Origin of the sequence: Streptomyces sp. NPDC001714 (assembly GCF_042892755.1) — a bacterium.
Lineage (GTDB): Bacteria > Actinomycetota > Actinomycetes > Streptomycetales > Streptomycetaceae > Streptomyces.
The window spans coordinates 452506-626347 of record NZ_JBIAUL010000001.1; the positions used below are offsets into that span (position 1 = coordinate 452506).

Here is a 173842-nt window from a genome sequence, read left to right on the forward strand (position 1 = left end):
GCACCCCGCCCTGCTGCCCAGTTTCCCCGGGGCCCACGGCGTACGGGACGCGCTCGCGTACGGCGCCAGGGTCACCGGCTGCACCGTCCACTTCGTCGACGACGGCGTCGACACCGGGCCGATCATCGCTCAGGGCGTGGTGGAGGTCCGGGACGAGGACGACGAGAGCGCTCTGCACGAGCGCATCAAGGACGTCGAGCGAAGGCTGCTCGTCGAGGTCGTGGGGCGGATCGCCCGCAACGGCTATCGCATTGAGGGACGAAAGGTAGTTATCCAGTGACCGCCGAGAGCACTGTCACGGCCGAGAGCGGCAAGCGGGCCATCCGTCGCGCGCTCGTCAGCGTCTACGACAAGACCGGGCTCGAAGAGCTCGCCCGCGGCCTGCACGAGGCCGGTGTCGCACTCGTCTCCACCGGCTCGACCGCCGCCCGTATCGCCGCCGCCGGCGTCCCCGTCACCAAGGTCGAGGAGCTCACCGGCTTCCCGGAGTGCCTGGACGGCCGGGTCAAGACCCTGCACCCCAGGGTGCACGCCGGCATCCTCGCCGACCTGCGCCTCGAGGACCACCGGCGCCAGCTCGAAGAGCTCGGCATCGAGCCGTTCGACCTCGTGGTGAGCAACCTCTATCCGTTCCGCGAGACCGTCGCCTCCGGCGCCACCCCCGACGAGTGCGTCGAGCAGATCGACATCGGCGGTCCGTCGATGGTCCGCGCGGCCGCCAAGAACCACCCCTCGGTCGCGATCGTCACCAGCCCCGCCCGCTACGCCGACGTCCTCAAGGCCGTCGCCGAGGGCGGCTTCGACCTCGCCACCCGCAAGCGGCTCGCCGCCGAGGCCTTCCAGCACACGGCCGCGTACGACGTGGCGGTGGCCTCCTGGTTCGCCTCGGAGTACGCCCCGGTCGACGACTCGCAGTTCCCCGACTTCCTCGGCGCCACCTGGGAGCGCGAGAACACCCTGCGCTACGGCGAGAACCCGCACCAGCCCGCCGCCCTCTACGTCGACGCCGCCGGCGGCGGTCTCGCCGAGGCCGAGCAGCTGCACGGCAAGGAGATGTCGTACAACAACTACACGGACACGGACGCCGCCCGCCGTGCCGCGTACGACCACGACGAGCCGTGCGTCGCGATCATCAAGCACGCCAACCCCTGTGGCATCGCCGTCGGTTCGGACGTCGCCGAGGCGCACCGCAAGGCGCACGCCTGCGACCCGCTGTCCGCGTTCGGCGGGGTCATCGCCGTCAACCGGCCGGTCAGCAAGGAGATGGCCGAGCAGGTCGCCGAGATCTTCACCGAGGTCATCGTCGCGCCGGACTACGAGGAGGGGGCCCTGGAAGCCCTCGCCAGGAAGAAGAACATCCGGGTGCTGAAGGCGCCGGGTGCCCCCGCCAACCCCGTCGAGGTCAAGGCGATCGACGGCGGTGTCCTCCTCCAGGTCACCGACCGCCTCCAGGCCGACGGCGACGACCCGGCCAACTGGACCCTCGCGACCGGCGAGGCGCTCGGCCCGGAGGAGCTGGCGGAGCTCGCGTTCGCCTGGAAGGCCTGCCGGGCCGTGAAGTCCAACGCCATCCTGCTCGCCAAGGACGGCGCCTCGGTCGGCGTCGGCATGGGGCAGGTCAACCGCGTCGACTCCGCGAAGCTCGCCGTCGAGCGGGCCGGCGAGGAGCGGGCGCGCGGCTCCTACGCCGCCTCCGACGCGTTCTTCCCGTTCCCGGACGGCCTGGAGATCCTGACCGCGGCCGGCGTCAAGGCCGTGGCGCAGCCGGGCGGTTCGGTCCGTGACGAACTCGTCGTGGAGGCCGCGAAGAAGGCGGGCGTGACGATGTACTTCACCGGGACGCGGCACTTCTTCCACTGAGCCGCCGCAGCAGAAGCGCAAACACCAGGGCCGTGTCCCCCTGCGCGGGGACACGGCCCTTGGGGTACCGGTGGACGCTCAGTTGCTGCGGATCACGATCGTGCCGCAGACCTTGTCGGCGAAGGTCTGGCGCTTGGCGTCCCACGCCGGCCACAGCCAGCCCAGGTAGCAGGCGAGGCTGTCCAGGAAGTGCGCGATACGGCGCACGAAGGCCATGCCGACGCCGATCGGCTGACCGGTGGCCTCCTTGACCAGGCGGATGCCCAGCGCCTTCTTGCCGATGGTCTGGCCGGTGCGGCCCTCCATGATCAGCTGCCAGATCGCGAGGCCGAGGAGCGCGAGGCCGCCGATGATCCCCAGCACCGCGGCCTTGCTGCTGAAGAGCACCAGGATGTACGGCACCAGGAAGACCAGGCCGTCGACGATCGTGCCGCCGAAGCGCTGGCCCCAGTTCGCGTACGGCGGCGTCGCGCCGTATCCCTGCTGCGGGTAGCCGTAGCCGCCCTGCTGCGGGTAACCGGGCTGCTGGGGGTAGCCGTAGCCCTGCTGCGGCGGCACGCCCTGCGGGGCCTGCTGGTAGCCGGGCTGCTGCGGGTAGCCGTAGCCGGGCTGACCCTGCTGCGGGTCCTGCGGCTGACCGTAGGGGTTGTTGGGCGCGCCGAAACTCATGACCGGTTTCCTCCGTATGACCTGCGGGGACGACGCGGACAAGGACGGAGGTACGTCATGAACTGAGCGGTTTTGCCCCCCACCGGACCGCGATACTGCGCCGCTCATCGTTTAGTACGGGCGTGTTGTTGTCCACCCCGATTCGCGATGTGTTGTGCAAGTGCAACATCATTGATCATGACCGCACACCCGACTGGAACCGGGAGACCGGCATCCGCGAGGATGGAGCCATGACCGCCCAGATTCTCGATGGCAAGGCCACCGCAGCCGCGATCAAGTCCGATCTGACCGCCCGCGTGGCGGTGCTGAAGGAGAAGGGCGTCACGCCCGGCCTCGGCACGATCCTGGTCGGGGACGACCCCGGCAGCCAGAAGTACGTCGCCGGCAAGCACCGCGACTGCGCGCAGGTCGGCATCGCCTCCATCCAGCGTGAACTCCCGGCCACCGCGACCCAGGAGGAGATCGAGGCGGTCGTCCGCGAGCTCAACGACGACCCCGCCTGCACCGGCTACATCGTCCAGCTGCCGCTCCCCAAGGGCATCGACGAGAACCGCATCCTGGAACTGATGGACCCGCACAAGGACGCGGACGGCCTGCACCCGACGAACCTCGGCCGGCTGGTGCTCGGCGAGCCCGCGCCGCTGCCCTGCACCCCCAACGGCGTGCTCACCCTGCTGCGCCGGTACGGCGTCGAGATCAAGGGCGCCGAGGTCGTGGTCGTCGGCCGCGGGGTGACCATCGGCCGCCCGATGCCGCTGCTGCTCACCCGGCGCAGCGAGAACGCCACGGTGACCCAGTGCCACACCGGCACCCGGGACCTCGCGTCGCACCTGAAGCGCGCCGACATCATCATCGCCGCCGCCGGTTCCCCGCACCTGATCCGCCCCGAGGACGTCAAGCCGGGCGCCGCCGTCCTCGACGTCGGCGTCTCCCGCAACGCCGACGGCAAGATCGTCGGGGATGTGCACCCCGGGGTCGCCGAGGTCGCCGGGTGGCTCTCGCCCAACCCCGGCGGTGTCGGGCCGATGACCAGGGCGCAGCTGCTCGTCAACGTGGTCGAGGCGGCGGAGCGCAGTGTCGGCTGACCGCGGTCACGAGCAGGGTGCGCGCCGGGCGACCCGGCGCTTCCCGCTGTTCACCCGGGACACGGCGCGCCCCGAAGGGGGCGGCAGGGCCGCATCGGGGGATCTGCCGGCCCCGGCCCGGCAGTGGCCGCTGCTGGTGGTGCTGGCGACCGTCGCGGTGGGGCTGCTGCTGACCTCGCTGGACCAGTTCCGGGTCGGCGCGCTGCTGATCGGGGCGGCGCTGCTGGCCGGGGCGGTGATGCGGTGGATACTGCCGAGCGTGGGGATGCTGGCGGTTCGGTCGCGGTTCACGGACATCGCCACGTACGGGGTGCTGGGGCTGGCGATCGTGCTGCTGGCGTTGATGGCGCAGCCGAAGCCGTGGCTGGTGATCCCTTATCTGAAGGACACGCTGCACTTCACGATGAAGAGCTAGGGGGTTCGGTTTCGGGTGGGTGGGGGCTGGTCGCGCCCACGCGGCGGTAGCCGCACATCAGATACAGCCCTGGGCCCCCTTGCGGCGCGTTCGGCCGAAGGGCGGCCCGTCCCCTCCCCCGAGCAGGACGGACCGCCGTCGGGAATCAGCCTTCCCACCGCGCGGCGGCTGTTCAACGGCTGTCCGACGGCTGTGGCAGAGAGGTGACAGTTCCGCTACGGGCCGCCCGCACTGCCACTGCCTGCGGGAACCGGTGGACCGCCCACCGTCGTCACCCGCTCTGAACTGGCAACGAACTGGCAACGAGGCAGGCCGTGGAGGTGCGTGATGGGCGGCTGGCAGCCGCTGCCGGAGGGGCTCCCGCCGGAGGTACGGCACTTCGTGGAGCAACTGCGGCTCCTCAAGGACGACACCGGCCTCAGCCTCGTCGCGCTGGGCGCCCGCACCGCGTACAGCAAGTCCTCCTGGCAGCGCTATCTCAACGCCGTCCAGCCGCCGCCCCGCCAGGCCGTCGTCGCGCTGTGCCGGGTCGCGGGCCTGGCAGACTCGGACGCCGAACGGCACGCCGTGCGCTGGGAGCTGGCCGTCGAGGCCTGGCCGCGCCCGGCGACCGCGCCGGACCCGGACCGTCCGCCGGGCGCGGGGGACGCGGAGGGGTACGAGGACGATCCGACCCTCCCGTGGTGGGACCGGCCGGAGCAGGACCCGGCACCCCGCCCGCACGGCCGTCTGCTGCTGTACGCGGTCCTGCTGCTGCTCGCCCTGCTCCTGGTGGCGGTCGTCGGTGCCGTGGCTCTCGGGTGAGGTGTGCGCCCTGGGTCCTGCGAGGTCACAGCCGGATGACCGGTGTGCCGATGTATTGACAAGTTCGCGGATATATCACGGAGTCGACCCACAACCGGGCTAACGTGTCCAATCGGGACGAGCTGAAGGCCCGTTGGACCGTACGGCGGTGGGCGTGCAACGGTGCATGCCGGACGGGTCAGTGCTCCTGTGCGCCCCCTGCCCGGGGACTGTCCTCCGGGGCCGCCGCATCCCGCTGGGTAGCCAGAACGGGGACCGGCGCGGGGGCACCGCGCGAGGGGAAACGCGAGGGAAGACACGGCACCGAACCGGGGGAAGAGGACCGGGGGAAGAGGGGGGAAGCAATGCCTCGTTGGAAAGCCCTGCCGGACGAACTCGATCCGCAGGTCAAGGAGTTCGCGACCCAGCTGCGGCGGCTCGTGGACCGCAGCGGACTGAGCGTCGCGGCACTGTCCGACCGCACCGGCTACGCCAGGACGTCCTGGGAGCGCTATCTCAACGGCCGCCTGCTGGCACCGAAGGGCGCGGTCGTCGCGCTCGCCGAGGTCACCGACACCGATCCCGTCCACCTCACGACCATGTGGGAGCTGGCCGAACGGGCCTGGAGCCGTTCGGAGATGCGCCACGACATGACCATGGAGGCGATCCGGATCTCCCAGGCGCGGGCCGCGCTGGGGGAGTTCGGGGCGCCGCCGGCCACGTCCTCGACCGCCGCCGGCGGCGGCAAGACGCCGCGCCGGGCGGGCAGCGCGGTGGCGATGCCGGGGATCGCCGGGCCGGCGGGTGTCTCGCCCACCATCCCGCCCCAGCCGACGGCACCCGACGCGAACCGCCGGGAGGGCGCGGGCTCCCGCGGCCCGGCCGGGTCCCCGCCGCCGGCCCCGCCGGGCGGCGGCCGGCGGCGGCTGACGATGTTCCTCGCCGGGGTCGTCGGGGTGGCCGTGGTCATCGCCGCGGTCCTCCTCCTCACCGGAGGCGACGGCGGCGGCAGGAAGAACCAGGGCAACGGCGCCTCGGCGACCCCGTCCACCGCCACCAGCAGCGACCTCCCGGCCGGGGTGAAGTGCGCGGGCGCCGGCTGCACCGGCAAGGACGCGGAGGCCATGGGATGCAGCGGCGACCTCGTGACCACCGCGAAGACGGTCACGGTCGGCACGACCACCCTGGAGGTCCGCTACAGCAGGACCTGCGGCGCCGCGTGGGGCCGGATCACGGGTGCCGCCCGGGGCGACTCGGTCCGGATCACGGCCGGTACCACCACGGAACGCGGCGACATCACGGCCGCCGGTGACACCATCGCGTACACGCCGATGGTGGCGGTGCGGGACGCGGCGGCGGCGAAGGCCTGCGCCACGCTGGCGTCGGGTCAGACAGGCTGCACGACGTAGGAAACGTCCGAATGCCGGCCCGTCGTCCTGCGGCCGGCGAAGAAAACGGCGGTGCCCAGGAATGCCCGGCTCCTTCCTGGGCACGCGACACGTATCCCCCCACGGGAGTCCGGAAACCGGTACCCCCGAGTGGCGGCCGTCCTGTCACACCTCTCCCGGACAGGCGGCCGCCTCTTTTGTGGGGTGAGCCACACCGACCCCTCGCCCTCCGGCATCCTTGATGCGCGATAGCCTGACCGGTGGATCTCTTGATACCAAGAGATCGATCATTTGTACGTCCGCACCCCAGGGCACCCAGGGCAAGGACGCCCACCGCCAGCTGTCATACGGAGAACGCCATGACCCGCACTCCCGTGAACGTCACCGTCACCGGCGCGGCCGGCCAGATCGGTTACGCCCTGCTCTTCCGCATCGCCTCCGGCCAGCTGCTCGGCGCGGACGTGCCGGTCCGGCTCCGCCTCCTGGAGATCACCCCCGCGCTCAAGGCCGCCGAGGGCACCGCCATGGAGCTCGACGACTGCGCCTTCCCCCTCCTTCAGGGCATCGACATCTCCGACGACCCGAACGTCGCCTTCGACGGTGCCAACGTCGCCCTCCTGGTCGGCGCCCGCCCCCGCACCAAGGGCATGGAGCGCGGTGACCTCCTCGAGGCCAACGGCGGCATCTTCAAGCCGCAGGGCAAGGCCATCAACGACCACGCCGCGGACGACATCAAGGTCCTGGTCGTCGGCAACCCGGCCAACACCAACGCCCTGATCGCCCAGGCCGCCGCCCCGGACGTACCGGCCGAGCGCTTCACCGCGATGACCCGCCTCGACCACAACCGCGCGCTGACCCAGCTCGCGAAGAAGACGGGCTCGACGGTCGCCGACATCAAGCGCCTGACCATCTGGGGCAACCACTCCGCCACCCAGTACCCCGACATCTTCCACGCCACGGTCGCCGGCAAGAACGCCGCCGAGGTCGTGAACGACGAGAAGTGGCTGGCCGAGGAGTTCATCCCGACCGTCGCCAAGCGCGGCGCGGCCATCATCGAGGCCCGCGGCGCCTCCTCCGCGGCCTCCGCCGCCAACGCCGCGATCGACCACGTCCACACCTGGGTCAACGGCACCGCCGACGGCGACTGGACCTCCATGGGCATCCCGTCGGACGGCTCCTACGGCGTGCCGGAGGGCCTGATCTCCTCCTTCCCGGTCACCACCAAGGACGGCAAGTACGAGATCGTCCAGGGCCTGGAGATCAGCGACTTCTCCCGCGCCCGCATCGACGCGTCGGTCCAGGAGCTGGCGGAGGAGCGCGAGGCGGTCCGCGCGCTCGGCCTCATCTGAGCCTCCCCGCCCCGGCACCCCACGGGCCCCGCTCCGGTCTCCTCCGGAACGGGGCCCGTTGCCGTCTCCGCATCAGGGGGCGGTGCGCCCGGGCGTCACTCCATCCCCCGCTTCCCCGGCGTCCAGAACGGCTTGGTGAGTACCGCGCGCCGGTCCCACCCCGCCTCCTGGACCAGCACCTTCCGCACCGCCTGCACGGCCCGCGCCTCCCCGGCGACGTACGCCACCCCGCCGGGCGGGGGAGCGAGCCGCCGTACCGCCTCCGGCAGTGAGGTCTCGGTCCGCAGCACCCAGTCGAGGCGCTCCGCGTGGGTGAGGGGCAGGCGGTCGGCGGCCGTCTCCGTCTCGACGCAGCCGGAGATCCGGGCCCCCTCGGGCAGGGCCGCGAGCATCGCACCGAAGGCGACCGCGGCCGTCTCGTCGCCGACGAAGACGTGGTGGGCGGCGTCGGGGCGCAGCGTGAAGGTGCCCTCCGGCCTGCGCAGCCGTACCTGCTCGCCCTTCCCGACGGTCCGGCCCCACTGGGCGCCCGGTCCGCCCTCGGCATGGTCGAGGACGCACAACTCGACGACGCCGGACGGGTCGTAGCGCCAGACCGAGTACGTCCGCAGGGTCAGGCCGGTGACCAGGACCCGGACCTGCTGGCCGGGGCTGACGTCGAGGCCGGCGAGCTGGTCGCCGTCGATGCGCAGGCGGCGCATGCGGGCGGTGATCTGTTCGGCCTCGGTGACGGTGCCGCGCAGGGTCAGCAGGTCGAGGACGGGGTTCAGGAGGGCGGGCATCGGGCTCCTCAACGGGCCGGGGTGTGCGGGGAGTTGCTCAGGCACCGGTAGAACGCGATAGTACGCGTTCCGGGCCGGACGCGATAGTGCGTGTCGGGGTGCGGCGGCCGTAACCGGCCACCACGAGCGCCGTCGCGGCGAGGACCAGCAGGGCGACGGTACGCAGGGCCGGGCCCATCCCGGAGGCGAGGTCGCCGTGGGCGGACAGGATCGTGCCGGTGACCGCGACCCCGAGGGCGGCGCCGGTCTCGCGGGCCGTGGTGCCGAGGCCGGAGCCGAGCCCCGCCTGGTGCGGCGGGAGCGAACTGACGCCCGAGCGGTACGCGACCGCGGGCGGTCACCTGAACGTCTCGCGGCGCGGCAAGCTGCACGGCCCGGTCGACGTCGCGCTGGCCGAACTCGGCCTGGAGCGGCAGGTGGTGGGTACCGTCGGCACCTTCACGGCCTCCCTCTTCGTGCTGCGCGACTCCGACCTGATCGGCCTGATCGGCTCCCCGGGAGTCCCGTTGGCCACCACCCTGGGCCTCGCCGCCTTCGAGGTCCCGCTCCCGCTGCCGCCGATCCCCCTCGGCCTGGCCTGGCATCCACGCCACGACGCCGACCCGGCGCACGCCTGGCTGCGGGGCCGCGTACGGGAGCTGCTGGCCGGCGGCGGGAGCTGACGGTGGACCGACGCGACCGCCGGGGCACCGGCCCCGCACCGGTCACATCGTCGTTCATTCGAATTCGGCATTCACGGAGTGTAATCGCGCGCATATTCACAATTTCTTCAATTGTGAGCCGGTAGGCATTCTATAGCTTCTCTTCCGGGTGACTGAATTCCCCCGAACGCTCCAAATCCCGCCCCGTGTGACGGTCGTTAGGTGACCGTGACGCGATTGGACTGGTGCGCAGCCGAAGATCATCCGACAACCGTGCTCCGCTGGCCCGGTGGTATGGATATCACCTCATGCTCGGACCTGCTCGATGATTTCCTGAAGAGAATCAACACGATGGAAAATGAATATCGGCGGACCATGGCAGATCTGTACGGGGCCTTCTGAGGCAGGGGGCGGAGGTAATCGATGGACGGGATTCAGCACGACTCGGGGCCGGGTCTCTACGACCACACCGGCTTCTACGACCATCCCGGTCTCTACGACCACGCCTGGGGTGCCCCGGAGCCGGACGTCGCGCCGAGCGACTGGGACCCGGTCGAGGAGCTGGCGCAGATACTGTCCGCACCGACCGGTGTGACCACGGCCCCCACCCTGCTGGACGTGCCGGCCCAGCGCCGGGGCAGTCGCCGGCGGGTCCGCCATCGGGTCCGCCACGACTCCCACCTGCTCGACGGCGGCCGGAGCGTCACGCACATCACGCTCCTGATCGCGACGGTCTCGCTGTGTGCGGTGTCCATGCTGGCCTGGTCCCTCTGCTACTCCTACGCGCAGCTGCGCGGCATCGCCTCGTCGGTGCTCCCCGGGGGACTGGCGCAGTACTGGCCGCTGACGGTCTACGGCCCGTGGTTCGTGGCTGCGCTGTCCGTCCTGCGGGCCACCGCCCAGCGCCGGAGCGCGCGGCGGTCCTGGTGCGTCGTGCTGGCCGCCTCCGTCGTGGCCGTGGCCCTGTGTGTCAGCCACTCCTCCCATGCGCTGTTGTCCTTAGTCATCTTCGGGATCCCGCCCGTCACCGCCCTGGTCTGTTTCTGGGAGCTCGTCGGCCAGATCTCGACCAAGAGCAAGCCCCGGCATGCCACGCCCGCCGCATCGGCGAGCATCACGCCCTGAACCGAACATGAGGGTCGTCGCCCCCTTGGGGTGTTTGTGCCGTTCTGTCCGACTGTTCAGTGACGCCGCACACTTTCGACCGACGATTGCGCATGCAATCCGAGGCCGAGGGCAGGTGCTGGCGGTCCCCGAGTGTGACCCGGAGGTCACACAGGGGCACCGAACAGGAACGGAAGGCAATACCGATCATGGCGGACAGCACGGCACGAGCGACCATCCATGCCGGAGGCGACTGGCTGGCAGCCGTCTCCGGCGCGACACGCGAGATCATCGACCCCGCGGACGGCCTGCCCTTCACCGTGGTCGCCGAGGGCGACGAGAAGGACGCGGAGGCGGCGGTGGCCGCCGCCCGCCGTGCCTTCGACACCGGCGACTGGCCCCGGACCCCCGTCGCCGAGCGCGCCGCCCTGCTCCGCCGGGTCGCCGACCTCCTCGTGCGCGACCGCGAACGGCTCGGCCTCCTGGAGAGCCGGGACGCGGGCAAGACCGTGGCGGAGGGCCGCGTCGACATCGACTGCGTCGCCGACGCCTTCCGCTACTTCGCCGACCTGGTCGCCGCGGAGGGCGGGGGCCGGGTGGTGGACGCGGGCTCGGCCGACGTCCACAGCGTCGTCGTATCCGAACCGGTCGGCGTGTGCGCGTTGATCACTCCCTGGAACTACCCGCTCCTCCAGGCGAGTTGGAAGATCGCCCCGGCGCTCGCGGCCGGCGACACGTTCGTGGTCAAGCCGAGCGAGCTCACCCCGCTGACGACGATCGCGCTGATGGAACTGCTCGCGGAGGCCGGGCTGCCCGCGGGGGTCGCCAACCTCGTCACCGGCCCCGGCCACACCGTCGGCGCCCGCCTCGCCGAACACCCCGACGTCGACCTCGTCTCCTTCACCGGCGGCCTGGTCAGCGGCACCAAGGTCGCCCAGGCCGCCGCGCCCACCGTCAAGAAGGTCGCCCTCGAACTGGGCGGCAAGAACCCCAACGTCGTCTTCGCCGACGCCTGCGCCACGCAGGAAGGTTTCGACACCGCCGTCGACCAGGCCCTCAACGCCGCGTTCATCCACAGTGGCCAGGTCTGCTCGGCCGGCGCCCGGCTGATCGTCGAGGAGCCGGTCCGGGAGCGGTTCGTCGCCGAACTCGCCCGCCGGGCCGCCCGGATCCGGCTCGGCCGGGGCACCGCGGACGGCGTCGAGTGCGGCCCGCTCGTCTCCGAGCAGCAGCGTGCCAAGGTCGAGGCGTACGTGGCGTCGGCGCTCGCCGAGGGCGCGGTGCTGCGCGCGGGCGGCAAGCGCCCCGAACCGTCCGCCGACCGCCCGGCCACCGGCTACTTCTACGAGCCGACCGTCCTCGACCAGTGCCACCGCGAGATGCGGGTCGTACGCGAGGAGGTCTTCGGGCCGGTCCTCACCGTCGAGACCTTCCGCACCGAGGACGAGGCGGTCGCCCTCGCCAACGACACCGAGTACGGCCTGGCGGGCGCCGTCTGGAGCGCGGACGCCGGCCGGGCCCGCCGGATCGCCGGCCGACTGCGGCACGGCACGGTGTGGATCAACGACTACCACCCCTACCTCCCGCAGGCGGAGTGGGGCGGCTTCGGAAGGAGCGGCACCGGCCGCGAGCTGGGACCCGCCGGGCTCGCCGAGTACCGCGAGACCAAGCACGTCTACCAGAACCTCGCGCCGAGGCCGGTGCGCTGGTTCGCCGGCTGAGCCCCCGTCCGGCCGCCGTACGCCAGCAGCCCTCGCAGCGAGTCAGTGAGCCAGTAAGCCCTTTGGAGCACCCCCCATGTCCCACCACACCTACGACTATGTCGTCATCGGCGGCGGAACCGCCGGTTCCGTCATAGCCTCCCGCCTCACCGAGAACCCCGACGTCACCGTCGCCGTCATCGAGGGCGGCCCCAGCGACGTCGGCCGCGACGACGTCCTCACCCTGCGCCGCTGGATGGGCCTGCTCGGCGGCGAGCTGGACTACGACTACCCGACCACCGAGCAGCCGCGCGGCAACTCCCACATCCGGCACAGCCGCGCCCGGGTGCTGGGCGGCTGTTCCAGCCACAACACCCTCATCGCCTTCAAGCCGCTCCCGTCCGACTGGGACGAGTGGGAGGAGGCGGGAGCCAAGGGCTGGGGCGCGGTCCCCATGGAGGCCTACTACGCACGCCTCCTCAACAACATCGTCCCGGTCGACGAGAAGGACCGGAACGCCATCGCCCGCGACTTCGTCGAAGCGGCGCGGGAGGCGCTGGGCGTCCCGGGCGTGGAGGGCTTCAACCGCAGGCCGTTCACCGAGGGCGCCGGCTTCTTCGACCTCGCGTACCACCCCGAGAACAACAAGCGCTCCAGCGCGTCCGTGGCCTACCTCCACCCGGTGATGGACGAACGGCCCAACCTGACGATCCTGCTGGAGACCTGGGCGTACCGGCTGGAGCTGAACGGCACCCACGCCGAGGGCGTGCACGTGCGCACCAAGGACGGCGAGGAACTCCTCGTACGGGCCCGCAACGAGGTCGTCCTGTGCGCGGGCGCCGTGGACTCCCCGCGCCTGCTCCTGCACTCGGGCATCGGCCCGGCCGCCGACCTCGAAGCGCTCGGCATCCCGGTCGCCCACGACCTCCCGGGCGTCGGCGAGAACCTCCTCGACCACCCCGAGTCGGTCATCGTCTGGGAGACGAACGGCCCGATCCCGGAGAACTCCGCGATGGACTCCGACGCGGGCCTGTTCGTCCGCCGCGACCCCGAACACGCGGGCCCGGACCTGATGTTCCACTTCTACCAGGTGCCGTTCACGGACAACCCGGAGCGACTGGGTTACCGGCGGCCGGAGTCCGGCGTCTCGATGACCCCGAACATCCCCAAGCCGCGCAGCCGCGGCCGCCTCTACCTGACCAGCTCCGACCCGTCCGTGAAGCCCGCGCTGGACTTCCGCTACTTCACCGACGAGGACGACTACGACGGCCGCACCCTCGTCGACGGCATCCGCATCGCCCGCGAGGTCGCGCGGACCGAGCCGCTGGCGGGCTGGCTGAAGCGCGAGGTGTGCCCAGGCCCGGAGGTCCAGGGCGACGCCGAGTTGAGCGAGTACGCCCGCAAGGTCGCGCACACGGTCTACCACCCGGCGGGCACCTGCCGGATGGGCGCGGTCGATGACCGACAGGCCGTCGTCGACCCCGAGTTGCGCATCCGCGGACTCGACGGCATCCGTATCGCCGACGCGTCCGTCTTCCCCACCATGCCGGCCGTGAACCCGATGATCGGAGTGCTGATGGTCGGCGAGAGGGCCGTGGACCTGCTGAAGGGCGGTGCGTGATGACCAGTACGACCCCTGTGTTCTCCGTCGACGGTCTGTGGAAGGTCTTCGGCCCGAAGGCCGAACGGGTCCCCGCGGATTCCGGGCTGGCCGGGCTGTCGCCCGCCGATCTCCGCGCCCGCACCGGCTGTACGGCCGCGGTCCGCGACGTCTCCTTCGACGTGCGCAAGGGCGAGGTCTTCGTGGTGATGGGCCTGTCCGGCTCCGGGAAGTCGACCCTGGTCCGCTGCCTGACCCGGCTCATCGAGCCGACGGCCGGCCGGATCGCCATCGACGGCGAGGACGTCCGCGCGATGGACAAGGGCCGGCTGCGGGAACTGCGCCGGCACCGCGCCGCGATGGTCTTCCAGCACTTCGGGCTCCTCCCGCACCGGTCCGTCCTCGACAACGTGGCGTACGGCCTGGAGATCCAGGGCGTCGGCAGGTCCGAGCGGCGCAGGCGGGCCGCCGAGGTCGTCGCCAAGGTCGGCCTCGACGGCATGGAGCAGCGCCGTCCCGGCCAGTTGTCCGGCGGCCAGCGCCAACGCGTCGGCCTCGCACGGGCGTTGGCCGTCGACCCCGAGGTCCTCCTCTTCGACGAGCCGTTCAGCGCGCTCGACCCGCTGATCCGGCGGGACATGCAGGAGGAGGTGGTCCGCCTGCACCGCGAGGAGGGCCGCACGATGGTCTTCATCACCCATGACCTGGCGGAGGCGCTCAAACTCGGCGACCGTATCGCCCTGATGCGGGACGGCAGGGTGGTCCAGCTGGGCACCCCGGAGGAGATCGTCGGCTCCCCGGCCGACGACTACGTCCGGGAGTTCGTGCGGGACGTGCCGCGCGAGCAGGTGATGACGGTCCGCACGGCGATGCGGGAGCCGGGGGAGACCGGGGAGGCCGACGGGCCCGCGGTCAGCCCGGAGGCGACGGTCGCCGAGGCGATCGACGTGGTCGCGGGGACCGGTGTCCCGGCGCGGGTCGTGGAGGACGGCCGGTGTGTCGGCGTGGTCGACGCCGACACGCTGCTCGGCGTCGTGGCCAAGACCGATGCGGGCAGCACGTCGGCCGCGGCCGGTCGTGGGCCGGTCGCGCAGTTCCCCGCGCCCCTGGGTGGGGATGCGCGGCCTTCGTCGGAGGGCACCCCAGCGGCGGGTTCGGATGCGGGCAGTGCGTTGGCCGCGGGTGGTCGTGGGCCGGTCGCGCAGTTCCCCGCGCCCCTGGGTGAGGATGCGCGGCCCTCGTCGGAGGGCACCCCAGCGGCGGGTGTCGCTGACACTGACTCAGCCGCGGGCAGTCGTGCCGCTGGGGTGGCACGGGTGGGCGCGGCGGTACCCCGTGAGCGCGGGGGAGTGAAACCCCCCGCCCCGCGCACCAGTCCGGAGGACGTCTGATGGCAACGATCACTGTGCCGAGCCCTCGTCGAGTGGCGCTTCCGACCAGCCGAGCCGCCCGCAAGCTTCTCGCCCTCGCCGTAGCCGCCGCCGTCCTCGCACCCCTCGCCCACTCCCACTGGGCGTCCGCCGCCTGGCCGCACGATCTCACCATCGGCCTCTCCGCACCCCTCACCTCCGCCAGCAACTGGGTCATCGACAACCGCGACACCCACCCCCTCTTCCTCTACTTCTTCGGCTACATCAGCAACGCCGTCGTCCTCACCGTCCGCGCCGTCTACCTCACCCTCCTCGCCGCGGGCTGGCCCGGCGTCACCGTGCTCGCCGCCGTCGTCGCCCACCGCGTCGCGGGGGTCAGGCTCGCCGCCGGTGCCGCCGCCGCGTTCCTCGCCTGTGGCGCCCTCGGCATGTGGGTGCCGACGATGCAGACCCTCGCGTTGATGGTCGTCGCCGTCCTCGCGTCCGTGGCCGTGGGTCTCGTGCTCGGGCTCGGTGCCGGGCTGTCCGACCGGCTGCACCGCGCCCTGCGCCCGGTCCTGGACACCATGCAGGTGCTGCCCGCCTTCGCCTACCTCCTCCCCGTCGTCCTGGTCTTCGGCATCGGCGTCCCCGCGGCCGTCCTCGCCACCGTCGTCTACGCCGCCCCGCCCATGGCCCGGCTCACCGCCCTCGGCCTGCGCGGCGCCGACCCCGAAGTCCTGGAGGCCGTGGAGTCGTTGGGGGCCACCCATCGGCAGCGGCTGCTGACCGCGCGGATCCCGCTGGCCCGCAAGGACCTGCTGCTGGGCCTCAACCAGACGATCATGATGGCGCTGTCGATGGCGGTCATCGCCTCCGTCATCGGCGCCGGCGGCCTCGGCGACCGCGTCTACCAGGCGCTCGCCTCGGTCGACGTCGGCGCGGCCCTCGCCGCCGGCATACCCATCGTGCTCCTCGCGGTCGTCCTGGACCGCGTCACCGCGGCGGCGGGCGACCGCGGCGACACCCGGAAGGCCCCCGCCGGCCTCCTGTACGCACTCGGCGCCACCGTCGCCGTCGCGCTCGCCGCCCGGCTCCTCGGCCGCCTCGACTGGCCCACCGCCTGGACCCTGAACTTCGCCGAACCGGTCAACCGCGCCGTCGACTGGATGACCGCACACCTGTACTCGGGCGTGCCGGTCGTCGGCGGTACGGCGGACTGGGCGGGGCACTTCACCACCTGGGTCCTGGACCCCGTCCGCTCCGGGCTGCAGTGGCTGCCCTGGTGGGCGGTGCTGTTCGTGGTCGCCGCCCTGGCCTGGCTGATCGGCACCTGGCGCACCGCGCTCACCGCCGTCCTCGCGATGGCCGCGATCGGCGTGCTGGGGGTGTGGGAGCCGTCGCTGGACACGCTGTCCCAGGTGCTCGCGGCCGTCGCCGTGACGCTCGTCCTCGGCTTCGTGACCGGTGTCGCCGCCGCCCGCAGCGACCGGGTGGAGCGCGCCCTGCGTCCGGTCCTGGACGTGTTCCAGACCATGCCGCAGTTCGTGTACCTGATCCCGGTCGTCGCGTTGTTCGGTGTCGGCCGCGCGCCCGCCGTCGCCGCCGCCGTCGTCTACGCGCTGCCGGCCGTCGTACGGATCACCGCGCAGGGGCTGCGCCAGGTGGACCCGGCCGCCCTGGAGTCCGCGCGGTCGCTCGGCGCGACCGGCCGCCAGCAGCTGTTGCAGGTCCAACTCCCCCTTGCCCGGCCTGCGTTGCTGCTCGCTGTCAACCAGGGCGTGGTGCTCGTCCTCGCCGTCGTCATCATCGGCGGGCTGGTGGGCGGCGGCGCCCTCGGCTACGACGTCGCCTTCGGTCTCGCCCAGGGCGACCTGGCCACCGGGCTGGTCGCCGGCGCCGCCATCGTCTGCCTGGGGCTGATGCTCGACCGGGTCACCCAGCCCACGGAACGCCGTACGCGGGAGGGAGCGTGACCATGCGCCGTACGACACTCATCGCCGCCGCCTCCGTCCTCGTGCTCGCCACCGGGTGCGGTGCCGCCGACATGACCAGGCAGGCCTCGCCGTTCGCGGGCGCGCAGGGCTCGAAGACCGTGACCCTGTCCGTGCAGTCCTGGGTCGGCGCGCAGTCGAATGTGGCTGTCGCCCAGTACCTCCTTGAGCACAAGCTCGGCTACCGCGTCGACACCGTGCAGGTCGACGAGGTCCCGGCCTGGGACGCACTCAGCCAGGGCCGCGTCGACGCGATCCTGGAGGACTGGGGGCACCCGGACCAGGAGAAGCGGTACGTCGACGACAAGAAGACCATCAGCCGGGGAGGGGGCCTCGGGGTCACCGGGCACATCGGGTGGTTCGTGCCGACCTATCTCGTCAAGCAGCACCCGGACATCACGAACTGGAAGAACCTGAACAAGTACGCCTCCCTCTTCCGTACCGCGGAGAGCGGCGGCAAGGGGCAGCTGCTGGACGGATCGCCGTCGTACGTCACCAACGACAAGGCGCTGGTGAGCAATCTGAAGCTGGACTACCAGGTCGTCTTCGCCGGGTCCGAGGCCGCCCAGATCACCCAGATCAAGCAGTTCGCCAAGGAGAAGAAGCCCTTCCTCACGTACTGGTACGCACCGCAGTGGCTGTTCAAGAAGGTGCCGATGACCGAGGTGCGGCTGCCCGCGTACCGGGAGGGCTGCGACGCCGACGCGGCCAAGGTCGCCTGCGCCTATCCGCACACCCCGCTGCAGAAGTACCTCAACACGGACTTCGCGCACGGCGGCGGCAGGGCGGCCGCCTTCCTGAGGAAGTTCGAGTGGACGACCGAAGACCAGGACCAGGTCTCCCTGATGATCGCCGACCAGAAGCTGAGCCCCGAGGAGGCCGCGAAGAAGTGGGTGGACGGCCACCCCGAGGTGTGGAAACGGTGGCTCTCCTGAGCCGGCCGCCGGGCGTGGCGCCGCGTCACCGGTCCGGCCGTAGGGCGGTGACCCGAAGGTGTGTCCGGCGGTTACCCCTGTGGCCGATGCCCGAGGGAGGCGCACGTGGTCTACACGCGCAGGAACGTCAACACGTTGACCCGAGCCGAACGGCGCCGGTTCGTGGACGCTCTGCTGGAGGTCAAACGCCGCGGTGAGTACGACGAGTTCGTACGGATCCACATCGCGCACAACTCGGCCGACCGGCAACACCGGTTGCGCACCGCCCACATGGCGCCCTCGTTCCTGCCCTGGCACCGCCGGCTGCTGCTCGAACTGGAGCGGGCGCTGCGCAGGGTGGACGGGTCGGTGACGGTGCCGTACTGGGACTGGACCCGTGACCGTGCGCCGAACTCCCTGCCGTGGACCGACGATCTGCTCGGCGGCAACGGACGCGGCCCGGACCGGCAGGTGATGACGGGCCCGTTCGCCTACCGGGCGGGCCACTGGAAGATCACCGAGAACGTGACCGACGTGCACTACCTCACCCGCGATCTCGGCCGGGCCCGCGCCCCGATCCAGCTGCCGACCGCGCGTGACGTCGAGTTCGCGCTGGCCGACCCCGTCTACGACAGCTGGCCCTGGAACTCGGCGGTCGCCCACGGCTACCGCAACAAGCTGGAGGGCTGGGGGAGCGGCCGCGGCAGCGTCTCCTGGCGCAACCACAACCGGGTCCACCACTGGGTCGGCGGGGTGATGCTCAGCGCCGCCTCCGTCAACGACCCGGTCTTCTGGCTGCATCACTCCTTCGTCGACCTGCTGTGGACCCGCTGGCAGCGACGGCACCCCGGCCACACGTACCTTCCCGCCGAGCCACCCGGCGCGGGCGACCCCCAGCACGGCCGGGTCGTGGCCCGGTACGAGCAACTGCCGCCGTGGGACGTCACTCCGGCCGAACTGGAGGACGTGAGCGGGATCTACAGATACGGGTGAGGTGGGGCGTTTCTCCGTTCGAGACGTCACACATCCCGCTGAAATCGCGGCGACACAGCGATCATCGCGCGCGTACGCCTTCCCGTTGATGACGAAGCTGGTGTCTTCTGCGTAAGGAGAGCCACCGTGCGAATTTCTGACATCCAGCGCTGTGAGATCCGGCCCGGACGGCTCGTCGAGTGGAGATTCAGCCCGGTGACCATCGCGGCCGCGGCAGCGCTGCCGCCGGATCCGCGGCCGCCGGCGTACATCCAGGAGTCGCACATCAGAACAGCCCGGTCGGTGCGGGAGGACGGACTGTTCGTGCCGACCTGGCTCGGCGCGGCGTTCGACCTGCCGGGCCAGGTCGATCTCGACGCGCTGGAAAGGGCGTTGCGCGGCTGGACGCTGCGGCACGAGACGCTGCGCAGCGGCTTCCGGTGGGCCGGCGACGACATGCAGCGGTTCACCCTCGCCGAGAACGACGTGTCGCTGCACCGCGAGGTGGTCGGCGAGTTCACCGACGCGGGGGCGCTGACCCGGTACCTGCAGGATCGGTTCGACGCGGCGGCGGACGCGCTCGGCTGGCCGAACCTCATCTACACGGCGGTCGTACGCGAGGACTCCACCAGCGTGTACATGGCCTTCGACCACACCAATGTCGACGCCTATTCGATCCACCGGCTCCCGGAGGAGATCAACGGACTGTACGCGGCGGCCGTCACGGGAAGTCCCGTCACCGGTCCGTCCGTGGGGAGTTACGTCGACTTCTGCGAGCAGGAGCGGGCGAACGCGGACGGCATCGACGACACCCACGCGATCGTCACGCGCTGGCGGGAGTTCATCGCCCGGTGCGGCGACCGGCTCCCGGAGTTCCCCGTCGACCTCGGGCTGGAGCCCGGCGGGGTGCTGCCCACCCAGAAGCTGGTGTGCGAGCCGCTCGTCGACGCGGCGGCCGCCGCCGCGTTCGAGGCGTACTGCCGCCCCTACGGCGGCAGTCTGGTGGGCATCCTGGCCGCGACCAGTCTGATCGTCCACGAACTCGGCGGGCAGCCGGTCTACCGCACCGTCGTCCCGTTCCACACCCGGCTGAAGTCCGCGTGGTCGGAGTCGGTGGGCTGGTACGTCGGCGGCGCACCCATCGAGGTGCCCGCGGCAGGGGACCTGGAGAGCGCGCTCGACACGGTCCGTGCCGAACTGCGGGCCAACCGGTCGCTGGCCCGCATCCCGCTCGCCCGCGTACTGCGCCTGCTCGGCACGGACTTCCGGCCGACCTCGCCCGACATGTACTCGATCATCTCGTACGTGGACGCCCGTCTCATCCCCGGCGCGGACGACTGGGCCGAGCAGAAGGCGTACGGGCTGCTCCGGGTGTCGTACGGCGACCAGGTGTGCGCCTGGGTCAACCGGCTGCACGAAGGACTGTGGTTCGCCTGCCGGTACCCGGACACCGACATCGCCTACAAGAACGTGCGGCGGTATGTCGAGAGACTGCGGGACGTGATCCTCTCGGTGCCCGCACCCGATCGCGGGCGGCCCGCGCAGCTCGCGCTCTCCTGACCCAACTCCCCCCGACCATAAGGTGATTATGTGCTGCTATGTCACCCTCGGGGTGGATGTCCGTTGTGGAACCTCTCGTCCCGCTACTGCTAGTGTTCATGCATTCACGCTAGGCAACCAATTCGCCGTATGAGCAAAGGACCGAGGGTTCCATGCGCAAGCTTCAGCAGGTCGTGATCGCAGCAGTGGCGGCCGCCGGCGGCCTGTCCGCCGTCGGCGCCTCCCCCGCCGTGGCCGACGCCTACGACAGTGGGCCGCAGGTGTCCAACCAGTACCGCCCCTACCAGGAGTGCAGCCCGCAGACGGTGTCCGAGAACGACGTCCCGATCGGCGTGCTCGGCCTCGCCGACACCCTCGACACCGGCTGTGGCCAGTACAACCAGGCTTTCAGCGGCTGAGTTCGGCGGGTGTCCTCACAACGGAAAGCGCATCGCATGTTCAGCAGGAAGAAGATCGCGACTGTCTCGGGGCTGGTCGGCGGCATCGCCGTGGCCTGCGTCGGCCTCGCTCCCGCGTACGCCGCGGCGGGCCCGGGAAAGTGCACCAGCGATCTCTTGGGCAACCTCACCTGTACCCAGCGGATCAAGGGCGTGGTTCCTGAAGGCGGTTCCCTCCCGCATCGGGAGACCTGCGGTTATGTGGAGCCCCCGACGGTGCTCACCCTCCTGGGGGTCAAGTCGGACCAGGCGCGGCCCGAGGGTGTCTGTTCCCGCACGGCGGATGGGGTTGCGCCCGTGGAGGCCGGTGACGAGCAGGGGTCGCCCGGCCGCTCGTTCGGTGCCATGGGCCGGACGCTCCCGGTCGGCCTCCGGTAGAGCCGCCGGTACGGCAGACGGGGGCGACGCGCCACATGCCGGGCGTAGATCCTCGGCTAACTACGGAGTGTGTGTATAAGCTCACCGTACGTAATCAAGCCGGGCGTCCCGCCTGGACAAGAAAGGGTCAACCATGCGTAAGTTTCAGCGCGTCGCACTCGTAGCGGCAGCGGTTGCCGGGCTCTCCTTCCTCGGTGCCGGGGTCAGCTCCGCCGCTGGCGGCGAGGACGCGCCCCCGCAGATCACCGCCGTGGCCAACTCGACTGCCAACGCCCTGGCCGTCGGGGGCGGTTACTACGCCGGCCCGGAGCAGGGTCCGGAGCAGGGGCAGCCTGAGGACCAGGGGAACCCCGGTCCCGAGCAGGGCGGTTACGACCAGGGCCAGGGTGGCGAGTAAAGACGCACCTCGCACGAACTCGGCATCCGGGACCGGCATCGCTTCGGTCCGCTCACCGGTGTGCTGAGTGACAACCATGGCGAAGGCAGCCCGGACGCACCCCGACTCCGTCGAGGTACGCGTCCGGGCTGCGGCACTTCTTCGACCTTCTCGGGCCCGGGCGCGCGCCGGTCAACGGCGCGCGTGCACGGGCCCCCGTCGTAAAGGAAGACAACTCATGTTCACTTCACGGAAGATGGCCACCGTCTCGGGGCTCGTCGGAAGTCTCGCCGCGCTCTGCGTCGGCGCCGGACACGCGTACGCGGACCAGCCCCCGGACGGCTGCAGGAGCACCGAGCACGGCGCCGTCTGCGTTCACAAGAACGAGACCCGCACCGACAAGGACGGGGTACACGTTCTCAAGCAGGCGCTTGACTGCTCGACGTCCGACCGCCCGCGCACGGTGTTTCCGGGTGACCAGGTGCTGGACGGCGGATCCTCCAGCGTCGGGGACGCCGTGCACTGCTCCAACACGGAAAAGCTGCCCAAGGACTTCAAGAAGCCGCACCTCGAGTTCTGAGCGTCCGGCGCATGCCGGACCGGAGAAACGGCAATCCCCGGTACCCGACCACTGGTCGGGTACCGGGGATTGCCGTTGTGCGTTACTTGCCGACCTCGTTGCTGCAGCTCAGCTTCGAGCCGGTGTTGTTGTTCTGGGCGCCCGGGTTGCCCTCGTCGTTGAGGCCCAGCAGGCCGTTGAGGAGTCCGAGGTTGCCGAGGACGTTGAGGTTCAGGTCGTGCGTCCTGCAGTGGTTGCTCTGCTGGACGTTGAACCAGTCACCGTCCTTCTTGCCCCCGCCCTGGTCGGCGTGGGCGGTGCCGGCACCCAGGAGGCCGAGGCTCCCGAATGCGGCGAGAACAGCGGCAGCCGTGCGGAGCTTGTGCATGTGATCTCCGTTGGAATGAGATGGAGGCGATGTGCGAGAAATCGCCGTCTGTGTCGATGAATGCTGATGCGAAATGCCCGAATGAATTGGGCGACGCGCCGAACTCGATTGCCTTTTCGCTACCTTGGAGCTCTGTCGGAGCACACAAATGGTCCCGACACCCGGCCTGGGGCCCGGTGCCGGGACCATTTCACCGCCCGGCGCCAGGCGCCGGACACAACTCAGAAGGCGCTGTTGCTGCAGCTCAGCGTCGAGCCGGTGTTGTTGTTCTGGGCGCCCGGGTTGCCCTCGGGGTTGAGGTCCAGCACGCCGTTGAGGAGTCCGACGTTGCCGAGGACGTCGACGTTCAGGTCGTGCGACTTGCAGTGGTTGCTCTGCGTGATGTCGAACTTGTCGCCGCCGTGGCCGCCGCCGCCGGCGTAGGCCGTGCCACTCAGGCCGATGCTGCTGAGCGCGGCGACCAGGACGGCAACGTTGCGAAGCTTGCGCATGTCATCTCCGTGGAGTGTGGGGTGCGATCTGTGGCAGATCGACTTTTTACAGTTACGGGAGATTAGTACGAAATACGCCAGAAATTGCGGCGACGCGCTGCTCTCTTGATCGCGCGGCAGAAACACCCAAAAGTCGTAACGCGGCGCGCGGGCCCATTGGCCGCGATCCTCCAAGGGCCCGCGTCGGGCGGTGAATTGCGGCCGTCAGCCCTGCCGCTGCGCGCTGGCGAGGGCGTTCGACTGGCTGTTGGCCTGGGTGCAGTCGACGCCCCGGGTCTGGGAGGCGGCGAGCAGGGCGACCGGGACATTCGCGTCGAGCAGGCTCTGCGGGCTGCACTCCTGGTACGGACGGAACAAGTTGTTCTGCCCCACCGGGCCACCCTGCGCCGTCTGCGGGGCCTGCGCGGCCTGCGGCGAGATCTGGGGGCTGATCTGCGGGTTCAGCTGAGGGTTGAGCTGCGGGGCGACATCGGTGCCCCGCTGCGGGTACGCCTGCTGCGGGGCCGGCGTGCCGTACGTCTGCGCGGTCGCCTGCGCGGAGGTGGCCGCTGCGGCCTCGGTGTCCGGCTGTGAAACGGGCGTCGGCATGGGCCCGTTGTAGGCGGCGGGGGCAGCGGAGCTGGGGCCGGCACCGACGGCGGTCAGGCCGCCGGCTGCTGCGACGATGAGCGCGACTTGCCGAAACTTGCGCATGGAATCCTCGGCTCTTCATTTGATCTGTGCACGGAACCTGATGAAATGACTGATGAGGCAGCGCAGTTGTCGCTGTTATTGCTGCCCTGGGCGGCTTGGACGGACCTTCGCCCTCACTCCGTGGGGAACGAAAGGCGCGCGGACTCGGATACGGGAGCGGTGCCGTGGTCACCCGTCTGCCGCAAGGCCATATGAACGGAAAATCCGTCCCGATGGCGGCAAAAGAGTGACGTGCCTTTGGGTGCCCGTGACCACAGCCAGGAAATCCTCGTTCCAGCGGGGAGAGGGCGGCGGCCGTGGACCCGAGGAGTACGAGGCGAATCGCTGCCGACTCCGATGCGAAGTCCGCGTGCTGCTCAGGAGTACCGCTGCTGAAAGCCGGTGAAATTACCGCACCGACTGCACGCGCGACCGCACTGATCGCAATGGACTTCCCAATTCAGGTATCGAAGGGCCGAGGGTTTCATGCGCAAGCTTCACAAGGCCGCGCTCGTTCTGGCGGCGGCCGGTGGTCTGTCCGCCATCGGCGCCGGCGTCAGCTATGCCGACACTCCCGTCGGATACGGCGGTCCAGTACCGGCGCCGGCTCCGGACCAGCCGGTTTCCCAAGCCCCGCCCCAGGCCCCCGCGCCGCAGCAGGGCCCTTACGCCTCCGGCTCGACGCAGGGATCGGCCCAGGCCACGGTCCCCGCGTACCCGCAGCAGCAGGCCGCGCCGCAGCCTCAGTACCAGCCGCAGGCCGCGCCGCAGCCTCAGTACCAGCCGCAGGCCGCGCCCCCGCCCCAGTACCCCCAGCAGCAGACCGGTTACGCCTCCGCCTCGGCCTCGTCGCAGGGATCGGCTCAGGCCACCGCCGCACCCTCGTACCCGCAGCAGCAGGCCGCGCCGCAGCCCCAGTACCAGCCGCAGGCTGCCCCGCAGCCTCAGTACCAGCCGCAGGCCGCGCCGCAACCTCAGTACCAGCCGCAGGCCGCCCCGCAGCCCCAGTACCAGCAGCAGGCCGCGCCGCAGCCCCAGTACCAGCCGCAGGCGGCCCCGCCGCAGGTCGTGCCGCAGGTCATGCCCCAGGTCATGCCGCAGGTCGCTCCGCAGCTGGCCGTGCCCCCCGGCTACGCCCCGGACGGCCCGACGCATGTCACCCCGCAGGTGAACCCCCAGGTGAACCCGCAGGTGAACCCGCTCGTCAACCCGATCCTCGGGGCGCCGAGCGTGCCCGGCCTTGTCCCGGTCGGCCTCGGACAGGTCGCGGCGCCTCCCGTCGGCCAGCTGGGGCTTCCCCGACTCGGCTGACGGCCTCCCCGTAATCGTCCGCAACCCCACTCGATCTGCAGCGGATCCCCATCCGCTCGACCAACGGAGAACCAATGCGCACGTTCCAGAAGGCAGTCCTCGCGGGCGCCGCCGTCCTCGGGAGCGTCTGCTCCGTCGGCTGCAACACCGCCTTCGCCCACAGCGAGCCGGGCCACGACATCGACGTCACACAGGGCAACGAGTGCCGCTCGCACGACATGAACATCGACGTGCTCGGCAACATCGGCGCCCTCACCGGCCTGGCCGGCAACCTGAACGGCGAAGGCAACCCGGGCGCGCAGCAAAACCACCTGGGCTCGGACGTGAGCTGCAGCAACCAGGCATTCTGACCTGATCGGTCGAAACGCGTCGCGGGCCCCGGGAGCATCTGCCGTGACTTCCTGGGCCCGGACCGCGCATCAGCGCACAACTCGGCCTGCCCGTACGGGGCAAATGGCTGATAAACCGTCACTTCTTTCGTTTAGTTTGCGTTTCCCGGGCGCGGGTGAGTGCCCGCAACGCGTCTGGAAGGGCAGGGATCCATGAAACGGGCTACCCGAAACAGTGTGATCGCCATCGCCGTCGCCTCTGGCGCGATGGCAGTCGCGGGGACGGCTCACGCCGACTCCGCCGCGGACGGCACCGCGAGCGGTTCGCCCGGGCTGGCGTCCGGCAACGCCATCCAGTTGCCGGTGGACGTCCCGGTGAACGTCTGCGGGAACACCGTGGACGTGGTCGGGCTGCTCAATCCCGCGATGGGCAACAAGTGCTCCAACGAGGGGCACAAGGCTTCGGGGACGGCGGGCTCCACGACGTCGGGCCGGGCCACGACCGAGGGAACCGCCCATGACTCGCCGGGAATTCTCTCCGGCGACCTCGTCCAGGTCCCCGTCCACGTGCCCGTGAACATCAGCGGCAACAGCGCGAACCTGGTGGGTGCCCTCAACCCGGTCTTCGGCAACGAGTCGAGCAACGGTTCGGACGACCACCCCGACGCGCCGGACGCGTCCACACCGGACACGCCGCGGGTTCACCACGAGCCGCAGCACCCGGCCAAGGCGCAGCCGAGGCGGACCACCGTCGTGCGGCAGCGGACGACCGACACGCTCGCCCACACCGGCGCGACGAGCCCCTGGGCGCCGGCCGCCGTGAGCCTCGCCTCGCTGGCGGCCGGAGCGGTGCTGTACCGGCGCTTCCGCCCCGGGACGAGCAGCGCGCCGTACGCCTAGTGCGGGATCGCGTGCAGTGACCGCAGGGCCAGCCGCAGCAGGCCCGGTCCGAACGTGACGCGGGTGGCCCCGAGTTCGCCGAGTCCGGCGGGCGAGGGGCCCTCGCCGTCCACGCGGGCGTACATGTTCAGCGGGCCCTCGATGCCGGCGCGCAGGAGGGGGAGTACGGCGGCCGGGGCGTCGATCGGGTACACGCAGTCCGCACCCGCCGCCACGTACAGCGCGGCCCGCTCGATGGTCCGGTCGGGGTCGGTGACCCCGCGCGCGAAGGTGTCGACGCGGGCGTTGACGAACAGCCGGTCACCGGCGGACCGGCGGACCTCGGCCAGCCACTCGGCGTGCTCGTGCGGGTCCTTGAGGACGCCCTCGCCGGAGTCCTCGAGGTTGCAGCCGACCACGCCCGCCTCGAGCAGGCGCTCGACCAGCTCCTTCGGCGCCAGCCCGTAGCCGTCCTCCACGTCCGCAGACACCGGCACGTCCACGGCCCGCGCGATCCGCGCGACCGCCGCGAACATCTCCGCAGCCGGGGTCTCGCCGTCCGCGTACCCCAGACTCGCCGCGACCCCGGCACTGGGCGTCGCCAGCGCCGGGAACCCGGCCGCCTCCAGGGCCCGGGCGCTGGCCGCGTCCCAGGGACCGGGCAGGACCAGAGGGTCACCGGGCAGGCGCCCGTGGTGCAGCGCCCGGAAGACGCCGGCCTTGCTCACCCGTGCTGTCCCGGCGTGTAGTGCCCGGGGACCATACGGGTCGTCACGGCGAACCGGTTCCAGGAGTTGATCACGATGATCGAGGCGATCAGCTGCGTCAGCTGCACCTCGTCGAAGTGCTTCGCGGCCCGCTCGTAGACCTCGTCCGGCACGGAGCCTCCCCCAGACTTCGTCCGCGAGGTGCCCCCAGTCAGCACCGTGACCGCCTCGGTCAGCTCGATCGCGGCGAGCTCCTGCTCGGTGTAGAAGTGCTTCGACTCCTCCCACGCGCTGAGCTGGACGATGCGCGCGATGCTCTCGCCCGCCGCGAGCGCGTCCTTGGTGTGCATGTCGAGGCAGTACGCACAGTGGTTGAGCTGCGAGGCGCGGATCTTCACCAGCTCGAACAGCTTGGCATCCAGGCCCTTACGGGCGGCGCCGTCCAGGCGGACCATCGCCTTGTAGACCTCGGGCGCGTGCTGGGCCCAGGCCAGGCGGGGGGTGTGCTCGGGGACGTACTCGGCGTTTTCCTGATTGCTCATGATGCCGACACTAGGTGCCAGGCAGCCCAGGCGTATGGTCCATTTCCATGCAGAAAGCATGGGCCATTCAGCCCACCCGGCCCACGCAGCCCGCTCGGGCCGCTCTGGGCGTCGACCTCCACCTGGAACCGGCGGCCGGTCCGGGCCTGCGCCGGGGTCTGACCGACGCCCTGCGCGAGGCCGTGCGCAGCGGCCGGCTGCTCCCCGGCACCCGGCTGCCCTCCTCCCGTTCCCTCGCCGTCGACCTGGCCATCGCCCGCAACACCGTCGCCGACGCCTACGCCGACCTGGTCGCCGAGGGCTGGCTCACCGCCCGGCAGGGCTCCGGCACCCGGGTCGCGACGGGCGTGGCGCCGGTGCGGCAGGCGGAGACCCCCGCGGACACGGCCGCCCACCGGCCCGCCTACGACCTGCGCGCCGGCTTCCCCGACGTCTCCGCCTTCCCGCGCGCCGAGTGGCTCAAGGCCGCCCGCCGCGCCCTCACCGCCGCACCCAACGAGGCCTTCGGCTACGGCGATCCACGCGGCCGCGCCGAACTGCGCACCGCGCTCGCCGCCTACCTCGCCCGTGCCCGGGGCGTACGCGCCGACCCCGAACGGATCGTGATCTGCGCGGGGTTCAGCCACGGCCTCAGCCTGTTCGGCCGGCTGCTGCGGGCCCGCGGGGCGGACACGGTCGCCGTGGAGTCGTACGGCCTCGACGAGCACTGGCAGTTGCTGACGGCGGCCGGTCTCCGCCAGGTCCCGCTGCCCTTCGACGAACTCGGCACGGACACCGGGGAGTTGGCCCAGGGGGCGGCCGCCGTACTGCTCACCCCCTCGCACCAGTTCCCGATGGGCGTGGCGCTGCACCACGACCGGCGGGCGGCCGTCGTGGACTGGGCGCGGCGCACCGGTGGCCTGGTCCTGGAGGACGACTACGACGGCGAGTTCCGCTACGACCGGCGGCCCGTAGGCGCCCTCCAGGGCCTCGCCCCCGACGAGGTGGTCTACCTGGGCACCGCCAGCAAGTCCCTGGCGCCGGGCCTGCGGCTGGCCTGGATGGTGCTGCCGCCGGCCGTGGTCCGGGAGGTGACGGCGGTCAAGGGCGGCGTGGACACCTGCGGGGCGCCGGACCAGCTGACGCTGGCCGAGTTCCTCACCTCCGGCGCCTACGACCGCCATGTCCGGGCGGCCCGCTCCCGCTACCGGCGGCGCCGGGACGCCCTGGTCAGGGCCCTCGCCGAGCGCGCCCCTGCGATCCGGGTCACCGGCATCGCGGCGGGTCTGCACGTCGTGCTGCGGCTGCCGCCCGGCACCCAGCAGCGGGTGATCCGGGCCGCCGCGGACCGCGGCCTCGCCGTCGAGGGCCTCACCCCGCGCCACCGCCACCCCGGCGCGGCCACCGCACCCCCGGACGCCCTCGTCCTCGGCTACGGCACCCCGCCCGACCACGCCTGGTCGGGCGCGCTGGAGATCCTGTGCGCGGTGCTGTCCGACCCGGCTGTGACCGGCGGCGCCCGAATTCCACGGCAACCGCCCCCGTAATTCAATTCCGGAGGCTAGAGTCGCCCTCATGAGCAATGGCGATCAGATTTCTCGCGTGGCCCTCAAGAAAATCACCCCGGACGTCTCGTCGGCGATGGGTTCCCTGCATGCCGCCGCCGTCACCGCGGCCCAGGACGCCAAGGTCGAGTCGGAAATCCTCGAACTGGTCAGAATTCGCGCCTCCCAGTTGAACGGCTGCGCGTTCTGCCTCGACATGCACACCAAGGACGCTCGCGCGCAGGGCGAGACCGAGCAGCGGATCTACGCGCTGAACGCGTGGCGTGAGACGCCCTTCTTCACCGAACGGGAGCGGGCCGCACTGGCGTTGACCGAGGCCGTGACGTTCGTCGCCGACGGCCACGTCCCGGACGCGGTGTACGCCGAGGCCGCCGGGGTCTTCGACGAGGCGCAGGTGGCGGCCCTCGTCTGGGCGGCCACCGTCATCAACGCGTACAACCGGATCGCCATTGCGACGCGGATGGTGCCGGGGGGTTATCAGTCCAAGCGAGCCGAATGAAAAACAGCCTGATATCCGGCCCGGTGAATTATTGCCGGGCCGCTTTCTTTGTGTTTTTCGGCTGCGGGAGCGTGGGGGCTTGTCGCGCAGTTCCTCTTTCAGTCTTCGGCTGGGGGTACCCCCAGCGCCCCTTACGGGGCGCTATTCAGCCGCTCATCTCTAGCGGCTCAGGTACCTCCTCGTCGAGCCACTTCCGCCACTCCGGTGCCCGTGCCGCCGCGCCGGCGCTCGCCGGGCCGCCCACCCAGCGCGTCACCGGTCTGATCCCGTGCAGGGCGTTCACCAGCCACACCTCGCGGTCCGCCAGGTCGGAGAGGGTCCGTTCGCGGTGGGCCACGCGGATGCCGAGCCGTTCCGCGTGCTCCTGGATCAGGGCGAGGGTCACCCCGGGGAGCACCGGCAGGCGGGGCGGTGGCAGGCAGAGGGTGTCGTCCTCCCACCAGAGGACGCTGGTGGTGGCCGCCTCCAGGACCACCCCGGACGGGTCCACCAGCACCGCCTCCTGGGCTCCCGCCTCGGCCGCCCGGGCGCGGAGTTCGGCCAGGGTGTCCAGGTCGGGTCCCTTGCGGCGGGGCACGGTGCGGGGGTCCGGCCGGCCGATCGCCCAGACCTCGACCGTGGAGCCGAGCGGCGGGGCGTGCCGTAGCCGGAGTCGTACGTGGTGGGGCGTGAGTTCGACGCGGGGGAACCACGCGCCGGTGCGGGGCAGCGCGGCCGTCATGTCCCGCCAGAACTCCAGCAGCCGGTAGGCCGGCGGTCCGTCGCACTCGCCGCAGGACCGCACGAAGCGCTCCCGGTGCCGGGCGAGGCCGCGCACCCTGCCGTCCAGGACCAGCCAGGAGTCCGCGACCAGCAGCGGTTCGTCCGCGTCCGCGACGGGCCGCAGGCCGGCGCGCGGCGACCACGCCAGCACGCCTTCCGTCACGACCGGTTGCGTCATGGCTCCTCCTCTCGTCGCCGGGCTCAGTATTTCCGGCCCGCCAGTGCCGCTGCCCCGCCCCGCGGCCCGTACGGCGCGTGCTCCAGCCAGGAGCCGCAGGACGGCAGGACCGGCGCCAGCGCGGCCGCCGCGCGCTGCCGCAGCCGGACGCTCCGGCGCCGGGGCCGCAGGTGCTCCAGGGCGGCCCCGGCCGCCTCGCTGTTGAAGAGCGCGGCCGCCCGCCGTACCGCCGCGAAGTCCGCCACCGTGCCGTTCGCGATCGCCTCCGCCGCGGCCGCCGCGTCCGCGATCCCGCTGTTCATGCCCCGCGCCCCGAACGGCGGGAAGAGATGCGCGGCCTCCCCGGCGAGCAGCACCCGCCGGTGCGGGTCGGTGAAGGAGGCCGCGACCTTGCGCAGGAAGCGGTACGTCGACACCCACAGGATCCGGTCCGCGCAGTCTTCGTGTCCCTCGCCCACCACCCCGGGCAGCCAGCGGCGGACGGCCTCCTCGGTGCCGTACTCCTCCGCCGGGTCGTGGGCGTGGCACTGGAGGTCCACCTGGAAGCCGCCGGTGAACGGCACCCGCATCACACTGCGGCCGCCGACGCCGGGGTGCTCGTAGTGGAAGACCCGTTCCAGGGGCAGTTCGGCGCCCGGCCGGTCCGCCACGTCGACGACCACGTGGAAGCCCTCGCCGTGCGTGCCCTCCATGGGGATGCCGAGCCCGGCCCGGACGGCGGACCGCGCGCCGTCCGCCGCGATCACGTACCCGCACGTCAGCTCCCTGCCGTCCGCACAGCTCAGCGACACGTCCGAGGCGGTGGTGCGGACGCCGATCACGCGTGCGTTCCACACGGACTCCACGCCCGCCTCCGCGCACGCCTCCCGCAGGAACCGTTCGGTGTCGACCTGGCGCAGGCTGGTGAAGGGCGGCCGGCCGGGCGGGGGCGGGAAGGTGCGGGAGTACACCTCCCGCCCCCGGTACAGGGTGCGTCTGGTGTGCCAGGTCCGGCCGTACGAGGCGATCTCCTCGGCCAGCCCCGGCCGCATCCCGTCGAGCAGCGCGAGGGTCTCACGGTGCACGAACAGGGCGCGGCTGCCCGGACGTTCGCGGTCCTCGGGGCCGGCTTCGAGGAGAAGCACCGGCAGTCCGTGCGCGCGCAGCGCCAGAGCGGCCGACAGGCCCACCGGTCCGGCGCCGACCACGACCACGGGGGTCACGCGCGGACACCCGCCGCCAGCATCCGGGTGATCTCCACCCGCTTCACCTTCCAGGTCGCCGTCATCGGCAGCTCCTCGAACCGCCACTGCCGGGGCTCCGCCATCGCCGGCAGGTCGGCGGTCGCCGCCCGCCAGCGCTCGGGGTCCAGCGGCCGTTCGCCGCGGACGCACACCACCGGGACCGGCTCCCGGTCCGCGCCCGGCACGATGACCACCTCACGCAGTTCCTCCAGCCGGTCCATGAGGGTGTCCTCGACCTCCAGGTTGCTGCGCACCGAGTCGATCCGGTCGATCTCCCGGTCGATCAGGTACAGCGCGCCCAGCCGGCTCCGGTAGCCCATGTCGCCCATCTGCCACCACTCGCCGTCCAGTTGGCGCTCGTACTGCTCGCGGGCGCCGAGGTAGGTGAGGATCCGGCCGCGGGTGCGGGCCTCGATCCGGCCGGGGGTGCCGGGCGCGGCGGGCTGCCCGTCGGGGCCGGTGACGCGGACGCTGGTGAAGCCCGGGATCCCGATCCCGACCCGCCGACCGTCCGCGCGGGCCACGCTCCGGCGCGTGAACCACTGGAAGGCCACCGGACCGGTCTCGCTCTGCCCGTACAGCTGGAGCAGCCACGGGCTGCGCCGCTTCGAGGCGCCGAGCAGCCGTCGTACCGTGCGCGGGTGGATGGCGTCGAACGTCGAGCCGTACGCCTTCACGCGCGACAGCGGGGCGCCGGGCGCGTCGGCCAGCTCCTCCCACAGCACGAAGGTGTTGGGGTGGGTCTCGACGATGCCGGGGCGGTGCCGGGCCAGCATCGGGCCGACCTTCGCCGGGTCCGGGTCGGTGATCAGCAGCAGCGGGCTGCCGTAGTGCAGCAGGACGCCGAGCAGGTGGTAGAAGCGGGAGTGCACGAAGGACATGTGCAGGGCCGCGACCTCGCCGCGGGTGGGCCAGCCCATCGCCTGCTGCGGGACCAGCCGGTTCCACATGGTCTGCGGGCAGTGCACGGCGAGTTTGGGGACGCCGGTGGTGCCGGAGCTGTGGGTGATCAGGGCGGGTTCGCGCGGGTGCAGCCGGATCGCCGGCGGGACCTTGGCGCCGGTGTGCTCGGCCAGGGACACCACGCCGGGCACGCTGTCGACGGTGAGTGTCTGCCGGACCAGCCCCTTGACGTCCAGGCCGGCCAGTTTCGCCCCGTCCGTGACCAGCCACGGCTGCTGCAGTCCGGCGAGCAGCTTGCCCACCACCTCGCCGGCCAGCGCCGGGGAGAGCAGTGCGGGCACCGCGCCGATCCGGGAGACCGCGCAGGTCAGCAGCACGATGTCGACGTTGTCGGTCTTGTGCACGACGACCTGCTCGGCCGGTCGCACCCCGGCCGCCCACAGGCGCGCCGACAACTCCTCGACCGCGTCGGCCAGTTCCGGGTAGCTCAGGCGGACCCCGAGGTCCGGGTGGGTGTCCAGGGGCCGGTCCAGGGTGACGAACACCCCGCCGTGCCGGTCGGCCGCCCGCCGGAACAGCGGGCCGAGGTAGAATCCGCGGTCGCCGATCAGGGACACCTGCGGCTCCTGCATGGGGACGTTCCTTTCAGTCGGGTCGGTCACGGCCGGGGTCACCACGCGCCCCGGCGCACCAGATGGCGGCGGAGCTTCCCGGTCGGGGTGCGGGGCAGGGAGGGCAGGAGGCTGACGCTGCGCGGGACCTTGAAGGCCGCGAGCCGCTCCCGGGCCAGCCGCAGCAGCTCCTCCTGGAGCCCCTGCGGCGCCGGGGTGACGGCGGGGACGACGAAGGCGCGCAGCCGTCCGGCGCCCGTCCCGTCCGGCACCGCCGCCACCGCGACCTCCCGCACCGCGGGATGGTTGCGCAGGACGGCCTCCACCTCCAGCGGGGAGACGGTGATCCCGCCGACCATCTCCATGTCGTCGGTGCGGCCCAGATGCCGGTAGGCGCCGTCGGGTTCGCGGACCGCCCGGTCGTGGGTGGCCAGCCAGCCGTCGACCAGGGTGCGCGCGGTCTCCTCGGGCCGGTTGAGATAGCCGGGCGTCACCGTGGGCCCGCGCACCCACAGCTCGCCCTCGTGGCCGTCCGGCACCGGCCGCCCGTCATGGTCGCGCAACTCCACCTCGAAGCCGGGGACGGGACGGCCGAGGGTGCCGGGGTGGTTGTGGCCGAGACTGTTGGCGCAGAAGGCGTGCCCGGCCTCGGTGGAGCCGATCTGCTCCAGGACCGGGGCGCCCAGCAGCTCCGTGACCCGGTCGCCCAGCCCGTCCGGCAGCCCCTCGCCGGCCGACACGGCGGCCCGTACGGAGGCGAAGCACGTCCGGTGCTGCCCGGTGCCGCGGTCGGCGACCAGCGCCGCGTACGCGGACGGCACCGAGTACAGCAGGGTCACCCGGTGCCGGGCGACCAGCTCGTCCACGGCGGCCGGGGTCGGGCGCCGGTCCACCAGGACCGCGCTCGACCCCGAGAAGAGCGGGAAGACGAAGGCGTTCCCGAAGCCGTAGGCGAAGTACAGCTTGGAGACGGACAGGGTGACGTCGTCCGGGGTGATGCCGAGCAGCCGCCGCCCGATGAGGTCGTGGTAGGCGGCCGGGTGGGCGTGGGTGTGGACGACCCCCTTGGGCCTGCCCGTCGTCCCGGACGTGTACTGCACGTACAGCGGGCTGTCCGTGTCGACCGGGTGGGCCGCGGCGGGTTCGGCGGCGGGGGCGAGGGCGAGGAGCTGGTCGGCGCCGAGGCGGGCCCGGCCGGCGAAGCGGTCCTCCAGGCCCGGTCCCGTCAGGCAGAGCACCGCCTCCGTGTCGTCGGCCATGAACGCGTGGTCGGCGGCGGGCAGTTCGGGGTTGACCAGGACGGCCACGGCACCGAGCCGGGCGAGGGCGAGGAAGGCCACCACCCACGCGATCCCGTCCGGCAGCGCGAGCACCACCCGGTCGCCGGGGGCCACACCCTGGGCGGCGAGCACGGTCGCGGCCCGCGCCCCGAGGTCGTGCACCTCGCCGTGGGTCCAGGCGCGATGGCCCTGGTGGAAGGCGGGACGGTCGCGCCGGTCGTGCCGTTCGGCGAGTTCGGCGAGACGGGCGGCGAGGTTGGCGGTGGCGGTGAGGTTGGCGGTGGCGGCGAGGTCGGCCGTGGCGGTGAGGGCGGGGGCCTGGGTCATCGGGCGGCCTCCTCGACGGCGTCCGCCGCGGCCGACACCGTGTGGTCCCGCAGCGCCCGCATCTGCGCGGCCGTCTTCAGCAGCATCTCGTCGTACTCGGCGGCCGGGTCCGAGTCCAGGACGATCGCCCCGCCCGCGCCCAGCCGCATCCGGCCGCCCGCCATCACGGCCGTACGGATGACGATGTTCAGGTCCGCGCCGCCGCTGCACCCGAGGTAGCCGAGCGCCCCCGAGTACACGCCCCGGGCCTCGGTCTCCAGGCCGTCGATGATCTCCATCGTGCGCAGCTTCGGGGCGCCGGTCATCGACCCGCCCGGGAAGCAGGCGCGCACGCAGTCCACGGCGTCCGTCCCGGCCCTCAGCCGTCCGGTCACCGTCGACACCAGCTGGTGCACGGTCGCGTACGTCTCGGTGGCCATGAGGCGGGGGACCCGCACGGTTCCGGTACGGCAGACCCGGCCCAGGTCGTTGCGGAGCAGGTCGACGACCATCAGGTTCTCGGCGCGGTTCTTGTCGTCCGCCGCCAGCGTGTCCCGCAGCCGGGCGTCCTCGAACGGGGTCGCCCCGCGCGGCGCCGTCCCCTTGATGGGCTTCGCCTCGGCCACCCCGTCCCGGGTGATCCGCAGGAACCGCTCCGGCGAGGAACCCGCCACGTCCAGGTCGCCGAAGCGAAGGAAGGCCGCGTACGGCGCCGGGTTGACGCGGCGCAGCTCCCGGTAGAAGGCGTACGGGTCGGGCGGGGCGGGCAGCCGGGCCGCGTCGGTCAGGCAGACCTCGTAGCTGGTGCCGGCCCGCAACTCCCGCTGACAGGCCTCGATGTCGGCGAGGTAGGCGGCCCGGTCGCGCACCAGCCAGGGCTCGGCGGCCGCCAGGTCCGGCTCCGCGGCGGCGGGCGGGGCCGGCCGGGGTGCGGCCGGGGCCAGGAAGCTGAGCTGGGCCAGGGTGTCCGTCAGCCACTCCTCGGCGGCCCGCGCGGCCTGCGGGGTGTCCTCCGCCAGGCAGACCGCGTAGGTCACGTCCTCCTCGTGGTCCACGGCGATCAGCCGGTCCGCGAACAGCCAGCAGGCGTCAGGGGTGTCGGCCCGGTGCCGGTTCGCGGAGCCGCAGTCGGCCTTGGTCTCGTAGCCGAAGTAGCCGACGTAGCCGCCGGTGAAGTCGAAGGGGAGCCCGTCGGCGTCCACCCGGCGGCTGCTCAACTGCCGCTTCAGGTAGTCGAAGACGCTCGCGGACACCTTGCGCGGCGGCCGTCCGGCCCGCTCGACCGTACACCGGCTGGCCGTGACGTCGTACCGCACGAACTCGGCGAGCGGGCCGCTGTCGTCGCCCAGGAAGGAGAAGCGCGAGCGGCTCTCCTCGACGAGCGAGCTGTCCAGCCAGAACGACCGGGGCGAGGCGGCGAAGAGGCGGGTGAAGGCGGCCTCCGTGTCGACGGCGCCGGCGATCTGCCGGGTGTGCAGGCGGTGGGCGGGCGGGGTGCGGTCCGCCTGCCGGGGGCGCGGGATGGTGGCGGTGGCGCCGGGGACGGCCGCCGCGGTCCGGGAGGCGGTGGCCGCGGGCCGGGGGACGGTCGCCGTGGTCGGGGGGACCGCGGTGTTCTTGGTACGCGCTCTGCGGGCCCGGCGGGCGGTGAGGTTGCGGAAGTTCACCAGCATGCGGTGGCCGTACTCGGTGAGCACCGACTCGGGGTGGAACTGCACGCCCCACAGCGGCCGTTCGCGGTGGCGCAGCCCCATCAGGACGCCGTCCTCGGCCCAGGCGGTGGCCTCCAGCGTGGCGGGCAGCGGCTCGTGCACCGCGAGGGAGTGGTAGCGGACGGCGGTGAAGCCCTGGGGCAGACCCTCGAAGAGGTCCCGCCCGTCGTGCCGCACCCGGGTCAGGTGGCCGTGCCGCGGCTGCGGAGCGGGCGCCACCCGGGCCCGCTCCCCGAGCGCGATGCCCTGGTGGCCCAGGCAGACCCCGAGCACGGGGACCGCGGCCCCGGCGATCACCCGGGCGCTGATGCCGAAGTCACGGCCGTCGCCCGGATGCCCGGGGCCCGGAGACACCACCACGTTGTCGAACTCCGCGAGAGCGGGCGGTGCCGGCTCGTCATTGCGGATCACCACCGGTTCCTCGCCGTTGACCTCGGCGATCAACTGGAACAGGTTGTAGGTGTACGAGTCGTAATTGTCGATGAGCAGGGTCTTCACCCGCCCACCTCCCTCGGGTCGTTCCCGGGCCTACGCGGCCCGTCGTTTGTGCCGCCCACGCAGCGCCTGGAGCGGGGGATACAGCCATTTCTTGAAGAAACGCTGAAGTCGCGGCATGAGAATCCACGTGACAAGCGCTGTCACGCAGAGGCAGAGCACCAGAGTGCGAATGAGTGGATTGAGGCCGCCGAGATGGGGGATCACGATGATGTTGAAGAGCAGGACCGGCGGAAACACCGCGCTCATGTTGATGAACCACAGTTTCCATTTCGCCGGAGGGGTGGGCGGGGGTGGCACGGGCGACGGCCCGGCCAGCGAGTCGAACCACTCCTTCGACCCCTGTACGCTACGGCGCCCGGTGGGCCGGGCTATGCCGTCCGCGCGGATCTCCCACTCACCGCGATCCGGGGAGTTCTCCCAGGCCAGCGCCGAATCCTCGGTGGCGAAGCGATACACGACATGCCATTCCGTCTCCTGGTCGACTAGGACACCGCCGCCGAGGAACCCCGGCCGGCGGGCGCTCGCGCCCAGCATGGCCCACCCCCAGGAGTGGAAGTCGGCCTCGCGACCCGGCATCACGTGATAGGCCACGGTGACGGTGACGGGATTACTGGTCACGGTGTCCTTTACGGAAAGGACACAAGTCGCGTTCAAATTTTCAACGAGTTTTTTGTGTCCGGATAGTGACTCTTTATAGCGCTTTCTATGCGCTTGCCGTGTTCTGCCGCCCGCTACTTCTGGTAACTCACTCGTAATTCCGGAAAGTGCTTGCCGGGTCGGCCGCCGAAGTTGCACGATCGCCGTCCCAGAACCAAGGAGGCCGCCATGTCGAGGTACGTCTGGAATTTGACCGAAGAGGGTCGACAGGCAATCGATCAGGCGCGTTCCGTGATCGAACCGGCGCGAAAAGAAGTGACCGCGCACCCGCTTTACCAGCGAATATCCGACCGGGAACACCTGGCCACGTTCATGGCCCACCACGTGTTCGCCGTCTGGGATTTCATGTCCCTGCTCAAGTCGCTCCAGCGGGAGCTGACCTGCGTCGACGTCCCCTGGGTGCCCCACGGCTCCGCCGTCGCCCGCCGGCTGATCAACGACATCACGCTGGTCGAGGAGAGTGACGCCCTGAACGACGGCTTCACCAGCCACTTCGAGCTGTACCGCGCCGCGATGGCCGAGGCGGGTGCCGACACCGCCCCCGTCGACACCTTCGTCGCGCTCCTGGCCGAGGGCCACGACGTCCCGGCGGCCCTGCGCGTGGCCCAGGTCCCCGCTCCGGCCGCCGAGTTCGTGCGCACCACCTTCGGCATCATCGCCGACCGCCCGCTGCACTGCCGGGCCGCCGCCTTCGCCTTCTCCCGCGAGGACCTGATCCCGGACATGTTCGACCAGGTCATCAGGGAGGAGGCCACCGACCGCTTCCCGCTCTTCCGGGACTACCTCGCCCGCCACATCGAGGTCGACGGCGAGGAGCACACCCCCATGGCCCTCCAGATGGTCGCCGACCTGTGCGGCACCGACGACGCAAGCTGGCGCGAGGCCACCGAGACCGTACTCGTCGCTCTGGAGGCCAGGTCCCGGCTGTGGGACGGCATCACGGCCGCGATGGGGTGAGCGCGGCCGCGGCGGGGTGTGCCCCACGGCTCGTCTCTCTCGTGGGCGCCCCGTGCCCGCGCCCGGTGGATCAGCCGAAGGTGCGGCCGAGGAAGGTGCGGATGCGCTCGGTGATGACGCCGAGGTGGCTCTCCAGGGCGAAGTGGCCGGTGTCGAGGAGATGGATCTCGGCGTCGGGCAGGTCCTGGCGGAACGCCTCCGCGCCCGCGGGGCCGAAGATCTCGTCGCCCGCGCCCCAGACCGCCAGCAGCGGGACCTGCGAGTCGCGGAAGTACTGGTGGACCTTCGGGTAGAGGTCCACGTTGGTGGGGTAGTCGCGGAAGAGCCTGAGCTGGATCTCGTCGTTGCCGGGGCGGTCCAGCAGCGCCTGGTCGTGGACCCAGTTGTCGGGGCTGACCAGGGTCGGGTCGGCGACCCCGTTGACGTACTGCCAGCGGGTGCTCTCGACGGTCAGCGCGCCCCGCATCGGGGCCTCGGTGTCCGGCCCCGGGTTGGTGGCGTAGGCGAAGACGCCGTCCCAGAACGGCTTGACGAAGCCCTCTTCGTAGGCGTTGCCGTTCTGGGTGATGATCGCGCCGACCCGGTCCGGCGCCCGGAGGGCGAGCCGCCAGCCGATGGGGGCGCCGTAGTCCTGGACGTACATCGCGAAGCGGGCGACACCCAGGTGCCGGAGCAGGCCGGAGGTGACGTCGGTGAGGGCGTCGAAGGTGTAGGGGAAGTCCCCCAGGGTGGGCATCGCGGACTGGCCGAACCCGATGTGGTCGGGGGCGATCACGTGATAGCGGTCGGCGAGCGCCGGGACGAGGTTGCGGAACATGTGCGAGCTGGTCGGGAAGCCGTGCAGGAGGACGACCGTGGGTGCCTCCGGGTCGCCGGCCTCCCGGTAGAAGACCTCGAGGCCGTCGACGGTGGCGGTGCGGTGGTGGACTGCGGGTGCCATCTCCCTAACCCTTCTGCCGAGTTTCACTGGTTACACACCTCAGTCGAGCATGGGGCGTCTAACCTGTCAAGGCAGGTTATGGCGGTTAGGTGTACGGGCTGCTCGTGCTAACCTGTCTGATGCATCGATACGGTTAGGAGGGGTGGCGGTGGCCGACCCGGAACAGCAGGAGGCGCTGCTGCTGGAGCTCCTCAACAGCACGCCGGTGGTCAACGGGGTCGCCCAGGACCTGCTGGCGGACCCGGAGGCGGCGCGGTCCTGGCAGCGGGCGCACGGCGGCAGCGGAACCGTGGCCGAACTCCGCGGCCTCGTGGCGGCTCGCGACGCCCTCCAGGAGGTGGTGCGCGGCAGCCTGCCCGCCACCTCGCTGGCCCCGCTCCTGGAAGACGTCACCTCCCGCCCGCGCCTCTCGGCCGACGGGGTGGAGTGGCAGCTGGACGCCCCCGCGGAACGCCGGATGGCGGCGGAGGCGGTCATGGCGTGGAGCGCGGTGCAGCAGACGCTGCCCGGCCGGCTGCGGCCGTGCGCCAACCCGGAGTGCCGGCTGTTCCTCATCGACCGCAGCAGGACCAACAAGGCCCGCTGGTGCTCGATGGCCGTGTGCGGCAACCGGATGAAGGCGCGACGCCACTACCAGCGCACCCGCGACGCCGAGACCGACTGACGGCAGGCGCCTGCGAGCGGGAGGCTCACCCCTCCTCGGCGGTGGCCGGCGCCTCCCCGAACCGGCCCAGGGCCAGCGTCCCCGCCACGGCCACCGCGAAGCCGAGCACCGCGAGCCAGGTCAGCCCTTCCCGGGTGCGGTCCCCGAGCCATACGACCCCCACCGCCGCCGGGCCGATCGTCTCCCCGATGACCATGCCGGCCGTCGCCGTGGTCACCGAGCCGCGTTGCAGGGCCGAGGTCAGCAGCATGAAGGCGCCGCCGCCCCCGATCAGCAGCGCATAGGTCGCGGGGTCGGTGAACAACCCGGCCGGCCGCAGGGTGTCGATCAGCCGCACCGACACCTCCACCACCCCGAACCCGAACCCCGCCCCGAGGCCGAGGACCAGCGCCCGCCCACGCCCGGTCAGCCGCCCGCCGGCCAGGCCGAGCAGCAGCACCCCCACCGCCGTGCCGAGCATCACCCACTTCAGCGTCGTGGACCCGGCCCGGTCCCCCTCCGGTCCCGACGCCAGCCCCAGCATCGCCAGCCCCGCGCACACCACCCCCACCGCGGCCCACTCCACCCCGCTCAACCGCACCCGCAGCAGCCGCGCCGCGACCACCGCGGTCACCGCGAGCGACGACGCCAGAGCCGCGCTCACCGCGTAGATGGGGAGCGACCGCAGCGCCAGGATCTGGAACACGAACCCGAGCCCGTCAAGACCCAGCCCGACGACGTACCGCCACTGCCGCACCGCGCGCAGCAGCAGTGCCGCCTCCCCGCCTGCACCGTCACCGGCCGACCGCGCGGCCATCGCCTGCAGGACCGTCGCCGTACCGAAGCAGATCGCGGCCGCGAGGGCGCACACCATTCCGAAGAGCACAGAGGGACTGTAGGGGAGGGGAGCGTGCGGTGATCGGGAGGAGGGAAAGAAGGAGCGGGCCCGGGGCGGTCCCGGATCCGCTCCTCGGGCTTCGCGGGCGTCAGCTGGCGCCGGCCAGCCAGGCGGTGGCGTTCAGGGCGAGGGCCGCGTTGGTGGCGCCGCTGTCGTTCCAGCCGTCGTACAGCGTGTTGCCGGACTGGCCGGTGCCGTCGTCGATCGGGGAGCTGTCGCCCCAGAAGGCGACCCGGCCGCTGCCGAAGGTGCTGGTGGCGAAGAAGGCGCCGGTGTTGCCGGAGTAACCGCTGCGGTACACCAGGCCCTTGACGGCGGAGTTGTCCGACGGCTTGAGCGTCGCGGTGGTGCCGTCGGCGATCAGGCTCTTGGTCACCGTGCCGAAGGAGCCGTGCAGCACCGCGTTGGAGCTGTCGCTGATGGCCTTCGGGTAGCCGGAACCGATGTCCAGCGAGTCGATCGAGAACCCGAACGGGTCGGTCTAGTCCACGCTGTTGTTCGTCATCAGGTCGTCGAGGATCTCGACCGCGTCGTAGCCGTCGCTGTTGCGGTCGGCCCCGGTGTGGTCGGAGATCATGAACAGCCCGCCGCCGGCCTTCACGAAGTTCATGATCGCCGTCTTCTCGGCGGTGGTGAACTTGGTGTTGGGCTCGGGCAGCACCAGCGCGTCGAACTTCGACAGGTCGGTCGTCGACGAACCCCCGTACGTCAGGGCACTGGTCGCGGTCTTGAGGCTGTAGTCGCCGGTCTTCTGCAGGGCGATGCCCCACGACGACAGCGCGCCGGTCCAGTCCTTGTCGGAGGACGGGGAGGAGTCCTGGGCGAGCGGGTCGGGCTTGCTGGTGGAGATGATCCAGTCCGCGTTGCCGGCCTCCTCGGCGTGGCCGTCGTCGAACAGGACCTTGTAGGTGGCGGCCGCGTGGGCGGGGGTCGCGGCGCTGGTGGCCTGGACGGCGGCACCGGCGGCGAGCAGGCCGAGCACGGCCAGGGCCGTGGTGAGTTTGCGGCGCGGGGCGGCGAAGCCGGGCATCTGTCATTCCTCCATCGGTGGGGGGGTGCGAGAGGGATGGCGGTGCGGGTGGTGCGGCACGAGTCGTTCTGCGCGCGTAGAGAGAAAGGCGGTTCTGTGGGGCGGAACATGTTCTGCGCGCGTAGAGTCCGAAGTTGATCGTTCACGTACGGACAGCTGGACGGTACCGGCGGGGCGAGGTGCGCCGACAGGGGACCGGCGACTTCACATGAATTTCTTACCCGTACATGACAACCCGCTGCCTGCCGGTGGTGGCGTCGGTGGCTCGAAATCGCTCGTCTAGGCTGTCGCCGGACATCGCATCGCACGGGGGAGCACGAACATGGCAGACGCGCGCCGGCAACTGCGCTCGGGCACGGTCGTCCTCGGCGGCATGGGCCTGCTGGCCGCCGCCCTGACCGCCTGCTCCTCCGACCCCGACAAGCGCTGCGTCGACCGCGACAGCTACACCGCGGCCAAGGGCTACCAGGTCGTCTCCGACAAGAACTGCACCACCACCAAGTCCGCCGTCGACGCGGGCTACTACTACGGCGGCAAGAAGAAGGGCGGCTGGGTCAGCGGCGGCTCCTTCACCAAGCCGCGCAGCGGTTCGGGCGGCTCCTCCGGCGGTGGCCACAGCGTCAAGCGCGGCGGCTTCGGCAGCGGCCACGGCAGCTCCGGCGGCTGACCGCGCCGTGGAACGCCGTACGACCGAACCCCGCCCCGGCTGGCAGAAGACCGTCGAGGAACAGGGGCTGATCTACCCCCTCACCCGCCACCCCGACGGCGCCCTGCGCCCGTACTGGGACGAGAGCGCCTACTACGCCTTCACCCTCGACGAGGTGGAGACGCTGGAGGAGGCCGTCGAGGAACTGCACGCGATGTGCCTGGCGGCGGCGGACCACATGGTGACGGAGAATCGTTTCGCCGACCTGGGCGTCACCGACCCGCGCATCGCGGCGGCCGTCACCGAGTCCTGGCACCGCCGCGCCGAACTCCCGTCCCTCTACGGCCGCTTCGACCTCCGCTACGACGGCACGGGCCCGGCGAAGCTCCTGGAGTACAACGCCGACACCCCCACCTCGTTGGTGGAGGCGGCGTCCGCGCAGTGGTTCTGGATGGAGGACCGCTTCCCGGGTGCCGACCAGTGGAACAGCCTCCACGAACGCCTGGTCGCCGCCTGGCGGAAACAGGCCCTCCTCCTCCCGTCCGGCGCCCCGCTGCACTTCGCCCACTCCTCGGCCGACGAACTCGGCGAGGACCTCATGACGGTCGCGTACCTCAAGGAGACCGCGGAACAGGCGGGCCTCGCCACCGACTGGATCTCCATGGAGGAGATCGGCTGGGACACCCTCTCCGGCCGCTTCGTCGACAACCGGCTCCGCTTCATCCGGGCCTGCTTCAAGCTCTACCCCTGGGAGTGGCTCACCACCGACGACTTCGCCGGCCACGTCCTCGACACCCTGGACAACGGCGGCGGCACCGGCACGACGATGTGGATCGAGCCCGCCTGGAAGATGCTGCTCAGCAACAAGGCCCTGCTGGCGATCCTCTGGGAGCTGTACCCCGGCCACCCGAACCTCCTCCCCGCCTACGTCGACGGACCGAGGGAGCTCGCGACCGGACGCGGCTACGTCAGCAAGCCGCTGCTGGGGCGTGAGGGCGCGGGCGTGCGGGTGCATGCGCCGGGCGCGGAGCCCGTCGTACGCGACGAGGCCTGCTGCTACCAGGAGCTGGCCCCACTGCCCGACTTCGACGGCAACCGCGTGGTGCTGGGCGCGTGGGTGGTGGGGGAGGAGGCGGCGGGCCTGGGCATCCGCGAGTCGCAGGGCCTGGTGACGGATGACTACGCCCGCTTCCTGCCGCACGTGATCCTTTGAACGCCCCGCACAGGAGCGCCCGGTAAGGGGCACTGGGGGTACCCCCGGCCGAAGGCTGGGGGAGAAACTGCGCGATCGACCCCCACCGGCCCGCAGCCGCGTGCACCCCCTCGGCGCTCCCTCCTACGTACTCAGCACCCCCCACAACTGCTCGACCCCCCACTCCAGATCCTCCTCCGCCACCACCAGCGGCGGAGCCACCCGCACCGTCACCCCGTGCGTCTCCTTCACCAGCACCCCCCGCTCCATCAGCCGCTCCGCCACCGCCCGCCCCGACCCCACCCCCGGATCCACGTCCACCCCCGCCCACAGCCCGCGCCCCCGTACGGCCGTCACCCGTCCGCTCCCGGTCATCTCCGCCAGCCGCCGGTGCAGCAGGTCCCCCAGCTCGCCCGCCCGCTCCTGGAACTCCCCGGTCCGCAGCATCGCGATCACCTCCAGCGCCATCGCACAGGCCAGCGGATTCCCCCCGAAGGTCGACCCGTGCTCCCCGGGCCGGAACACCCCGAGCACCTCCGCGTTCGCCACCACCGCCGACACCGGCAGCACCCCGCCCCCCAGCGCCTTCCCGAGGACGTACACATCCGGTACGACCCCCTCGTGCTCGCACGCGAACGTCCGCCCGGTCCGCCCCAGCCCCGACTGGATCTCGTCCGCGACGAACAGCACATCCCGCTCGCGGGTCAGCTCCCGCACCCCGGCCAGATAGCCCTCCGGCGGCACGATGACCCCCGACTCGCCCTGGATCGGCTCCAGCAGCACCGCGACCGTGTTCTCGGTCACCGCGGCCCGCATGGCCGTCAGGTCGCCGTACGGCACGATCTCGAAGCCCGGTGTGTACGGCCCGTAGTCCGCCCGTGCCTCCGGATCCGTGGAGAAGCTGATCACGGTCGTCGTACGGCCGTGGAAGTTCCCGGCCGCCACCACGACCTTCGCCATCTCGGCCGGCACGCCCTTGACCCGGTACCCCCACTTCCGGGCGGTCTTCACCGCCGTCTCCACGGCCTCCACGCCCGTGTTCATCGGCAGCACCATCTCCATCCCGCACAGCTCGGCCAGCTCGGTGCAGAACGCGGCGAACCGGTCGTGGTGGAACGCCCTCGACGTCAGCGTCACCCGCTCCAGCTGCGCCTTCGCCGCCGCGACCAGGCGCGGGTGGCCGTGCCCGAAGTTCAGCGCCGAGTATCCGGCCAGGAAGTCCAGGTACCGCCGTCCCTCGACATCCGTCATCCAGGCGCCTTCGGCCGTCGCGATCACCACCGGCAGCGGGTCGTAGTTGGGCGCGCCGTGCGCGTCGGCGGCGGTGATGAGGGCTTCCGTAGTGGTCACGGCGACTCCAGAGGGCGCGGCAGGATTGCCCCTTTCCTACCTTCTGTCCCTGCCCGACTGGTGGACGCCACGGCCCTTGGGTCCGGCGTGCCCGGTAATGTGATCCACGGGCCGTGACTGGCGCGCTGGGATGGGACCGACCATCGGGGAGCGGCTCGTGTCGTGACCGAGTGCCGTGCGCCTGGGCCGAACCGTGAATGCCGAACGCCATGTCCGGAGGTCCCGAATGTCTGACAAGTCCGCGCCCCTGTCCACCGAGTCCAAGGCCTACCGAGCCGCCCTCGACGTGATCCGCGCGGTCGAGCCGCGGGTCGCCGACGCCATCGGCCAGGAGGTCGCCGACCAGCGCGAGATGCTCAAGCTGATCGCCTCCGAGAACTACGCCTCCCCGGCCACCCTGCTCGCGATGGGCAACTGGTTCAGCGACAAGTACGCCGAGGGCACGATCGGCCGCCGCTTCTATGCCGGCTGCCGCAACGTCGACACCGTCGAGGGGCTCGCCGCCGAGCACGCCCGCGAACTGTTCGGCGCCCAGCACGCCTACGTCCAGCCGCACTCCGGCATCGACGCCAACCTGGTCGCCTTCTGGGCCGTCCTCGCCGACCGCGTCGAGGTCCCCTTCCTCCAGAAGACGGGCGCCCGCCAGGTCAACGACCTCTCCGAGGCCGACTGGGCCGAGCTGCGCCAGGCCTTCGGCAACCAGCGGATGCTCGGCATGTCCCTGGACGCCGGCGGCCACCTCACGCACGGCTTCCGCCCGAACATCTCCGGCAAGATGTTCGACCAGCGCTCCTACGGCACCGACCCGGCCACCGGCCTGATCGACTACGACGCGCTGCGCGCCCAGGCCCGCGACTTCAAGCCGCTGATCATCGTCGCCGGGTACTCGGCGTACCCCCGTCTGGTGAACTTCCGGATCATGCGGGAGATCGCCGACGAGGTCGGCGCCACGCTGATGGTCGACATGGCCCACTTCGCCGGTCTGGTCGCCGGCAAGGTCCTGACCGGGGACTTCGACCCGGTCCCGCACGCCCAGATCGTGACCACGACCACCCACAAGTCGCTGCGCGGCCCGCGCGGCGGCATGGTCCTGTGCGACGACTCCCTCAAGGACCAGGTCGACCGCGGCTGCCCGATGGTCCTCGGCGGCCCGCTCCCGCACGTCATGGCCGCCAAGGCCGTCGCCCTCGCCGAGGCCCGGCAGCCCTCCTTCCAGGACTACGCCCAGCGCATCGTCGACAACTCGCGCGCGCTCGCCGAGGGCCTGATGCGCCGGGGCGCCACCCTGGTCACCGGCGGCACCGACAACCACCTCAACCTGATCGACGTCGAGACGTCGTACGGCCTCACCGGCCGCCAGGCCGAGTCGGCCCTCCTGGACTCCGGCATCGTCACCAACCGCAACGCGATCCCCGCCGACCCGAACGGCGCCTGGTACACCTCCGGCATCCGCATCGGCACCCCCGCCCTCACCACGCGCGGCCTGGGCACGGCCGAGATGGACGAGGTCGCGGGCCTGATCGACCGCGTCCTGACCGCGACCGAGCCGGGCACGACGAAGTCGGGCGCGCCGAGCAAGGCCTCCCACGTCCTGGACGAGAAGGTCTCGACGGAGATCGCCCAGCGCGCGACCGACCTGGTGGCGGGCTTCCCGCTGTACCCGGAGATCGACCTCGGCTGAGCCGACCTGCTTCTAGGGGCGCTGGGGGTACCCCCGGCCGAAGGCTGGGGGAGGAACTGCGCGAACGGCCCCCACCGGCCCGCAGTCCCCCGCGCTCCGAAACCACCCCACCCCTCATGGGCCGACCACCCCCTCGCCCTCTGAGAGAATGGTGAACATGGCCTCAGACCGACCCCGCGTGCTCTCCGGCATCCAGCCCACCGCCGGCTCGTTCCACCTGGGCAACTACCTCGGCGCAGTCCGCCAGTGGGTAGCCCTCCAGGAGTCCCACGACGCCTTCTACATGGTCGTCGACCTGCACGCGATCACGGTCCCGCAGGACCCGGCCGACCTGCGCGCCAACACCCGGCTCGCCGCCGCCCAGCTGCTCGCCGCCGGTCTGGACGCGGACCGCTGCACCCTCTTCGTGCAGAGCCACGTCCCGGAGCACGCCCAGCTCGCCTGGGTCATGAACTGCCTCACCGGCTTCGGCGAGGCCAGCCGGATGACCCAGTTCAAGGACAAGGCGGCCAAGCAGGGCACCGACCGCGCGAGCGTCGGCCTGTTCACCTACCCCATCCTCCAGGTCGCCGACATCCTGCTCTACCAGGCCAACGAGGTCCCCGTCGGCGAGGACCAGCGCCAGCACGTCGAGCTCACCCGTGACCTCGCCGAGCGCTTCAACGGCCGGTTCGGCGAGACCTTCACCATCCCGAAGCCGTACATCCTCAAGGAGACGGCGAAGATCTACGACCTCCAGGACCCGGCGATCAAGATGAGCAAGTCGGCGTCCACGCCGAAGGGCCTCATCAACCTCCTCGACGAGCCGAAGGCGACCGCGAAGAAGGTCAAGAGCGCGGTCACCGACACGGACACCGTGATCCGCTACGACGCCGAGAACAAGCCGGGCATCAGCAACCTGCTCACCATCTACTCCACCCTGACCGGCAAGTCGATCGCCGATCTCGAGCAGGAGTACGAGGGCAAGATGTACGGCGCGCTCAAGACGGACCTCGCCGACATCATGGTCGACTTCGTCACCCCGTTCCGGGAGCGCACCCAGCAGTACCTGGACGACTCGGAGACCCTCGACTCGATCCTCGCCAAGGGCGCGGAGAAGGCCCGTGCCGTCGCGGCCGAGACCCTGGCCCAGGCCTACGACAGGGTCGGTTTCCTGCCCGCCAAGCACTGAGCGAAGCGAAGCGCTGCACATCACTTCGGCCACGGCTGCCCGGGAGGCGGCCGTGGCCGTACAGTCGATAGCCGGACGGCCGGGTACGAACCCGACATGCGTCCGCCCACCACGACCGACGGGAGATGACGTGGGGACCGTAACGATCGGCGTGTCGATCGCGGTCCCGGAGCCTCACGGCAGCCTGCTCCAGGAGCGGCGCGCGGGCTTCGGCGACGCCGCGGCCCACGGCATCCCCACGCACGTCACCCTGCTGCCGCCCACGGAGATCGGCTCCGCCGAGTTGCCGACCGTGGAGGCGTATCTCGGCGAGGTCGCCGCCATGGGCCGGCCGTTCCCGATGCGGCTGTGCGGGACCGGTACGTTCCGGCCGCTGTCGCCGGTGGTGTACGTCCGGGTGGCCCAGGGCGCGGACGACTGCGCCTGGCTGCAGCAGCGGGTCCGGGACGCGTCCGGGCCGCTCGACCGTGAGCTCCAGTTCCCGTACCACCCGCATGTGACCGTGGCCCACGGGATCGACGAGGCCGCCATGGACCTGGCGTTCGACGAGCTCGCGGACTTCGAGGCCGAGTGGTCGTGTATGGGGTTCGCGTTGTACGAGCAGGGCGCGGACGGTGTGTGGCGGAAGCTGCGTGAGTACGTGTTCGGGGGCTCTGTCGTGCCGCCTCAGGTGGGGCATGTGGAGCGGGGGAGTATCGCCAGTCGGTAGGGTGCGGGCCGGTGGGGGCCGGTCGTGCAGTTCCTCCCCCAGCGCCCCGTACGGGGCGCTTCAGATTGGCAGCCTTCTGAAGACCGACCGCGGTGCGTGCCGCAGTGCCGACATCACCACCCGCAACGCTCCCGGCACCCACACCACCTCCGACCGTCGCCGCAGGCCCACCTCGATCGCCGTCGCCACCGCCTCCGGGGTGGTGGCGAGCGGCGCTTCCTCCAGGCCCCGCGTCATCTTCGACCGCACGAACCCCGGCCGTACGACCATCACGTGCACGCCCGTCCCGTGCAGCGCGTCGCCCAGCCCCTGCGCGAAGGCGTCCAGGCCCGCCTTGCTGGAGCCGTAGATGAAGTTGGAGCGTCTCGCCCGCTCGCCGGCGACCGAGGAGAGGACCACCAGCGAGCCGTGGCCCTGGGTCTGCAGGGCCCGTGCGCTGACGAGGCCCGCCGAGACGGCGCCGGTGTAGTTGGTCTGGGCGACGCGCACGGCGTTCACCGGTTCGCGTTCGTCGGTGGCCTGGTCGCCGAGGATGCCGAAGGCGAGCAGGACCAGGTCGACGTCGCCGTCGGCGAAGACCTTGCCGAGGGCCGTCTCGTGGGACTCGGGGTCGAGCGCGTCGAAGGGGACGGTGTGGACGTCGGGGCCGAGGGCGCGCAACTGCTCGGCGGCCTGTTCGAGCGCGGGGGAGGGGCGGCCCGCCAGCCAGACCGTGCGGGTGCGGCGGGCGATCAGCCGGCGCGCGGTGGCCAGCGCGATCTCCGACGTACCGCCGAGGACGAGCAGGGACTGGGGCATTCCGAAGGCGTCCTTCACGGCAACTCCTGAGGCTAGAGGAGGACTAGAGACCGAGACGGCGGGACAGGTCGGACACGAAGACCCCGCGCGGGTCCAGCTCGGCGCGCAGGGCCCGGAAGTCGGCGAGCCGCGGGTACATCGCGGCGAGCAGATCGGGGCGGAGCCGGGCGTCCTTGGCGAGGTAGACGCGGCCGCCGGCGCCCGCGACCTCCTCGTCCAGTTCGTCGAGGAAGGTGCCGAGGCCGGGCAGCCCGGCGGGGATGTCGAGGGCGAGGGTCCAGCCGGGCACGGGGAAGGAGAGCCAGCCGGGGTCGGCCTCGCCGAAGCGTTTGAGGACGGCCAGGAAGGACGGGCAGCGGCGCTCGGAGATCCGGGCCACGATCCGGTGCAGGGCCGCCTCCTGGCCGTGTCCGACGACGAACTGGTACTGGACGAAGCCGGCCCGGCCGTAGAGCCGGTTCCAGTGCGGGACGCCGTCCAGGGGGTGGAAGAACGCGGAGATGCGCTGGAGTTGGCCCGTGCGCGCGCGTGGCGCCTTGCGGTACCAGAGCTCGTTGAAGAGGCCGACGGTGGTGCGGCCCAGGAGGCCTGCGGGGACGTGGGCGGGGGCGGGCGGCAGCTCGCGGGGGCGGAAGTCCAGCGGTACGCGCCCGGCGCGGGTGTTCCCCGCGAGCGCCTCCCTGGGCGCGTGGTCGCCGCGGGTGAGCACCGCGCGCCCGGTCGCCGCCCCGCGCGCGAGCAGGTCGATCCAGGCGACCGAGTAGCGGTAGCGGTGGTCTCCGGCGGTCAGACGGGCCATCAGGTCGTCGAGGTCGGTGGCGCGTTCGGTGTCGACGGACATGTACGACGTCTCGACGGGGAGGAGGCGGACGGTCGCCGTGAGGATCACTCCGGTCAGACCCATGCCGCCGGCCGTCGCATCGAACAGCGGGGTGCCGCGGCTCACCGTACGGACCCGGCCGTCGGCGGTGAGGAGTTCGAAGGACAGCACGTGACGGGAGAACGATCCCGAGACATGGTGGTTCTTGCCGTGGATGTCGGCGCCGATCGCGCCGCCCACCGTCACCTGGCGGGTCCCCGGGGTCACCGGGACGAACCAGCCGAGCGGCAGCAGCACCTCCATCAGGCGGTGCAACGAGACCCCGGCGTCGCACAGGACGGTGCCGCCGTCGGCGTCGATGGCGTGGACGCGGTCCAGGCCCGTCATGTCGAGCACGGCGCCGCCGGCGTTCTGCGCCGCGTCGCCGTAGGCCCGGCCGAGGCCCCGCGCGATACCGCCGCGCGCCCCGCAGTTCCGGATCGCGTCCGCCGCCTCCTGATAGGTCCGGGGGCGGATCAGGCGGGCGGCGGTGGGGGCGGTGCGGCCCCAGCCGGTGACGGGGACGGTGGTCTCCGGCACGGCGGGGCCTGCGGGCCTTTCGGGCTTTCCAGGCATGAGGACGACCGTATCGCTGCCGTATGGGTGTTATGTGAGCTATAGGGGGTTGGTTACGGAAGATCACCCGACTCCTCGAAACGGGTGATTATCGGAATGTCGCTCAATATGGTCGTAGCTTTGGCGGGGTGAAGGTGAACAGTGAGTCCAATGGACGACATGGACCACCGGATCCTCTCCGCGCTGCACGCCTGCGGTGCCGATCCACGCGTCGCGTCGGCCGCGCGCGGTCTCTCCCTCGCCGGTGAGCACGGCGCGCTCTGGCTCGCGGCGGGCCTCGCCGGGGCCGCCGTGGACGGCGCGCGGCGCGGCGCCTGGGTGCGCGGCACGGCGCTCGTCGCGGTCGCGCACCTCGGCAGCATGGGCGTCAAACGGGTCGTACGCCGGGCACGCCCCGCGCACGTCCGGCCCCGGATGAGCACCGCCGGCCGGCACTCCTTCCCCAGCTCGCACGCCGCCTCCGCCGCGGCCGCCGCCGTCGCCTTCGGGGCGCTCGGGGTGCCCGCCCTGGTGCCGCTCGCGGCCGCCATGTGCGTGTCCCGGCTGGTCGTCGGCGTGCACTTCCCGACGGACGTGGCGGCGGGCGCGGCCCTCGGGGCGCTCACGGCCCGTGCCGGGGCGCGCTGGATGGGCGGAGGCGGGCATGACTGAGACCGCGCATGCCGCCACGAAGGGGGTCGCCGGAACGGCGCCGGCGGAGGGAGCTGTCGGAACGGGGTCGGCGGAGGGGGCTGCTGAAACGACTCTGCACGAGCAGCGCGCCCACCCGTCCCGCGCGCACGGACCGGCACGCGCGCGTGTCACCCCCGGCGGCCTCCTCACGGGCCTGCTGAGGACCACCCGCCCCAAGCAGTGGGTCAAGAACACCCTCGTCATCGCCGCCCCGGCCGCCGCCGGCCGGCTCTTCTCGGTACCCGCGCTCGGCCGGCTCGCCCTGACCTTCGCCCTCTTCACGGCCTGCGCCGCCGCCGTCTACCTGATCAACGACGCCCGGGACGCCGAAGCCGACCGCGCCCACCCGGTCAAGTGCCGCCGCCCGGTCGCCGCCGGCCAGGTCCCGGTCCCCGTCGCCTACGCCCTCGGCGGCGTCCTGGCCGTCCTCGGCCCCCTGCTCGCGGCCCGGCTGACCCCGCCCCTCGTCCCGGTCCTCCTGACCGCCTACCTGGGCATGCAACTGGCGTACTGCGTCGCCCTGAAGCACGTCCTGGTCGTCGACCTCGTCGTCGTCACCACCGGCTTCCTCATGCGGGCGATGATCGGCGGGGTCGCCCTCGGCATCCCGCTGTCCCGCTGGTTCCTGATCACCACCGGCTTCGGCGCGCTCTTCATGGTGGCGGCCAAGCGCTACTCCGAGGCCGTGCAGATGGCCGGGAAAGCGGGCGCCACGCGCGCGCTGCTCACCGAGTACACCACCGGCTACCTCCGCTTCGTCTGGCAGCTGGCCGCCTCGGTCGCCGTCCTCGCCTACTGCCTGTGGGCGCTGGAGGGCCACGACGGACCGGCCGCCGGCCTGCTGCCCTGGCGCCAGCTGTCCATGGTCGCCTTCATCCTGGCGATCCTCCGGTACGCCGTCTTCGCCGACCGGGGCACCGCAGGCGAACCCGAGGACGTCGTCCTGCGCGACCGCGCCCTCGCCCTGATCGGCCTGGCCTGGCTGGCCATGTACGGCCTCGCGGTGGCCCACTGGTGACCCCGCCCGCGCGCGAGCTGATCGGCTTCGCGACCGTCGGCCTGCTCGCCTACGCCGCCGACCTCGGCCTCTTCAGCTGGCTGCGCGGCCCGGCCGCCCTCGACCCGCTCACCGCCAAGTCGCTGTCCTTCGTCGCGGGCTGCACGGTCGCCTACCTCGGCAACGCCTGCGGCACCTACCGCCACGCCCGCGCAACCGGTGCGCGCCCCTACGCCGTCTTCGTCGCCGTGAACCTCGCCGGCGCCCTGGTCCAGCTGCTCTGCCTCGCCGTCAGCCACTACGGACTCGGGCTCACCTCGCAACGCGCCGACACCGTTTCCGGCGCGGTCGTCGGCATGGCGCTGGCCACGATCCTGCGCTTCTGGGGTACCCGGACATTGGTATTCCGCGGAGGGGGCAGAGTCGGATCATGGACTGGCTGAGAAAACTCCCCGTCGTCGGCCCCCTCGTGGGCTGGCTCATGACGACGCACGTATGGCGGTCGTACGAGCGGCTCGACCGGGTGAAGTGGTCCCGGCTGGCCGCCGCCATGACCTTCATCAGTTTCATCTCGCTCTTCCCGCTGCTGACCGTGGGCGCCGCGATCGGGGCCGCCACGCTGAGCGAGTCGCAGCAGCAGGACCTGCAGAAGAAGATCGCCGACCAGGTGCCCGGCATCTCCGACCAGCTGGACATCCACTCCCTGGTCCAGAACGCCGGCACGGTCGGTCTCATCGCCGGTGCCGTCCTGCTGTTCACCGGCATCAACTGGGTCGGCCAGATGCGGGACTGCCTGCGCGCGGTGTGGCAGCTGCCCGACAAGGACCAGAACCCGATCCTCGCCAAGGCCAAGGACGGCGTGATCCTGATCGGCTTCGGCGGCGCCGTGCTCGTCACGCTCGCCGTGTCCACCGTCGCCTCGGCGGCGGTCGGCTGGACGGGCCGGCAGCTCGGCATCGCCGAACACAGCTGGGGCAGCCTGCTCCTGCGCATCGCGGCGTTCGTCGTCGCCGTGGCGGCCGACTTCCTGCTCCTGCTGTACGTCCTCACCCTGCTGCCCGGCGTCGAACCGCCGCGCCGCCGCCTGGTGGTCGCGGCCCTGATCGGCGCGGTCGGATTCGAACTCCTCAAACTGCTGCTCAGCGGCTACATCCAGGGCATCGCCGGGAAGAGCATGTACGGCGCGTTCGGCGTGCCGGTGGCCCTGCTGCTGTGGATCAACTTCACGGCCAAGATCGTCCTGTACTGCGCCGCCTGGACGGCGGAGGAGACCACCGCCGAGTTCAGGGACGAGTCCGCCGGCGCACCAGATCCGGCAGCGGCCAACGGCGGTTGACCAGGAACGCCGCGACCGTCAGCAGCACCAGCGCCCCGCCCGCGATCGCCAGCGCCACCCCGACCCCGCCGGAGCCCTCGGCGGAGGCGGCGGCCACCGGCTTCGAACTCGCCCCGCCGTCCTTCCCGGCAGCGGTGGCCTGCGGCGAGGCGGTGGAGCCCACGGCCCCCTTGGGCGGCACCAGCTCACCCACCGGAGTCACCTTGCCGGCCGCCTGGAACCCCCAGTCGAACAGCTTGGCGGTCTCCTTGTAGACCTCGTTGTGCTCCTTCTTCTCCGGGTTCATCACGGTGACCAGCAGCACCCGGCCGTTCCGCTCGGCGACCCCGGTGAAGGTGGCGCCCGCGTTGGTGGTGTTGCCGTTCTTCACCCCCGCGATGCCCTGGTACACCGGGACGTCGATGTCCCCGCTCAGCAGCCTGTTGGTGTTCTGGATCTCGAAGGACCCGCGGACCGACCTGCCCTTCGCGTTCTTCGTCGTGTCGCCCGGGAAACTGGCCCGCACGGTCGAGCAGTACTCCCGGAAGTCCTTCTTCTGCAGCCCGGAACGCGCGAACAGCGACAGGTCGTACGCCGACGACACCTGCCCCGGCTGGTCGTACCCGTCCGGAGTCACCACATGGGTGTCCAGCGCCTGCAGCTCGTCCGCGTGGTCCTGCATGTCCTTGACGGTCTGCTCGACCCCGCCGTTCATGGCGGACAGCACGTGCACGGCGTCGTTGCCGGAGCGCAGGAACACCCCGAGCCAGAGGTCGCGGACCGTGTAGGTCTGGCCCTCCTTTATCCCGACCATGCTGGAACCGGCGCCGATGCCCGCGAGGTCGGCGGGCAGCACCTTGTGCGGGGTCGACTTCGGGAACCGCGGCAGCACGGTGTCCGCGAACAGCATCTTCAGGGTGCTCGCCGGGGGCAGCCGCCAGTGCGCGTTGTGCGCGGCGAGCACCTCGCCCGACTCGGCGTCGGAGACGATCCAGGAACGCCCCGTGATGTCCTTGGGCAGCACCGGCACCCCGGCGGCCAGGTTCACCTGGGTACCGGGCTGCCCCAGCCGGGTACCGCCCACCGTCGACATGTTCGCCGGGGGAGTGGCCGACGGGGTGGTGGACGGGGTCGGCGCGGCGAGCGCGGCCGGCGCGGTGGACGCCAGGGACAGCAGGGCGGCGGAGGCGACCAGCAGAACGCGGCTGGCCTTCGGCTTCGGTGCGGGCACGGACGAGAACGTACCTGCCACGGAGGGCGAAGTCCCGTCACCGACTCCACCCCGGAATCGGAACCGGACAGCGGACGGCGATACTGAGTCCATGAAGCTCAGCCGTCCGGTCTCCTGGTTCCTGCTCGCGTTCGGGGTGTGGAGCTGGTTCATCTGGATCACTTTCGTCAAAAACCTCGTCAAGGACGGCAGCGGGCTCGCCTTCGACCACGGGCATCCCACGGCGTACTTCTGGATCCACCTGACGCTGGCCGTCGTGTCCTTCGTATTGGGGACGGTCATCGGGGCCATCGGGTTGCGCGGAGTCCGCGCACTGCGCCGCACGTCATAGAAACGGCACAGGGAAGAGGCACAGCAGGGTGATCATCGTCTTCGGGCTCCTCGCCCTGGCCGTGGTGACGGCCCTGTACTGCTACCTGTGGCGCCGCCTGGTGCGCGACACGACGGAGGGCTGGGGGTGGCCCCGCCGCGCGGGCACGGCCCTTTTCGCCGTCGGCCCGGTGGTGATGTTCGCGGCCCTCTTCGCGGAGGTGGGCCACGCCCCGTTCCTCCTCCAGCGGGTGCTGGCCTGGCCGGGCTTCCTGTGGATGGTCCTGTCCCTGTATCTGCTGCTGGCGGTGGTGGCGGGAGAGGCGATACGGCCCCTGCTGACCCGCGTCTTGGAACGCCGCTCCGCGAAGCGCCCCGAACTGAAGCGCCCCGAAGGGGGCGCGGGGAACTGCGCGACCAGCCACGACGGCGGGCAACCGTCACCACGAGCAGAAGCCCCCCTCAAACAACTCACCCGCACCGAAAGTCCCGCCCTCACCACCCCCAGCCCCACCCGCCGCCTCTTCGTCTCCCGCGTCGTCGGCGGCGCCGCGGCCACCGCCGCCGCAGCCACCGTCGGCCTCGGCACCTACGGTGTCCTCCGCGGCCCAAGCGTGAAACGCGTCACAGTCCCCCTCGCCAAACTCCCCCGCGCCGCCCACGGTTACCGCATCGCCGTGGTGAGCGACATCCACCTCGGCCCCCTCCTCGGCCGCGGCTTCGCGCAGCGGGTCGTGGACACGATCAACGCCACCCAGCCCGACCTGATCGCGGTCGTCGGCGACCTCGTCGACGGCAGCGTGAAGGACCTCGGCCCCGCGGCCGCCCCTCTGGCCCAGCTGTCCGCACGCCACGGCAGCTACTTCGTCACGGGCAACCACGAATACTTCTCCGGCGCCCGGCAGTGGGTCGAGGAGGTGCGCACCCTGGGCCTGCACCCCCTGGAGAACGCCCGGACCGAACTCGCCCATTTCGACCTCGCCGGAGTGAACGACATCGCCGGCGAAAGCACAGGCCAAGGCCCTGATTTCGACCGCGCCCTGGCCGGTCGCGACCCGGCCCGCGCCTGCGTGCTTCTCGCCCATCAGCCCGTCCAGATCCACGAGGCCGTCCGCCACCACGTGGACCTCCAGCTCTCCGGCCACACCCACGGCGGCCAGCTCTGGCCGGGCAACTTCATCGCGGCGGCGGCCAACCCGACCGTCGCCGGACTGGACCGCTACGGCGACACCCAGCTGTACGTCTCCCGGGGCGCCGGCGCCTGGGGTCCGCCCACCCGGGTGGGCGCCCCGTCCGACATCACGGTCATCGAACTCGCGTCGAAGCAGGCGTGACCGAAACCGCCTCGCACTCGCTGTGGAAGAGCTGTGAAATCCGGCGGAAACACGCCCTCGGTAAGTTCTTCGTCATCTAGTCAGATCACTCTTCCCCCACATGAAACACCTGTGATTAGGTGAGCCGCGTCACTTAGGGGAGTGGCACTTGTGGAGGGCCTGGGTAGGGCCTGGAACGGACCGTGCTGGTCCTGGGGAGGGCACCGACCATGCGATCTGTTCGCATGCGGATTCTCGTGACACTCGTCGTCCTGGCGGTCGTGGGGATCGGCGGCTGGCAGCTGCTGCCGTCGCAGGAGAACAAGAACAAGACGATCACCGTCGGCACGACCGACGCTGTCACCTCGCTCGACCCGGCCGGCGCCTACGACGCCGGTTCCTGGGCGTTGTTCAACAACGTCTTCCAGACGCTGCTCACCTTCGAGCCCGACGGGGTCAAGCCGGTCCCGGACGCGGCGGAGAGCTGTGCCTTCACGGACACGGGCCTCCGGACGTACCGCTGCGTGCTGCGGGGCGGGATCACCTTCCCGAGCGGCCGGGCGATGACCGCCGAGGACGTGAAGTACTCCTTCGACCGGGTCAAGAAGATCAACTCCGATGTCGGCCCGGCCTCCCTGCTCTCGACGCTGAGCTCGGTGACCGCCTCCGGCAAGACCGTCACCTTCCACCTGTCGTCCCCGGACGCGACGTTCCCGTTCAAGCTGGCCACCGGCGCCGGCGCGATCGTCGACAAGGACAAGTACCCGGCGGACAAGCTGCGCACCGACGACTCGGTGGACGGCACCGGCCCGTACATCCTGACGTCGTACACGAAGGACAAGCAGGCGACCCTGCGGCCCAACGGCAACTACAAGGGCGAGCTGAGCGGCACCGGCCGCCCCGTCGAGCTGCGTTACTACGCCGACTCGGCCAAGCTCGCCGGCGCGTACAAGGCCAAGCAGGTCGATGTGGCGACCCGGACGCTGCCGCCCGCCATGGTCTCCAAGCTCTCGCCGAGCGACCGCGACCAGCGCGTCCTGGAGTCGGACTCCTCCGAGACCCGCAACCTGTACCTGAACACCCGCAAGAACTCGCCCCTGCACGACGTGCAGGTCCGCCGGGCCCTCGCCTGGCTGATCAACCGCGAGGACCTGGCCGCGTCCGTGTACGACGGCACGGTGCAGCCGCTGTACTCGCTGATCCCGAGCGGCCTCACCGGCCACACCACGTCCTTCTTCGACACCTACCCGACCCAGAGCGTCGCCAAGGCGAAGGCGCTCCTGGAACAGGCCGGCGTCAGCACCCCCGTCGAGTTCACCTTCGGCTACGGCATCGGCCACGGCGCGGGAGCCGAGGAGGCCGCCGCGCTGAAGAAGCAGCTGGAGAAGGGCGGCCTGTTCAAGGTCGACGTCAAGGGGTACGAGTGGACCGACTTCCAGAAGTCGTGGGCCCAGGGGAAGATGGACGCCTGGGCGGTCGGCTGGGTCGCCGACTATCCCGACCCGGACACCTTCGGCGCCGCCCTGGTCGGCAGTGACTCCGTGATGAGCACCGGATACAGCAACAAGGCCGTCGACAACCTCCTCCAGAACAGCCAGCAGTACGCCGACCGCAGCCGGGCCGAGCAGGACTTCCGCTCCGTCCAGACGGACGTGGCCAACGACGTCCCGCTGATCCCGCTGTGGCAGCGCACCGACTACGTCCTCAGCAGCGAGGACGTGGGCGGAGCCCAGTACCTCAACGACAGCTCGGGCATCTTCCGCCTGTGGAGTCTGAACTGGATCTGACGGGCGTGCTGAGACGCAACGCCTTCCGGCTGCCGCGCCACCCGGCGTCCGTCGGCCTGGCGCGGCACCGGGTCCGGGACCACTTGGCCGCGTGGGGCCACGGCCCGGGCACCCCGGCGGTCGACGACGCCCTGCTCCTCGTCTCCGAACTGGCCACCAACGTGGTACGCCACGGTCCCCTGCTGGAGCAGGAGTTCGAGGTCGCGGTGACGGCCCTGGCCGACGGCTCCTGCCTGATCGAGGTCTCGGACGAGGGCCGGGCGGAGCCCCGCCTGCGCATCGTGAGAGAGGACGACGAGGCGGGCCGGGGCCTGCACCTGGTGGAGACGATCGCGGCGGCGTGGGGAGTATGGAGCAGGGGGAGCCACGGCAAGACCGTCTGGGCGTTGATCTCGGTCGACCCGTAGCCATCTGCGGCTGCGGCGCCGTCGTGGTTGCTCGCGCAGTTCCTCCCCCAGCCTTCGGCCGGGGGTACCCCCAGCGCCCCCTTGGGGCGCGGGGATGTATTCGATGTGCGGCTGCCGCCGCGTGGGCGCGACCGGCCCCCACTCACCCGCACCCAGAACTCAGCCGCAACGCAACGTCACCGTCACCGCCAGCCCCTCCCCGGGTGAGGTGTGCACACACACCTCACCCCCGTGCGCCTCCACCACCCCCTGCACGATCGCCATCCCCAGCCCGCTCCCCTCCGCACTCCCCACCCGGAAGAACCGGTCGAAGATCCGCGCGGCGTCCTCCTCCTTCAACCCCGGCCCCTCGTCGGCCACACACACCCGCACCACCCCGTCCGACCGCTCCACCCCCAGCCGTACGGTCGCCTCCACCGGCGTGTGGACCCGCACGTTGGCCATCAGGTTCCCCAGCACCTGCCGCAGCCCCGACTCGTCCGCCCGCACCAGCACCGCCCCGTCGGCGCTGACGGACACCGGCCGCCCCGGCTGCTGCGCCCGCAGGTCCTCCGCCGCGTCCCGCACCAGCCGGCTCACGTCGACGTTCCGGAACTGGATCTCCGGCCGCTGGTCGAGCCGGGCGAGCAGCAGCAGTTCGTCCACCAGCCGGCCCATCCGGTCCACCTCGCCGTGCATCCGGTCCCAGGCCCGCCGCCGCTCCCCGGGCTCGCTCAGCATCCCCTTGTCGTACAGCTGGAGATAGCCGCGGATGGCGGCGAGCGGTGTGCGCAGCTCGTGCGAGGCGTCGGCGACGAACCGGCGGAGCTGGACCGCGCTGCGCTCGCGGGTCCGGTACGCCGTCTCCACCTGGTGCAGCATGGCGTTGAGGGCCAGCCGCAGCTGCTCGACCTCCTCCGTCGGATGCTGGCTGGAGGGCACCCGCCGGGTCAGGTCGCCCTCGGCGATCGCCGACGACGTCTCCACCATGTCCTCCAGCGGCCGCAGCCGTTGTTGCACGCTGTACATGGTCAGGCAGCACAGCAGGGCGAGCAGCAGCGTGCCGACCGCGAAGTCGAGCTTGAGCGCCTTGGCTATGCCCTTGTGCAGCAGTTCGGTCGAGGTGGCCAGCAGGATGTAGGGGCCGTCCGCGAGCCGGGTCGCCGTCACCCGGTAGGACGCGCCGTGCACGTCGATGTCGTGCGGGTCGGGCGCGGCGGCGAGGGCGTGCGGGTCGGACACGGCGGCGGCGAGGGCGCGCTGGGCCTCGGTCGGTCTCATGCCGAAGACGGAGATCGCGTCGCCCTTGGCGTCGATGACCGCGTAGATCGAGTCGGGGGTGGGGTCGGACTCGGCGGGGGTGATCCGGTCGCGGATCACGCCGAGCGCGCCCAGCGAGTCGACCTGCCGCAGTGTCAGTCCCGAACTCCCCAGGGACGTGCGTGTCTTGAGCAGCTCGGAGTCCGCCTGGTCGAGCAGGTACAGCCGCATGCCCATGATGCTCACCGTGGTTGCCACCACGATGCCGACGGCGAGCAGCCCGACGTTGGCCAGGGTGAGCTTGCCACGCAGCGAGTGCGTTCCGTGCCGGTGCCTGCGCCTGCCGAGGTTCATGTCAGGCCGTACCCGACGCCCCGCCGGGTGGTGATCACGGGTGCTCCGAGTGCCTCGAGCTTGCGCCGCAGGTAGCTGATGTAGGTCTCCACGACGGTCGACTCGGACGGTATGTGCTCGTACTGCCAGACGTGTCTGAGCAGTTGCTCCTTCGGCACGATCCGGCCGCCGTTGCGGACCAGGAAGCGCAGCAGCGCGTACTCGGTCGGGGTCAGCTCGACCGTGCGGCCTGCGCGGTGCACCGAGTACGTCGTCTCGTCCAGTTCCAGGTCGCCGTAGCGCAGCGGCGGGCGCTGCTGGATGACGTCCGCCGGGCGGGTGCGGCGCAGCACGGCGCCGATCCTGGCCACGACCTCGTCGATGTTGAACGGCTTGGTGATGTAGTCGTCGCCGTAGCTGAGCGCCCCGACTATCTCCGCCGGGGCGTCCCGCGCGGTCAGGAACACCAGCGCCAGGTCCGGCTGCCGGGCGCGCAGTTCCCGCGCCAGCGCCCGCCCGTCGCCGTCCGGGAGCATCACGTCGAGCAGGGCCGCGTCGGGCCGGGTGCGCTCGGCCAGCGCGAGGGCGTCCCGGACCGTGCCGGCCGCCATCACCTCGAACCGGTGGTAGCGCAGGGCGATGGCGAGGACGTCCGCGATGCTCGGCTCGTCCTCCACGATCAGCACGGTGCTGCCTGGAGCCGTCATGCCCCCAGTATCGGCGCCGCCACCGACAGCCGGGGGCGCGCAGCTTTGGAGTTCCTTGAGAGTCATGCGCGCCCCGTGTCCCGGCGTGCGGCCCGCTGCCGATGCTGTTGCCCAGGACCTGGGGGACCAACCGACCGAAGTGATCTACGACAAGGAGCTGTTGAGCGTGACGGCATTGGCACGGTGGTGCTATCGGCACCGGCTGGTGGTCCTGTTGCTGTGGGTGGGGGCACTCGTCGGCGTGGGCTTCTCGGCCTCGACGGCGGGCACGAACTACGCGAACGTCTTCTCCCTCCCCGACACGGACTCCAAGACCGCGTACGACCTGATGCAGAAGGCCTTCCCGAACACCTCCGGTGACACGGACACCGTGGTGTGGAAGGTCGACAGCGGCTCGGTGACGGACAAGGCGGTCCAGGGCCGCGTCCAGCCGGCCCTCGACAAGATCGCCAAGCTGCCCGGCGTGGGCGCGGTCACCAGCCCCTACGCCGGCGCCCGGGGGTCGGCGCAGATCAGCAAGGACGGCACGATCGCCTACGCCCAGCTGACCTTCACCAAGCGGGCGAACGAAATCCCCAAGGAGCAGGTGCAGAAGGTCCTCGACACCGCCCAGGACGCCGAACGGTCCGGTCTGCAGGTCGAGTTGGGCGGCCAGGCCATCCAGCGCGTCCAGGAGCCGCCGCAGGGTCTCTCCGAGATGGTCGGCATCATCGCGGCGGCGGTCGTCCTCTTCCTGGCCTTCGGCTCGTTCTTCGCGATGACCCTGCCCATCGCGATCGCCGTCTTCGGCGTCGGCATGGGCCTGTTCTCCACCCAGCTGCTCAGCCACACCACCGACATCCCGGACATCGCCCCGCTGCTGGCCTCCCTGATCGGCCTCGGCGTCGGTATCGACTACGCCCTGTTCATCGTCACCCGGCACCGGCGCGGCATCCTGCGCGGCCTGGACCCGGAGGAGTCGGCGGTCACCGCCCTCAACACCTCCGGCCGGGCGGTGCTGTTCGCGGGCGGCACGGTCTGCATAGCCCTGGCCGGCATGCTGGTCACGAGGCTCCACTTCCTGGACGGTGTGGTCATCGGCACCTCCCTCACGGTCGTCCTCAGCGTCCTCGCGGCCACCACCCTGCTGCCCGCCCTGCTGGGCTTCCTCGGCCCGCGCGTCCTCAGCCGCCGCCAGCGCCGCCGGCTGGCCGCCGAGGGCCCGGAGCCGGAGAAGGCGAGCGGTCTGGCGGCCCGCTGGTCGGCGAACGTCGAGAAGCGGCCGAGGCGTATCGCCGCGATCGCGGTGGTCGTGATGGCGGTCCTGGCCATCCCCGTCCTCTCCCTCCGCCTCGGCGCCACCGACCAGGGCAACGACGACGCGTCCACGACCACCAGGAAGGCCTACGACCTGCTCGCCGAGGGCTTCGGCCCCGGCTTCAACGGCCCCCTCCAGGTGGTCAGCGTCGGCGGCGACACCGCGAAACTGGTCCAGGGCCTGCGGTCGACCCCGGGCGTCGCCCAGGTGGCCGAGCTGCCCCCGTCGCAGGGCGTCACGGTCATCCAGGTCGTCCCGACCACCTCCCCGCAGTCCAAGGAGACGGACGACCTCATCGACACCCTGCGCGACCAGGTGATCCCGAAGGCCGGCGCGCAGGCGCACGTGGGCGGTGTGACGGCGGTGTCGAAGGACTTCGCCTCCGTCACCGGTGACCGTCTGCCCCTCTTCGTCGCGACCATCATCGGCCTCGGCTTCCTGCTGCTCCTGGTCGCCTTCCGCTCCCTGGTCGTCCCGCTGACGGCCGCCCTGATGAACCTGATCGCGGCGGCGGCCTCCTTCGGCGTCCTGGTGGCGGTCTTCCAGTGGGGCTGGGGCCTGGACCTGCTGGGCCTCGGCAAGGAGGGCCCGATCAACGCGTTCCTCCCGGTCATCATGCTCTCCCTGCTCTTCGGCCTCTCCATGGACTACCAGGTGTTCCTGGTGAGCCGGATGCACGAGGAGTGGGTGCACACGAGGGACAACGCGCGGGCGGTCCGGGTGGGCCTGGCGGAGACCAGCCGGGTCATCAACAGCGCGGCCCTGATCATGGTCTGTGTCTTCCTGGCCTTCGTCCTCAGCGGCGACTCGGGCGCGGCGATGGCGGGCGTGGGCCTCGCGGCGGCGGTCGCCCTGGACGCCTTCATCCTCCGTACGGCCCTGGTCCCGGCGGCGATGCACCTGCTGGGCAACTCGAACTGGTGGCTGCCGGCCTGGCTGGACAAGCGGCTCCCGCACCTCGCGGTGGAACCGCAGGAGACGGCGGCTCCGGAGCCGGCCGAGCCCTCCGGACCGGTCACGGCGATCCACGGCTTCGTCCGCACGGCGGACGGCGACCCGGTGGAGGCGGCCTCGGTCACCCTGATGTCCAAGGGCGGCCGCCAGCTGGACCGCGTCACGTCCCTGGCGGACGGCTCCTACATCGTGTCGGTCCCGGCGCCGGGCGCGTACCTGCTGGCGGTGACGTCCTCGTCGTACGGTTCGAAGGCCCGGCACGTGACGGTGGTGGAGGGGCCGCTGGTGTACGACGTGGAGCTGACCGGGGACGAGGTGGACGCGGTCAACTAGCCGAGCCCCGGGTCCTGCCTCCCGGATCCGGCAGGACCCGGGTCATCCCCGGCAGGAAGTCCGTGAACAGCTCGTGGACCTCCAGGACCAGCGGGCGCAGCACCCGGAACCGCGCGAGGGACACGCCTCGCGCGGTCAGCCGGGCCCCCCGCTCGGCGAGCCGGTAGCTGCGCTCGCGGCCCTCGGTCCGGTCGAAGATCCAGTACAGGACCAGGCCCATCTGCGAGAGCCACATCAACTCGGGGAGTACGTCGCGCAGTTCGGGGGCGACCTTCGTCTTCGCCCCCGCCAGCACCTCGCGGTGCACGCGGATCGCCTCCTCGCGCGCGTGCTCGCTCTCCGGGGAGAAGGGGCTGAGCGGGCTGTCGGGGTCGGCGGCGTTCTTGAAGAAGTGGACCGCGAACTCGTGGTACGGCCGGGCGATGTCCAGCCACACCTTGAGCACGCCCGCGAGCCGGGCCTCCAGGTCGGTCTCCTTGTCCAGGACCTCGCGGACCGCCACCCGGTGTTCGGCGGCGAGCTGGTCGTAGAAGCCCTGGATGAGGTGTTCCTTGCCGGCGAAGTAGTAGTACGCGTTGCCGACGGAGACCCCGGCCTCCGTGGCGATGGCCCGCATGGTGGTCTTCTCGTAGCCCCGCTCCCGGAACAGGCGCATCGCCGTCTCCAGGATCAGCGCGCGGGTCTGCTCGGACTTGCTCTGGGCACCGGCCTCGACGGGACCGTCGTTCTTCGCGGACACGGACAGAGCCTAACGAGTGGCGCAGACGCCGCCGGCACAGCCCGGAGGGTCGTAGATCCAGCCGATGCCGGGTTCGTAGACCCACCCGTCCTCCCGCCGGAAGGTCTTCCCGGTCCCCAGCCCGCCCCGCCACCAGGCGGCGGCGAGCACCGCGCCCCGTGCCAGCCGGGCCCCGGCCGGCGTGCTCAGCCGGTGGGCCAGCGGCCGATGCTCCCGCAGCGCCCAGAGCACGACGATCCACGCGGCGGTGTCCCGGTAGACCTGTCCCGAGTCGCCGACGACGGTGACCTCGTCGAAGGTGGCCGAGTGGTCCAGCCCGGGGAACCGGGCGCGGGCCTGGTCCGACCCGGCGGGAAGCAGGGTGAGCGGCACCAGCTGCGGCTGGCGCCCGAGCCAGTCGCGCAGGTAGGTGCAGAGGGTGCACTCGGCGTCGTAGAGGACGGTGAGCCCGTGGACCGGGACGCGCACGGCGCCCCGGTCGTCGGTCGCGGTCACGGTGCTCACGCCCCGGCCGCCGGAGCGGTCCAGCCCTGCGGCGGGACCGGCGGGAGCTGCTCCTTCTCCATGATCCCGCGGCGCCGGATCCGGTTGAGCACGTAGACGTTGCCGAGGTGCATCACACCGAGCACCAGCAGCACGACCCCGAGCTTGGCGGACAGCGTCTCGAAGATGCCCCGGGTGTCGTCGACCGTGTCGCTGGTGTGCAGGTAGAGCGCGACGAAGCCCAGGTTGACGAGGTAGAAGCCGACGACCAGAAGGTGGTTGACGGCGTCCGCGAGCTGCTCGTTCCCGTGCAGGACGTCGGAGAGGAAGATCCGGCCGTTGCGGCTGAGCGTGCGGGCCACCCAGATGGTCAGACCGATGCTGACGAGCAGGTAGATGACGTAGGCGATGACCGTGCGGTCCATGCCCCACCCCTTCTTGAACGCGTTCAAAACGCTGACAGGGATGACTGTAGACCTAGTTTTGAACGCGTTCAACTCGGTTGCGGGGTGACCCCGTTCACGCCCGCCGCGCCAGCTCCGGCCGCTTGCTGTAGTCCGTGAAGCCGAGGATGTTCCCCCAGGGGTCGGCGACCTCGACGGTCCAGCCGGTGGCCACGGAGAACGGCTCGTCGAGCACGGCGACCCCGGCCTCCTTCAGCCGGCCGGCCGCGGCCCGCGCGTCCGGCACCTCCAGCCACACGCGCGGCGACGCCCACACCGCCGGCCGGTGCCCGAGGCCCTCCTCGGCCCGCAGCAGGATCCCGGGCGTCTCGCCCCCGACCTTCAGCAGGGCGATCCCGCCCTCGTCGAACCGGAACCCCACCGTGAACCCGGCCCGCTCGTAGAAGGCGACGGCGTCCGCGAGCCTCCCGACGGGCATCACCACGTTGTCGAACCCGAGCAGTTCGTACGATTCGTCATCTGACATACCGTCAGGTTAGAACCGCTCATCCGCACCGGCGGCCGACACGCGGAAGGAGCGCGGCGTGCAAAAGACGAGGGGCCGTTCCTTCCGCAGTGCGGAAGGAACGGCCCCTCGCGGGTTTCCGGCCTCCGGTCAGAAGCGGCGCGTGATCAGCGCTCGCTTCACCTCCTGGATCGCCTTGGTGACCTCGATGCCGCGCGGGCAGGCGTCCGTGCAGTTGAAGGTCGTGCGGCAGCGCCAGACGCCGTCGCGGTCGTTCAGGATCTCCAGGCGCTGCTCGCCCGCCTCGTCACGGCTGTCGAAGATGAAGCGGTGCGCGTTGACGATGGCGGCCGGGCCGAAGTACTGGCCGTCGTTCCAGAAGACCGGGCACGAGGACGTGCACGCCGCGCAGAGGATGCACTTCGTGGTGTCGTCGAAGCGCTCGCGGTCCTCGGCCGACTGGAGACGCTCGCGCGTGGGCTCGTTCGTGTCCTTCGTGATGAGGAAGGGCATGACGTCCCGGTACGCCTGGAAGAACGGCTCCATGTCCACGACCAGGTCCTTCAGGACCGTCAGGCCCTTGATGGGCTCGACCGTGATCGGCTTCTCGGGGTTGATGTCCTTGATGAGGGTCTTGCAGGCAAGACGGTTCTTGCCGTTGATCCGCATCGCGTCCGAGCCGCAGATGCCGTGGGCGCACGAGCGGCGGAAGGTCAGCGTGCCGTCGACGTCCCACTTGATCTTGTGGAGGCCGTCGAGGACGCGCTCCTTCGGGTCGATCTCCAGCTGGAAGTCTTCCCAGACCGCGTCCGCGGAGACCTCGGGGTTGAAGCGGCGGACCCGGAAGGTGACCGTGATGTACGGGGAGTCGGCGAAGCCGGGCTCGGGCTGGCCGGCCGCGTCCGCCTTGTCCAGAACGGGGGTTGCCATCAGTACTTACGCTCCATCGGCTGGTAGCGGGTCTGGACGACCGGCTTGTAATCGAGACGGATGGACTCGGCGCCGTCGTCGCCCACCTCGCGGTACGCCATGGTGTGGCGCATGAAGTTGACGTCGTCGCGGTTGGGGTAGTCCTCGCGGTAGTGACCGCCGCGGGACTCCTTGCGGGCCAGCGCGGAGACCGCCATGACCTCGGCGAGGTCGAGCAGGTTGCCGAGCTCGATGGCCTCAAGGAGGTCCGTGTTGAAGCGACGCCCCTTGTCCTGGATCGAGACGTTCTTGTAGCGCTCGCGCAGCTCCGCGATCTTCTCGACCGCCGTCTTGATCGTCTGCTCGGTGCGGAACACCATGACGTTGGCGTCCATGGTCTCCTGCAGCTCCCGGCGGAGCGTGGCGACCCGCTCGTTGCCCGTCGAGGAGCGCAGCCGCTCGATCTGGGAGACGACGAGCTCGGCCGGGTTCTCCGGGAGTTCCACGTACTCGTGACCGTGCGCGTACTCGGCGGCCGCGATGCCCGCCCGGCGGCCGAACACGTTGATGTCCAGGAGCGAGTTGGTGCCGAGGCGGTTGGCGCCGTGCACCGACACGCAGGCGACCTCGCCGGCCGCGTACAGGCCCGGGACGACCGTGGTGTTGTCCGACAGGACCTCACCCTCGACGTTCGTCGGGATGCCGCCCATCGCGTAGTGCGCGGTGGGCTGGATCGGGATCGGGTCCGTGTACGGCTCGATGCCCAGGTAGGTGCGCGCGAACTCGGTGATGTCCGGGAGCTTCGCGTCCAGCTGCTCCGGCGGGAGGTGGGTGAGGTCGAGGTAGACGTGGTCGCCCTCGGGACCGCAGCCGCGGCCCTCACGGATCTCCGTGTAGATGGAGCGGGACACGACGTCACGGGACGCGAGGTCCTTCATGACCGGCGCGTACTTCTCCATGAAGCGCTCGCCGTCCTTGTTGCGGAGGATGCCGCCCTCACCGCGGGCGCCCTCCGTCAGCAGGATGCCCATGCGCCAGATGCCGGTCGGGTGGAACTGGAAGAACTCCATGTCCTCCAGCGGCAGCCCGCGGCGGTAGACGGCGGCCTGGCCGTCACCGGTCAGCGTGTGCGCGTTCGACGTCACCTTGAAGAACTTGCCGGTGCCGCCGGAGGCGTAGATGACGGCCTTCGCCTGGAAGACGTGGATCTCACCGGTGGCCAGCTCGTAGGCGACCACACCGGAGGACTTCTTGACGCCGTCCTCCTCGGTGATCAGCTGGTCCAGGACGTAGAACTCGTTGAAGAACTCCACGCCCTCCTTCACGCAGTTCTGGTACAGCGTCTGGAGGATCATGTGGCCGGTGCGGTCGGCCGCGTAGCAGGACCGGCGGACCGGCGCCTCGCCGTGGTTGCGCGAGTGACCGCCGAACCGGCGCTGGTCGATGGTGCCGTTCGGCGTCCGGTTGAACGGCAGGCCCATCTTCTCCAGGTCGAGGACGGCGTCGATGGCCTCCTTCGCCAGGATCTCGGCGGCGTCCTGGTCGACCAGGTAGTCACCGCCCTTGACCGTGTCGAAGGTGTGCCACTCCCAGTTGTCCTCCTCCACGTTGGCGAGCGCGGCGGCCATACCGCCCTGCGCGGCGCCCGTGTGGGAACGGGTGGGGTAGAGCTTGGTCAGGACCGCGGTGCGGCTGCGCTTCGTCGACTCGATGGCCGCGCGCATGCCCGCGCCGCCGGCGCCGACGATGACGGTGTCGTACTTGTGGATCTTCATGATTCTCGCAGCCCCGTGCCTAGCGGATGTTCGGGTCGAAGGTGAAGATCACCAGCGAGCCCAGCAGGATGGTGAACACCGTGGCCGTGTAGAGCAGGCCCTTGAGCCACAGCCGGGTGTTCGCGCGCTCCGCGTAGTCGTTGATGATCGTGCGCAGGCCGTTCGCGCCGTGCAGCATCGCGAGCCACAGCATCAGCAGGTCCCAGACCTGCCAGAAGGGGCTCGCCCAGCGGCCGGCCACGAACGCGAAGCCGATCTTCGACACGCCGCCGTCGAGCACCAGCTGGATCAGCAGGTGGCCGAGGACCAGGACGACGAGCACGACACCGGACAGGCGCATGAACAGCCAGGCGGCCATCTCGAAGTTGCCGCGGGTGGAGCGCGGGGTCTTCTTGGTGCGCTTGCGCGGGGCCTCGATGAGCGGGGCCGGGTTGTCCACGTTGAAGAGCGGGGCGCCCTCGACGGGGCCGACGCCGGCGGGGGTTTCAGTGGTCGACATCTGCGTCAGCTCCCGAACAGGACACGAGCGGCGTGGCCGAGAACGGGGTAAACGGCCCCGGCCATCAGGACGACCCAGACACCGACGACCGTCCAGAGCATCTGCTTCTGGTAGCGCGGGCCCTTCGACCAGAAGTCGACGGCGATCACGCGCAGGCCGTTGAGGGCGTGGAAGAGGATGGCGGCCACCAGGCCGTACTCCAGCAGTGCGACGATCGGCGTCTTGTACGTGGCTACGACCTTGTCGTAGTCCTCGGGGGAGACGCGGACGAGAGCGGTGTCCAGCACGTGAACGAACAGGAAGAAGAAAATGAGGACGCCGGTGACTCGGTGAGCCACCCAGGACCACATTCCTTCCCGGCCGCGGTACAGCGTTCCAGCCGGCACGGAAGTCCCTCCGGGAGCGGGGTATCGGGGCCGCGCCGGCTTGTGGGTGTCGGTCGGGCCCGGCCGGGTACGGTCCACCGGCCCCCAGCATCGTAGCGATGCGCTGCCGCTGGGCTTACGCCGGGCCTACCGGTGTGATCAAAGTGGCACGCGTATGGGTTAGCCGGGCGGCATCCGGGGTGCCGGATTCGGTCATTTGCCGGGTGCGGGTGCGTTTGGGCTGGTCGCGCCCCGCGGCGGAGCCGCTGATGGATACTGCCCCGCGCCCCTGAGTTTCTCCACCAGACGCCCCTGTGCAAGGCGCCGGAGTTGCTCCACGGACATCACCCGCTCGTCCTCCGGATCGTTCTCCAAACGTGAGTAAATGCCCTCCAGGACGCGGTCCAGCCGCTCCTCGGGCCGGGTGTCGCCCAGGTAGATCACGAACCCGTGCCCGAACCTGGCCTCGTAGGCCGCGTGGGCCGCCGTCAGGGCCGTGTGGGCCGCCGAGTACGTGTCCTCGGGCAGCTCCGGGAGGCACTCGCCCGCCAGGGCCTCCGACAGGTCCCCCGGGGACAGGTCGTACGCCGCCTCGTCCGCCGCGGCCAGGAGGGACTCCACGTCGGGGTAGGGGCGGTGGTCGGCGATGCGGCGCGACCAGCGCGGGCTGTGCAGGCAGTGCAGGAGCAGCGCGCCGGCCTCGTCGTCGGGGGCGGCGTTGAACGCGTCCAGCGGGGTGGGGAGATGGGGCAGACGGTGGGCGGGCAGCGTAGGTCCTCGCGTCACATGCGGTGTGGCAGGGGATGCTGTGAGAGATGTGTCGTCGACGTTATCGATGACGTTCACGGCGTGTCCGTTGGTTGCCTCAATTTCACCCGAACGGGAGAGTTTCGGATTGGGTCGGTGACGGCTGTGCGGTGGGTGCGTCGTAAGTTGTAGCTGTGAGCCAGCACAGGCGCAGGCCGTCGGCACGGCAGGGCGCGCGGAGGCGGGCGGTGGTGATCGCCGCGGCCTTCGCGGGGACTGTCGCGCTCGGTACGGGCATCGGCGTATGGGCCTCCTCGGGCGGCGACGCAGGGAGTACCGCCGGAGCGGGCCGGCAGCCCTCCGGAAGCGACCGGGCGGCCTCGTCCGGGGCGCACTCCGGGGCGGCGACCCCCACTCCCACGCCCACCCGCAGCTACCCCCTCTCCCAGGCCCCGCGCACCATCCCCGCCGTCCGTTCCCACACGCCCGCCCGCGGCCCCGGCTGGCGCCCGCGGCAGGGCGGCCGGGTCGTGGTGAGCAACGCGGCGCTGGCCGACGAGGGCCGGCTGACGGCGGGCGAGCTGGGGCTGTCGTACGCCGGGCAGAAGGGTGCGGACGACGACGTCAGGCCGGGCGACGTGCGGCTCGACCTCGGTGGCGGCGGGGACCCGGAGTCGTACACCATGACCGTGCGCGGCGGGTCGGTCCGGATCAGCGGGCCCGGGGACGCGGGCGTCTTCTACGGCACCCGGACCCTCAAGCAGGAGGTGCACGGCGGCGGTACGGCCCCGGAGGGGGTCGTGCGGGACCAGCCGGCCAAGCCGCAGCGCGGGTTCATGCTGGACATCGCGCGCAAGCCGTTCACCGCGGGCTGGATAGAGTCCCGGATACGAGAACTCGGCGATCTGAAGTTCAACCAGCTCGGGCTGCACTTCTCCGACGACCAGGGCTTCCGGATCGAGTCCGACACCCACCCCGAGATCGTCTCCCGGGACCACCTGACCAAGGCGCAGGTGAAGGAGATCGTCGCGCTCGCCTCCGCCCGGCACATCCAGGTCGTACCGGAGATCGACTCTCCGGGACACCTCGGCGCCGTCCTCGCCGCCCACCCGGAGCTGCAGCTGCGCAACGCGCAGGGCGTCGCCACCAGGGGCGCCATCGACATCTCCAAGGACGCCTCGGCGAAGCTCGTCGACGACCTGCTCGACGAGTACGCCGGCCTGTTCCCCGGCTCCTACTGGAACCTCGGCGGCGACGAGTACCAGGCCCTGACCGTCGCGAACCCGCAGGCCTCCTACCCGCAGCTCGCGGCCGCCGCCCGGCAGAAGTACGGCTCCGGCGCCACCGTCGCCGACCTCACCACCGGCTGGCTCGACGCCCGCGCCGACACCGTCCGCGCCCACGACCGCACCCTGCGGGCCTGGAACGACGGCTTCTTCCGCGGCACCTCCGTGCAGCCCGCCGACGACCTCCAGGTCGCCTACTGGACGGGCAAGGAGATCGGTGCCCGGCAGCCCGTGGAGTACCTGAGGGCGGGCCGCAAGGTCCTGAACTACAACGACGAGTACCTGTACTACGTCCTCGGCGAGCCCAACACCTTCGTCTATCCGACCGGTCAGCGGATCTACGAGCAGTGGATCCCGCGCATGCTGCGCGGCACCACGGCCGTGGCCGCACGCTACGAACCCCAGGTCCTCGGCGGCTCCTTCGCCGTCTGGTGCGACCTCGCGGGCTCCCAGACCCAGGACCAGGTGGCGGCCGGCATCCGGATGCCGCTGCGGGCCACCGTCCAGAAACTCTGGGACCCGGGCAACCCGACGATGTCCTGGGCGGACTTCAAGGCCCTCGCGAACAGACTGGGCTGACCCGCGAGGGACGCGGTGATTTACGGGTGGACGTACGGCGGTGACGGGCCGTATGTTCCGCATTCCGCGCGCGGGCCAGGGGAGGGTTCCGTGCACTGCCGCGTCCCGGGGGAACCGTCTTGATCTGCGCCCGCTGCCACCACTTCGCCGCCGCGCCCGGCGCCACCCTGTGCCACCGCTGCCTCGGCGACTCGCCCGAGCCGGCCCCGGCCTTCGGCAGCACGCCGGGCCTGTGGCTGCGCTCGCCCGTGGGCCTCGGCTGGGCCGCCGCCGTCCTGCTCGGGGCGGTCGTCGCCGCCGACCTGTTCGCCGTCTGGGCGGACTTCCTGCAGTACGACGCCACGGGCGCGCTGGCCGACGGGGAGACCGGCGCCGCCGCGTTCCGCCGGGCCGACCGGGCCGACGAGCTCCTGGGCGTCGCCGCCGGTGCCCAGGCCGTCTCGCTGGTGGCCTGCGTGGTCGTGTACCTGTGCTGGTTCCAGCGGGTGCGGGCCAACGCCCAGGTGTTCGACCCGCTCCGGCACCGGAAGTCGCCGGGCTGGGCGATCGGCGGCTGGTTCGTGCCGGTCGTGAACCTCTGGTACCCGCGCCGGATCACCCTCGACATCTGGGACGCCAGCAGCCCCTGGGGTACGACCCGTTCGCACTCGCTGGTCAACATCTGGTGGACGCTGTGGCTGGCCTCGCTGTTCGCCGACCGCGCCGCGACGGCCGGCTACGGCGACGACGCCGAGGGCGCCGCCCAGGTCCACGACGGCGCCCTGCGGATGATCCTTTCCGACTCCCTCGACATCGCCGCCGCCGTCCTCGCGATCCTGCTCGTACTGCGGCTGACCCGCATGCAGCACGAGAAGGCGATGGCGGGCACCGCTCCGGCCGCGCTCTGAGCCACGGCCGAGTGCCGTGCCGTTGGCCGAAAAGCCTTTCTTCGGACTCCTCCGCCTCCCGGGTGCTCCGCCTGTGTGACACTGCCGTACCGTCGCACGCAGTTAGGGAAAGTACGAGCTCCGTGCAAGTGGGCCTTGGTATGTACCGTTTCTGGGAGGCGTGGGATGAGCCTGGTGGAGCTGATCGCTCAGGCCGATGAACGCGGACTGGCCGCCAGTGGGTTGGCCTGTTTGGATCGGTGCGTGCCGTTGCTGGGCGGGGACGACCTGGTGCTGCGGCCGCTGTGGGCGAGCCTCGCCGAGGGCTCCGACTGGAGCGCGGGACTGGAGAAGGCGCGCGGCTCGCTCGGCACCGCCGAGGACACCGGCGGGAGGGCGGGCGAACAGGCCGACGAGGCCGAGGTGCTCGCCCGGCGGATGCTCGACGCCGTGCCCGAGTCACCGGAGGCCGCAGGCGTTCGCCTGTGGGCCGACGCCTGCTCCGTCGCCTCGCTGCAGATACACCGGCTCCTCGACCCCGCGGAGGACGCGGCGCCCTCCGTCGACACCCGCCGCGAGGGCGGCACCGAGGGCATGTCCCCGCTGGTCGCCGCCGAACTGCGCCGCCAGGTCACGGTCCTTGAGCTGCTCGCGGGGCACGGCGCGGCCGGGCTGCGCCGCGCGCTGGACGTCTCCACCGAGGGCCGCCGGGTGCTGCGCGCGGTGGTGTCGCGCCGGGCCCGCGGGCTCGGGTGAACCATTCGTGAGGGCGGTGCGCGGGTCCTGCGCCGGTTGCGGGAACACCCCCGGATCCGGGTGACGAAACCGCCGCCCACCTCGCTCTTCCTTATGTGACAGCCCACTACGTGACACCCCGCCATGGGACCGCGCAGCAGCAGAGCAGGCCGCACGCCGCCGCCAGACCGGCCCGCTGGGCCGCGGACGCGGTCGCCATGATGCGCGAGGGTGCCCGGGTCCGGCTCGACTACTCGGCGCAGAGCCTGTGGCGGGTCGACCGGATGATCGAGGAGATACGCCGGGAGGACGCGCCGTACGACGCCGTACGGGAGACGCTGCGCGGTCTCGGGGCCTACGCCGGCGAGGTGATCGTCCGTCATATCGACGCCGAGTGGTGGGCGTCCGGCGGCGACCACTGGATCCGCACCCCCGACGGCAGGCTGTGGGACCCGATCGACGAGGCCCGGCGCTGCTACGGCGGCCACGGCTCGCTGCGGCTGCTGTGCCGGGACGCTCTGGGATAGCCGGCCGAGGTTCGGCAAAAACACCGTAATAGGAGACGCGGGCGTTCCCAAGTGGCCGACGGGGGAGCACGATTGGCTCATGGCCGACAACCGACGCTGGTGGGCCCTGGTCGTCATCGCGCTGGCCCAGCTGATGGTCGTGCTCGACATGACCATCGTCAACATCGCGCTCCCCTCCGCCCAGGTCGCTCTGCACATGTCCGACGGCAACCGGCAGTGGGTGATCACCGCCTACACCCTCGCCTTCGGCGGACTGCTGCTGCTCGGCGGCCGGATCGCCGACCTGGCCGGACGCCGGGTGGCGTTCATGACCGGCCTGGTCGGCTTCGCGGCCGCCTCCGCCCTCGGCGGGGCCGCGGTCAACCAGGGGATGCTGTTCGGGGCCCGGGCCCTGCAGGGCGTGTTCGCCGCGCTGCTCGCACCGGCCGCGCTGTCGCTGCTCGCCACCACGTTCACCGACCCCAAGGACCGCGGGAAGGCGTTCGGCATCTTCGGCGCCATCATCGGCGCCGGTGCCGCGGTCGGGCTGCTCGCGGGCGGCTTCCTCACCCAGTACCTGGACTGGCGCTGGTGCCTGTACGTCAACGTGCCGATCGCACTGGTCGCCTTCGCCGGCGCCTGGGCCCTGCTGCCCGGCGGCGGCCGCCATCCCGACGCCCGCCTCGACGTCCCCGGCGCCCTGCTCGGCTCGGCGGGCATGCTCTCCCTGGTCTACGGCTTCTCCGAGGCGGAGTCCCGGAGCTGGAGCGACGGCCTGGTCCTGGCGCTGCTCTTCGGCGGGGTCGCACTGCTCGGCCTCTTCGGCTACTGGCAGACCCGGGCCCGGGTCCCGCTGCTCCCGATGACCGTCGTACGGGACCGGCAGCGCATCGGCGCGTTCCTCACCGTGCTGCTGGTGACCGTCGGCATGTTCGGCGTCTTCCTCTTCCTCACGTACTACATGCAACGCGTCCTCGGCTACTCGCCCGTGAAGACCGGCGTCGCCTATCTCCCCATCACCGTCGGCATGGTCACCGGCTCCACCCAGGTCGCCGCAAGACTGCTGCACCGGGTCCCGCCCCGCGTGCTGATGGTGCCCGGGCTGCTGCTGGCGGCCGGGGCGCTGGCCCTGATAGCCCAGGTCGGGGTCGAGCCGGCGTACGCCTCGCACATCCTGCCCGGCATGCTGATGCTCGGCCTCGGCATGGGCACCGCGATGATGACCTCCGTCTCCCTGGCCACCGGCAACGTCGCCCCGCGCGACTCGGGCGCGGCCTCGGCCACCTTCAACACCGCCCAGCAGGTGGGCGGTTCGATCGGTACGGCACTCCTCAACACCATCGCCGCGAGCGTCACCACCCGGTACGCCACCGCGCATGCCGCGAGCATCCCGGACCGGACGCTGCTGGCGGCGAAGGCCGCGGTGCACGGCTTCAACGTGGCCACCTGGTGGGCGATGGCCGCGCTGCTGCTGGGCGCCCTGATCGCCGGCGTGGTCGTGAACGCGGACCGGGCGCCCACTCCGCAAGCTGCGCAGGAGCGGGCGCCCGAACCGGTGGACTCGGCCACGTGAGAACTACTTGATGTACACCAGGCCGTCCGTCGTGACCGTCGGGCGGCCGCTGGTGCCGACCACCACGATCTTCACGGTGTGCTTGGCACTGGACGACCAGGTCCTGGTCCAGATCGCCTGGCGGTACGAGGTCGTCGTGGACTTCAGGTCGACGGTGGCGACCTTGGTGCCGTCGACGTACACGTAGGCCTGGCCCGAGGTCGACGCCCGCGAGACCACCCAGGAGGCGGACCGGCCGGTGAAGGTCCAGCTCAGGCTGGCTCCCTTGGAGCCGCTGGAGTACGACTTGCCGCCCAGGTAGCTGGTGGACGAACGGGCCGTCCACGTACCGGACCTGGTGGCCGAGGTCTCCTGCAGGATCACCGGGGTGAAGGAGACGGACGAGGTGCGGGTGTTGCCCGCGTAGTCGTACGCCTTCATCGACCAGGTGGACGCGGTGCCGGGCTTGGCGGTGCGGCTGGAGCCGGTCGTGGCCGGGCCGAAGGTGGCCGTCGTCGGGGAGAGCAGGCTCACCGACTTCAGGGCCGCGTCGTCGGTGGCCTTCCAGCCGAGGGTGACCGGGACGGCGGTGGTGCTGACGGTGCCGGTGCGCAGGGAGAGCTTCGGCGCGGTGGTGAAGGCCGGCGCCGTGGCGTCGGTGACGACGGTCAGCGCGGCGGTCGTCGTGGTCTTGCCGGACTGGTGCACGGCCCGTACGGCGACGGTGTGGCTGCCCGCGGCGAGCGTGGCGCCGGCCGAGGTCGCCGTACCGGAGGCGGTGGCGGCCACCTTGCCGTCCACCAGCAGCTCGAACTTCGAGATCAGCGAACCCGGCGTGGTGGCGGACCACTTCGCCGTGATCGCCCCCTTGGTGTAGTACGTCGAGCCGGACAGGCTCGCGCCGGACAGCGAGGTGAGCTTCAGGCCCTGCACCGGGCCGGACGCCCAGGCGCGGACGGTCGGCAGCTGGGGGTAGAGCGAGTTGCCGGGGCACTGGGTGTTGTAGCCGTCGCGGTGCCCGGAGATCCGGTTGAAGGTGTACGCGGTGCCCGCCGTGAAGCCGGTGCCGAAGTAGTTGGTCTGGGTCGCGCCCGCCGTGAGTTTGACGGTGCCGGCGGGGTCGGCGCCGTACTGGCCGAGCTTCCAGGCCGCGATACGGGCGATCGACGCCAGGGCCGCGTCCGTGGCGCCGGCCGAGGTGTAGTCACCGAGCACGGCGACACCGGCCGACTCCCGGTTCCAGCCGTAGGTGTGCGCGCCGAACACCGGCAGGCCGACACCGCCCTTGCGGCCCTCGAAGATCGTGCCGCACTTGTCGACCAGGAAGTTGTAGCCGATGTCGTTCCAGTGCTCGGTCTGCGTGTGGTACGCGTAGATGCCCCGGACGATCGCCGGGGATTCCGCGCACGTGTAGTCGTTGGTGCCGTCCGTGTGGTGGACGAAGACGGCCTTCACGTCCGCGTTGTAGTCCGACGGGTCCGGGCTCAGCGACTCGTCGGCGCCCCAGCCGGCCCGCGAGACGATCGGCGGCTCGGGCACGGTGGACGGCGGCGCGGTGGGCGTGGTGGCCGACGGGCTCGCGGACGCGCTGTGCGTCGGCGTGGCGGACGCGGAGTCGCCGGGGGAGGCTGAGCCGGTGGCCGGCCCGGAGTCGGTCGGCGTCACGGAGCCGCTCGGCGTCACGGACTCGGTGGGCGACGCGGAGTCCGCCGGGGAAGCCGGGTCGGCCGGGGAAACGGAAGCGCCGGGTGCCGCGGAATCCGTGGGCGACGCGCTGTCGCTCGGGGTGCCGTCCGCGACGAATGCGGCCGGCTCCGCCTTGGTCTCCGCGGCGGTCACCACGCCGGGGTCGACCAGGTTCACCTGGAGCCCCTTGGGCAGACCGGTACGGGTGGAGCCGTCCTGGTGGACGACCTGGACCTGGACGCCGTCGGAGGGGCCGACCCAGAGCGGCTCGGACGCGCCGCGGGCGTCGGGGCCGGCCTCCGGGTCCTCCAGCGGGTCGGCCGCCTCCAGACCGTGCCAGGCGCTCCACTCGCCGGTCTCGGCGCTCCGGGTGCGCACCTGGGCCGTGCCGTGCAGCCGCTTCGTCGCCCCCGTCCAGGAGACGCCGAGCAGCGAGAACTGCCGGGTGTCCGTGCGCGGCAGTTCCCGCTTGCCGTCCGTGGTGCCCTTCAGCGCCAGGTCGTAGACCTTCACCGGCCGCCTGGCCTGCCCGCCGGTTCCGTGGCCGGCGGACGGGCTGGCGACGGCGTACGTCACCACACCCCCGCCGCCCAGGACCACCGCACCGAGCGTCAGCCACGCCCGTCGCCTCATGCTCAACGGTCTGTACGCACGCTTCGCGCGTGGACTCACTCGTCCCCACCCCTAGAAAAGGACCAACACTGTCAGGCCTGTCACAGCTGTCACACCTGTCACACAGGCCACGCTTAGACACAGCGTGCGGCCCTGACCAAACGTCACCCGCCACCTGACGGCGCGCGGACGGCCCGTGGAAGCAAAGGGGGCGGGGGGCGGCCAGGGCGGCCGGACGCGGCCCACGGTGGCGGCACACTTCGACAGAAAGTCGACAAAATCACATGAGGCGTCCGCTCCGGTCGAGGCGGTGACGACCGAAGCAACGGCCGGGGCCGCCACCCCCCACAGGAGAGGCCCCGGCCGTCGCGCGGCACGGACCGCGCGGCGGCCCGTACTCTGTTCAGCGCCATGAGTGCGTTTTCTGTCACACCTCAGGGCGTCACGAGATAGTTGCACCTTGTACGGACGTGGACGGCGAGCGGTTTCAAGTCGTAACGTTCAGTTCGCGCCGGGCCGTGGAAGACGCATGACCACCGCAACGATCTGCGGTCCCGAACACCGCAACCATCAATTGAGGAACCACGACGGCGAGAACCACGACCGCGAGAGCGGCGCCGGTTTAGGCGCACAGTAGGGAACACACGGGTGCTGGGGGACGACGCGGAGTTGACCGCCGCGGTACGTGCTGCACAGGACGGGGACGAGACCGCGTTCCGCATCGTCTATCGCGCGGTGCAGCCCCGCCTGCTCGGGTACGTCCGCACGCTGGTCGGCGACCCGGACGCCGAGGACGTCGCCTCCGAGGCCTGGCTGCAGATCGCCCGCGACCTCGACCGGTTCAGCGGCGACGCGGACCGGTTCCGCGGCTGGGCCGCCCGGATCGCCCGCAACCGCGCACTCGACCACATACGGATGCGCGGCCGCCGCCCCGCGATCGGCGGCGACGAGACGGAACTGACCGGCCGGCCCGCCGAGTCGGACACCGCCGGCGAGGCCATCGAGGCGCTGGCCACCGACTCCACCCTCTCCCTCATCGCCCGGCTGCCGCAGGACCAGGCCGAGGCGGTCGTCCTCAGGGTCGTCATGGGGCTCGACGCCAAGACCGCCGCCGAGACCCTCGGCAAACGCGCCGGCGCGGTGCGGACGGCGGCCCACCGGGGGCTCAGGAAACTCGCGGAACTGCTCGGTGCCGACCCCGAGGCGGCAGGCGTCCTCGACGCGCTCCCGCCCCAGCGAGAACCGAATGATCGTGCGGTGACGTCCGCGAGTGTGACGCATACGCGTTCGCGGACGCAGAAGGACATGTGATGGCCGACGAGCGGTACAAGTGGCTGAACCGGGTGACGGCGGAACGTCTGCTGCGCGGTGAGTCGCTCGAAGCTGTCGACGCCTCCGCCCGTGACCAGGCAGAACGTCTCGCCGGCACGCTCGGCGCGCTCTCCGCGCGGGCCATGCCGGCCGCCGCCGAACTCCCCGGCGAGGAAGCCGCGGTGGCTGCCTTCCGCAAAGCGCGCGAATCCGCCGAGGACGCGCGGACCGCATGGGCCGCGTCGACCGGGGCGGTCGCGCAGCCGGGCAGGGGCGGGCGGAACGCCGACGCGGGCCTCTTCCGTATCGGCGCCGGCTCCCGGCCGACCCGGGTCCCGGGCTGGGCCCGGCCCGCACGGCTCGGCCTCGCCGCCGCGCTGACCGCCGGCATGCTCGGCGGCGTCGCGGTGGCCGCCGGCACCGGGGTGCTGCCGACGCCGTTCGACGACAACCGTCCCGGACCGGCCGCCTCCGTATCGGCCGCCGGTACCCCCGGCCGCCCGGAGGGCTCGACCTCGCCCGAGTCCCTGCTCGGCGGCGAGACCGGCACTCCCACCTCAGGTGCCACGAGCGGCGGCTCCGGGCAGGCCTCGCCCCACCCGTCCGGCAGGCCGAAGAACCGGGACACCGGCTCGGCCGGCACCCCGGCCGGCGGGTGGAGCGGCGCGCTGACGTCCTGCCGCGCGATCCGGAACGGCAAGTCCCTGGGGGGCGACCGCAGACGCGCCCTGGAAGGACTGGCGGGCGGCGCCGACCGGGTGAACAGGTTCTGCAAGTCCGTCCTCGGCGCCGGACTCAACGGCAAGGGCGACGTCCACCGCGACGACAAGGGCGGCGACAACGGCCAGGGCGGCCAGAACGACGGCCAGGGCGACAGCAGCGGCCCGGGCGGCGGCGACGAGGGCCGGCCGGGCAGGGGCAACGGCGGCGGCAAGAGCGGCGGCACGGGCAACGACCCCCGCCAGGACGGCGTGGCCACCCCCGCCCCGACCGCCTTCGCACCCTTGCTGCCGAACCGGCCCGGCACCTCGCCAAGCCCCACATACAGCGCGCTTTGACCTTTGCACACCGCTGTGACCTGCGTTTTTGAAAGTCCCTGAACTTTTTTCCCGCAGGGTGTGACGTTTTCGGCGGCGGCGGCGCAGTACTGAGTGAGCCGACTGGTCATCGGCCGTCGCACAGAGCCGGGGTTCCCCCCGTACCCGTGGCTCGTGCATCGGCGCGGGCGGGACACGTTCCCCCGGTCCCGCCCGCGCCCCGCACGTCATCCGCTCACCAGGAGACGACGACCTTGTCGCCGTTCCTCACCTGCGCGAACAGGTCCGCGATCGCCGCCTCGTCCCGCACGTTGACGCATCCGTGCGAGCCGCCCGCGTAGCCCCGGGCCGCGAAGTCGTAGGAGTAGTGCACCGCCTGGCCGCCGCTGAAGAACATCGCGTACGGCATCGGGGAGTGGTAGAGCGTCGACACGTGGTGGCGGGACTTCCAGTAGACGTGGAACACACCCTCACGGGTCGGGGTGTACAGCGCCCCGAACCGCACCGACATCGTCGACACCGTGCGCCCGTCGATCATCCAGCGCAGCGTCCGGCTGGTCTTGCTGATGCACAGCACCCGCCCGGTCAGACACCGCGGATCGGGCGCGGCGGCCGGCTGACCGCCCATCAGGTACAGCTCCCACTTCCCCGGCTTGTGTGTCATCCGCACCAGCCGCCGCCAGGTCACGGCGTCGGTCTCACCCGTCTGCGGCAGCCCGCGCTTGCCCTGGAAGCCCTTCACGGCCTCGGCGGTGAGGTCGTCGTAGGTCCCCGTCGGTCCGTCGAACAGCCAGGCGACCTGGCGCAGCCGGGCCTGGAGTTCGCGGACGCCGGTGCCGGTGTCGCCGCGGGTGAACACGATGTGCGGCGGGACGGTCTCGACGGCGGACGGGGAGGGGGTGGGGCCGGTCGGAGTGGAGGTGGTGGGAGCGGTGCCGGCGGGCGTCGGGCTGTGCCGGAGGTCGATGTGGACGGGCGAGTGCCCCTTGGCGTTCCCGCCGCCCGTCGGCTGAACCGTGCACCCGCACAGCACGGCCACCACGGCGGCCAGGACCCCTGAGTACCCCGAGACCTTCATGCCGAGGATGCTTCCCCGCGTGACCGCCGCCGAACAAGGGGGCATGGTGGGAACCAACAGACGTACCGGCATATTGCAATATCGGCGTACTGCGGAGGTCACCCATCATGGCCCGTGAGTCGGAGTCCGGACTGCCCGTCGAGCCGGTCTACGGCCCGGGGGACCTGGCGGGCTGGGACCCGGCCCGGAAACTCGGTGATCCGGGGTCGTACCCCTTCACCCGGGGCGTCTACCCGACGATGTACACCGGCCGTCCCTGGACCATGCGCCAGTACGCCGGCTTCGGTACGGCGACGGAGTCCAACGCCCGCTACCGGCAGCTCATCGCGCACGGCACCACCGGTCTCTCCGTGGCCTTCGACCTGCCCACCCAGATGGGCCACGACTCCGACGCGCCCCTGGCGCACGGCGAGGTCGGCAAGGTCGGGGTGGCGATCGACTCGATCGACGACATGCGGGTGCTGTTCGGCGGGATCCCGTTGGACAGGGTGTCGACGTCGATGACGATCAACGCCCCGGCGGCCGTGCTGTTGCTGCTGTACCAGCTGGTGGCGGAGGAACAGGGCGTACCGGCGGCGGCCCTGACCGGCACGATCCAGAACGACGTCCTGAAGGAGTACATCGCGCGGGGCACGTACATCTTCCCGCCCAAGCCGTCCCTGCGGCTGACCGCGGACATCTTCGGGTACTGCCGGACCGAGATCCCGAGGTGGAACACGATCTCGATCTCCGGCTACCACATGGCCGAGGCGGGGGCGTCCCCCGCCCAGGAGATCGCTTTCACGCTCGCCGACGGCATCGAGTACGTGCGCACGGCGGTCGCGGCCGGCATGGATGTCGACGACTTCGCCCCCCGTCTTTCCTTCTTCTTCGTGGCGCGTACGACGTTCCTGGAGGAGGTCGCCAAGTTCCGTGCGGCGCGCCGGATCTGGGCGCGGGTGATGCGGGAGGAGTTCGGCGCGCGGGACCCCAAGTCGTTGATGCTGCGCTTTCACACCCAGACGGCCGGCGTCCAGCTGACGGCCCAGCAGCCGGAGGTGAACCTGGTGCGGGTGGCGGTCCAGGCCCTGGGCGCGGTCCTCGGCGGCACCCAGTCGCTGCACACCAACTCCTTCGACGAGGCGATCGCGCTGCCGACCGACAAGAGCGCGCGCCTGGCCCTGCGCACCCAGCAGGTGCTGGCGTACGAGACCGACGTGACGGCGACGGTGGACCCCTTCGCGGGTTCGTACGCCGTGGAGCGGATGACGGACGACGTGGAGGCGGCGGCCCTCGGGCTGATGCGCAGGGTCGAGGATCTCGGTGGCGCGGTGGCGGCGATCGAGCACGGCTTCCAGAAGGGCGAGATCGAACGGAACGCCTACCGCATCGCGCAGGAGACCGACGCGGGGGAGCGGGTGGTGGTCGGCGTCAACCGCTTCCAGCTGGACGAGGAGGAACCGTACGAGCCCCTGCGTGTCGACCCGGCCATCGAGGCCCGGCAGGCGGAGCGCCTCGCCCGGTTGCGCGCCGAGCGCGACCGGGCGGCCGTCGCCGCGGCCCTGACCGCCCTGAAGAAGGCCGCCGAGGGCGACGACAACGTGCTTCCCCCGATGAAGGAGGCGCTGCGGGCGCAGGCCACGGTGGGGGAGGTGTGCAACGCGCTGCGGGAGGTGTGGGGGGTGTACGTACCGACGGACGCGTTCTGACGGCGCGTTCTGACGGCGCGTGCTGACCGATGGTCCCCGGAGCGTTGTCGGACCCGCGTGCGAGACTACTTCTCATGTTCGGCGTCATCGATCTCCCCACCTATCTGGCAGGACTCGTCCTGATCGTCCTGCTGCCCGGCCCCAACTCCCTCTACGTGCTGTCCGTCGCCGCCCGGCAGGGGATCCGAGCCGGTTACACCGCCGCCGCGGGCGTGTGGTGCGGGGACACCGTGCTGATGACGCTGTCGGCGGCCGGGGTGGCCTCGCTGCTCAAGGCCAACGCCGTGCTGTTCGGGATCGTGAAGTACGCGGGCGCCGGCTATCTCACCTGGCTGGCGATAGGGATGCTGCGGGCGGCCTGGTCGATGTGGCGGTCGCGGAAGCAGCAGGCGGCGGAGCAGGCTCCACCGGTCGCCGCCGCGACGCAGGAGCGCCCGTACCGCCGCGCCCTGGTGGTCAGCCTCTTCAACCCGAAGGCGATCCTGTTCTTCATCGCCTTCTTCGTGCAGTTCGTCGACCCGGGGTACGCCTACCCGGCGCTGTCCTTCGTCGTCCTCGGCGCCTTCGCCCAGCTGGCCAGCTTCCTCTACCTCAGCGCCCTGATATTCAGCGGCACCAGGCTGGCCGACGCGTTCCGCCGTCGCAAGCGCATGTCGGCGACGGCCACGTCGGCGGCGGGGGTGCTGTTCCTGGGGTTCGCGGTGAAGCTGACGCTGGCCAGCGCCTGAGCCTGAGCCTGAGCCACCGGGCGGCCCCGCCCGCCCGGGGTCACAGGTGCTCGGCGAGCCGTTCCGCGGCCCAGTCGGCCCATTCCGCAGAGGTCATGGAGCCGCGCAGGCCGTATTCGAGGATGAGCCAGCCGCAGACCTGCACCGGGTCGCCGACCCATTCGGCGTTGTCCCGCACGGCTTCCAGCGCGGCGAGCCGTTCGCGGTTGATGCGGGCGAAGTTCTCCAGGTACTCGACGCCCTCCTCGCGGCTGAGCGTCCACAGGAAGAAGACCCGGAGCAGGGCGGCGCTGCGGAAGGCGAGGTCGGTGCCGGGTTCGGTGAGCCAGCCGCGCAGTTCCGCGCGCCCGGCGTCGGTGATGCCGTACTCGCGGCGCTGGCGTGCGCCGGTCCCGGTGACCTCGATCAGCCCCTTCTCACTGAGCTTCGCCAACTCGCCGTAGACCTGGCTCTTCTGGGCGGGCCACACGACGGCCAGGCCCGACTCGAACCGCTTGAGCAGGTCGTATCCACTGGCGGGCTGCTCGGCCAGGAGACCGAGAAGGGCGTGGGGCAAGCTCATGGCCTCACCCTACCGTTCCGGAATTCACCCGTCACGACTGGACAGAGCAAGATCGACCGGCCATTCTTGGACCGTCCAACATTGGACTCTCGGTCTGTCCCGAAGGAGACACCCGGTGAACTACGTCCGCGGTTTCGCGCCCTGGCTGTGTTACGCGGCCCTGAGCCCGGTCGACTGGCGACTGGGGACGAGCGCCGCCGCCCTGGTCGCGCTGTATCTGCTCGCCCGGCAGCTCCACGCCCGCACGGTCGACCTCCTCACCGGCGCCACCTGCGGGTTCTTCGTGGTGATGGCCGGCACCGCGCTGGCCGACCCCGGAACCGCACTCCAGCACTGGACCTGTGCCCTGGCCAACGCCACCCTGGCGGCCACGGCGCTGGCCTCGCTCGCCGCCCGCCGCCCGTTCACCCTGGTCTTCGCCCGGGCCGAGGTGCCCGAGGAGTTCTGGGACTCGCCCCGGTTCCTCAGGGTCAACATGGTGCTGACCGCCATCTGGGCGGCCGGGTTCACCCTCGGCGCGCTCGCCTGTGCCGCCGTCGTCGGCTACGACCACTCCGCGACGGTGCCGCTCGTCACCGCCCAGGTCCTGGCGTTCGTCCTCCCCTTCACCGTCGGCGGCCGGTACGCGGCACGGGCCAGGGCCCGCGCCGCGCAGGCCCTGGCGTGACCGTCCACCGCCCGGCACCGCTCCGCACGGCTCCACACGAGGAAGCAGCAGAACATGCCCGACACCCGCGCGCAGCACACCGCCGGGCCCGATGACCTGACCGGGAACACCGAGGAGACTCCCGGTCCCGGGGGCCGGCCGGTGAGTCCGGAGCGGCTGATCTACTTCTCGGACGCGGTGGTGGCCATCGCCATCACCCTGCTCGCCCTGGAACTGCCGGTCCCCGGCGGGGAGGTGCACGGCAACTCCGGCGTCCTGCACTTCCTGCGCGGCCATCTCGCCGAGTACACCGCGTTCCTCGTCAGCTTCTGGGCCATCGCCATCCACTGGATGATCCACCAGCGGCTGTTCCGGTACGCGACCGGACTCTCGGGCGGTGCCATCCGGTGGAACCTGCTGTGGCTGCTCGCGATCGTCGTGACGCCGTTCACCACGAAGCTGCTGACCAGCGAGGCCGACGCGTTCGAGGTCCAGTTCATCGTGTACGCGGCCAACCAGGTCCTCACCTGCCTGTTCTTCCGGCTGGCCGTCAGGGACCTGCGCAGGTCGGGGGTGCTGGACACCTCCGACTCGGCGGAGGCCGTGTCCAGCACGACGAGCTGGCTGACCGCGATGATGCTGTCCTTCCTCATCTCCATACCGGTCGCCCTGGTCACCCACTGGGCGTCCGTGTGCTGGGCCCTGCTCCCGGCGATCCGGATCTGCCTGCGCGCTCTCCGGCGGGGTCCACTGGCAGCGCCCTGAAGGGGCGCCGGGGGTACCCCCGGCCGAAGGCTGGGGTAGGAACTGCGCGACCAGCCACGACGGTGCCGCAGACGCCGGACGCCGGACGCCAGAGCAAGACGACCCGACCCGACGCGACCCGACCCGACCCGACGCGGCGCGGCGCGGCGCTCCCAGCGGAGCGCTCACGCCCCGGTGCGCGCCACATACGTCCGCAGCCCCTCGGCCGTGTCACCCGCCCAGCCCACATAGCCGTCCGGGCGGACCAGGAACACGCCCGGGCCGTACGACTCCGGGGCCGGCAGGCCGCCGATCCCGTCCACCGGTTCCGGGGCCAGCAGCGTCCAGTGCGGCCCCCGGAAGGCGTCGAACATCCGGATCCCGTCCGCGTTCCGCCCGTCGGGCGCGCGGTCGCCCGCCCGCACCGGTCCCGGGTCGGCCCGGGTCTCCTCGGTCAGTGAGGACTCCCGGTAGCCGATGCCCAGTTGGACCGTGGCCTCGCCCCGCCGGACCTCGCCGTGGTGGACGCCCGTCGAGAGGCCCAGCATGGCGGCGGCGTTCGGGCGGCGCTCCTCCTCGTAGGTGTCGAGGAGCAGGTCCGGAGCCCGGCCGGCGAGCACCGCGGCCAGCTTCCAGCCCAGGTTGTAGGCGTCCTGGACGCTGGTGTTCAGGCCCTGGCCGCCGGCCGGGGAGTGGACGTGGGCCGCGTCGCCGGCCAGGAAGACCCGGCCCACCCGGAACCGGTCGGCCAGCGCGGCGCGGGGGCGGAAGTCGGAGGCCCAGCGCACCTCGGTGATGTCCGCCGCGTCGAGGTGGCTGTACGTCGTCACCAGCCTGCGCAGGCCCTCCAGGGACAGGTCGATCTCCGTGCCCTCGGGCAGCCTGCCGCCCAGCTGGAAGTCGTCGGTGCCGGCCAGCGGGCACAGCGCCACACCGCAGCCGTCGTCGCCGACGAAGGTGTGCCAGTGCTCGCGGTCGAGGCCCCGCACCCGCAGGTCGGCCACCAGGAACGAGCTCGGGTCGACCGACTCGCCGGTCATCCCGACGCCCACCGCGTGCCGTACGGTCGAACGCCCGCCGTCCGCCGCCACGACATACCGGGCACGAGCCGTCGTGCCGTCGGAGAAGCGGGCGGTCACCCCCTCCGCGTCCTGCTCGAGCCCCGTCAGCCCGCGTCCGAACCCGACCCGGCCGCCCAGCTCCCGCAGCCGCGCGTACAGCACCTCCTGCGTGCGCCACTGCGCGACCATCAGCGGTTCGGTGTACGGCGCGCCCTCGTCCGCCGGCACCGTGTCGAACATCGGCTTCGTCCCGAGGGGCTCGCCGTCCTTCCAGAGCAGCCGGGGCGGGTAGGGGCCGCCGGCCGCGCGCATCGCGTCGAGCACACCGAGGTCGTCGTACACCTCCTGCGTCCGGGGCTGGATCCCCTTGCCGCGTGAGCCCGGGGACAGCTTCTCGTTCGCCTCCACGACCAGCGCGTCCACCCCGCGCCGGGCGAGGTCGATACCGAGGGCGAGCCCGGTGGGCCCGGCGCCGACGACCAGTACATCCATCGCATCCATCCCTTTTCTCCTTAACGCTGTTAAGTGCCGTCGGCCGCAAGGCTGCCCTTAACGATGTTAAGCTGTCAAGTGTGAGTACGGAACGACGCGCCCCCCTCGACCGCCGCCGGGTCGCCGACACGGCCCTGCGCCTGCTGAACGAGGTCGGCCTGGACGGGCTGACCCTGCGGGCCATCGCCAAGGAGCTGGACGTCAAGGCCCCGGCGCTGTACTGGCACTTCAAGGACAAGCAGGCGCTGCTCGACGAGATGGCGACGGAGATGTACCGCCGCATGGTCGCGGTCGCGCGTCTGGACCCCGCCGGAACCTGGCAGGACGGGCTGCGCACGACGAGCCGGGGGCTGCGCACGGCCCTGCTCGGCTACCGCGACGGCGCGAAGGTCTACAGCGGCTCACGCTTCACGGGCATCGACCACGCCCCGGAGCAGGAGGCCCTCCTGCGCGTCATGACGGAGGCCGGCTTCACCCTCGCCGAGGCGGTCCAGGCGGGCATGACGACGAACGCCTACACCATCGGCTTCGTGACGGAAGAACAGGGCGTACAGCCACTGCCGGGTGAACGCCGGGAGGGTTACGACCTCACGGAACGTGCCCGCCTGCTGGCCGACTTCCCGCTGGCGGCGGCGGCCGGCAAGGAAATCTTCGACGACTACGACCGCCACTTCGAAGAGGGTCTGGAAGTGGTCATCGCAGGGATCGCGGCGCGGTACGAAAGAGATGGTCGAACGTGAAGAGCCCGGTTCCGGGTGATGTGAGGACATCACCCGGAACCGGGCTCGTGGGATTTCAGCAGTGGTCGGTGTTCGTTCCGTACCAGCCGCCCCACGTGTTCGTCGCGTAGTCGTCATAGTTGCAGTAGTAGTTTCCGGCCGCCGTCACGACCTTGACGGCTTTTCCGGCAGAGCTCTCGAAATAGCCGACGAGGCGCAGGGCTTTGCCGTTGCCCGGCATTTCCTTCCAGCCGCCGGCGCCCGACCAGGTGTGCCAGATGGTTCCGGAGGGCGCGACCCCGAAGCACTCGGCGGGCCCGTACTGCCAGGCCACGTAGTCGTACCCGTAATCGTTGACGTTTCCCGTGTAGCCGAAACAGGTGGCGGATGCGGCGGCCGCGGGTGAGGACGACAGCCCCACCGCACCGAATGCGGCCAACGCCACTGCCGCAGCAGCGGCAGCCGATGAACGGAAACGAGACCTCATGAGCTCTCCTTTGTTCCCACGTGCATCGCTGGCTTCTTGCGGATCACACGCTATGAAGAGCTGATCACGTCATACAAGCGGTTTCCGGCTGACCTCGGTAAGCGGAGGTTTTCCCTCCGTGCAACCGTGTGAACGGCGGAATTCATGGACGCGACATGTTGCCAACCGGTAGGGGGTGCGCATTGTGGAACAACTGCAAGGAATCTGCGCCTCCGTATTCCGACCGGACATTCGGACGAGGGCTTTCCGCGGTCCTGAAACCACCCCTAACCGGTCGCGGGCGGCACGGCCTGCAGCGCCTTCCTCAGCCGTGGCCCGAACGGTGTCTCCACGAAGCGATGGAGCAGCCAGGCGAGCCCGAGCATCGTGAGCACCGTCACCGCCAGGGTGGGCCACGGCGGCACCCCCCACCCTCGGTGCAGCACCCGGATCACGAACCATCCGAGATGTTCGTGCACGAGGTAGAAGGGGTACGTCAGCGCCCCGGCCGTGGTCAGCCAGGGCCACGCCGCCCACCGCGTCCAGCCCGCCGCCACCGCCGCCACCGCGGCGTACGCGAGTGTGACGACCAGCATCACGACGTACGGGTTGCGCGGTGTGCCCGCGTGCCACAGTCCCTCGGTGGCCGTGCGCAGCCCGAGGATCCAGGAGAGCGCCACGATCCCCCAGGGCAGCAGCCCGTTGCCGAAGCGGTGGACGAGGTAGAGGGCCAGGCCGCCGACGAAGTAGGGGGCGTACCGGGGCATCACGAGAAGCTGGGCCCATGACCCGTCGCCGGCTGCGGTGGACAGGACGGCGGCCAGGGTCCACACCGAGCAGAACAGCACCACCCTGCGGTAGGTGACGCCCGGCAGGACGACGGCCAGTGCGAACAGCGCGTAGAAGCGGACCTCGACCCAGAGCGTCCAGCAGACACCGAGCACGCGCGGTACGCCCATGGGCTGTTGGAGCATCGTCAGGTTGACCAGGAACTCGTCGGGCCGCACCGCGCGGACCACGGCGGGCAGGACCAGGGACGCCCCGGTGACCAGCACCAGGGCGACCCAGTACGCGGGGTAGAGGCGGGCGACGCGGGAGCGGAAGAAGTCGCCGAGGGAGCGGCCCCAGCTGCTCATGCAGATCACGAAGCCGCTGATGACGAAGAAGAACTCGACGCCGAGACAGCCGTAGACGGCCGCCCGGGACAGGGTCGGGAAGACGCGTTCGGGGTTCTGGTGCCAGGACGCGGAGACGACTCCGCCGCGTCCCGCGTAGTGGTAGAGGCAGACCATCAGGGCGGCGGCGAGCCGCAGTCCGTCGAGGGCGAGCAGTCGGGTGCGGGGGTGCCCGGGTGAGGCCGGGACGACCGGGATCTTCGCAGGCGAGGGCGCCAGTGTGGGGGTCGCGAGTGACATGGTCCGAGACGCCTACCCGGGTCCGGACCGCTAATCATCCGATCTGTTCGGACAGTCCCCGGGACGTGCGAAGTCCCTTACCCGCACCTGGGGGAATCATGGAAAGTGTGCGGTGAACCTGCTAACCATTCTCTTACCCGTCGAAGTTCGTTAACCATATGGTCGTTTTGGCTTCCTAGTTTCTCCATCCATCCCCCCGGTGCGGGTCACCCCACCACACACAGCCGTTACACAAGCTTTGCTTGGCAAAATCAGGAGAGCTATGACGAGGGTCCAGAACAGGCGGGCACCTGCGCGCGGAGGGGAGCTGGACGACTGCCTGCACGCCTGCGCTGTGCACAGCGGCAAAGTGGTCGGCAGCCTCGACCGCCGTCGCGCGGAGCTGGCGGAGCAGCTGCGCAAGCTGCTGGTGGTCGTCGCCACGGAAGGCACCACCACCTCCGCGCCCGCCCCGGCCGGCGGCGCGACGGCGCTTCTCAAGCGCGCCGTCAAGGGCGCCGCGAGCCCCTCGGGCGGGATCAACAACGACCTGCTGGACGCCCTGCTCGCGGTCGCCAACAAGGCTCTGGAGTGCGGTTACAACGACGAGCTGAACCTCGCCCTGGTGATCAGCGACACCGTCCTCGCCCAGCGCAAGAACTCCCGCGCCGGCTGGCGGCTGCGCGCCCGCATCCTGGAGGGCCTCGGCGAGGAGCGCGAGGCCGTCGAGGCCTACGAGCGCTACCTGGAACTCACCACGGACGACGGCTTCGGCGTCGCCAACCGGATATCCGGCATGCGCCGCGCCGCCGAACGCGAACGCGAACTGCTCGACCTCCTCAAACGCCAGGTCCCCGCGGCCACGGACCACGTCCGCGGGCCCGCCACCGCCACCTGGGCCGAGGGCCTCGCCCTGCACGCCGTCGGCGACTGGCGGGCCGCCGAGCCCCGTCTGGTCTGCGCGCTGCTCGCCCTCGCCGAGGACGAGGCTCCGGTGAACGACCGGCAGGAGCTGCTCAGCCAGTACCTGGACCTGCGCCTGGCCGAGGGCAACGACGCCGGCATGGCCGAGGCCGTCGCGCTCTACTCCGAGCAGCGCCGGATCCGGATGCGCGGCCCGGTCGCCAACCCGACCGTCGACGGCGTGCAGTGGATCAGCCTCGGCGAGTTCCGCAACCAGATCGCCGGCAAGTCCGTCTGCCTGATCGCCAACTCCGGCCGGGTGGGCGCGAGCGGCATCGGCAAGCAGATCGACGACTACGACCTGGTCGTGCGCTTCAACTCGTACAAGATCGACCCGAAGCACACCGGCGAGCGCACCGACATCCACGTCAGCATCCACAAGCACGCCTTCAACTGGGAGAAGCCGGTGACCACCCGGCTGATCTTCGGCGGCGTCTCGGGCGACTGGAAGCACTCGCTGCGCAACAAGCTTGTCCCCGGCGCCCAGAAGTACCTCGGCGACGAGTCGCTGCGCTGGCCGATGCGGAACATCGGGCAGATCGGCACCGACACCTGGTCGGGCATCCCGACCTCCGGGTTCAACATGCTGTGGCTGCTGGACTTCCTGGACGTCAGCCCGACCCTGGACCTGATCGGCTTCGACTTCTACGAGAGCGGCGCCTACCGCGTGCAGGAGGCCATGAAGCTGGCCATCACCTCCGTGCACGAATACACCAGCGAGAAGGATTGGGTCATGCAGCGGGCCCAGAGCGTGACGGACATGAGGATCTCCCTGCGATGACGACCACCTTCACCTCGGCGGCACCGAACACCGACGCGAGCGCCCTCACCAAGAAGCGCAGGGTCGCCTTCGCGTCCTACGTGGACGAGAACTACCTGCCCGGCTTCCTGGTCCTGCTGCGCAGCCTCGCCCTGTCCAACCCGGGCGTCTGCGAGGACTTCGTCGTGCTCTACGACGACCTGCGCCCGGCCTCCATCGCCAAGATCCGCGCCCTGCACCCGCGGATCGTGCTGCAGCGGGTCAACGACACGCACTACGACTCGTACGTCAAGGGCGACCAGGACAACTACCTGGTCCGCAAGGCGTACTTCATCCTCGACATCTTCCGGCTGCGCGACTACGACACGGTCATCACCCTGGACACCGACATGGTGGTCCTCGGCGGTCTCGGCGAGCTCCTGGAGCTGCGCGAGGGTCTCGCGGCCGTCCCGCAGTTCTTCTACGGGCAGCACAAGCTGAACTCCGGCCTCCTGGTGATCCAGAAGGAGTACCTGTCCGACGAGTTCTGCGCGAAGATCGACAAGACCGGCCGCAGCGGCGACTACGAGCTGGACAAGCACGACCAGGGCATCCTGAACGCCGTCCTGGACGGCGACTTCGTCCGCCTCGACGCCAAGTACAACTTCGTCAAGCGGCGGCTCTCCGGCGACCTCCCGGTCCCGGAGGACACCAAGATCCTGCACTTCACCGGGCGTCACAAGCCCTGGCAGGGCGGCGAGGCCGGCTACGCGCAGGCCGAGGACCGCTGGCGCGAGTTCGAGATGACCGACGCCGAGTTCCACGCGGCCTACTTCGCCTCCTCCGGCGGCCTCCACCACGACCTGGTCGTCCACTTCGGCACCCCGCACGTCAAGCGCACCGGTGACGTGGAGATCGCCCGCAAGGTGGCCGCCGCGCACATCGCCTCCGGCGACTACCAGGACGCCGTCGACGTCATGAGCAGCGTCCGCATCCCGCTGGACGAGGCCTGGCCGCACGAGGTCCTCGGGCACGCCCTGATGAGCGTCTCCCGCTACGAGGAGGCCAAGACCCAGCTGCTGCTCGCCACCGCCGCCCCGAACCGGGCCGCCACCGCCTTCGCGCGGCTCGCCCAGATGGCCTGGGTGCACGGCGACAACACCGAGGCCCTCAAGTACGCCACCGCCGGCCTCACCGTGGACCCCACGCACCGCTCCAGCCGCCTGTGGGCCCAGCGCGCCGCCGCCGTCCCCTCCCAGGAGCAGGGCAGCGCCGAGGACCAGCTGGCGCACGTCGCGTTCTACATGGACCGGCAGGGCAACGCGGGCGACAAGCTGCTCCCGGAGACCGTCCGGCTCGGCTTCGGCCCGGACACCACCTCCCGGCGCTGGCACTCCGTGCACGCCCACCGCTACTTCGACAAGGCCGCCCTGGAGCGGGTCAACGCCCGCCGGGGCCTGGTCATCGGCGGCGGCGGTCTGTTCATCCCGGACACCATGCCCAACGGCAACAGCGCCTGGCAGTGGAACGTCCCGGACGAGCACCTGCGCGCCATCGACGTCCCGATCATGATCTACGCGGTCGGCTTCAACGCCTTCGACGGCCAGTCCTACCGGGCCCAGCGGTTCAACGAGAGCCTGCGGCTGCTGGTGGAGAAGTCCGCCTTCTTCGGCCTGCGCAACCACGGCTCCATCGCCAAGGTCCGCGGCATGCTCCCGCCGGAGCTCCAGGACAAGGTCGTCTTCCAGCCCTGCCCCACCACGGTCATGCGCCAGCTGGTGGCCGGCTGGACCGACCCGGCGTACCGCGAGGACACCGTCATGCTCAACGCGGCCTACGACCGCGCGGGGCTGCGCTTCGGCCACGACTACGGCCACTTCCTCGCCCAGATGGCCAAGGCCGTCCGCAAGATCGGCGAGCACACCGAGGTCAAGTGCGTCGCGCACTCCCTCGACGACGAGAAGATCGCCTTCGACCTGCGCCGCGAGCATGGCATCTCGCTGCCGGTGATCCCGATGTACGACTTCTCCAACGACGAGATCCGCGAGACGTACGCCAAGACCCGCCTCGTCATCGGCATGCGCGGGCACGCCGGCATGATCCCGTTCGGGGTCGGCACGCCGATCATCTCGCTCATCTCGCACCCGAAGATGGCGTACTTCCTGAACGACATCGAGCGGCCCGAGTGGGGCGTCTCGGTGCACGAGAAGGAGCTCGGCGACATCCTCACCGAGCGCGCCGTCGGCATCCTCGACAACCACAGCCGGACCGTCGCCGACGTGCACGACCGGCAGGAGCAGCTGTGGAAGGTCACCCAGGAGAACCAGGCCACGATCAAGAAGATCCTGGGCCGGTGACGCGACAGGGGCGGGTCCCTCTGATCGGGACCCGCCCCTGATCGGCGGCGCAGCCGCCGCTTGGGGGCGCGGGGAACTGCGCGACCAGCCACGACGGCGCGGCAGACGAAATGACGCGCGGAACTTACTTCCGCACAACCCGCCGCAGATTACGCGCCTTACGGGCCACCCGGCGAACGGTCGCGTTGCGCGGCAGGAACGCCAGCTGTGCGGGCACCCCACCGGGCAGCCCGAGCGAGGTCAGACGCTTGCGCTTGAAGTAACGGATGGTGGTGTCGCTCAGGTGCTTCGTCAGATAGCGCTCGGTCTCCCCGCGCAGCTGCGGATGGATCTTCGGCTGCATCGCGAAGCCCACCGCACGGATCAGCTCGCCGAGCGCCTCGACGCTCATCCGCGGGCGCTGCTCCTCGACCGCCTTGCGGTCGGTGAGCTCGGGCACCAGCGCGTCGACGACGGTGACCGGGACGCGGTTGCTGTTCTCGTACGGCGTGAGCTTGTCGAGGAGGGTGTCGGTGCCGATCCGGGCGGTCGGCAGGCCGTACAGCGCGGACGCGGTGAGCAGCGCGGTGGAGAAGCAGCCGACGACCAGGGCGGGACGCATCCGCTGGTAGAGCACCTCGGCGAGGACCGTGGTGTCCAGGACCGTGAGGTCGACCTCGAGCTTCTCGGCCTCCTGCTCCAGGGTGCGGGCGAACCGGGCCGGGGCGGAGGGGTGCGGCTTGAACACGACCTTGGTGTGGCCGAGTTGGACCGCGCCCTTCAGCATCCGCACATGCAGGTTCTCCTCCTGCTCCGGGGTGAGGATGTCGAGCGCGGAGAGGTACTGGCCGAGCAGCAGGGCCGGTTCCTCGATCTGCGGCAACTCGTCTCCGCTGAGGACGAGTTCAGCCAGCACCTTGGTGAACGCCGCGGTCGGCACGACCTCGCCCTCGACACCGAACTCGGTGAGCAGCATCGGCTTCAGGCCGGGCACCAGGTCGAGGTGGAGGACCCGGTCGACGCGGGTGCCGACCAGCGGGTCGATCTTGTTGCGGGTCGGGCCGTAGCTCATCAGGCCGTCGGCGTAGACCGTGACCGGCGCGCCGGTGAAGATCTGGGTGAGGCTGAGCGAGGGGTTGACCTGGATCGACTCGACGGCGAACTCGATGTCGTCGTCGCCGAGCTGCCACTCGTGGCGCAGGAAGCGTTCCCACAGCGGGAAGTCCTCCAGGCGCGGCGCCCAGCCGCCCGGGTGGAACGGGAAGATCGTCTCGTTGTACGAGATCACGTCGTCGAAGCGGTCCCGCAGCCGCTCGAAGCCGGGCGCCTCGTCCAGGCCCGGGGTGGTCTCGGGGGTCGCCGCGTTGTTGCAGACCAGCAGGATGCGCCGGTCGGCCGGGCGGAAGGCGCCGGAGTCCAGGGCGGCGGCGAGGGTGGCCGTGCCGTAGAGGGTGGACGCCTGGAAGATCTGGGTGGTCACGCGGCGGCTCCCGCGGGGGCGGGACGGCGGCGCAGCCGGCGCAGCTTGGTGGCGCGCTGGAGGTCCATGGAGTCCAGGGCCTCGTCCAGCACGTCCTGCGGCATCCGCCGCAGTGCGGCCGCACTCATGGATTTCAGCTTCTTCGCCACCGCGGGCTCGAACCTTTCGATGGATCCCAGGTGATGGGAAATGATGGCGCAATACGTGCGGACGGCCTTCGGCAGGAGTTCCTTCGCGTCGGCGTCCTGTGCGGTTTCCTCGATCACCTGGTCGAACGCGCGAATGAAATCGAGCTGACGGACGTCGCCGATCTGTGTGAGTGAAGAGGCTACGCCACGCCGGTAGAAGACGCCGAGCAGGTTCACCGCCGCGAAGGACCCGGCTTCCCGGTGCAGCTTCCAGATCCACGGCCGGTCCTCGGCCGTGCGCAGTCCGTCCGTGAAATGCACGAGTCCCTTGTCCACCAGACGACGGTGGTAGACGCCCGCCCATGCGTAGGCGTAGTCGACGGAGGTGGACCGGTCGGCGGGCAGGATGGCGTCCCGCGGGTTCATCACGACGTCGCGGCGGCCGACCGGTACCCGGTGCACGACCCGGGCGCGCGCGGTGCACTGTACATGGTCGGTACGGACGAAGTCGCAGCCCAGCGACTCGATCGCGTCCACCAGCCGGGGGTAGTAGCCCGGCGCCAGCCAGTCGTCGCCGTCCAGGAAGGTCACGTACTCGCCGCGCGCTTTGTCGATGCCGGTGTTGCGCGCGGTGGCCAGCCCTCCGTTCAGCTCGTGTCTGACATGGACCGCGCCGGGGAGCTCGCGCTCGGCCCGCGCGAGAATCTCTGGTGTCCCGTCGGTCGAGCAGTCGTCGACGAGAATGAATTCGAAGTCCTCACGCGCGTTCGCGCGCAGGCTCCTCAGGGTGTCGGGCGCGTATTGCTGCACGTTGTAGAACGGCACGATGACGGAGAGCTTGACCACGTGAAGGACGTTAGGCGGACGCCCGTCATCCGTCTTGACTGTCGCCTTGAATCCAGGTGAACGACGCGTGGCGAAGCTGTGAACCAGGTAATTTTGAGGGCTTATCCTGAGCTGATTCCCCATCCGGAGACGTGTTGTTAACCTTTTGTTGGATTCGGGTTCGGGAGTTCCTCGGAATGGCTTCCTAGCGTCTTCGGTGTGCCAGCAAGTGCAACGAAGTCCCTGCGGGTGGCCGTCCTGGCGGATTCCGATACTCGGTGGAAGTGGGGGGCGCTCACCGCGAAGCGCCTGATCCCCAACGAAAGCGACAGTTCGGACGTCCGGCTCGACGGCTACCTCCTGCGCGGCCGTGCCACCCCCACCGCCCGCCAGCTCCAGGAGGTCGGCGTCCACGCGGACTCGCTCCGCGAAGTGACGGCCGTCGAGTTCCTGAGAGAGATGGAACAGCAGGCGTACGACATCCTCGTCCTCTCCCTCGTCGGCGGCGGGACCCAGGCCATGCTGCACGGGCTGCGCAGCGCCTGGGCCGGCCGGGAGAAGCGGCCCGTCGTCGTCACCGGCTATGTCGGCGTCGTCTACGAGAAGCTCGCCGACGGTCTGCTGCTGCGGCACGGCGCGGACCTCGTCCTCGCCAACTCCCGCCAGGACGCCGAGCGTTTCCGTGCGGTGTACGACGGGGTCGGCGCCGACTCCTCGTCGGTGACCGAGGTCGCGCTGCCGTTCCTCGGCGGGGCGCCCTACGAAGGCGAACACGACCCGTACACGGTGGTGTTCGCCGCCCAGCCCTCGGTCCCGGACAGCCGCAAGGACCGTACCTACCTGCTCAACCGGCTGATCGAGCACGCCCGCAGGCACCCCGAGCGCGAGGTGCTGCTCAAGCTGCGCTCCAAGCCCGGCGAGCACACCACCCACATCGAGGAACTGCCGTACCAGAAGCTGGTCCAGGGCAAGGACGTGCCCGCCAACTTCAAGCTGGTCTACGGCCACATGGGCGAGGTCCTCGACCGCACCGACCTCCTGGTCACGATGAGCTCGACGGCCGCCCTGGAGTCCCTGCACCGCCGGATCCCCACCGTGGTCCTCACCGACCTCGGCATCCGCGAGGCGCTCGGCAACCACCACTTCGTCGGCTCCGGCTGCCTCGCCTCCTGGGACCAGCTCGACGCCGGACACCGCCCGGTGCCCGACGCCGAGTGGGTCTCACGGCAGGGCGTCGCCGCCGACGGCAGCTACGCCACCGCCTTCGACGCGGCCCGCGAACGCATCGCGAAGCTGCTGGCACGGCCGGGCGGGCTGCCGCCCCTGAACCCGTACTACACACCCGAGACCGCCTCCGGTTACCTGCCCGGCATCCTGGCCCGCCACCACCTCGGCCCCGACGGCGTCCCGCTCCCGGGCGCGCCCGCCGCCGACAAGGCCCCGGGCCCCGTCCGCCAGATCGTGCGCCGGGCCGCACGCGGCGCCTACCGCCACGGCGTCCAGCGGGTGGCCCCCGTGATCCGACGAATGGGAGAGCTGTGAGCGACCGGATCCCGCGCCAGACGCCGCCGGCGTCCGACGGACCTGAAGGAACAGAGCCGATGCCGCACCTCGAAGGGGCCGTAGTGCCCCGCGTCCTCGCCGTGATCCCCGCCCGGGGCGGCTCGAAGGGCGTGCCCGCCAAGAACCTCGCCCCGGTCGGCGGTGTCCCGCTGGTCGCCCGCGCGGTCCGCGAGTGCGTCGCCTCCCGCCTGGTGACCGACGTGGTCGTCTCCACCGACGACCAGGCGATCGCCGCGGCCGCCCGCTCGGCCGGCGCCGAGGTCGTGCTGCGCCCCGCCGCCATCGCCGGCGACACCGCCACCTCCGAGGCCGCCGTCCTGCACGCCATGGACGCCCACGAGGCGCTGCACGGCGCCTCGGTCGACGTCGTGCTGCTCGTGCAGTGCACCAGCCCGTTCATCGTCCGCGAGGACATCGACGGAGTGGCCGGCGCGATCGTCGACAACGGCGCCGACACGGCTCTCACCGTGGCCCCCTTCCACGGCTTCGTCTGGCGCGACGAGGTGCACGCCCCGGTGCCGGTGGGCGCCGGCGAGGCCTCCGCGAGCGGCGGCTTCGGCGTCAACCACGACAAGTCGTTCCGCCCGCGCCGCCAGGACCGCCCCCAGGACTTCCTGGAGACCGGCGCCGCCTACGCGATGCGCGCCGACGGCTTCCGCGAGCACCAGCACCGCTTCTTCGGCCACACCGAACTGGTGCGGACCGACCCCGCGCGCGTCCTGGAGATCGACGACCCGCACGAGCTGGCCCGCGCCCGCGCCCTGGCCCCGCTCTTCGACGCGGACCGCCCCGGCGCGCTCCCGACCGCCGACGACGTCGACGCGGTCGTACTGGACTTCGACGGCACCCAGACCGACGACCGGGTGCTGATCGACGCCGATGGAAGGGAGTTCGTCTCCGTGCACCGCGGCGACGGACTCGGCATCGCCGCCCTGCGCAAGAGCGGGCTGAAGATGCTGGTCCTCTCCACGGAGCAGAACCCGGTCGTCGCCGCCCGGGCCCGGAAGCTACAGATTCCGGTCCTGCACGGCATCGACCGCAAGGACCTCGCACTCAAGCAGTGGTGCGAGGAGCAGGGCATCGCTCCCGAGCGCGTGCTCTACGTCGGAAACGACGTCAATGACCTCCCGTGCTTCGCCGTAGCCGGCTGGCCCGTGGCGGTCGCGAGCGCCCACGACGTCGTACGCGGCGCCGCACGCGCGGTCACCACCCTCCCCGGTGGCGACGGCGCGATCCGAGAGATCGCCAGCTGGATCCTCGGCCCCTCTCTCGATTCCCTCCCGAAGTAAGGACACCCCACAGTCATGAGCAACTCCCGCCTGCGCCAGTTCGGTTCCCGTGAGGTCGGCCCCGGCAAGCCCGTCTACATCTGCGGCGAGATCGGCATCAACCACAACGGTGAGCTGGAGAACGCCTTCAAGCTGATCGACGTCGCCGCCGAGGCCGGCTGTGACGCCGTCAAGTTCCAGAAGCGCACCCCGGAGATCTGCACCCCGCGCGACCAGTGGGACATCGAGCGCGACACCCCCTGGGGCCGCATGACCTACATCGACTACCGCCACCGCGTGGAGTTCGGTGAGGACGAGTACCGCCAGATCGACGAGTACTGCAAGACCAGGGGCATCGACTGGTTCGCCTCCCCGTGGGACACCGAGGCCGTCGCCTTCCTGGAGAAGTTCGACGTCCCCGCCCACAAGGTCGCCTCCGCCTCCCTCACGGACGACGAGCTGCTGAAGGCGCTGCGCGCCACCGGCCGTGCGGTCATCCTCTCCACGGGCATGTCGACCCCGAAGCAGATCCGCCACGCGGTCGAGGTCCTGGGCTCCGAGAACATCCTCATGTGCCACGCCACCTCCACCTACCCGGCGAAGGCCGAGGAGCTGAACCTCCGCGTGATCAACACGCTGGAGAAGGAGTACCCGAACGTGCCGATCGGCTACTCCGGCCACGAGACGGGCCTGCAGACCACCCTCGCCGCGGTCGCGCTCGGCGCCACCTTCGTCGAGCGTCACATCACCCTCGACCGCGCCATGTGGGGCTCCGACCAGGCCGCCTCGGTGGAGCCGCAGGGCCTCACCCGCCTGGTCCGCGACATCCGCATCATCTCCGAGTCCCTCGGTGACGGCGTCAAGAAGGTCTACGACTCCGAGCTCGGCCCGATGAAGAAGCTGCGCCGCGTCCCCGGCGTCGTCGCCGAGGCGGAGATCGCCGCGGCCGCCGGCGAGCCGGTCCAGGTCTGAGCCCGAGCCTGATTGATGTGTTACGACGACGGGACGGTCGTACGTCGATGAGCCCCCGCGCCGGGAACACCGGCCCCCACACACTCGCGTTCGTCGAGAGTCCGGTGCAGCTGCTGAACGTGCTGGAGTGGGCGCATGTCCATGCCCTGCGCGGGGCGGCGGACCCCGTGCCGGCCGTACCCGGACAGGTACGGCGCTCGGCATCCGGCATATCCGCACCCGGCGTGGAACTCACGATCGTCGTCCTGTCCCCGACGGACCCCATGACCCGGGGCCAGCTGCGCCGTATGGCGGACCTGGCCCGGGACGAGGGATACCGGGTCCGCTGGGAGGAAGCACGGGGCGGTACCGCCGCCCCCTTCCAGACGATCGGCGGCCTGGCGGGTTCCCTCCGCCGGGCCGACCGCATCGTGATGGGAGACCCGTTCTCCCGCTACGTACAACTCCTGCTGACCATCACCCGCGCCCACGACCTGGTCGTGGTCGACGACGGCACGGCGACGATGGAGTTCGTCGCCCAGCTGGCGCGCGGCGAACGCCTGGTCCGCTGGCACCGCAAGGGTGGCAGACCCGGCGCGCGGGACCTGCTGTTCGCCCCGGTCTCCTCCTCCGCCCGCCGCCGCCTCACCCCGAGCGACCGCCGCCGGGTGGAGGTCTTCTCCTCCATGCCGATGACGGAGACGCCGGCCGGGGTGACGGTCACCGCGAACGACTTCGGCTGGACCCGCGCCCGCTTCGGCCCGCCCCGCATCACCAAGGGCGCCGACATGGTCGGCACCTCCCTGGTGGAGACGGGCGTCGTGGACGGCGACCGCTACCTGGAGGCCGTCCAGACCCTGGCCAAGGCGCACGGCGCGACCCGCTACTTCGCGCACCGCCGCGAGAGCACCGAGAAACTCCACCGCCTGGCCGCCGAGACGGGCCTGGAGATAGTCCGCCCGGACCTCCCCCTGGAGCTGATCGCCCGCCGCGGCCCCATCGGCCGTACGATCCTCAGCTTCCCGTCGACGGTCGTGCACACCCTTCCCCTGGCCCTGGTCGGCACGGGCGTCCGCGTGGCCGTCTGCGACATCGACCCGGCATGGCTGACGGCGAACGCGTCCCCGCGCGCCCAGGGCTTCCTGTCCGGGGTCACCGGGACGGCGAAGGACGTCCACCGGCTGGCGGCGGTCGTCGGCCCGGCCTAGGGGCTCTGAAGGCGCCGCCGAAGCAGCCGTGAGAGGGGTGCGGCGGCGGCCGTCGGCGTCCTCACGCCACGGTGATGGACGTGTCGGCGGCGCTGCTCAGGGCCGCCGGCAACGGCTCGGTACCGCGCCCCACGATCGGCCTGATCGCCAAGCCGGTACCGGGGCGGGCGTTCAACGCGCCGTGGAAGTGAGGCGGGCCCACCAAGGGCCTCCGCGGAGGTGGCCGTGGAACTCGCCGAGCCGCGGGCGGGATGGGGGTGTGCGCCCGTCCGTAGCCCCGCTGACCGTATTGGGCATACTGTCGGCTGATCGTTTGATTGCGGTGCGGAGTGGGGGGTTGCTGTGGGGCTGATGGACCGCATCCGCGGTGAGTTCATCGACATCGTCGAGTGGACCGACGACGGTCGGGACACCATCGTGTGGCGCTTTCCGCGCTACGGCAACGAGATCAAGATGGGTGCCCGGCTCGTGGTGCGCGAGTCGCAGGTGGCCGTCTTCGTCAACGAGGGCCGGCTGGCCGATGTCTACCAGCCCGGCACGTACACCCTCTCCACCCAGAACATGCCGGTCCTGTCCACGCTGAAGGGCTGGAAGCACGGCTTCGAGTCGCCGTTCAAGGCCGAGGTCTACTTCGTCACCACCCGGCAGTTCACCGACTTCAAGTGGGGCACCCAGAACCCGGTGATCCTGCGGGACGCCGAGTTCGGCATGGTCCGGGTCCGTGCCTTCGGCACCTTCGCCGCCCAGGTGGTGGACGCCGCCGCGCTGCTGCGCGAACTCGTCGGCACCGACCCGCAGTTCCGCACCGAGGAGGTCGGCGAGCACCTGCGGCAGCTGATCGTCTCCAAGCTGGGCTCCGCGCTCGGCGGGTCCGGTGTGCCGCTGCTCGACCTCGCCGCCCGGCAGGACGGCATCGGGCAGCAGCTGGCCAAGGCCCTCACCCTGGAGCTGTCCGCCACCGGCATCGCCATCCCCCGGTTCTACATCGAGAACATCAGCGTCCCGCCGGAGGTCGAGGCGGCGATCGACACCCGCTCCCGGATGGCGATCACCGGCAACCTCGACGACTACGCCAAGCTCCAGGCGGCCGACGCGATCCCGCTCGCCGCCGCCAACCCCGGCACCGGCGGCGACGCCCTCGGGCTGGGCGTCGGCATGGCGCTGGGCCAGCGGATCGTGCAGAGCACGTCCGGTGCGGCCGCCGCGGTCCCGCCGCCGCTGCCCACCGCGCCTCGCTGGTTCATCGCCGTCGGCGGACAGCAGCAGGGCCCGTACGACGAGAGCGCGCTGGCCGGGCAGGTGGCGGCCGGCAACCTGACCCGGACCACGCTGGTCTGGTGCAGCGGGCAGGCCGCCTGGCAGCCCGCGGACCAGGTCCCGGAACTCACTTCGCTGCTCGCCGACGTCCCGCCGCCGCTGCCCCCGCAGGGCTGAGATCGGAGAAGTGAGTTGACGGATCAGGACGTCGTGCCGGCGCCCGACCGGGCGTTCCAGTGCGAGGCGTGCGGCGGGGTCAGCGAGTACGCGCCCGGCACCTACACGCTGCGCTGCCCGTACTGCAAGCACGAGCAGGACATCACGCCGGTTCCCCGGCAGGTGACCGAGCACCCGATCGAGGAGCTGGCCGCGCTGCCCCGCCGGGCGGCCGCGCCGGGCCGGGTGAAGGTGTACACCTGCCCCGGCTGCCACGCGGTGACCGAGAGCGACACGCTCAGCGACAAGTGCCAGTTCTGCGGCACCCCGCTGGTCTCGGACGCCTCCGGCACCGAGCGCGTGGTGCCCGAGGCGGTGCTGCCCTTCGGAGTGGGCCGTGAGCAGGCCCGTGAGGCGCTGGCGAAGTGGACCACGTCCCGCTGGTTCGCGCCCGACGAACTGAAGAAGGTCACCGAGGCGGAGACCTTCCGGGGCAGCTACCTGCCGCACTGGACGTACGACGCGCAGACCACCACCCACTACACCGGCGAACGCGGCGAGCACTACTGGGTGGAGGAGGAGGACTCCGAGGGCAACACCCGGCGGGTGCAGCACACCCGCTGGCACCGCACGTCTGGGACGGTCGGCCGGTTCTTCGACGACGTGCTGGTGCCCGGCAGCGGCCAGGTGCCCGTGAAGGAACTGGACAAGCTGACCCCCTGGCCGCTCGAGGAGACGGTTCCCTACCAGGAGGAGTACCTGGCGGGCTTCCGCACCGTCCGGTACGACGTCGAGCCGGAGGCCGGCCTGGAGGCGGCGAAGGCGCGGATGGCGCCGGTGATCCGCGCGGACTGCAAGCGGGACATCGGCGGCGACGAGCAGCGGGTGCACTCGGTGTCCACCGCCTACAGCGCCCTCACCTACAAGCTGGTGCTGCTGCCGGTCTGGTTCCTGACCTACATCCACGCGGGCAAGGCGTGGCCGGTGATGGTCAACGCCCGCACCGGCGAGGTCATCGGCGAACGGCCGTACAGCGCGCTGAAGATCACCCTGGCGTCGGTGGGCGCCGCGCTCCTGATCGCCCTGGTGGTGCTGCTCGTGGTGATGCTGCGCAACTAGCGGCGCGGTACGTCCTTGGAGTCGCGGTCCGTGCGAGAGCGGGTGGATGCCTGTACGGAGCTGGACCAGCTTGAGGTCTGGGCCCGGCGCGCAGTGCACGTCACGGATGCCGCCGAGCTGTTCGTGGAGGAGTGAACGCCGGGGCCGCCCGCTTCCTTGCGGTGTCGTGCCTCCGCGGGGGAGAAGCGAGCGGGCGGGCGGCCTGGGAGGGCCAGGGGCCCGGCCGGGGTTCGCGGGGCCGGGTGCTGCGTGCTCGCCGTCGGTCGGCGGGGGCGGGCGCGGCGCGCACGGGTGCGGCGGTCTGGCGGCTTGCGGTGGGTGGGTGAGGGGCGAATGGTGGATGTGTGCCGTGGAGAGGGGTGCGAAGGGCGGGGGTGGGGGCACGGATCCTCCGGCCGCAGCAGCGGGGCGGGGGTGCAGTGGCAGGTGTCCCCTCGCAGCGCCTGGGAAGTCGGGGGGTACAGCCTGCCGCGTACGGTCGCGGCGCGGACGGAGGGCGGACTCACGTGCGTACCGTCGGAGTGGAGGAAGAGCTTCTTCTCGTCGACCCGGAGTCGGGTGAGCCTCGGGCGTCGGCCCCGGCCGTGCTGGCGCGGGCCTCGCTGGTGGATCCGGGGCAGGACGTGTTCGAGAAGGAGCTCTACGGGCAGATGCTGGAGTTCGCCACCCATCCGCAGTCGGACATGTCGGAGCTGGGGGAGGAGATCAACCGGTGTCGTAAGGAGGCCGCCCGGCTCGCCGGGGAGCTCGGGTGTGCCGTCGTCGCGCTCGCCACTTCGCCGCTGCCCGTCAGCCCCTCCATCAGCGTGAACCCGCGCTACCAGTGGCTGGCCGAGCAGTACGGCATCGCCACCCGGGAGCAGCTGGTGTGCGGATGCCATGTGCACGTTGCCGTGGAGTCCGACGAGGAGGGCGTGGAGGTTCTCGACCGCATACGGCCGTGGCTGCCGGTGCTCGTCGCGATCAGCGGGAACTCGCCGTTCTGGCAGGGCAGCGACACCGGCTATGCCAGTTACCGCAGCCGGGTGTGGTCGCGCTGGCCCTCCTCCGGCCCCACCGAGCTGTTCCGCTCCGCCGAGCGCTACCACCGGCTGGTGGCGGACATGGTGGCCACCGGCGTCATCCTGGACGAGGGGATGGTCTACTTCGACGCCCGGCTGGCCCGGCGCTATCCGACCGTGGAGATCCGGGTCGCGGACGTCTGCCTGCGCGCCGGGACCGCCGTGCTCGTGGCCACCCTCGCCCGCGCGCTGGTGGAGACGGCCGCGCGGGAGTGGCGGGCCGGGCAGGAGCCCGTCGACCACGGGGTGGGGCTGCAGCGGCTGGCCACCTGGCGGGCCGCACGGTCGGGGCTCCGCGGGGAACTGCTCGATCCCGTCACCCTGCGGCCCCGGGCGGCTCCCGCCGTGCTGGAGTCACTGCTCGCGCACACCCGGGACGCCCTGGTCGGCAGCGGGGACCTGGCGGCCGTGGAGGAGGGCCTGGAACGGCTGCTGCGGTGCGGCAACGGCGCCGACGAGCAGCGGGAGCTGCTGGAGGGCGCCGGGAGCCTGCGGGACGTGGTCACGGGGTGCGTGCAGCGCACCCAGGAGTGACGCCCCGCGTCGTCCCGCACCTCGCCGCCGCCCTCGCCCGGGGCCCGCTCAGCCAGGCTTGCGTGCCAGGACGAACGCCCGGGGCATCTTCTCCGACCCCAGCGGCTCCCGGATCAGGGTCGCCGCCACCTCCAGGCCCGCCTTGGCGAGCATGTCGCCCACCGCGTACGCGGGGCGCCAGTAGTAACGCAGGTCGATCTCGTGGCCGAAGCGTTCCGTGAGGTGGAGGCCGGGCGTCTCGCCCTTCTGGAAGGCCAGCAGCACGTGGCCGCCGGGGACCAGGACGCGGTGGAAGCCGGCGAAGGTCGCCGGGAGGTGGTCGTCGGGGATGTGGATGATCGAGTACAGGGCGAGAATGCCGCCGAGGGTCTCGTCGGGCAGGTCCAGGGACGTCATGGAGCCCCGGTGGAAGCGGACGGCGGGGTGGGCCTCGCGGGCCAGGGCGACCATGGCGGGTGAGAGGTCGATGCCGAAGGTCTGGACACCCAGGTCGTTCAGGTGGGCCGTGATGTCGCCGGGGCCGCTGCCCAGGTCGGCCACGGGGGCGGTGCCGTTCGCCTTCACCAGCGCGGCGAAGGCGGCGATCATGGACATGTCTACAGGTAGGTCGGGTATGCCGGGGAAGGCGGCGGAGTAGTCCTTGGCGATCGTGTCGTAGGACGTACGGGTGGTCTGTATGAAGTCGGTCGTCTCCGAGTCCGTCACGGTCGCGCACGCTACCGGGCGGGCGCGACCGGCGTGGCGAAGTCGCGGTTGCGGCTCGGTCCCGTTTCGGTGGGTGGACACGACGGGCGTGATCGTCGCCAGGCGTGGTATGCGTGGAAGAGGAAACATAGGTGTTACCCAGCCACGTCTGAGGTCATGCGTCCGCGGTCAGATTTTCTTCCCCTAACGGGCTGAACTTTTGTTGATCTCGGGGCAGTTGAGCCTTCGGGCGTCCTACCCTTCAGAGGGTGAACCAATTGATGTCCCTAGAGACCGAGGCCGACCTCCCCGGGGATGTGCTCCCCGGCGTGCTCAGCGAGGAACTGCACGCCGAACTCGTCGCCTTCCGCCGCGACCTGCACATGCACCCCGAGCTAGGAAACCAGGAGTTCCGCACCACGGCCGCCATCAAGGAGCGGCTGGAGAAGGCCGGCCTGCGGCCGCGCGTCCTCCCGGCGGGGACCGGACTCGTCTGTGACATCGGGCCGGTCGGGGACGGGCTTCCGGTGCTCGCCCTGCGGGCCGACATCGACGCCCTGCCCATCCCGGACATGAAGACCGAGTGCTCGTACCGGTCCACCGTGCCGGACCGGGCGCACGCCTGTGGGCATGACGTGCATACGACGGTGGTGCTGGGCGCCGGACTGGTTCTCGCCGAGCTGCACGAGCGGGGGCAGCTGCCGCGGCCCGTACGGCTGCTCTTCCAGCCCGCCGAGGAGGTGCTGCCCGGCGGCGCCGCCGACGCCATCGAGGCCGGGGTGCTGGACGGGGTGGGGCGGATCATCGCCGTGCACTGCGACCCCCGGGTGGACGTGGGGCGGATCGGGCTCAGGACCGGCGCCATCACCAGCGCCTGCGACCGGGTCGAGGTGGCGCTGGACGGTCCCGGCGGGCACACCGCACGGCCGCATCTGACGACCGACCTGGTCACCGCCGCCGCCCGGGTGGCCGTCGACGTGCCGGCGCTCATCGGGCGGCGCGTCGACAGCCGGAGCGGCCTCGCCGTGACCTGGGGCCGGATCGAGTGCGGGCACGCACCCAACGTGATCCCCCAGCACGCCGAGCTGTCCGGGACCGTGCGCTGCCTGGACCTGGAGGCCTGGCGGCAGGCCCCGGACGTGGTGCACGCGGCGATCGACGAGGTCGCCACCATGCACCGCGCCAAGTCCGAGATCAACTACGTGCGCGGGGTGCCGCCGGTCGTCAACGACCCGGTGATCACCGAACTGCTGCGGGACGCGATGACCGCCCGGCGCGGCACCGACTCCATCGAGACCACCGAGCAGAGCCTCGGCGGCGAGGACTTCTCCTGGTACCTGGAGCACGTGCCGGGCGCCCTGGCGCGGCTCGGGGTGCGCACGCCGGGCGAGCGGACCGTGCGCGATCTGCACCAGGGTGACTTCGACGCCGACGAGCGGGCCATCACCGTCGGTGTGGAGCTGTTCACGGCCGCCGCCCTGATCGACGCGACCATGTAGTCGCATCGACGGGAGTCATATCAGCCGGCGGGAGAAACGGTCAGCTTCCGCGCAAGTCACGCAAGTCCCGCAGGGGGCGAAGAGGTGCCCGGTCGGTACCCCTTCGCCCCCTTGTGTCACCCCGTCGTAACCGGCGGCCGCCGGTTGTAACCCGGAGTCGGCACGGTTCGATAACGGCCCGGAGAAACCCCGTTCCCCTCCCCTTCTACGCGCGTTACTGTGCGCCGAAATCGCCACCGAGGGTGGACGGTTGGGGAAGCGGGCCGATGACGGTGCCGTGGGGACGAAGGGGTGCTTGCTGTGCGTTATATGTCGGGTCGGAGGACTCGGTTCTCCCAAGCTGCGGTGACCGTTGCCGTCATCGCCCTCGCGGCCGCCGGGTGCGGCAAGTCCAGCTCGGACACCGGTGCGACCAGCACCAACTCGTCCGGCAAGTACAACGGCAAGGGCATAGGCCTCGCCTACGACATCGGCGGCAAGGGCGACCAGTCCTTCAACGACGCCGCCTACGCCGGCTTCCAGAAGGCCGAGAAGGACTTCGGCATCAGCGGCCGGGACATCGAGCCGCAGGACGGCGAGTCCGACGCCGACAAGGTGCAGCGCCTCGACACGCTCGCCAAGGCCGGCTACAACCCGATCATCGGGGTCGGCTACTCCTACGCGCCCGCCGTCAAGGAGGTCGCGGCCAAGTACCCGAAGATCACCTTCGGCATCATCGACGACAACGAGGTGACGGCCTCCAACGTCGTCGACATGGTCTTCGCGGCGGAGCAGTCCTCGTACCTCGCGGGCGTCGCCGCGGCGTCCGCCACCAAGAAGGACCACATCGGCTTCATCGGCGGCGTCGACATCCCGCTCATCCACACCTTCGAGGCGGGCTTCGACCAGGGCGCCAAGTCGGTCAACCCGAAGATCAAGATCGAGTCGCAGTACCTGACCCAGACGGCCCAGGAAGGCGGCTTCTCCAGCCCCGACAAGGGCAAGGCCGCGGCGCAGGGGCAGATCGACGCCGGTGCCGACGTCATCTACCACGCGGCCGGTCTCTCGGGCCAGGGTGTGATCGAGGCCGCCTCCACCGCCAAGGTGTGGGCGATCGGTGTCGACTCCGACCAGTACAGCCAGAGTGCGCTCGCCAAGTACAAGGACTACATCCTCGGCTCCGCGCTGAAGAACGTCGGTGGCGCGGTGTACGACCTCGTGAAGTCCGTCTACGAGGGCAAGCCGGAGAGCGGTGTCGTCAACGGCACCCTCAAGACCGGTGGCGTCGGCTTCGCGGACACCAACCCGAAGTACAAGGCCATGACCAAGGTCGTCGCTGCGGTGGAGAAGGCCAAGCAGGACATCATCTCCGGCAAGGTCACCGTCAACACGAAGTGACGTGACATGTATACGGCCGGATGATCGTCCGGCCGTATACGGACGGCCGGACACGCGGCCGCCACCCGCCGTTGCAGTCCGTGCGCCCCTTGCCTCCTGCAAGGGGCGCACTGCTGTCCGTCACCTTGGCGGTGACTGTGGCCACAGCTAGATAACGGACCGGACATTGGGGGTTTTCCGTCTGGTCTACGCGCGTTACGCTGCCGCGGAACCAGCGCCTGGTTTGGGCGCTTGCACGAAGGAGTCTCGTTCCATGCGCCGGGTGTCCCGAATCGCCGTTGCGGGCGTTGCAACCGCAGCTCTTGCCGTCACCGTCTCAGCGTGCGGCAACTCGTCCAGCTCGTCCACCGGCAAGGCCGGCGCGTCCAAGGGTGTCGGTCTCGCGTACGACGTCGGCGGCAAGGGCGACCAGTCCTTCAACGACGCCGCGTACGCCGGCTTCCAGAAGGCCGACAAGGAGTTCGGCGTCACCGGCCGGGACATCGAGCCGCAGGACGGCGAGTCCGACGCCGACAAGGTGCAGCGCCTTGAGACCCTGGCCAAGTCCGGCTACAACCCGGTGATCGGTGTCGGCTTCGCCTACGCGCCCGCCGTCAAGGAAGCCGCCGCCAAGTTCCCGAAGATCACCTTCGGCATCATCGACGACAACCAGGACCAGGCGAGCAACGTCGCGGACATGGTCTTCCACGAGGAGCAGTCCTCGTACCTGGCCGGCGTCACCGCCGCGCTGACCACCAAGTCGAACACCGTCGGCTTCATCGGCGGCGTGGACGTCCCGCTGATCCACAAGTTCGAGGCGGGCTTCGAGCAGGGCGTCAAGGCCACCAAGAAGAACGTCACGGTCAAGGCCCAGTACCTGACCCAGACCGCCCAGGAGGGCGGCTTCTCCAGCCCCGACAAGGGCGAGGCCGCCGCCGAGGGCCAGATCGGCGCGGGCGCCGACGTGGTCTACGCCGCCGCCGGCCTCTCCGGCCAGGGCGTCATCAAGGCCGCCGCCGCGCACAAGGTGTGGGCGATCGGCGTCGACTCCGACCAGTACAACCAGGCCGCGCTGTCGAAGTACAAGAACTACATCCTGACCTCGGCCCTCAAGAACGTCGAGGGTGCGGTCTACGACCTCGCCAAGTCCGTCATCAAGGACAAGAAGCCGCTGTCCGGCGAGATCCGCGGCTCCCTGACCAACGGTGGCGTCGGCCTGGCCGACTCCAACCCGGTCTTCAAGAACAACGCCACCCTGCAGGCCGCGCTCAAGAAGGCCGAGGCCGGCATCAAGGACGGTTCGATCACGGTCAAGACCTCCTGACTCGGCGGTCATGACCTTGTCGTAGCCATGGTCAAAAGAACGCTGTAATGGCAGCGTTACGGCCACGGAACGGGGTGCGGGAAGGATGTTCTTCCCGCGCCCCCTGCCATGGATCCGGGGACCCGGGCGGGACCCCGGCGCGGATCCGAGAGTTCGGTCAGGAAGCTCGGGTGCGGGTGCGGGGGATCGACGGCAGGGGCAACCCCGGTTCGCGCGGCAGAATGCTCGGAACGGATCGAGAGTCGAAAAAGCTCGGTCAGGTCCGGGCACTATTTAAAGCAGGGGCGCTACGCGCGTAGAGCGACCCCTTTTCCGAGGAGAGTGCGCCATCGACGCGTCCAGCAGCCCTCCGCTCACCGCAGAGACGACAGCCGCGGTCGAGCTGGCGGGGATCACCAAGCGATTCCCGGGTGTCGTAGCCAACCACGACATCCACCTGTCCGTCCGCAAGGGCACCGTGCATGCCCTGGTGGGCGAGAACGGGGCCGGCAAGTCGACCCTGATGAAGATCCTCTACGGCATGCAGAAGCCGGACGAGGGCACCATCGCGATCGACGGCGAGCAGGTCTCCTTCTCGTCCCCGGCCGACGCCATCGCGCGCGGCATCGGCATGGTCCACCAGCACTTCATGCTGGCGGACAACCTCACGGTCCTCGAGAACGTCGTGCTCGGCAGCGAGAAGCTGTACGGCATCGGCGGCAACGCCCGGAAGAAGATCAAGGAGATCTCCGACCGGTACGGCCTCGGCATCCGCCCGGACGCCCTGGTCGAGGACCTCGGCGTCGCCGACCGGCAGCGCGTGGAGATCCTCAAGGTCCTCTTCCGCGGTGCCAAGACCCTGATCCTCGACGAGCCCACCGCGGTCCTCGTCCCGCAGGAGGTCGACGCACTCTTCGACAACCTGCGCGAGCTGAAGTCCGAGGGCCTCTCGGTCATCTTCATCTCCCACAAGCTCGGCGAGGTGCTGTCCGTCGCCGACGACATCACCGTCATCCGGCGCGGTACGACGGTCGGCACGGCGATCCCGTCCGAGACCACCCCGCGCCAGCTCGCCGAGCTGATGGTCGGCAGCGAGCTGCCCACCCCGGAGACCGCCGAGTCCACGGTCACCGACAAGGCCGTCGTCACGGTGAAGAACCTCACCGTCTACGCCAGCGGCCCCTCCCTCGGCGAGGTCGGCGCGCAGCCCGAGACCGCCACGGTCGGCTCGTCCGGCGCCACCGCCCGCGGCGACGTCCTCGACGAGGCCACCACCCCCGGCGCCGCCAAGCGCGTCCTCGACGACGTCACCTTCACCATCCACGCCGGCGAGGTCATGGGCATCGCCGGCGTCGAGGGCAACGGCCAGACCGAGCTGATCGACGCGCTGATCGGCACCCGCAACGCCGACTCGGGCACGATCGAGTTCCTCGGCGAGGACGTCACCCCCTGGGGCACCCGCAAGCGCCGCGAGGCCGGCGTCGGCTACATCCCCGAGGACCGGCACCGCCAGGGCCTGCTCCTGGAGTCCCCGCTCTGGGAGAACCGCATCCTCGGCCACGTCACCGAGAAGCCCAACGCGAAGGGCTTCTGGCTGGACATCAAGGGCGCCCAGGCCGACACCCGCCGGATCGTCGAGGAGTACGACGTCCGCACCCCCGGCATCGACGTCACCGCCGCCTCCCTCTCCGGCGGCAACCAGCAGAAGCTGATCGTCGGCCGCGAGATGAGCCACAACCCGAAGTTCCTGATCGCCGCCCACCCCACCCGCGGTGTGGACGTCGGCGCCCAGGCGCAGATCTGGGACCGCATCCGGGAGGCCCGCCGAGAGGGCCTGGCGGTGCTGCTGATCTCCGCCGACCTGGACGAGCTGATCGGCCTGTCGGACACCCTGCGGGTGATCTTCGACGGAAAGCTGGTCGCGGACGCCGACCCGGCCACCATCACCCCGGAGGAGCTGGGCTCCGCCATGACGGGTGCCGCGTCCGGCCACCTGGAACACGTAGAGACCACCGACGAAGGCGCCGACGGTCCGGAGGACGAGGCCCGATGAAGAAGTTCGACAAGGAGCGGGTGCTCCTCGCGCTGGCCGGCCCGGTCATCGCGCTCGTCCTGGCGATCGCCCTGACCTCGATCGTGCTGCTGGCCTCGAACCGCAACCCGTTCGAGCCGTACGTGCTGATGCTCCAGCAGCTGCCGTACTCCGACATCCAGGTCCTGATCATCAACCAGGCGGCGATGTACTACATCGCGGCCATCGCGGTCGCCCTCGGCTTCCGGATGAACCTGTTCAACATCGGCGTCGACGGCCAGTACCGCCTCGCCGCCGTGATGACGGCCGTGGTCGGCGCCAACGTGGGCCTGCCCGCCTTCCTGCAGATCCCGATGCTGCTCCTGGTCGCCATGCTCACCGGCGCCTTCTGGGCCGGTATCGCGGGTGTCCTCAAGGTCACCCGGGGGGTCAGCGAGGTCGTCGCCACGATCATGCTGAACGCGATCGCCACCAGCGTCATCGGCTACGTCACCCTCTCCAACGTGTGGGGCGTCCAGGTCGGCAACAACATGACGACCGGCGTGATGAAGAAGTCCGGCTGGTTCCCCGGCATCAACCTGGGCTCCGACGTCGGCGAGATCTACGGCATGGTCTTCGTCGCCATCGCCCTCGGTATCGGCTACTGGGTCGTCCTCAACCGGACCCGCTTCGGCTTCGACCTGCGCGCCACCGGCGCCTCCGAGTCCGCCGCGGCCGCCTCCGGCGTCGACGCCAAGCGCATGGTCCTCGTCTCCATGCTGATCTCCGGCGCCGTCTCCGGCCTCGCGGGCCTCCCGCTGCTGCTCGGCGACTCCCACACCTACAGCCTCGACTTCCCGGCCGGCCTCGGCTTCACCGCCATCGGCATCGCCCTGCTCGGCCGCAACAACCCGGGCGGCATCGCCTTCGCCGCGCTGCTGTGGGCCTTCCTCGACAAGGCCTCGCCCGCCCTCGACTACGCGACCCCGGTGGCGTACGAGAAGGAGATCGCCACGATCATGCAGGGCCTGATCGTCTTCTCCGTCGTCATCTCCTACGAAGCCGTACGGCAGTGGGGTCTGCGCCGCCAGCAGCGCCAGGTCGGCGCGGAGCTCGCCGCGGCCGCCGCCCAGAACACCAAGAAGGAGGTGGCGGCCTGATGTCCACCGCGACCATCGCCAAGCCGCAGGCGACCAAGCCCGGCAAGGGCGGCCGCCGAATGTCGCTCCCGGTACTCCTGCTGGTCATCGCCGGCGTACTGATCCTGACCTCGGCCGTGCGCCTGATCACCGGCGCCGACGGCATCACCTCGACCGGCCAGATGTCCACCGCGCTGCGCCTCGCCGTCCCGATCGGCCTCGCCGGCCTCGGCGGTCTGTGGGCCGAGCGCGCGGGCGTCGTCAACATCGGCCTCGAAGGCATGATGATCCTCGGCACCTGGTTCGGCGCCTGGGCCGGCTACCAGTGGGGCCCCTGGACCGGCGTCGTCTTCGGCATCCTCGGCGGCGCGCTCGGCGCCCTGCTGCACGCCGTCGCCACCGTCACCTTCAACGTCAACCACATCGTCTCCGGTGTGGCCCTGAACATCCTCGCCCTGGGCGCCACCCGCTACCTCTCGAAGTTCACCTTCGAGAACGCCGAGGGCGGTTCCTCCAAGCAGTCCCCGCCGATCGACTCGCTCGGCACGTTCAGCGTCCCGGGCCTGTCCGACTGGCTGGACACGCTCAACCAGAAGCACTGGTTCTTCATCTCCGACATCGCGGGCCTGGTCGGCGGTCTGCTGACCGACCTCTCCCCGCTGACGGTGATCGCGGTGGCCCTCGTACCGATCACGTGGTGGGTCCTGTGGCGCACCGCCTTCGGCCTGCGGCTGCGCTCCTGCGGCGAGAACCCGGTGGCGGCCGAGTCCCTCGGTGTCAACGTCTACAAGTACAAGTACATCGCGGTGATCATCAGCGGCGGCTTCGCGGGCCTCGGCGGCGCGTTCCTCTCCATCGTCGCCTCGAACGTCTACCTGGACGGCCAGACCGCCGGCCGCGGTTACATCGGTCTCGCCGCGATGATCTTCGGCAACTGGATGCCGGGCGGCCTCGCCCTCGGCGCCGGCCTGTTCGGCTACACCGACAGCCTCAACCTGCGCGGCGGCACGGTGAACGTCCACGCGCTGATCCTGCTGCTCGCGATCCTGCTGGTGTTCGGCGCCGCCTACCTGGCCTGGAAGAAGAAGTACGTCCCGGCGGCGATCACCATCGTGATCTCGGTCCTGATGTTCGTCTGGTACGCCACCACCAACGACGTCCCGCGTCAGCTGGTGACCGCGACCCCGTACATCGTCACCCTGCTGGTGCTCTCGCTGTCCGCGCAGTCCCTGCGGATGCCGAAGGCGGACGGCCTGCCGTACCGGAAGGGACAGGGCAAGTGACCGCCGAGGCCGCCGGCTTCGACTGGGAGACGCTGCGGGCCGAGGCACGGGAGGCCATGTCCCACGCCTACGCCCCGTACTCCGGCTACCCGGTCGGGGTCGCCGCCCTGGTGGACGACGGCCGTACGGTCTCCGGCTGCAACGTGGAGAACGCGTCGTACGGCCTCGGCCTGTGCGCCGAGTGCGGACTGGTCTCCGAGCTGCAGCGCACGGGCGGCGGCCGGCTCACGCACTTCACCTGCGTGGACGGCACGGGCGCCCTCCTCGTCCCGTGCGGCCGCTGCCGCCAGCTGCTCTACGAGTTCGGCGGCCCGGACCTCCTCCTGGACACCCCGGAGGGCGTCCTGCCCCTCTCCGAGATGCTGCCCCAGGCCTTCGGCCCGGCCCATCTCACCAAGTAACTCCCGTGCGGCCCCTCCGGGTTCGGAGGGGCCGCACGCTTCGCACTTCTCCGAAGGGAACGCCATGGCCACCATGGACGCCGTCTCCGTCATCCGCACCAAGCGCGACCGCGGTGAGCTCAGCGACCAGCAGATCGACTGGGTCATCGACGCGTACACGCGCGGCGAGGTCGCCGACGAGCAGATGTCGTCGCTCGCGATGGCCATCCTGCTCAACGGCATGAACCGCCGCGAGATCGCCCGCTGGACCGCCGCGATGATCGCCTCCGGCGAGCGCATGGACTTCTCCTCCCTGTCCCGTCCGACGGCCGACAAGCACTCGACGGGCGGCGTCGGCGACAAGATCACCCTTCCGCTGGCGCCCCTCGTGGCGGCGTGCGGCGCGGCCGTCCCCCAGCTCTCCGGCCGGGGCCTCGGCCACACCGGCGGCACCCTGGACAAGCTGGAGTCGATCCCCGGCTGGCGCGCCCTGCTCTCCAACGAGGAGATGCTGTCGGTGCTGGACGGCACCGGCGCGGTGATCTGCGCGGCGGGCGACGGCCTGGCCCCCGCCGACAAGAAGCTCTACGCGCTCCGCGACGTCACCGGCACGGTCGAGGCGATCCCGCTGATCGCCTCCTCGATCATGTCGAAGAAGATCGCCGAGGGTACCGGCTCCCTGGTCCTGGACGTGAAGGTGGGCACCGGCGCCTTCATGAAGACCATCGAGGACGCCCGCGAACTGGCCTCGACCATGGTGGGCCTCGGCACCGACCACGGCGTGCGGACGGTGGCGCTCCTCACCGACATGTCCACCCCGCTCGGTCTCACGGCCGGCAACGCCCTCGAGGTCCGCGAGTCGGTGGAGGTCCTGGCCGGCGGCGGCCCCGCCGACGTCGTCGAACTGACCCTCGCCCTGGCCCGCGAGATGCTCGACGCGGCCGGCGTCCGCGACGCCGACCCGGCGAAGGCACTCGCCGACGGCTCGGCGATGGACGTCTGGCGCCGGATGATCGCGGCCCAGGGCGGCGACCCGGACGCGGCGCTCCCGGTGGCGAAGGAACAGCACGTCGTGAAGGCCACGGAGTCGGGCGTCCTGACCCGCCTCGACGCCTACGACATCGGCGTCGCCGCCTGGCGCCTGGGCGCCGGCCGGGCCCGCAAGGAGGACCCGGTGCAGGCGGGCGCGGGCGTCGAACTGCACGCCAAGCCGGGCGACACGGTCACCGCGGGCCAGCCCCTGCTGACCCTGCACACGGACACCCCGGAACGCTTCGAGTACGCCCTCCAGGCGGTCGAGGGGTCGTACGACATCGGGGCGGCCGGTACCGAGTTCCCGGCGTCGCCGGTGGTGCTGGAGCGCATCGCCTGACGAGGGTCCGGTGCGGTGCTGCCGGGGACGACCGCCGAGTCACCCCAGCAGTGCCGCCACGACCACCAGCACCGGTACCGCCAGTACCGTCGACAGCAGGATCGAGTCGCGGGCCAGTTCCTCGCCGACGTGGTAGGTGCTGGCGTAGGTGTACAGGTTCTGCGCGGCCGGCAGCGCCGACGTCACCGTCACGTCGAGCAGGGGTGCCCCGCGCAGGCCGAAGACCGCCGACGCCAGGGCCCAGGCGGCGAGTGGCTGGCCCACCGACTTCAGGGCGACGGACAGGAACACGGGGTGGCGTTCGCGGCCCCGGCCCGGCGGGGTGCTGCCGCGCAGCGAGATGCCGAAGGCGAGCAGGACCGCCGGCACGGACATGTTGCCGATCAGGGTCAGCGGGTCCATGACCGGGCCCGGGACGTGGATCCCGAGCCCCGAGACCGCCACTCCCGTGAGGGAGCCGACGGCTATCGGGTTGCGGAGGGGCGTGAGCAGCCGGCGCCACCAGGGGCCCTTCTCGCCCATGCCGGCCAGGTCGAGGACGGTCAGCGCGACCGGGGTGAGGATCACCACCTGGAAGAGCAGCACCGGTGCCACCAGGGACGCGTCGCCGAGGACGTACACCGCGATCGGGATGCCCAGGTTGCCCGAGTTGACGTAGCTGGAGCACAGGGCGCCGATCGTCGTACGGCCCACACCCCAGTGGCGCCCGACGCCCACCGTCACGAACGCGCCCGCCGCCGCGGCCGTGCTCAGGGCCGTCACCAGGAGGCGGCTGGAGAAGATCACCGCCAGGTCGGCCTTGGCGAGGGTGGTGAAGAGGAGGGCGGGGGAGGCGACGTGGAAGGCGAGCTTGGTGAGGACCTCGCGGCCGTTCGCCCCCAGGTGGCCGCCGCGGCCGAGGGCATAGCCGACGGCGATGACGATCGCGATGACCGCGAACCCGCTCAGCACCCCCTGCACGGGGCCCCCTCGCGGGGGAGGAGACCGTCGGGTGTACCGGGCGCTGCTGTTCCGTGGGGCATACAGCCAACCCTCTGGGGCGGTCAGGTGCAGGTCAACGGTGCGATCCTTGTGATCTGCGCGACCGTGCGGAAGGCGGGGCGCCCTACCGATGAGTTGTCAGGCCGTCGCCGGTCTACCGCCTCGTGGATGCCGTGAACCCCGCCGTGCTCGTGCTGTCGGGCCCCGTTGCCAGGGACGAGGTGCCGGGGCTCTGCGACGACGTGCGTGAGCTGCTGGGGGCGGGCGGGTCCCGGGTCGTCGTCTGCGATGTGGGCGGTCTCGGGCCGCCGGGCCTGGCGGCCGTCGACCTGCTGGCCCGGCTGGAGCTGGCGGCCCGGAGGGCCGGAGGGCGGATACGGCTCCGCGACCCCGACCCCGCCCTACGCTCCCTCCTCCGGTTCGTCGGACTCCGCATCCAGATGGAGGGGAAGGTCGAAGAGCGGGAACCAGCGCTTGGTGTCGAGGAAGAAGTGGAACCCGGTCAGCCGGCCGTCCGAGATCTCCAGGACCTGGACGGACCAGGGGCTCCAGCCGCCGGTGTCCGGGTCGGGCTTGTACTGGGCGAACCCGGGCAGGCCGTTGACCCGGACCGGGAACAGCCGTGAGCCCTCGCAGGCGGAGCCGATGGTGGTCATGAAGCCGGTGATGTCGTCGTGGCCGGTGAGCCACAGGTCGAACGGCGGCATCGTCATGATGGCGTCCTCGTGGAGCAGCGCCGTGAGTCCCGTCATGTCGTAGCCCTCGAAGGCCGCGACGTAGCGCTCCAGGAGCTTCTGCTGCTCCTCGTCGAGCGGGTCGGAGACCTCGGCGGCGGCACCCGACTGCCGTTGCTCGGCCAGCGTGGCCCGGGCCCGCTGCAACGCGCTGTTGACCGACGCGACGGTGGTGCCGAGCAGCTCGGCCACCTCGGTGGCCCGCCAGGCCAGTACCTCGCGCAGGATCAGCACCGCCCGCTGCTTGGGCGGCAGTTGCTGGAGCGCGGCCATGAAGGCCAGCCGGATCGACTCCTTGGCCACGGCCGCCTCCGCCGGGTCGTCCACGGTCGGCAGCACGCGCGCGTCGGGCACCGGCTCCAGCCAGGTGTTGTCGGGCCGGGGCGAGAGCGCCGCCTGAGCCAGCGGCGTCGACTCGCTGAGGTCCATCGGCCGGGCCCGCTTGTTGCCGGCGCTGAGCATGTCCAGGCACACGTTCGTCGCGATCCGGTACAGCCATGACCGCAGGCTGGAGCGGCCCTCGAACTTCTCGTAGCTCCGCCAGGCCCGCACCAGCGTGTCCTGCACCGCGTCCTCGGCCTCGAACGACGAGCCGAGCATGCGGTAGCAGTACCCGGTCAGCTCGGTCCGGTGCTTCTCCAGTGCGACGTCCAGCTCCGCCGTCGCCGTGCCGTCGGTCATCTTCCGTCCACCCACCCCTGTGGCCGTTCCTGTTCGCGCGCCGTTGCGCTCCAGCACTTCGGAAGCTACCGCAGGGGACTGACAACGGCCCCCGGAGTGGGGAAACGTGCAGGTGAGATGGGGTGCGCCCAAGGGGGTGGGGTGTGCGGTCAGGGGGCGGGTGCGGCGCCGTCGGGGCATGTCGCGCGGTTCCCCGGCCCTAAAAGCTCTCAGTGAGCGTTGGCCAGGACCTGGCGGCGGGCTGCCATCGAGCCCAGGACCGTGATGGTCACGACGCCCAGGATCGCGAGCAGTCCCACGCCGACCGTCCCTGCCCAGCCGCTCGTGTGGAAGGCCAGCGCGCCGACCGTGCTGCCCGCGCTGGAGCCGATGTAGTACGCGGACTGGTAGAGGGCCGAGGCCTGGGCCCTGCCGTGGGTGGCCGTCTTGCTGACCGCGGAGGAGGCGACCGCATGGCCCGCGAAGAAGCCCGCGGTGATCAGGACCAGGCCCAGCAGGACCAGGGGGAGCGAGTCGGCCAGGGAGAGGAGGAGACCGGTGGCCGTCGTGCCGCCGGCCAGGTAGAGGGCCCCGCGGCGGCCCAGGCGGCCGACCAGGCGGCCCGCCGTCGACGCGGACACCGTGCCGACCAGGTACACCAGGAAGATCGAGCCGATGACGCCCTGGGGGAGCGAGAAGGGCTCCTGGGTCAGGCGGTAGCCGATCACCGTGTAGACACCGCCGAAGACGGTCATGAAGAGCGCGCCGATCGCGTACAGGCGGCGCAGCAGCGGGTCGGCCAGGTGGTCGCGGACCGTGCCGAGCAGCCGGCGCGGGTGCAGCGAGCCCGCCTTGAAGTGCCGCGGGGCGGGCAGGAGCAGCCGGAAGGCGACGGCGCAGCCGACCGCGATCACGCCGATCGTGCCCACGGCCACCCGCCAGCCCCACTCCTGCGCGACCCAGCCGGTGATGACCCGGCCGCTCATCCCGCCCACGCTGTTGCCCGCGACGAACAGGCCGATGGCCGTGACCAGTGCCTTCGGGCGGACCTCCTCGGCCAGGTACGCCGTCGCCGACGCGGGCAGACCGGCCAGCGCCGCGCCCTGGACGCCACGGAGCACGACCAGCACGCCCAGGGAGGGCGCGAAGGGCACCAGCAGTCCGACGGTCACCGCGACCGCCAGCGAGGCCGTCATGACCGTACGGCGTCCGAAGCGCTCGGAGAGGGCGCTCATCGGGATGACGAACAGGGCCAGACCGCCGGTCGCCGCCGCCACCGTCCAGCTCGCGTCGCTCGCGGAGACGCCGTAGCCGTCCGAGATGAGCGGCAGCAGGGCCTGCGTGGAGTAGAGGAGGGCGAAGGTCGCGACACCGGCGAGGAAGAGCGCGAAGCTCATCCGGCGGTAGCCGGGACCGCCCGGGGTCAGACGGGAGTCGGCGACGGGGGCGGGGACTGACGGGACGGCGTCCACGGTGGTGGACGCCCCGGTACTGGCGGGAGACATGCTTCGAACGTACGGAGCCCTCCTTGATCCGTCCAATGCATGGAATCGCCATAATCGTTCCCATGGAGCATCAGCAGAGGTCAGCCGGGCGCCTGTCACCGGACAGTGACACAGAAGACATGACGATGTTGCTGGCACCACGCCTCGCGTACTTCGCCGGCGTGGCCCGCACGGAGCATGTCACCAGGGCGGCCCAGGAGCTGAACGTCCCCCAGTCCACCCTCTCCCGCGCGATGGCCCGCCTCGAACAGGACCTGGGCGTCGACCTCTTCACCCGGCACGGCCGCACCGTCTCCCTCACCCCGGCCGGCCGCACCTTCCTCACCTCGGTCGAGCGCGCCCTCGCCGAGGTCCGGCGCGCCGCCGAGGAGGTACGCGCCGACGCCGACCCCACGACGGGGAAGGTCGCCTTCGGATTCCTGCACACCATGGGCGCGGAGACCGTACCCGGCCTCCTCCAGGCCTTCCGCGTCGACCATCCCCGCATCCGCTTCAGCCTCGTCCAGAACTACGGCGAGGCGATGATCGAGAAGTTGCGGGCGGGCGAGCTGGACCTCTGCCTGACCTCACCGGTGCCGGACGCCCCCGACCTGGTCGCCCGCCGCCTCGACGAACAGAAGCTCCGGCTGGTGGTGCCCGCGGACCACCCCTTGGCCGCCCGCAAGCGGATCCGCCTGGCGGAGGCGGCCGACGAGACCTTCGTGACCCTGGAACCGGGTTACGGTCTGCGCCGTATCACCGACGACCTGTGCAAGGAGGCGGGCTTCAAGCCGAGGACCGCCTTCGAGGGAGAGGAGGCGGAGACCTTGAGGGGCCTGGTGGCGGCCGGCCTGGGCGTCGCGCTGCTCCCCCCACCCGCCTTTCCCCGCCCGGGAGTCGTCGAACTGACGGTCACCGCCCCGAGGGCAGCGCGAGAGATCGGCGTGGCCTGGCTGGACGGCCACCCGGACACTCCGCCGGTGGCCGCCTTCAAGAAGTTCCTGCTGTCGAGAAGGGACAACCTGCTCCCCACCTAGCGACAGCGCGCCCCTTCAGGGGCGCTGGGGGTACCCCGGCCGAAGGCTGGGGGAGGAACTGCGCGACAGGCCACCGCGCACCCGCACCCCGAACACAACCGAACCCCCCACCCCTATCGTCTCAACGACTTGCCGAACCCCGCAGCCAACGGCATCCGCAACCCGATCGGCGGCGGCGCGGCCAGCGCGTCCTCCACCGGCCGCGACACCGCGTGCCCGTACAGCGCCCCCATCACGAAGTCCGAAGCGAGCGCGAGGACTTCGTCCCGGTGCTGGTGCAGCCCGTGCCCGTCCGAGTGCACCTCGAACCGGCACACCTCCCGGTTCGCCTTCTTGGCCCGCGCCGCCAGCTGGAACGACAGCTCCGGATCGGTCCGTTCGTCGTTCGTGCCGTGCACGACCAGCACCCGCCGCCCCACCAGCTGCCGAACCGGTTCCTCGGGCACCGCCACATCCGCCTCGGGCAGCCAAGGGGCGATGGACACCACGGAGTTGACGGCCTCGTGCCCGCCCGCGTGCAGCGCGGCCCGGCCGCCCATCCCCACGCCCAGCAGGCACACGGGAACGTCGCCGTACCGCCGTACCACCTCGTCGGCCGCCCAGCCGGCGTCCCCGGCGAGATGCGCCTCGCTGCCGTTCCACCCGCGATAGCGGTAGTGGACGACGTACGCGGCGAGCCCCTCGTCCCGGCCGTCGCGGGCGAGCCGGCGGCCGAGCGCGCGGACGAAGGCCGTCGCCCATACGAGGGACGGCTTGCGCGCGGAGACCTCCTCCCCGTCGGGGAGGAGCAGGACCGCGCCGCTCACCGTCGTCGGCTCCTGGCCGACTGCCCTGCTCAGGCTGGCCGTTCGGACCGGCGTCGCTTGCTGTGCCATGACAGAACAGTGTCAGAAGAGGCGGTGTACGCGACCCGTCCGTGCGGTCACCATTGCGTATCGACGGAGACGGAAATCTCCGAGTACCGAGCGATCTACGCGCGTAGGAGTTACAGTGCGGAAATGACGAGCCAGAGCACCGCGAACACCCCGACGCCGGAGCAGATCCGCCGGGCGCCGAAGGTTCTGCTGCACGACCACCTCGACGGCGGCCTGCGTCCGGGCACCGTCGCCGACCTCGCGCGCGAGACCGGGTACTCCGGCCTCCCCGAGACCGACCCGGACAAGCTCGGCATCTGGTTCCGCGAGGCCGCCGACTCCGGTTCGCTGGAGCGGTACCTGGAGACGTTCTCGCACACCGTCGGTGTCATGCAGACCCGGGAGGCTCTCGTCCGGGTCGCCCGTGAGTGCGCCGAGGACCTCGCCGAGGACGGCGTCGTCTACGCCGAGGTGCGGTACGCCCCCGAGCAGCACCTGGAGCAGGGGCTCTCCCTCGAAGAGGTCGTCGAGGCCGTCAACGAGGGCTTCCGGCAGGGTGAGGCCCTCGCCCGGGAGAACGGCCGGCGGATCCGGGTCGGCGCCCTGCTCACCGCCATGCGGCACGCGGCCCGCTCCCTGGAGATCGCCGAACTCGCCAACCGCTACCGCGACCTGGGAGTGGTCGGCTTCGACATCGCCGGCGCCGAGGCGGGCTACCCGCCCACCCGGCACCTGGACGCCTTCGAGTACCTCAAGCGGGAGAACAACCACTTCACCATCCACGCCGGCGAGGCCTTCGGGCTGCCGTCCATCTGGCAGGCGCTGCAGTGGTGCGGCGCCGACCGGCTCGGGCACGGGGTGCGGATCATCGACGACATCCAGATCCACGCGGACGGCACGATCAAGCTCGGCCGGCTGGCGTCGTACGTCCGCGACAAGCGGATCCCGCTGGAGCTGTGCCCCAGCTCCAACCTCCAGACCGGCGCCGCCGACTCCTACACCGGGCACCCGATCGGGCTGCTGCGACGGCTGCACTTCCGGGCCACCGTGAACACCGACAACCGGCTGATGTCCGGGACCAGCATGAGCCGGGAATTCGAGCATCTCATCGAGGCGTTCGGTTACACGCTCGACGACATGCAGTGGTTCTCCGTCAATGCGATGAAATCAGCGTTCATTCCTTTCGATGAACGACTCGCCATGATCAATGACGTCGTGAAGCCGGGTTATGCGGAGCTGAAATCCGAATGGCTGTTCCGGCAGACCGCATCCACCAGCGGTTCTGCGGACCCGGAGGGCTGATCGAGCATCCCGGCGAGGCACGGAATGCGAACGGTCCTTCACCGGTCGTCCGCATTTCGATGTTTGCGGCGGGTGGTCCGGCATGTTTACGGTCGGGGACCGCTCAGCGTGTTATCGATCCCCGTCTCCGTATTCCAAGGACGCATTGACGATGAAGCAGTCTGCTGCCAAGACCCTCGGTGTCGCCGCCCTCGGTGCCGCCTTCGCCGCTGTCGGCGCGGGCGCGGCCAACGCGGCCCCGGCCGTCCCGGACTCCTCCCAGGCCCTGGACACCGTCACCAAGACGCTGCCGGCCGAGAACGTCTCCAAGGCGCTGCCGGGTGCCGGCGAGGCCGTGGCGCAGGGGCAGAGCGCCCTCGGTGCCGGACTGACCGCCGTCCAGCCGGCCGTCAAGCAGGTCCTCGTGGGCGGGCCGACCAAGCCCGTCGCCGGTCTCCTCGGCGGACTGCCGGTCCAGGGCCTGCCCACGCACGGCCTGCCGGTGAACGGGATTCCGATCGGCTGACCTCTCCCCGGCCGATCGGCAACGCCGTTGGGGCGCCCCGGTGTCGACCGGAGCGCCCCAACGGCGTTCTCGTAACAGGGGATCACCAGGGGATCACCAGGCGGTGGCCTTCTCCTCCGAGGGGAGGAGGATCCACAGCGCTATGTAGAGCAGGAACTGCGGGCCCGGCAGCAGGCAGGACAGCAGGAAGATCACCCGCATCGTGGTCGCGGAGGTGCCGAAGCGCCGGGCCAGCGCGGCGCACACTCCGCCGATCATGCGGCCATGGGTGGGGCGGGCGAGGCTGGACATCTGCGGCTCCTTCGTGAGCGTCCGGTGCGAGGCGGCCCTTCCGGCCCCTCGTCCACCCCCAACGCTACGGAGACGAACCGGGTCGAAGCATCGCTCTACGGGGCGATCCCGACCCTGGGAATCGTCGGGGTACGACCCTGAGCCGCTTCCTCCTGCGGGAGGGCGGCCGGCCGCTGCCGCTCACCCCGCCGGCGGAGCCGGGCGCGTGCCGCCGGCACCACGGCCAGATGCGCGAGGACGACGCCGGCCGTGTTGAGGAGTATCGAGTCGACATCCACCACACGGCCGGGCACTCCGGTCTGCAGCAGGGCTATGCCCAGCGAGATCAGCGCGCCCGCGGCGGCCGAACTGATCAGGGAGGCGAGCGGGGAGACCCGCAGCTTCCCGTGCGTCATCGGCAGCAGCACACCCAGCGGCGCGAGCAGCGCGAGCCCCTCGCCGATCCGGTGCGCCGCCTCGCGCCAGCCGAGCGCCAGGTCGGCGCGGATACCGGCGAAGGGGTGCAGGTTGGCGGGCATCACCCAGGGCACGTCCAGCGGCCGCAGCATCAGCCAGGCGACGAACACGAGATGTGCGACAAGGAGGACACCCCCTGCCACACGGACGCGGATCGCGGCGCTGCCGCCGATGGAGCCTTGACGCTGCACGCCCCCCTAGACGCGCCCGCGCACACGATCGGTTCCGGATACGAGGGTGAGGCCTCAAACACACGGCACGCAGGGCGCCCCGTCAGGGGCGCGGTGCTGTATCGCCACGCGGGGCCGACAGCGCCCCGTCATGGGCCGCAGTGCTGTGCCGATACGTGGCACCGACAGCGCCCCGTCAGGGGCGCTGGGGGTGCCCCCGGCCGAAGGCTGGGGGAGGAACTGCGCGACCAGCCCCCCACCACCGGCCCGCACTCGCCGCACAACCCTTCCCGGCACCCCATGAGGCGCCCGAACGCCCCTCACCCGAAAGCCACCTCGGTGGACGGGGGCCGGCTCCCACTCGGAGAGTTCCGCACCGCGTCCGTGCACTCGTACCGCCGCAACGGCTCCCTCCCCGGCCCGCCCAGGATCACCGACCCGTCCCCCTCCGCGGCCGCCGAGTCGGACAGCGTGCACACGATCTGCGCGAGCGCGTACGACGTCAGCTGCGGCGGCGACGTGCTCAGCCGCAGCGTGTCGTCGGGATCCCCGGCCCGCGGTCCCCAGACGCTCATCCCGCCCCGCACGTTCGTCGTGTAGCCCGCCTCCTTCTCGGCGGCCGACGGCGTCTCGGCGAGCTGGTCGAGGAGCCCCTGGGCGACGATCACCCGCCGCTTGGCGGCCGCCGAACCGTCGGGGACCCGCACCTGGCGGTCGACGGTCACCAGCGAGGAGCCGCACAGCAGGAACACCTGCACCGGCACCCCGCGCTCGTCCTGCGCGGACACGTCCGGCTGGGTCATCGAGCACGGCACCCGCGAGGGCGCCCCGCCGAAGTCGGTCGGCACCTCGGTGGCCCGGATCCCGCACCCGGAGAGCGCGAGCGCGAGCCCGGCGACGGCCAGCAGCGGCCCGCCGTGCCGTCGTACCGCCAGTCTTCGTACCTGCATCAGGCGCCCTTCTCCGCGGCATCCCCGGCATCACCGGTGTCCCCGGCGTCCTTGCTCTCCTCCGTCAGCCGCGAGGCGTCCCGGGGCAGCCGGAGCGTGAACACCGCGCCGCCCTCGGGGGAGTTCGCGGCGGTGATCGAGCCGCCGTGGATGCGGGCGTTCTCGGTCGCGATGGACAGGCCCAGGCCACTGCCCTCGGAGCGCGGCCGGGAGGCGCTGGCCTTGTAGAACCGGTCGAAGACGTGCGGCAGCACGTCCTCCGGGATACCCGGACCGTGGTCGCGTACGGCGATCACCAGATCGCCACCTTCTTCCTGCTCCATCCGCACCGACACCCGCACCGGCGAACCACCGTGCTTGAGCGCGTTGCCGATCAGGTTGGCGAGGATGACGTCGAGGCGGCGCGGGTCGAGGCGGGCGTGGATGCCCCGCTCGGCGTCCAGTTCCACCGCGTCCAGCCAGGCGCGGGCGTCGATGCAGGCGGTGATCTGGTCGGCGATGTCGACGTCGTCGAGGACGAGACGGGCCGTACCGGCGTCGAAGCGGGTGACCTCCATCAGGTTCTCGACGAGGTCGTTGAGGCGGCGCGTCTCGCTGACGACCAGCCGGACGGCGGGCTCGATCATCGGGTCGATCGATCCCGACTCCGCCTCCAGCTCCTCCTCCAGGATCTCCGTCACCGCGGTGATCGCGGTGAGCGGGGTGCGCAGCTCATGGCTCATGTCCGCGACGAACCGGCGGGACGCGTCGTCCCGCGCGGCCATGTCGTCGACCCGCTTCTCCAGCGCCTCGGCCGCGTAGTTGAACGTCCGGGAGAGATCGGCGAGTTCGTCCGTCCCGGAGACCCGCAGCCGGGTGTCCAGCTTGCCCTCGCCGAGTCGCCGGGCGGCGACCCCGAGCCGGTGCACCGGCTTGAGCACGGTCGTGGCGGCGGCCTGCGCCAGCAGCGCCGAACCGATGAGAGCGAGCCCGGTCGCGATCCCCAGCGACCACGCCAGCGAGTTGAGGTCCTTCGCCTCCGGCTCCAGCGACTTCATCATGTAACCGGTCGGCCCGCCGCCGATCAGCCGCGTCCCGGCCACGAGATACGGCGTGCCGTGGTCGACGACCCGCTGCCAGTACAGGTGGTACGCCGACTTGTTGGAGTCGGTCACCTTCTGCTGCTTGTCGACGGCCTTGCGCAGCGACGTCGGCACGTCGTCCAGCGCGAACGCGCTGAGCCCGTCCGAACTGCCGTACACCGTCTTGCCGTTGGCGTCCTCGCCGACCAGCAGCACGCTGAACCGCTGGCTGCTGTTGGCCATCTGCCCGGCCGTGCGCTGCAGTTCGTCCTGGGTCGGGTGCACGGGCAGCGCACCGGCCCGGTTCTGCATCTCCTGCTGGAAGTCGCGCAGCACCGCATCCTGGGTACGGGTGAGCACGGCCTCGCGGTTGAGCCAGTACGCGATGCCGGACGCGGACACCGCGGCGGTCAGCGCGACGAGCCCGAAGACGACGACGAGCCGCAGCCGCAGACTGGTGAAGCGCAGCCGGGACATGGCTCCCTTGCGATCCGCGGCCCAGCCGCGGAGACCCCCCTGCACGTCTGTCACTGAGGGGCGTCCAGGCGGTACCCGACACCACGCACGGTACGGATCAGGGTCGGGGACGAGGGCACGTCCTCCACCTTGGCGCGCAGCCGCTGCACACACGCGTCCACCAGCCGGGAGTCACCGAGGTAGTCGTGCTCCCAGACCAGCCGCAGCAACTGCTGCCGGGACAGCGCCTGCCCCGGCCGCCGGCTCAGTTCGAGGAGCAGCCGCAGCTCGGTCGGCGTCAGCTGGAGGTCCTCGCCGTTCTTGGTCACGGTCATCGCGCTGCGGTCGATGACGACGTTGCCGAAGGTCGCCGAGTCGGTGGACTCCCGCTCCCCGCGCCGCAGCACGGCCCGGATCCGGGCGTCCAGCACCCGGCCCTGGACGGGCTTGACGACGTAGTCGTCGGCACCGGACTCCAGCCCGACCACGACGTCGATGTCGTCACTGCGCGCGGTCAGCAGAATGATCGGCAGCTGGTCCGTGCGCCGGATCCGCCGGCACACCTCGAAACCGTCGATGCCGGGCAGCATGACGTCGAGGACGATCAGATCGGGCCGCTGCTCACGCAACAGCTTCAGACCGTCCTCACCGGTCGCAGCGGTGGCCACCCGGTGCCCCTGGCGCGTCAGAGAGAGCTCCAGGGCCGTGCGGATGGCGTCGTCGTCCTCGATCAGCAACAGGGAAGGCACGGGCTCATTCTGGCCCATGCGGGCCCTGTCGTACGACCTGTGCGGGTCGTAGCTCTCCGCGAACGTCTGTAGCGCCACCGCCTGTGCACCGTCTGTGGACGCTCTGTGCCGGACCCCTGTGACAGGTCTGTGACAGTCGGCGGATACGGCCGTGAAGGTGGCCCGGCAGTCTTTTCGGCACGGGCAAGCGAGCGAACGCGGCGAGCGGCCCGAGCAAGCCGAACTACCGGAAGTCCACGACGGGGGGCGCGAGATGAACACGCTGATCAGCCACAGCACCAGCGCAGTGATCACGCGTCTGCACGACGTGAACCGGGGTTCCGAGAAGTCCGGTGCCGTGAGCGGGCGGGGGTGCGCTCGCGGCACCGGACGTCAGCACACCGGTTACATGACGGTGGTTGACAGCTTCACGGGGGAAGCACACGGGGGATCCGCCTACAGGGAGGACACGGGGGAGCGCCGCTCGCTGACCGAGGCGGAGTTCACCGCCTACGTCCAGGAGCGCCGCGCCTCCCTGTACGCGACCGCCTACCACCTGACCGGCGACCGCTACGAGGCCGAGGACCTGCTGCAGAGCGCGCTGTTCTCGACGTACCGGGCGTGGGACCGGATCAGCGACAAGGCGGCCGTGGGCGGTTACCTGCGCCGCACGATGACCAACCTGCACATCAGCGCCTGGCGGCGCCGCAAGCTCAACGAGTACCCGACCGAGGAACTGCCGGAGACGCCCGGCGACACGGACGCGATGAGCGGCACCGAGCTGCGCGCGGTCCTGTGGCAGGCGCTGTCCCGGCTCCCCGAACTCCAGCGCACCATGCTGGTCCTGCGCTACTACGAGGGCCGCACGGACCCGGAGATCGCGGAGATCCTCGACATCAGTGTCGGCACGGTGAAGTCCAGCATCTGGCGGTCGCTCCGCCGGCTGCGCGAGGACGAGGTCCTCAGCTTCGGCCGTGACGAGGAAGACGCCTTCGGGGAGCTTGTCGCCTGAAGGTAAGGGGATCCGGGGGGATCCTGACGGGGGAAAACCGGGGGAGCCGGGGGTACGGGACCTGGGGGAGGGTCCGGGGGGCCCACGGGGAACACGGGGGAAGACGGGTCCGGGGGGACCCGGGGGGAAGCACGGGGGAGCTCCGCCACGGGGGACACGGGGGTGTTCGGCGGAGCGACGGGGGAAGCGGGACTGGAGGGCCGGGGGGTCCATCCAGTCCCGCGCCCTTTTGCGCCTGAACCGGCGCCGCTCTCGCGGACGTGGTCACTCGCCGTCGTGGTTCCTCAGTTGATGGTTGCGGTGGTCTTCGCCGGCCCGTGACGTCCGACGGCGGCCGCCGCCATCCGGGTCAGTGCCTCGTCCCGGTCGCAGGGGTGGGCGCCCAGTGCCACCTGGCGGGCCACGATCGTGCGTTCCGCCCGCATCAGCCGCCAGCCGCGCCGCAGCAGGAACGGCACCGACTTGCGGCCCTCCTTGAGATCGCGCAGGAACCGGCGCCGGAACGTCTTCACCGGGCCCCGGCTCAGGCACAGCGCGTCGGCCAGCAGCCCCAGTTCACGGCAGCGCTCCACGATCTCGGCGGCGAAGATGCCCTCGGCGATGAACAGCCGGGTGCGGCCGATGTCGAGCGTCTCCGCGCCGGTGCGGGCGCTCAGTGCTATGTCATACACCGGTACGGGCGCCGCCCCCGTCGCACACAGCCGGCCGATCGCCTCGACCGCGACCTCCGCGTCCCAGGACTGAGGGTGGTCCCAGTCGATGTCCGAACTCCCCGCCACCGACGGCAGCGTCGGGTCGTCGCCCTCCTTGTAGAAGTCGTCGAGGCGCAGGACGGGAAGCCCGGAACGGGCGGCGACCAGTGACTTGCCCGAGCCCGAGGGGCCGCACAGCAGCACGACGCGGGCGGGGGACGGAGGATGAATGCTCACGGAACACCAGTTTGACGCATGGGGAGCCTCCTGCCGACCCTGCGGGTCGGCTTTGGAGCGTGAGTCACACCTCAACTACCCTGTGTGCCGACACAATCACCCTGCGTACCAGAAGGTGGCACCAGCGATGTCCCGACACGCGTCCTCCCCCACCCCGACCGCCCGGCGCGCCCTGACCGCCCTTGCCACGGCAGGTGTGGCCCTCGGCGCGGGCGCCGCGACGGCCGCCGCGGACACCCAGCCCGCGGTGGACGTGGTCCGGACCCGCCCCACCTCGCTCGGCCACATCGACCCGCAGGCGGGCGTGCGGGCGCTGGGCGCGATGCTGCCGTACGTGACGGGGTCGGTGGCGGCCCTGAAGCCGAACCCCCTCGCGGGCACGGGTGTCGACCCGCTGGACAACGGGGTGGGTACTCAACTCGCCGACTTCAAGCCGCTGACGTCGAAGATGGTGACGGGGCCGGTGGCGCAGGCGCCGTCGGTCGGGGCGATGCCGGTGGTGGGGCAGATCCTGAGGGCCCCGTAAGGGGCGCTGGGGGCACCCCCGGCCGAAGGCTGGGGGAGGAACTGCGCGACCGGCCACATCCGGCCCGCAGTTCCCCACCCGGAGGGGTGACGGATCAGTACGAGGAGCCAGACGCTCCCAGCGCCCCCGTCGGATGCCACACCGTCTTCGTCTCCAGGAACGCCGTCAGGCGGTCGGTCCCGGGCGTCGTCGCCCAGTCGTCCACAGGCTGTGGACGCAGGACGCGCTTCAGGTTGTCGGCCGCCGCGATCTCCAGCTCCTTGGCCAGCGCCTCGTCGGCGCCCGCGAGGTCGATCGCGTTGACGTCCTGGTGGGCGGCGAGGGGGGTGGCGATCTCCGTCGTACGGCCGGAGAGGACGTTGACGACTCCGCCGGGCACGTCGGACGTCGCGAGGACCTCGGCCAACGACAGTGCCGGGAGCGGGGACTTCTCACTCGCGACGACGACCGCCGTGTTGCCGGTCGCGATCACGGGCGCGACCACCGACACCAGGCCCAGGAACGACGACTCCTGGGGGGCGACGACCGCCACCACACCCGTCGGCTCCGGCGAGGAGAGGTTGAAGAACGGGCCCGCGACCGGGTTGCCGCCGCCGACCACCTGGGCGATCTTGTCGGTCCAGCCCGCGTACCAGACCCAGCGGTCGATCGTCGCGTCCACGACGGCGGCCGCCTTGGACTTGCCGAGGCCCTCCGCGTCGGCGACCTCGCGGACGAACTGCTCGCGGCGGCCCTCCAGCATCTCCGCGACGCGGTAGAGGACCTGGCCCCGGTTGTACGCGGTCGCGCCGGACCAGCCGCCGAACGCCTTGCGCGCGGCGACGACCGCGTCCCTGGCGTCCTTGCGGCTGGACTGCGGTGCGTTGGCCAGCCAGTTGCCCTTCGAGTCCGTCACCTCGTACACCCGGCCGCTCTCGGAACGCGGGAACTTCCCGCCGACGTACAGCTTGTAGGTCTTGAAGACAGACAGGCGATCAGACATCGAGGTATGCCTCCAGGCCGTGGCGGCCGCCCTCGCGGCCGAAGCCCGACTCCTTGTACCCGCCGAACGGCGAGGTCGGGTCGAACTTGTTGAACGTGTTGGACCAGACGACGCCGGCGCGCAGCTTGTTCGCGACGGCCAGGATCCGCGACCCCTTCTCGGTCCAGATGCCGGCCGAGAGGCCGTACTGCGTGTTGTTGGCCTTGGCGACCGCCTCGTCGGGTGTCCGGAAGGTCAGGACCGACAGGACGGGGCCGAAGATCTCGTCGCGGGCGATGGTGTGGGCCTGGGTGACGTTCGTGAAGAGCGTCGGCGCGAACCAGTAGCCGGAGGAGGGCAGTTCGCAGGCCGGGGACCAGCGCTCGGCGCCCTCCGCCTCGCCCTGGTCGGCGAGGGTGGTGATGCGGGCCAGCTGCTCGGCCGAGTTGATCGCGCCGATGTCGGTGTTCTTGTCCAGCGGGTCGCCGAGGCGGAGCGTGGACAGACGGCGCTTGAGGGAGTCGAGCAGCTCGTCGTGGATCGACTCCTGGACGAGGAGACGGGAGCCCGCGCAGCAGACCTGGCCCTGGTTGAAGAAGATGCCGGTGACGATGCCTTCGACGGCCTGGTCGATGGGAGCGTCGTCGAAGACGATGTTGGCGCCCTTGCCGCCCAGTTCGAGAGTGAGCTTCTTGCGGGTGCCCGCGACCGTGCGCGCGATCTCCTTGCCGACGGCGGTGGAGCCGGTGAAGGCCACCTTGTTGACGTCGGGGTGGGCGACGAGCGCGGCGCCCGCGTCGCCGTAGCCGGGGAGGATGTTGACGACGCCCTTGGGCAGGCCCGCCTGGCGGCAGATGTCCGCGAAGAAGAGCGCGGAGAGGGGGGTCGTCTCGGCGGGCTTGAGGACCACCGTGTTGCCGGTGGCGAGCGCCGGAGCGATCTTCCAGGCCAGCATCAGGAGCGGGAAGTTCCAGGGGATGACCTGGCCGGCCACGCCCAGTGGCCGCGGGTTCGCGCCGTAGCCCGCGTGGTCGAGCTTGTCGGCCCAGCCCGCGTAGTAGAAGAAGTGCGCGGCGACCAGGGGGAGGTCGGCGTCGCGCGTCTCCTTGATCGGCTTGCCGTTGTCCAGCGTCTCCAGGACGGCCAGCTCGCGGCTGCGCTCCTGGATGATGCGGGCGATGCGGAAGAGGTACTTGGCGCGCTCGGAGCCCGGCAGCGCGGACCACTTCTCGAAGGCCTTCCGGGCGGCCTTGACGGCCCGGTCGACGTCCTCGGCGCCGGCGCGGGCGACCTCGGAGAGGACCTCCTCGGTCGACGGGCTGACCGTCTTGAAGACCTTGCCCTCGGCCGCGTCCGTGAACTCGCCGTCGATGAAGAGGCCGTAGGAGGGCGCGATGTCGACGACGGAGCGGGACTCGGGCGCCGGTGCGTACTCGAATGCGGTGGTCATCTTTTCCTTGGCCATGGTGATCAGTCCACCGTCACGTAGTCGGGGCCGGAGTAGCGGCCGGTGGCCAGCTTCTGACGCTGCATCAGCAGGTCGTTCAGGAGCGAGGAGGCGCCGAAGCGGAACCAGTGGTTGTCCAGCCAGTCCTCGCCCGCGGTCTCGTTCACCAGGACGAGGAACTTGATCGCGTCCTTGCTGGTCCGGATGCCGCCGGCGGGCTTGACGCCGACCTGGACGCCCGTCTGGGCCCGGAAGTCGCGCACGGCCTCCAGCATGAGGAGGGTGTTCGCCGGGGTGGCGTTGACGGCGACCTTGCCGGTCGAGGTCTTGATGAAGTCGGCGCCCGCGAGCATGCCCAGCCAGGACGCCCGGCGGATGTTGTCGTACGTGGACAGCTCGCCGGTCTCGAAGATGACCTTGAGGCGGGCCGACGTTCCGCAGGCGTCCTTCACGGCGACGATCTCGTCGTACACCTTGCGGTAGTTCCCCGCGAGGAACGCGCCCCGGTCGATGACCATGTCGATCTCGTCGGCGCCGGCGCTCACGGCGTCGCGGACGTCGGCGAGCTTGACGCCGAGCGCGGCGCGGCCGGCCGGGAAGGCGGTGGCGACGGAGGCGACCTTGACGGACGAGCCGGCGACGGCCTCCTTCGCGGTGGCCACCATGTCGGGGTAGACGCAGACGGCGGCCGTGGCGGGGGTCGTACGGTCCGTCGGGTCCGGGTGGACCGCCTTGGCGCCGAGCGCCCGGACCTTGCCCGGGGTGTCCGCGCCTTCCAGCGTCGTCAGGTCGACCATCGAGATGGCGAGGTCGATGGCGTACGCCTTCGCGGTGGTCTTGATGGAACGGGTGCCGAGGGAGGCGGCACGCGCCTCCAGGCCGACCGCGTCGACGCCGGGCAGCCCGTGGAGGAAGCGGCGCAGCGTGCTGTCGGACGCGGTGACGTCAGCAAGTGCGTGGGGTGCGGTGGTGGGCATGGTCACCAGCCGAGCATATCTACGCGCGTAGCGGCTGTACACCCCGAGGGAGCGGTTCTTCTTGGGGGCGCGCGGGGAAGCGCGCGAGCAACCGCAGACGACCGGCACTCGCCTACGGCGATGACGCCCCCACGGCGCCGATGCGAACGTCTGGTGCAGAATCGGCGCTATGACCACGCCCCTCGTCAAGGACCGCATCTACCGCTCGCCCCAGGCGCTGCTCGGCGGCGTCCTGCTCCTCGTCATCGTCGGCTGGCTCGGTATCGACGCGCTGTTCCGGGGGCACGGCCACACCCCCTGGCTGGCCCTGGCCGCGCTCATCCTCGTCGTGCCGCTGGTGGTGGCCTTCACCCTGCGCCCCGCGGTGTTCGCGGGCGAGGACCGGCTGCGCGTACGGAACCCGTTCCGGGTGATCACACTGCCGTGGGGGGAGATCGCCTCCCTGCGGTCCGGCTACTCGAACGAGGTGATCGTCAAGTCCGGCGCGAAGTACCAGCTGTGGGCGATCCCGGTGTCCCTGCGCGGCCGCAAGAAGGCGGCACGGCGGCAGGCGAAGTCGGAGGCGGACGCGCGGCGCGGGCGGACGGGGCGGCCGGGGGCGGGGTTCGGCGGGGCCGGGCGCGGACTCGGTGGATTCGACGGATTCGGCGGTGCCGGAGGGCGGGGCGAGCCCGATCATGAGGCCGGGCCGACGCGCGCGGAAACCGACAAGGTCATGGACGACCTGCGGGAGATGCTGGAGAGCAGGGGGCCGGCGGAGTCGGCACAGGGCGAGATCACGGTCCGGTGGGCGTACGAGGTGGTCGCGCCGGCGGTGGCGGGCGCGGTCTTGCTGGCGATTCTGCTGGCGGTGGGGTGAGAGGGGCGCCGTAGGGGGGTGGGGGTGGTTGGCCGGGCGCGGCCCGGTGGGGCCGTTCGCGCGGTTCCTCCCCCGCCTTCGGCGCATCATCGGCGGCACCGTCGTCAGCGTGGCCCTGGCCGGGACCCTGTTCACCGGCTGAGTCCCTAGAATGGACCGTACGGTCCACTGTGCGGAGGTCAGGCGATGCGGGGCAAGGAGCTGACGGCCAAGGGGAAGGCCACCCGGCGCCGGATCGTCGAGGGGGCCGCCGAGGTGCTGCGGGAGCAGGGCGTCGGCACGGTGACGCTGGACGACGTCATGGCGCGGACCGGCACCAGCAAGAGCCAGCTCTTCCACTACTTCCCGAAGGGCAAGGACGAACTGCTGCTCGCCGTCGCGCGGTTCGAGGCGGAGCAGGTGCTGGAGGACCAGCAGCCGTACCTCGGCCGCCTCGAGTCCTGGGAGGACTGGCAGCGGTGGCGGGACGTGGTGATCGCACGCTACGAGACGCAGGGCGACACCTGCCCGCTCGGGTCGCTGTTCCTCCAGGTCGGGCGGTCGACGCCGGGCGCGCGGGCGATCGTGGTGGAGCTGATGCGGCAGTGGCAGGAGAGCCTGGCGGCGGGCATCCGCGCGGTGCGCGCGAACAGCGGCCCGGAGACCGATGTGGACGTCGACGCCCGGGCCGCCGCCCTGCTCGCCGCGATCCAGGGCGGCGTGTCCATCCTCCTGTCGACGGGACGCTCCGCCCATCTGCGGGCCGCCCTCGACCAGGGGATCGCGGACCTGCGGCGCGACCTGGAGCCCGCCCGGGCGGCTACGCCGCGATGACCGCCGCGGTCGTACGGCCGCCGTCCACGTCGAGCACGATCCCGTGCACGAACGACGACTCGTCGGCCGCCAGATACACCGCCGCGCTCGCGATCTCGTCCGGCCTGCCCATCCGGCCCGCGGGCGTCCCGTTCATCATGACCTCGGCGACGCCGACGTCCCCGGCGTCCGCCGCCAGCACCACACCCGGTGAGATCGCGTTCACCCGCACCCCCTGCGGCCCGAACTCCGCAGCCCAGGCCCGGGTCAGCGTCTCCATCGCTCCCTTGGTGGAGCTGTAGAGCGCGCCGACGGGCACGCCCAGCCGGGCGATCCAGGACCCCAGGTTGACGATCGCCCCGCCGCCGGCCGCCGCCATGGCGGGCGCGACGGCCGCCGTCAGGAAGAACGGGGCCTTGACGTTGACCGCGTAGACCTGGTCGAAGGTCTTCTCGTCGGTGGCGGTGGTCACGGCACCGGGGTAGATGCCCGCGTTGTTGACGAGCACGTCGATACGACCGCCCAGAACCCGCGTAGCCTCCTCGGCCAGCGCCAGCGAGGCGGCGGCGCTGCCGTCCAGGTCCGCCCGCACGAAGTCGGCGCGGCCGCCACCGGCACGGATCCCCTCGACCACCTCCGCCCCGCGCCCGGCACTCCGCCCCGAGACGACCACATGAGCCCCCTCGACGGCGAACGCCTCCGCGATCGCCCGCCCGATGTTGCTGGTCGCACCGGTCACCAGCGCGGTCTTTCCCGCCAGTCGCACACCCATGATCAACCCTCCGTGTCACTCGGTTCCCCGTCAGGTGCGGACCACTGTGCGCCGAGGAAAATGGACCGGCAAGTCCAGAAACTGAGAGTCCGAACCCGGCCGGGTTTCTCCGGGCTCGCGGCGGCATTCCGAGCTCCCTCGGCCGCCACCACGCGTACGGGAGATCGCGCGGCGGTACGTTGTGCTGATGACCGATTCCCTGCCCCCCGGCGGCGTGGTTCCCGGTGCTGACGAACTGGCCGCCCGTTGGGCGGACGCCTGGCGGCCGGAGCAGGTCGCGGAGCGGTTGGACGGGGTCGGTGTGCCCTGGTGTGTCGCGGCGGGCTGGGCGCTGGACCTGTTCCGCGGTGGGCGGTCCCGGGCACACGGTGACCTGGAGATCGCCGTACCCGTGGCGGGGTTCGCGGAGGTTCGCGACCGCTTCCCCGAGTACGTGTTCGACGCGGTGGGCTCAGGGCGTGTCTGGGCGGCGGCAGGAGACGACGCGCTCGCGGCGACGCACCAGACCTGGGTACGGGAACCGGCGAGCGGCCGGTTCCTCTTCGACGTCTTCCGTGAGCCGCACGAGGGCGGGACCTGGATCTGCAGGCGGGACGAGAGCCTGCGGCTGCCATACGACGCGGTCATCGAACAGACGGCGGAGGGCATCCCCTACCTGGTGCCGGAACTGGTGTTGCTGTTCAAGGCGAAGGAGCCACGGCCCAAGGACCACACCGACTTCGACGGGGTCCTGCCCCTGCTGAGCGAGGCACGGCGCGAAGCTCTCGGCGGCTGGCTGACGCGCATCCACCCCGGACATCCCTGGCTGGCGAGACTGGCCAGGCAGTGACGAGGACCATCCCTGCCGGCGGCGGACCCGTTTCGCTGCGCCTCACCGCTCTCGCGGACGGGCGGCTCCGGGTCGGAGTCCGGGACAGTCATCCGCATGTCCCTGCCTCCTTCGGTGAACCGCCCTGGAATCGGGTGCCGCCCGCGCCGGAGGATGCCGAGAGCGGGCGTGGGCTGTGTCTGGTGACGGAGTGCGCCGACAGATGGGGCGGTTGGCCCCTGGGGGACGGCCCCCTGGAGCGCGGTGCCGGGAAACCGCTCTGGTTCGAGGTAGGCGGGAACGGGAGTCCGTGACGGATGTCCTCCCGCCGGGTCCTACAGGTCCGGCTCCGGGCGCAGGACGAGGTCGAGCAGTCCCGGGAAGCGGGCGTCGAACTCCCGGCGTCGCAGGCGGTTGACCCGGCGCGGGCCCTCGTCGCGCTGTTCGACGAGGCCGGCTGCCCGCAGGACGGAGAAGTGGTGGCTGAGGGCGGCCTTGCCGACGGGGACGTCGAAGCTGCCGCAGCTGCGGGACCAGTCGGTGCTTGCGGCCAGCTCCCTGACGAGCGTGAGGCGTACCGGGTCGGCGAGGGCGGCGAGCGCGGTGAGGACGGGTACCTCGTCGGGGTGGGTGTGCTCGGGGGCGGCCCGGTGGCTCGTGCCGGTCATGCCGTCCTCCTCGCTGTCGTGTTCCGCTTGCCGAGTGTTCGATGAAAACCATACACTCCCGAGTGTTCGATTCGTGTTGAACACTTGTGGAGGGGTGTGTGCCGTGCGCGCGGTCGAGTTGCAGGAATACGGCGGTCCGGAGGTCCTCAAGGTGGTGGAGGCGGAGGTCCCCGAGCCGGGCCCCGGTGAAGTGAGCATCGACGTGGCGTACGCGGGCGTGAACTTCGCCGATCTCAAGGCACGTGCGGAGGGCTACCGCGTGCCGGGGCTGCCGTTCCGTCCGGGGCTGGAGGTCTCGGGCCGGGTCAGGGCCCTCGGCGCCGGAGTCACGGACCTCGCCGTCGGCCAGGAGGTGGCCGCGCTGACACAGGGCGGCGCCTATGCGGACGTGGTCGTGACGGCGGCGGCCACCGTCTTCCCGCTGCCGGCCGGCGCGGACCTGCGCACCGGAGCCGCACTCCCGTCCGTCCTGCCGACGGCATACGCCCTCGTCCACACCGTCGGGCGCCTCCAGCCGGGCGAGACCGTCCTCGTGCAGGGCGCGGCGGGCGGGGTCGGCACGGCGGCAGGGCAGCTGGCCAGGGCCGCGGGCGCGGCCGCGGTGTACGGCGTGGTGTCGAGCGCGGCCAAGGCGATGTATGCGCGGGACCACGGCTACGACGAGGTCTTCGTCGGCGACTTCGAGGAACCGGTTCAGGAGGCGACCGGCGGCCGGGGCGTCGACCTGGCCCTCGACCCCGTGGGCGGCGAGACGCTGCGCGCGAGCCTGGCGTCCCTGGCCCGCTTCGGCCGATTGGTCTCCTACGGCAATGCGAGCGGCGAGCCCGCCTGGACGGCGGGCCAGCCGGAGCTGTATCCGCGGGGCCTGTCGGTCGCCGGTTTCTCCATCCTGACGCTGGCCCAGACGGCGCCGGACGTGCTGCGCGAGCTGTCCGCCCGGGCCTTCGCGAAGGCGGTCGACGGCACGGTGACCCTCCCGGTCACGGCCGAGTTCACCCTGGAGGAGGCGGCGGAGGCGCACCGCCTGATGGGCGGCCGGACGAGCACAGGAAAGCTGCTGTTGCGGGTCGCAGGCTGAGGGGGGTCGGTCCGACCCGAAGTGCGCCCAGTCGCCCGCCCGTTGTGGCGCAGGGCGTCGGACCGGCGCCCCAATGGCAACGTTGTCCCGGTCCGCGTGGTAGCGCTGTCAGTTTTGTCCGGGCGCCGTCACCCGTGCGGGTCCGGGGAGCGGGCAGGGGCGGGGACTGGGGCGCCCTCACCCTGCAGTCGTGCGTGGGGCCGGACACGGGGGGTCAGCTACCTCGTGCGGGACTGACCGGTCACGGTGCGCTCGGCCACACCAGGAGCATGTACGCCCCGCAGTACGCCGAGCCCGCGACGGCGGCCGTCAGGGCGAGCACCCGCAGGCGCGTCGAGGCGCGGGCGAGATGTCCGGCCACCGGCAGCAGCAGTGGGAAGCCGGGGAGGAGGAAGCGGGCGCGCGGGAAGTAGACGCCGCCGCTGGCCACCACGATCAGCAGCAGGACCGCGCTGAAGACGAGCAGCGGGAGCGGTTGCCGGTCGGCCACGGCCAGTCCGAACAGGACGACGGAGGCCAGCATCGTCAGGCTCACCACGACCAGGAACAGCTCCGGCCGGGAGACCTGCCCGAACAGGTGCCGCAGCCAGCGCAGGGTCTCCGCACCGCCGTCCAGCTCGTTGTGCCACATCCGCTGCACGGCGAAGTAGCCGTCCCAGCGGTGGAGTCTGAGGCCCACCCAGCCGACGTACGCGCACCAGCCGAGCGGGGCCAGCAGGGCCGCCGCCAGGGCTCGGGGCGAGAAGCGGGCGCGGAGGGAGAGCAGCGCGGTGACCGTCACGGCGGCGGCCAGTGCGATGCCGGTCGGCCGGGTCAGCCCGGCGAGTACCGAGCCGGCCGCCGCGTACAGCCAGCGCCCGGTGAGCACCGCGTACAACGTCCAGGCGGCGAACGCCGTGAAGAGGGATTCGGTGTAGCCCATCCACTGGACCAGTCCGACCGGGTACGCCGCCCAGAGGACCGTGAGCAGGACGCCGACCCGGCGGCCGGCCAGTCGGTCGCCCACCGCGAACACGCCCCAGGCCGCGAAGAGCGAGGCCAGCCACGCGAGCGCCAGTCCGGTGCTGGCCCTGGTGCCCGGGGTCAGTACCGCGACCGCCTTCACCAGGAGCGGGTACAACGGGAAGAACGCCAGGTTGTTGTGGTCGTAGGCGGTGCCGAGTGCGTGGGCGTACCCGTGGTCCGCGATGCCCAGGTACCAGCGGGAGTCCCACTGCGTCGCCAGCATCGGCCACACGCCGTGGTGGCGCCGGTGCGCCCACCCGGCGAGGACCACCAGGCCGGTGAGCCGCACGGCGAGGTAGGCGGCGAGTGCGGGAGCCGCCCGGCGCAGGGCGTGGCGGGGGACGGCCGCGGTGGGGAGGTGGGGTCGTCGGGTGCCCGGGATGTGCCCGCGGGGGGCGGTGTCGGGGGCGGTCGAGGACACGGCGGCGGCTCCAGTACGACGGCTGCGGCGGGCGGTACCGGATCACCGTTCCCCGGGAGCCGGGGCGGGGCGCGGTGGGTGGGTCGGTCGCCGTCGCGAAATCACCCGTAGGGGTGCCCCTGGCGGAGGGGCACCCCCCGGGCGTCAGAAGCCGGCCGCCGCGGAGAGATCCCGCTTGATCTCGGCCAGGGTCCGGGTGGCCTGCGCGCGGGCCGTGGGGAGGGCGGAGTGGTCGGCCACGGGGACCACCACCTCCAGGTAGCACTTCAGCTTCGGCTCGGTGCCGCTCGGGCGGACGACGACCCGGGCGCCGGTGAGGGTGTAGCGGAGGCCGTCGGTGGGGGGCAGCTTGTCCGTGCCCTGGGTGAGGTCCTCGGCCTTGGTGACGGGGAGGCCGGCGAGCTCGGTCGGGGGGTGCTCGCGGAGGCGCCGCATCGCGTCGGCGATGACGGAGAGGTCCTCGACTCGGACCGAGAGCTGGTCGGTGGCGTGCAGGCCGTGTTCCACGGCGAGGTCGTCGAGGAGGTCGAGGAGGGTGCGGCCCTCCTCTTTGAGGACCGAGGCCAGCTCGGTGATCAGGAGGGCCGCGGTGATGCCGTCCTTGTCGCGGACGCCGTCGGGGTCGACGCAGTAGCCGAGGGCCTCCTCGTAGCCGTAGCGCAGGCCGTCGACACGGGCGATCCACTTGAAGCCGGTGAGGGTCTCCTCGTAGGGGAGGTGCGCCTTCTCGGCGATCCGGCCGAGGAGGGAGGAGGAGACGATCGACTCGGCGAAGACGCCGGTGACGCCGCGGCGGACCAGGTGGGCGGCGAGGAGGGAGCCGACCTCGTCGCCGCGGAGCATGCGCCATGCGCCGCCGTCCTTGACGGCGGCGGCGCAGCGGTCGGCGTCGGGGTCGTTGGCGATGATCAGGTCGGGGTCGGTCTCGCGGGCCGTCGCGAAGGCGAGGTCCATCGCGCCGGGCTCTTCCGGGTTGGGGAAGGCGACGGTCGGGAAGTCCGGGTCCGGGTCGGCCTGCTCGGTGACGAGGGTGGGGGCGGGGAAGCCGGCGCGGGCGAAGGCGGCGAGGAGGGTGTCCTTGCCGACGCCGTGCATGGCCGTGTAGACCGTGCGGGCGGTGCGGGGGGAGGTCGGGGACAGGACGGCGTCCGTACGGGCCAGGTAGGCGTCCAGGACGGTGTCGTCGAGGGTTTCCCAGCCGGTGTCGGGGCGGGGGACTTCGTGGAGGCCGGTGATGGCCTGGATTTCGGCGGCGATCTCCGCGTCCGCGGGCGGGACGATCTGGGAGCCGTCGCCCAGGTAGACCTTGTAGCCGTTGTCGCGGGGCGGGTTGTGGCTGGCGGTGACCTCCACGCCGGCGACCGCGCCGAGGTGCCGTATGGCGAACGCGAGGACGGGGGTGGGGAGGGGACGGGGGAGTACGACGGCCTTGAGGCCGGCGCCGGTCATGACCGCGGCGGTGTCGCGGGCGAAGTCGGCGGACTTGTGGCGGGCGTCGTAGCCGATCACGACGGTGCCGGTGGCCTGGCCGTGGTGCTTCAGGTACGCGGCGAGGCCGGCGGCGGCTCGGATGACGACGGAGCGGTTCATGCGCATCGGGCCGGCGCCGAGTTCGCCGCGGAGGCCTGCGGTGCCGAACTGGAGGGTGCCGCTGAAACGGGCCGACAGTTCGGTGAGGTCACCGGCCTCGATGAGCTTGGCGAGCTCGTCGCGGGTCTCCGGGTCGGGGTCCTCGGTCTGCCAGGCTCGGGCCCGGGCGATGAGATCGTCGTGCACGGTCGTCGTCCAACCTCTCGTGGTGTGCCTGCGGCGCATCCGCGGCTTCGGTGGGGGTGCGCGTAGCGCCTGCGGTCGGGGGTGGGTCGGGGCCGGAGCGGGGAGTCTCCGTCCTCGGGCCGGCGGTGATGCATCTCATGCCGTACAGGGTGACGAACGCCGGCCGCTGCGGGCGGCACCTCCCCGCCCCGTCCCCTTCCCGCCGTGGGCGGCTTCCGAGTTCCGTCCCATTCTCGGAGAGGGTGACTGCGGCGCCCCGTCAGGGGCGCGGGGAGCTGCGCGAGCGGCCGCGTCGGCCCCCCTTCGGCGGCTTTCTCTCAGAGCCTGCCCAGTACCTGCGCCAGCAGCTCGCCCATGCGTGCCGCCGAGTCGCGGCCCGCCTGGAGGACCTCCTCGTGGTTGAGGGGCTCGCCCGTCATGCCCGCGGCGAGGTTCGTCACCAGGGAGATGCCCAGGACTTCGGCGCCCGCCTCGCGCGCAGCGATCGCTTCCAGGACCGTCGACATGCCCACCAGGTCCGCGCCGATCACGCGGGCCATGCGGATCTCGGCCGGCGTCTCGTAGTGCGGGCCGGGGAACTGCGCGTAGACGCCCTCTTCGAGGCTGGGGTCGATCTCCTTGCACAGGGCGCGCAGGCGGGGGCTGTAGAGGTCGGTGAGGTCGACGAAGTTGGCGCCGATGATGGGGGAGGTCGCCGTCAGGTTGATGTGGTCGCTGATGAGGACCGGCTGGCCGGGGCGCATGCCCTCGCGCAGGCCGCCGCAGCCGTTGGTGAGGATGATCGTCTTGCAGCCGGCGGCCACGGCGGTGCGGACGCCGTGGGCGACGGCGGCGACGCCGCGGCCCTCGTAGTAGTGCGTGCGGCCCAGGAAGACCAGCGCGCGCTTGTCACCGGAGGAGTACGAGCGGATCTTGCCGCCGTGTCCCGCTACGGCCGGCGGCGGGAAGCCGGGCAGCTCGGTGACCTGGAACTCGGCGTCGGGAGCGCCCAGGGCGTCGACGGCCGGCGCCCAGCCGGAGCCCATCACGAGGGCGACGTCGTGGGTGTCGGCGCCCGTGAGTTCGCGCAGGCGGGCGGCGGCCGCGTCGGCGGCGGCGTGGGGGTCGCCCTGGATGTCGTCCGGAAGAAGAGATGCGTTCACGCGGATGAGAGTAGCCGGTCTGGGCCTACGCGCGTAGATGACGGAGCTCATGGGATTGCGATCGTTGTCTTGTCGTTTCCGATGAGCGGTGTGACCCAGGTAACTTTTGTGCCGGCTGTGGGTGGTCTGTGCGACCTGTTGGAGCGGTCAGACGCCGGTGACGAAGATGTCCTTGTCGTTGAAGACCTCGACGATGAAGATCAACAGGCGGCCCACGCTCACGGTGTACTCGATGAGGATGTTCTGCGTCAGCCGGATGGTCCGGTCGTCTCCCGTGGAGCTTATGGGCCGGGACAGTTCGGGGAACGGGTCCTGGGCGAGCATCATGATGCCCTTGTCGAACGCGGCGCGCTGCGGTTCCTCGAGCCGGTCCCTGGCTGCCGCCGCCTGCTCGGTGTAGTACACGGTGTAGGCATTCCTGCCGGTCATGGCGGCCTCCAGTTCCTCTGCCGGTTCCGGTCAAGTCTAGGGGCGGGCGTCCTCAGCAGGGTCGCTTGCGCAGCTCCATCACGTAATCGTGTGGTGCGCCCGCGGATTCCGCCGCGTCGGCGATCTCGCCCAGGTAGCGGGCGGAGGGCAGGCCGCCCTCGTAGCCGTCGAGGACGTAGAGCCAGGCGGTCTCCTCGCCCTCCAGGGTGTGCACGCGGACCTTGGCGCGGCGGTAGATGCCCATGGCGACGCCCTCCCAGCGGTCCATGGACTCCTCGTCCATCGGGGCGATGTCGTACAGGCCGACGAAGACCTGGGAGACGGGGTCCTCGACGATCGTCGCCAGGGCGCCCTCCCAGCCCATGTGCTCGCCGCCGAAGGTCAGCCGCCAGCCGTTCAGCCAGCCGGTGGCGCGCAGGGGCGAGTGCGGGGCGCGGCGGGACATCAGCCGCGCGTCGAGATTGCCGGCGTACGCGGCGTAGAGCGACGACATGGGGAGAGGGTACGGCAGGCGTCACGGGTGTCCCTCCCGTCCCGGGAAGCGCCGGGCGCGGCCCCCGGGCAATAGCACCTTGAAGCGTGCGGGACAATGGAGTACGTGACTCGGATCGTGATCATCGGTGGCGGACCCGGCGGCTATGAAGCGGCGCTGGTGGCCGCGCAGCTCGGCGCGGAGGTGACCGTCGTCGACTGCGACGGTCTGGGCGGAGCGTCGGTGCTGACCGACTGCGTGCCGTCGAAGACCCTTATCGCTACGGCCGAGGTCATGACGACCTTCGACTCGTCGTACGAGGAGCTGGGGATCATCGTCGCCGACGACACCCCGCCCCTGGAGCAGGCCGCCCGGGTGGTGGGAGTCGATCTGGGGAAGGTCAACCGGCGTGTGAAGCGGCTGGCACTGGCGCAGTCGCACGACATCACCGCTTCGGTGACGCGGGCCGGTGCGCGGGTCATGCGCGGGCGCGGGCGGCTGGAGGGCATGCAGGCTCTGGACGGGTCGCGGAAGGTCGTCGTCGCGGCCGCGGACGGGAGTGAGGAGACGCTCGTCGCCGATGCGGTGCTGATCGCCACCGGTGGTCATCCTCGTGAGCTGCCCGATGCGCAGCCCGACGGTGACCGCATCCTGAACTGGACCCAGGTCTACGACCTGACCGAGCTGCCCGAAGAGCTGATCGTGGTCGGGTCGGGTGTCACCGGTGCCGAGTTCGCCGGTGCCTACCAGGCGCTGGGGTCACGGGTCACGCTCGTGTCGTCGCGCGACCGCGTGCTGCCGGGCGAGGACCCGGACGCGGCCGCCGTCCTGGAGGACGTCTTCCGGCGCCGGGGCATGAACGTCATGGCGCGGTCGCGGGCGGCCGCGGCGAAGAGGGTCGGGGACCGGGTCGAGGTCACGCTCGCGGACGGGCGGGTCATCAGCGGTTCGCACTGCCTGATGGCCGTCGGTGCCATTCCGAACAGTGCGGGGCTGGGGCTGGAGGAGGCCGGGGTCAAGCTGCGCGACTCCGGGCACATCTGGACCGACAAGGTGTCGCGGACGACGGCTCCGGGGGTGTACGCCGCCGGTGACGTGACGGGTGTGTTCGCGCTGGCGTCGGTGGCCGCCATGCAGGGGCGGATCGCGATGTACCACTTCCTGGGTGACGCGGTGGCGCCGTTGAACCTGAAGACCGTTTCGTCGAATGTCTTCACCGATCCCGAGATCGCGACCGTGGGGTACACACAGGCCGACGTGGATGCGGGCAAGATCGACGCCCGGGTCGTGAAGCTGCCGCTGCTGCGCAACCCGCGCGCCAAGATGCAGGGCATCCGGGACGGCTTCGTGAAACTGTTCTGCCGGCCGGGGACCGGGATCGTGGTGGGCGGTGTGGTCGTCTCGCCGCGGGCCTCGGAGCTGATCCATCCGATCTCGATCGCCGTCGACAACAATCTGACGGTCGAACAGATCGCGAACGCGTTCACCGTGTATCCCTCTCTTTCGGGGTCGATCGCCGAGGTGGCGCGGCAGCTGCACACCCGGAAGACCGGCAGCGAACTCTGACGGCCGGAACCGACTCCCCGCCGGTGACGGGGAGTTGTCGGGCATGCGTACGGCATAGTCGGGCGTGCTAGGCCCTATACCACTCCTGACCCTGCTGTGCGAACAACTTCTGCTATTCGGCGCAAACTGCTGAAAGCAGACGGTCGTTGGGGTTACTGTCAGTTTCGTGTTCGCTGCAGAACGTCGCCAATTGATCCTCGAAATGGTGCGAGCGAACGGGGCCGTGTCGCTCCGTGAGCTCGCCCGCGTCGTCCAGACCTCCGAAGTGACCGTACGGCGGGACGTGCGCGCACTGGAGGCAGAAGGACTCCTAGACCGCCGGCACGGCGGTGCGGTACTGCCGGGCGGGTTCACGCGGGAGTCCGGCTTTCCGCAGAAATCCCATCTCGCGACCGCCGAGAAGACGGCCATCGCCGATCTCGCCGCGGGCCTCGTCGAAGAGGGCGAGGCCATCGTGGTCGGGGCGGGTACCACCACGCAGGAGCTCGCGCGTCGGCTGGCGAGAGTGCCCGGCCTGACCGTGGTCACCAACTCGCTGCTGGTGGCGCAGGCGTTGGCCCATGCCAACCGGGTCGAGGTCGTGATGACCGGCGGCACCCTGCGGGGCTCCAACTACGCGCTCGTCGGCTCCGGTGCGGAGCAGTCCCTGCAGGGGCTGCGCGTGTCGAAGGCCTTCCTGTCCGGGAGCGGCCTGACGGCCGAGCGGGGGCTGTCCACGTCCAACATGCTGTCGGCGTCCGTCGACCGGGCGCTGGTGCAGGCCGCCGCGGAGGTCGTGATCCTCTCCGACCACACCAAGCTCGGTACGGACACGATGTTCCAGACCGTGCCGACCGATGTCATCACCCGGCTGGTCACCGACGAGCCGCCGCCCCACGACGACCGTGCGGTCACCGAGCTGCAGGCCCTTGCCGACCAGGGGGTGCAGATCGCCGTGGCCGGGGCGTCGGGTAACCCGGGGGGTGATCAGGTCCCGGCGCGGCAGCAGCATCAACAGCGTCGGGACGTCGCCCTGCCGGGGCCGCGCCGGAGTCAGGGGCCGGGGGCGGGGTTGCGGTCGGCTTCGATGCTCCAGGGAGAGCCGCCGACGGGCGCCGAGCGGGGGCGGGTTGCTGATATGCGGCGGCGGTGAGGGGGCTTGAGTGCCCGGGCGCCGTGGTGGTTCCGTAGTCGCGCGGGTGCGGGTTGGTTGTGGCCGGTCGCGCGGTTCCTCCCCCAGCCTTCGGCCGGGGGCACCCCCAGCGCCCCTTAGGTGAGTCCCTTCAGAGTCAGGGTCAGCAGTCTGTCCGCCAAGTGCGGGTCTCCCGGTGACTCCTCCGCTGCCAGGGCGATGGCGTGGGTGAGCTGGAGGAGGTCGGCGATCTGTACGTCCGCCCGTACCGTGCCCGCTTCTTGAGCACGGGTCAGGAGGGCGTTGCCCGCCTCCCGCATCGGGGTGCCGCAGCGGGACAGGGCCGAGTCCGAGGACGAGGACGCTGACATCAGGGCCCTCGACAGGCCCCGGTACGCCGCCGCGTGGACGACCAGCTCGTGGAGCCAGGTCAGCAGGGCCTGGCAGGGGTCGGGTGCGGTCTCCAACTCATGGGCTCTGGCCAGGAGTTCACTCACCGCGTCCTCGAAGACCGCGCTCATCAGGGCGTGCCGGGTCGGGAAGTGGCGGTAGAGGGTGCCGATGCCCACGCCCGCCCGGCGGGCCACGTCCTCCAGTGAGGCGTCCGTGCCGTGCTCGGCGAAGACGGTGCGGGCCTCGGCCAGTAGCCGGTCGTGGTTTCGGCGGGCGTCGGCGCGCATGGGGCGTTCCAGGTTCCGGAAAGTCGGGTGCCCGGCGAAACGGGTGACGTTCGCCGGGCGGTGTGGTGCGGTGTGGTGTCAGTCCTTGATCTCGCAGATCACGGCGCCGGAGGTGAGGGAGGCGCCGACCTCGGCGGCGAGGCCCTTGATGGTGCCGGCCTTGTGGGCGTTGAGGGGCTGCTCCATCTTCATGGCCTCCAGGACGACGATCAGGTCGCCCTCCTTGACCTCCTGGCCCTCCTCGACCGCGACCTTGACGATCGTGCCCTGCATGGGCGAGGCGAGGGTGTCGCCGGAGGCGGCCGGGCCGGACTTCTTGGCGGCGCGGCGCTTCGGCTTGGCGCCGGCGGCGAGGCCGGTGCGGGCCAGGGTCATGCCCAGGGACGCCGGGAGGGAGACCTCCAGACGCTTGCCGCCGACCTCGACGACGACCGTCTCGCGGCCGGTCTCCTCCTCGGCCTCGGCGTCGGCCGGGGCGGTGAAGGGCTTGATCTCGTTGACGAACTCGGTCTCGATCCAGCGGGTGTGGACCGTGAAGGGGTCCTCGGAGCCGGTCAGCTCGGGGGCGAACGCCGGGTCGCGGACGACGACGCGGTGGAACGGGATCGCCGTGGCCATGCCCTCGACCTGGAACTCGTCCAGGGCGCGGGCGGCGCGCTGGAGGGCCTCCGCGCGGGTGCGGCCGGTGACGATCAGCTTGGCCAGGAGGGAGTCCCAGGCGGGGCCGATGACCGAGCCGGCCTCCACGCCCGCGTCCAGGCGGACACCGGGGCCGGAGGGGGCGTCGAAGCGGGTGACCGTGCCGGGGGCCGGCAGGAAGTTGCGGCCCGGGTCCTCGCCGTTGATGCGGAACTCGAAGGAGTGGCCGCGCAGCTCGGGGTCGTCGTAGCCGAGCGCCTCGCCGTCGGCGATGCGGAACATCTCGCGGACCAGGTCGATGCCGGCGACCTCCTCGGTCACCGGGTGCTCGACCTGGAGGCGGGTGTTGACCTCCAGGAAGGAGATGGTGCCGTCCTGGCCGACCAGGAACTCGCAGGTGCCGGCGCCGACGTAGCCGGCCTCCTTGAGGATGGCCTTGGAGGCGCGGTACAGCTCGGCGACCTGGGCCTCGGAGAGGAACGGCGCGGGGGCCTCCTCGACCAGCTTCTGGTGGCGGCGCTGGAGCGAGCAGTCACGGGTGGAGACGACCACCACGTTGCCGTGGGTGTCGGCCAGGCACTGGGTCTCCACGTGCCGGGGGCGGTCCAGGTAGCGCTCCACGAAGCACTCGCCACGGCCGAAGGCGGCCACCGCCTCGCGGACGGCGGAGTCGTACAGCTCCGGGACCTCTTCGAGGGTGCGGGCGACCTTCAGGCCGCGTCCGCCGCCGCCGAAGGCCGCCTTGATGGCGATCGGCAGGCCGTGCTCCTCGGCGAACGCCACGACCTCGTCGGCGCCCGAGACCGGGTCCGGGGTGCCGGCCACCAGCGGGGCGCCGGCGCGCTGGGCGATGTGCCGGGCCGCCACCTTGTCGCCCAGGTCACGGATGGCCTGCGGCGGCGGGCCGATCCAGGTCAGGCCCGCGTCCAGGACCGCCTGCGCGAACTCCGCGTTCTCCGAGAGGAAGCCGTAGCCCGGATGGACGGCGTCCGCGCCTGCTTCGCGGGCGGCGTTGAGGACCTTGGAGATGTCCAGGTAGCTGGTGGCGGGGGTGTCACCGCCCAGGGCGAACGCCTCATCCGCGGCGCGGACATGCAGAGCGTCCCGGTCCGGGTCCGCGTAGACGGCCACGCTCGCGATCCCGGCGTCCCGGCAGGCCCGGGCCACGCGGACAGCGATTTCGCCACGGTTGGCGATGAGCACCTTGCGCACGATTGAGGCTCCCTCCTTGAAACAAGCCGAGTTTAGGGACTGCCGACACGGCACTTCGACCCGTCCCCAATGGTGACCTTGCCCACACGGAGCGTGATGCGAAGCTCACCCGACCCGCGAAATCCCTTGTCGCACCTCGGTACGCAGGACTCCTTCGGGAAACCCTAGCCCCGCCATGTGGTCAAGGTCTCTGTGAGAGCGTGCCGCGCCCCACTCCGTTTCTTTGTTGAGTCCCTACGAATGGCCCAACGTTTCTTTGCTGCCGACCGGACCCTTGTCCCCGGGTTTACCCGTTAGTAGCGTTCGCGATGTCTTGAACGTACTTCAAGTAACACCGGCTCGGTCCGGGCCGTGAACGAAAGTGGGTGGGGACCGGTGGTGCGCAGACCGGTGGCGTGGATCGTGGCGGTCATACTCTTCGCCGAGGCATTCGGCATCGCGGCACTCAACTGGTTCATGGGAGTGGTCGTCGACCGCCAGGACATGTCCCTGGCCGGCCTCGACCCGGACAAGATGTCGATGTCCGCGAAGGCCGGCGCGGTGGTCTTCGGTCTCTACTTCGCGCTGTGCGGGCTGGTGGCCCTGCTGGTCGCCGTACGCAACCGGCCGCCCGCCGGCCTGGGCCGGGTGCTCCTGATCAGCGTCGCGGTCGTGCACGCCCTCCTGGGCGCCGTGGCGTGGGGCCTGATCGGCTGGAGGGCGTTCCTGTTCATGGTGGTCGTCCTCGCGCTCGTCGTGCTGCTGCTGATGACGTACGACCGGGTGGACGGCGCCGGTGGGGCCGGGGCGGAGGCCGACGGCGGGGACGAGGGCGGTTCCGGACCCGCGAGCGACCCGGAACCGGAGCCGGGCGCGGAGGCGAAGAACGACACGCCGCCCGCCGGGCCGTTCACTCCGCCGGCGCCCACAACTCCGTGATGCCGACGCCGAGCTCCGCGAGCAGCCGGCGGACCAGGGGCAGGCTGATGCCGATCACGTTGCCGTGGTCGCCGTCGATGCCCTCGACGAACGGCGCGCTGCGGCCGTCCAGGGTGAACGCGCCCGCCACGTAGAGGGGCTCGCCCGTGGCGACGTACGCGGCGATCTCCTCGTCGGTGGGCTCGCCGAACCGTACGACCGTGGACGCGGTCGCCGACACCCAGCGCTTGCTCGCCGTGTCCCAGACGCAGTGCCCGGTCTGCAGGGTGCCGGCCCGGCCGCGCATCGACTTCCAGCGGGCGGTGGCCTCCTCGGCGTCCGCCGGCTTGCCGAGGGCCTGGCCGTCGATGTCCAGCACGGAGTCGCAGCCGATGACGATCGCGCCCTGGACGTCGGGGCGGGCGGCGACGACGGACGCCTTCGCCTCCGCGAGGGCGAGGGCCAGTTCGGCCGGGGTGGGGGCGGTGACGGCGTCCTCGTCGACGCCGCTGACGATCACCTCGGGGGCGAGGCCCGCCTGGCGCAGGAGGTTCAGCCGGGCGGGGGACTGGGAGGCGAGGACGAGTCTGCGCATGGGGGCAGACTATCGGCGTGGCCGGCAGGGGGGCCGCCAGGAGGGCGTCATCTCACGCCGAGCACGATCATCAGCAGGACCATGACCAGGGCCAGGAAGACGCCGAGCCGCCGGAGGGTCCTCTGCATGTCCTGCAGGTCCTTCGGCGGCTCGTCTTCGGGGTCCGACCACAGCATGTCACCAGCGTGGGGCTTGGCCGACCTCGGGCGCCTGAGTAGGGGTACTCAGATTGGGGCCCGGGGTTCCGCTTAGGTGCGCGGTTTCGCGCCCCCATGGGGTGGCTCAGGAGGGCCAGTAAGTACGGGTCCATGCGCTCGGGCTCGGCTGGGGGAGGCGTTGCTGGGCGATGCGGCTCGGGTCGGACCAGGCGCTCGTCGGGGGCGGGGTGCCGGGCGGGACGGCTGCCAGGGCCGCCGCGCGTGCCCTTACGACCGCCAGTGCGGCGGCCAGCTCCTCCGGGGTCGGGTTGCCCCGTATGACCTTGATCGTCACAGCGGCTCCTTACAGGGGGATGTTGCCGTGCTTCTTCGGGGGCAGGGACTCGCGCTTGGTGCGGAGCTGGCGCAGGCCCCGTACGACGTGGCGGCGGGTGTCCGACGGCATGATGACGGCGTCGATGTAGCCGCGTTCGGCCGCCGTGTAGGGGTTGAGGAGGGTGTCCTCGTACTCCCGGATCAGCCGGGCGCGCACCGCCTCCGCGTCTTCTGCGGACTCCCCGTTCGCCTCCGCCTCGGCGATGGTGCGGCGGTGCAGGATGTTGACGGCGCCCTGGGCGCCCATGACGGCGATCTGGGCGGTGGGCCAGGCGAGGTTGAGGTCGGCGCCCAGGTGCTTGGAGCCCATGACGTCGTAGGCGCCGCCGAAGGCCTTGCGGGTGATCACGGTGATCAGGGGGACGGTGGCCTCGGCGTAGGCGTAGATCAGCTTGGCGCCGCGGCGGATGATGCCGTCGTGCTCCTGGTCGACGCCGGGCAGGAAGCCGGGGACGTCGACGAAGGTGATGACCGGGACGTTGAAGGCGTCGCAGGTGCGGACGAAGCGGGAGGCCTTCTCGCTCGCCTTGATGTCCAGGCAGCCGGCGAACTGCATCGGCTGGTTGGCGACGATGCCGACCGGGTGGCCCTCCACGCGGCCGAAGCCGGTGACGATGTTCGGGGCGAACAGGGCCTGCGTCTCGAAGAACTCGCCGTCATCGAGAACGTGTTCGATCACGGTGTGGATGTCGTACGGCTGGTTCGCGCTGTCCGGGACCAGGGTGTCCAGCTCGCGGTCCTCGTCGGTGACGGCGAGGTCGGCCTCCTCGGGGAAGACCGGGGGCTCGGAGAGGTTGTTGGACGGCAGGTACGACAGCAGCTGCTTGACGTACTCGACGGCGTCCTTCTCGTCGCCGGCCATGTGGTGGGCCACGCCGGAGACGGAGTTGTGGGTCCGGGCGCCGCCCAGCTCCTCGAAGCCGACGTCCTCGCCGGTGACCGTCTTGATGACGTCCGGTCCGGTGATGAACATGTGGGACGTCTGGTCGACCATGACCGTGAAGTCGGTGATGGCCGGGGAGTAGACCGCGCCACCGGCGCAGGGGCCGACGACGAGCGAGATCTGCGGGATCACGCCGCTCGCGTGGGTGTTGCGGCGGAAGATCTCGCCGTAGGCGCCGAGGGAGGCGACCCCCTCCTGGATCCGGGCGCCGCCGGAGTCGTTGATGCCGATGACCGGGCAGCCGGTCTTCAGGGCGAAGTCCATGACCTTCACGATCTTCTGGCCGTAGACCTCGCCGAGGGCGCCGCCGAAGACGGTGAAGTCCTGCGAGAAGACGGCGACGGGGCGGCCGTCGACCGTGCCGTACCCGGTGACGACGCCGTCCCCGTAGGGGCGGTTCTTCTCCAGGCCGAAGTTGGTGGAGCGGTGCCGGGCGAACTCGTCCAGCTCGATGAAGGAGCCCTCGTCGAGGAGCAGCTCGATCCGCTCACGGGCCGTCAGCTTGCCCTTGGCGTGCTGCTTTTCGACGGCGCGCTCCGAACCGGCGTGTGTCGCTTCGTGGACACGGCGCTGGAGATCCGCGAGCTTCCCCGCGGTGGTGTGAATGTCGATCTCTTCCGGCTCGGACATCGGGATGCGGCTCCCTGCCTGCTCAAAAGGGGGGACGGTTACTCATCCGTAGAGTAGTGGGGTGCCTACCAAACGGCAGTGCGGCGTACAACACACCTAGGGTGGCTTGCATGACGCCGCGAGACGCAGCAGATGCGAACAACAATCGTTGGTCCGACCTGGACCGTCCACCGCTGAACGGGGCGGGGCTGCGCAGGGCCCTGGTGCGGGACGGCGGGCACGGGGGCCTGTACTGCGACATCGAGGTCGTGGACCGTACCGGCTCCACCAATTCCGACCTAGTGGCGCGGGCCGTGGCGGGGGACGCCGACGAGGGCGCGGTGCTGGTGGCCGAGGAGCAGACGGCGGGGCGGGGGCGGCTGGACCGGCAGTGGACGGCGCCGCCGCGCTCGGGCCTGTTCTTCTCGGTGCTGCTGAAGCCGGCCGAGGTGCCGGTGGCCCGCTGGGGCTGGCTGCCGCTGCTCACGGGGGTGGCGGTGGCGACGGGGCTGGCGCTGGGCGCGGGCGTCGACACGGCGCTCAAGTGGCCGAACGATCTCCTTGTCACCGTCGGTGACGAGGAGCGCAAGGCCGGGGGCATTCTCGCGGAACGGGCCGGTGAGGACGGGGTGGTGGTCGGTGTCGGCATCAACGTCACGCTCCGCGCGGCGGAGCTGCCGGTGCCGCAGGCGGGGTCGCTCGCGCTGGCCGGGGCGGTGAGCACGGACCGGGAGACGCTGCTGAGGGCAGTCCTGCGGTCCCTGGAGGACTGGTACGGGCGCTGGCGCGCGGCAGGCGGCGATCCGGGCGCCAGCGGGCTCCAGGAGGCGTACGCGGCGGGGTGCGCGACGCTGGGGCGGTCGGTGCGGGCGGAGCTGCCCGGGGACCGGGCGCTGGTCGGGGAGGCGGTGGCGATCGACGGCGACGGGCGGCTGGTGATCGCCACGAAGGAAGGGGTCCAGGAGCCGGTGGGGGCGGGGGACATCGTGCATCTGCGGCCGGCGTGAGGGCGGGTGCCGGTGGGTGGGGGCTGGGGTGGGGGACGCTTACCGGCGCTGGCTGGGTGCCGCTGCGCCCACCCGTGCCGCCCTGCGGCACGCCTGCCCGCAGCTGGGTCGTTGTGAAGCGGCCCGCACCCGGAACTCGACCCCTCACCACCCCGATGTCGGCTTACCTCACGAAGTGAGCTACCGCACAGCTGCCGTAGAGTTGAGGCCGGTCGGTATGCGACCGCGGTAGATCGGAAGGGCAGCAGGCGTGACCGTCGACGACACGGGCTCCGGCGCGGGCGCGGACGCCGCCGACTCCGGCGAGGACCCCCTCGCGCTGCGTCTCGAAGGCCTGATCCTCGGGGCCGAGCGCCGCTACACCCCCTTCCAGGCGGCCCGCAGCGCAGGCGTCTCCATGGAGCTGGCGTCGAGGTTCTGGCGGGCGATGGGATTCGCCGACATCGGGCAGGCCAAGGCGCTCACCGAGGCCGACGTGCTGGCCCTGCGCCGGCTCGCCGGTCTCGTCGAGGCGGGGCTGCTCAGCGAGGCCATGGCCGTGCAGGTGGCGCGGTCCACGGGGCAGACCACCGCCCGTCTGGCCGAGTGGCAGATGGATTCCTTCCTGGAGGGCCTGACCGAGCCGCCCGAGCCGGGCATGACCCGCACCGAGGTCACGTATCCGATCGTCGAACTGCTCCTGCCCGAGCTGGAGGAGTTCCTCGTCTACGTCTGGCGCCGCCAGCTCGCCGCCTCGGCCGGCCGGGTCGTGCAGGCCACCGACGACGAGGAGATGGTCGACCGCCGGCTGGCCGTCGGCTTCGCCGACCTCGTGGGGTTCACCCGGCTGACCCGGCGCATGGAGGAGGAGGAACTCGGCGAGCTGGTCGAGGCCTTCGAGACCACCGCCGCCGACCTGGTGGCGGCGCGCGGCGGCCGGCTCATCAAGACCCTTGGCGACGAGGTCCTGTACGCCGCCGACGACGCCGGTATCGCCGCCGACATCGCGCTGCGCCTGGTCGAGACCATGGCGAACGACGAGACGATGCCGGAGCTGCGGGTCGGCATGGCCTTCGGCACGGTGACCACCCGAATGGGCGATGTCTTCGGTACGACCGTGAACCTCGCCTCCCGCCTCACCTCGATAGCCCCGCGCGACGCCGTGCTCGTCGACAGCGCGTTCGCGGAGGAGTTGATCCGGGTGGGGGAGGCGCCGGCCTCGGAGGCGGCCGCCGCGGAGGAGGCGGCGACCGCCGAGAAGGAGGGCGAGGAGCCCCCGACGTACCGCTTCGCGCTCCAGCCGATGTGGCAGCGCCCGGTGCGCGGCCTGGGGGTCGTGGAGCCATGGCTGCTCACCCGCCGGGACGGGGAGTCGTAGCCGCGAGCGGGCCCACGCAGAGTCCGACGACCGGCAGGCAGACCCCGCCGCCCGGCTGATGCGCGCTCGGCGTCGGCGTCGGAGTCGGGGAGGGCGCGGAGGTCGTGGCCGGTTGCGGCGGAGTGCTCGAGGGACGGGTCGGTTCCGTCGGGATGGTGGTCGGGACCGTACCCGCGCCGGGGCCGGGCAGCGCGGTGGGTGAGGCGGACGGTGCCGCGGAAGCCGTACGGGCGGCCGTGGCCGTCGGTGCCGTGCTCTCGCCGCCCATGACGGTGGCCGCCGAGGGCGTCGCCCTGAGGACCGTACCGACGGTGGCCCCCGCGTTCGCGGAGCGGTCCGTGGCGTCGGCGGTCGGATCGGGACGGGGCTCCGCCTCCGCCGTGCCGGGCGCGCCGACACCGCCGCCGTCCGACGTGATCCGTACGAGGCTGAGCGCGCCGGCGGCCAGCGCCAGCCCTCCGGCGGCGAACAGCAGCTTGCGGGGCCGGGGCTTGCGGTGCCGTCCCCGGCGACTGGCTGCCGACATTCCTGTCATGACGATCCCTCCCCGCTGCGCGCCCCCGATGCGCCGTGGCGAGCGCACGTTATGCGCTCCTGTGGGGCGTGCGCCGGGAGTCTCCCGGGATGTCACTCGAACGGGGGTGTCCGCGACCGGTCGGTGCCTCTTTCCTCGGGACTGCCCCGGCTGCGATGATCGGGGAGTTAACAGGCGTTAACCCGTAGCCGGGTCGAGCGGAGGGTGACTGACATGAGCGAGGAGCGGTACGGGGAGTTCGTGCTGGTGCGGCGGCACGGGCACGTCGCGGAGCTCGTGCTGGACCGGCCCAAGGCGATGAACGCGGTGTCGACGGGGATGGCCCGCTCGGTCATCGCGGCCTGCGCCGCGCTGAGCGCCGACCGGGACGCCCGGGTGGTCGTGCTGACCTCCTCGCACGAGCGGGCGTTCTGTGTCGGCGCCGACCTGAAGGAGCGCAACGCGATGACCGACGCCGAGCTGCTCCGGTCGCGGCCGCTGTCCCGCGGGACGTACACCGGCGTGCTGGAGCTGCCGATGCCGACGATCGCCGCCGTGCACGGCTACGCGCTCGGCGGGGGCTTCGAACTGGCCCTGTCCTGCGACGTGATCGTGGCCGACACCACGGCCGTGGTGGGCCTGCCGGAGGTGTCGGTGGGGGTGATCCCGGGCGGTGGCGGTACGCAGCTGCTGCCGCGCCGGGTGGGGGCGGCGCGCGCGGCCGAGCTGGTCTTCTCGGCGCGGCGGGTGGAGGCGCCGGAGGCGCGTGAACTGGGCCTGGTCGACGAGCTGGTGGAGACGGGGCGGGACCGGGAGGCGGCGCTGGAGCTGGCGGCGCGGATGGCGGCGAACTCGCCGGTGGGGCTGCGGGCGGCGAAGCGGGCGCTGCGGCTGGGGCACGGGCTGGACCTGCGGACCGGGCTCGAGGTCGAGGACGCGGCGTGGCGGACGGTGGCGTTCTCGGGGGACCGGGCGGAGGGGGTGGCGGCGTTCAACGAGAAGCGTCCGCCGGAGTGGCCGGGGGAGTAGGGGGCGCAGCTGGGTATGTAGGGCGCGGCTGAACAGCGCCCCGTAAGGGGCGCTGGGGGTACCTCCGGCCGAAGGCTGGGGGAGGAACTGCGCGACCAGCCCCCACCGGCCCGCAGGCGGCGACGATGCACCGGCCCCGCAGCACCTGTTCGCCCCGCCAATGTCCCGAATGAATCAAATCATCCCTAACCTGGAGTGATGGGTGAGGACAACCGGCTCGCCGCCGTCGTCGCGCTGGCTCAGGGCATGGCCGCGGCTCGCACCCCCCGTGAGTGCTGGTGCGCTGCCGCGGCCGGCGCCTGCCGTGCGCTGGACGGCAGCTTCGCCGCGCTCTCCGTCTGGGAGCGCGAGCTCGGCCGGCTCCGGGTCCTCGTGAACGTCGGGGAGCGCGCCCCGGACGAGGAGGAGTTCCCCGAGGGCGAGGCCTATCCGGTGCACCAGTTCCCGGAGATCACCGAGTTCCTGCACGAACGCTGGGCGGGCGGCGGCGGCCCCAACGCCTGGGTCGAGACGGCCGAGGGCCCCGCCGCCGGCCGCCCCGGTTACTCCCACCAGCGCGTCGCCGCCCTGCGCCGCCGGGGCCGCGGCTGCTGTCTGGTCGCCCCGATCGTGCTGCACGGCAGGGCCTGGGGCGAGCTGTACGTGGCCCGCGCCGTCCACGCCCCCGTCTTCGACCGCGCCGACGCCGACTTCGCCACCGTCCTCGCCTCCGTCGTCGCCGCCGGGATCGCGCAGACCGAGCGGCTGGAGGAGGCGCGCCGGCTCGCGTACACCGACGCCCTCACCGGGCTCGCCAACCGCCGCGCCGTCGACGTACGGCTCGACGAGGCGATCGAGCAGCACCGCGCGGAGGGGGTCGTGGTCAGCCTCGTCGTCTGCGACCTCAACGGGCTGAAGAAGGTCAACGACACCTGTGGGCACGCCGTCGGCGACCGTCTGCTCGAACGTTTCGGCTCGGTGCTGTCGCTGTGCGGGGCGATGCTTCCGGGCGCGCTGGCCGCGCGGCTCGGCGGGGACGAGTTCTGTCTGCTGGCGGTCGGCCCGCCGGCCGACGACGTGGTCAAGGCGGCCGACGAACTCTGCCGCCGGGCAGGGGAGTTGGAGCTGGGGGAGGGGGTCGCGTGCGGGGTCGCCTCGACCGCGGACCCGATCGGTCCTGTGCGCTCGGGCCGCCGGCTGTTCCGGCTCGCCGACGCGGCCCAGTACCGGGCCAAGGCGCTGCGCGCCGAGCGGCCGGTGGTGGCCGGGCGGGAGGGGCCGGACGATCCCGTGGTGCGGCTGGCCGACGCGCCGCCGCCGGAGCGGGCCGAGCGGCGGAGCTTCCGTGGGCGCCGGGGGCTGTGAGGTACGGACTGTGACGTACAAGTAAGGGGCAACCCCGTACCCCAGTAGTGACAGCGCCCGCATTCACTGCGTACGCTCCTGAATATGGATATGCACACTGTGGTGGTGGGGACGTCCGGTGTCACCGCGTCCGACGTTCTCGCCGTGGCGCGCGGCGGCGCCCGGATCGAACTGTCCGCGGAGGCGGTCGCGGCGCTCGCGGCGGCCCGCGAGATCGTGGACGCGCTGGCGGCCAAGCCGGACCCGGTCTACGGCGTCAGCACCGGCTTCGGCGCCCTGGCGACCCGGCACATCAGCCAGGAGCTGCGGGCCCAGCTGCAGCGCAACATCGTCCGTTCGCACGCGGCCGGCATGGGGCCGCGGGTGGAGCGCGAGGTCGTACGGGCCCTGATGTTCCTGCGGCTGAAGACAGTCTGCTCCGGGCACACCGGTGTGCGTCCCGAGGTCGCCCAGACCATGGCCGACGTGCTGAACGCCGGTATCACCCCGGTCGTGCACGAGTACGGCTCCCTCGGCTGCTCCGGGGACCTGGCCCCGCTCTCGCACTGCGCCCTCACGCTCATGGGCGAGGGCGATGCCGAGGGCCCCGACGGGGTCGTACGGCCCGCCGGTGAGCTGCTCGCCGAGCACGGGATCGCCCCCGTCGAACTGCGCGAGAAGGAGGGCCTGGCCCTCCTCAACGGCACCGACGGCATGCTCGGCATGCTGGTCATGGCCCTCGCCGACCTGGACATGCTCTACAAGTCGGCCGACGTCACGGCCGCGTTGAGCCTCGAGGCGCTGCTCGGTACGGACAAGGTGCTCGCGCCCGAGCTGCACGCCATCCGGCCGCACCCGGGGCAGGGCGACAGCGCCGCCAACATGCTCGCCGTGCTCCAGGGTTCCCAGCTGACCGGGCACCACCAGGACGACGCGCCGCGCGTCCAGGACGCGTACTCGGTGCGGTGTGCTCCGCAGGTGGCCGGGGCCGGGCGGGACACGCTCGCGCACGCGCGGCTGGTCGCCGAGCGGGAGCTGGCGTCGGCCGTCGACAACCCCGTCGTGCTGCCTGGGGGCACCTCCCAGGCTTTCGGCTCTGGGGGAGGCCGGGTGGAGTCCAACGGCAACTTCCACGGGGCGCCGGTCGCCTACGTCCTCGACTTCCTCGCCATCGCGGTGGCCGACCTCGGGTCCATCGCCGAGCGGCGGACGGACCGGCTGCTGGACAAGAACCGCAGCCACGGGCTGCCGCCGTTCCTGGCGGACGACGCGGGTGTCGACTCGGGGCTGATGATCGCGCAGTACACGCAGGCGGCGCTGGTCAGCGAGTTGAAGCGGCTGGCCGTTCCGGCGTCGGCCGACTCGATCCCGTCCTCGGCGATGCAGGAGGACCACGTGTCGATGGGGTGGTCGGCCGCGCGCAAGCTGCGGACGGCCGTGGGCAATCTGACGCGGGTCATCGCCGTCGAGCTGTATGCGGCCACCCGGGCCGTCGAGTTGCGGGAAGGTTTGGTGCCGGCACCGGCGTCCCGGGCCGTGATCGACGCGGTGCGCTCCGCGGGGGTGCAGGGGCCCGGGCCCGACCGGTTCCTCGCGCCGGACCTGGCCGCGGCGGAGGAGTTCGTGCGGGGCGGGGGCGTTGTCGCGGCGGCGGAGAAGGTGACCGGGGCGTTGCGGTAGCCGTACGGCCGCGGGTGCGTGGGGGGCTGGCCGCGCAGTTCCCGCGCCCCCAAGATTGCGCAGTTCCCCGCGCCCCTTTGGGGGCGCGGGGAACTGCGCAATCTACTTCAGCTTCGCCGACTGGGCCTTGATCACTGCCGGTGGCACCGTGTACGGCTTGGCGGTCATCATCGCGCCGATGTTCATCGTGAAGTACGTGGCGACCGTGTTGCCGTAGCGGACCACCTCCGCGTGCAGCGGGCCCTTGTCGCCGTCCATCTCGGTGGTGGCGGTGAAGGCGATCGACTCGTCGCCCGATCCCGACGCCTTGGTCGGCGTGACCTTCGTGACCTTCTGTTCGTCGCCGGAGGTGCCGCCCGTGAAGCCGGTGGTGCAGTTCTCGAGGGCGGTCGAGACGGCGCGCAGGGCCTGCCGTGCGCCGTCGCCGTCGTACGACGACAGGTCGAGGGAGGTGATGTCCAGGTTCAGGGAGTCCTTGAGCGCGCTCTCGAACTTGCCGTCGGCCATGTCGTCGAGGGAGGTCGCGTCGTCGGTGGGGTCCTTCTTGTCCTCGCGTACCGTGCGGCCGATCTCGGTCGCGGGGGCGGCCGGGGCGAGGCCGGTGAGGACGTAGGCCAGCGGGCGGCACTTCTCGTCGCTGGACCTGATGGTGCTCCGGGTCGGCGCGGCCTTGCCGATCGCGTTGACCTTGTAGCCGTCCACCTCACCCTGCGCGAGGATCCGCTGCTTCAACTCCGCGGTGCCCAGCGCCTTGACGGTGGACGCTTCCCGCGCGGTGCCCGAGGTGTCCGTGGAACTCCCGTCGGAGCAGCCCGTGATGAGGGCGAGGGACAGCGCGCCGCCGACGGCGAGAGCGCAGGTCCGCACGCCCGGTGATCTCTTCATGGGAGGACTGTGGGTCCCCGGTCAAGGAGCGGTCAAGTTGTTTAAAATTCCAGGCGATCCCGGCGGACCGAATAGACCACGAAGCCCGCGCCGACGGCCAGGAAAAAGGTGCCGCCGATGACGTAGGGCGTGGTGTCCGGGCTGCCGGTGTCGGCGAGTCGGGTGGCGTCCCCGGTCGCCTCGGACGTGGCCTCGGACAGCGCCCTCGCCTGCTGGGTGACCCGGGTAGCCGTACTCTCCGACGTGCCGGTTCTCGCCGGGGCGTCCTGCGACGCGTGGGCGGACGGAACGAACCACAGCGCGCACAGGACGGTGCCTGCGGCGGTGGCGGTCAGCAACGGGCGGCGCGCGGATGACACGGAATATCGATCCCCTTGTGACGCTGGCGAATTGGCCGTGTGGGCAGATGTTAGTGAAAATCGCGGGTCACGGGAAAGTCACGGGAGGTTTCGGTCGTACGCTCCCGCCATGAGCACTCCAGAGACATCACGTTTTGTGCGGCTTCGGGTGGAGTTGGTCCTCGAGGTGGAGGACGCCGGCGAACTCACCAAGGCCGCGCTGCGCCGGATCGCCGGGGATCCCGACCTGCCCGGTGAGGAGCGGACCCAGGCCGAGGCCGCTGTGACGGAAGACACCGCCGAGGCGCTCGCCTATCTCGTCGATCCGTTCGACCTGGTCAGCGAGGTGCCCGGGGTCGAGCTCCAGCAGGCCTCCTGGTCCAGCGAGCGGATTTCCTACGATCCCGATTCGCCGGACTGGGATCTCGACGAGGATGATGGCGAGGGCGACGACGAAGAGGGCGGCATCGGCTGAGCGAACCGGGGAACCGGTGACCCCGGGCGGCAGCGCCGTCCGGGGTTTCGTCGTCTCAGGGGGCGCGCGGACCGGTCCCTCCCGCACCGGCCGCCCCTGTGGGCGTGGTGTACCCCACAGATCCGAAGAATGTGGAACGGGACGATGCGGCCGCAGCGTTGGGATTTCCTGACGGGGACTCTCGGTGTGTTCGCGTACTCGGCAACGATGGAGAAGCGTGTGATGACGGACAGTAAGCGGCGCAAGGGCCTGGTGGCCGCGTCCGCACTGCTCGGCGGTGTACTGGTGCTCACGGCGTGTTCCGGCAGCGACGACAAGGCGTCCGGCAGCGGCCAGAGCTCGCAGGCGCAGGCGGACGAGGCCGCGGCCAAGAAGTCGTCGAAGGCCGACATCACCATCACGCCCAAGGACGGCTCGTCCAACGCGTCGATCAACAACTCCGCGGCCGTCACCGTCAGCAAGGGCACGCTCACCAGCGTCACCATGACCACCGCCGACGGCACCGCGGTCGCCGGCGCGCTGTCCGCGGACAAGACCAGCTGGAAGCCCTCCGCCCAGCTGGAGCGGTCCACCACCTACAAGGTCGCCGCCGAGGCCAAGGACTCCGCGGGCCTGGTCGCGCACGAGAACGCCTCGTTCACCACGGTCTCCCCGGCCAACAGCTTCATAGGCACCTTCACCCCCGAGGACGGCTCGACCGTCGGCGTCGGCATGCCCGTGTCGATCAACTTCGACAAGCAGATCACGAACAAGGCCGCCGTCCAGAAGGGCGTCACGGTCACCTCCAGCAGCGGCCAGGAGGTCGCCTGCCACTGGTTCTCCACCCAGCGCATGGACTGCCGCCCCGAGGACTACTGGAAGGAGAACTCCACCGTCACGCTGAAGCTGGCCCTCGACGGTGTCGAGGGCGCCTCCGGTGTCTACGGCGTCCAGCAGAAGACGGTCACCTTCCACATCGGCCGCAACCAGGTCTCCTACGTCGACGCCCAGACCAAGGAGATGAAGGTCACCCAGGACGGCAGGACCGTCAAGACCATCCCGATCTCGGCCGGTTCGCCCGAGAACAAGACGTACAACGGCGTCATGGTGATGTCCGAGAAGTTCAAGGAGACGCGCATGAACGGCGCGACCGTGGGCTTCACCGACAGCGACGGCAAGGGCGAGTACGACATCAAGGACGTGCCGCACGCCATCCGGCTCACCAGCTCCGGCACCTTCCTGCACGGCAACTACTGGGGCGCCAAGTCCGTCTTCGGCAGCGTGAACACCAGCCACGGCTGCGTGGGCCTGTCCGACACCAAGGGCGCCAACGACACGAGCACGCCGGCCTACTGGATGTACAGCCACTCGATCATCGGTGACGTGGTGGTCATCTCCCACACCGGCGACAAGACCGTGGCCCCCGACAACGGCCTCAACGGCTGGAACATGAACTGGGCCGACTGGAAGGCCGGTTCGGCCGTCTGAGCCATCGCAGCGCAGCAGGGAAGGCGGCCGTCCCCTCGGGGGGCGGCCGCCTTCGGCGTTCGCGGGAACTACTCGGCCGGTGCGTCGAACCAGCCGCGGCGCTGGGCCTCGACGCCCGCGGCGAAGCGGGTCTCGGCGGCGAGTTCCTCCATGAACTCGCTGATCCGGCGGCGCACGGTGCGCGGGGTCAGCCCGAGGCGCCGGGCGATCGCCTCGTCCTTGAGGCCCTGCCGCATCAGCGCGGCGATCTCGTGGCGCTGCCCCTCCCGGTCCCCGTAACCGGAGGAGCCGGAGAGCGTCAGCGGCCGGGCCTCGCGCCACAGCAGCTCGAAGTAGTGGCGCAGCGCGTCCACGGCGACCGGCGAGGTCAGGTGCAGGGCCGCGCTGGAGCCGGTCGGGGTGAGCGCCAGCAGCGCCTGGGCGCCGTCGGTGACCTTCAGCTTCATCTGCAGCCGCGGCAGCAGCCGTATCTCCTCGCCGGCCGCGGCGCAGCGCTCGATGATCCTGGCGCCCACGGGATCGCTCAGGAAGGCGGCCTCGTAGATGCTGCGGTGCCGCACGCCCCGGGCGATCGAGGCGGCCGTGGGCGGCTGTGCGGAGCCTTCCGACAGGGGCAGGTCGTAGCGGAACGTCTCCAGCGTGAGGTGCTCCGCCGTGGCCGCCGTGCCGATGGTGTTGGACAGGGCCGCGATGTCGTCGGAGTCGGTGAGCACGCGGGCGAGCCGGTGCGAGGTGGCCTCCTGGGCCTGCCGGTGCGCGAGCCGGCGGATGTGTGCGGCCTCGCGCTGGGAGCGGGCGACGATGTCGTACTGGGCGTTGAGCTCGTGCTGCTTGTGGGCCAACGCCGCTTCCAGGGCCGGTAACGGGGCCGCTGCCGCGAGGACCGGGGGATCGTGCGGCAGGACGTGCGCGAGGCCCAGGTCCAGCAGACGGGTGGCGCTTCCCGGCCCGCCGAGCCGGCGGTCGGCGTCCACCAGCGGAACCGGGCCATCCGTTTCGGCCAGGGTCCGGTAGCTCGCGGCGATGCCCGCACCCGTGAGCGCCGTCAGGGTGCTGACGGTCTGGTCCAGGAGTTCCGAGGCCGCGGTGGAGAAGCCGACGGATCTGTCAATGAGTCGCGCGTCTCCGGGTGGCCTGCTGTCCACAATCTTCCTCCCCGTTTGCTTCATTGAATTCTGTACGTCCGGGTAGGGTCCGCATGGACCCCCCGAATCTGCCGGATGGTAGTGCGATTTGCCGGACGGGCGTTGTCCTCGCAGGTCGGTGCGGTGCGGGCGGAGGGCCGGCGGCCGCCGGCCCGGACCGGAAGCCCGGCGTCCGGGCGAGGCCGGAGCGAGTGGACGGCGGTCGGCCGGCCGGGAGTTGGCCGCTTGTGTCCAATCGGCCACAACTTCCCCTGGCCCTCGAAGGCCGGCGCCCTGTGGACTCGCCCCTGCACAGAAGTACGTGTGAACGCGTGTGAACACACGACGGGGGATGTCTGAGTATGTACATCAGCAGCACGATCGTGGCCGAAAGTGCACCGAAGGCGGCGCCGCTGCGGTCGCCCGGCACTGGTCTCCAGTGTCTTCGGTACTGCCCACCCATGTGACGTCTTCTCCCGCGAGGCCCCGATCCTCGCGTATGCGAACTCCTCGCGAATGTGAACTCCTCGCGAATGTGAACCGCCGCGCCTCCCTCCGCACCGGTGACCGATGCCCTGCCGTCAGGCGGCCGGCCGTCCGGGCGAGGGCCACCGACCGTGGACCACTGACGTTCCCGGCTGCCTCTGCGCCCGTCTTTCCACATGTGGACGCCAATGGAGACACCGACCATGACCAGCACGTCATCGCTTCGCCCTGTCCGCACGGCGGACGAAGAGCTGTGGCCGGCCTTACGCAAGGCCGGCTCCGCGGGGATCTCGCCCGCGGGCTCGGAGGGTCTGAGGGCCCTCCTCGACCGGCCGGAGGAGGCGGTCGTGGCCGTCGACTTCGACGGCACCCTCGCCCCGATCGTCACCGACCCCGCCACCGCCCGCCCGCTGCCGCAGGCCCTCGCGGCCCTCGTCACCCTCGCCCGGCACGGGATGCGCGTGGTGATCGCGACCGGCCGCCCGGCCGGTCACGTGGTGGCCGCGGCCGCCCTGCGCACCGGTACCGGCGCACCCCGGATCACGGTGCTCGGCCACTACGGCCTCCAGCGCTGGGACTCGGCGACGGGCCGGCTGAGCACCCCCGCGCCGCACCCGGCGATCGACCGGCTGCGCCGGCGGCTGCGCCCGCTGGTGGCCCGGCACGGCGCCGGTGCCCGCATCGAGGACAAGGCGCACAGCATCGGCGTGCACACCCGCGGCTGTCCGGACCCCGGCGCCGCCCTGCGGCTCCTGGAACCCCCGGTGCGGGCGCTGGCCGACGAACTCGGGCTGCGGGTCGAGGCGGGCCGCCTGGTCCTGGAGGTACGGCCGCACGGCGTCGACAAGGCCACGGCCCTGACCGGGTTCCTCGCCGAACGGCCGTCGCACGCCGTGCTGTACGCCGGTGACGACCTCGCCGACCTCCCGGTCCTCCGGCTGCTGACCGCACGCCGGGCACGGGGGCTGCCCTCCGTCACCGTCTACAGCGCGCCCGCCGTTCCCGACGAGGCTGTCCCGGAGCTGCGGGACCACTGCGACCTGCGGGTGCCCGGTCCCGCCGGGGTGGCCGCGCTGCTCGCCGTCCTCGGCCGAGGGCTCGTGGACCGCCGGCCATGACCACACCTCCACCCCCCACCCGGCCGGTCCCGGTCCTGTCCCCGGTGCAGAGCGTGCCGGTCGCCGCGCTGGCGCCCGCCGACTCCCCCCGGGCCGAGGACGTGGACCTGGCCTACGCCAGAACCCTCATGGAGATCGGCGAACTGCCCCCGATCCTGGTGAACCGCCGCACGCTGCGGGTCGTCGACGGCATGCACCGGCTCACCGCGGCGCTGCTGGCCGGCCGCCCCGAGATCGAGGTGCGGTTCTTCGACGGCGACGAGCGGGAGGCGTTCGTGGCCTCCGTGCGGGCCAACCTGCACCACGGAAGGCGGCTCAACCAGCAGGAGCGTTCGGCGGCCGCCCGCCGCATCCTGGCCGCCTACCCGGAGTGGTCGAACCGGGCGATCGCCCAGGCCACCGGGTTGTCCACGAAGACCGTCGCGACGCTGCGGACGCGTTCATCCGGGGACGGGCCCCAGTTGAACACCCGGGTGGGACGGGATGGCCGGGCCCGTCCCGTGGACCCCTCCGCGGGACGGGAACGCGCCGCCGCGTATCTGCGCGCGCATCCGGACGCGTCGCTGCGCCGGATCGCCTCCGCCGCCGGAGTGTCGGTGGGCACCGCCCGGGACGTGCGGGCGCGGGTGGAGCGGGGCGAGGACCCGGTCCAGGCGCGGCGGACCACCGCGTCCGGGGGACCCGCGCCGCTGGCCGCGGTCGCTCCCGCCGACGCCCCGGCCCGCCCGGCCCTGCGCCGCGCCCTGGCCAAGGACCCCCTCGCCACGCTCGCCCGCGACCCCTCGATCCGCTTCTCGGACCCCGGGCGGCACCTGCTGCGGATGCTCGACAACCGCGCGCTCCTCGGCGCCGAGGGCGCCGTACTGGCGGACGCGGTGCCCGGCCACTGCCGAGCCGCGCTGATCGCCGCCGTACACCAGCACATCGACCTGTGGCTGGCCTTCGCCGGCCTCCTCGAACAGACCGGCTGACCCTCCCTCACCCGCCCAGGGGCGGCCCGCGCAGTCGCGCGCGGGCCGCCCTTCGCCGTCGCCCGGGGTGCGGTGGAGCGGGTTGCCCGGGTGGCTGTTGTCCGGTGGGAGGTTGTCGCGGAGCGCGCCTCTTCCGGCTGCTCGGGGGTTGCGCCGTGGACCACCCCGCCACGCCACGCGCCGCACCACCGTCGCGCGTCCGGCGCCGCAGGCCGCCCTGATCTTCGTCGGCCCGCTCCCTTTGCCGTCCCTTTCCCGCCCCTTGCCGTCCTCCCGTGCCGCTCTTTGCCGGGTGCGGACGGGGGCCGGGACCGCCGTTCGGCACGTGCTCGTACCGTCCGGTTTCCCGTATTGCACACGTGTTCGCGCTGCCTACGCTCCCAGCGACGTGAAGGAGGTGGGTATGGACCACAACCACGACGGCGGGGAGTTCTTCGCCCTGCTCGACGGGAAACCCGTGTCGGCTCAGACGGCCGACTGGCTCGGCCGGGTCGACGCGATCGCGCCCGTCATCGAGAAGTGGCGCGAGGAGGGCGAGCGGCAGCGGTTCTCGCCGCTCCCGGTCTTCGAGGCGCTGCGGGACGCCGGGTTCCCCCGGATGCTGGTCTCCCGTGAACTGGGCGGCGCGCAGGTGCCGCTGGAGACCGGCTCGCAGGCGCTCCAGGCGCTGGCCCGGCTCGACCCGGCGATCGGCTGGCAGATGGGGGTGCAGGCGGCCATCGGACGGCTCTCGGACTACCTGCCGGAGCCGCAGGCCCGTGAACTGTTCCTGGACCAGGACGCGCTGGTGGTCGGCTCGGTCAACCCGACGGGCACGGCCGCGGCGGTCGACGGCGGTTACCGCCTCTCCGGCCGCTGGGGCTTCGCCAGCGGTTCGGCGCACGCCGCCTGGCTGGTGTGCGCGGCCCGCGTCACCGCCGGCGGCGCACCCCGCACCACGGACGCGGGCGGCCCGGAGATCCGGATGCTGTTCGTCCCGAAGTCCGCCGTGCGGATGCTGGACAACTGGCACACGCTCGGCCTGCGCGGCACCGGCAGCGAGGACTACGAGGTCGACGACGTGTTCGTCGCCGAGCAGTACACCGTGGACCAGCGGGACATGTTCGCGGCACCGCCCGCCCGCCCCTCCCGCGGCTACGGCATCAGCTACTACGACTTCGGGCTGTTCGGCTCGTCGTCGACCGTGCTGGGCGCGGCCCGCGGCGCGCTGCTCGAGTTCCAGCGGCTCGCCCTGACCAAGCGGCCGGCCGCCGGCACGAGCACGCTGGCCGCCGGCCACACCGTCCAGGACCGGTACGCCCGCGCCGAGGCGAAGGTGCGGGCCGCGCGGCTGCTGCTCGCGGACGCGGGCTGGCACGCCGAGCAGTACGGCGAGACCGGCGGCGATGCGCTGAGCGCCACGGTCCGGCTCACCGCGGCGACCGTGGCCGAGCTGAGCTGCGCGGCGATCACCTCGCTGTTCACCGTGGCGGGCACCTCCTCGCTGTACGCGAGCAGCCTGCTCGAACGCTACTTCCGCGACGCGCACTCGGCCGCGAAGCACATCACCCTCTCGCCCACCAACGTCGAGATGGCGGGCCAGTACCTGCTCGGCGGCGGCCTCGCCATGCGCCGCTGACCCGCCCCGGTACCGGCCCCACTTCCTCAACCGCGACCTGCCCGGAAGGACAACCATGCAGACCATGAAGGCCTTTCAGCTCCTCGCCCCGCGCCAGACCGTGCTCGCCGACGTGCCGCGCCCGGCGGCGCCCGCCGACGGCCTGCTGCTGCGCACCCGCTGCGTGTCGATCTGCTCGACCGACATCTCCTTCTTCGAAGGGCACCTGTTCCCCTCCGAGTACCCGGTGATCCTGGGCCACGAGTACCTCGGCGAAGTCGTCGAGAAGGGACCGGAGTTCGCCCGCTCCGACATCGCGATCGGCGACCGGATCGTCTACTGGGGGCAGACCGACTTCGGCGGCTTCGCCGAGTACCGGACGCTGCGCCCGGTCTTCTCCGGCGAGGTCAAGGAAGACGTGTTCTGGGCGGACCGCAACTTCAACGACGACCTGCGGGCCGCAGCAGTGAAGATCCCCGACGCCCTCGACGACCTCCAGGCCTCCTTCATCGAGCCGACCACCGGCGCGCTGCGCTCCATCCTGGGCAACCCGCCGAAGATCGGCGACAGGGTCCTCATCATGGGCACCGGCCCGATCGGCATCATCGCCGGCAGCGTCATCAAGCGCCTGTTCGCCCCGAACCAGGTGGTGTCCGTCGACGCCAACCCGATGCGCAACCAGCACGCCACGGAACACTTCTCGGAGCGCGCCTACCTGCCCGAGGAGCTCATCGCGGAGGTCGCCGAGAACACCTTCGACTACGTCTTCGACGCGCTGCCCACCGTGCGCGTCGACGACGAGGAGAAGGACCCCCGCCGGGTGGCGATGCGCCGGCTGAAGCCCAAGGGCCGGTACGTGCTGTACGGGGCCTCCCAGGAGATGCAGAAGTTCGACACCTGGCTGATGCTCGCCAAGGGCATCAACATCAGCGCCTCGCCCTTCGACGTCACCGCGTTCCCGATGCACCACTCCGCGAACGTGATCCGGACGGCCATGGAGATGCTGCTGTCCGGCATCGTCGACGGCAGGCGCCTGCTCTCCACCGTGCACAGCTTCCGGGACTACGACGGCCTCGTCGAGATCTTCAAGAACTACCGGAGCACCACCGACCTCAAGACGATCGTCGACTTCCGCGCGGACGCTCCGCTGTAGGGGCCGTTTGTTCGTCCGTCGGTGCGTTGTGGCTAGTCGCGCAGTTCCCCGCGCCCCTTTGGGGCGCGGTTATCCCCCCGCTGAAGGGAGAGCAGGACGTGGATACGCCCAGGATCCGTCAGCCCGGCGCGTTCGACGCGGACTTCGTCGTCGTCGCCAACCGTCTCCCGGTCCATCTGGACACCCAGGGCCCGGACGGGCCGCGCTGGCGGCGCAGCCCGGGCGGGCTGGTCAGCGCCCTGGAACCCATCCTGCGTGCCCGCCGGGGCGCCTGGGCGGGCTGGGCCGGGACCACCGCGGGCAGCGTCCCCGCGGACCTGCCCGACCAGGACGTCCGGCTGCACGCGGTCCCGCTGGACGAGGCCGAGTACCGGGAGTACTACGAGGGCTTCTCGAACACCACGCTGTGGCCGCTCTTCCACGACGTGGTGGTGCCGCCCGACTTCGACCGCGGCTGGTGGCAGAGCTACCAGCGGGTCAACCAGCGCTTCGCCCGGCACGCGGCGGCCCTCGCCGCCCCCGGGGCGACCGTCTGGGTCCAGGACTACCAGCTGATGCTCGTCCCCGAACTGCTGCGCGCCCTACGGCCCGACGTACGCATCGGCTTCTTCCTGCACATCCCCTTCCCGCCGCCCGAGCTCTTCCTCCAGCTGCCCTGGCGCGGCCAGATCGTCGACGGCCTGCTCGGCGCCGACCTGATCGGTTTCCAACTCCCGGGAGGCGCACAGAACTTCCTGCACCTGGTGCGCCGGCTGCGGCGGGCGGAGAGCGTCGGCCACGCGCCCCGCTCGTCCGTCCTCGGCACCGTCCTGGTGGGCGACCGCGAGGTCCGCGTCGGCGCCTTCCCGATCTCGGTCGACACGGCCGGCCTGGCGGAGCTGGCCGCCGGCGAGGCCGTACGGGAGCGGGCCCGGCAGCTCCGCCGGCAACTGGGCGAGCACCGCAGGATCATGCTGGGCGTCGACCGCCTCGACTACACCAAGGGCATCGACCAGCGGCTGCGCGCCTTCGAGGGACTCCTCGCCGACGGCCGGGCCACCGCGTCGGACACCGTTCTCGTCCAGATCGCCACCCCCAGCCGGGAACGCGTCGAGCACTACCGGCGCCAGCGCGCCCGCATCGAGGCCCGGGTCGGGCACATCAACGGCACGTTCGGGCAGGTCGGCCAGGTCCCCGTGCACTACCTGCACACCACGGTCGACCGCACCGAACTCGCTGCCCTCTACCAGGCCGCGGACGTCATGCTGGTGACACCGCTGCGGGACGGCATGAACCTGGTCGCGAAGGAGTTCGTCGCGGCCCGCCCCGACCTGGGCGGCGCGCTGGTGCTCAGCGAGTTCGCGGGCGCCGCCGAGGAGCTCACCCGGGCCCTGCTGGTCAACCCGCACCACCGGCACGAACTCCAGGACGTCATGGCCACCGCCCTCACCCTGGACCCGGCGGACGGCCGGCGCCGCATGCAGGACCTGCGCCGGCACCTGAGCGAGCGGGACGTCCACCACTGGGCCCGCTCCTTCCTCACCGCCCTGGGTGGCGCCGGACACGGCTCGCTCCTGCCGGACACCGCCGGCGAACCGGCACCCCGCGCGAGCGTCGCCTGACGTCCGCGGAAACCCCGGCAAAACCCCTCCGATGCCCCCGACGTCCCCCGACGCCCTGACGAAAAGGACGCATCCACCATGACCCGTCCGACGCCACGCGTCCGCAAGGCCGTTGTCCCGGCCGCCGGGCTCGGCACCCGCTTCCTGCCCGCGACCAAGGCCACCCCGAAGGAGATGCTGCCCCTCGTCGACAAGCCCGCCATCCAGTACGTCGTGGAGGAGGCCGTCGCCGCCGGTCTCGACGACGTCCTCATGGTCACCGGACGCGGCAAGCGGGCCCTGGAGGACCACTTCGACCGCAACGCCGAGCTGGAGGCCGTCCTGTCCGGCAAGGGCGACACGGCCCGGCTGGACCTGGTGCGCGCGGCGACCGACCTCGCCACCGTCCACTACGTACGCCAGGGCGACCCGAGGGGCCTCGGGCACGCCGTGCTCTGCGCGGCCCCGCACGTCGGCGACGAGCCCTTCGCGGTACTCCTCGGCGACGACCTGATCGACCCCGCCGACCCCCTCCTGCCGTTCATGACCGGGCTGCGGGAGGAACTGGGGGGAAGTGTCATCGCCCTCCTCGACGTCGGCGCCGGGCACATCCACCGCTACGGCTGCGCCGCCGTCGAGCCCGGCGACCGGGACGGTGTGGTGCGCGTGACCGACCTGGTCGAGAAGCCCGAACCGGGCCGGGCACCCAGCTCCCTCGCCGTCATCGGCCGCTACGTCCTCGACCCGGCCGTCTTCGAGGTGCTGGCCAAGACCGGCCCCGGGCGCGGCGGCGAGATCCAGCTCACCGACGCCCTGCGCACCATGGCGCGCGACCCGCGGATCGGCGGCCCGGTGCACGCGGTGGTCTTCACCGGCCGCCGCTACGACACCGGCGACCGCGGCGAGTACCTGCGCGCCACCGTCCGGCTGGCCTGCCGCCGCGAGGACATCGGCCCGGAGTTCCGCGCCTGGCTGCGGCACTTCGCGGCGGCGGAACTCGCCGGCTGACCCACCGCCATCGCACTGACCGTGACCACGCCCGAGGAGGCGCCGTATCCCATGTCCGTCGCTGCCGAAGAAGCCGCCGAGGAAATCGACTTCACCCGCGCCATGTCCCGGGTCCCCGGCCCGGTGGTCGTCACCACCACGGTCGACGACAGCGGACGCCGCTGGGGATTCACCGCGAGTTCCTTCGTCTCCCTCTCCCTGAACCCGCCGCTGGTGACGGTGAGCCTGGACAAGAAGGCCAGTACGCACGCCGCGTTCGCCGTCGCCGGCCACTTCATGGTCAACGTCCTGGCGCACGACCAGTCGGAGATCGCCCGGCGGTTCGCGACCTCGGGCGTCGACCGGTTCGCCGCGGGCGACACCGAGCCCCTGGAACGCGGACTGCCGGGCATCCCCCGGGCGGTGGTCCGGCTGGCCTGCCGGATGCACGAGGTCGTGGACGGCGGCGACCACAGCATGCTGGTCGGCCGGGTCCTGGACTGCGTCACCTCCCACGAACGGGAGGCGCTGGTCTACGTCGACCGGGGCTTCGTACGCCCCGCCGCACCCCAGACCGCCCGTGCCCGCTGACCCCGCACCCGACCCGGGCCCGCCCCGCCCGCGCGTGGCGGTCCTGGGCACGGCCCACCCGCACCTGGGCGACCACCTCCGCGCACTCGCCGGACGCGCGGAGGTGGTCGCGGTCCACGAGGGCCGCCGTCCGTGGGGCGGGTCCGGCCCGCATCCCGGACTGCGCGGGGTGCCCGTCGTACCCGAGGCCTCGGCCGCCCTCGCCGGCGCGCACCTCGCCCTGGTCTGCGCCACCACCGCCGAACACCCCGAGCTGCTCACGGCCGTGGCCCGGGCCGGCCTGCCGGCCCTGGTGGAGAAACCCCTCGCCGCCGGCCTCGCCGAGACGCAGGAGCTGGCGAACCGGCTCGCGGCGGCCGGTACGGCGGTGACGACGGCGATGTTCCTGCGCTGTGCCCCCGCGCTGCGCCGGGCCCGGTCGCTGGTGGCGGACGGGCGGCTCGGGCGGCTCGTGGCGTGTGACGCGTGGTTCACCCATCCCGGCCTCCTGGACGGGCTGTTCACCGGTACCGGCGCGGCCTGGATGCGAGACGCGCGGTGGGGCGCCCGGGGCGCCTTCGCGGACCTCGGGGTGCATCTCGTGGACCTGCTGCGCTGGCTGCGGCCCGGCGCCGCCCTCCGGGTCCGCGGCGCCGTCCTGCACCCGCCGCTGGACGGCCTGCCGGGCGACGCCGGCGGCACGGCCCTGCTGGAGTGGGGCGCGGTGCCGGCCGCCCTGCACGCGGGGTGGATGTCGCGCCCCGGGGGCGTCCGGCTGCGCCTGGAGGGTACGCGGGGCACGCTCCAGGTGGCGGGCGGCGAGCTGACGCTGACCACGGCGGACGGGACGTTGACGGAGACCCACCGGCCGCCGGCGGCCGGCGACGCCATGACCGCGTTCCTGACGGGCACCGGGGAGCCGGCCGGCCCGCCGGACGCCGTGGCCTGCGCGCGCGTCCTGGAGGAGATCGCCGAGGCGGCCGTACGCGGGTGAGCGGTCGGGCGTTCCGCCGGAAACGCCGCGATATGCCGTCAGTCGTGTGCGGCGCCGTGGTGGCTGGTCGCGCGGTTCCTCGCGCCCCTTTGGGGCGCTGCTGCTCGGGGCGATGCCGA

Annotated in this window: 165 protein-coding genes, 5 pseudogenes and 1 riboswitch (1 of these 171 cut by a window edge); of the genes and pseudogenes, 99 read left to right on the plus strand and 71 right to left on the minus strand. The window is 71.4% G+C overall.

Features of this window, described 5'->3' with window-relative positions:
• Both purN and purH read left to right on the plus strand, forming a co-directional pair.
• On the plus strand, window positions 1-280 hold the 3' portion of the coding sequence (purN, locus tag ACFY0P_RS02105; RefSeq protein WP_388906269.1) for a phosphoribosylglycinamide formyltransferase. Its footprint begins 350 nt before the window's first position; only the last 280 of its 630 coding nucleotides appear in the window; the start codon falls outside the window, past its left edge; its stop codon occupies window positions 278-280.
• Entirely contained in the window at window positions 277-1860 is a 1584-nt protein-coding gene (gene purH / locus ACFY0P_RS02110; protein ID WP_388906271.1) for a bifunctional phosphoribosylaminoimidazolecarboxamide formyltransferase/IMP cyclohydrolase, read from the plus strand. The genes purN and purH overlap by 4 nt, the downstream gene beginning before the upstream one ends.
• Before the next feature lie 78 nt (window positions 1861-1938).
• On the opposite strand, the gene ACFY0P_RS02115 is transcribed toward purH, so the two are convergent.
• On the minus strand, window positions 1939-2529 hold the full coding sequence (locus tag ACFY0P_RS02115; RefSeq protein ID WP_388906274.1) for an RDD family protein: 591 nt from the start codon (window positions 2527-2529) through the stop codon (window positions 1939-1941).
• Between the two features lie 230 nt (window positions 2530-2759).
• Between ACFY0P_RS02115 and ACFY0P_RS02120 the strand changes: the two genes are divergently transcribed.
• The 5 genes from ACFY0P_RS02120 (at window position 2760) to ACFY0P_RS02140 (ending at window position 7549) form a co-directional block, all read left to right on the plus strand.
• A complete protein-coding gene (locus ACFY0P_RS02120; protein ID WP_388906276.1) occupies window positions 2760-3614 on the plus strand; it encodes a bifunctional methylenetetrahydrofolate dehydrogenase/methenyltetrahydrofolate cyclohydrolase in 855 nt (284 codons plus the stop codon).
• Window positions 3604-4029 (plus strand): DUF3017 domain-containing protein, encoded by a 426-nt coding sequence (locus ACFY0P_RS02125; protein WP_388906278.1) that lies wholly within the window; start codon window positions 3604-3606, stop codon window positions 4027-4029. The genes ACFY0P_RS02120 and ACFY0P_RS02125 overlap by 11 nt, the downstream gene beginning before the upstream one ends.
• Window positions 4030-4356: 327 nt before the next feature.
• Window positions 4357-4833 carry a helix-turn-helix domain-containing protein gene (locus tag ACFY0P_RS02130; protein ID WP_388906281.1) on the plus strand — a complete coding sequence of 159 codons (477 nt, stop codon included), beginning with the start codon at window positions 4357-4359 and terminating at the stop codon, window positions 4831-4833.
• A gap of 344 nt (window positions 4834-5177) precedes the next feature.
• A complete protein-coding gene (locus tag ACFY0P_RS02135; protein ID WP_388906284.1) occupies window positions 5178-6221 on the plus strand; it encodes a helix-turn-helix domain-containing protein in 1044 nt (347 codons plus the stop codon).
• A 338-nt stretch (window positions 6222-6559) separates the two neighbouring features.
• The gene (locus tag ACFY0P_RS02140; RefSeq protein ID WP_133028872.1) at window positions 6560-7549 is read left to right on the plus strand and encodes a malate dehydrogenase; all 990 of its coding nucleotides are present in this window, start codon (window positions 6560-6562) and stop codon (window positions 7547-7549) included.
• 95 nt (window positions 7550-7644) lie between these two features.
• On the opposite strand, the gene ACFY0P_RS02145 is transcribed toward ACFY0P_RS02140, so the two are convergent.
• Together ACFY0P_RS02145 and ACFY0P_RS02150 are read right to left on the minus strand one after the other, a co-directional pair.
• Window positions 7645-8331, minus strand: a complete 687-nt coding sequence (locus ACFY0P_RS02145) for a siderophore-interacting protein (RefSeq protein ID WP_388906287.1) — start codon at window positions 8329-8331, stop codon at window positions 7645-7647.
• Window positions 8332-8368: 37 nt separating this feature from the next.
• Window positions 8369-8641, minus strand: a pseudogene (locus ACFY0P_RS02150) (MFS transporter); the annotation flags it as partial.
• On the opposite strand from ACFY0P_RS02150, the pseudogene ACFY0P_RS02155 reads away from it, so the two are divergent.
• The 14 genes and pseudogenes from ACFY0P_RS02155 to ACFY0P_RS02220 all read left to right on the plus strand — a co-directional run.
• Window positions 8634-8993, plus strand: a pseudogene (locus ACFY0P_RS02155) (LysR family transcriptional regulator); the annotation flags it as partial. The pseudogenes ACFY0P_RS02150 and ACFY0P_RS02155 overlap by 8 nt on opposite strands.
• Window positions 8994-9194: 201 nt before the next feature.
• Entirely contained in the window at window positions 9195-9374 is a 180-nt protein-coding gene (locus ACFY0P_RS02160) for a hypothetical protein (protein ID WP_143063672.1), read from the plus strand.
• 21 nt (window positions 9375-9395) lie between these two features.
• Window positions 9396-10097 carry a DUF2637 domain-containing protein gene (locus tag ACFY0P_RS02165; RefSeq protein WP_388906289.1) on the plus strand — a complete coding sequence of 234 codons (702 nt, stop codon included), beginning with the start codon at window positions 9396-9398 and terminating at the stop codon, window positions 10095-10097.
• Window positions 10098-10285: 188 nt separating this feature from the next.
• Entirely contained in the window at window positions 10286-11797 is a 1512-nt protein-coding gene (locus ACFY0P_RS02170; protein WP_388906291.1) for an aldehyde dehydrogenase family protein, read from the plus strand.
• A 76-nt stretch (window positions 11798-11873) separates the two neighbouring features.
• A complete protein-coding gene (locus ACFY0P_RS02175; protein WP_388906294.1) occupies window positions 11874-13397 on the plus strand; it encodes a GMC family oxidoreductase in 1524 nt (507 codons plus the stop codon).
• Window positions 13397-14425: pseudogene (locus ACFY0P_RS02180) on the plus strand (glycine betaine/L-proline ABC transporter ATP-binding protein); the annotation flags it as partial. The gene ACFY0P_RS02175 and the pseudogene ACFY0P_RS02180, both read left to right, overlap by 1 nt.
• Window positions 14426-14766: 341 nt before the next feature.
• Window positions 14767-16701: an ABC transporter permease gene (locus ACFY0P_RS02185; RefSeq protein ID WP_388906297.1), complete on the plus strand. Its 1935-nt coding sequence runs from the start codon at window positions 14767-14769 to the stop codon at window positions 16699-16701.
• Window positions 16702-16703: 2 nt separating this feature from the next.
• The gene (locus ACFY0P_RS02190; RefSeq protein WP_388906299.1) at window positions 16704-17654 is read left to right on the plus strand and encodes an ABC transporter substrate-binding protein; all 951 of its coding nucleotides are present in this window, start codon (window positions 16704-16706) and stop codon (window positions 17652-17654) included.
• A gap of 105 nt (window positions 17655-17759) precedes the next feature.
• Window positions 17760-18626: a tyrosinase family protein gene (locus ACFY0P_RS02195; protein ID WP_388906301.1), complete on the plus strand. Its 867-nt coding sequence runs from the start codon at window positions 17760-17762 to the stop codon at window positions 18624-18626.
• A 126-nt stretch (window positions 18627-18752) separates the two neighbouring features.
• The gene (locus ACFY0P_RS02200; protein ID WP_388906303.1) at window positions 18753-20165 is read left to right on the plus strand and encodes a condensation domain-containing protein; all 1413 of its coding nucleotides are present in this window, start codon (window positions 18753-18755) and stop codon (window positions 20163-20165) included.
• A gap of 152 nt (window positions 20166-20317) precedes the next feature.
• Entirely contained in the window at window positions 20318-20563 is a 246-nt protein-coding gene (locus ACFY0P_RS02205) for a hypothetical protein (protein ID WP_388906305.1), read from the plus strand.
• A 36-nt stretch (window positions 20564-20599) separates the two neighbouring features.
• Complete coding sequence (locus ACFY0P_RS02210) at window positions 20600-20980, plus strand: hypothetical protein (RefSeq protein ID WP_388906307.1); 381 nt, start codon at window positions 20600-20602, stop codon at window positions 20978-20980.
• A gap of 133 nt (window positions 20981-21113) precedes the next feature.
• Window positions 21114-21377 (plus strand): hypothetical protein, encoded by a 264-nt coding sequence (locus ACFY0P_RS02215; protein ID WP_388906309.1) that lies wholly within the window; start codon window positions 21114-21116, stop codon window positions 21375-21377.
• 217 nt (window positions 21378-21594) lie between these two features.
• Window positions 21595-21936: a hypothetical protein gene (locus ACFY0P_RS02220; RefSeq protein ID WP_388906311.1), complete on the plus strand. Its 342-nt coding sequence runs from the start codon at window positions 21595-21597 to the stop codon at window positions 21934-21936.
• An 82-nt stretch (window positions 21937-22018) separates the two neighbouring features.
• Here the strand turns inward: ACFY0P_RS02220 and ACFY0P_RS02225 are convergent, their stop codons facing one another.
• The 3 genes from ACFY0P_RS02225 to ACFY0P_RS02235 form a co-directional block, all read right to left on the minus strand.
• Window positions 22019-22303: a hypothetical protein gene (locus ACFY0P_RS02225; RefSeq protein ID WP_388906313.1), complete on the minus strand. Its 285-nt coding sequence runs from the start codon at window positions 22301-22303 to the stop codon at window positions 22019-22021.
• Between the two features lie 221 nt (window positions 22304-22524).
• Complete coding sequence (locus ACFY0P_RS02230) at window positions 22525-22794, minus strand: hypothetical protein (RefSeq protein WP_388906316.1); 270 nt, start codon at window positions 22792-22794, stop codon at window positions 22525-22527.
• A 204-nt stretch (window positions 22795-22998) separates the two neighbouring features.
• Window positions 22999-23487, minus strand: coding sequence for a hypothetical protein (locus ACFY0P_RS02235; RefSeq protein ID WP_388906318.1), 489 nt, complete (start codon window positions 23485-23487; stop codon window positions 22999-23001).
• A 465-nt stretch (window positions 23488-23952) separates the two neighbouring features.
• On the opposite strand from ACFY0P_RS02235, the gene ACFY0P_RS02240 reads away from it, so the two are divergent.
• The 3 genes from ACFY0P_RS02240 (at window position 23953) to ACFY0P_RS02250 (ending at window position 26006) form a co-directional block, all read left to right on the plus strand.
• Window positions 23953-24777, plus strand: coding sequence for a hypothetical protein (locus tag ACFY0P_RS02240; protein WP_388906320.1), 825 nt, complete (start codon window positions 23953-23955; stop codon window positions 24775-24777).
• Between the two features lie 74 nt (window positions 24778-24851).
• Window positions 24852-25127, plus strand: a complete 276-nt coding sequence (locus tag ACFY0P_RS02245; protein WP_388906322.1) for a hypothetical protein — start codon at window positions 24852-24854, stop codon at window positions 25125-25127.
• 216 nt (window positions 25128-25343) lie between these two features.
• Entirely contained in the window at window positions 25344-26006 is a 663-nt protein-coding gene (locus ACFY0P_RS02250) for a chaplin (protein WP_388906324.1), read from the plus strand.
• Here the strand turns inward: ACFY0P_RS02250 and ACFY0P_RS02255 are convergent.
• Both ACFY0P_RS02255 and ACFY0P_RS02260 read right to left on the minus strand, forming a co-directional pair.
• The gene (locus ACFY0P_RS02255; protein ID WP_388906327.1) at window positions 26003-26713 is read right to left on the minus strand and encodes an isocitrate lyase/phosphoenolpyruvate mutase family protein; all 711 of its coding nucleotides are present in this window, start codon (window positions 26711-26713) and stop codon (window positions 26003-26005) included. The two genes, ACFY0P_RS02250 and ACFY0P_RS02255, sit on opposite strands and share 4 nt — an antisense overlap.
• Window positions 26710-27234, minus strand: a complete 525-nt coding sequence (locus tag ACFY0P_RS02260) for a carboxymuconolactone decarboxylase family protein (RefSeq protein ID WP_388906330.1) — start codon at window positions 27232-27234, stop codon at window positions 26710-26712. Before ACFY0P_RS02260 ends, ACFY0P_RS02255 begins: the two co-directional genes overlap by 4 nt.
• A gap of 47 nt (window positions 27235-27281) precedes the next feature.
• On the opposite strand from ACFY0P_RS02260, the gene ACFY0P_RS02265 reads away from it, so the two are divergent.
• Together ACFY0P_RS02265 and ACFY0P_RS02270 are read left to right on the plus strand one after the other, a co-directional pair.
• Window positions 27282-28760: a PLP-dependent aminotransferase family protein gene (locus tag ACFY0P_RS02265; protein WP_388906332.1), complete on the plus strand. Its 1479-nt coding sequence runs from the start codon at window positions 27282-27284 to the stop codon at window positions 28758-28760.
• Between the two features lie 28 nt (window positions 28761-28788).
• Window positions 28789-29277, plus strand: coding sequence for a carboxymuconolactone decarboxylase family protein (locus ACFY0P_RS02270; protein ID WP_388906334.1), 489 nt, complete (start codon window positions 28789-28791; stop codon window positions 29275-29277).
• 145 nt (window positions 29278-29422) lie between these two features.
• On the opposite strand, the gene ACFY0P_RS02275 is transcribed toward ACFY0P_RS02270, so the two are convergent.
• Genes ACFY0P_RS02275 through ACFY0P_RS02300 form a run of 6 tightly spaced genes read right to left on the minus strand, consistent with a single transcriptional unit; the run spans window position 29423 to window position 37368 of the window.
• Complete coding sequence (locus tag ACFY0P_RS02275) at window positions 29423-30217, minus strand: aminotransferase class IV (RefSeq protein ID WP_388906336.1); 795 nt, start codon at window positions 30215-30217, stop codon at window positions 29423-29425.
• 23 nt (window positions 30218-30240) lie between these two features.
• Window positions 30241-31419, minus strand: coding sequence for an FAD-dependent monooxygenase (locus ACFY0P_RS02280; RefSeq protein WP_388906339.1), 1179 nt, complete (start codon window positions 31417-31419; stop codon window positions 30241-30243).
• The gene (locus ACFY0P_RS02285) at window positions 31416-32975 is read right to left on the minus strand and encodes a class I adenylate-forming enzyme family protein (RefSeq protein WP_388906341.1); all 1560 of its coding nucleotides are present in this window, start codon (window positions 32973-32975) and stop codon (window positions 31416-31418) included. The genes ACFY0P_RS02280 and ACFY0P_RS02285 overlap by 4 nt, the downstream gene beginning before the upstream one ends.
• A gap of 38 nt (window positions 32976-33013) precedes the next feature.
• The gene (locus ACFY0P_RS02290) at window positions 33014-34561 is read right to left on the minus strand and encodes an AMP-binding protein (protein WP_388906343.1); all 1548 of its coding nucleotides are present in this window, start codon (window positions 34559-34561) and stop codon (window positions 33014-33016) included.
• Window positions 34558-36750 carry an aminodeoxychorismate synthase component I gene (gene pabB, locus ACFY0P_RS02295; RefSeq protein WP_388906345.1) on the minus strand — a complete coding sequence of 731 codons (2193 nt, stop codon included), beginning with the start codon at window positions 36748-36750 and terminating at the stop codon, window positions 34558-34560. Before pabB ends, ACFY0P_RS02290 begins: the two co-directional genes overlap by 4 nt.
• 30 nt (window positions 36751-36780) lie before the next feature.
• On the minus strand, window positions 36781-37368 hold the full coding sequence (locus ACFY0P_RS02300; protein ID WP_388906347.1) for an antibiotic biosynthesis monooxygenase: 588 nt from the start codon (window positions 37366-37368) through the stop codon (window positions 36781-36783).
• A gap of 270 nt (window positions 37369-37638) precedes the next feature.
• Here ACFY0P_RS02300 and ACFY0P_RS02305 point away from each other — a divergent pair, with 270 nt between their 5' ends.
• Window positions 37639-38364 carry a DUF3050 domain-containing protein gene (locus ACFY0P_RS02305; RefSeq protein ID WP_388906349.1) on the plus strand — a complete coding sequence of 242 codons (726 nt, stop codon included), beginning with the start codon at window positions 37639-37641 and terminating at the stop codon, window positions 38362-38364.
• 70 nt (window positions 38365-38434) lie between these two features.
• Here ACFY0P_RS02305 and ACFY0P_RS02310 read toward each other — a convergent pair whose 3' ends face one another.
• Window positions 38435-39304: an alpha/beta fold hydrolase gene (locus tag ACFY0P_RS02310; protein WP_388906351.1), complete on the minus strand. Its 870-nt coding sequence runs from the start codon at window positions 39302-39304 to the stop codon at window positions 38435-38437.
• A 148-nt stretch (window positions 39305-39452) separates the two neighbouring features.
• On the opposite strand from ACFY0P_RS02310, the gene ACFY0P_RS02315 reads away from it, so the two are divergent.
• Window positions 39453-39968: a CGNR zinc finger domain-containing protein gene (locus ACFY0P_RS02315; RefSeq protein ID WP_388906353.1), complete on the plus strand. Its 516-nt coding sequence runs from the start codon at window positions 39453-39455 to the stop codon at window positions 39966-39968.
• Between the two features lie 25 nt (window positions 39969-39993).
• On the opposite strand, the gene ACFY0P_RS02320 is transcribed toward ACFY0P_RS02315, so the two are convergent.
• Entirely contained in the window at window positions 39994-40821 is an 828-nt protein-coding gene (locus ACFY0P_RS02320) for a DMT family transporter (protein WP_388907277.1), read from the minus strand.
• Between the two features lie 115 nt (window positions 40822-40936).
• Window positions 40937-41875, minus strand: a pseudogene (locus ACFY0P_RS02325) (hydrolase); the annotation flags it as partial.
• 322 nt (window positions 41876-42197) lie between these two features.
• On the opposite strand from ACFY0P_RS02325, the gene ACFY0P_RS02330 reads away from it, so the two are divergent.
• Together ACFY0P_RS02330 and ACFY0P_RS02335 are read left to right on the plus strand one after the other, a co-directional pair.
• Window positions 42198-42542 carry a hypothetical protein gene (locus tag ACFY0P_RS02330; RefSeq protein ID WP_388906355.1) on the plus strand — a complete coding sequence of 115 codons (345 nt, stop codon included), beginning with the start codon at window positions 42198-42200 and terminating at the stop codon, window positions 42540-42542.
• A gap of 7 nt (window positions 42543-42549) precedes the next feature.
• On the plus strand, window positions 42550-43734 hold the full coding sequence (locus ACFY0P_RS02335; protein ID WP_388906357.1) for a glutathionylspermidine synthase family protein: 1185 nt from the start codon (window positions 42550-42552) through the stop codon (window positions 43732-43734).
• A 123-nt stretch (window positions 43735-43857) separates the two neighbouring features.
• Here the strand turns inward: ACFY0P_RS02335 and rocD are convergent, their stop codons facing one another.
• On the minus strand, window positions 43858-45063 hold the full coding sequence (gene rocD / locus ACFY0P_RS02340) for an ornithine--oxo-acid transaminase (RefSeq protein ID WP_388906359.1): 1206 nt from the start codon (window positions 45061-45063) through the stop codon (window positions 43858-43860).
• A gap of 103 nt (window positions 45064-45166) precedes the next feature.
• Window positions 45167-45257: riboswitch (ZMP/ZTP riboswitch) on the plus strand.
• Between the two features lie 32 nt (window positions 45258-45289).
• Here rocD and ACFY0P_RS02345 point away from each other — a divergent pair.
• The 3 genes from ACFY0P_RS02345 to ACFY0P_RS02355 all read left to right on the plus strand — a co-directional run bounded on the left by ACFY0P_RS02345 (window position 45290) and on the right by ACFY0P_RS02355 (window position 48624).
• On the plus strand, window positions 45290-46744 hold the full coding sequence (locus ACFY0P_RS02345) for a glycine hydroxymethyltransferase (RefSeq protein ID WP_388906362.1): 1455 nt from the start codon (window positions 45290-45292) through the stop codon (window positions 46742-46744).
• A gap of 157 nt (window positions 46745-46901) precedes the next feature.
• Entirely contained in the window at window positions 46902-47915 is a 1014-nt protein-coding gene (gene trpS / locus ACFY0P_RS02350) for a tryptophan--tRNA ligase (RefSeq protein ID WP_388906364.1), read from the plus strand.
• Between the two features lie 130 nt (window positions 47916-48045).
• On the plus strand, window positions 48046-48624 hold the full coding sequence (locus ACFY0P_RS02355; RefSeq protein ID WP_388906366.1) for a 2'-5' RNA ligase family protein: 579 nt from the start codon (window positions 48046-48048) through the stop codon (window positions 48622-48624).
• A 60-nt stretch (window positions 48625-48684) separates the two neighbouring features.
• On the opposite strand, the gene ACFY0P_RS02360 is transcribed toward ACFY0P_RS02355, so the two are convergent.
• Both ACFY0P_RS02360 and ACFY0P_RS02365 read right to left on the minus strand, forming a co-directional pair.
• Complete coding sequence (locus ACFY0P_RS02360) at window positions 48685-49440, minus strand: decaprenylphospho-beta-D-erythro-pentofuranosid-2-ulose 2-reductase (protein ID WP_388906369.1); 756 nt, start codon at window positions 49438-49440, stop codon at window positions 48685-48687.
• A gap of 25 nt (window positions 49441-49465) precedes the next feature.
• Window positions 49466-50857: an FAD-binding protein gene (locus ACFY0P_RS02365; protein ID WP_388906371.1), complete on the minus strand. Its 1392-nt coding sequence runs from the start codon at window positions 50855-50857 to the stop codon at window positions 49466-49468.
• A 150-nt stretch (window positions 50858-51007) separates the two neighbouring features.
• Between ACFY0P_RS02365 and ACFY0P_RS02370 the strand changes: the two genes are divergently transcribed.
• The 4 genes from ACFY0P_RS02370 to ACFY0P_RS02385 are packed head-to-tail and all read left to right on the plus strand — an operon-like array spanning window position 51008 to window position 53862.
• Window positions 51008-51508 carry a phosphatase PAP2 family protein gene (locus ACFY0P_RS02370; RefSeq protein ID WP_388906374.1) on the plus strand — a complete coding sequence of 167 codons (501 nt, stop codon included), beginning with the start codon at window positions 51008-51010 and terminating at the stop codon, window positions 51506-51508.
• Window positions 51501-52547, plus strand: a complete 1047-nt coding sequence (locus ACFY0P_RS02375; protein ID WP_388906377.1) for a decaprenyl-phosphate phosphoribosyltransferase — start codon at window positions 51501-51503, stop codon at window positions 52545-52547. The genes ACFY0P_RS02370 and ACFY0P_RS02375 overlap by 8 nt, the downstream gene beginning before the upstream one ends.
• Window positions 52541-52969, plus strand: coding sequence for a GtrA family protein (locus ACFY0P_RS02380; RefSeq protein ID WP_388907279.1), 429 nt, complete (start codon window positions 52541-52543; stop codon window positions 52967-52969). Before ACFY0P_RS02375 ends, ACFY0P_RS02380 begins: the two co-directional genes overlap by 7 nt.
• Complete coding sequence (locus ACFY0P_RS02385) at window positions 52957-53862, plus strand: YihY/virulence factor BrkB family protein (RefSeq protein WP_388906380.1); 906 nt, start codon at window positions 52957-52959, stop codon at window positions 53860-53862. The genes ACFY0P_RS02380 and ACFY0P_RS02385 overlap by 13 nt, the downstream gene beginning before the upstream one ends.
• Here ACFY0P_RS02385 and ACFY0P_RS02390 read toward each other — a convergent pair.
• The gene (locus ACFY0P_RS02390) at window positions 53810-55072 is read right to left on the minus strand and encodes a D-alanyl-D-alanine carboxypeptidase family protein (RefSeq protein ID WP_388906382.1); all 1263 of its coding nucleotides are present in this window, start codon (window positions 55070-55072) and stop codon (window positions 53810-53812) included. The two genes, ACFY0P_RS02385 and ACFY0P_RS02390, sit on opposite strands and share 53 nt — an antisense overlap.
• Before the next feature lie 91 nt (window positions 55073-55163).
• Here ACFY0P_RS02390 and ACFY0P_RS02395 point away from each other — a divergent pair, with 91 nt between their 5' ends.
• From ACFY0P_RS02395 to ACFY0P_RS02410, 4 genes are all read left to right on the plus strand, one after another.
• Window positions 55164-55403, plus strand: coding sequence for an SCO4848 family membrane protein (locus tag ACFY0P_RS02395; protein WP_388906385.1), 240 nt, complete (start codon window positions 55164-55166; stop codon window positions 55401-55403).
• A gap of 28 nt (window positions 55404-55431) precedes the next feature.
• Window positions 55432-56715, plus strand: coding sequence for a metallophosphoesterase (locus ACFY0P_RS02400; protein ID WP_388906388.1), 1284 nt, complete (start codon window positions 55432-55434; stop codon window positions 56713-56715).
• A 209-nt stretch (window positions 56716-56924) separates the two neighbouring features.
• Window positions 56925-58481 (plus strand): ABC transporter substrate-binding protein, encoded by a 1557-nt coding sequence (locus ACFY0P_RS02405; protein ID WP_388906391.1) that lies wholly within the window; start codon window positions 56925-56927, stop codon window positions 58479-58481.
• 5 nt (window positions 58482-58486) lie between these two features.
• Window positions 58487-58888, plus strand: a complete 402-nt coding sequence (locus ACFY0P_RS02410; RefSeq protein WP_388907282.1) for an ATP-binding protein — start codon at window positions 58487-58489, stop codon at window positions 58886-58888.
• Window positions 58889-59047: 159 nt separating this feature from the next.
• Here the strand turns inward: ACFY0P_RS02410 and ACFY0P_RS02415 are convergent, their stop codons facing one another.
• Together ACFY0P_RS02415 and ACFY0P_RS02420 are read right to left on the minus strand one after the other, a co-directional pair.
• Entirely contained in the window at window positions 59048-60481 is a 1434-nt protein-coding gene (locus ACFY0P_RS02415) for a sensor histidine kinase (RefSeq protein WP_388906393.1), read from the minus strand.
• Complete coding sequence (locus tag ACFY0P_RS02420) at window positions 60478-61167, minus strand: response regulator transcription factor (RefSeq protein WP_388906395.1); 690 nt, start codon at window positions 61165-61167, stop codon at window positions 60478-60480. Before ACFY0P_RS02420 ends, ACFY0P_RS02415 begins: the two co-directional genes overlap by 4 nt.
• Window positions 61168-61342: 175 nt before the next feature.
• On the opposite strand from ACFY0P_RS02420, the gene ACFY0P_RS02425 reads away from it, so the two are divergent.
• Window positions 61343-63751, plus strand: a complete 2409-nt coding sequence (locus ACFY0P_RS02425) for an MMPL family transporter (protein ID WP_388907284.1) — start codon at window positions 61343-61345, stop codon at window positions 63749-63751.
• Here the strand turns inward: ACFY0P_RS02425 and ACFY0P_RS02430 are convergent.
• The 9 genes from ACFY0P_RS02430 to ACFY0P_RS02470 form a co-directional block, all read right to left on the minus strand.
• Window positions 63744-64490, minus strand: coding sequence for a TetR family transcriptional regulator (locus tag ACFY0P_RS02430; RefSeq protein WP_388906397.1), 747 nt, complete (start codon window positions 64488-64490; stop codon window positions 63744-63746). The genes ACFY0P_RS02425 and ACFY0P_RS02430 overlap by 8 nt on opposite strands.
• Window positions 64491-64499: 9 nt before the next feature.
• Window positions 64500-64994 (minus strand): thiol-disulfide oxidoreductase DCC family protein, encoded by a 495-nt coding sequence (locus ACFY0P_RS02435; RefSeq protein WP_388906400.1) that lies wholly within the window; start codon window positions 64992-64994, stop codon window positions 64500-64502.
• Window positions 64991-65398, minus strand: coding sequence for a hypothetical protein (locus ACFY0P_RS02440; protein WP_388906403.1), 408 nt, complete (start codon window positions 65396-65398; stop codon window positions 64991-64993). Before ACFY0P_RS02440 ends, ACFY0P_RS02435 begins: the two co-directional genes overlap by 4 nt.
• Window positions 65399-65492: 94 nt before the next feature.
• Window positions 65493-65903, minus strand: a complete 411-nt coding sequence (locus ACFY0P_RS02445; RefSeq protein ID WP_388906405.1) for a VOC family protein — start codon at window positions 65901-65903, stop codon at window positions 65493-65495.
• 129 nt (window positions 65904-66032) lie between these two features.
• On the minus strand, window positions 66033-66812 hold the full coding sequence (locus ACFY0P_RS02450) for a succinate dehydrogenase iron-sulfur subunit (protein ID WP_046729767.1): 780 nt from the start codon (window positions 66810-66812) through the stop codon (window positions 66033-66035).
• Complete coding sequence (gene sdhA / locus ACFY0P_RS02455) at window positions 66812-68566, minus strand: succinate dehydrogenase flavoprotein subunit (RefSeq protein WP_388906407.1); 1755 nt, start codon at window positions 68564-68566, stop codon at window positions 66812-66814. The genes ACFY0P_RS02450 and sdhA overlap by 1 nt, the downstream gene beginning before the upstream one ends.
• A 19-nt stretch (window positions 68567-68585) precedes the next feature.
• Window positions 68586-69065, minus strand: coding sequence for a succinate dehydrogenase hydrophobic membrane anchor subunit (locus tag ACFY0P_RS02460; protein ID WP_352354818.1), 480 nt, complete (start codon window positions 69063-69065; stop codon window positions 68586-68588).
• A gap of 5 nt (window positions 69066-69070) precedes the next feature.
• Window positions 69071-69451, minus strand: coding sequence for a succinate dehydrogenase, cytochrome b556 subunit (gene sdhC, locus ACFY0P_RS02465; protein WP_071659649.1), 381 nt, complete (start codon window positions 69449-69451; stop codon window positions 69071-69073).
• Window positions 69452-69643: 192 nt separating this feature from the next.
• Window positions 69644-70216 (minus strand): 2-oxo-4-hydroxy-4-carboxy-5-ureidoimidazoline decarboxylase, encoded by a 573-nt coding sequence (locus tag ACFY0P_RS02470; RefSeq protein WP_388906409.1) that lies wholly within the window; start codon window positions 70214-70216, stop codon window positions 69644-69646.
• Between the two features lie 155 nt (window positions 70217-70371).
• Here ACFY0P_RS02470 and ACFY0P_RS02475 point away from each other — a divergent pair, with 155 nt between their 5' ends.
• The 5 genes from ACFY0P_RS02475 (at window position 70372) to ACFY0P_RS02495 (ending at window position 75722) form a co-directional block, all read left to right on the plus strand.
• Entirely contained in the window at window positions 70372-72042 is a 1671-nt protein-coding gene (locus tag ACFY0P_RS02475) for a glycoside hydrolase family 20 protein (RefSeq protein ID WP_388906411.1), read from the plus strand.
• A 119-nt stretch (window positions 72043-72161) separates the two neighbouring features.
• Entirely contained in the window at window positions 72162-72929 is a 768-nt protein-coding gene (locus ACFY0P_RS02480; protein WP_388906413.1) for a DUF4328 domain-containing protein, read from the plus strand.
• Window positions 72930-73094: 165 nt separating this feature from the next.
• A complete protein-coding gene (locus ACFY0P_RS02485) occupies window positions 73095-73664 on the plus strand; it encodes a hypothetical protein (protein ID WP_388906415.1) in 570 nt (189 codons plus the stop codon).
• 110 nt (window positions 73665-73774) lie between these two features.
• Entirely contained in the window at window positions 73775-74170 is a 396-nt protein-coding gene (locus tag ACFY0P_RS02490) for a hypothetical protein (protein WP_388906417.1), read from the plus strand.
• Between the two features lie 79 nt (window positions 74171-74249).
• A complete protein-coding gene (locus ACFY0P_RS02495; protein ID WP_388906420.1) occupies window positions 74250-75722 on the plus strand; it encodes a DHA2 family efflux MFS transporter permease subunit in 1473 nt (490 codons plus the stop codon).
• 3 nt (window positions 75723-75725) lie between these two features.
• On the opposite strand, the gene ACFY0P_RS02500 is transcribed toward ACFY0P_RS02495, so the two are convergent.
• Entirely contained in the window at window positions 75726-78020 is a 2295-nt protein-coding gene (locus ACFY0P_RS02500) for an N-acetylmuramoyl-L-alanine amidase (RefSeq protein WP_388906422.1), read from the minus strand.
• Between the two features lie 627 nt (window positions 78021-78647).
• Here ACFY0P_RS02500 and ACFY0P_RS02505 point away from each other — a divergent pair.
• Both ACFY0P_RS02505 and ACFY0P_RS02510 read left to right on the plus strand, forming a co-directional pair.
• Window positions 78648-79310 carry an RNA polymerase sigma factor gene (locus tag ACFY0P_RS02505; protein WP_388906424.1) on the plus strand — a complete coding sequence of 221 codons (663 nt, stop codon included), beginning with the start codon at window positions 78648-78650 and terminating at the stop codon, window positions 79308-79310.
• Window positions 79310-80368: a hypothetical protein gene (locus tag ACFY0P_RS02510; RefSeq protein ID WP_388906426.1), complete on the plus strand. Its 1059-nt coding sequence runs from the start codon at window positions 79310-79312 to the stop codon at window positions 80366-80368. The genes ACFY0P_RS02505 and ACFY0P_RS02510 overlap by 1 nt, the downstream gene beginning before the upstream one ends.
• A gap of 214 nt (window positions 80369-80582) precedes the next feature.
• Here the strand turns inward: ACFY0P_RS02510 and ACFY0P_RS02515 are convergent, their stop codons facing one another.
• Window positions 80583-81425 (minus strand): L,D-transpeptidase family protein, encoded by an 843-nt coding sequence (locus tag ACFY0P_RS02515; protein ID WP_388906429.1) that lies wholly within the window; start codon window positions 81423-81425, stop codon window positions 80583-80585.
• A gap of 107 nt (window positions 81426-81532) precedes the next feature.
• Between ACFY0P_RS02515 and ACFY0P_RS02520 the strand changes: the two genes are divergently transcribed.
• Entirely contained in the window at window positions 81533-83113 is a 1581-nt protein-coding gene (locus ACFY0P_RS02520) for a methylmalonyl-CoA mutase (RefSeq protein WP_388906431.1), read from the plus strand.
• Between the two features lie 74 nt (window positions 83114-83187).
• Entirely contained in the window at window positions 83188-83841 is a 654-nt protein-coding gene (gene leuE, locus ACFY0P_RS02525) for a leucine efflux protein LeuE (protein ID WP_388906433.1), read from the plus strand.
• A 40-nt stretch (window positions 83842-83881) separates the two neighbouring features.
• On the opposite strand, the gene ACFY0P_RS02530 is transcribed toward leuE, so the two are convergent.
• A complete protein-coding gene (locus ACFY0P_RS02530; RefSeq protein WP_388906435.1) occupies window positions 83882-84403 on the minus strand; it encodes a PadR family transcriptional regulator in 522 nt (173 codons plus the stop codon).
• Between the two features lie 115 nt (window positions 84404-84518).
• On the opposite strand from ACFY0P_RS02530, the gene ACFY0P_RS02535 reads away from it, so the two are divergent.
• Together ACFY0P_RS02535 and ACFY0P_RS02540 are read left to right on the plus strand one after the other, a co-directional pair.
• Complete coding sequence (locus ACFY0P_RS02535) at window positions 84519-85070, plus strand: hypothetical protein (protein ID WP_388906438.1); 552 nt, start codon at window positions 84519-84521, stop codon at window positions 85068-85070.
• 54 nt (window positions 85071-85124) lie between these two features.
• A complete protein-coding gene (locus ACFY0P_RS02540; protein WP_388906440.1) occupies window positions 85125-85814 on the plus strand; it encodes a TMEM175 family protein in 690 nt (229 codons plus the stop codon).
• A gap of 164 nt (window positions 85815-85978) precedes the next feature.
• Here ACFY0P_RS02540 and ACFY0P_RS02545 read toward each other — a convergent pair whose 3' ends face one another.
• Window positions 85979-87355, minus strand: a complete 1377-nt coding sequence (locus tag ACFY0P_RS02545; RefSeq protein WP_388906442.1) for an FAD-dependent monooxygenase — start codon at window positions 87353-87355, stop codon at window positions 85979-85981.
• Between the two features lie 71 nt (window positions 87356-87426).
• Between ACFY0P_RS02545 and ACFY0P_RS02550 the strand changes: the two genes are divergently transcribed.
• Window positions 87427-88086, plus strand: a complete 660-nt coding sequence (locus tag ACFY0P_RS02550) for a TetR/AcrR family transcriptional regulator C-terminal domain-containing protein (protein ID WP_388906445.1) — start codon at window positions 87427-87429, stop codon at window positions 88084-88086.
• Window positions 88087-88141: 55 nt separating this feature from the next.
• Here the strand turns inward: ACFY0P_RS02550 and ACFY0P_RS02555 are convergent, their stop codons facing one another.
• Both ACFY0P_RS02555 and ACFY0P_RS02560 read right to left on the minus strand, forming a co-directional pair.
• Window positions 88142-88552 carry a hypothetical protein gene (locus tag ACFY0P_RS02555; RefSeq protein WP_388906447.1) on the minus strand — a complete coding sequence of 137 codons (411 nt, stop codon included), beginning with the start codon at window positions 88550-88552 and terminating at the stop codon, window positions 88142-88144.
• A gap of 266 nt (window positions 88553-88818) precedes the next feature.
• The gene (locus ACFY0P_RS02560) at window positions 88819-89946 is read right to left on the minus strand and encodes an acyltransferase family protein (RefSeq protein ID WP_388906450.1); all 1128 of its coding nucleotides are present in this window, start codon (window positions 89944-89946) and stop codon (window positions 88819-88821) included.
• Between the two features lie 262 nt (window positions 89947-90208).
• Here ACFY0P_RS02560 and ACFY0P_RS02565 point away from each other — a divergent pair, with 262 nt between their 5' ends.
• Both ACFY0P_RS02565 and ACFY0P_RS02570 read left to right on the plus strand, forming a co-directional pair.
• Window positions 90209-91669, plus strand: coding sequence for a glycosyltransferase family 29 protein (locus ACFY0P_RS02565; protein ID WP_388906452.1), 1461 nt, complete (start codon window positions 90209-90211; stop codon window positions 91667-91669).
• Window positions 91666-93984, plus strand: a complete 2319-nt coding sequence (locus ACFY0P_RS02570) for a glycosyltransferase (protein ID WP_388906455.1) — start codon at window positions 91666-91668, stop codon at window positions 93982-93984. The genes ACFY0P_RS02565 and ACFY0P_RS02570 overlap by 4 nt, the downstream gene beginning before the upstream one ends.
• A 124-nt stretch (window positions 93985-94108) precedes the next feature.
• Here the strand turns inward: ACFY0P_RS02570 and ACFY0P_RS02575 are convergent, their stop codons facing one another.
• Window positions 94109-95443 (minus strand): alpha-2,8-polysialyltransferase family protein, encoded by a 1335-nt coding sequence (locus ACFY0P_RS02575; RefSeq protein WP_388906458.1) that lies wholly within the window; start codon window positions 95441-95443, stop codon window positions 94109-94111.
• Window positions 95440-96417, minus strand: coding sequence for a glycosyltransferase family 2 protein (locus ACFY0P_RS02580; protein WP_388906460.1), 978 nt, complete (start codon window positions 96415-96417; stop codon window positions 95440-95442). Before ACFY0P_RS02580 ends, ACFY0P_RS02575 begins: the two co-directional genes overlap by 4 nt.
• 198 nt (window positions 96418-96615) lie before the next feature.
• On the opposite strand from ACFY0P_RS02580, the gene ACFY0P_RS02585 reads away from it, so the two are divergent.
• From ACFY0P_RS02585 to ACFY0P_RS02615, 7 genes are all read left to right on the plus strand, one after another.
• Complete coding sequence (locus ACFY0P_RS02585) at window positions 96616-97938, plus strand: DUF6716 putative glycosyltransferase (RefSeq protein WP_388906462.1); 1323 nt, start codon at window positions 96616-96618, stop codon at window positions 97936-97938.
• A gap of 59 nt (window positions 97939-97997) precedes the next feature.
• On the plus strand, window positions 97998-99248 hold the full coding sequence (locus ACFY0P_RS02590; protein WP_388906464.1) for a cytidylyltransferase domain-containing protein: 1251 nt from the start codon (window positions 97998-98000) through the stop codon (window positions 99246-99248).
• 15 nt (window positions 99249-99263) lie between these two features.
• Complete coding sequence (locus tag ACFY0P_RS02595) at window positions 99264-100199, plus strand: N-acetylneuraminate synthase family protein (protein WP_388906465.1); 936 nt, start codon at window positions 99264-99266, stop codon at window positions 100197-100199.
• 47 nt (window positions 100200-100246) lie between these two features.
• On the plus strand, window positions 100247-101386 hold the full coding sequence (locus tag ACFY0P_RS02600) for a hypothetical protein (RefSeq protein ID WP_388906467.1): 1140 nt from the start codon (window positions 100247-100249) through the stop codon (window positions 101384-101386).
• A 342-nt stretch (window positions 101387-101728) separates the two neighbouring features.
• Entirely contained in the window at window positions 101729-102820 is a 1092-nt protein-coding gene (locus tag ACFY0P_RS02605; RefSeq protein ID WP_388906468.1) for an SPFH domain-containing protein, read from the plus strand.
• Window positions 102821-102835: 15 nt separating this feature from the next.
• Entirely contained in the window at window positions 102836-103918 is a 1083-nt protein-coding gene (locus ACFY0P_RS02610) for a hypothetical protein (RefSeq protein WP_388906469.1), read from the plus strand.
• Window positions 103919-104424: 506 nt separating this feature from the next.
• Window positions 104425-105513, plus strand: a complete 1089-nt coding sequence (locus ACFY0P_RS02615; protein WP_388906470.1) for a glutamate--cysteine ligase — start codon at window positions 104425-104427, stop codon at window positions 105511-105513.
• A gap of 48 nt (window positions 105514-105561) precedes the next feature.
• On the opposite strand, the gene ACFY0P_RS02620 is transcribed toward ACFY0P_RS02615, so the two are convergent.
• Complete coding sequence (locus ACFY0P_RS02620; protein WP_388906471.1) at window positions 105562-106218, minus strand: class I SAM-dependent DNA methyltransferase; 657 nt, start codon at window positions 106216-106218, stop codon at window positions 105562-105564.
• A 260-nt stretch (window positions 106219-106478) separates the two neighbouring features.
• On the opposite strand from ACFY0P_RS02620, the gene ACFY0P_RS02625 reads away from it, so the two are divergent.
• From ACFY0P_RS02625 to ACFY0P_RS02660, 8 genes are all read left to right on the plus strand, one after another.
• The gene (locus ACFY0P_RS02625) at window positions 106479-107696 is read left to right on the plus strand and encodes a M20 family metallopeptidase (protein WP_388906473.1); all 1218 of its coding nucleotides are present in this window, start codon (window positions 106479-106481) and stop codon (window positions 107694-107696) included.
• Between the two features lie 345 nt (window positions 107697-108041).
• A complete protein-coding gene (locus ACFY0P_RS02630; RefSeq protein WP_388906474.1) occupies window positions 108042-109073 on the plus strand; it encodes a BMP family protein in 1032 nt (343 codons plus the stop codon).
• A gap of 253 nt (window positions 109074-109326) precedes the next feature.
• The gene (locus tag ACFY0P_RS02635; RefSeq protein ID WP_388906476.1) at window positions 109327-110376 is read left to right on the plus strand and encodes a BMP family protein; all 1050 of its coding nucleotides are present in this window, start codon (window positions 109327-109329) and stop codon (window positions 110374-110376) included.
• Between the two features lie 328 nt (window positions 110377-110704).
• A complete protein-coding gene (locus ACFY0P_RS02640; RefSeq protein ID WP_388907286.1) occupies window positions 110705-112408 on the plus strand; it encodes an ABC transporter ATP-binding protein in 1704 nt (567 codons plus the stop codon).
• The gene (locus ACFY0P_RS02645; protein ID WP_388906478.1) at window positions 112405-113526 is read left to right on the plus strand and encodes an ABC transporter permease; all 1122 of its coding nucleotides are present in this window, start codon (window positions 112405-112407) and stop codon (window positions 113524-113526) included. The genes ACFY0P_RS02640 and ACFY0P_RS02645 overlap by 4 nt, the downstream gene beginning before the upstream one ends.
• Window positions 113526-114788 carry an ABC transporter permease gene (locus ACFY0P_RS02650; RefSeq protein WP_388906479.1) on the plus strand — a complete coding sequence of 421 codons (1263 nt, stop codon included), beginning with the start codon at window positions 113526-113528 and terminating at the stop codon, window positions 114786-114788. The genes ACFY0P_RS02645 and ACFY0P_RS02650 overlap by 1 nt, the downstream gene beginning before the upstream one ends.
• Window positions 114785-115189, plus strand: coding sequence for a cytidine deaminase (locus ACFY0P_RS02655; RefSeq protein WP_388906480.1), 405 nt, complete (start codon window positions 114785-114787; stop codon window positions 115187-115189). Before ACFY0P_RS02650 ends, ACFY0P_RS02655 begins: the two co-directional genes overlap by 4 nt.
• Window positions 115190-115262: 73 nt before the next feature.
• Entirely contained in the window at window positions 115263-116540 is a 1278-nt protein-coding gene (locus ACFY0P_RS02660) for a thymidine phosphorylase (RefSeq protein WP_388907288.1), read from the plus strand.
• 39 nt (window positions 116541-116579) lie between these two features.
• On the opposite strand, the gene ACFY0P_RS02665 is transcribed toward ACFY0P_RS02660, so the two are convergent.
• Entirely contained in the window at window positions 116580-117500 is a 921-nt protein-coding gene (locus tag ACFY0P_RS02665; protein WP_388906481.1) for an AEC family transporter, read from the minus strand.
• A 263-nt stretch (window positions 117501-117763) separates the two neighbouring features.
• Here ACFY0P_RS02665 and ACFY0P_RS02670 point away from each other — a divergent pair.
• Window positions 117764-117892, plus strand: a pseudogene (locus ACFY0P_RS02670) (hypothetical protein); the annotation flags it as partial.
• Window positions 117893-117922: 30 nt separating this feature from the next.
• On the opposite strand, the gene ACFY0P_RS02675 reads toward ACFY0P_RS02670, so the two are convergent.
• Window positions 117923-118936, minus strand: coding sequence for a sigma-70 family RNA polymerase sigma factor (locus tag ACFY0P_RS02675; protein WP_388906482.1), 1014 nt, complete (start codon window positions 118934-118936; stop codon window positions 117923-117925).
• A 209-nt stretch (window positions 118937-119145) separates the two neighbouring features.
• Window positions 119146-120420: an MFS transporter gene (locus ACFY0P_RS02680; protein ID WP_388906483.1), complete on the minus strand. Its 1275-nt coding sequence runs from the start codon at window positions 120418-120420 to the stop codon at window positions 119146-119148.
• Between the two features lie 62 nt (window positions 120421-120482).
• Between ACFY0P_RS02680 and ACFY0P_RS02685 the strand changes: the two genes are divergently transcribed.
• Window positions 120483-121436 carry a LysR family transcriptional regulator gene (locus ACFY0P_RS02685; protein ID WP_388906484.1) on the plus strand — a complete coding sequence of 318 codons (954 nt, stop codon included), beginning with the start codon at window positions 120483-120485 and terminating at the stop codon, window positions 121434-121436.
• 113 nt (window positions 121437-121549) lie between these two features.
• Here ACFY0P_RS02685 and ACFY0P_RS02690 read toward each other — a convergent pair whose 3' ends face one another.
• Window positions 121550-122311: a prolyl oligopeptidase family serine peptidase gene (locus ACFY0P_RS02690; RefSeq protein WP_388906485.1), complete on the minus strand. Its 762-nt coding sequence runs from the start codon at window positions 122309-122311 to the stop codon at window positions 121550-121552.
• Window positions 122312-122434: 123 nt separating this feature from the next.
• On the opposite strand from ACFY0P_RS02690, the gene ACFY0P_RS02695 reads away from it, so the two are divergent.
• A complete protein-coding gene (locus tag ACFY0P_RS02695; protein WP_388906487.1) occupies window positions 122435-123592 on the plus strand; it encodes an adenosine deaminase in 1158 nt (385 codons plus the stop codon).
• Between the two features lie 151 nt (window positions 123593-123743).
• A complete protein-coding gene (locus ACFY0P_RS02700) occupies window positions 123744-124097 on the plus strand; it encodes an ATP-binding protein (RefSeq protein ID WP_388906488.1) in 354 nt (117 codons plus the stop codon).
• A gap of 93 nt (window positions 124098-124190) precedes the next feature.
• Here ACFY0P_RS02700 and ACFY0P_RS02705 read toward each other — a convergent pair whose 3' ends face one another.
• The 5 genes from ACFY0P_RS02705 to afsQ1 form a co-directional block, all read right to left on the minus strand.
• Window positions 124191-124388, minus strand: coding sequence for a PspC domain-containing protein (locus ACFY0P_RS02705; RefSeq protein ID WP_089099209.1), 198 nt, complete (start codon window positions 124386-124388; stop codon window positions 124191-124193).
• 95 nt (window positions 124389-124483) lie between these two features.
• Window positions 124484-125035, minus strand: coding sequence for a VanZ family protein (locus ACFY0P_RS02710; protein ID WP_388906489.1), 552 nt, complete (start codon window positions 125033-125035; stop codon window positions 124484-124486).
• A gap of 299 nt (window positions 125036-125334) precedes the next feature.
• Window positions 125335-125964: a hypothetical protein gene (locus tag ACFY0P_RS02715; protein WP_388906491.1), complete on the minus strand. Its 630-nt coding sequence runs from the start codon at window positions 125962-125964 to the stop codon at window positions 125335-125337.
• Complete coding sequence (locus ACFY0P_RS02720) at window positions 125964-127556, minus strand: ATP-binding protein (RefSeq protein ID WP_388906492.1); 1593 nt, start codon at window positions 127554-127556, stop codon at window positions 125964-125966. The genes ACFY0P_RS02715 and ACFY0P_RS02720 overlap by 1 nt, the downstream gene beginning before the upstream one ends.
• Window positions 127553-128230: a two-component system response regulator AfsQ1 gene (gene afsQ1, locus ACFY0P_RS02725; protein WP_177232965.1), complete on the minus strand. Its 678-nt coding sequence runs from the start codon at window positions 128228-128230 to the stop codon at window positions 127553-127555. Before afsQ1 ends, ACFY0P_RS02720 begins: the two co-directional genes overlap by 4 nt.
• Window positions 128231-128483: 253 nt before the next feature.
• Here afsQ1 and ACFY0P_RS02730 point away from each other — a divergent pair, with 253 nt between their 5' ends.
• Window positions 128484-129221: a SigE family RNA polymerase sigma factor gene (locus ACFY0P_RS02730; RefSeq protein ID WP_351485285.1), complete on the plus strand. Its 738-nt coding sequence runs from the start codon at window positions 128484-128486 to the stop codon at window positions 129219-129221.
• A gap of 284 nt (window positions 129222-129505) precedes the next feature.
• On the opposite strand, the gene ACFY0P_RS02735 is transcribed toward ACFY0P_RS02730, so the two are convergent.
• Entirely contained in the window at window positions 129506-130150 is a 645-nt protein-coding gene (locus tag ACFY0P_RS02735) for a uridine kinase (RefSeq protein WP_388906494.1), read from the minus strand.
• Window positions 130151-130277: 127 nt separating this feature from the next.
• On the opposite strand from ACFY0P_RS02735, the gene ACFY0P_RS02740 reads away from it, so the two are divergent.
• Entirely contained in the window at window positions 130278-130676 is a 399-nt protein-coding gene (locus ACFY0P_RS02740; RefSeq protein ID WP_388906495.1) for a hypothetical protein, read from the plus strand.
• Window positions 130677-130770: 94 nt separating this feature from the next.
• Here the strand turns inward: ACFY0P_RS02740 and ACFY0P_RS02745 are convergent, their stop codons facing one another.
• The 3 genes from ACFY0P_RS02745 to deoC are packed head-to-tail and all read right to left on the minus strand — an operon-like array spanning window position 130771 to window position 134061.
• Window positions 130771-131658, minus strand: coding sequence for an aldehyde dehydrogenase family protein (locus ACFY0P_RS02745; protein WP_388906496.1), 888 nt, complete (start codon window positions 131656-131658; stop codon window positions 130771-130773).
• A complete protein-coding gene (locus tag ACFY0P_RS02750) occupies window positions 131651-133087 on the minus strand; it encodes an aldehyde dehydrogenase family protein (RefSeq protein WP_388906498.1) in 1437 nt (478 codons plus the stop codon). Before ACFY0P_RS02750 ends, ACFY0P_RS02745 begins: the two co-directional genes overlap by 8 nt.
• Window positions 133088-133107: 20 nt before the next feature.
• A complete protein-coding gene (deoC, locus tag ACFY0P_RS02755) occupies window positions 133108-134061 on the minus strand; it encodes a deoxyribose-phosphate aldolase (protein WP_388907290.1) in 954 nt (317 codons plus the stop codon).
• Window positions 134062-134230: 169 nt separating this feature from the next.
• On the opposite strand from deoC, the gene ACFY0P_RS02760 reads away from it, so the two are divergent.
• Together ACFY0P_RS02760 and ACFY0P_RS02765 are read left to right on the plus strand one after the other, a co-directional pair.
• Window positions 134231-134920: a PH domain-containing protein gene (locus ACFY0P_RS02760; RefSeq protein WP_388906499.1), complete on the plus strand. Its 690-nt coding sequence runs from the start codon at window positions 134231-134233 to the stop codon at window positions 134918-134920.
• 186 nt (window positions 134921-135106) lie between these two features.
• Window positions 135107-135733: a TetR/AcrR family transcriptional regulator gene (locus ACFY0P_RS02765; protein ID WP_388906500.1), complete on the plus strand. Its 627-nt coding sequence runs from the start codon at window positions 135107-135109 to the stop codon at window positions 135731-135733.
• On the opposite strand, the gene ACFY0P_RS02770 is transcribed toward ACFY0P_RS02765, so the two are convergent.
• Complete coding sequence (locus tag ACFY0P_RS02770; protein ID WP_388906501.1) at window positions 135720-136484, minus strand: SDR family NAD(P)-dependent oxidoreductase; 765 nt, start codon at window positions 136482-136484, stop codon at window positions 135720-135722. The genes ACFY0P_RS02765 and ACFY0P_RS02770 overlap by 14 nt on opposite strands.
• 187 nt (window positions 136485-136671) lie before the next feature.
• Here ACFY0P_RS02770 and ACFY0P_RS02775 point away from each other — a divergent pair, with 187 nt between their 5' ends.
• Window positions 136672-137313, plus strand: coding sequence for a nucleotidyltransferase domain-containing protein (locus tag ACFY0P_RS02775; RefSeq protein WP_388906504.1), 642 nt, complete (start codon window positions 136672-136674; stop codon window positions 137311-137313).
• A 314-nt stretch (window positions 137314-137627) separates the two neighbouring features.
• On the opposite strand, the gene ACFY0P_RS02780 is transcribed toward ACFY0P_RS02775, so the two are convergent.
• Window positions 137628-137960 carry an ArsR/SmtB family transcription factor gene (locus tag ACFY0P_RS02780; protein ID WP_388906506.1) on the minus strand — a complete coding sequence of 111 codons (333 nt, stop codon included), beginning with the start codon at window positions 137958-137960 and terminating at the stop codon, window positions 137628-137630.
• Between the two features lie 103 nt (window positions 137961-138063).
• On the opposite strand from ACFY0P_RS02780, the gene ACFY0P_RS02785 reads away from it, so the two are divergent.
• Window positions 138064-139038 carry a zinc-binding alcohol dehydrogenase family protein gene (locus tag ACFY0P_RS02785; protein ID WP_388906508.1) on the plus strand — a complete coding sequence of 325 codons (975 nt, stop codon included), beginning with the start codon at window positions 138064-138066 and terminating at the stop codon, window positions 139036-139038.
• Window positions 139039-139279: 241 nt separating this feature from the next.
• Here the strand turns inward: ACFY0P_RS02785 and ACFY0P_RS02790 are convergent, their stop codons facing one another.
• The 5 genes from ACFY0P_RS02790 to ACFY0P_RS02810 form a co-directional block, all read right to left on the minus strand.
• Window positions 139280-140464, minus strand: a complete 1185-nt coding sequence (locus ACFY0P_RS02790; RefSeq protein ID WP_388906511.1) for a hypothetical protein — start codon at window positions 140462-140464, stop codon at window positions 139280-139282.
• 144 nt (window positions 140465-140608) lie between these two features.
• A complete protein-coding gene (locus ACFY0P_RS02795) occupies window positions 140609-142240 on the minus strand; it encodes a phospho-sugar mutase (RefSeq protein WP_388906513.1) in 1632 nt (543 codons plus the stop codon).
• 317 nt (window positions 142241-142557) lie between these two features.
• Entirely contained in the window at window positions 142558-143382 is an 825-nt protein-coding gene (locus tag ACFY0P_RS02800; protein ID WP_351485257.1) for a purine-nucleoside phosphorylase, read from the minus strand.
• Between the two features lie 147 nt (window positions 143383-143529).
• Window positions 143530-143811: a type II toxin-antitoxin system RelE/ParE family toxin gene (locus ACFY0P_RS02805; RefSeq protein WP_388906516.1), complete on the minus strand. Its 282-nt coding sequence runs from the start codon at window positions 143809-143811 to the stop codon at window positions 143530-143532.
• A gap of 52 nt (window positions 143812-143863) precedes the next feature.
• On the minus strand, window positions 143864-144304 hold the full coding sequence (locus tag ACFY0P_RS02810; RefSeq protein ID WP_388906518.1) for a gamma-glutamylcyclotransferase: 441 nt from the start codon (window positions 144302-144304) through the stop codon (window positions 143864-143866).
• Window positions 144305-144400: 96 nt separating this feature from the next.
• Between ACFY0P_RS02810 and ACFY0P_RS02815 the strand changes: the two genes are divergently transcribed.
• Both ACFY0P_RS02815 and ACFY0P_RS02820 read left to right on the plus strand, forming a co-directional pair.
• Window positions 144401-145849, plus strand: coding sequence for an NAD(P)H-quinone dehydrogenase (locus tag ACFY0P_RS02815; RefSeq protein ID WP_388906520.1), 1449 nt, complete (start codon window positions 144401-144403; stop codon window positions 145847-145849).
• A 166-nt stretch (window positions 145850-146015) separates the two neighbouring features.
• The gene (locus tag ACFY0P_RS02820; protein WP_388906522.1) at window positions 146016-146981 is read left to right on the plus strand and encodes a DeoR/GlpR family DNA-binding transcription regulator; all 966 of its coding nucleotides are present in this window, start codon (window positions 146016-146018) and stop codon (window positions 146979-146981) included.
• Window positions 146982-147097: 116 nt separating this feature from the next.
• Here ACFY0P_RS02820 and ACFY0P_RS02825 read toward each other — a convergent pair whose 3' ends face one another.
• Together ACFY0P_RS02825 and ACFY0P_RS02830 are read right to left on the minus strand one after the other, a co-directional pair.
• On the minus strand, window positions 147098-147640 hold the full coding sequence (locus ACFY0P_RS02825) for a TetR/AcrR family transcriptional regulator (RefSeq protein WP_388906525.1): 543 nt from the start codon (window positions 147638-147640) through the stop codon (window positions 147098-147100).
• A gap of 78 nt (window positions 147641-147718) precedes the next feature.
• On the minus strand, window positions 147719-149491 hold the full coding sequence (locus ACFY0P_RS02830; RefSeq protein WP_388906527.1) for an acetyl/propionyl/methylcrotonyl-CoA carboxylase subunit alpha: 1773 nt from the start codon (window positions 149489-149491) through the stop codon (window positions 147719-147721).
• A gap of 375 nt (window positions 149492-149866) precedes the next feature.
• On the opposite strand from ACFY0P_RS02830, the gene ACFY0P_RS02835 reads away from it, so the two are divergent.
• On the plus strand, window positions 149867-150409 hold the full coding sequence (locus tag ACFY0P_RS02835; protein ID WP_388906530.1) for a hypothetical protein: 543 nt from the start codon (window positions 149867-149869) through the stop codon (window positions 150407-150409).
• On the opposite strand, the gene ACFY0P_RS02840 is transcribed toward ACFY0P_RS02835, so the two are convergent.
• The 4 genes from ACFY0P_RS02840 to ACFY0P_RS02855 all read right to left on the minus strand — a co-directional run bounded on the left by ACFY0P_RS02840 (window position 150381) and on the right by ACFY0P_RS02855 (window position 153089).
• Window positions 150381-150983 carry a Maf family protein gene (locus ACFY0P_RS02840; protein WP_388906532.1) on the minus strand — a complete coding sequence of 201 codons (603 nt, stop codon included), beginning with the start codon at window positions 150981-150983 and terminating at the stop codon, window positions 150381-150383. The two genes, ACFY0P_RS02835 and ACFY0P_RS02840, sit on opposite strands and share 29 nt — an antisense overlap.
• Window positions 150984-151030: 47 nt before the next feature.
• Window positions 151031-151159, minus strand: a complete 129-nt coding sequence (gene mmpB, locus ACFY0P_RS02845) for a morphogenic membrane protein MmpB (RefSeq protein WP_351715426.1) — start codon at window positions 151157-151159, stop codon at window positions 151031-151033.
• 106 nt (window positions 151160-151265) lie between these two features.
• Window positions 151266-151475 (minus strand): acyl-CoA carboxylase epsilon subunit, encoded by a 210-nt coding sequence (locus tag ACFY0P_RS02850; RefSeq protein WP_388906534.1) that lies wholly within the window; start codon window positions 151473-151475, stop codon window positions 151266-151268.
• A gap of 9 nt (window positions 151476-151484) precedes the next feature.
• A complete protein-coding gene (locus tag ACFY0P_RS02855) occupies window positions 151485-153089 on the minus strand; it encodes an acyl-CoA carboxylase subunit beta (RefSeq protein ID WP_388906536.1) in 1605 nt (534 codons plus the stop codon).
• 110 nt (window positions 153090-153199) lie between these two features.
• On the opposite strand from ACFY0P_RS02855, the gene ACFY0P_RS02860 reads away from it, so the two are divergent.
• Complete coding sequence (locus tag ACFY0P_RS02860) at window positions 153200-154075, plus strand: biotin--[acetyl-CoA-carboxylase] ligase (RefSeq protein WP_388906539.1); 876 nt, start codon at window positions 153200-153202, stop codon at window positions 154073-154075.
• 250 nt (window positions 154076-154325) lie between these two features.
• Window positions 154326-155432 carry an adenylate/guanylate cyclase domain-containing protein gene (locus ACFY0P_RS02865; protein ID WP_388906541.1) on the plus strand — a complete coding sequence of 369 codons (1107 nt, stop codon included), beginning with the start codon at window positions 154326-154328 and terminating at the stop codon, window positions 155430-155432.
• Here ACFY0P_RS02865 and ACFY0P_RS02870 read toward each other — a convergent pair.
• Complete coding sequence (locus ACFY0P_RS02870; protein ID WP_388906543.1) at window positions 155407-155967, minus strand: hypothetical protein; 561 nt, start codon at window positions 155965-155967, stop codon at window positions 155407-155409. The two genes, ACFY0P_RS02865 and ACFY0P_RS02870, sit on opposite strands and share 26 nt — an antisense overlap.
• 213 nt (window positions 155968-156180) lie before the next feature.
• Between ACFY0P_RS02870 and ACFY0P_RS02875 the strand changes: the two genes are divergently transcribed.
• The 3 genes from ACFY0P_RS02875 to hutH all read left to right on the plus strand — a co-directional run bounded on the left by ACFY0P_RS02875 (window position 156181) and on the right by hutH (window position 159978).
• Window positions 156181-156975: an enoyl-CoA hydratase/isomerase family protein gene (locus ACFY0P_RS02875; protein ID WP_388906545.1), complete on the plus strand. Its 795-nt coding sequence runs from the start codon at window positions 156181-156183 to the stop codon at window positions 156973-156975.
• A gap of 198 nt (window positions 156976-157173) precedes the next feature.
• Window positions 157174-158319: a diguanylate cyclase domain-containing protein gene (locus tag ACFY0P_RS02880; protein ID WP_388906547.1), complete on the plus strand. Its 1146-nt coding sequence runs from the start codon at window positions 157174-157176 to the stop codon at window positions 158317-158319.
• A 90-nt stretch (window positions 158320-158409) separates the two neighbouring features.
• Window positions 158410-159978 carry a histidine ammonia-lyase gene (hutH, locus tag ACFY0P_RS02885; RefSeq protein ID WP_388907292.1) on the plus strand — a complete coding sequence of 523 codons (1569 nt, stop codon included), beginning with the start codon at window positions 158410-158412 and terminating at the stop codon, window positions 159976-159978.
• A gap of 102 nt (window positions 159979-160080) precedes the next feature.
• Here hutH and ACFY0P_RS02890 read toward each other — a convergent pair whose 3' ends face one another.
• Together ACFY0P_RS02890 and ACFY0P_RS02895 are read right to left on the minus strand one after the other, a co-directional pair.
• Window positions 160081-160863 carry a hypothetical protein gene (locus ACFY0P_RS02890; protein WP_388906550.1) on the minus strand — a complete coding sequence of 261 codons (783 nt, stop codon included), beginning with the start codon at window positions 160861-160863 and terminating at the stop codon, window positions 160081-160083.
• Between the two features lie 41 nt (window positions 160864-160904).
• Window positions 160905-161222: a hypothetical protein gene (locus tag ACFY0P_RS02895; RefSeq protein ID WP_388906553.1), complete on the minus strand. Its 318-nt coding sequence runs from the start codon at window positions 161220-161222 to the stop codon at window positions 160905-160907.
• A gap of 109 nt (window positions 161223-161331) precedes the next feature.
• Between ACFY0P_RS02895 and ACFY0P_RS02900 the strand changes: the two genes are divergently transcribed.
• Both ACFY0P_RS02900 and ACFY0P_RS02905 read left to right on the plus strand, forming a co-directional pair.
• Window positions 161332-161676 (plus strand): hypothetical protein, encoded by a 345-nt coding sequence (locus ACFY0P_RS02900; RefSeq protein ID WP_388906555.1) that lies wholly within the window; start codon window positions 161332-161334, stop codon window positions 161674-161676.
• A 222-nt stretch (window positions 161677-161898) separates the two neighbouring features.
• Window positions 161899-163143 (plus strand): Ig-like domain-containing protein, encoded by a 1245-nt coding sequence (locus ACFY0P_RS02905; protein ID WP_388906558.1) that lies wholly within the window; start codon window positions 161899-161901, stop codon window positions 163141-163143.
• Window positions 163144-163211: 68 nt separating this feature from the next.
• Here the strand turns inward: ACFY0P_RS02905 and ACFY0P_RS02910 are convergent, their stop codons facing one another.
• Window positions 163212-164288 (minus strand): helix-turn-helix domain-containing protein, encoded by a 1077-nt coding sequence (locus ACFY0P_RS02910; protein ID WP_388906560.1) that lies wholly within the window; start codon window positions 164286-164288, stop codon window positions 163212-163214.
• Between the two features lie 668 nt (window positions 164289-164956).
• Here ACFY0P_RS02910 and otsB point away from each other — a divergent pair.
• The 8 genes from otsB to ACFY0P_RS02950 all read left to right on the plus strand — a co-directional run bounded on the left by otsB (window position 164957) and on the right by ACFY0P_RS02950 (window position 173723).
• Window positions 164957-165871 (plus strand): trehalose-phosphatase, encoded by a 915-nt coding sequence (otsB, locus tag ACFY0P_RS02915; protein WP_388906562.1) that lies wholly within the window; start codon window positions 164957-164959, stop codon window positions 165869-165871.
• A complete protein-coding gene (locus ACFY0P_RS02920; protein ID WP_388906565.1) occupies window positions 165868-166842 on the plus strand; it encodes a ParB/RepB/Spo0J family partition protein in 975 nt (324 codons plus the stop codon). The genes otsB and ACFY0P_RS02920 overlap by 4 nt, the downstream gene beginning before the upstream one ends.
• A 403-nt stretch (window positions 166843-167245) precedes the next feature.
• On the plus strand, window positions 167246-168460 hold the full coding sequence (locus tag ACFY0P_RS02925; RefSeq protein ID WP_388906567.1) for an acyl-CoA dehydrogenase family protein: 1215 nt from the start codon (window positions 167246-167248) through the stop codon (window positions 168458-168460).
• A gap of 55 nt (window positions 168461-168515) precedes the next feature.
• Window positions 168516-169592: a zinc-binding dehydrogenase gene (locus tag ACFY0P_RS02930; protein ID WP_388906570.1), complete on the plus strand. Its 1077-nt coding sequence runs from the start codon at window positions 168516-168518 to the stop codon at window positions 169590-169592.
• A gap of 98 nt (window positions 169593-169690) precedes the next feature.
• Window positions 169691-171193, plus strand: a complete 1503-nt coding sequence (locus ACFY0P_RS02935) for a trehalose-6-phosphate synthase (RefSeq protein WP_388906572.1) — start codon at window positions 169691-169693, stop codon at window positions 171191-171193.
• Window positions 171194-171271: 78 nt separating this feature from the next.
• Window positions 171272-172180, plus strand: a complete 909-nt coding sequence (locus ACFY0P_RS02940; RefSeq protein WP_388906575.1) for a UTP--glucose-1-phosphate uridylyltransferase — start codon at window positions 171272-171274, stop codon at window positions 172178-172180.
• A 51-nt stretch (window positions 172181-172231) separates the two neighbouring features.
• Window positions 172232-172750, plus strand: coding sequence for a flavin reductase family protein (locus ACFY0P_RS02945; RefSeq protein ID WP_388906577.1), 519 nt, complete (start codon window positions 172232-172234; stop codon window positions 172748-172750).
• Window positions 172740-173723: a Gfo/Idh/MocA family protein gene (locus ACFY0P_RS02950; RefSeq protein WP_388906580.1), complete on the plus strand. Its 984-nt coding sequence runs from the start codon at window positions 172740-172742 to the stop codon at window positions 173721-173723. Before ACFY0P_RS02945 ends, ACFY0P_RS02950 begins: the two co-directional genes overlap by 11 nt.
• Window positions 173724-173842: the final 119 nt, after the last annotated feature.

What these genes read in the sequence shown, in the direction of transcription:
- ACFY0P_RS02115 (WP_388906274.1), bottom strand. Translation starts at nt 2,529, where the DNA reads ATGAGTTTCGGCGCGCCCAACAACCCCTACGGTCAGCCGCAGGACCCG.
- ACFY0P_RS02120 (WP_388906276.1), top strand. Translation starts at nt 2,760, where the DNA reads ATGACCGCCCAGATTCTCGATGGCAAGGCCACCGCAGCCGCGATCAAG.
- ACFY0P_RS02130 (WP_388906281.1), top strand. Translation starts at nt 4,357, where the DNA reads ATGGGCGGCTGGCAGCCGCTGCCGGAGGGGCTCCCGCCGGAGGTACGG.
- ACFY0P_RS02135 (WP_388906284.1), top strand. Translation starts at nt 5,178, where the DNA reads ATGCCTCGTTGGAAAGCCCTGCCGGACGAACTCGATCCGCAGGTCAAG.
- ACFY0P_RS02140 (WP_133028872.1), top strand. Translation starts at nt 6,560, where the DNA reads ATGACCCGCACTCCCGTGAACGTCACCGTCACCGGCGCGGCCGGCCAG.
- ACFY0P_RS02145 (WP_388906287.1), bottom strand. Translation starts at nt 8,331, where the DNA reads ATGCCCGCCCTCCTGAACCCCGTCCTCGACCTGCTGACCCTGCGCGGC.
- ACFY0P_RS02165 (WP_388906289.1), top strand. Translation starts at nt 9,396, where the DNA reads ATGGACGGGATTCAGCACGACTCGGGGCCGGGTCTCTACGACCACACC.
- ACFY0P_RS02170 (WP_388906291.1), top strand. Translation starts at nt 10,286, where the DNA reads ATGGCGGACAGCACGGCACGAGCGACCATCCATGCCGGAGGCGACTGG.
- ACFY0P_RS02175 (WP_388906294.1), top strand. Translation starts at nt 11,874, where the DNA reads ATGTCCCACCACACCTACGACTATGTCGTCATCGGCGGCGGAACCGCC.
- ACFY0P_RS02185 (WP_388906297.1), top strand. Translation starts at nt 14,767, where the DNA reads ATGGCAACGATCACTGTGCCGAGCCCTCGTCGAGTGGCGCTTCCGACC.
- ACFY0P_RS02190 (WP_388906299.1), top strand. Translation starts at nt 16,704, where the DNA reads ATGCGCCGTACGACACTCATCGCCGCCGCCTCCGTCCTCGTGCTCGCC.
- ACFY0P_RS02205 (WP_388906305.1), top strand. Translation starts at nt 20,318, where the DNA reads ATGCGCAAGCTTCAGCAGGTCGTGATCGCAGCAGTGGCGGCCGCCGGC.
- ACFY0P_RS02210 (WP_388906307.1), top strand. Translation starts at nt 20,600, where the DNA reads ATGTTCAGCAGGAAGAAGATCGCGACTGTCTCGGGGCTGGTCGGCGGC.
- ACFY0P_RS02215 (WP_388906309.1), top strand. Translation starts at nt 21,114, where the DNA reads ATGCGTAAGTTTCAGCGCGTCGCACTCGTAGCGGCAGCGGTTGCCGGG.
- ACFY0P_RS02220 (WP_388906311.1), top strand. Translation starts at nt 21,595, where the DNA reads ATGTTCACTTCACGGAAGATGGCCACCGTCTCGGGGCTCGTCGGAAGT.
- ACFY0P_RS02225 (WP_388906313.1), bottom strand. Translation starts at nt 22,303, where the DNA reads ATGCACAAGCTCCGCACGGCTGCCGCTGTTCTCGCCGCATTCGGGAGC.
- ACFY0P_RS02230 (WP_388906316.1), bottom strand. Translation starts at nt 22,794, where the DNA reads ATGCGCAAGCTTCGCAACGTTGCCGTCCTGGTCGCCGCGCTCAGCAGC.
- ACFY0P_RS02235 (WP_388906318.1), bottom strand. Translation starts at nt 23,487, where the DNA reads ATGCGCAAGTTTCGGCAAGTCGCGCTCATCGTCGCAGCAGCCGGCGGC.
- ACFY0P_RS02240 (WP_388906320.1), top strand. Translation starts at nt 23,953, where the DNA reads ATGCGCAAGCTTCACAAGGCCGCGCTCGTTCTGGCGGCGGCCGGTGGT.
- ACFY0P_RS02245 (WP_388906322.1), top strand. Translation starts at nt 24,852, where the DNA reads ATGCGCACGTTCCAGAAGGCAGTCCTCGCGGGCGCCGCCGTCCTCGGG.
- ACFY0P_RS02260 (WP_388906330.1), bottom strand. Translation starts at nt 27,234, where the DNA reads ATGAGCAATCAGGAAAACGCCGAGTACGTCCCCGAGCACACCCCCCGC.
- ACFY0P_RS02265 (WP_388906332.1), top strand. Translation starts at nt 27,282, where the DNA reads ATGCAGAAAGCATGGGCCATTCAGCCCACCCGGCCCACGCAGCCCGCT.
- ACFY0P_RS02270 (WP_388906334.1), top strand. Translation starts at nt 28,789, where the DNA reads ATGAGCAATGGCGATCAGATTTCTCGCGTGGCCCTCAAGAAAATCACC.
- ACFY0P_RS02275 (WP_388906336.1), bottom strand. Translation starts at nt 30,217, where the DNA reads ATGACGCAACCGGTCGTGACGGAAGGCGTGCTGGCGTGGTCGCCGCGC.
- ACFY0P_RS02285 (WP_388906341.1), bottom strand. Translation starts at nt 32,975, where the DNA reads ATGCAGGAGCCGCAGGTGTCCCTGATCGGCGACCGCGGATTCTACCTC.
- ACFY0P_RS02290 (WP_388906343.1), bottom strand. Translation starts at nt 34,561, where the DNA reads ATGACCCAGGCCCCCGCCCTCACCGCCACGGCCGACCTCGCCGCCACC.
- ACFY0P_RS02310 (WP_388906351.1), bottom strand. Translation starts at nt 39,304, where the DNA reads ATGGCACCCGCAGTCCACCACCGCACCGCCACCGTCGACGGCCTCGAG.
- ACFY0P_RS02320 (WP_388907277.1), bottom strand. Translation starts at nt 40,821, where the DNA reads ATGGTGTGCGCCCTCGCGGCCGCGATCTGCTTCGGTACGGCGACGGTC.
- ACFY0P_RS02330 (WP_388906355.1), top strand. Translation starts at nt 42,198, where the DNA reads ATGGCAGACGCGCGCCGGCAACTGCGCTCGGGCACGGTCGTCCTCGGC.
- ACFY0P_RS02345 (WP_388906362.1), top strand. Translation starts at nt 45,290, where the DNA reads ATGTCTGACAAGTCCGCGCCCCTGTCCACCGAGTCCAAGGCCTACCGA.
- trpS (WP_388906364.1), top strand. Translation starts at nt 46,902, where the DNA reads ATGGCCTCAGACCGACCCCGCGTGCTCTCCGGCATCCAGCCCACCGCC.
- ACFY0P_RS02365 (WP_388906371.1), bottom strand. Translation starts at nt 50,857, where the DNA reads ATGCCTGGAAAGCCCGAAAGGCCCGCAGGCCCCGCCGTGCCGGAGACC.
- ACFY0P_RS02370 (WP_388906374.1), top strand. Translation starts at nt 51,008, where the DNA reads ATGGACGACATGGACCACCGGATCCTCTCCGCGCTGCACGCCTGCGGT.
- ACFY0P_RS02375 (WP_388906377.1), top strand. Translation starts at nt 51,501, where the DNA reads ATGACTGAGACCGCGCATGCCGCCACGAAGGGGGTCGCCGGAACGGCG.
- ACFY0P_RS02385 (WP_388906380.1), top strand. Translation starts at nt 52,957, where the DNA reads ATGGACTGGCTGAGAAAACTCCCCGTCGTCGGCCCCCTCGTGGGCTGG.
- ACFY0P_RS02395 (WP_388906385.1), top strand. Translation starts at nt 55,164, where the DNA reads ATGAAGCTCAGCCGTCCGGTCTCCTGGTTCCTGCTCGCGTTCGGGGTG.
- ACFY0P_RS02405 (WP_388906391.1), top strand. Translation starts at nt 56,925, where the DNA reads ATGCGATCTGTTCGCATGCGGATTCTCGTGACACTCGTCGTCCTGGCG.
- ACFY0P_RS02415 (WP_388906393.1), bottom strand. Translation starts at nt 60,481, where the DNA reads ATGAACCTCGGCAGGCGCAGGCACCGGCACGGAACGCACTCGCTGCGT.
- ACFY0P_RS02420 (WP_388906395.1), bottom strand. Translation starts at nt 61,167, where the DNA reads ATGACGGCTCCAGGCAGCACCGTGCTGATCGTGGAGGACGAGCCGAGC.
- ACFY0P_RS02440 (WP_388906403.1), bottom strand. Translation starts at nt 65,398, where the DNA reads ATGGACCGCACGGTCATCGCCTACGTCATCTACCTGCTCGTCAGCATC.
- ACFY0P_RS02445 (WP_388906405.1), bottom strand. Translation starts at nt 65,903, where the DNA reads ATGTCAGATGACGAATCGTACGAACTGCTCGGGTTCGACAACGTGGTG.
- ACFY0P_RS02450 (WP_046729767.1), bottom strand. Translation starts at nt 66,812, where the DNA reads ATGGCAACCCCCGTTCTGGACAAGGCGGACGCGGCCGGCCAGCCCGAG.
- sdhA (WP_388906407.1), bottom strand. Translation starts at nt 68,566, where the DNA reads ATGAAGATCCACAAGTACGACACCGTCATCGTCGGCGCCGGCGGCGCG.
- ACFY0P_RS02460 (WP_352354818.1), bottom strand. Translation starts at nt 69,065, where the DNA reads ATGTCGACCACTGAAACCCCCGCCGGCGTCGGCCCCGTCGAGGGCGCC.
- ACFY0P_RS02485 (WP_388906415.1), top strand. Translation starts at nt 73,095, where the DNA reads ATGAGCCTGGTGGAGCTGATCGCTCAGGCCGATGAACGCGGACTGGCC.
- ACFY0P_RS02495 (WP_388906420.1), top strand. Translation starts at nt 74,250, where the DNA reads ATGGCCGACAACCGACGCTGGTGGGCCCTGGTCGTCATCGCGCTGGCC.
- ACFY0P_RS02500 (WP_388906422.1), bottom strand. Translation starts at nt 78,020, where the DNA reads ATGAGGCGACGGGCGTGGCTGACGCTCGGTGCGGTGGTCCTGGGCGGC.
- ACFY0P_RS02510 (WP_388906426.1), top strand. Translation starts at nt 79,310, where the DNA reads ATGGCCGACGAGCGGTACAAGTGGCTGAACCGGGTGACGGCGGAACGT.
- ACFY0P_RS02515 (WP_388906429.1), bottom strand. Translation starts at nt 81,425, where the DNA reads ATGAAGGTCTCGGGGTACTCAGGGGTCCTGGCCGCCGTGGTGGCCGTG.
- ACFY0P_RS02520 (WP_388906431.1), top strand. Translation starts at nt 81,533, where the DNA reads ATGGCCCGTGAGTCGGAGTCCGGACTGCCCGTCGAGCCGGTCTACGGC.
- leuE (WP_388906433.1), top strand. Translation starts at nt 83,188, where the DNA reads ATGTTCGGCGTCATCGATCTCCCCACCTATCTGGCAGGACTCGTCCTG.
- ACFY0P_RS02530 (WP_388906435.1), bottom strand. Translation starts at nt 84,403, where the DNA reads ATGAGCTTGCCCCACGCCCTTCTCGGTCTCCTGGCCGAGCAGCCCGCC.
- ACFY0P_RS02540 (WP_388906440.1), top strand. Translation starts at nt 85,125, where the DNA reads ATGCCCGACACCCGCGCGCAGCACACCGCCGGGCCCGATGACCTGACC.
- ACFY0P_RS02545 (WP_388906442.1), bottom strand. Translation starts at nt 87,355, where the DNA reads ATGGATGCGATGGATGTACTGGTCGTCGGCGCCGGGCCCACCGGGCTC.
- ACFY0P_RS02555 (WP_388906447.1), bottom strand. Translation starts at nt 88,552, where the DNA reads ATGAGGTCTCGTTTCCGTTCATCGGCTGCCGCTGCTGCGGCAGTGGCG.
- ACFY0P_RS02560 (WP_388906450.1), bottom strand. Translation starts at nt 89,946, where the DNA reads ATGTCACTCGCGACCCCCACACTGGCGCCCTCGCCTGCGAAGATCCCG.
- ACFY0P_RS02565 (WP_388906452.1), top strand. Translation starts at nt 90,209, where the DNA reads ATGACGAGGGTCCAGAACAGGCGGGCACCTGCGCGCGGAGGGGAGCTG.
- ACFY0P_RS02570 (WP_388906455.1), top strand. Translation starts at nt 91,666, where the DNA reads ATGACGACCACCTTCACCTCGGCGGCACCGAACACCGACGCGAGCGCC.
- ACFY0P_RS02590 (WP_388906464.1), top strand. Translation starts at nt 97,998, where the DNA reads ATGCCGCACCTCGAAGGGGCCGTAGTGCCCCGCGTCCTCGCCGTGATC.
- ACFY0P_RS02595 (WP_388906465.1), top strand. Translation starts at nt 99,264, where the DNA reads ATGAGCAACTCCCGCCTGCGCCAGTTCGGTTCCCGTGAGGTCGGCCCC.
- ACFY0P_RS02600 (WP_388906467.1), top strand. Translation starts at nt 100,247, where the DNA reads ATGAGCCCCCGCGCCGGGAACACCGGCCCCCACACACTCGCGTTCGTC.
- ACFY0P_RS02625 (WP_388906473.1), top strand. Translation starts at nt 106,479, where the DNA reads ATGTCCCTAGAGACCGAGGCCGACCTCCCCGGGGATGTGCTCCCCGGC.
- ACFY0P_RS02635 (WP_388906476.1), top strand. Translation starts at nt 109,327, where the DNA reads ATGCGCCGGGTGTCCCGAATCGCCGTTGCGGGCGTTGCAACCGCAGCT.
- ACFY0P_RS02645 (WP_388906478.1), top strand. Translation starts at nt 112,405, where the DNA reads ATGAAGAAGTTCGACAAGGAGCGGGTGCTCCTCGCGCTGGCCGGCCCG.
- ACFY0P_RS02650 (WP_388906479.1), top strand. Translation starts at nt 113,526, where the DNA reads ATGTCCACCGCGACCATCGCCAAGCCGCAGGCGACCAAGCCCGGCAAG.
- ACFY0P_RS02660 (WP_388907288.1), top strand. Translation starts at nt 115,263, where the DNA reads ATGGACGCCGTCTCCGTCATCCGCACCAAGCGCGACCGCGGTGAGCTC.
- ACFY0P_RS02675 (WP_388906482.1), bottom strand. Translation starts at nt 118,936, where the DNA reads ATGACCGACGGCACGGCGACGGCGGAGCTGGACGTCGCACTGGAGAAG.
- ACFY0P_RS02680 (WP_388906483.1), bottom strand. Translation starts at nt 120,420, where the DNA reads ATGTCTCCCGCCAGTACCGGGGCGTCCACCACCGTGGACGCCGTCCCG.
- ACFY0P_RS02685 (WP_388906484.1), top strand. Translation starts at nt 120,483, where the DNA reads ATGGAGCATCAGCAGAGGTCAGCCGGGCGCCTGTCACCGGACAGTGAC.
- ACFY0P_RS02690 (WP_388906485.1), bottom strand. Translation starts at nt 122,311, where the DNA reads ATGGCACAGCAAGCGACGCCGGTCCGAACGGCCAGCCTGAGCAGGGCA.
- ACFY0P_RS02695 (WP_388906487.1), top strand. Translation starts at nt 122,435, where the DNA reads ATGACGAGCCAGAGCACCGCGAACACCCCGACGCCGGAGCAGATCCGC.
- ACFY0P_RS02700 (WP_388906488.1), top strand. Translation starts at nt 123,744, where the DNA reads ATGAAGCAGTCTGCTGCCAAGACCCTCGGTGTCGCCGCCCTCGGTGCC.
- ACFY0P_RS02705 (WP_089099209.1), bottom strand. Translation starts at nt 124,388, where the DNA reads ATGTCCAGCCTCGCCCGCCCCACCCATGGCCGCATGATCGGCGGAGTG.
- ACFY0P_RS02715 (WP_388906491.1), bottom strand. Translation starts at nt 125,964, where the DNA reads ATGCAGGTACGAAGACTGGCGGTACGACGGCACGGCGGGCCGCTGCTG.
- ACFY0P_RS02730 (WP_351485285.1), top strand. Translation starts at nt 128,484, where the DNA reads ATGAACACGCTGATCAGCCACAGCACCAGCGCAGTGATCACGCGTCTG.
- ACFY0P_RS02740 (WP_388906495.1), top strand. Translation starts at nt 130,278, where the DNA reads ATGTCCCGACACGCGTCCTCCCCCACCCCGACCGCCCGGCGCGCCCTG.
- ACFY0P_RS02745 (WP_388906496.1), bottom strand. Translation starts at nt 131,658, where the DNA reads ATGTCTGATCGCCTGTCTGTCTTCAAGACCTACAAGCTGTACGTCGGC.
- ACFY0P_RS02750 (WP_388906498.1), bottom strand. Translation starts at nt 133,087, where the DNA reads ATGACCACCGCATTCGAGTACGCACCGGCGCCCGAGTCCCGCTCCGTC.
- deoC (WP_388907290.1), bottom strand. Translation starts at nt 134,061, where the DNA reads ATGCCCACCACCGCACCCCACGCACTTGCTGACGTCACCGCGTCCGAC.
- ACFY0P_RS02760 (WP_388906499.1), top strand. Translation starts at nt 134,231, where the DNA reads ATGACCACGCCCCTCGTCAAGGACCGCATCTACCGCTCGCCCCAGGCG.
- ACFY0P_RS02765 (WP_388906500.1), top strand. Translation starts at nt 135,107, where the DNA reads ATGCGGGGCAAGGAGCTGACGGCCAAGGGGAAGGCCACCCGGCGCCGG.
- ACFY0P_RS02770 (WP_388906501.1), bottom strand. Translation starts at nt 136,484, where the DNA reads ATGGGTGTGCGACTGGCGGGAAAGACCGCGCTGGTGACCGGTGCGACC.
- ACFY0P_RS02775 (WP_388906504.1), top strand. Translation starts at nt 136,672, where the DNA reads ATGACCGATTCCCTGCCCCCCGGCGGCGTGGTTCCCGGTGCTGACGAA.
- ACFY0P_RS02780 (WP_388906506.1), bottom strand. Translation starts at nt 137,960, where the DNA reads ATGACCGGCACGAGCCACCGGGCCGCCCCCGAGCACACCCACCCCGAC.
- ACFY0P_RS02805 (WP_388906516.1), bottom strand. Translation starts at nt 143,811, where the DNA reads ATGACCGGCAGGAATGCCTACACCGTGTACTACACCGAGCAGGCGGCG.
- ACFY0P_RS02810 (WP_388906518.1), bottom strand. Translation starts at nt 144,304, where the DNA reads ATGTCGTCGCTCTACGCCGCGTACGCCGGCAATCTCGACGCGCGGCTG.
- ACFY0P_RS02815 (WP_388906520.1), top strand. Translation starts at nt 144,401, where the DNA reads ATGGAGTACGTGACTCGGATCGTGATCATCGGTGGCGGACCCGGCGGC.
- ACFY0P_RS02825 (WP_388906525.1), bottom strand. Translation starts at nt 147,640, where the DNA reads ATGCGCGCCGACGCCCGCCGAAACCACGACCGGCTACTGGCCGAGGCC.
- ACFY0P_RS02840 (WP_388906532.1), bottom strand. Translation starts at nt 150,983, where the DNA reads ATGCGCAGACTCGTCCTCGCCTCCCAGTCCCCCGCCCGGCTGAACCTC.
- mmpB (WP_351715426.1), bottom strand. Translation starts at nt 151,159, where the DNA reads ATGCTGTGGTCGGACCCCGAAGACGAGCCGCCGAAGGACCTGCAGGAC.
- ACFY0P_RS02855 (WP_388906536.1), bottom strand. Translation starts at nt 153,089, where the DNA reads ATGTCCGAGCCGGAAGAGATCGACATTCACACCACCGCGGGGAAGCTC.
- ACFY0P_RS02860 (WP_388906539.1), top strand. Translation starts at nt 153,200, where the DNA reads ATGACGCCGCGAGACGCAGCAGATGCGAACAACAATCGTTGGTCCGAC.
- ACFY0P_RS02870 (WP_388906543.1), bottom strand. Translation starts at nt 155,967, where the DNA reads ATGACAGGAATGTCGGCAGCCAGTCGCCGGGGACGGCACCGCAAGCCC.
- ACFY0P_RS02875 (WP_388906545.1), top strand. Translation starts at nt 156,181, where the DNA reads ATGAGCGAGGAGCGGTACGGGGAGTTCGTGCTGGTGCGGCGGCACGGG.
- ACFY0P_RS02880 (WP_388906547.1), top strand. Translation starts at nt 157,174, where the DNA reads ATGGGTGAGGACAACCGGCTCGCCGCCGTCGTCGCGCTGGCTCAGGGC.
- hutH (WP_388907292.1), top strand. Translation starts at nt 158,410, where the DNA reads ATGCACACTGTGGTGGTGGGGACGTCCGGTGTCACCGCGTCCGACGTT.
- ACFY0P_RS02890 (WP_388906550.1), bottom strand. Translation starts at nt 160,863, where the DNA reads ATGAAGAGATCACCGGGCGTGCGGACCTGCGCTCTCGCCGTCGGCGGC.
- ACFY0P_RS02900 (WP_388906555.1), top strand. Translation starts at nt 161,332, where the DNA reads ATGAGCACTCCAGAGACATCACGTTTTGTGCGGCTTCGGGTGGAGTTG.
- ACFY0P_RS02905 (WP_388906558.1), top strand. Translation starts at nt 161,899, where the DNA reads ATGACGGACAGTAAGCGGCGCAAGGGCCTGGTGGCCGCGTCCGCACTG.
- otsB (WP_388906562.1), top strand. Translation starts at nt 164,957, where the DNA reads ATGACCAGCACGTCATCGCTTCGCCCTGTCCGCACGGCGGACGAAGAG.
- ACFY0P_RS02920 (WP_388906565.1), top strand. Translation starts at nt 165,868, where the DNA reads ATGACCACACCTCCACCCCCCACCCGGCCGGTCCCGGTCCTGTCCCCG.
- ACFY0P_RS02925 (WP_388906567.1), top strand. Translation starts at nt 167,246, where the DNA reads ATGGACCACAACCACGACGGCGGGGAGTTCTTCGCCCTGCTCGACGGG.
- ACFY0P_RS02930 (WP_388906570.1), top strand. Translation starts at nt 168,516, where the DNA reads ATGCAGACCATGAAGGCCTTTCAGCTCCTCGCCCCGCGCCAGACCGTG.
- ACFY0P_RS02940 (WP_388906575.1), top strand. Translation starts at nt 171,272, where the DNA reads ATGACCCGTCCGACGCCACGCGTCCGCAAGGCCGTTGTCCCGGCCGCC.
- ACFY0P_RS02945 (WP_388906577.1), top strand. Translation starts at nt 172,232, where the DNA reads ATGTCCGTCGCTGCCGAAGAAGCCGCCGAGGAAATCGACTTCACCCGC.